Origin of the sequence: Mesorhizobium sp. Root552 (genome assembly GCF_001427285.1) — a bacterium.
Taxonomy (GTDB): Bacteria; Pseudomonadota; Alphaproteobacteria; order Rhizobiales; family Rhizobiaceae; genus Mesorhizobium.
On record NZ_LMFV01000045.1, the window covers coordinates 1 to 226664 of the forward strand.

The following is a 226664-nucleotide window of genomic DNA, read 5'->3' on the forward strand; positions in this document are numbered from 1 at the left end:
GCGGTTTGAAGCCTTAAGACACCGGACGGGCGGCCGCGAGGCCGCACTATCTATCTAAACGAGCGCCCTTGCGGCCGCCCGTCTTCCCGACCTGCGCTTCAACGGCAAAGGCCAGTTCTTTGACAATGGCCAGACGGCATTTGCCGGGCGTGGCAACCATAAAGCACACCCATCTCTTCGTCATCCTCGGGTCGCGCCTTTCGCTATGCTCAGGCTTGCCCGAGGATGACGAAGGGAAAAGGATCTTCCACGCGACGAGGAGCGACGCCCTTCTCGGCATCATCCCGGAAGTGAGCGAGCTTAAAGGCGGGGCAAAGGCTCCGAGGGCTTAAAGGCAGCGTGTGGCAATGCCTCGCCAGTCGGTAATCGACGATCGGGCGGGGGCGACCTTCGACTTTCAACAACACATCACTTCCGCTGAAGGTTTGGCTCAACGGAATTCGTGTGACAGGGCACGGCCCGCCACCTACATACCGTGCTTCCTGAAGGGCGATGCATGTCTACCGAAGCGATACCCGCAAAATCCGCATCAACGGCGTTCTGGCAAGGCGCGCGGCTGAGCATTCCCGTCGTGGTTGCGTCGGGGCCATTTGCTATGCTGTTCGGGGCGATTGCGGTCGATAACGGCTTTTCGGTATTCGAAGCCTTCCTGATGAGCGCGGCGGTGTTCGGCGGGGCCAGCCAGATGGTCGGCATCGAACTGTTCGGCCATCATGTCGCGCCGTGGCTGATCGTGCTGTCGATCTTCGCCGTCAATTTCCGGCATGTGCTTTACTCTGCCGCGATTGGCCGAAGCCTTTCGCACTGGTCCGCGCCGAAACAGGCCATCGCCTATTTCCTGCTCACCGATCCGCAATATGCCTTTGCCGAAAGCGAAGCCCAGTCCGGCCGCAAGGTCAGTTTCGTCTGGTACATGGGGGCGGCCCTTACCGTCTATTTCTTTTGGAACGTGCTGACACTGGCAGGCGCGATTGCCGGCACCTTCATTCCGGACACCAGCGCGCTCGGCATCGATTTCCTGCTGCCGATCTATTTCCTCGGGCTGGTGATGGATTTCCGCAAGCGGCCTTTGTGGCTGCCCATCGTGATCGTCAGCGCGATTGCCTCGATCGTCGCCTACAAGACGGTCGGTTCGCCGTGGCATGTGTCGCTCGGGGCGCTGGCCGGGGTCGCGCTTGCCGTCATCCTGCCGCCAAGCCACAGCGGCATCGGGACCGACCCGGAGCACCTGCCATGAGCACGACGTTCTGGATCATCATTGCAGGCGCCATCGCAACGTACCTAACGCGCGTGGGCGGGCATCTCGTGCTGTCGCGTTTCGAAACCATCCATCCGCGCGTCGAAGCCGGTCTTAACGCCGTGCCGGCTGCCGTTTTGACGACGCTGGTCGCGCCGGCGGCACTAGGTGCAGGGCCGGCCGAATGGGTGGCGCTGATCATCTCCGGCCTCGTAGCCCTGCGCGGCGGCCTGATGTCCATGTTCCTGACGGGGGCTGTGGTCCTCATTCTCGCCCGCCAGTTCGTCGCGTAGATTCAGGTGAGGACGGCCTGCGAAAGGTGTCTTCCTGCGCTTGCCGAGTGCACGTACTGATGTACGCTCCGCTCCGGTTCTCGAAAGCCACCATTCTCGGCACGTCCTGACCTGAATCCGGGGCGTGTGCGCCGAGTGAGGACGGCCTGCGAAAGGCGTGCGCTTGCCGAGTGCACGTACTGATGTACGCTCCGCTCCGGTTCTCGAAAGCCACCATTCTCGGCACGTCCTGACCTGAATCCGGGACGTGCGCGCCAAGTGAGGACGGCTTTTAGACGGGTTGCGGTCAGCCCTTGGCTTCGTGAGGTAGCGGGGCGGTAGTGTCTCAGTTTGAAATTTGACGGCGCGAACGGGGTTGTCGCGCCCCGGTTCGAACTCCTATATGCTTACCGGAAAGCATGGGAGTTGTATGAATGTCCATCAAAGCAAGACACCCCCAAATTGCACAAGGCGATGAACACCTCGCGTTGCGCCTTGGTATGGCTGTTGCCTACCAATGGAATAATCTGCCGAAAGAGGCGCAGGCGACCATCATTGAACAGGCTACCTTTGTCGAAATGTCACCTATCCAGGTCCAGCAAAGACAGTCGTTAGAAGCGTTCATTCGCCAGCATAAGGCAGCGGATTGATGCCTACCGGACCTAAAGGCCAGAAGCGCCCTGCCGACGTGATCGGCAATGCCGTCAAGATCATGCGCATTGCTACCGGCGAGGAAGCCGACGACCTTCACGACGACGGCAAAGACCCGGCTGCAAAGGCGCTCGGCGCGAAAGGCGGCAAGAAGCGCGCCGAGAACATGACGCCGGAACGCCGCGCCGAGATCGCCAAGAAGGCGGCGGAAAAGCGGTGGAACAAGCCGCGCGCATAGCCATGCGCATAATTCGGTGTTGATTTCCGGACATTCCCATGCGATGATTCCCTCTCGAATCGCGGGGAACATTTGCAAATGCCCAATCCAGATGAAGCGGTAGTTCGGCGTGTCCTTGCTCAAAACGAGAGAGATGTGCGAATTCGCTTTTGTATTGAGAAGGCTTGGGAAGACTTGAAGCTGAAATATACCGATATGGCTTGGTGGCGTCGTAAATCCACTACACGGGCGATCATGTGGGAAAACAGCGTTCAGTCTGTCTTGGCTGAGTTGAGTGGAGACAATGGCATTCGGTCGGTCCCTCATGACGACACCATTTCATTCATCGCAGATGACTTAGTGAGGTTCCGGCTTAAGAAGGCGGCACTCAGTCTCTTTACGTCCAATTTCCCGACGCCGTTAGCTGGCCTTTTCCATACTCATGAAGCCGATCTGTTCGGCCACGCTGGTCATCATCGAGTTGAAATTGTGCATGTGTTCAATCGCTTTCAGACAGCGCTTGATTGGATCGGCGTGGTAGGTCGCGAGAAGAAAGAAATCCTTTGGAAGTTTGAGCTTCCGCGAGGTGGTGCGTCCATTGAAGCCCTGCCGCCTGTAGTGCCGACCAAGCCCGCATCGGACTCTGTCCTGAGTCCGGCGGCGAAGACGGGTCAAGACACAAAGACGAATGAAGATAAGAAGTGACCCAGGCTCCATTCAATCCATCGCTACTGCTTCTCGCGAGGCAGTACAGGAGAGCGAGTCAAGGCGATGTCGCCGCCAAAGCCGGTCTTAATCAGGGTCATTATTCACGTATCGAGAATGGGTTGCTGCCGGATGGTCCATCTGCCGAAAACGTTGATAGGATAGCGGCGGCACTTCAATTCCCGGCGGCATTCTTTTACCAGACCGACGGCCTTACCGGTTTGCCGTTGAGCGTACACCCTATGCATCGCAAGAAAGCTGCGGTTGGTGAGCGTATCCTCAAACAGATCCACGCTGAACTGAACATCCGCCTGATCCACCTTCGGCGCTACCTTCGCGCTGCTGATCTCCACCCAGAACTTCCGCTCCCGCAAGTGGATGTCGATGAAGGAGGAGGCCCGCAAGAAATTGCACATATGATCCGCCGAACTTGGTCCATACCCGATGGTCCAATCGCTAACTTGACGGATTACTGTGAGCGGGCTGGAATCCTCGTAATTTGGTGCGACCTCGAAAAGGGCATCGACGGCGTTACAATGCGAGTGCGAGATTTGCCGCCGTGCATTTTCCTCAATCGCAACGTGCCGCCGGATCGAATGCGCGCATCTCTCGCTCATGAACTCGGGCATGTAATCATGCACCGCATCCCCACAGAAAACATTGAAGATGAGGCGAACGCTTTCGCAGCAGAGCTTATGGTTCCTGAAAAGCAGTTCCGGCGCCAATTCATTGGGCGTGCTGGTATTTCACTCGAATGGCTGGCGCTCCAAAAAGCCTACTGGAAAATGTCGATGGCCTTTCTGCTTTATCGAGCGGGAGCGATCGATGCGATAACGCGGCATCAAAGTGAGTACGCCTGGAAGAAAATTGCGTCGATGGGCTGGCGGCTTAGAGAGCCCCAGGAGACTGATTTTCCATATGATGAACCGACCGTTTTTCCCGCGCTTTTGAAAATGCATAGCGACGTTCTCGGCTTCGATCTCGAAACCATTGGCCGGCTGGTAAACTGCGACGTTGGCGAGTTGCAGCAGATGTATCGGCCATATCTCGGGCGCGGTAAGCCTGGGCTGTATCTCGTAAGATGAACTTTAATGCTTGACACTAAGCATAAAAGTTCAGATATTAGGGGCATGAACAAGCTGCCCCTCAAAACCCGCGTCCAAATCCTCACCATGCTTTGCGAGGGATCATCCATGCGGTCGATCTCCCGCGTTGCCGACGTGTCGATCAACACCGTTTCGAAGCTGCTTGTCGATGCCGGAAAATTCTGCGCCGACCTGCATGACCGGGAAGTTCGCAATGTGCAGGCGAAAAAGGTGCAGGCCGACGAAATCTGGTCATTCGTCGGCGCGAAGGCGAAGAACGTAGCGACCATGAAACAGCCGGTCGATGGCGCTGGCGACGTGTGGACATGGACCGCGCTGGACAGCGACAGCAAGCTTATCGTGTCGTGGCTGGTCGGCGGTCGTGATGGCGAATATGCGTTGGCCTTCATGGAAGATGTTCGCGACCGCCTCGCCAATCGCGTCCAGCTTACGACCGATGGCCATCGCGCCTATCTCAACGCGGTCGAGGAAACCTTTGGCGCTGACATCGACTATGCGATGCTGGTGAAGCAGTACGGCGAACCGGAGGGCAAGAAGGCATCGCCGGAACGCCGCTATAGCCCCGCCGTCTGCACTGGCGCGATTAAGACGCGCATCGAAGGCTCACCCGATATGGCGCATGTCAGCACATCGCATGTCGAACGCGCGAACCTCACAATGCGCATGGCAAATCGCCGCTTTACCCGCCTCACCAATGCGTTCTCAAAGAAGTTTGAGAACCACGTCCACATGGTTGCGATCTACACGGTTTGGTACAACTTCATCAAAATGCACAAGACGCTGCGCATGACGCCCGCAATGGCCGCTGGCGTTGCCGATAAACTCTGGTCGATGGATGATCTTGTCGCGATGATGGATGCCGTTGCCCCGAAGCCGGGGAAGCGGGGGCCGTATAAAAAGAGGGGGTAAAAAGCGAAACCCCCGGAGGGCCTATCGGCTGTCCGGGGGTTCTATCCATCCGGGTTCGCTTGCGAGCAGTGGCGAAGTCCGGCTTGCATGTGCCAATATGGTGAACTATGCCGATCAGTCAACACACAAAATATGAAGAAGTTCCAAACGCGCTAATTGCCGCATTTGAACGCACGATCACGCCAGCACGATTGACCCCCTATCTGGCGGCGGCGGCCGATTAAAGGCGCGTGGGATCAAACCAAGTGCGGACGAAATGGTTGCTGGTCTTTCGTTCGGATTTTGGGTCGCCATGCTTGCGCCCCGATATAAACCGGTTTTGTGGAGCAGCCATCTAGTTCAGGCTTTCCCGCACATGCCCGCCAACACAGAACACAAAGGCATTTATAGCCGAGTGAACAACGTTTTGGATTTGCGGAACCGGATTTTCCATCAAGAGCCGCTTTTGGGATTTAATCTGTCCGGAAACTACTCGGAGATCATGCAGCTCCTAAAATGGATATGCCCTGAGACCCAGGCTTGGGTGAAAGAAAATTGTTCGGTGCCCCGCTTCATCCGATCTAAGCCCTAGATTTCAAACTGAGACACTACCAGCGGGGCAGTTGCCTTTTCCAGCCATGCCAAGACCTCGCCGTCGAGCATCGGGCCGATCTCGGCAAGAACGCGGGCGTGATAGGTATCCAGCCAGTGCAACTCATCTCGCGTCATGAGGTCGGGGCGCAGAAGCCGGCTGTCGAAAGGCGCAAGCGTCAGCGTTTCGAAGCCGTGCATGGCAATGTCGCCGCCCGGCAGGTTTTCAGCCGGGTCCACCACGATCAGGTTTTCCAGCCGGATGCCGTAGTGGCCTTCCTTGTAGTAGCCCGGTTCGTTGGAGAGCATCATGCCTTCGAGCAGCTTCTCCGTGCCGGTGCGGGCGATGCGCTGCGGACCTTCGTGCACGGCAAGGTAGGAGCCGACGCCGTGGCCGGTGCCGTGGGCATAATCGAGGCCACGCTGCCATAGCGCCATGCGGGCAATGGCGTCGATTTCCGAGCCGCGCGTGCCGGAGGGGAAGCGCAGGGTTGAAATTGCGATCAGGCCTTTCAGCACGAGTGTATAGCGTTCGCGCATCTCCTCGGTCGGCTGGCCGACAGGGACGGTGCGGGTGATGTCGGTGGTGCCGTCCTGATATTGCGCGCCGGAATCGAGCAGGAACAGTTCGCCTGCGGCCAGCTTGCGGCTTGTCGCGCGGGAGACGCGGTAATGCATGATCGCGCCGTTGGGGCCGGCACCCGAGATGGTGTCGAAGGAGACGTCGCGCAGCGGCATCTGCGTTTCCTCGCCGGTGAGGCGGCGGCATTCCTCGAGCTTCGTCACCACCGCGATCTCGTCGAGGCTGCCGGGCTGCTGGCGGTCGAGCCAGCAGAGCAGCTTGGCGACGGCTGCGCCATCGCGCCGGTGAGCGGCGCGGCTGCCTTCGATTTCGGCGCGGTTCTTGGTGGCGCGCGGAATGCGGGCCGGGTCGGTGGCTGCGATGACGGTGCCGCCATTTTCCTCGACCAGCATCCTGAGCCTGTCTGCCGCCAGGACCGGGTCGAGCGCGATTTTCGCCCCATTGGCCGCGAGGGTTGCAATGGCGGGCTCGAAGGCATCCGGTTTTGAGAGGCCGGTGAGCTGGGTGAGGTAGGCCGCCACTTCGCGCGAGAATTTGCGGCTGTCCATGAACAACTGGTGCTGGCCCTCGGCCGCGAGGATGGAGAAGCCGAGCGCCAACGGCGTATGCGGGACATCATTGCCGCGGATGTTGAAAGCCCAGGCGATGGATGAAGGATCGGTGAGGACGGCGTGGGTGGCGCCGTCCCTGGCGATAGACGCAGCAAGGCGTGCAAGCTTGTCCCTGGCCAGTTCGCCGGCGAAGGCGATCGGGTGGATCTCGACGGGAGAGACGGGCGGTTCAGGCTGGTCATCCCAGATGATGTCGATGGGGTTTTTCTCGACGGCGACGAGTTTAGCGCCGACCTTGTCGGCAGACGCTTGCAGCGTCTTGACCTCGCTCACCGTGTGCAGCCAGGGGTCGAAGCCGAGCCGCGTGCCCTTGGCAAGATTGCTCCTGATCCAGACTGGCGGCGGGTTGTCGACAAGGCTTTCGATGGAAAAGATGTCGAGATCGACTTCCGCGCGCACCTGCAAGGTGTAGCGGCCATCGACGAAGACGAAGGCGCGGTTGGCGAGGACAAGCGCTACGCCGGCCGAGCCGGAAAAGCCGGTCAGCCAGCGCAGGCGCGCGGCGCGCGCCGGGACATATTCGCCCTGATGCTCGTCTGCGCGCGGCACCAGAAAGCCATCCAGCCCGTTGGCGGCAAGCCATTCGCGCAGCTTGGCGACGCGGGGCTTGCCGACGGAGGGATCGCCGGCCGAATCGAAGGACTGGAACATGGATGCAGCTCTTTGAAAGAAGGGATTGAGCGGACCGTAGCCGCGAGGGAGCGGGCTGGCAATTGTCGAGCGGTGGTCCAGATCAGCGCTTCAGGTGGATGGTGACCCAGCCTTCGAGGTGAAGCGTGCGGATATGGCGGAAGCCTTGCGCGGTGTAGGCGGCGAGCACGGCGTCGTGCTGGCGGTCGAGAATGCCCGAGAGCACCAGCGATCCGCCGGGCTGGAGGTGCGCGGCCATATCCGGTGCGATGTCCATCAGCGGGCCGGCGAGGATGTTGGCGACGATGAGTGCGAAGGGGCCGCGCTCGGCAAAGACGGGATGGTCGAAGCCGGTGGCGGTGGTGGTCTCAACCAGGTTCGAAGCGTCGTTGAGCTTGACGTTTGCCGTGGCGACCTCGGTGGCGACAGGGTCGATGTCGGTCGCCAGCACGGGGATAGCGGCAAGCTTGGCAAGTGCAATGGCGAGGACGGCGCTGCCGGTGCCGAGGTCTAGCGCGTTTTGCGGATGCTCGGCCTCGACCACGCTTTCCAGCACCTCAAGGCAGCCGGCTGTGGTGCCGTGATGGCCGGTTCCGAAGGCTAGTCCAGCCTCGATCTCGATGGCGATGTCGCCGGGCCTGATCTGGTCGCGATCATGCGCACCATGGACGAAGAAGCGCCCGGCGCGAACCGGCTTCAGCCCTTCCAGCGAGCGGGCGACCCAGTCGATGTCGGGCAGGACTTCGCGCTCCAGCGGCTTGTCGACGGACAGGGCGGTGAGCAGGTCGCGCAATTGCCCCTCGATCGCCTCGACATCGCCCTCGGCATAGAGGGAAATTTCGTGGAGATCGCGATCCTCGTCCAGTTCGAGAACCGAGATCGGCCAGCCGTCTTCCTCGAAAGCGGTCTCCATGGCGGCGAAGATGCGCTCGGCCTCGGCCTTCGACGTGGTCAAATGGAGGCGCGTCTGGGTCATGGGCGACGAATTGTCTCGCGTTGGTCGGTCAGCCTTCCGCCGCAAGCCGTTTCAACTTGGCGATGGCGTTGCTGGCGCTCTCGCCATAAGCGATGGTGCCGGCAAAGTCACCCTTGCCGTTCAACAGAAGAACGGAAGCGGTGTGGTCCATCGTATAATCGCCGTCCTCGGTCGGGACCTTCTTGGCATAGATGCCGAAGGCCTTGGCCATGGCTTCGACCTTCGCCGGCTCGCCGGTGATGCCGACGATGCGGTCCGAGAAGTTGGAGATGTAGGTTTTCATGATCTCCGGCGTGTCGCGCTCGGGATCGATGGAGACGAAATAAGCCTTGATGTCCTTGCCCTCGTCGCCCAGCGTCTTCAGCCAGCCGGCCATTTCGAACAGCGTGGTGGGGCAGACTTCGGGGCAGTGGGTGAAGCCGAAGAAGACGGCGCTTGGATGCCCCCGCAGCGCCGCCTCGGTGATCGGCTCGCCGGTCTGGTCGGTGAGGGCGAACGGGGCGCCGAAAGGCTCGCCACCATAGTGGGTGCTGTACCAGCTAAAGGTGAGCCAGCCGATACCGGCTGTCATCAGGACGAGGATTCCGATGAGGATGGAGCGCATCATGAGACGAATTCCGCATTGAATTTTTGCCAACACCGTTAGCGTGTTGCGCGACACGAGTATACGCGCCGTGATGCCGCAATGGCGTGGTGTGGGCAAGCGTGCTTGCAATTTGACCACGCGCACACCAATTGAATTTTCCGTGAATGCAACCAGGGAGCGTTTCTTGCGAGATCTCTTCAGGCGGTATCTGATTGGCGGCCTTGCCGCTTTGGGCATCCTCGCCGGCGCAGGGGGAGTTCTTGCGCAGGAGGTCGGCAAGGTCGGCGTCGACTGGCTGGGCAACGATATCATCATCGAGGCGATCAAGGACCCCAAGGTGGAGGGCGTGACCTGTCACGTGTCCTATTTCGACCGTGGCGTCATCGATCGCCTGCAAAAGGGTAACTGGTTCGAAGACCCTTCCGATTCCTCAATTTCCTGCCGGCAGACGGGGCCGATCAAGATCGGCGACATCGACCTGAGCGAAGACGGCGAGGAAGTTTTCAAGCAGGGCATCAGCCTGATCTGGAAGAAGCAGGTGGTGAACCGCATCTACGACAAGGCCAACGACACCCTGATCTATCTGTCGCATTCGCGCCAGGTGCAGGACGGATCGGCCAAGATGTCGATCACGTCGGTTCCGCTATATGGCCAGACAGTGGAGTGGGCGAAAGGCAAGCCGCAGTAGCTTCAGATTATGGTGGCCTGCAAACGACAGCTTTCCGCGCTTAGGTTCTCGAAAGTCACCGTTTTTTGGCTCACCCTGATCTGAACCCCGCGCGCCCTTAGGTGACTTGCGGCGACCCGGAGGGCATCGTACAGCCCTCGGCATGGAACACACCGAGCAGCCAACCCCGAAAGAGCCCGAACCACGCGTCCACCCGACGGCAGAGCTGAAGGGATGCCGGCTGGCGCCATTCGTGTCCATAGGCGAGCGAGTGGTGCTGCGCGAGGTTACCGTCGGAGCCTTCACCTATTTCGAGCGACATTCCGAAGCGATCTATACGACGATTGGCAAGTTCTGTTCGGTCGCAGCCAATACCCGCATCAATGCGCTCGAACATCCGATTGAGCGGCTGACGCAGCACAAGGTCAGCTATCGGCCAAATGAGTATTTCCGCTATCTCGGAGTTGATAACGCCTTTCGGGAACGACGGCAGGCGAAGGCAGTGACCATTGGCCATGACGCGTGGATCGGGCATGGCGCCGTGGTGATGCCAGGGGTGACCATCGGCAATGGCACGGTGGTCGGAGCCAATGCGGTCGTGACGCGCGATGTCGCCGCTTACAGCATTGTCGCCGGCTCTCCGGCGCGGGTTCTGCGGCCGCGCTTTCCGACTGACGTCGCGGCTCGCATCGAACGGTTGGCGTGGTGGGATTGGCCGGTGGAGAAGCTGGGGATCGCAATCCCCGACATGCAGGCATTGCCGATCGAGGCTTTCCTCGATCGCTGGGAAGGCGAGAGTGGTTGAGGTTCGGAGCGGCCGGTAACCAAATCGCTTAAGGTAAAAGATTAGCGTTAAGAATTGGAATGCAGGTTGTATTGTGAAAACAATGCAATCTTTAATTGCGTTATTTGTTTTCAGTCATATCCTGATCTCGGAGGTAATCGTCGGAAGTTGAAGGAAACACTGTCAGCAACAAAGGAGAAAGTCATGAACAAGATCACTGTTGTACTTGCTGTCGCTGCCGTTTCCTTCTGGACCGTTGGGGCCCAGGCTGGTGGCTGGGGCGCGACGGGCGGCAATCACGGCCTGTCGAGCGGACTGATCAACGTCTCGCCCTCGGTTGGGCTCGGCAACGTCAGCGTGCTGAACGGGATCGGCAACGACAACGCCGTTTTGAGCGGCAACGTCGTGTCCGGCATCCTGAACGGCAACAAGACCAATGTCGGCAACGGCATCAATGGCGTGCTGAACGGGATTGGTGTGAACCTGAACGGTGGCAACAGCTACAAGATGGGCAGCAAGCACCACTGATCCGGATCGCATGGATGCTGGACATGAAGGGCTTTGGGCCTGAAACACCTTGAAGCCGGTAGCCGGTACGCATGCGGGCAGGGGAGTTTTGCACACTCTCCTGCCACTTTAGCGCGTAGGTTCTTGATGCATTTCAGATATCGGCGCTCAGGCCGAAGAAGGCATCAATCGTGTTTTCTTCCAGGTCGATAACGGTCTTGAAAGTTCTCGATAGATCGACGCGCATCACCGCCTTGAGCGGCTTGTTCAGCGCGTAGGCGGCTTCGGCGTAGATGCCGCGACTGCGCTCCTCGTTTTCGAACAACAGGTTCTGCTTGAGTTCGCAAAAGACGCCGGAGGCAAGCGCGAACCGGTCACTGATTTTCCAGCCAAGTTCCAGTTCGGCCCGGTCGAGCCATGAGGCGAGCGGGTCGTCGCTGTCGACGGTTTCGTAACGGCCGAACCATGCGCCGCGCAGTTCAAACCCGTGCGGCAGTGGTTGCGTTGCCCGAATCTGCCACGCCGGCTTGATCTGGCTGTAGACGCTTTGTGTGCCGCGAAGCCATTCGAGACCGAAAGCGAGACCAAGGCTTGCTCCATTTGCCTTCTGGACAGCGAGTTCCGCGCTCAGTGCGGCGAGCGTGAATGACAGTGCGACCAGAGGGACGCCGAGGGGTTCGACGGAGGCGACAAGGGCTGAAGCCGAGCCGCCGAAGGCCGCAGGGCCGACAGTGCGGGTGAGGCGGGCCTGAACGTGGAGGCGGTTCGTATCCGGGTCGAGCCGAGTGGCGGGCAGGACATCGTTTTCGAAGCGGGTGGGGCCGGTTGTCTCGAAGCTTTCGGAGGCTTCGAGGATCAAGGCGGTGCCGTGGTCGAGGGCAATGCCGAGTTGCGCCTCGACGCTCAGTTGCTGCTTCAAGGCCCGGGTGCCGATGACAATCGCGCCAAGGTCGAGATCGTCGCCGGTACTCAAGGCGCGGTAGCCGAGCGAACCGCGCAACTCGAGCGACGCCGACAAGCGGCGGAAGGCGTGCGCGGACAGGGAAAGCGCCCTGTCGTCCTCGATGGCGACGCGATCATGGCGGGTTGCCTCGAAGGCCGTGCCGATGCCGGCGTTGGCGTCCGCATCGCCCCATTGGCGTTCCAGCGAGCCGCGCAGCAGCGTGAACCAATCCGGGATGGGCCGGTCGCTATCCAGCGCGTTGCTGGTCCAGTGCCGCTCGATGGTTGCGGTGGCGAATGGCTTTGCCGGCTCGGCTGGTGCCGCCGTGGCAAGGGCGAGCAGCGCTGCTCCCGAAAGAGAGAACTTCGCCGGTTGCATTGTCTTTCGCTGCGAAGCTCGGATCATTGCGAAGCCGCCCGGCTTTCTGACCCCTTCCGCCATGCGGGGGTGGCGAGGCGGAAGGGGCCGGAGGTTACCGCCTGAAGCGGAAGGAACAGGCTCTCTTGCCTGCAACGCGACTTTCCCACAGCCATCATAAATTGCCGTATAAGCATTGTACTCTTTTTGGTTGTATAAAGTTGCGCCTGAAATTGCCGGTAGGACGGAACCCGAGGGCAGGGGAGGCGGTTCTTCCGGCAAAGGAAACGAGGGTTACCCGATGTTCGAAAAGCAGTTCACCAGGGCAGCGAACGCCGTTGCCTACCTCACCGGCTTGCCGCTGACCTTTGCGCTGTGCGTGGCCGTGGTGGTGGCATGGGCGGCGAGCGGGCCGATTTTCGGCTTTTCCGACACATGGCAACTGATCATCAACACCGGGACGACGATCATCACCTTCCTCATGGTGTTCCTGATCCAGAACACGCAGAACCGGGACGGGGCGGCGATCCAGGCCAAGTTGGACGAATTGATCCGGGTGAGCCAGGGGCACAATCATTTCATCGGCATCGAGCACCTGACCGAATCGGAGGTGGAGGAAATCCGCCGCAAATGCGAGGAAGCGGCCAAGCGCCACGACGAGGAGCTGACAAATAAGGTGGCAACCAAGACCGCGCGCAAGATGGTTTCGCGCAAGCGGGCGGCGTGAGGTTGAGCGGGCCGTTCGTGCGCGAGAGTGTCGGGTTTTGCACAGGCAGCGCGTCCTTGGGTCGGGAGGCAGGATTGGGTAGCCTCAAGAAACAACCGGAGCCGGCCAATGATCCCTACCATCACCGCCTTTGAAAATTCGCCCGACCGCGGTCAGGGACAGGCGCGCGACATGCGCGTTCGCTGGGCGTTCGAGGAAGTCGGCCAGCCCTATGACGTGCGCCTCGTTTCGTTTGCCGGGCTGAAGCAGGCGAAACACCGGGCACTGCAGCCGTTCGGGCAGATACCGACCTATGAGGAGGGCGATCTTGCCCTGTTCGAGACCGGCGCGATCGTGCTGCATATCGCCGAGACGCATGCCGGACTGCTGCCCAAGGATACGAACGGACGGGCACGGGCCATCATGTGGATGTTTTCTGCGCTGAGCACGGTCGAGCCGCCCATCGTCGAGGAGGAAATGACCGGCTATGTGGAGGCCGACAAGCCCTGGTACGAGGCACGCCTGCCGATCATGCATGAGCGTATCCGGGGGCGGCTTGGCGAGCTGTCGCGGCGACTGGGCGATGCCGACTGGCTCGATGGGATATTCAGTGCGGGCGACCTGATGATGGTGATGGTGCTGCGCAGGTTGAACGGCTCGAAACTGCTGGCGGAATTTCCGAGTCTCCTGGCCTATGTTGCCAGAGGCGAAGCGCGACCTGCCTTCAAGCGGGCGTTCGCCGCGCAGCTTGAGGTTTTCGAGCTGTATCGAGGCGGAAATAGAAGCCGGGGAGGATAATCGTGGCGAAACATCGAATCTACACGATCAGCGTTGCCAGCGTTTATCCATTCTATGTCGCGAAGGCGGAGAAGAAGGGACGCACGAAAGCCGAGGTGGACGAGATCATCTCCTGGCTGACCGGCTATGACCAGCAGGCGCTGCAAGGCGAGCTGGACAAGCGGACCGACTTCGAAACGTTCTTTGCGGCTGCACCTGCGATGAACCCTTCGCGCAGCCTGATCAAGGGCGTGGTTTGCGGCGTCCGGGTGGAGGACATCGAGGAGCCGACCATGCGCGAAATCCGCTATCTCGACAAGTTGATCGACGAACTGGCGCGGGGCAAGGCGATGGACAAGATCCTGCGCAAGGAATGATCTGCGAAAGACGAGGCCCCACCACTTTTGCCGAAAATGCTCCAGCGCGCCGCGGTCTTTCAGCCTCATTCAAGCTGCCTGCCTTGCAGGTTTTGCCTCGCCCGTCCTCGGTTCGCGCCAGGTTAAGGCCCGCTGTTGGCGGACCGGGTGCGGGTTCCAGGCATCGAATTGCCGGATGAGCTACGAGGGGCGAGGAAAAGTGACGACCCGCAAATGTCCCCGGCGCGCGGGCGGATGCATCGCCTCGCTCAGGGACATGGTGGTTGAACGCCGCTCGAACGCTGCCCGGCGCTGAGCGACGGCGATCTTCCTGGACATTGGTTCGGCCAGTTCCTTGAGCATGTCGTCCGCCTCGGATATCGCTTGCCTGAACGCCATCGCCCGCCGCAACAGGTCGAGCCGCTTCAGCCTCAGTTCGGTATCGGCCTGCTCGCCAAGGGCGAGGATCATTTCCGCGGCGCGCAGCCGGACCGAAGTGGCGTCGATCTCGAAATCGTCCAGTACCCATGCGGCATGCAGGAGCCGCCGGATCGCTTCGCGGAGCTGACCTGTCTGCTCGTCGATGTATGCCCGGCGCATGAAGCGTATCGCCAAATCCGGCATGTTCTCAGACAGGCCGGCTTCGATGAAGCCGATCTCCCTGACGACGTCGGCTTCCTCGGCGGTTGCCTCAGAAAGATTGCGCGCCACGTAAAGGCAGTTCGGGCATTCCTGCAGCCATGTGGACATGGTGTAGCGCGCCCGCGGCGGGGGCCTGCCGTCCAGGTCGGCAGAACCGGAATTGGTGACGCTTCCGAGTTCTTCATGCATGCTCTCTTCGCCGCAGCGGGCGCAGGCGACCTTGACCGGACGATACATTGTCATTTTGCGTTCTTTCCGATCCTCATGGCTATTTGTTTCATCAACTCCCGCGTCATGGCGATGGCAGCTAATATGGGAGATGCGGGGCTGGCATGCACATAATTTTGTGCCTGCTTTTGCATCCGTGGCGCGCTGCCGTTTGGTCACGGCATGGATCCCAGGGTCTACGCGACGGCCTTCGGCCTGCTCCGCCCTGGGATGACGAAGGAATGGGTATGCTTATTCATCGCCACGCTGCCTTTCGGCCCTGTGGATCTTTGCCCCGCCTTTAAGCCCCTTCGCTAACGCTCGTCGCTGGCGGGGACGATTCCTTGCCCCGCCCTTAAGCTCGCTCGCTAACGCTCGTCGCTGGCGGGGACCCCGAGGAATGGCCAGACGGCTATCGGAGTTCGTGCTTTATGGTTGCCACGCCCGGCTTTTGCCGTCTGGCCATTGTCAAAGAACTGACCTCATTTGAGAGGTCGGGAGGACGGGCGGCCGTTCGGTCGCTCGTTTAGATAGATAGTGCGGCCTTGCGACCGCCCGTCCGGTGGCTTCCCTCAACCAGTGCACCGGCCATGCCGCAGCTCCAGCCTCAATGGCCGACAACCGCGGGCAACACTGCGCCCGGTTCGAGGGCCGAACTTAGGGGTTCATCACCCANACCAGTGCACCGGCCATGCCGCAGCTCCAGCCTCAATGGCCGACAACCGCGGGCAACACTGCGCCCGGTTCGAGGGCCGAACTTAGGGGTTCATCACCCAGCCGCCTACCGACGACGACCAGCCCGGCACCGCCGCCCTTCCCTGATACCCGGTGCGCACCAGGTCTCCCGCAAGGGCGATGGCAGCGATTATGGGGGAGGCGCGGAGGGTGTGGATAAGTGGAGTGTTTGATCTCTCAGGGAAGTAAATGGAAACAATGGATTGGATGTAGCGCGGTTAGTGCTTGATCCACACTTGGCTAAGTTGGCTCAGCCGCGCTCGACATCGCGCTGCTATTGCGCCTGCTGTCCACCATCGAGCCCAACGATCAACCGGGCCTCGAAGCAGGCAAAATCCAGGATGTAGGCCAAGAGTGGAACCGGATGCTTGAATTTCAACCCTGCCAGTGGCCCTAATGTGAGCAAATCACATTTGTCGTCTCTCGGCGGGAGGAAAGCCGAATGGGTCTACGTCCAACGGTCACGCTCAGGCTGACGATCGAAAACCCGGTCTCGGGCGTTACCTACAGCCTTCAGGATGGCAAAAGCACGCCGGTGAATGCTGTCGTTGCAACTGACTTGCCGCTTTCACTTGATGTGCCTGTGCGCGTTGGTCCTGAATCGAAACTGACCGGTGAGTTTGTCCGGCGCGAAGGGCCTGAGCGCCGTTTCATTTACATCGCGATCGGCGCACAGGCCGGGGATGAGGGCTCCCCTTGGAGCCGCAGGGCCAAGATCGATGTTCACGACATCGCGGATCAGCACCTGGACGAGGCTATCCAAGGAAAGGTTCTTGAGTGCCGGTTGCCGGGCCGGGCCAACGATGACGGACCTGCGTGCGGCACGGTAAGGCCGCTCAACAAATGGATCGTCATCAAGTAGCCGGCGACGGCGCGGCGGAGCGGAAGCAGGCTCTCACACCGGCGTCACGAAGCCGTCGAGCACTTTTTTCTGGCCGGCGCGGTCGAAGTCGATGGTGAGCTTGTTGCCTTCGATGGCCGCGATGTTGCCGTTGCCGAATTTCTGGTGGAAGACGCGGTCGCCGACATTGAAGGGCGAGGGGGCGTCGGCGACGGATTTGGCGACCAGTTCGCCTTCGATGGTGCGGCCCTTGACCGAGCCGCGCCCGGCGCCATAGCCGGAATCCGTCTCGCCATAGCCGATGCGTTCGACCGCGTGGCCGGAGCGCGTGCCCCAGTTGCGGTCGGTTGCTTCCGTGCGGTTCGCCTGAGCGCGCTGCCAGCCCGGCGTGGCATAGGTGTTGGAGAAGGAGCCGCCTTGATTTGCGCTCTGGTCGCCGCGCGCGGCGCGGCTGCCGGTTCCTGCCCCGCTTGGGGGTGAGCCGATGTTGTCGAAGCGCGATGCGCCGTATGGGTTCTGGCGTCCGCCACGCCCGGAGGCGAAGGACGAGCCGCCGTAAGGATTGCCATAGCCGCCATAGGAGTTGCCGGATTCGGCCACCTCGACATGGGCTTCCGGCAGCTCCTCAAGGAAGCGCGACGGGATGGTGGATTGCCACAGGCCGTGGATGCGGCGGTTGGAGACGAACCAGATGTGCAGGTTCTTCTTGGCGCGGGTGAGGCCGACATAGGCAAGGCGGCGCTCTTCCTCCAGCCCGGAGCGTCCGCCTTCGTCCAGCGCGCGCTGGTGCGGGAACAGGCCTTCTTCCCAGCCGGGCAGGAACACGGTCTCGAATTCGAGGCCCTTGGCGGAATGCAGCGTCATGATGGAGACGGCGTCGAGGTCTTCGTTCTGCTCGGCATCCATGACCAGCGCGACATGCTCGAGGAAGGAGCGCAGCGATTCGTACTCCTCCATCGAGCGGATCAGCTCCTTCAGGTTTTCCAGCCGCCCCGGTGCGTCGGCGGAGCGGTCGTTCTTCCACATGTCGGTGTAGCCGCTCTCCTCAAGGATGGTCTCGGCCAGCTCGGTATGCGGCGTGGTGTCGATGAGGCTTTGCCAGCGGGCGAAATTGGCCGCGACCTCGCGCAAGGCGGCGCGGGGCTTGGGCTTCAGTTCGTCGCTTTCGGCGAGCTTGCCGGCGGCTTCCAGCATCGGCACGCGCAGCGCGCGCGCCGTGTCGTGGATCTGGCGGATGGCGGATTCGCCAAGGCCGCGCTTCGGGACGTTCACAATGCGCTCGAAGGCGAGGTCGTCGGTGGGATTGGCGACGGTGCGCAGATAGGCCAGCGCATCGCGGATTTCCTGGCGTTCGTAGAAGCGCGGGCCGCCGATGACGCGGTAGTTCAGGCCGATCTCGATGAAGCGGTCTTCGAAGGAGCGCATCTGGAAGGACGCGCGCACGAGGATCGCCATGTCGTTGAGCGGATGCTTGCCGCGCTGATAGGCCTCGATGGTCTCGCCGATGGCGCGGGCTTCCTCGTCGGAATCCCATGCCGCATGCACGTTGACCTTGGCATCTTCCGGGTCCGGCCGGTCGGTGAACAGGGTTTTGCCGAGCCGGCCCTCATTGTGGGAAATGAGGTGCGAGGCCGCGCCCAATATGTGGGCCGTGGAGCGGTAATTGCGCTCCAGCCGGATGACGGTGGCGCCGGGGAAATCCTTTTCGAAGCGCAGGATGTTGTCCACCTCGGCCCCGCGCCAGCCGTAGATCGACTGGTCGTCATCGCCCACGCAGCAGATATTTACGCTCACGGCCGTACCGCCCTTCGGGCTGGCCTCCGCGGGGGCGGGCGAACCGTCGCCCGGCAGCCGGTCGGCTGCTCGGCCTTCGGCCGCATTTACGCTCGCGGGGGTTTTCTCGCTCACGGCCGCGCGCTCGCTTCGCTCGCTGGCCTGCGCGGGCGCGTCCGAAAAGTCGGGCGGGCGGCGGTCGCCGCCTCGGCCTGCGGCCGGATGGGGTGAGGGGCGGCGCGAGCCTTCCGGTCTCTGGGCCAGCAGGCGCAGCCACATATATTGGGCGGTGTTGGTGTCCTGATATTCGTCGACGAGGATGTATTTGAACTTGTTGTGGTACTCGGCCAGCACGTCGTGATGGGCGCGGAAGATGCGGATCGGATGGCACAAGAGGTCGCCGAAGTCGCAGGCGTTGAGCGTCGTCAGGCGGTCCTGATAGGCCTTGTAGAGTTCTCGGCCACGGCCATTGGCGAAGGCACGCGCGTCGCCTTCGGGAATGTCGGCGGGGCCGAGGCCCTTGTTCTTCCAGTTGTCGATCATCTGGGCGAAGGTGCGCGGCGCCCAACGCTTGTCGTCCAGCCCCTCGGCCTGGATCAACTGCTTGATGAGACGGATGACGTCGTCGGTGTCGAGGATGGTGAAGTCGGAGCGCAGTCCGGCGAGTTCGGCGTGCCTGCGAAGCAGTTTCACACCGATCGAGTGGAAGGTGCCGAGCCAAGGCATGCCCTCGACAGCTTCGCCAACCAGCATGCCGATGCGCTGCTTCATCTCGCGCGCGGCCTTGTTGGTGAAGGTGACGGCGAGGATCTGGCTTGGCCATGCCTTGCCCTGGCTGAGGATATGGGCGATGCGGGTGGTGAGCACGCGCGTCTTGCCGGTGCCGGCGCCGGCGAGCACGAGGACCGGGCCTTCGGTGGTTTCGACCGCCTTGCGCTGCTCGGGGTTGAGGCCGTTCAGGTAGTCGGGCGGGCCGTTCTGGCCATGACGCGCGGCCATGGCACGCGCAGCGATGCCGGAGGGCGCAGACGACCCACCCGCAGCAGCCGGACCCCGCTCAGGTTCGTCAAAGAATGGCATGTCGTCGTCTGGAAAACCGGACATCTGGTGCGAATGTAGTGATTCGGGCCAGAAAGGCCAGCGGTGTTGGTGTTTTGTTCACGCCGGGATGGAGGCGAGGGCGGACTGCAAATGGGCAATAGAGCGTTTCCGGAAATCCACACCGGGCAAGCTTATCGGCGCTTCAGGCGAGTTTGGCCTTGCCCCTGCGGCCTAGTCGTTTAAGTCTGTCGCGGTCAAAGCGCGCATCGATGGCCCGCGTCGTGTCGGGGCCGACTGGCGGCAAAGGACGAGGAATGGACGACAATTTCGACAAGGCCGGCATTGCGGTCATCATCGTGTTCGGCGCGCTTATCCTTGGCGGCCTGATGGCGGCCAACCTGGTGGCGGGCGACCGCAACGGCTTTCTTTTCGCGCTGGGCGCTTCCTTCGCGGCGTGGATTGCAGGCCATGTCGTTTTGTTCGACATGCCGCGCGTCTATGCGGTGCTGATCGCCATTGCCGCGCTGATGGCGGTTGCCTCGACGGTTTCCTTCACCTTCTAATTTTTCCGAATGCAGGTGAGGCCGGCCTAGGAGCGATAGCTTCGTGCGCCGCGCTTCGAACGCGCCTGCTTGAGGATGGCGCGCCAGCGAACCATGTCGAAGGGGATCGGGTCGCGGTTGGCCGTGATCTCGAAGATGCGGTTTTCGAGGTTCTTCAGCGAACGCCAGAAATCATAGTCCGACAGGCGCGGGTCGGCGGCGAGCCGCTCGGCTTCCAGCCTGACGCTGTTTGCCGCGCCGCGCCGCCGTTGATGAGCCGGCAGATCGTTTTGCGTGTCCATGACACTGGAGTGACCGCCACGGCGATTCGATGCAAACCGAACGGGCGGTCATCCCCATGTTTATGCCCTGCCGATGTAACGAAGCGTGTTCAGGCAGGCTTCCTGCGGATGCCGATGGAGCGGCCTGCGCGCTCCGGCCGGGGCAGGGCCGCGTGGGCGGCATGCATCGCTTCGAGATTTGCCGCGATATCCGGCGGGAAGGAAGCGACCTTGGGGCCGCTCATGTCGACATGCAGCGACATCGATTCGGAGGTGGCGGCGAGCCAGCCGTCGACGTGGCGGATTTCCTGATAGGCGTGGAGGCGCTTGGCGTCCCAATCGAGCAGGTGGAACGAGACGTTGACCTTGTGGTCGAGGTGGATTTCCTGAACGTAGCAGACGTGCACTTCCGCCGTGTAGATGGTGAACTTGCGTTCCCTGGCATAGGTCGGGCCCATGCCGAGCATCTCGAAAGCCTCGTCGGAGCCGCGATCGAACAGGACGTTGTAGTAGGCCATGTTGAGGTGGCCGTTGTAGTCGATCCAGTCCTTCTCGATATCCATCACGCGCGAGATCAAAGGGGCGGCGGTCATGCGGGGCGGGTCTCCATTCGACGTTCGATGTGCTGGACAATACGATTTGAAAGGCACAGTACGGATCGATAGACGCGTGGCAAGGGGCGGGGCTCGCCCATTCGCGGAGGACACATGGCTCTTAGCGACCTGATGGCGGTGGAACGCAACGAAGATGGCATCGCCGCCGTTCTCGGGATTCTCAAGCAGAGGTTCGGCGAACGCTTCCAGACCGGCCAGTCGATCCGCGAGCAGCACGGGCATACCACGACCTATATCCCGAACCAGATGCCGGACGGCGTGGTGTTTCCCGAGACGACGGCGGAAGTGCAGGACGTGGTGAGGGCCTGCGCCGAACACCGCGTTCCGATGATCGCCTTTGGCGTGGGGTCCTCGCTGGAAGGGCATGTGAATGCGCCGGGCGGCGGCATTTCGCTCGACACCTCGCGGATGAACCGCATCCTGGCCGTCAATGCCGAAGACCTCGACTGCACGGTGGAGCCGGGGGTGACGCGCGAGGATTTGAACAAATACCTGCGCGATACCGGCCTGTTTTTCCCAATCGATCCGGGCGCGAATGCCTCGCTGGGCGGCATGGCGGCCACGCGGGCGTCCGGCACCAACGCCGTGCGCTACGGCACCATGCGCGAGAGCGTGCTGTCACTGACGGCGGTGATGGCCAATGGCGAGACGGTGACGACGGCCAAGCGAGCGAAGAAAAGCTCGGCTGGCTACGACCTGACCCGGTTGCTGGTCGGTTCTGAAGGCACGCTTGGCATCATAACCTCGCTGACCTTGCGGCTGCAGGGCATACCGCAGGCGATTTCAGGCGGGGTGTGCCCGTTCCCGACATTGGATGCGGCCTGCCAGGCGGTGATCGCGACCATCCAGATGGGCATTCCGGTGGCGCGCATTGAGCTGGTGAACGGCCTGCAGATGCGGGCGATGAAGAACTATTCGAAGCTCGATTACCCAGAGGGTCCGTGCCTGTTCCTCGAGTTCCACGGCAGCGATGCCAGCGTGGCCGAGCAGGCTGAGAGTTTCGGCATGATCGCCGAGGAGCAGGGCGGCGGGCCGTTTTTGTGGACGAGCGTGGCGGAGGAGCGCGCCAAGCTTTGGGATGCGCGCCACAACGCCTACTGGGCTTCGCTGACGCTGAGGCCGGGCGCCAAGGGGCTTTCGACGGATGTGTGCGTGCCGATTTCGCGGCTGGCCGAGTGTGTCGCCGAGACCGAGGCCGATATTGCCGAAATGGGGCTGATCGCGCCGATCGTCGGCCATGCCGGCGACGGCAATTTCCATACGCTGGTGTTGATGGACCCGAACGACCCAGCCGAGATCGCCAAGGTGGAGGCTTTCGTGGCGCGGCTGAACATGCGGGCAATCGGGATGGACGGCACCTGCACGGGCGAGCACGGCATAGGGCAGGGCAAGGCCGGCTTCCTGCGCCACGAACTCGGCCACGGCGTCGATGTGATGCGCACGATCAAGCAGGCGCTCGACCCGCTCAACATCCTCAATCCGGGGAAGATCGTGCGGGTTGCATGACGGCAACGCAATTGCCTCTTTATCGACACGCCGATGCAGGTAGAGTGCGCCGAACCCAATCGAATGATCGAGGCTGATGCTCGCGCGCCTATTTGTGATCGTTGGCGGCCTGTTCGTGCTGGTGCTGATTGCAGCGCTGGCGGTGCCGCCTTTCATCGACTGGAAGGGCTATCGCGCCGATTTCGAGCGCGAGGCAAGCGCCGTGCTTGGCCGCAAGGTGACGGTGCGCGGCGATGCGACCGCGCGCCTCTTGCCGTTTCCATCCGTGACCTTTTCCGATGTCGCGGTGGCGGGTGGGCCGGACGGCCAGCCCGCAATGACGGTCGAGACCTTTTCGATGGATGCGGAGCTTGCACCTTTCCTGCGCGGCGAAGTGCTGATCTTCGACATGCGGCTGGTGCGGCCGAAGGGCACCATCGATGTCGGTTCCGACGGCGCGATAGACTGGACGGTGCGGCCATCTTCACCCTTTGACGCCAGCCAGATCGCCATCGAGAAGCTGACCATCACCGATGGCGAGGTGAAGCTTCACCACGGAGCGGGCGGGCGCAGCCATGTTCTCTCCGAAATCAATTCGACCGTTTCGGCAAAGTCGCTGATCGGGCCGTGGCGTCTCGACGGATCGCTTCTGTTCGACGGCCTGCGCAGCGCGGTGACCGCCTCGACCGGGCAGGTATCCGGGGACGGGCATATGCGGCTGAGGCTGCGGCTCGACCCGGAGGCCTATCCGCTGACCATCGAGACCGACGGCAATGCGCGGGTGGAAAACGGCGCTCTGCTCTATGCCGGCCAGTTCAAGATGCTGGAGGACGACAAGGGTGAAGTGACGCTGCGCGACGGCAGCGGAGAGGCGGTCAAGGTCAGCGACGCCAAGGCCGAGCCCGGCTACCGGATGAACGGCAAGTTCAGCCTCGACCACAAGCAGCTTGCCATCGATGAGTTCCGCTTCGAGACGGGACCGCTCGACAATCCCTACACCGCAGATGGCACGGCCTCGATCGCCTATGGCGATGAGCCGCGCTTCCGTATCGAGGCTTCCGGGGCGCAGGTGCAGTTCGACGAGGCGGTGGGGGGCGAGGCGAAATCCGGGCTGACGCTGGCGGAACGGGTCAGCGGCCTCGAAAAGGCGCTGCAGACGATCCCGCGACCGACCATTCCGGGTTCCGTCGAGGTGAAGCTTCCGGCGGTGGTGGCTGGCGATACCACGATCCGTGACGTGCATTTTTCAGCCGAGCCGGCGGAAGGCGGCTGGACGGTGCATTCGCTGGGCGCGACGCTGCCGGGCCGCTCGACGCTGGAAGCGGCGGGCAAGCTCAGCACTGGCGATGCATTCGGCTTCAGGGGCTCGCTGCTTTTGGCGGTGGCACAGCCTTCAGGTTTTGCCGCGTGGCTTTCCAAGGACGTGGACGAGGCGATCCGGCGGCTGCCGGCAGCCGGTTTCAAGGCCGATGTGGACATGACCAACGGCCAGCAGACGTTCAGCAACCTCGAACTCATCCTCGGCAAGGCCAAATTCAACGGCAGCATCGAGGCGAAGGAGCCGGGCGAGGCGAGGCCGTCGGTGGCGATGCAATTGAAGGGCGGCCAACTGGACGTGGAAGGGCTGGCGGCGTTTGCCTCCATCTTCGTCAGCGACAAGGGGGCGAACCGCTTTGCCGACCATGATCTCGATTTCCAGATCGTGGCCGGGCCGGTGGATGCCGGCGGGATGACGGCGGACAAGGTCGATACGGCGCTGCGGCTGCGCGAAGGCGTGCTGGAGGTGGACCGGCTTGCCGTCACCGGACTGGCTGGTGCTTCGATCAGCGCGACGGGCCGGATCAAGGACTTTCCGGCCAGCCCGACCGGCAACCTCGATGCCACGGTGGTGGCGGTCGATCTTGCGCCGCTGATCGATGCGGCGGCGGAGCGCTATCCCGGAAATGTCGTGCTGAAAGGGCTGGCGGAGCGCGCCAAGGCCTATGGCGGCCTGTTCGAGGATGCGCGCATCGACTTCGTGACAAGCGCCGCCGAAAACGGCGACGGCACCACCGGCCTGGCGGTTTCCGCGCAGGGGACAACGGGCGGTTCCGCCTTTTCGGCAACGCTTTCGGCGCAGGGCAAGATGGCAGAGTTGGCGAAGGCCCCGCTGGCGCTGACATTCAACGCCCGCAACGACGACGCGACGGCGCTTCTGGCGCTCTATGGACTGCCGGCGCTGCCGCTTGGCCTGACGGGCGCGGGCACAACCGACATTGCCGCCAAGGGCACGCTTGGCGATGGGCTGGCGACAACCGCCAGCCTGAACGGCGAAGACTTCAAGGCAGGCTTTGACGGCAGCGTTGCAGCCACCGCCCAAGGTCCGGCGATCAAGGGCACGGTGAGCCTGGAGGCAGCCGACGTCGAGCCGTGGCTGATGACGGCAGGTGTCGCGCTGCCCGGCATGGGCACGGGCACGTCCGCCGCGTTCAATGCCGAGGCCGACTATGCCAACGGGCTTCTGGTGCTGGGTGGGCTGACTGGCGCGGTCAACGAAATCGCGGTTTCTGGCGACATCAATGCGGCGATCAAGGGCGGCAAGCCGCTCCTGACCGGGGCCGTGGTCGTGGACGAGGTCGATCTCGACCCGGCGGCGGTGATGCTGTTCGGAGACCCATCGTTCGCGCAGGCGGCGAAGGGCTGGCCGACGGCGCCGTTTGCGCAGGCGTCGGCGGTGCCGTTCAACGCCGAACTCGACATCAGCACGGCAACGCTGGCGGCAGGGCGCTTCGCGACCGCCTATGATGCGACGCTGTCGATGAAACTCGACGATGACGGGCTTCGCGTTTCGGGGCTGAAGGCAAAGCTGTTCGGCGGCGAGCTTTCCGGCATGTTCGAGTTGAAGAACACGGATGGAACCGGCCTGCTGAACGGGCAGATGGCGGTTTCGGGGGCAGACTTGAGCGCGGCGCTGCCCAATGGCGGCATTTCCGGCAGCGGCAATTTCTCCTCCTCGGTCTCGACCAGCGGCAAGTCGGTGGACGGCATGATCGCGGCCTTGTCAGGCTCTGGCACGGCATCGCTGAAAGGCGTGACGATCGAAAATCTGAATGCCGCCGCGCTGCCGGCATTTCTGGCCAAGGCGGATGAGATCGGGCGCGATATCGATGCGCCGAAAACGGCGGCTTTCGCCCCGCAGATCGCGGCGCAGGGGAATTTCCCGGCGCAGGACGCGGATATCGCCTTCACCATCGCAAACGGCGTGCTGCGCGCGCCGCCGGTGACCTTTGCCAACGCCGATTCGCAACTGAGCGCCGATCTCAGCGCCGACCTTACGGCGGGAACGGTGGCGGCGCATGGAACGATTGCCTACCAGGCCGGCGATGATGCGCTGGTGGGGTCCGAGCCGGCGCTGAATTTCACCATCGAGGGAGCGCCTGCCGCGACGACGCGCAGCTTCGACAGCGCGCCGCTGGCCCAGTTCCTGACGCAACGGTCGCTGGAAAAGGAACAGCAGCGGGTCGAAGCGATGCAGGCTGTGCTTCTGGAAAAGCAGAGGCTGAGGCGCGAGGTCCGCTACTATGCGGCCTTGCAGACGGAGCGCGAGCGGGCGGCGGAGGAACTGCGCCGGCAGGAAGAAGAAGCGCGGCTGAAAGCCGAGGCCGAGGCGAAAGCCGCGGCAGACGCGAGGGCAAAAGCCGAAGCGGAAGCAAAGGCGGCCGTGGAGGCGGAAGCTGCCGCAAAGGCCGAGGCAGACGCGAAAGCTGCGGACGAGGCGGCGAAGGCCGAGGCCGACCAGAAGGCGCGCGAAGAGGCGGAGCGGCAGAAGGCTGAACAGGCGATGCGGGAGGCAGAGGCGGAGCGGGCAAGGCTGGAAGCGGAGCGCAACAAGACGACGCAATTGCCCGGCGTGGAGCGCCAGCCGCTGCCGCCAGCCAACGACAATGCGCCCGCGCAAGAGCCGCAGCAGAATGCGGAGCCATTCTCGTTGGAGAATTTGTTGAAATCTCTGGATGGCGGCTGAGCTTTAGCCGGATCGCGGTGCGCGGAATGGCCTGGCGGCCGTGCCAGGCGTCAGGTGTTGCGCTATCGGCGCTTGGCCCAGTCCAGCACATGAAGTCGGAGCGCGGACGACAGGTTGGCGGTGCGCGGGCGGTTTTCGTCGATTTCGGCGATCAGAGCGGCGAGCGGCATGTCGCGGGCGGCGGCAATGGCGACCAGATCGTCATGAAAGGGCCTTTCCAGCGAGTAGCTGGTGCGGTGGCCGCGAATGGTGACCGAGTGCTTTTCGACGATTGCCATCGCCGCTCACCGCGAGGCGGTGGGTGGGAACATGCCAGTCATTGATCGCCGGGTTCGTGGCCGGGCGAACGGCGGTGCGCGTCGAGGAAAGTTGTTGCCTTGCGCTCAAGCAGGCCTTCACGCTCGCGCTCGGCCTTGCTGCGGCCATGGATGGCGCGGTTTTCCGCAGCGATACGTTCCTTCTCGCTGCGTGCCTTGTGCTTACGGGCCTGGCGCAGGTTGACGATTTCGGCCATCGCGATGCGCCCCTTGCGGCGGTCTACTTCTTGCGGAAGGCGTCGAGCGAAACGACGTCGGCTCCCTTGCCTGCCGATGCGTCGGCGGCGGGTTCCTTCTTTTCCGTCTCGGCGGATTTTTTCTTCGAAGCCGGCGCGGGCTTTGCTTCCGCGACGATGGAAATCGGCGGTGCCTCGGGTTCGGCGGGCTCGGCTGCTTCCGAGGGTTCGGACTTGACGTCGAATTCGAGCTCGAAGTTCACCGAGGGGTCATAGAAGCCGCGTACGGCAGAGAACGGGATCTCCAGCTTTTCGGGAATGTCGGAGAAGGAAAGGCCGATTTCGAAGCCGGTGTCGGTTACTTTCAGGTCCCAGTACTGGAACTGGATGACGATGGTCATCTGTTCGGGATAGCGCTCGCGCAGGCGGCTGGAAATGCGTACGCCGGGTGCGCCGGTGAGGAATGTGATGAAGAAATGATGGTTGCCGGGCAGGCCGGCGCGCGCGACTTCGGCCAGCACCTTGCGCATCACGCCGCGCAGGGCTTCCTGGGCGAGAATGTCGTAGCGGATGTGGTCGTCGGCCATGGGTAGTCCCGTTGAATCGCCTGAATAGCTGTAATGAAGCTTGGGGGCCTCGTAAACCGCATATACGTCAACCGCATATAGAAGACTGAGCGGGACGCGCCAGATGTGCGCCTGCAATTTTGCCTTGAGCTACCGCAGCGGGTGCGGATCGCGGGCCGAAACGCTGGATTGCAAGCCGCTTTCGGCGAGAAGAAAGCGGACGCGCTCGTCGAGCGGGGCGCGCGGCAACGGCACCAGCTCATAGCCGAGGCTGGAATAGGTTTCGACCATCGCGGCGTGGGTAAGTTCGGCTTCCGCCAAGGTCTGGTGGCGTTCAGTATCTTGCGTGAAGATTTCCGGCCAAGGCGGCGCGATGAAGACGCTGCGCCGGTAGCGGTGCAGCCTTGCCGCTTCAAGCATGTACGGCGGGACGGCAAGGCCGTTCAGCTTGAGATAGCCGATGGTATCGGGGATGCCGCGGTCGAAGAACACGGGGCCTGACTCGGCGCCGGCTGCTGCATGGGAGCGCAATTCCCAACAGAGCATCAGTTCGGCAAAGAGCGCGGCATCGCGCCAGGGCAGGGCCGGGCCGCCGATTGCCTGCTGGTGCTGGATAATGCCGCGTCCGGCCTCGGGCGAGGTGGCGAAGCCCCGGCGGCGCAATGCTTCGATCAGTGTCGTCTTGCCGGAACCGGGGCCGCCGGTGATGACGATGAAGCGATTGGCAAGGTCTGGCATGTGGCTTTCCGAAGGGGAGGCTGGCTTAGGGAAGAAATGACGCACAGGTTCATGGACGCAGAAGCGCGTGCAACCTGGAATGGCGGTAGGTCTACGAGGCGGAAATGTGGGAGAAGTGGAGGTTTCTGTTGCCAGGTACCTCCGAACCCCGCCTAGAGGGGCTAACCCCTAGGGCTTGATTCGAGACTGTCGCACCGCATTAAGCAGCGAGACGTGCCTCAGCATAGTTGTCGTTTGCAACTATAAGTTTAGCCCGATAACGGTGGTACAATGCCGGGCAAAAGTACGATCTTTACACCTTCGTCGATCCTATTTCGCCCCCAGCAAAAGCCGCCCCGCATGCGCACGGCGGTTTTTGGTGGAGGCGCCGGGTACCGCCCCCGGGTCCGAACGGCTTATTTCATCGCCCATTTATCGCCATAGTCGGTCAAGCCGACGAACCGAATATAGGGGGCGGCGTCGGCAAATGGAAGAGCGGCAGGCCCGTGGTTGTTGTCTACCGGGATTGCAACGCAAAGTCTTGACTCTGTACGCCAGTTTCCACGAAGGTTCGCCGGTGGTGCAGGGGGACTCACCTAGCGTGCAGGTTGCAGCAGATGCCCATCCCCCGGCGCCTGATGTGAAATTTGGCTCCGATGAGGGGAAATTCCATGGCTGACTACCTTGCAGACGTGAAGAAGTACGATGCCGGCGCTGATGCCGCTGTGGTCGAAAAGATCGTGAAGCATCTGGGCATTGCGCTTCGAAACAAGGATTCTTCGCTTGTTGCCGCCAGCGACAAGAAGGAACTCGACCGCGTGCGCGACAATTGGGGCGTGAAGAAGCTTGGCGTCGATGCAGCCAAGGCGGAAGCCGCTGTCGCCAAAGTTGCCAAGGCCATGGCCGCCGACAGCTCGAAAGGCCGCGTGACCTTCTATTATCTGGTTGCAAAGGAACTCAGCAAACTCAAATCCCTGTAATTGTTTCACGCCATGGTGGGCTGCAATTGGCGATTTTCTGCGCTACCGGTGCTCACGTACCTTAAGTACGCTCCGCTCCGGTTCTCGAACATCGCCATTTTCGTCTCACCCTGACGCGAAACGTCCGCGCCCGAAAGATTGACCTTATGATAAGGCCATCGGGTAGCTGTTCCCTCGGCTTCGATGCCTTGTCGCGTTGAAGCTGTGGGCGTGGCTGCGCCGGGGGCGGTTTCGGGTATTCGGTAACGGATTGCGGGGCTATACTGACCCTCCACCGAATCGCATGGCAATCGGACGGGACCGATGCGGCAATATCTCGATCTCCTGCAGCATGTGCTGGACAACGGCACCGACCGGGGCGACCGCACCGGGACGGGTACACGTTCCGTATTCGGCTACCAGATGCGCTTCGATCTCGAACGCGGCTTTCCGGTCATCACGACGAAAAAGCTGCACCTGAAGTCGATCATCCATGAGCTTTTGTGGTTCCTGGCCGGCGACACCAATATCAAATATCTCAACGACCACGGCGTCACCATCTGGGACGAGTGGGCGGACGAGAAAGGCGATCTCGGCCCGGTCTACGGACGCCAATGGCGCTCATGGCCCGATGGCGATGGTGGTGAGATCGACCAGATCGCGAATCTTCTCATAGAGTTGCGGCGAAATCCTCAATCGCGCCGACTGATCGTGTCGGCCTGGAACCCGGCGCAAGTGGACGACATGGCCTTGCCGCCTTGCCACTGCCTGTTCCAGTTCTACGTTTCCAACGGCCGGCTGTCATGCCAGCTTTACCAGCGCTCGGCGGACATCTTCCTCGGCGTGCCGTTCAATATCGCGTCCTACGCGCTGCTGACCATGATAGTGGCGCAGGTGACGGGGCTGAAGGCGGGTGACTTCGTGCATACGCTGGGCGACGCACACATCTACAGCAATCATTTCGAACAGGCGCGCGAGCAGCTTACCCGCACGCCCAAGCCGTTGCCGACGATGTGGATCAATCCGAAAGTGGACGACCTGTTTGCTTTCCGCTTCGAGGACTTCCGGCTGGACAACTACGTTGCCGATGCCTCGATCAAGGCACCAATCGCGGTTTGAACGGAAAGCTGTCGCTAGGGTCAGGCCCTATTAATCCCGTCCGATCCGAAGGACGATCGAACTGGCGTCGAACTGCTGCGCCAAAGTCCTCGACCGGGGGGACGACCCCGTTTCGAGGACTTCCGGCTGGACAAATATGTTGCCGATGCCTCGATCAAGGCGCCGATTGCGGTTTGAGCGGAAAGCTGGTCGCTAGCTTACTGCGACCATGACGTCGGATGCCTTGATGACGGCATAGGCTTCCGCGCCGACCTTAAGCTTCAGCTCATCGACTGCCTCGTTGGTGATCGAAGCGGTGACGATCGCGCCGCCGATGTCGATGCGCACATGTGCCGTGGTCGCACCCTTGGCAACCTCGACAATCTTGCCCTTGAGCTGGTTGCGTGCGCTGATTTTCATGTGAAGTCTCCTGATGTGATGCCGGTCGCCTTTATATGGAAAAGCTTGTGTCTTGGCGATGGCATGCCGATCTGGCCACCCGATTTTCCAGCTTTTCGACCTGCTTAAAGCTCGGGCTGCACCTCATTGTTCCCAAAGGGTGGGGGGAACAATTTTTGGACAATCCCGAGCAAAAGACTTCCATTGTTATATTCAGATGGATATATCGTTTTGCGGCTTTGGCCAGATTAATTGGCAATAGAGTTGCGACAGCTCAGGGAGATTTTCATGTTGACGGGTAAGGGTTTTGGTTTGAAGGCGCTCGCCGCCGCCGGCGGTTTTGCCGCGATGATGATGGCGATGGCGCCGGCAGCGCAGGCCGACGACGAGGTGATCGTGTTCGCCGCTGCGAGCCTGAAGAACGCCCTCGATGCGGTGAATACGGCCTGCCAGCCGGAAGTTGGCGAAGCTGCCAAGATTTCCTATGCGGCAAGCTCCGCATTGGCCAAGCAGATCGAGGAAGGCGCGCCGGCCGACGTGTTCATCTCCGCCGATCTCGACTGGATGAAGTATCTTTCCGAGAAGAAGCTGACCAAGACTGACACCGAAGTGCAGTTGCTCGGCAACCGTATCGTGCTGGTTGCGCCGAAGGATTCAAAGGCCGAGGTAAAGCTTGAGAAGGGCGCGGATCTGGCTGCGGTGATCGGCGACGGCAGGCTGGCGATGGGTGACGTCAAGGCGGTTCCAGCCGGCAAGTACGGCAAGGAAGCGCTGGAATCGCTTGGCATGTGGAGCTCGGTTGAGGGCAAGCTCGCCCAGGCCGAAAACGTGCGCGCCGCGCTGAAGCTGGTGGCGACGGGTGAGGCTGCGGCCGGCATCGTCTATGCGACCGACGCCGTTGCGGAGCCCGGCGTCAAGGTCATCGGCACGTTCCCGGAAGATTCGCACAAGCCGATCATCTACCCGGTTGCGCAGACTGCGGAATCCAAGGACGACGATACGCCGGCTTTCCTCAAGTGCCTGCGCACCGATGCGGCCAAGAAGCTGTTCGAAGAGCAGGGCTTCACGGTTCTGGCGCCAGCCAGCAACTGAGGTGTTGTGTTGAAATTCGGCTGACGACAGCCTGCGAATGGCGTTTTTCCGTAGCGCCGGTGCTGATGCGCGTTGCATGCATTCTGTCCCGGTTCTCGAAGATCGCCATTGCGGGCTTGCGTTGGCCTGAATATCAACAGACCCTGACATCCAACCGGACGTTTCAGAAGTAAGACATGAACTGGCTGCTGGACCTCACTCCCGACGAATGGAATGCGGTCCGGCTGTCGATCAAGGTGGCGACGGTGGCGATGCTGGCCAGCGTTCCGCCCGCCATATTCATTGCCTATGCGTTGGCGCGCTGGCGCTTCTGGGGCAAGACGATGGTGAACGGGCTCGTCCATCTGCCGCTGGTGCTGCCGCCAGTGGTGACGGGCTACCTGCTTTTGCTGGCGTTTGGCCGACGCGGCCCGGCGGGGGCGTTTTTGGCTGAACATTTCGGCATTGTCTTTTCCTTCCGCTGGACGGGCGCCGCACTTGCCTGCGCGGTGATGGGTTTTCCGCTGATGGTGAGGGCAATCCGGCTTTCCATCGAATCGGTCGACCGCAAGCTCGAGGCCGCCGCCGGAACGCTGGGGGCCAATCCGCTATGGGTGTTCACGATCGTGACGCTGCCACTGATCCTGCCCGGCATCATTGCCGGTGCGATCCTGTCCTTCGCCAAGGCGATGGGCGAGTTTGGCGCGACCATTACGTTTGTTTCCAACATTCCGGGCGAAACGCAGACGCTGCCCTCGGCGATCTATACTTTCACGCAGGTGCCGGGCGGCGACGAAGGGGCGCTGAGGCTGACGCTTATCAGTATCGTTATTTCGATGCTGGCACTGGTTGCATCTGAGGTGCTGGCGCGCCGGGTTGGCAAGCGGATGGACATCGAATGACGATCCTGGTCGACATTCGCCAGAAGCTGGGCGCTTTCGAACTGGATGCCAGTTTCGCCAGCGAGGGAAGGCTTACGGCCCTGTTTGGGCCCTCCGGTTCCGGCAAAAGCTCGCTGATCAACCTGATTGCCGGGCTTGCCCGACCACGGCAGGGCCGCATTGAAAGCGACGGCCGCGTGCTGGTCGATACCGCAAAGGGCGTGTTCGTGCCGCGCCACAAGCGGCGCATTGGCATGGTGTTCCAGGATGCGCGGCTGTTTCCGCATATGAGCGTGAAGAACAATTTGAATTTCGGACGCTGGTTCACGCCGGATAGCGAGCGCTATGTCGAACTGGATGCGGTGGTCGATCTGCTGGGGATCGGCGCGCTGCTGGAGCGGCGTCCGGGCAAGCTCTCCGGCGGTGAGAAGCAAAGGGTGGCGATAGGCCGCGCGCTTCTGGCCAGTCCGAGGCTGCTTTTGATGGACGAGCCGCTGGCTTCGCTGGATGAGGCGCGCAAGTCGGAAATCCTGCCCTATATCGAACGGCTGCGCGACGAGATGAAGATACCGATCGTCTATGTCAGCCATTCGATCAACGAAGTGGCGCGGCTGGCCAGCGACGTCGTCGTGCTGCAGACCGGCAAGGTTACGGCTTGCGGGCCGACCGTCGAAATCATGCAGCGGCTGGACCTTTTGCCTGCCGACGAGCGCGGCGAGGGCGGCGCGGTGCTGGAGACCAGGGTGGCGCGCCATGACGAAACCTTCGGCATGACGGTGCTTTCCTCGGCTGCCGGCGAGATCAGGGTGCCACGGGTCGATGTCGAGGTCGGCGCGCCGGTGCGCATACGCATTCGCGCACGCGACGTGATGATCGCGACGGAGCGGCCAAAGGGCCTGAGCGCCTTGAACATGCTGGCCGGAAAAGTGGCTGTGATCGACAAGGGCGCAGGCGCGACGGCCAATGTGAGGATCGACTGCGGCGGCGCGACGATCATGGCGCGGATCACCGAACAATCGCGACAGGGACTGAAGCTGGAACGCGGCCTGCCGGTGTTCGCGGTTATCAAGACCGTGAGTTTCGACCAGGCCAATACGGCTGCCGGCTTGCGCCGTGAACTGGACGCGTGACAAAAAAGCGGCACCGCTATTCCATTTTGGAATAGCGGTCTCGATAAAATGGCTTTATGCCTGTGTGAAGTGAACTGCGGACATGCGAGATGCCTTCCTTAAGCCTGCGCATTAATCTCGATCCTGACGGGCGTATCGGTCCCGGCAAGATCGAGTTGCTTGAAAACATTGCCTCGTTCGGGTCGATTTCGGCCGCGGCGCGGGCCATGGAGATGTCGTACAAGCACGCGTGGGACCTGGTCGAGGACATGAACCGAGTGTTCGGCAAACCGCTGGTGAGTGCGCAGACCGGGGGCAAGCGTGGCGGCGGCGCGCAATTGACGCCGATCGGGCTTGCGGTAGTGAGCCGCTTTCGCGCCATCGAGCGCGCTGCGGCATCTGCCGCTTCGACGCATATGCTGGCTCTGCAGGCTGAAATCGACGCCGGATGAGGGATCAGCGTGAGGACGGCCTGCAATGGCGGTTTCCTGCGCTTTTGATGCTCGCGTACTTTGGCACGCTCCGCTTGGGATCTCGAAAACCGCCATTTTCGGCTTGTCCTGACGCCAATCCCAAGGTGCGATGCGAAAAGGGCCGCTGCTAGTCTTCCGGTTCGCCAGGCTTGCGCAAAAGATAAGTGTCCATGATCCAGCCCTTGCGAGTCCGGGCTTCGGCGCGCGTTTCGACGATGCGGCTGCCGACGTCGCCGAGGCGGCCGGAGATGATGATCTCGTCCGGCGTGCCGAGATAAGCGCCCCAGTGGATGATGAGATCCTTGTCCGCAAGGGCCTGGAACGCGCATTTGCCGTCGAGCATGACGACGACGGAACCGGCATTGGCAGGCATGCCTTCCTCGGTCAGCCGGCGGCCGGTTGTGATCAGGATCGGGTCGCCGATGCGGTTCAGCGCAATCTGGTGGCTGGCGGTGAGCGCCTGAACGGCGGTGATGCCGGGGATGACCTGGACGGTGAATTCGACATTGCCGCGCTGCTTGACACGCTCGAGGATGCGCAGCGCGCTGTCATAGAGCGACGGATCGCCCCAGACCAGGAACGCGCCGCAGCCGTCCTCGGAAAGTTCGTCGCGGACCAGTGCTTCGTAGATGCCGGCGATGTTCTCGTGCCAATCGTCCACGGTTGCCCGGTAGGATGGCGCGGGTTCGTCGCGCACCGGCACGTCGAACTCGACGCGGCGGGATTTCGGGTTGGTGACGAAGCGGTCGCAGATTTCGCGGCGCAGGCCGGAGAGGTCGCTTTTTTTTGCACCCTTGTCCGGGATGAACAGCACGTCGGCGCGGTTCAGGCCGGAGATGGCCTGGATGGTCATATGTTCGGGATTTCCGGCGCCGATGCCGATGACGATAAGGGTTCGCATGGGCGGATTTCCTGCCTGATCGGGAAGTGCATGTCCAGCCGCGAACAGGCTGATCGGGCGCCGATGCTGCTATGAAGCAGGGGGCGGAGCGGTTAGGTTGCGACGATGACCGACGGGGAATCATGATGATGTTCCGCACCGCCTTGCTAGCTTCCGCCGCGCTTGCTGCCGCGCCGGCTCTCGCCAACGATTCCACTGCCGAGCTTGGCACTGGCGGGCTGATCCTGTCCCGCAACGACGTCATCGCCATGCAGAGCGAGGACCTGTTCATTTCGCGTGACAGGGTGAAGGTGGACTATGTGTTCCGCAACGGATCGGACACCGACATCACCACCATCGTCGCCTTTCCGATGCCGGAAATCGTCGGCGGACCCGACATGAATATCAGCATCCCCGACGATGCGTCCGACAATTTCCTCGGCTTCAGCGGGACGAGCGACGGCCAGCCAATCCAGCCGCAACTGGAGCAGAAGGCGTTTGCGGTCGGGCTGGATATTACGGCGGAGCTGACCGCACACGGCGTTTCGCTCAACCCGTTCGCGCAAGAGGTTTACGACCAACTTGCGAAGCTGCCCGACGACGTTGCGAACGAGTGGCGCGATCGCGGCCTGACTACGCTCAACGAGTATGACGATGGTTCCGGCTGGAAGAAGGAGCGTACGCCGCTGTGGGAACTGCGCTCGACCTATTGGTGGCGCGCGACATTTCCTGCCGGCAAGGACGTGCATGTGTCGCACAGCTACAAGCCCAGTGTCGGCAGCACGGCCGGACTTTCCTTCTTCTATGACGGGCAGTTCCAAGGCGACTACGACGACTACAAAGGCCGCTACTGCATTGACAGCGGCTTCGAGAATGCCGTGCGCAAGGCCGCGAAAGCCAATGGCGACAGCTTCCCGCCCTATTCGGAGAGCCGGATCGACTATGTGCTGACGACCGGCGGCAACTGGGCGCTGGGCAATATCGGCAAGTTTCGCCTGACCATCGACAAGGGCGATCCCAAGAGCATCGTCTCGTTCTGCGGGACCGGAGTGAAGAAAATCGGGCCGACGACATTCCAGATGGAAGCGGAGGATTTTTACCCGGAACAGGATATACAGATCCTGTTTCTGGATACCTGGAGCGATGAGGGCGGCCCGCAATGATTGTGGCTATCTATGTGGCGATTGCTGAAAACGGGGTCATCGGGCGCGAGGGCGGGCTGCCGTGGCGGCTTTCGACCGATCTCAAGCGCTTCAAGGCCGACACGATCGGCAAGCCGGTCATCATGGGGCGCAAGACCTATGAGAGCATCGGACGGCTGCTGCCGGGGCGGCTGAACATAATCGTGACGCGCGACGAGGCTTACCGCGTGGAGGGTGGTGAGGTGACGAATTCGCTGGACGACGCGATCAAGCTGGCAACAGTGCGGACGCGGTGCAGCGGCGGCGTGGAAGAAGTGTGCATCATCGGCGGCGGGCAGATTTACGAGCAGGCGCTACCGCTCACCGACCGGCTGCATGTGACGCATGTGCTGGCCTCCGTTGAGGGCGATGCGCGGTTCCCGCCGATCGATCCTGCCATCTGGAAGGCGGTTCGGTCGGAGGATACGCCGGCCGGCGAGAAGGACAGCCACGCGACGCGCTATACCTTCTACGAGAGAAGGCGATAGCTCATTTTTCCGTGTTTTTGCGGGAAACGGACGACAAAGGGTCGCGGCTCACCTTATCTTTAACCAAAACAGCGCCTTCGACCTGTTCATTACGTTGAAAGCGGGCCTTCGCCTCCCTATAGAGGGGATAGGGATGCAGCGCCGTCGACCGGCGCTTCAGGGACTCCGGACGAAAGGACATTCATGCCTTGGAATGACAAGAGCGGTGGCGGCGGCCCATGGGGCGGCGGCGGAGGCAACGGCGGAGGCCCGTGGGGACAGGGACCGAGGGGGCCAAGTGGTCCGCAGGGATCGCCGCCTGACCTTGAGGATATCATCCGGCGCGGACAGGACAAGCTTCGGCGCGCTTTGCCGGGTGGCGGCGGCGTCAGTCCCGCGATGATCGGCCTTGTTGCGCTTGTTCTTCTCGCGATGTGGGTTTTCAAGGCGGTCTATACGGTCCAGCCTGACGAGATCGCGGTGGAACTTCGCTTTGGCGAACCCAAGCCGGAATTGTCCGAGCCGGGCCTGCATTTCCATTGGTGGCCGATCGAAACCGTCGAAACGGCCAAGATTTCCGAGCAACTGGTCAACGTCGGTGGCGGTACCAGAGGCACGGAATCCTCCGGTCTGATGCTTTCGGGCGACCAGAACATCGTCAACGTGCAGTTTTCGGTCGCCTATCAGGTTTCCGATCCGCGCGCCTATCTGTTCGACGTTTCCGATCCTGACGGAATGCTGCGGCAGGTTGCCGAAAGCGCCATGCGTGAAGTCGTCGGCCGGCGCCCGGCACAAGACATTTTCCGCGACGACCGGCAAGGCATTGCCGAATCGGTGCGCCAAATCCTGCAGACGACCCTCGACGGCTACAAAGCTGGCCTCAATGTGAATGCTATTTCGATCGAAGACGCCGCGCCGCCACGTGAAGTGGCCGATGCCTTCGATGAAGTGCAGCGAGCCGAACAGGATGAGGACAAGTTCGTCGAGCAATCGAACCAGTATTCCAACCAGAAGCTGGGTCAGGCTCGTGGACAGGCAGCGCAAATCCGAGAAGAGGCTGCGGCCTACAAGAACAGGGTCGTACAGGAGGCGCAAGGTGAAGCGCAGCGCTTCATCTCCGTCTACGACGAGTACGCCAAGGCTCCCGAGGTAACGCGCCAGCGTCTCTATCTGGAAACGATGGAGCGGGTGTTGAGGGATTCCAGCAAGGTTGTCGTGGAGACCGGCAGCGGACAGGGCGTCGTGCCCTATCTGCCGCTTCCGGAAATCCAGAAGCGTTCGCAGGCACAGCAGCCCACGAGCGGAGGGACGCAGTAATGGCTAACCGGCTTCCCTTTATCGTCGGCCTCGTTGCCGTTCTTCTGTTCCTGGCATTTTCCTCGATCTTCGTGGTCAATGCCCGCCAGCAGGCGATTATCTTGCGCTTCGGCGAGATCGTCGAGGTCAAGACCGAGCCCGGCATCTACTTCAAGGCGCCGTTCTCGTTCTTCGATGCCGACAATGTGCAGATGATCGAAAACCGCGTACTGCGTTTCGATCTTGACGATATTCGCGTGCAGGTATCCGGCGGCAAGTTCTACGAGGTCGATGCCTTCATCGCTTATCGCATCTCGGATCCGCGGGTGTTCCGCTCCGCTGTTTCGGGCAGCATCGAACTGGCCGAACAGCGCCTGAGAACACGTCTCGACGCCGCCCTGCGCCGGGTCTACGGCTTGCGCGATTTCGAAGCGGCGCTGTCGGAGGAACGCGGCGTGATGATGCGCGAGGTGCGTGATCAATTGCGCCCCGACGCCACTTCGCTTGGCCTCGAAATCGTCGACGTGCGTATCCGCCGTACGGATCTCACGCAGGAAGTCTCGCAGCAGACCTTCGACCGCATGAAGGCCGAACGTCTGGCCGAGGCCGAGCGGCTTAGGGCACGCGGCAACGAGGCGGCGCAGCGTATTCGCGCCCGCGCCGACCGCGAGGTCGTGGAAATCATCGCGGAAGCGCAGAAGGAATCGGAAATCCTGCGCGGCCAGGGCGATGCCGAGCGCAGCGCCACCTACGCCGATGCTTATATGCGCGATCCTAACTTCTTCGAGTTCTATCGCTCGATGAGCGCCTACGGAACAGCGCTGGACAATAGCGGGACGACGATGGTGCTTTCACCGGACTCGGAATTCTTCCGCTATTTCCGCAACCCCAACAGCAATCCCGCCGGCGCAACGCCGCCGGCGCCGGCAGCAGCGCCTCAATCTGGCAACGGCCAGTAAAGGTGCAGGATTTCCTGGCAGCCATGGGCCTGGTTCTCGTCGTTGAGGGCCTGGTCTATGGCGGTTTTCCGAAACTGGCCAAACGGCTCGCCAGCGAAGTGCTGGCGATGCCGGAAGGCGTGCTGAGGATGGCGGGGCTTGCCACCATTGCCATTGGCGTCGGCATCGTCTGGCTGGTGCGGGGCTGAAAATAATTCAGTCCGGGAATAACGCATGATTTACCCGGGGCGGGGCACAAAGGTCGCAAACGCGCCTTATTTAATGCCATCATAGCAAGCGAAGCGCGGTTGCGACGCGACCTCTACAAATCCCGGGAGCTCCTTGATGACCACCGAAGTTCTTCTGCGAGCAGCGCGGAAAACCATGTTTGCCGCAACGGCGCTTGCTCTGGCGGGCACGATGGCGGTCCCCGTGGCCATGGCGCAGAACGCTGCGCCTGGCGTGGCCCAAAATGGTCCGGCTTCCGTTGCCGACCTAGCGGAAGGGCTGTTGGGCGCGGTGGTCAACATCTCGACGTCGCAGACGGTGAAGGGCACCGAGGGGCCGGGTGCCGTGCCGATGCCGCAATTGCCGGAAGGTTCGCCGTTCCAGGATTTCTTTGACGAGTTCTTCAAGGATCGTGGCGGCGAGCGCGGCGGTGGTTCGCAAAAGGTGCAGTCGCTGGGTTCCGGCTTCGTCATCGATGCCGAGCAAGGCTTCGTTGTCACCAACAATCATGTCATTGCCGATGCCGACGACATCGAGGTCAATTTCTCGGACGGCGTGACGCTGAAGGCGGAACTGGTCGGGACCGATACCAAGACCGACATCGCCGTGCTCAAGGTCGATCCGAAAGGGCACAAGCTGACGGCGGTGAAGTTCGGCGATTCCAACAACATGCGCATTGGCGACTGGGTGATGGCTATCGGCAATCCGTTCGGGCTTGGCGGAACGGTTACGGTCGGCATCATCTCGGCGCGCAATCGCGATATCAATTCCGGCCCCTATGACGACTTCATCCAGACGGATGCGGCCATCAATCGCGGCAATTCGGGCGGCCCGCTGTTCAACATGAACGGCGAGGTCATCGGCATCAATACGGCAATCATCTCGCCTTCGGGCGGCTCGATCGGCATTGGGTTTTCCATTCCCTCACAGCTTGCGGTGGGCGTTGTCGACCAGTTGCGCGAGTTCGGCGAAACACGCCGCGGCTGGCTCGGCGTGCGTATCCAGCCTGTGACCGACGACATTGCCGAAAGCCTGGGCATGAAGAGCGCCAAGGGCGCGCTGATCGCTGGCGTCATCAAGGGCGGACCGGTGGACAACGGCACCATCCAGCCGGGCGACGTGGTCAAGAGCTTCGACGGCAAGGAAATCGACGAGATGCGCGACCTCCCGCGCATCGTCGCCGAAAGCCCGGTCGGCAAGGCCGTGGATGTGGTGATCGTCCGCAAGGGCGTGGAGCAGACCGTGAAGGTGACGCTTGGCCGGCTTGAGGACGGCGAGAAACTTGCCAGCAGCGAAGAGGGAAGCAGCGAGGAAGACGGCGGCAGCGAGCAGGACAAGGCGGTGGCGACGGCCTCCGTGCTCGGCATGACCATCGGCGAGCTGAACGACGAAACGCGCAGCAAATTTGGCATCGCGGCCGACGTGAACGGTGTTGTCGTAACCGAGGTGGCCAAGGATTCGGCTGCCGCCGAGCGCGGCGTGCAAGCAGGTGAGGTCATTACCGAAATCGCCCAGGAATCGGTCTCGACGCCGAAGGATGTCATGGACCGCATCGGCGCGCTGAAGGAACAGGGCCGCAAGAACGCGCTGTTGATGCTCGCTTCCAAGAGTGGGGAACTGCGCTTCGTAACGATCCGCATGGATTGAGTCCGAAGTCGCGGACAAGTGTCTGACAATCAAGCGAAAACGGCGATATTTCCGCCGGTTCCCGACCATGTCCGGGTGTCCGGTCATGGTTGCGAAGTGGTGCGGCTCGACCCTGTAATATCATGGGGCCGAAGTTTCCCCTGAGTGGGGGCGGATCGGGGAAAGGGTGCTTATGGCCGGTGCTTCGAACAAACTTCGTATTGGCGTGTTGTTTGGTGGGCGCTCCGCAGAGCACGAAGTCTCGTTGCTTTCGGCAACAAACGTCGTCAATGCGCTGTCCCCGGAAAAGTACGATCCTGTCCTGATTTTCGTTACCCGCGAAGGGCGATGGCTGCGCAGCCGCGTTCAAGACGGTGCGCTTGCACAACCTGCGAGCGGCAGCGAAATTTGCCTAATACCCGGCGGGTTCGGGCGGATGGTGGAGATCGGGCCCGACGGCAAGGTGACCGAAGCCGGCAGGATCGACATCCTGTTTCCGGTGCTGCACGGGCTTTATGGCGAGGATGGCTCTTGTCAGGGGCTGGCGGAGGTGGCGCGCGTGCCGCTGGCGGGATGCGGCATCCTGGGGTCTGCGACCGCGCTCGACAAGGTGATTGCCAAACGGTTGCTGCAAGCCGCTGGGCTTCCCGTTGCCAGATCGATGACGATCAGCGAAAGCCTAGCACCCGACTTCGCGACAATGGAAGGCGAGCTTGGGCTTCCCATTTTCGTCAAGCCGGCGCGGCAGGGTTCTTCGGTCGGTGTCAGAAAAGTGTCCGGGAGCCAGGAGTTCCTGCCGGCGCTGGCCGAGGGTTTCAAGCATGACAACACGCTGCTTGCCGAAGAATTCATCCAGGGGCGCGAGATCGAATTCAGTGTTCTGGAGGATGCGTCGGGAGGACTGTTCGTTTCGCGACCCGGCGAGATCGTTCCTGCGGAAAGTCATGGCTTCTACAGCTATGATGCGAAATACGTCGATGAAGCCGGCGCAGCGTTGAAGGTCCCGGCGGAGCTGCCGCCGGAGGTCGAGACAGCGATGCGGGACGCGGCGGCGAAAGCTTTCCGTGCGCTCGGCTGCGATGGCATGGCACGTGTCGACTTCTTCCTGATGGTAGACATGAAGTTCGTCGTGAACGAGGTGAACACCATTCCCGGCTTCACCAACATCAGCATGTATTCAAAGGCGATGGCGGCGAGCGGGGTGAGCTACCCGGAAATCATCGACCGTCTCATTGCGCATGGTCTGGCCCGAGCCGAGCGGACAATCTGAAGCGTGCGGTCGGCGTTTCCTAGCGCTCCGTCTCTTGTTGCCCAACCCACTCGTCAGCAGTGATGCTGTAGAAGCTATGCCGCCTGAGATGCGGGTAGCCGTCCGGAACGCGGGGATGATCGAAGTCGCGCCTAGGGTCGGCGCGCATGCCGATGCGCTCCATCACGGCGGTCGAGCGGCGATTGGCGGTCACGGCGAACGACACGATCTCCCCGAGCTTCATCGTCTCGAAGCCGTAACGGAGCCAGGCTTTTGCGGCTTCGGCGACATAGCCGTGGCCCCAGAATTCCGGCGCGAGACGCCAGCCGATCTCGATGGTGCCGGCGGGCATGAAAGGGGTGTCATCGGTGCGGCTGAGGCCGACGAAGCCAATGCAGTCGCCGGTCGCGGCAATTTCGGCTGCGGCCCAGCCGAAGCCCTGCCGGTCGAGCGCGGCGCGGAATTCGTCCATCTTGGCATCTGCCTCAGCACGGCTGCGCCGGAACGGGAAGAACTCCATGACGCGGTCATCGGAGTTGATGCGATGGAAAAGCGCGCGGTCGCGCTCTTCCCAGTTGCGTAGGATGAGGCGTTCGGTGCGGATCTGGGTCACGTGACGAATTCCTGGCTGGTATAGCCTTGCAGATAGAGCAGGGCAGTAAGGTCGCCGTGATCGATGCGCACCTTGGCCTCTGCGGCTACTGACGGCTTGGCGTGAAGCGCTACGCCGGTGCCGGCGAGGCGGATCATGTCGAGATCGTTGGCGCCGTCGCCGACAGCGATGGCATCGGCGGCGGTAAGGCCGAGGCGCGAGGCAATCTCGTTCAGCGCATCGGCCTTGGCAACGCGCCCGAGGATGGGCTCGCTGACTTCCCCGGTCAGGCGGCGATCGCGTTCGACGAGGTGATTGGCACGGTTTTCGTCAAAGCCGAGTTTTGCCGCGATGCGACTGGTGAAGACATCGAAGCCGCCGGACACGAGGGCTGTCCATGCGCCGTTGGCGCGCATGGTGGCAACCAGGGCACGGCCGCCTGAGGCGAGGGTGAGGCGATTGGCGATGATGCGGTCCACGACGGCGATGTCGAGATCCTTCAGCAAGGCGACGCGTTCGCGCAGCGCCGGCTCAAAGGCGATTTCGCCGTTCATGGAACGGGCGGTGATGGCGGCGACGTGTTCCTTCAGGCCAACTTCGTCGGCTAGTTCGTCGATGCATTCCTGGTCGATCATGGTCGAATCCATGTCGGCGACGAGGATTTTCTTGCGCCGGTTCTCCGTTTCCTGGACGACGATGTCGAGCGGCGCGGAAGCGAGGGCTTCACGCAGCAGGCCGTGGTTGCGCGCGCTATCGGCATCTGTCGGCAGGACGAGATCGCAGGCAATGCCTTCGGCCAGCCAGAGAACAGTGCTTGCACCGACGGCCTTTGACGCCATATTCGCAAGCGCCGGCGTCAGCGAGCGGCTGGCGGGATGGGAAATGAGCGTGGCAATGAGCGGCATTGGAAATTCCGGTGAGGAGGCGGGCAGTGGCCGCGTGAAGAACGCGATCCTGATAGCCGGGCCGACCGCCAGCGGCAAGTCGGCGCTGGCGCTTGCACTGGCCGAGAAATATGGCGGCGTCATCGCCAACACGGATTCCATGCAAGGTTATTCGATCCTCGATGTGCTGACGGCCCGGCCCGGTGTCGAAGAACTGAGGCGCGTGCCGCACCATCTTTACGGGCACGTCCATCCGTCGGTCGCCTATTCGACCGGAAAATGGCTGCGCGACGTCGGCAAGCTGATCGACGCAGGAACGTTCGTGCTGCAAAGGCCGGTTTTCGTCGGCGGTACCGGGCTCTACTTTCGCGCGCTGAGCGAAGGCATTTCCGAAATGCCGGAAATCCCATCGCATGTTCGGGATCGCTGGCGCTACGAGTTGAACGAGCAGGGAGCGCCAAGGCTGCATCGCATTCTCATGCAAGAGGATGCCGCAGCGGCGATGAAGCTGCGGGCGAGCGACGGCCAGCGCATCGTTCGGGCGCTGGAGGTGCTTGAGGCGTCGGGGCGTTCCATTTTGAGCTGGCAGGCGGAGCGCGGCATGCCGCTGATAGACCGGGACAGCGCTCACTTTTTTGTGATTGAACCTGATCGCGAGGCCCTGGTGGAACGCATCGAGGCACGCTTCGACACGATGCTCGAGCGGGGTGCGCTTGATGAGGTTCGACAACTCACGGCGCTTGGCCTCGACCCGGCGCTACCGGCGATGAAGGCGATAGGCGTGCCCGAATTGCAGGCTGCCATTGCGGGAGAGATAGAGTTTGCGCAGGCAATTCAACGGGCCAAGGCTGCGACACGCCAATATGCGAAGCGGCAGGCGACCTGGTTTCGCCATCAGCTCGATGAGCGCTGGCAGCGGGTCCAGCCAACGGAAAGCCTCGACCTGACGATTTGAGAGGCCGGTTTTTCCTGCAATCCCAAGGCCGTGGCAGGAAAAAATTCTCTCCCAAAGGTTGCAGCCGTTAACCTTTGTTAAGGCTGCCTGTGGCATCATTCGGAAGGGCGTTTTCAGGCGGGTTTTTATGCGCTTCCACAAGGCGGAGTGGGCTTTTTTCGTCTTCATTTTTGTGATCCTGGCGGCAAGCCTGGTGATGCTGCATGCCTATGGCCAGTTGCAGTCGTTCGCGCTGGAAGTGCGCAATCCGGACAGGCTGGCCAAGGTCACTTATCTCAATCAACTCCTTTTCATTATCAGCCTGCTGCTGGCGGCCGCGCTGTGCTTCGGCACCTTTTTCATCTACCCGCTGATCCGCAGGCAGGTGCAGGAGGAGGGCAAGCTGCGCGCCATGACCGCCTCGCTCAGCGCGCGATCCGAGACGATGGAAATGGCGGCGCTGACCGATAGCCTGACCGGCACGCACAACCGGCGCTATTTCGACACCGCGCTCAGCGCCTACATCGAGGAGTTTCGCCGCATCGGCAAGCCGATCGGGCTGATGATCCTCGACCTGGATCATTTCAAGCAGGTCAACGACACGCACGGCCATGATGTCGGCGACGAGGTGCTGAAGGCCGTCGGAAAATGCCTGAAGGACATGACCCGCTACCATGACGTCGTGGCGCGCCTTGGCGGCGAAGAGTTTGCGGTCGTTACGCCCAACATGGACGTCGACAAGCTCGAACGGTTCGGCCAACGAATTCGCAAGGCGGTTGCCGACCTTACGATCCCGACCGGCAATATCCATCTGCGCGTTACGACCAGCGTCGGCCTCGCCATATGGGACGGCAAGGAATCCGGCGACGAATTCTATCGCCGCGCCGACCGCCAGCTCTACGAAGCCAAGCGGCAGGGACGAAATCGCGTCTGCGCCTAAAATTCCGCGGAAGAATTCGTGAGGCCGGCCGCCTGACGCAACCTTCTCGGCTTCCGGTGCTCACGGACTTGAATGTCCGCTCCGCTCCGGTTCCTCGAACGTCACGCCATCCGACCCGGCCTGACAAATTCCCTCGCGAAATTTGGCCAATTGCCGACGTGGGAGAGGGAGGGAGGTAGGTATGCCTACACTTATTCATCGCCACGCCCGGCTAATGCCGTCTGGCCATTGTCAAAGAACGGACCTCATCTGAGAGGTCGGGAGGACGGGCGGCCGTTCGGTCGCTCGTTTAGATAGATAGTGCGGCCTCGCGGCCGCCCGTCCGGTGGCTTCCCTCAACCGATACACCGGCCATGCCGCAGCTCCAGCCTCAATGACTGACAACTGCGGGCAACACTGCGCCCGGTTCGAGGGCCGAACTTAGGGGTTCATCACCCAGCCGCCTACCGACGACGACCAGCCCGGCACCGACGCCCTTCCCTGATACCCGGTGCGCACCAGGTCTCCCGCAAGGGCGATGGCATGAGTATGCGGGAGATGCAGACGGTGGGGATAAGTGGAGCGAGAGATTTTGCGGGAAGGCGTGATTTGTCCACTACGCGATCAGAAGCCTCACAAGAACAACACCCCCCTCTGGCCTGCCGGCCATCTCCCCCTCAAGGGGGGAGATCGGCAGCTTCAAGCTTACAGCCGCCTCTGTGACCTCAGGACCGGATGAAAGCATGGCAATCGCGTGATCTCCCCCCTTGAGGGGGAGATGGCCGGCAGGCCAGAGGGGGGTGCCTGACGAGGCACTCGACCGGTAACCGGATCGAACCTCTTCATCAAAGGGGAGAGAAAGCGCGCTGTCGCCCAGAATACTGCGCCAATTTCCAACCGCTGCGAATGATCCCGGATATTCCTTCCTCGCTGCGCTCGAAAGAGCATTCCGGGATCATGACGCGGGGAGGGTTGTGCAGGCACTTTCAAGGCTGGGTGCAGGTTTCGACATGACCCAGCTTAAAAACAAATGCCACGCCTTTACGGCGTGGCAGCGGTAGGCGTCGTTGCGCAAAATGCCTATTCGTTTTGCGGGCGTATGCCGAACGTCGCTGGCTTCAGGCCGTAACGCAGGTCGAAATCGTCGTTGCTTTCGACCCGCTGTGTTGCCGGCTTGCGGTAATCGGGATCGCCAGCCTGGCGGGTGGTATCGACCGCCTCGGCAAATGCGATGGTCTGCTGTGGCTTGGCGACGTTGCGCAGCCGCTCAACGATGGTGGCGAGATCGACGTCCTTGTCGTCGCCTTCCGCGGCATCGTCATTCTTGCTGGTTCCGGGGATCAGCTTGAGATTGAGCTTCTCGAACTTCATGCGCATGGTCGTCGCCGTGCCTTCGCCGAAGATGATAGCTTCGCGCTGCCCCATCGAGGACAGGAACGACAGCGTGGAAGCGGAAGAATCGGCGATGGCCGAGCGGATGATGGCCTGGTCCTGCTCGTTGGCAAGGCGCATGGCGAAAACCGTCGAGCACTGCGACAGGATGGTTGGGTCGAGTTCGCCCGGACGCTGGGTGACGATGCCGAGGAAGCAGCCATATTTGCGGCCTTCCTTGGCGATGCGCGAGAGCGCATGGCGGGTCGGCGCAAAGCCCAAGTTGGGGTCTGCCGGCATGTAACGGTGCGCTTCCTCGCACATGAGGAGCAGTTTCAGCCGTCCTTCGCTCCATAGAGCGAGGTCGAAGGCAAGACGCGCCAGCACCGAACAGACCGAATTGACGACTTCCGAGGCCAGGCCGGCCATTTCGAAACACGTCACCGGGCGTCCGTCATGCGGAACGCGGAAGATGTTGCCGATGGTTTCGTGGATAGTGTCTTCGATCAGCTTGGAGTTGAACATGAAGCGATAGCGCGGATCGGCGGCGGCCGATTCGATGCGCGTCTTGAGAGACTTCAGGATCGGGCGATCGGCCTTGCCGTCGAGCAGGCCGATGCGCTCGTCGATCTGCTTGATGAGATCGGCGATGCGATAGGGCACCGGCGTGTCGGCGGTCATCGCATCCGAGCCGCGGCGTATGTAGCTGCCGGCGCCGGGGTTGCGATAGAGGTTTTTCGCAAGCGGAATGAGGTCGCGCAGCATGTCGACCTCTTCAGGAATGGTGCCGCGACCACGGAACAGGACTTCGGCAAACTCCTCGAGCTTGAACATCCAGAACGGCAGGTCGAGGGTGGAGGTATCGACGGTAACGCAATGATCGGGCAGCGAAGCGGCGAATTCGTTGTGCGGGTCCATGATGAGGATGCGCAGGTCGGGGCGCGCCTCGATGGCCTTGCGCATCAAAAGAGATACGGCCGTCGACTTGCCGACGCCGGTGGTGCCGACAACGGCGAAGTGACGCGAAAGCGTGTCGTCGATGGCGATATTGGCGTCGATCGCCTCGTCCTGCGACAGATTGCCGATGTTGATGGATCGGCGGCCGGCGAGGTCGTAGACCGCTTCAAGGTCGCGGCTGCGGATGCGATGGGCACTGGCGCCGACGTAAGGATAATTGGCGATACCGCGGTCGAATATGGCCTTGCCGCCATGATCGACGCTGTCGCGCACTTCTCCCACCAGTTCGACTTCGACTTCGATCGGATTGGGAACGTCGGGGTTCCATGACCTGTCCGACTTGCCGACGGCATAGACCAGGCCGACGGTGCGGGTCGCGCCGAGATTGATGGAAATCATCTTGCCGACGGTCCAACGCTCCTGGGTGCTGCCTTCGCTTTCATCGGCAAAGGCGCTGATGACGGCGCGCGAGCCATCGCACTGGACGACATGACCAAGGACGCGCTCTTCCGATTGCACGGTTTCGCGGCGTTCCTGCGAGGTGGTTTCACCAACTGCACTTTGGCGTTCTACAAACATTCACGGTGCCCCCATTTCCGTTTCGCAACCTTACGTGGGTCCGGTTAAGGCGGGGTTTGACGGCATGGTTGCAGTAGACCTAACGCGGTCGTTCAAATTCGTCTCAAAGGCCGCTTTGCTTGACTGGCGCGGGACGTGACGATTTCACGTTGACAGGACGGGAAATTCGCAACTATTGTCCGCGCCCATGAAGACGGCACTCATTCTCGTAGTAGGCAGGCGCGTGGGCAAGGCGGTGTAACCGCCGGGCGAAATCCCCCCATGCGCAAGACACAGGCTCCCTCGGGGGCCTTTTTTATTATCCAAAACAGGACTAAACGACCAGAAAACGCTTCGCTGAAGCGAAACAAGACGGGACCAAACCGATGAGCAACGGACAGAACGAGCGGCGCGAGATGACAGGCGCCGAAATGGTGGTGCAGGCGCTGAAGGACAATGGCGTCGAGCACATTTTCGGCTATCCGGGCGGTGCGGTGCTTCCGATCTACGACGAATTGTTCCAGCAGGACGATATAGAGCACATCCTCGTGCGCCACGAGCAGGGCGCGGGCCATGCCGCAGAAGGCTATGCGCGCTCGACCGGCAAGGCTGGCGTGATGCTGGTGACCTCCGGTCCCGGCGCCACCAATGCGGTGACGCCGCTGCAGGATGCGCTGATGGATTCGATCCCGCTGGTTTGCTTGACGGGGCAGGTGCCGACATCGCTGATCGGCTCGGACGGTTTCCAGGAATGCGATACGGTCGGCATCACGCGGCCCTGCACCAAGCACAACTGGCTGGTGAAGGACGTCAACGAGCTTGCCCGGACGATCCATGAAGCCTTCCATGTTGCGACGACGGGGCGTCCCGGTCCGGTGGTGGTCGATATTCCGAAGGACGTGCAGTTTGCGCGCGGCACTTACGTTTCGCCGCAGGCGGCGCCGCGCACCAGCTACAAGCCGAAGCTGCAGGGCGACCTCGACAAGATCAAGGCCGCGGTCGAACTGATGGCCGGCGCGAAGAAACCGATCCTCTATACGGGCGGCGGCGTCGTCAATTCCGGTCCGGAAGCGAGCCACCTGCTGCGCGAGCTGGTGGACCTCACCGGCTTCCCGATCACGTCCACGCTGATGGGGCTGGGTTCCTATCCGGCTTCCGGCAAGAACTGGCTCGGCATGCTGGGCATGCACGGCACCTATGAAGCCAACATGGCCATGCACGACTGCGACGTGATGGTGTGCATCGGCGCGCGCTTCGACGACCGCATTACCGGGCGGCTGAACGCGTTCTCGCCCAACTCCAAGAAGATCCACATCGATGTCGATCCGTCGTCGATCAACAAGAACGTGCGGGTCGATGTCGGCATTCTCGGCGATTGCGGCAGGGTGCTGGAAGACATGGTGCGGCTGTGGCGGGCCACCGCCAAGGCGGACAAGAAGACGCTTTATCCGTGGTGGGAGCAGATTGCGCGCTGGCGGGCACGGGATTCTCTGGCCTACAAGCCGAACCCGGACGTGATCATGCCGCAATACGCCATCGAGCGGCTTTACCAGCTGACCAAGGACAAGGACACCTACATCACCACCGAGGTGGGCCAGCACCAGATGTGGGCGGCGCAGCATTTCCACTTCGACAAGCCGAACCGCTGGATGACCTCGGGCGGCCTCGGCACCATGGGCTACGGCCTGCCGGCGGCACTGGGCGTGCAGATCGCGCATCGCGATGCGCTGGTCATCGACATTGCCGGCGACGCTTCGGTGCAGATGACGATCCAGGAGATGAGCGCGGCGGTGCAGTATGATGCGCCGATCAAGATCTTCATCCTCAACAACCAGTACATGGGCATGGTGCGCCAGTGGCAGCAGCTTCTGCACGGCAACCGGCTATCGCACTCCTATACCGAGGCTATGCCGGACTTCGTCAAGCTGGCCGAAGCCTATGGCGGACATGGCATACGCTGTGAGAAGCCGGGCGAACTGGACGACGCCATCAAGGAGATGATCACGGTCAAGAAGCCGGTGATTTTCGACTGCCGCGTGGCGACGTTGGCCAACTGCTTCCCGATGATCCCTTCCGGCAAGGCGCACAACGAGATGCTGTTGCCCGACGAGGCGACCGACGAGGCGGTGGCGAATGCCATCGACGCCAAGGGCCGCGAACTGGTCTAGGCGGGGATTTGGGTGATGGTGGCCTGCATATGGCGGCTTTCTGTGCTTCCGGTGCTCACGTACTTCAATGTACGCTCCGCTCCGGTTCTCGAAAGCCACCATCTTCGGCTCACCCTGACCAAAATCCTGGCGTCTCGAATTAATGCCGGCGGAAGCTGTGCGGAAACAGTGATTTAGCAAAAGAATTCAAGATAGAGATTCAACCATGAACGCGCAGCTTCAACCGACCGGTTCGGCCTATTTCATCGCCAAGGAAACCGAGAAGCCGGAAATCCATACGCTTTCGGTACTGGTGGACAACGAGCCGGGCGTGCTGGCGCGCGTCATCGGCCTGTTCTCCGGACGCGGCTACAATATCGAAAGCCTGACCGTCTCGGAGACCGAGCACGAGCAGCGGCTTTCGCGCATCACCATCGTGACGAGCGGTACGCCGCATGTGCTGGAGCAGATCAAGCACCAGCTCGAGCGCATCGTGCCGGTGCATCGGGTGGTCGATCTTACCGTGCGCGCGCACGAACTCGGCCAGGAGCGGCCGCTGGAGCGGGAACTGGCGCTGATCAAGGTTGCCGGAACCGGAACGGAGCGGGTCGAGGCGCTGCGCCTTGCCGACGCCTTCCGCGCCCATGTGGTGGACGCAAACACCGAGCATTTCATCTTCCAGATTACCGGCAAGGGCTCGAAGATCGACCAGTTCATCGCCATCATGCGCCCGCTCGGACTGGTGGAAATCTGCCGCACCGGCGTGGCCGCGATGAACCGCGGCCAGCAGGGCATGTAACCGCCGAGTTTTCTGATTTTTCCGGTGGTTTTTGCCTGCTGGACCGATTGACGGCCGGCAAGTGGCTGCTGCGGGGTCGTTCAAGAATAGACAGTATTACTGACCTAAATTGAGGCGCGCTCATGTCGTACGACACATTGCTTGCCCTGCTGGCCTACGCGTTCGTGACCTCGATCACGCCGGGGCCGAACAATCTCATGCTGTTGACGTCGGGTGTGAATTTCGGATTCGCGCGCACGATCCCGCACATGCTGGGCATCGGCATAGGCTTCGTCGTGCTGTTGCTGGCGGTAGGGCTTGGGCTGGGCGCGGTACTTACGGCGTTTCCGGCACTGCACACCGGCCTGAAGATCGCCGGCGGTGCGTATCTTCTCTATCTTGCATGGAAGATCGCGATGTCGCGCTCGATCGAGGGCAAGGGCGAGGCCAAGTCGCGGCCTATGACCTTCCTTGAGGCCGCGGCGTTCCAATGGGTGAATCCCAAGGCCTGGGTGATGGCGGTGACGGCGATGGCCGTCTACACCGATCCCGCCGCGCCGTTGTGGTCGGTGTTTTTGATCGGATTGGTGTTTGGCATTGTGAACCTGCCCAGCGTTTCGACATGGGCGGGGTTCGGCATGGCGCTGCGCGGGTTCCTGTCCGATCCGGTGCGGCTGAAATGGTTCAACATCGCCATGGGTGTCCTGCTGGCGGCGACGCTGTGGCCGATGGTCAAGTAGGGTTTGGGCTTCTCGAAAGCCGCCGTTTTCGGCCCGCCCTGATGCAAATCTGACGCACTGCCAGTGCAGGCCGCTTGAACGCTCGTGAAGGCAGGCATAGGGTCCTGACCATGTCACACGATCACGACCATCATCACCATCACGACAATGAACTCGACCCCTTCGCCGCGCGGGTGCGTGCGCTGGAGACGATCCTGACGCAAAAGGGCTTGATCGATCCGGCGGCGGTGGACGCCATTGTCGATACCTATGAAACCAAGGTCGGGCCGCGCAACGGAGCCAAGGTGGTGGCCAAGGCGTGGAGCGATCCGGCCTATGCCGACTGGCTCAAGCGCGATGCGACTGCGGCAATTGCCTCGCTCGGGTTCGTGGGGCGGCAGGGCGAGCATATGCAGGCGGTGTTCAACACGCCCGACACGCACAACATGATCGTGTGCACGCTGTGCTCCTGCTATCCGTGGCCGGTGCTTGGGCTGCCGCCCGTCTGGTACAAGGCTCCGCCTTACCGCAGCCGCGCCGTGATCGATCCGCGCGGGGTACTGGCCGAATTCGGCGTAACGCTGCCTGCCGACATGAAGGTAAGGGTGTGGGATTCCACGGCGGAACTGCGTTACCTTGTGGTGCCGATGCGGCCCGAAGGTGCGGATGGTCTCGGCGAGGACCAGCTTGCCGAACTTGTCACGCGCGATTCGATGATCGGCACCGGGCTGGCGAGGCAACCCGCATGAACGGACCGCAGGACCTTGGCGGGCAGATGGGATTTGGCCCGGTCGCGCCTGAGAAGGACGAGCCGATCTTCCATGCCGAATGGGAAAAGCGCGCGCTGGGCGTAACGCTTGCCGCCGGCGCCTTCGGGGCGTGGAATATCGACGAGAGCCGGCATGCGCGCGAAACCTTGCCGCCGGCAGAATATTACACGTCGAGCTACTACCAGATCTGGATCAAGGGGCTGGAGACGCTTTTGCAGCGGCACGGCTTCGTCAGTGCAGCCGACCTTGCCGCCGGCAAGGCAGTGGATGGGACGGCACCGCCGAAGCGGGTGTTGAAAGCGGCGGACGTGGCGGCGACGTTGGCCAGAGGCGGGCCATGCGACCGGCCGATGGAAACGCCAGCGCGCTTCAAGGCAGGCGACCGGGTGCGCACGAAGAATTTCAACCCGACCGGGCATACGCGGCTTCCCCGCTACGCAAGGGCAAAGAACGGCCTCGTCGAGGCCGTTCGCGAGGGCTATGTCTTCCCCGACAGCAATGCGCACCAAAAGGGCGAGGTGCCGCAGTGGCTCTACACAGTGGTGTTCGACGGCCCGGAAATCTGGGGCGAGGGAGCCGATCCGACGCTGACGGTCTCGATCGACGCCTGGGAGAGCTATCTTGAGCAGGCATGACGACAGCGGCTTCGCGCTCGAGGCAAAAGTTTTCGACGAGCCCTGGCAGGCGCAGGCGTTTGCCATGACGGTGGCGCTGCATCAAAAGGGCCTGTTTTCGTGGGGCGAATGGGCCGAAGCGCTGTCGAGCGAGGTCAAGAAGCCTGACGCCGCTGCCGATGGGCACGACTACTACGAGCATTGGCTGGCAGCGCTGGAAAAGCTGCTTGCGGCAAAGGGCTTTGCTGCGACCAGTGACGTCGATGCCTATGCCGCGGCCTGGGAACGTGCCGCGCACGCCACGCCGCACGGCAAGCCGATCCTGCTGGAGAACGATCCGCAAGCGCATGCACCGGGCTGACCGGTAAATGGGTCTGTTTTCCGGGCGCATATGTTCCTATTTTGTTCTTGATCCGGCGAGATTGTACCGCTAGGCTGCAATTCGTCAGGAGGGCAAAGCCCTTGCCCTTCGACGCCGAATCCTGTCTCACGATTGCATGGAATTTTCTCCGCAACAGGATGATGCGCTAAAGGCCGTCGCCAAGTGGCTGAAGGCCGGAAAGCCGCAGATTTTCCGCCTGTTCGGCTATGCCGGCACGGGCAAGACGACGCTTGCGCGCTACTTCGCCGAGCATGTCGACGGGCAGGTGCAGTTTGCAGCCTTCACCGGCAAGGCGGCGCAGGTGCTGCGCTCGAAAGGCGCAATCAATGCCCGCACCATCCATTCGCTGATCTACCGCCCGCGCGGCGAGGAAGCCGTCGAGGACGAGACGACCGGGAAGACGTCGATGTCGCCGACGTTTTCGCTCAACCGGCAAAGCCCGATTTCCAAGGCGGCGCTGGTCATCATCGACGAATGCTCGATGGTGGATGAGCAGCTCGGCCGCGACCTGATGAGCTTCGGCACGCCGATCCTGGTGCTTGGCGATCCGGGCCAGCTGCCGCCGATTTCAGGCGGCGGGTTCTTCACCGACCACGACCCGGACTTCCTGCTCACCGAAATCCACCGGCAGGCGCGCGACAACCCGATCATCCGTCTGGCGCTCGACGTGCGTGAAGGCCGTGAGTTCCTGCAAGGGGACTATGGGACGGCCCAGGTGATCGGCAAGGAAGGCGTGACCCAGGACCTTGTCTTGAAGGCGGATCAGGTTCTTGTCGGCACCAACAGGACGCGGCGGCGCTACAATCATCGCTTGCGTGAGCTGAAAGGGTTCACCGCCGAGTATCCTCAGGCGGGCGACAAGCTGGTGTGCCTGCGCAACGATCCGGCCAAGGGCCTGCTCAATGGTTCGCTGTGGAAAGTCATGACGTCTTCGCGCGAAACGGTGAAGCCCGGCATCAACCTTCTGGTGTCACCGGAAGAGGACGATCCAGACCGGGGCGTTGCCAAGATCAAGCTGCTCAAGGCCGCTTTCGAGGATGCGGAAGCCGAAATTCCGTGGCAGCAGAAGAAGCGCTTCGACGATTTCGACTATGGCTATGCGCTGACGGTGCATAAGGCGCAGGGCTCGCAATGGAACGATGTCGTGCTGTTCGACGAAAGCTGGGCCTTCAAGGACACGCGCCAGCGCTGGCTTTACACGGCGATTACGCGGGCGGCGGAGCGGCTGACCATCGTGCGCTGATGGCCAAGTGATTTATGGATTTTCAAGCGGCCGCGAACCCAGCCAGCGCCAGGCAGCTTCCTCTTGCCCGGCCTCAAAGTGTTTCAATTCGACCGGCGTAGAGGACGCAAGGAAGCCCTGCGTCTCAGCTATCCAGTCCGGTTCGCCGATGCTGGCGCAGCGGCCGACATGCTCGGCTGCCAGCGCCTTGCCCTTTTCGACGGTTTCAGGGGCAATGCCTGACCAGTCTGCGCCTTCATAGTCCAGCAGCCGGACGAGAACGTCCACCCTTGGATGCAGCGCATAGGCAGCCTCCAGAAGCCCGAACAGGTTCTCGGCATCGGCAGGCGTGACGAGGCCGACGATATCTACCGCGAACAGGTCTGGCCGTGTCGTCTCGATGCGGCGGATCGCGGGAACGCTTTCGAGAAAATTCATTGTCGATCCTTGTGCTGGCCATCGCTTTAACTGGAACACATGAAAACGCTGTCTGTTCCCGTCAAAGGCAGTATAGATGCGCTGCGCGGGCTGAACGCGTCGCGATCCTTCAGGTCGCTTCAGACGTTTAGCTTTTTGATTTTATGCATGTCTTCGTCCCGAAACCGGATGCCATTTTCGGGAGGCATGCATTGGCTGGAGACGGGAATGCCTGCAAAACTGTCGGTCAACCTGAACGCCATCGCCATGTTGCGTAACCGTCGCAACCTGCCTTGGCCGAGCGTGGTCGGGCTTGGCCGCATTGCGCTGGCCGCCGGCGCGCACGGCCTGACCGTGCATCCGCGACCCGACCAGAGGCACACGCGCAATTCGGACCTGCCCGAGATCCGCGCGCTCATCGACGATGAGTTTCCGCAGGCCGAATTCAACATCGAGGGCTATCCGACCGAGGAATTCCTGCAACTTGTCGAAAAACACCAGCCGGAACAGGTGACGCTGGTTCCGGACGATCCGGCGCAGGCGACTTCCGATCACGGCTGGAATTTTGTCGAACAGGCGGCATTCCTCAATCCGATTGTGAAGCGCCTGAAAAAGGGTGGATTTCGCGTATCGCTGTTTTCCGATGCAGACCCCGCAGGCGTGCACGCGGCGCGCGATACGGGCGCGGACCGAATCGAGCTTTATACGGGCCCTTATGCCAGCTCATATGCCGATTCCGCAAAGGTGGCGAAGGAACTGGAAAGATTGGGCAATACGGCCGAGGCCGCATTGGAGAACGGTCTTGCCGTCAATGCCGGGCACGACCTCGTGGTGGCCAATCTGCCGGCTCTCAACAAGCGCATTCCGCAGCTTGCGGAGGTTTCTATCGGACACGGCTTGACAGCCGATGCGCTGGAGTATGGCATGGCACGGACGACGCAGCGCTTTTTGAAAGCCTGCGGCTGGTAGGCGATCGATCCACACCGCAAAGATGCCAAGGTACTTGATATTGCATTGCAGCAAGGGTAGAGCACCGCGCGCTGATCGGAGTGTCGTTCATGGCCTTTACCAATACTGGTAGGGAGGCAGAGCCCGTCGAACAATCCACCCATCCCGAGCCTGAAAAGCAAAGCACCGGGGTTTTGATGGTGGGGGCGCTCGGCGTGGTCTATGGCGACATAGGCACGAGCCCGATCTACGCCTTTCGCGAAGCGCTGCACGCATCCGGGCCTACCTTCATCCGCGAGGATGTGCTGGGCGTGCTTTCGCTGATCGTCTGGGCGCTGACGATCATCGTGACGATCAAATACGTGGCCTTCGTGCTGCGCGCAGACAACAATGGCGAGGGCGGCACGCTTTCGCTGATGGCGCTTGCCCGCAGCGCCTATCCGGTCGGATCGAAATGGATCCTCGGCGTCGGCCTGTGCGGCGCGGCGCTGTTTTTCGGCGATTCGATCATTACCCCGGCAATTTCCGTGCTTTCTGCGGTGGAAGGCCTGGAGGTGGTGACGCCGGCCTTCGACCCTTATGTCGTGCCGATCACGCTGGTCATCCTGGCGCTGCTTTTTTCGGTGCAGCGCTTCGGCAGCGGGCGCGTGGCGGTGGTTTTCGGGCCGGTAATGGCGTTGTGGTTCCTGGCTCTCGGCATCGCGGGCTTGTTGCACATTTGGGACGATCCAACCGTGCTGCTTGCGGTCAATCCCTACCATGCGCTGCTTTATCTCTTCGCCGAGCCCGATGTGGCCTTCATCACGGTGGGTGCTGTTTTCCTCGCGGTGACCGGTGCCGAGGCGCTTTATGTCGACCTCGGACATTTCGGCCGCCGGCCGATCGTGCTGACCTGGTTTTGGATCGTGTTTCCGTGCCTGCTGCTCAACTATTTCGGGCAGGGCGCCTATGTGCTCGCGCATGGATCGGTGCCTGACAAGCCGTTCTTCGAGATGCTGCCGGAATGGGGGCTGGCGCCGATGGTCGCCCTGGCCACTGCGGCGACCGTCATTGCCAGCCAGGCGGTTATTTCCGGGGCATTCTCGCTGACCCGCCAGGCGGTGCAGCTCAACCTTTTGCCGCGCATCGAGGTGCAGCACACCTCCGAGATGCAGCTTGGCCAGATCTACATGCCGCGCGTGAATTTCATCATCGCCATTTCGGTCATGCTGCTGGTCGTCGGTTTCGGCGACTCCAGTTCGCTTGCCTCGGCCTATGGCATCTCGGTGACCGGCGAAATGCTGATGACGACCTTCCTTTTGTTCGTGGTCATGCGCTCGATGTGGAAATGGCGTTTCGGCGCAGCATTTGCGCTTGCGCTGCTGTTCGGGGTCATCGATGCCGGCTTCTTCCTGTCCAATGCCTTCAAGGTGGCGGATGGCGGCTGGGTGTCGATCAGCGTTGCCTGCGTCATGGGCCTGGTCATGGTGACCTGGATCAGGGGCAGCCGGTTCCTGTTCGACAAGACGCGCAAGAACGAGATTCCACTCGATTTCCTGGCCGGCAACCTGATCAAGAAGAAGCCGCAACTCGTTTCGGGCACCGCCGTGTTCCTGACCAGCGATCCGCTGAGCGCGCCGACGGCGCTGATGCACAGCCTCAAGCACTACAAGGTGCTGCATGAGCAGAACGTCATCCTGTCGGTGGTGACCGCTCCACGGCCAAGGGTGCCGGACAGCGAACGGGTAAAGATGGAAACCATCAACGACCTGTTCATGCGGGTGACACTGACCTTCGGCTACATGGAACAGCCGAATATCCCGCGCGCGCTGGCTTCCTGCCGCAAGCAGGGCTGGAAGTTCGACATCATGACGACTTCGTTCTTCCTGTCGCGGCGCTCGCTGAAGGCTTCGCCCAATTCCGGCATGCCGCGCTGGCAGGACCGGCTGTTCATCGGGCTGGCGCGCTCGGCGGCGGACGCGACCGAGTATTTCCAGATCCCGACCGGCAGGGTGGTGGAGATCGGCACGCAGGTCGCGATCTAGGGCCAGGGGACCGATTGGGCGGCAAACTCGAAATAGCGATCTGCGGGGCAGGGCCGGCGGGGCTTGCCGCGGCACTTTATCTGAAGCGCGCCGGCCATCGCGTGACCATTTTCGAGAAGTTCGACAAGGTGGCTCCGGTCGGGTCCGGCTTGATCCTGCAACCGACCGGGCTGACCGTGTTGCACGATCTTGGGCTATTCGGACAAATCATGGACCTCGGCAGTCGCATCGATCGGTTGCATGGCATCGACGCGACGTCAGGCCGTACGGTACTCGATGTGCGCTATGGAGCGCTTGCCGGCGGGCGGTTCGGGCTGGCAGTGCATCGCTCGGCATTGTTCGGGGTCCTTGAAACGGCGACCCGGCGCGAAGGTCTCGCTATCGAAACCGGGGTCGATGTCGAAGGCCTCGACGTCGGGGAAAGGGCCATGTTGATCTGTACGGACGGGCGCCGGATCGGACCGTTCGATCTCATCATCGATGCCACGGGTGCCCGATCCAGGTTGCGGCATTTTGCCGATGCGCCTTGCGAGCCCACGGCCTTGGCATATGGCGCGTTCTGGGCTTCGCTCGACTGGCGCGGCGAAGGCTTCGACGAGCGCGCGCTGTTGCAGCGCTATGACAAGGCAAGCGTCATGGTCGGTGTGCTGCCAATTGGTAGCCCGAAGCCCGGCGCTGGCCGAATGGCTGCATTTTTCTGGAGCCTGAAGCCGGAGACGGCCCAACAGGTTCAAGCCGCAGGTATCGAGGCGTGGAAGGAAAGGATCGTTCGGCTTTGGCCCGAGTGCGAGGCCTTCACGGAGCAGATCGACGGCTTCGACCAGCTTACGCTGGCCCGCTATGGCCATCATACGATGAAAGTGCCTGCGGGCCGACGACTGGCGGTAATCGGCGATGCGGCGCATTCGACCAGCCCGCAGCTCGGCCAGGGCGCGAACATGGCGTTGCTGGACGCCGCGGCACTTGCCCGCGCACTAGGGTCATCGAAGGATGTTGAAGCGGCGTTGACGCGGTATGCGCGGACAAGGCGACGGCATGTGCGGGTTTTCCAGATGCTGTCGCGCATGTTCACGCCCTTCTACCAATCGGACTCCACCTTGCTGCCTTTCCTGCGCGACAGGCTGGTGGCGACGCTTGCGACAATCCCTCCCGCGCCGCAGATACTGGCAGCCCTGGTGGCGGGAACCGTGGTCGATCCTTTCGAGGCGACTGGCCTTGCCGAACTCGACTGGCGTGCGCATCCGGCAGCTTCCACAGAAGCAAAGGACTGGCAGAAAAGACCGGCGTGAATGCCGGCCGGATCGGATCGCGCCACTCAAACCGGATTGCCGTGAACTTGCCGGTCAAATTGACTTGCGCCCAACGCAGGAATTTGGCATATGCCGAACCGTAACGTACGGTACGCAATCAAATTCATTCCGGCAGGAAGAACGTGTTGCAGGCAGACGGAACCTTCGATGGCGAAAGGCTGACGGAGCGTCAGAAGGACGTGCTGGACGCCGCCTTGCGTTTGCTCGTGGAGGAAGGGGACAATTTGACGATGGCAGCCGTGGCGCGGCGGGCAAGCTGCTCCAAGGAAAGCCTCTACAAATGGTTTGGCGATCGCGACGGCCTGCTCAATGCGACGGTGCGCTGGCAGGCTTCCAAGGTGAGGGTAGCGCCGGTCGATCAAGGCAAGGTCGACCTGATTTCGCTGACCGAGAGCCTGGAAGGCTTTGCCCGCGATTGGCTGAAGGTGATTTCCAGCGATACCTCGATTGCGCTGAACCGCGTCGCCATCAGCCACGCCGGGTCGGGAAGGGACAATCTGGGCGCCATCGTGCTCGATAACGGACGCTTTGCGCTGGCCAAACGGCTGAAGCCGGTTCTCGATGCCGGCAAGCGCAGCGGCGTCCTGGTTTTCGAGGACGCGGAGACGGCGTTCAGGACATTTTTCGGGCTGGTCGCGCGCGATGTGCAGATCCGCCTCCTGCTCGGCAACTGGCCGGGCATGACCGAAGCGGCGATCGCCGAAGACGCGGCGCGCGCCACAAGACAGTTTCTCGCCCTCTACGGGGCAAGGAAGACCCAATAGGACTATTCGATTAGAAAACGGGAAGGATTCCAACATGCGTGTCTATTACGATCGCGACGCCGATCTCAATCTCATCAAGGGCAAGAAGGTTGCCATTATCGGCTACGGCTCGCAGGGCCGGGCGCATGCGCTGAACCTCAAGGATTCGGGCTGCAAGGAAATCGCCATCGGCCTGAAGCCGGGTTCGGCGACCGCCAAGAAGGTCGAGGCCGACGGTCTCAAGGTGATGAGCGTTGCCGATGTCGCCAAGTGGGCCGACCTGATGATGATGGCGACGCCCGATGAACTGCAGGCCGACATCTACAAGAACGAAATCGCGCCGAACATCCGCGACGGCGCTGCCATCGCTTTCGCACACGGCCTCAACGTACATTTCGGCCTGATCGAGCCGAAGGACACCGTCGACGTTGTCATGATCGCGCCGAAGGGCCCGGGCCACACCGTGCGCGGTGAATACCAGAAGGGCGGCGGCGTGCCGTGCCTGGTTGCCGTCAACCACGATGCTTCCGGTAATGCGCTTGATCTTGCCCTGTCCTACGCCTGCGGTGTCGGCGGTGGCCGTTCGGGCATCATCGAGACGAATTTCCGCGAAGAATGCGAAACCGACCTGTTCGGCGAGCAGGTCGTGCTGTGTGGCGGCCTGGTCGAGCTGATCCGCGCCGGTTTCGAGACGCTGGTGGAAGCCGGCTACGCGCCGGAAATGGCCTATTTCGAGTGCCTGCACGAAGTGAAGCTGATCGTCGACCTGATCTACGAAGGCGGCATCGCCAACATGAACTACTCGATCTCGAACACCGCGGAGTGGGGCGAGTATGTCTCGGGTCCGCGCATCATTACAGCGGACACAAAGGCCGAGATGAAGCGCGTTCTGAACGACATCCAGACCGGCAAGTTCACCAGCGAGTGGATGCAGGAATACCGTGCCGGCCTCGCGCGCTTCAAGGGCATCCGCCGCAACAACGACAGCCACCAGATCGAGGAAGTCGGCGCCAAGCTGCGCGCCATGATGCCCTGGATTGCGAAGAACAAGCTGGTCGACAAGGCCAAAAACTAAAAAATCCTTTTCGGCGCGTTCTGCTGGCCATCTGGCGCGGTCTTCTCGGCTTCCGGTGCTCACGTACCTTTATGTACGCTGCGCTCCGGCTCCTCGAAGCCCATCGCCAACTGGCACAGCGGACCGGGCCGCCACCCGATTTTTACGCCTGAGGGGCCGGTGGTGCAGACCGCCGGCCCATTTCTTGTGTTCCATTCCGGAACAGGCAGGCTGGCACGTTTCTGGCTTGGCCCATGCATGGGACAACTGGAAAGGGACGATGGACACGATCAGGGAAAAGTCGATCGGGCTGGACGGCGAGGTCTTTGCCGAACGCCGCGCCGTCACGCGCCGGCGCGTGCTGAAGGGTGCGACATTGTCGTTCAACAACGGCTACGGCGCGCTGGAAGGTCTGGTGCGCAACGAATCGGAACGCGGCGTCTTGCTGAATTTCGGTGAAACCTCGGCGGTGCCAAGCAGTTTCGATCTCACCATAAAAGGATCGCATGCGCGCAGCGCACGGGTGAAATGGCGCGACATGACTCGCGTGGGCGTCGAGTTCGCCGACTAGGAGTGTGCGTGGATTTGGATGACGGTGGCCTGCAAACGGCAGCCTACTGCGCTTCCGATGCTCATGTAGCCTCGTGTACACTGCGCTTCGGTTCTCGAACGCTGCCGCTTTCGGCTCAAGCTGATCCAAATCTCCTGCACACCCTCAAATGGCGCCGCAGAAGCCGCGGCGCCATTGGTATCGGATCAGCTATAGGGCGACCAGCACTGCTGGCGCGGCCCGTTGTAAGGCTGGAAGGTGTTGTCCCAAGCCCGGTATGAGCGATAGCGGGCGTAGCACCAGCGCACATGCGCATTGCCGACGCGCTGCGGTCGATAATAGCGGCGCGGCTCGTTGTAGTACCGGTAGGCAGGTGCGATACCCAAACCCAAGTAGAAACCCGAGCCGTAGAAATTCCTGTGATGCCGGCGTTCCCGCCAGCGCCAGTCGTCATGATGGCGGCCGCGCCAGTGATCGCGGTTCCAGCGACGCCAATATTGCGAATTGCCTGACCTCGGGCCGTCACCGGCCCATTCGTCGCGGACAGGCACTACCTGATTGCCGCCCGGCATGATGGCGCCCGGTGTTGCCGAGAGCGGTACAGCCGGTGTGGCCACCGGCGCCGGCCCGGCTAACGAGGGAGCTGACAGACCTGCGACTAGGAAAAGCGCCGCAAGCCCGGTTTTGACTGGCAACGAAAACAGCGGTTTCATCTGACACTCCAAAAGATGATGCCCCAACGCCCGATCTCCCGGAACTGAGGGGACAATGAGGTTTTGCCAATGAACGGGGGATGAACGGAAAAAGTTCCGTCAGCCAAACTCCTTGCCGGACTTGTGTTTGGCGCGGCTTGCAGGCAATTGTCGGTGCATGTCGCTGCGCCTTGCCACCTTCAATGTCGAGAACCTGATGAACAGGTTCGATTTCTCCGGTTTCCGCAATCAGCTCAACCAGGACAGGACGCTGGCCCTGTTCGACATCAAGACGGAAGCCGAGTACCGGGCGCTTGAGCAGGCGCGCGCCATCGCGCATTCGGACGACACGCGCCAATTGACCGCGCTGGCCATCGCCGCGACGCGGGCCGATATCATCTGCATGCAGGAGGTGGACAACGTCGAGGCGTTGAAAGCCTTCGAATACGGCTACCTGTTCAAGATGGTGGGGCAGGGCTACCGGCAGAAATTCACCACGGCGGGCAATGATTCGCGGGGCATCGACGTGGCGCTGATGATGCGCGACGAGACCGGGCATGGCCAGCCGATCGAATTCGTGCGCATGACCAGCCACGCGCATGTCACGTTCGAGGAGTTCGGGCTTCACACGCCGGAACTGGCGGCGCTCGGACAGGAGCCGCATGAGCGCATTTTCCGGCGCGACTGCCTGGAAATCGATCTCAAGGTCGATGGCAAGCCGCTGACGCTTTATCTCGTGCATTTCAAGTCGATGGGCTCGCCGCGCAACGGGCTCGATGGACGGGCGGCAACCATGCCGATCCGCGTTGCCGAGGCACAAGCCGTGCGCCGCATCATCGAGGAGCGCTTCGGCGTCGATCACGCCGCCGACAAGCGCTGGGCAATCTGCGGCGACATGAACGACTACCGGCAGCGTGTCCTGATCGACGGCGATGCGCATGAAGGCTATCGCTTCGAGGTGGCTGACGAGAACCAATCCTGCCTCAACGTGCTTTTGGCTGGCGGCTTTTGCGAGAATGTCATCGAGCGGCGGCCGGAAATGGACCGGTGGACGCTCTATCACACGCGCGGGCCGCAGGAGCGGCATCTTTGCCAGCTCGACTACATCCTGCTGTCCAAAGGACTGGCGGCACAGAACGCAACTGCGGTGCCGGATATCATCCGCAACGGCCAGCCTTTCCGCACGCCCTTTCCAGTGGGGCAGGAGGTCGAACGCTTTCCGCGCGCGGGATGGGACAGGCCGAAGGCTTCCGACCACTGCCCCGTGGCGGTGACGCTGGATATCGTTTGAGTGTCATCTTTGAATTTCGACCTGCCTCCCGATGTCATACTGCCGGTCGATCGGATCGACGTGCGGCTCGACACGGGTGTGCACCCGTTCGAGCGGGACCATGCGCAGGCGATAGAAGAGAACTGGCAGCGCGAGACCGCGCGCAACCCGGCGCTTTTCAACGGCACGGTGGTGCTTTTGTCGAGCCTCGCCTATCGGGGCGGGAAATTGTCTGGCACGTGCCATCCGGTGCGGTTTGCGACCTTCATGCATTGGCGCAACAACCGCGAAACCCCTGGCACCGCGCATGCCTTTGCGCACGCAATGCTGGTCTCCGGCGACGGCGCGCTGGTGGCTATACGCATGGGATCGCATACGGTCAGCGCCGGGCGGGTGTATTTTGCCGCCGGCTCATTCGAACCGTCCGACTTTTTCGATGGCATCGTCGATATCGACTACAACATGATCCGCGAGGTTCGGGAGGAGACCGGACTTGACCTGGGCCGGGCCGCGCGTGGCCAACGCTGTCATGTGCTGGCCACGCAAGGGGGAATAGTGATTTTCCGCCGCTACCGGATGGCCGAACCCGCCGAGACCATAGTGGCGCTCATCGAAGAGCATGTCTCGAAGGAAACCGAGCCGGAGATTTCAGGGCCGGTGGTCATCCGCAGCGCCGATGACCTTCCCGATGGGTTGATGCCGCACATGCTGCCGCTGGTGCAGTGGCACTTCGCCAATCCGGATTCAGGCTGACGGAGTAAGCTCTCCAGCGAGGCGGCTATTCGTGCCGCAGCGCCTCGATCGGGTCGAGCCGTGCGCCCCGAAGCGCGGGGAAGAAGCCGAATATCATGCCGATCAATGCCGAAAAGCCGACGGCCAGCATGACCACGGCGGGGCTCGGCACGAATGGAATGGCGAGTGTTGCCGAGGCGACGCCGGCCAGCGACAGGCCGATGACGATGCCGATGATGCCGCCGAGCAGCGACAGTACGGTCGCCTCAACCAGAAACTGGATGAGGATGTGCTTTTCCTGCGCGCCGATGGCCAGCCTGATGCCGATCTCGCGCGTTCGCTCCGTGACGGACACAAGCATGATGTTCATGATACCGATGCCGCCGACCAGAAGGCTGACGCCGGCGACCGCGCCCAGCATGCCGGTCATGGTAGTGGTGGCGCTGGTCATGGTTTCCGCGATCTGGGTCATGTCGCGGATGTCGAAATCGTCCTCGCCGCCGGGCTGGATGTGGCGCACGTCACGCAGGATGTTTTCGACGCGCGGCAGGAGCTCGGTCGTGGTGGTGGCGTCGTCGGCGGCAACGTAGATGTTGTCGATGTCGCGATTGCCGGCGATGCGGCGCTGGAAGGCGGTGAGCGGCATCAGGACGACATTGTCCTGGTCCTGGCCGAAACCGGTGTAGCCCTTCGATTCCAGCACGCCGATGATCTTGCAGGTGGTGCGGTTGACGCGGATCAGCTCGCCGTCGGGGTCGCCGGATTGGAAGAACTGGCGGCGCACGGTTTCGCCGATGAGGCAGACGCCCGCGCCACCTCGCGATTCGGATTCGCTGAAGGCGCGCCCGGAAACGAGCGTCCAGTCGCGCGCATCGAGGAAGGCGGCGTCAGTGCCGGTGACGCCGGCGGTGAGGCTTTCGGTGCCGTAGATGACGCGGACCTGTTTTTGCGCCGCAGGGGCGACGGCGCGCGCGCCGATGAGGCGATGGTTGAGGGCGTCGAGCTCCTTTTCACCGAGCTGGCGGCGCACCACGTCATGCCCGCCGGGGCCGGGAGGACGGCCGGCGCGCACGACAAGCAGGTTCGAGCCGAGCTTGGCAATGTCGGACTTGACCTTTTCCGTGGTGCCGGAGCCGATGGTCAGCATGGCGATGACGGCGGCGACGCCGATGACGATGCCGAGCAGGGTCAGGAACGAACGCAACGCATTGCGGCGGACCGAACGAAGGGCGAGGCGCACCGTTTCCCAGATCATGATGCCACCGCGCGCGGACTGGTGCTGACATCCGACGCCACATGGCCATCGAGGAAGCCGATGGTGCGCTGGGCATAGGCTGCCACGTCTGCTTCATGGGTCACCATGACGATGGTCAGGCCAAGGTCGGTGTTGAGGTGGGTGAGCAGTTCCATGATTTCGTGGCTGCGGGCGGTGTCGAGGTTGCCGGTCGGCTCGTCAGCCACCAGAAGGGTGGGGCGGGTGACGATGGCGCGGGCGATGGCCACGCGCTGCTGCTGGCCGCCGGAGAGTTCGGCGGGCGTGTGGTGCTCGCGGCCCTGAAGGCCGACCTCTGCCAGCGCTTTCATGGCAAGCGTGCGGCGTTCGCCCGCCGGTACGCCGCGATAGATGAGCGGCAGTTCGACGTTTTCCGCCGCAGTGGTGCGGGGCAGGAGATTGTAGCCCTGGAAGACGAAGCCGATGTAGAGGTTGCGCAGCAAAGCGCGGCGGTTGCGGTCGAGCCGGCCGGCATCGACGCCCATGAAGGAATAGGTTCCGGCGGTCGGCGTATCGAGGCAGCCGATGACGTTCATGGAGGTGGACTTGCCGGAGCCGGACGGTCCCATGATGGCGACGAATTCGCCGCGGCGGATGACCATGTCGACGCCGGCAAGGGCGTGGACCTGGGCCTCGCCTTCGCCATAGGTCTTCCAGACCTTGTCGAAGGTTATCAGCAAGGGGCCGGCCAAGGGACTAGCTCCGCTGCTGCTGGGCGGTGATGACCTTGTCTCCCTCCGACAGGCCGGACAGGACCTCGGTCAGTTCGCCATTGGTGGAGCCGATCTTGACGTTGACCGATTGCGGTGCGCCGTCCTTCAGGATGTAGAGCGTGCGTGAACCGTCGGGGGCTGGTGCGGCCTGCTGGCGCGACCGGTTTCCGCCCGGGCGCCCCATGCGGCCAGTGAACATGTCGAGCAGGCTCCAGCTTCTCGTTGTCTGAGCGACGGCCGGCCGGTAGCGGAAAGCTGCCGATGGCACCGTCAATGCATCCTTGGCCTCTTTGGTAACGACAGTGACCGTTGCCGTCATGCCGGGGCGAAGCAGGAGTTCGTCGTTGATGACATCCAGCCTTGCATCATAGGTGACGACGCCGTCGGTGGTGACCGAGGCGTAGGAGATGTCGCGGATATCGGCATTGAAGGTGCGGTCGGGGAAGGCATCGACGGTGAAGCGGGCCTGCTGGCCGGCCTTGACCGTTCCGATATCGGCCTCGTCTATGGCGGCCTTCAATTCCATTTTCTTCAAGTCTGCGGCGATGACGAACAGGACGGGCGCCTGCAATGACGACGCCACGGTCTGGCCCGGATCGACCGAGCGGGTAAGGACGATGCCGTCGATGGGAGCATAGATGGTGCTCTTGGCAAGATCGGTCTGTTGCGACTTCACGTCCGCCTCGGCAATGGCGAGGTTGGCTTCAGCGATGTCCTTGGCGCTGCGCGAGCGGTCACGCGTTGCGGTGGCGGCTTCAAGTGCCTGATCCGTCGCCATGCCGCGCTTGGCAAGGGCTGCCGCGCGCTCCAACGCCTTCTCGTTTTCCCTCAGCGTGACGGCGGCGTCCTCGACATTGGCTTCGGCGGCCTTGGCGGAGGCTTTCGCGCGCTCGATCTGTGCCTCGAGCTTGGAGGTGTCGAGCGCGGCAAGTACGTCGCCCTTGTTCACCTCCTGGTTCTCGTCTGCCGAGACGGAGCGGACGACGCCCGACAGTTCGCTGGAAATATCGACCTGATTAAGCGGCTGCAAAGTGCCGGTGGCTGAGACCTCGACGGTGAGGTCGGCAAGGGCCGCAGGCTGGGTAACGTATTCGATGCGCACGGGTGCCGCTGTCAGCCGGGTATAGGCAAAGATTGCGGCTGCAATGACGGCCAGCGCCAGCAGGACGTAGAGCCACATTCGCCGGCGCCGGATGCCGGACACACCCTTGCTGTCCAGCGCGAGACTGGCTTCGATGGAAGCATCCGATTCCGCGCGTGGCGGATTGACAATCTGGTCCATGGCGGACCCCTATAGCAATGTGGCATCCCTGAATGTCACACATCAGGCCTTAGGGACTGAAATACAAATTAATTTTCGCTCATGTTTGGTGTCGCGTCGGGGTTTCGACAATGCAGGGACGCAGCTATCTGCTCTATGACGTGTTCACGACCGAGCGATTGACGGGCAATCCGCTTGCTATCGTGCTGGACTGCGATGGCCTGGATGCCAAGGCGATGCAACGGATCGCACGCGAGTTCAACCTGTCCGAATCGGTGTTTGTGCTGCCGGCCGACAATGCCGCGCACCGGGCTCGCATTCGCATCTTCACGCCGGACTATGAGATGCCGTTCGCCGGGCACCCGACGGTAGGTAGTGCCGTTGCCCTTTCCGAGTTGAGCAATTCCGCTGACGTGGCCGGTATTTTCGTTCTTGAAGAAAATATCGGCCCGGTGCGCTGTGCAGTAAAAAGGGGCGAGGAAGAGACCTTCGCGGAGTTCGACCTGGCAAAGCTGCCTGAACCGTTGGACCTTTCCGCCGACGCGAAAGCGATTGGCGCAGCACTCGGGCTTGGACCGCATGAGATCGGTTTCGAAAACCACAAGCCCACATTCTGGTCGGCGGGCGTTCCCTATGTGACCATTCCGGTGAGCGGTCTCAGCGCCGCGGCCAAGGCCCGGTTGGACAACCAGGCGTGGGCGGAACTTGCACCGCGCAAGAGCGAGTGGGCATTTGCCAGCCCTTATATCTACTGTCGTGAAACGGTGAACCATAACAGCGCCTTTCATGTGCGCATGTTCGTTCCGGGAAATCCTTCCTACGAGGACCCGGCGACCGGTTCGGCCGCCGCCGCCTTTGCCGGCACCATCATGCATTTCGACCAGCCTGGAGACGGCCTGTCGAGCTTGTGGATCGAACAAGGGTTGGAAATGGGAAGGCCTTCCCGGATACGGCTCGAGCTTGACGTCGAGCACCGGAAACTGATTGCAGCGCGTATTGGCGGCCATGCGGTTAAAGTCGGCGAAGGCCGGATTTTCGTGTGATGTGCGGGTGAAATTTCATCGTCGGACGGATGAACCCCAACTAGTTCGGCGATTTGTCGGGAAATGATCGTACAGGGCTAGACATGCCAGATAGCGCCGGTTATATGCGCGCCAACGCTGGTTTCTCCGGCGGCGTGGGTGTGTAGCTCAGTTGGTAGAGCAGCTGACTCTTAATCAGCGGGTCCACAGTTCGATCCTGTGCACACCCACCATCTCCTCTCTTGTTTCTCTTTGCCAGAAGAATGCGGTCAATGCTTCCGCGGCAATGCGCATGCCTCGCAAGATGGCTGCATAGTGACGTCGGGAAGCCGAATCCAAGTGGTGAAATCTATCGGCTGTCTTGGGGGCTGTGTGGTCTCACGCTTGTTTTTGCTCGTGATGCTCCGTTTTGGCGCCATGATGCTGCACGATGGCCGGAGCCAATTGAGGTTGTTTACGTGAGGTCCCCAGGGCGTCAGCTTCCAGGCTTGCCGTGGGACTCCTTGGTCCGAAGCCTTCAAAAACACGGCTGCGAGTCTCCTCGGTGTTTTTGCCGTTATCCACTTCTGCTGAGGCTGATGGTCAATCAGTCCGGAGAGTCGCTATTGTAATATATCCGACTCTCCTATTTGGTAATTTATTCTATATTGAAAGATAAGTATTAACGACATCGTCGGTAAGTTCTTCGGATGTTCCTGAATGAACCAGTCTCCCTGTATCCATGATAATGAATTTGTCGGACAGGGACTTGGCGATTTTTATATGCTGCTCGGTCAGGACAAGCGTTATTCCGATGTTTTTATTCAGCCGGACGAGCGTGTGATAAATGTCTTCGACGATGTTCGGCTGGATGCCTTCGGTTGGCTCGTCGAGAAGAAGTATTTTCGGATCGGTCGCCAGAGCGCGCGCGATGGCGAGCTGCTGCAACTGACCGCCTGAAAGGAAGGCTGCCTTCTTGTCCAGGTTTTCGCGCAAGTAGGGGAACAGTTCCAGGCATATCTCGGGGATCTGCGCCTTGATGCCTTGGCGCGCGAAAGTGCCCAGAAGGATGTTTTCGCGAACGGTGAACTTGCCGAAAATCCGCCGGCCTTGAGGCACGTATCCCAGCCCGGCAATGGCCCTTTCCGCGGTGCTGCGCTGCGTCATTTCCTCCCCGTCGATGGATATTTTTCCATCGATCCGGGTGGTCAGCCCCATGACCGTCTGCATGAGCGTGGTTTTGCCCACGCCATTGCGTCCGATAACGCACAGGCATTCGCCCTTCTTCAAGTCGATGTTTATCCCGTGAAGAATAGGGGTCTTGCCGTAGTACGACGTTACGTCAACAAGCCGGAGCATCTAGTGGATCCCCTCAGTGCCGAGATAGACGTTCCGTACCTGCGGATTGTTTTCTATCTCCGTTATGGTTCCTTCGGCGAGCAGCTTGCCCATGTGCATCACCGTGATGACGTCGGCAATCTCCCTCACGAAGGACATATCGTGCTCGACGACGACCAGCGTGTGGCTGCCTTTGAGTGTGTTGAAAATCTGCGACGTCTTGTAGGTTTCCTGCTCTGTCATGCCTGCGGTCGGCTCGTCCATCAGAAGCAGAACGGGGTCCTGCATCAGCACAAGCCCGATTTCCAGCCATTGGGTCTCGCCGTGCGAGAGCAGGCCGGAGACGGTGTTGGAGCGGTCTTTCAAGCCGATCAGGTCGGTGATCTCGTCGTAGCGCTTCTGTCCCTTGAAGTGCTTGAACGAGAGCATGTTGAGAAAGGGGTCCTTGTTGCGGTTGAACGCGACCTCAAGGTTCTGCCTTACGGTGAGTTCCTTGAAGACAGAGGGGATCTGGAATTTGCGGCCAACCCCTTTCCGGGCGATCTGGTGTTCCGACAAGGCGGCGATGTCCGTACCCATAAGGCTGACGGTGCCTTCACTGACACGTTGACGCCCCACGATCAGGTCCATGCATGTGCTTTTTCCCGCGCCGTTCGGCCCGAGCAAGCAACGCAACTCGCCCTTGTTGATGGTCAGGTCCAGTCCATCTATGGCGGCAAAATCGCCATAGCGCTTGCTCACATTCCTTAGTTCCAAGAGCGACATCATACGGCCCTCTCGATTGCTACGCCGGAGGTTTCGGTTTCCGACTTGCCGGTGAAGTATCCAAGCGCGTCCTCGATCAGGCCGACAAGGCCGCGAGGCAGGAACAGCACGACCCCGATGAATATCGAGCCGAGGACGATCATCCAGACATCCTGGAGTTCGTCTCCCATGTAGCTTTGCAGCCCGTTGACTAGATACGCGCCGAGGATGGCGCCGAGCAGCGACAGCCGGCCGCCCACAGCCGCCCAGATGACTGCGGAGACGCTTAGCGTGAGTTCAAGGGAAGTGGGCGATACATATTGGACGACCATCACCCAACAGAGGCCGCCGCACGCCGCGATGAAACCGGAGATCGCAAACACGATGACCTGATAATAGGCGACGTTGTAGCCGAGAAACCTGACGCGCTCGGGATCATCGCGGATGGCTTGCACAATCAAACCAAACTTCGACTGCATCAGTAACTTTGCTGACAGCGTGAGTGCAGCAAGGAATCCAACGCAGATCAGGTATGCCGTCGGGCTGTAAGGATCGATCGAAACGCCGGCAAACTCGAATGGCATGGGCGGTGATATGCCGTTGAACCCCGATGTGAACGGCTGCATGTCGTAGGCCATTGCGTACCAGGCAGCCAGCATCGCAAGCGTCATGATCGCAACGAAAACCCCGGCAACGCGTGCCTGGAACATCATTGCCCCGAAGCCGATGAAGAATATCGTTGGCACGGCAATGGTGAGCGCAAGCCCGATCGGGGTGGACCAGAACGGTTCCCAGAGCAGAGGCAGGGTGCTCAGGTCATTCGTCAGCATGAAGCTTGGAACCGGGTCGGATACCGGATCCTGGAACTGCATCTGCATGGTCATGCCCATTCCATAGGCCGCCAAACCAAATGCAATTCCCTGTCCGAGGCTAAGTATTCCGCCATATCCCCAGACGAGGCTGACCGAGACCGCGAGCATCGCAAAGACCGCATAGCGCGCGAGCTGGTTAAGCAGGAACGGACTGTCGAACAGGGCTGGAACAAGCGCCAGCAGGCAGAACAGTCCAATATATGCCAGCCACTGGGCTTTTCGGTTGTGATAGATATTTGCAGACACGATTTCTTCTCCAAGCCGGCCGCGTCAGCGACGCTTCATCCCTTCGGTAATGAGACCTTGCGGCCTGAACCGAAGAAAAATGACAATAAGAGTGAACAGGACGAACCTCGCGAAAGTATCATTCGTGAAGTAGGAAAAGATCGACGCCAGCTCTCCAAGGATAATTGAGCTGAATATGCTCCCGAGCAGCTGGGTTCCTCCAACAACGACGACGAGGAAAGCTTCGACGATGTAGCCGCTGCCCATGTCCGGCAGCAGTGTCTTCAGTCCGCCGAAGAGAGCCCCGGCGACGCCGGCAAGTCCGGCGCCATAGGCAAAGGTGATGCTGTAGATGCGGTTGCTATCTATGCCGAACGAGGAAGCCATATCCGGGTCTGCCATCACGGCGCGAACCCTTATGCCCCAGGTGGTCCGGTAGGCGATGTACCAGGTTGCGAATATGAGCGCGGCGGTAGCGAGGATGATGAAGAGCCGAAAACCCGGCAAATGCAGGAATCCGAGGCTTACCTGAAAATTCAACCAGCTTGGAATGGACACATATTTGGGGGCGGTTCCGAAGATCACCCGCACGCCCTGGATCAAGATCAGCGACAGACCCCACGTCGCGAGAAGCGTGTCGAGTGGCCGATTGTAAAGCCTTCGGATGATCGTTCGCTCGATGAACAGCCCGAAAATGGAGACAATGATAAATACGAGAGGAAGGCATAAAAGGAACGGTATGTAGAAAAATGTTTGCAGAACATAAGTCGTATAGGCACCGAGCATGATCAACTCGCCGTGGGCCATGTTTATGACGCCCATGGTTCCGTATATGATTGTCAGCCCGACTGCGGCGATCAACCATATGCTTGCGATACTCAGCCCGATGAACAGGGCATTGAGAAATGAATTGAGTTCGAATGGTGTCCAGAAATCCGTAACGCTCATTTTGGTGCAGCCTTCCCAGGCACTCAGGTGGCTGGCAGGCAGCCACGTTGAATGAATTCGTATCGTTCGTGACGCGAGCGGGAACAGCGCGCGCCATGACGGACGCGCCCTGTCGATCGTGACGTAGCCGGGTTGGAACCGCTCCCTTTGCAGGGAGCGGAGTTGGGCTAGAGGACGCCCTTTTGTATGGCGCCGGCTGGCGTATGGAGACCGTCGGCCTTGCAAACGCCCCGATCGGGATAGATCTCGAAGGGATTGGGCCCGACGTGCTGATCGGCCACCTTGATGATCTTGAACTGGCCGTCGCCCTGGCACTGGCCGATCTTCGGGCGCAGCCACATGTTGAAGTTGTCCGGGTCGATCCAGACCTTTCCTTCCGGCGAGATCTCATCGCCGATGGTGACGCCGCCTGATGCGTCCCTGATCATGCGAGGTGTTATCGCCTCGATGTCCCCGGTCTGGGCCAAGGCTTTTTCAAGCCCTGCCTTCCAGAAGTAAACGGCGAGGTAGGTTTCTTCCATGTTGTAGTGGGTGACGCCGCCGCCGCCATATTTGCTGCCGAGGTATTTCTCGACAAATCGGTTGTTCGTCGGCGTGTCCAGCGCCTGGAAGTATGGCGCTGACAGGAAGTGTCCGGCACCGGCCTCGGCACCCATCGCGCGGACCTCGATTTCGCCGGTCGTAAGGGAGGCAATCGGCATTTTGTCAGCCTTGAAGCCTTCCGAGAGGAACTGCTTGTGCATGGCGACGTCTGAATCGCCGATCAGGGTGGAAAAGATGAAATCAGGATTGGCCTGACGAATCTTGTTGAAGATCGGCGCAAATTCGGAACCGCCGATGGGGACGTAGTCCTCTCCGAGCACTTCGCCGCCGACTTTCTCAAGCCAAACGCGAGCGACCTTGTTGGACTCTTTCGGCCAGATGTAGTTCGAGCCGACAAAATAGACCCGTTTGCCGAAGTTCTGGACCATGAACGGAATGAGGTCCTGCGAATGCTGGTTGGCGAGGGGGCCGGTGCAGATCACGTTTTGCGTGCACTCCCGTCCTTCATAGCATGTGGGATAGTAGAACAGGTGATCCCGGGCCATGACGAAAGGTGCTACGGCGCGACGGCTGGCTGACGTATAGCCGCCAATTGTCGAGATGACGCGATCGCTGAGAATGAGCTGGCTGATCTTCTCCGAGTAGACCTTCACATCGGATTTGGCGTCGATGACGACCGGCTCCACCTGCATTCCGGCGACGCCGCCATTGGCGTTTATTTCGTCGATGGCAAACAGCACGACCTGGGTGGAATCATTCTCCACGACGGCAAGGGGGCCTGACTGCGAAAACAGCACGCCCAGCTTGATAGTGCCATTCTTCGAAATCCATGGCTGTGCACGCGCCGAACTGGGGCGGAAAATCGCCGGCGTCGACAAGGCGAGCGCAAGGGCGCTGCTTCGCTTGATCAAGGAACGTCTCGTAATTGTCATTGATTGTCCTCCCTAAACACAAATTTTTATGGAATTGACCAAAATTGGTTCGGAGCATGGTTGGCCGCTTACGGACGCTCGGCGCTTGTGTATGCCCATAGGTATTAAGGCACATTATGCCAAAAGGGTCAATTACCTTTTGATAGTATATATACCTTTGGCATGAGCCCAAAGAGCATATGCCTTCGCCGCGCCCAATGGTTCATGCGAGGGAGGTTAGCGCTGTTCGGCGTATTTTGAGCAAAGCTGGACCCCGGACGGAGCACTGCTGCCGTCAGTGAAGCAATCTCATAGGTGAAGTGGGGCCGAGGGCTTGCAGGTGGACATCAAATGCTGAATGGCAGAATCACCAAAGCGATTGGAGGCCGTTCAATTCTCTTGCGACAGCCGATTGAACTTCGCCACGGCATCGGTGCGGCTCTTGGCGCCAAGCGCCTTGTAGATGCGCGAGAGATGCATCTTGATGGTGCCTGGAGTGAGCCCCAGTTCCTCGGCGACGTCCTTGTTGGACCGTCCTTCGGCGATAAGCTGAAGCACCTTGACCTGGCGCTCGGTGAGAGGGCCGTTTTTGGTCACGACGCCACTATGTGACTCCCCAAACCCGGAGCCCTCATTTTCGCTGACAAGCAGGTCTTCAGAGCGGCCGCGTATCTCCAACGCCAGCGGCGGGACGTAGATCCCCCCGGAAAGCACAAGGCGGATGGCATTTATTGTAACATCGGGGGATGATGTCTTTGGGATATAGCCTACGGCTCCCACCCGCAGAACCTGGCGGATTATCTGGGTCTCTTCGCGGACGGATACCACGACAACCGGCAAATCCGGCCAAGTGTCACAAATTTCCTTGATGCTCTCGACCGATTGCATCCCCGGCATCAGAAGATCGATGAGAAGGAGATCCACGGGACCATCTTCCAGCTTCCGCAAGACCTTGTCGTAGCTATTGCACTCGACGATGGTTGTGTCCGGATGGAGTGTCTTGATGAGAATCCCAAGGCCGCCGCGCACCAGCGCGTGATCGTCTGCAATTGCGATCTTGAAGCCTGGATTATTTTCCAACATGCGAACTCCGGGCGGATATCAAGCGGATTCAGGCGCCCGTGGGAAACTGCCGCGCTAACTCGCTTATATTGTTGAATCTTAAGGGGTGCGGCAGCGCAGATCAATACTTTGTTGGTTCCGCGCATGGGCGACAGCTGACGATGCCCGACAACTCAGCCTTCCTCGCCGCCGGGCTGGCGCCATATCTACCAATGGCCATATCGGCGTGTTGACTTATCTCAAATGAATGGTATCGTTTGGCAGTGGCATACAAAAATAGTGCCATAAGTTACTAAATAAAAGCCAGACCGGAGAATTCTGAGTGCATTTGAAGCTCAGGAGGCATGCGGCGCTATCCGAGCAGAACAATTGGAGGAAATGAATGGTCGCTATTCCCAAGATGGGCACTCCCGAAGCGGATGCCCTCATCAAAGCCCACAAGGAATGTACAGACTCGATGAAGGGGGTCGCAGGGTTCTCCGTGCTCAAGTGCGAAGTCCCCGGAGATACGACCACCGTGTCTGGAGGGGTCCACGAAGACCCGGTCCTGCGCAGGGTCCTGCTTCGGATGCGCGGCGCGTCTCCCAAGGGGAAGCTCGTGGTCATCTGCACGAAAGTGGATGCGGAATGGCGGATCGGAAGATTGTCCGGGGTTCGCGGCGTTCCGCCGGTATTTGTCAATGACAAGGTCTATACCGACGAGCAGGAAATCCAGCACGACATATTCGTCATGCGTTTGCAGGAGCTGCCGGAAGAAGATCTGACTGCTGCGCAGTTTCACGAAGGCTGGAAGCGCCGCAGCGACAACTGGCCGGCTACCTGACCGGAATCCGAAAACAACAACTCAATCTTCAGACGCGTGTTGGGGTCGGCTTTTGCCGACGTGCAAGCCCAACGCGGCGGAAAGATATTAGCTAGGAAACTTGATATGTGCGCAATGCGACTGACGGGGTATGCAGACAAGTTTGGTGTACACCCGGGCGACAAGATCAAATTTTTCGTCAACTGTGACGGACCCAGCGAATACACGGCCGAAATCGTCCAGATGATCAACGGTGACACGAATCCCCGTGGACCGGGCTTCATCGAGAAATCGATCAAGGCTGATGTGAACCGCACCTACAAAGGCCGCAAGCAGGTCATTCACAGCGGATCGTATGGATTTGTCGAGGATTGCAAGCAGCTCCGTGTCGAGAGCTTCACGCTGCAGTGCTGGATCTGGCCGACGACGCCGAAGACCCACCCCCAATACTGGAAGCATGGTGCGCAGGGGCTCGTGTCGAAATGGTCCGACAACAAGGGCTATGGGCTGTTCATCAATGAGGACGGGGCTCTTGAGCTTCGCATCAACGAGCATCGGATCTCGACCGGGCAGACCATTCGCGACCACGCCTGGCACTTCGTCGCCGCGACCTTCGACGCTGCAACCGGCGATGTCGTCCTGTATCACGAGCCTCAGATTGTCTACGCGCTCGATCCGGTGATCGAGCCTGTGAAGACGAAGATCAAGGCCAAGATCCAGCATTCGAACATTCCCGCTGCGATCGCAGCCTATGTCGAGAAACTGGACAACGGCTCGCTGGCGCGTTCGTCCAAGCCAGCTGGAGTTGTGCTTGGCGGAAAATACAACGGCAAGATCGACAGCCCGAGAATCTGCAACCGCGCTTTGAACCGGACCGAAATCGAGTTGATGAAGCTCGGCGCCCAGCCCGGCCTCACCGAGCGTCGCAATTCCGGTCCTACGGATGCGCTGTCCGAAACAATCGTCGCGGCATGGGACTTTTCGGACGGGATCAGCACCAGGACGGCCAAGGATGCCGGGCCATATCGCCTCGATGCGGAGATCGTGAACTGCCCGACCCGTGCATTGACCGGCTACAACTGGTCTGGCCAGAACTTCGACTGGAAGCATGCACCGAAAGAGTATGGCGCGATCCATTTCCACGACGACGACGTGGACGATGCGCGCTGGGATGCCGACATCGAATGGACGGTTCCGGCAAAAACCAAAAGCCGCTTCTACGCGCTCAAGCTGACAACGGCACAGGGCGACGAAGACTACATACCGTTCTGGGTCGTTCCGAAGATCGGTGAAGAGCAGTCGAAGATTGCGGTCATGGTGCCGACAATCAGCTACATGGCCTACGCCAACGAACACCTGGCGTGCAACGCAGGCGGCGCTGAACTGTTCGTCTATCGCGTTCCGATCATGCAGCAACAGAACATGTTCGTGTCCGAACACCGCGAATACGGCGGCTCGATTTACGACACGCATACCGACGGGTCCGGCATCTGCCTGTCGTCGCGCTTGCGCCCGATCCTGAGCATGCGACCGAAGTACGATCACTTCCTGGCTCAGGCTCCCTGGCAGTACCCGGCCGATCTCCACTTGATCTACTGGCTGGAGACGATGGGATACGAGTACGACGTGATCACGGACGAAGACGTGACGTATGAGGGGCTCGCGCGCCTCGAAAACTACAACGTGATCATCACCGGCTCGCATCCGGAGCATAACACCGGCACGCAGCTCGACGCGCTGCACAACTATACCCAGCGCGGCGGCCGCCTGATGTATATGGGCGCCGATGCCTGGTACTGGGTGCACACATTCCACCCGGCCTACGACGATCAGGGCCGTGGCGTCGTTACCGAGATGCGGCGCTGTGAGTCGGGCATTCGCACTTGGCGTGCCGATCCCGGCGAATACTACCACCAAAGCAACGGCGAACTGGGCGGCATGTGGCGCTTCCGCGGTCGCTACCTGCACTCGGTGGCCGGCGTCGGCATGTCGTCCGAAGGGTTCGACATCTCGTCGTACTTTACCCGTACGAAGGACAGTCTCGATCCTCGCGTATCCTGGGCGTTCAAAGGGATCGACTACGACGAAAAGCTCGGCAACTTCGGCCTTGTCGGGGGCGGCGCGGCCGGCCTCGAACTGGATATCGTCGACACGATGCTCGGCTCCCCGCCGCACACACTTGCGGTCGCTACTTCGGCGGGTCGTCACACGGAAGCATACCTGCTTGTCACGGAAGACTTCGGCTTCAACCAGCAGGGCCTCGACGGCACGGTGCACCCGCGTGTTCGCGGCGACATCGCGTTCCATGAGACGCCGAATGGCGGTGGCTGTTTCTCGTTTTCATCCATCGCATTTTGCGGCTCGCTTCCCTGGAACGACTGCAAGAACAACATCTCTACCCTGGTGAAAAACGTGCTCGACCGCTTCTCCAAGGACGGACCGCTTCCGGCGGCACCGGCGGGGTCGGTCAAGTATCGCGGCCGCGCGGACTACGAACCCGCGTCGCTGGGTAGCTGATCCTTCCAGATGAATGACAGCTCACGCCTGGCGCTGCCCGGCGTGAGCTCCACCAGTCTCGTGATGAGGTAAGCCGTGTTACATCGCCCGGAACTTGGCTACTACGACGAAGGACAGGACTTCGCTGCTGCCACATTCTATGAAAAGTCGCTCAACGCGCCCGGCCATGCGCGGATGCTGCCGCCTTCCGCCTTTCGCTCCCGGGTTTTCCCGTTGCTGGAAGACGAGGTGATTTGGGCGAAAGACTGGGTTTGTGTCGGCTGCGAGCAACAAATTTCCAATGCCGGAGACCTGCTTCCGTTTACGGTAGGGGTTCACGGAATCCACGTTCAGAGAACTTCCGATGGCTTTGAAGCCCGGTTCAACAAGGCTCAGCACGGAGGCTGCCGGATAATACCGGCGCAATGCCAGACCGGCACGAAGACGCGATGCTCATTTACTTCGTGCGGTTACAGCAGGGACCGTGATGTCATACCTGCAACCGATCTGGGTAGCGATACACCCGAGATGCATCAGTATCTGGGGCTGCAACCGGACCGGCTTCTCAAGGCGCAAGTCGCGTCGTTGCATTCCCTCCTGTTCGTCAATCTTGATCCTTCAACGCCGCTTCCAGCCCGTTCATGGGACGAACTTGGTTCTTTTGGATTCTTCGACGGTGACAGGCAAGTTCGCCGTGCCGGCAAATGGCTGGAATACGATGCCAACTGGAAATTACTCGGCCAACACCTGACCCGCGGCATGACGATCTCGGCAAGCGACGACGACGGCTGGATCGTAACCGAGAGTTCCGACAGTTCGCCGGTCATGAGAGCTGCCTGGCTGTTTCCAAACCTGGTTCTGATCAAGGCGGGAGACGAGACCTGCGTGATCGTCCTGCAGCCAACGGCAGTCGGGCGCACAATGTGCCGAATTGGCATATACGGCCCAAATCCAACATCGTTTGCCGAATGGCAAATGCGCCTGGACCGATTGGCGGAAGGCGCAATCGAAGCCCATCGTTTTATTTCAAACTGGGGAACGGCGTCGCAGCCGGAAAGCATCGGGCGTGAGCTGCCATATCAGGCGGATGCGGTGGGGCTTTGGATGCAGGGCCAGATCGCCAAACGCGCCGGCAAGTCCCAAGCCAAACATCTTGCTACCTTGTAGAAGAACGGATCCGACAATGGCCCAAGCATGCGAATTGAACAGCCCGGATTTCGAAGCTGCCGTATCTGCATACAAGTCTGGCGAGTTTTCCAAGGCTTATGGCATTTTCCAGCAGGAATCCGCCCGAGGCAAAGTAGAGGCAAAGCTATGGCTGGCGAACATGTCTGCCGCCGGCGAGGGGACGGCTTCGTCGCTTGAATCTGCGTTCCAATACTACATGGAGGCGGCGGAGGCGGGGTCGGTCGAAGCCCAAAACAATGTGGGCGCCATGCTCAGCATGGGGCAGGGCGTCAATGCCGATGCAGAGCAGGGCAGGACCTGGCTGGAGAAGGCGGCAGGCCAAGGCGACCCCTTTGCCCAGTTCAATCTCGCGACTGTTTTGTGGAAGGCGCAAGAACTGCCCGACAATTTGCAAAGTGCCGCATATTGGTTCGAAAAGGCGGCAGCGTCAGGGCACTATCCCGCCCAGGCGCGTCTTGGGTACATGTACTCCAAGGGCATTGGCGTGGAGAAGGATCGCGTCAAGGCATTTGTGTGGCTGTCTCTTGCCGCCCAGCATGGCGTTGGCAGCGCGCTGGCTGCGCTCGAAACAACCACCGAAGCAATGTCATCCGAAGAAAAGGCGGCTGGGGCAACTCAGTTGGATGCGTATCGGGCCACTTCGGCGCCGGTCGTTTCTTCCATCAAGATTCCATAGAGACAAGAGCCGTGGCCTATAGTGTCCAACAGATAAAATTCGAATTCCTCGGATTGATCAAAGAGTATGGACAGAATCCAGACGATTGGTTTGTTGGAACTGCCGAAGATGTTCATTCTCAACTGTTTGACGTCAATTCCGTCGACGAGAGCGGGGATACATGGGTTTGGAAACCCACGCTTTCGCCTTCTGCCGCGAAAATGATCCATCAATTCCTTGTTTATCGCATTGGAGTGCGGCCCGCGTTCACGCAGGAAGGGCCAATAGTATTCATGTTCAAACGGAAAATTGCCGCGAAGCTGAAGAGTCAGGAAGCAAGATCTATTTGAAAGAGGGGTTTCATGACAAAGGCGATCGTGCATCAACTGAACCCGGATGATTGCGATCGTGTTGCCGGAGATCTCACCCCCTTGCGGAGCGGCGCAGGCGCCGATCATCCATATCCGCCTTGCCCGTCCCTGTTGCAAATCGCGATCGGTCGCGAAGTGCGGGATTGGAGAAGGTATCACGATCTCAATGGGTTGGACCTTGCGAATGCGGCGGGTATTTCGCTCGGCATGTTGTCGCGTATCGAAAACGGGACCGTTGCCCCTTCCATGGGGACCTTGCGAGCCATTGCAAGGGCGCTCGGGTTGCCGCTGACTTCGCTGTTGCGGCGTTATGAGAAGAACCAGGGTGCAATTTTCGTCAAACGGAATTCGTCAGACGCCCGAAGCAAGTCCGGCTCGCAGGACGTTGAGATAGTGCGCGATCATCCTTGTGGCAGCGCTGTTTCTGTCGATGCACGTATCGTCGTGCTCGCTGACCAGGGAATTGAATTCGATCTCGAAGACAACGATGTGATTGTTCTGTATTGCCTGGAGGGTGAATTCGACTGTGTCCGCACCCAGGACGCCTATCGGTTGTCACCCGGGGATACATTGATATTGCGGGACTTCAGCCGCTGTCTGGTGAAAAAGACCGGCAGGGATCGGACTTCGTTCGTCTGCGCCCATTATCATCCATGCGCACAGACATCTTCCGCTGCCGGCCTTCGTTCGAGCGTCTAGGTTTCCAGCCAACCTATGCTGGAACGCCAACTACGATTGGCGCTCGTCAGAGGCAGATTTCGAGCCTTGGGCCTCGATTGGTCATGATGGCAAATCCCATGCCGAACGTCCTCGATCTGCCCCGATCTAGTCTCTTTAGATACTAGACTTTTGTCATATTTCGTATGATGCTAATGGAGACTCGGCACTAGGCAATTCGTACATATAGATCGTCGGTAGAGATTGGATCCGTCTGACAATGTTGAATCGCCGGCAGACCCTTGCTTTGGCTGGAGCTGCAGCGCTGAGCCTGGCCGCGCCCAACGTGCTCCGTCACGCGGTGGCCGAAGGGAGCGTCGGCAGTGTGTGGCTGGGTCCGGGTCCCCGGCTCAAGATTGGCATTCTATGGTCGCTGACGGGACATTTGGCCCTGATCGAAAAGCCATCCTATGACGTCGCCTTGTTTTGGATAGACAAGACAAATCGTGCCGGGGGCGTGGCGGGTTTCCAGATTGAGCCTGTCGTGGTCGATGCGAGATCCGATCTGCAGGCGTACAGGAACGGCATTCTGCGACTTCTCACACACGACAATGTCCTGGCGACCTTCGGAGGCTATACGTCAGCCAGCCGGCGGGCGATCATGCCACTGGTTACGAAGCATAATGGCTTGCTGTACTACCCGACTTGTTACGAAGGCAGGGAATGCTGGCAGAATATAATATGCACGGGGCCGATATCCAATCAGCATTCTCTGGATCTTGTTTCGTACATGGTGAACAACTATGGCAAGAACGCTTTCTTCGTAGGTTCAAATTATATATGGGCGTGGGAATCAAATAGAAATGCCCGATACCAGCTTGAGAAAGTTGGTGGAAAATTGCTTAGCGAAAAATATATACCGCTTGGCCATGACCTTTCCGGTCCTATTATATCCGAAATAATTGCAAAGAAGGCCGATTGGATATTTTCCACGGTGATTGCGGATTCGGACATATTTTTCCGCAAGGCTTTTGCGCGTGCCGGATTGACGTCGAGCGACGTACCGATCGCATCCCTCACGACCTCCGAAATGGAAATTCGCACAATCGGCGAGTCTTACGGAGAGGGTCACATATTGTGTGCCCCATATTTCCAGAGCCTGCAGAGCGAGACGAACCGGCTCTTTGTATCGGAATTTCTTTCCAGCCCGTATGGCGGGAGCGGTGTGACGCACTTCAATATGGAAGAAACGTATCTGTCCCTGGTGTATTTCAAGAAAGCCGTTGAAAGTATTGTTCAAAAATACGGCGACAGCAAACTTTCACCAGAATTGATTTTGTCTGAATCACGAAATCTTGGGATAAGCACCTCAGAATCGCCGGAAGGCGAAGTTTTCCTAGATCCTCTAAATTTGAATAGCTGGCTGACACCGAGAATTGGAAAATTCAATTCGGGAGGTCAACTGGACATGCTTTGGGAGCGAAAAGAGACGGTCTCTCCGATGCCGTATTTGCTTTATCCCGCCAGGGGAATTTGCAGGGCAGATGGCCTGCATCTGCCGGGTGGGAAAATTGTGAAGGCCGCGTCGTGAATAGAGATGTCTGCGAATTGATCAGATGAGTTTCATAAAATACATATTCAACAAGCTTTCCGTTGGGCAAAAGATTCTAATTGTCATTGCTGTCGAGATATTGTCGTACTCGACGATAACGGCGATTGCTATTTATCAAATACATTTGATGGGAAATGAAATTCGCCAGATGGCGAATACATACATTCCCCTGCTTTCCGCGACGACGTCGATCCGGCACCAAGTGCAGGACGAGAGGCTGCACTTCAAGGACATCGTGGTTGCCGGCGACCGTGTCGTCTACGACAAGGAGTCGGAGGAAGTCTATATAAATGCCCGGGCCAGCTACCGAGTGGCAAATGCGAAGATCAACGAACTGATCACGTCCTCGGAAGATATGGTCCGGGAGGCGATGTCGGGGACGGACGGACGTGCCTCCATTCTGGATGGATTCGCGCCGAAGCTGCTGCGAGAGCTTAAAAGAATCCGGGACGCCCAGATCCGGACCACGGATCGCGTGAACGAGATATTCACCCACGTTGAGGACGGCTCGTTCCTGATGGGAATGGAACTTGTCCAGGATGTAACCGCGAGCGAGAACGTTCTGCTCGGCTCTCTTGATAGCCTTGAATCCGAATTGCAGGGGGTGAAGGCTGCTTCCGCGGACTATGCTTCCCGCGCCGAAATTGCTTCCTATCGCATGACGATCCTGGCATCGATCGCCACGGTCTGCGTCGTCATGATTATTTTCTTCATTGTGGTGAAGCGCCAGATCGCCGTCCCGCTGCATACGTTGACTGACTCAATCAGGAGCTTCAATCCGCTGAAGCCCGGGGACATGTCGGGAGACGAAAACGAACATACCAACCTGATGGTTCGCAGCGACGAGCTTGGCATGGTGGCGCGAAGCCTCAAGGAGTTGAAGCAAACCCTGAGATTGCAGGGAAATGCTCTCACTCAAGCCAAAGAGGCTGCCGAACGCGCCGACTTGGCCAAAACGAAATTCCTGGCGGCGGCTAGCCATGACCTGCGCCAGCCTCTTCACGCCATGCAAATGTACATCGCTGCCTTGCAGCAAAGAACGCAGAACAAGGATATGCTCGGCATAATCGACGACTTGCAGGAAGTTTCATTCGCTGCGAGCCGGCTGCTGAATTCATTGCTCGATGTGTCGCAACTGGAAGCCGGAGCCATCCGGCCCACGCTGGAAGTGTTTCCCGTTCAGGATCTGCTGGACCGTGTTGAAATATCCTTCGCACCGGTTGCATCGCGCAAAGGACTTTCCCTTCGAGCGGTGCCATCTTCTCTGTTTGTTCACAGCGATCCGGCGTTGATGGAACGCATCGTGGGCAACCTTGTTTCGAACGCGATCCGATATACGGAAAAGGGCAAAATCCTGATTGGTTGCCGACGCCATGGCGCGGAAGTCTGTATTCAGGTGGTGGACGCCGGCCCCGGCATCCCCGTTCATTTGCAAGAAGCGATCTTCGACGACTTCTATCAGATCAGCAATGATGAGCGCGACAGAAGCAAAGGAATTGGCTTGGGGTTGGCCATAGTGCGGCGTTTGTCCGAATGCCTGAACCACAAAATCCAGGTTCGTTCCCTGGTTGGAAGGGGATCGAATTTCGGCGTCGTGACCAATCGAGCGAGGCTAGCCCTTTGGTCCGCGAAAGGCCAGGGGCGATCGGAAAACGTCGATAGTTTCCACGACTTATCCGATCTCAACATACTCTTGATCGAAGATGACAAGGATGTCGCGAAAGCCACTTCATTGCTGCTGCAGTCGTGGAAGTGCAACGTTATCGTTTTGCAGAACTCTGTCGAAGTTTTGACATTCCTGGAGTTGCAGCCGTGGGTTCCGGACATCGTGATCGCGGACTATCGATTGCCCGGAGAGTTCGATGGAGTGGAGGCCATACAACGCATTCAACTGGACTTTCAGGAAGCGGTGCCGGGCGTGGTCATCACCGGGGAAAGTGACGTCAGCGCGATCAGCGAGATCCAGAAGATGGGCTTGATGATCCTGCGGAAGCCGGTGCGCCCGGCGAAGTTGCGCCGTCTCCTGGCCTACCATGGAAAGCACCTGGCAAAGGTCTGATCGGCCTTATTTTTGAAGACGAGAAAATTCTATTCTGTGGGGTATGTTTTCAGAAGCTTCTTCCATCTTTTCTGCAGCTTGGCGAGGTGAGCGTCATATTTCGTTTTTGCGGCGGGAAAAGTTTCGTTGCACAGGTCTATTCGATCAGGGTTTCGGGCACTTTCCAGAAGTTCGGAAAGCTCATCAATCTCCGATTGAATCTCGGAACTTGATGTTCCCGGCCTGAATTCTTCACTGCACGACTCAACAACAACTGCACTGCGGAGAAGCCGTTCATTTATCTCTATGTTCTTTTCCATCATGAATATGAAAACAGGGCTGCAAAGGGTGTCATCCTCAATTGCCGGCCAACTTTCTTTCATTAAATTTGCAACTTTGGTGCCGTTATTGAAATTGTGAAAATGATAGTTGCACATGTCCGCGCGGGCTGGAAATGAGAGCGCTGTGCCTGCCAGCGTGGCCAATGTGATCAAGCAAAATTGCAGGCTCCGTGCCACGATATCCCCCTTGCTGAATCGCGTCGTGAAACGGTGCCAGATATTCGTGTTCAGGGCTAGGTCCTGACCCCAGGGGACTATGGGCTCCGGTGGGAACGCATTCAGAGCGCAAAAGCTAAGAATCGGAGCGAATTCAAAAGACGATCATCCATAGTGGAAGCGGGGCTTCGGCCTGGTTCCGATGAGTTCTATTCCGATCCGCTCGCCGCGACGCCAGCGAAGGCGGGCGTCATAGGCGACCCCGTCTGTCGGCACATACAAGGTGAAAAGTTCCGGCACCGGCACGTCAGCGGGTACTTTGAGTTCAGCGCCGTTGAGGTGCTGGTTCCTGACTATGCAGGAAATTTCCGACTTGCTTGGGCCGGTTATTATCGATGCACGCTTGAGGACGCGTGGTCTATGCTCGCGCGGTGTTTCGGCAGTCATTCTTATCCAGCGGCAGCACGGGCTGATGTCTGTGCCGTCGCTTCTTTAGGCAGTTCGGTTCCTGGTAGTTGGTGTGCACGCTCATCGCAAGCTCCCAACGACGGTCAACTCCGGAGGGGAGAACTTGTTCCGAAACTGCCCGCGTTGAAGGCCGCCGGTGCGGGGCGCAGTGGACGCTGCCCGGCGCGCTTTTTCAACGAACCGTTCTTGCAGTTCGCCTGCCTGGTTCAGTGCGGGCAGGCTCATTGTTTTAGGACATCTTCTTCGCCGGAAAACCAGGAGGGGATTCAAATTCTATTCTTGCGCTAGCGGTGCGCATGGATTTCCTAATTGTCGCCAATATTAGGAAGATTTGTCGTGTTTGGTGCCGCTAACCGGCCTATAACTATCGGGAATGTCGTTTTCTGAAATCTTTTTCCGAGGTGGCCTGATGCGCTTTTCTCTCTTCGCGGCAGTGATCGCTGCCGGTCTTGCTTTCGTTGGCGGGGCGCAAGCCGAACGCCTGACCGACCAGCCGCTGGTGGATGCGGCTTGGCTGAAATCCAAGCTGGGCGACAAGAGCCTTGTCGTGCTGGACGTTCGCGACGCCACCAAGGAAGGCAACCCCTATGAAAAGGGGCATGTGCCGGGCGCGATCAATGCGCCTTATGCGACCGGTGGCTGGCGCGCGGAGGTGAATGGTGTTCCGGGCATGTTGCCGCCGGTCGACCAGATCACCAAGACGATCGGTGGTTTCGGCGTCAGCAATGACAGCCATGTCGTCATCGTTCCGCAAGGTACGGATTCGTCGGAGTTCGGTGCCGCGACCCGCATCTACTGGACTTTCAAGGTTCTCGGCCACGATGCCGTATCGATCCTGGATGGCGGTGAACGCGCCTGGGAAGCGGCTGGCGGCGAACTTTCGACCGAGGTTGTGAAGCCGGCGGCTGCGACCTTCACCGGTGAATTGAAGAAGGAGCTTTTGGCTACCACGGCCGATGTTGAAAAGGCCCGCACCGATGGCATCAAGCTCATCGACGGACGCCCTGCGGCCCAGTTCAAGGGCGAGGCGAAGAGCCCCGTGGTGCGCGTTGCCGGCACCATTCCGGGCGCAGCCAACCTCGAAAACAGCAAGCTCTACGACACGGACAAGGCGTCCTTTGCTTCCAAGGAAGCGGTTGCGAACCTCTCCAAGAATTTGGGCCTGAAGTCGGATGAGGAAAACATCGCCTTCTGCAACACCGGCCATTGGGCTTCCGTGGTGTGGTTTGGCCTCAGCGAAATCGAAGGCAACAAGAACACCAAGATGTATGACGGCTCGATGGCCGAGTGGGCCGCCGATCCGGCGCGTCCGGTCGAGCCGGGTACCTGATCCCGGTATTGGCCGAGCCGTGATTTGCAAGATGTCCAGGACGACAATCCTGGACATCCTGCTTTAAGGCCCCTGTTTCCAACGACGCCCGAACCCGGTAAGTGGCTCCCGTCTGTTATTGCGAGAATCTCCGCCCCAATGACCAACATCAATGCAACGCTTGCGCGGGCACCTACCGTCAATCTCGACAAAGGCCCGGTTGTTTTTGTGGGACTGGCTTTCGTGCTGGGAACACTTGCCATCGGCCAGGCGATCAACCCGCGCCAGGCGCTGCTGTTCCTGATCGGCGGCCTGCTTGGGCTGACGCTTTATCATGCATCGTTCGGCTTCACGGGTGGCTGGCGCCGGTTCGTTGTCGAGCGGCGGGGCAGGGCGCTCAGGGCGCAGATGCTGATGATTGCGGTGGCGGCGATCGTCTTCATTCCGCTGCTTGCGCTCGGTAGCGCCAACGGACAGGTATTGGCTGGAGCCTTTGCGCCGGTCGGCGTATCGGTTCTGGTGGGGGCCGCGCTGTTCGGCCTGGGCATGCAGCTCGGCGGCGGTTGCGGCTCGGGAACCTTGTTCACGGTTGGCGGCGGTTCTTCGCGCATGCTGGTGACGCTCATTTTCTTCGTGGTGGGTGCGGTGATCGGCACCGCGCATCTGCCCTGGTGGTTGTCGCTGCCTTCGCTGCCGGAGATCAGCCTTGGCCGTACGTTCGGCGTGGCGGGCGGGGTAGCGGTGACGCTAGCCGGGCTGGCTGCAGTGGCTGCGGCGACCATGCTGGTGGAGCGGCGCGCGCACGGCAGCCTGGAGCAGATCAAGCCTGTTTCGAGGCAAGGACTTTCCCGCTTGCTGCATGGTCCCTGGCCATTGTTCGGGGCAGGCATTTTGCTGGCGGCGCTGAACATCGCAACCTTGCTGACGGCAGGACATCCGTGGTCGGTCACGTTCGGCTTCGGGCTTTGGGGTGCGAAGATCGTTCAGGCAAGCGGCGTTCCGATTGAGACATGGGCGTTCTGGACGTGGCCCGGCCCGGCCAAGGCGCTGGGTTCGAGCGTGCTTGCCGATGTCACTTCGGTGATGAATTTCGGGATCATTTTGGGCGCGGCGCTGGCGGCAGGGCTTGCCGGCAAGTTTGCGCCCAAGGTGCATGTGCCTTTCGCTTCGTTCCTGGCGGCGGCTATCGGCGGCGTCCTGATGGGTTACGGCGCGCGGCTTTCGTTCGGCTGCAACATTGGCGCGCTGTTCAGCGGCATCGCTTCGGGGAGCGTGCATGGCTGGCTTTGGTTCGCTTCGGCCTTTGTCGGCAGCCTTGGCGGCGTGGCGCTTCGCCCGCTATTCGGGCTCGACGGGTTCAAATCGAAATGAGCACGCGCAACACACTTCTGTTCGGTACTGCCTTTCTTGCCGCCACTTCGGCGGTGGCGGTCGACCACTACCGCTTCGCCGCGGCGCCCCAGCCTGTTCCGGCGGCCATTGCTCCCGCTGCCCCTTGCGCGGCGGAGACACCGTGTGCTGCGGCATCTCCATGTAGCGCAGCCTCGCCTTGTGCAGCCGCTTCTCCTTGTTCGGCGGCATCGCCCTGTGCCGCGGCCCCGGCACCCTGTGCTGCATCATCGCCGTGTGCGGCTGCGCCTATGGCCTCTCCTTGCGCTGCGGCCGCTCCATGTGCTGCGGCACCTGCCCCTTGCGCTGCGGCACCGGCAGCTTCGCCTTGCGCGGCACAGCCGCAATAGGCAAGTTGGCGGCAGGAGACTGCTTCATGGACGATGCAAGGCTGGAAGCTGCGCGACAGGCGCTGTTTTGCGAGCAGGTTCTGGCTAAATCGGCCAGCAACGTGCTGCTCGAGACGTTGCGCGAAGCGAAATCGGTTGCGGCCTGGGAGCACTTTCCACCCGGCGATGTGTTCGATCCGGAAACGGGCGCGCAATGGTACTATCACAGCCATCCGCCGCAGGAAGGGCAGGCCGAGCATGGCCATTTCCATTGCTTCGTGCGGCCAGAAGGCGCGAGCGGACCGATCCATCACCTTGTTGCCGTGGGTGTCGATGCCTACGGACGTCTGGTCCGGCTTTTCACGGTCAACCAGTGGGTGGTTGGCGACCAATGGCTGGAGGCCGAGGCGACGATTGCGCTGATGCCGCGCTTCGACCTGCATTTTGCGCGGCCATCTTACCTGACCAATCGCTGGCTCAGCGCGGTAGTGGCGCTCTACCGGGCGGAAATTGAGGCGCTTGTCCGCAAACGGGACGAGGTTCTTGCCACATATGGAGCCGGACCGGGCGTACAGGTGCGCGAGGACAAGAACCTTGAAGTTACCTCGGAGCTGCTTGTCGATCTGCGCCAGACGGCTGCAAGCCTGGGGCTGTAGACCGGGCGTTGCGCTTGCGAGGCTGGTGATTTGCCAAGGCGCTGACCGCGATATGGTTTAAAGAGTTTCAATGCCGCGCGTGGTTGTGCAGATGCACGCGGCGGTTTGTCATGGCTTGGAGACCTTGATCCGCGACGCTGTCGGGACCATTGTAGCCGAGCGGAAAGGCAGGCACGGCGATGATACGGCGCAGTATCGCAGCGATCGTTGGCGCGGAAAGCGCCGTCATCCAGAAGTTGCTGGCGCAGGCGATCGTGGACTGGCGAGCTGAAGGGCTCAAAGTCTGCGGCCTCGTCGAGGAAGCGCATGGCCTGACCGGCCGTTCCTGTAGTGCGGGCTTGTTGCGCAACATCCAGACCGGCAATGTCTACGCCATGTATCTGGACGAGCCGCCGGCCCACACCTCCTGTCATCTCGATGAACTCGGCGTCGTTGGAGCCTGCTCCAGCGTGCTTGGGCAGATCGAGGAAAGCGATGTCGTGGTGCTGAGCAAGTTCGGCAAGGTGGAAGCGGTGGGGAGCGGACTTTTCGGAGCCTTTGAACATGCCATCGCATCGGGCAAGCCGGTGCTGACCTCGGTCGCGCCCAAGCACCATTATGCGTGGACGCGGTTTGCGCCGGATGCCGTTTTCATTCGTCCGGAGCGTGCAGCGTTCGACGAGTGGCTGGGCAACGCCACGCGCCACGTAGCGCGCGGCATTCGCGCCAGCGTTTCACTCCACCGCTGAGGTTTCGACCTCTACTTCTCCGATACACCTGCTTCGGCAAAGCTGGCCATGCGCGCGTGGCATTCCAGCGCCGAACGTACGATGTTGACGGCAAGGCAGGCGCCGGAGCCTTCGCCGAGTCGCATGCCGAGGTCGAGCAACGGCGGCAGGCCGAGCGCTTCGAGCAGGTTGCGGTGGCCGGCTTCTGCGGAGACGTGAGCGGCAAGCGTGTGCGCGAGGCCGCCGGGATTCAGCTTTGCCAGAGGTGCTGCCGCGGCCGTGCAGACGAAACCGTCGAGCAGAACCGGAATGCCATGATGGCGGGCGGCGAGTGTGGCGCCGAAAATGGCGGCCAGTTCGCGGCCGCCGAGATTGGCGGCCACTTTCAGCGGATCGGACAGGCTCTCAGCGTGGCGGACGAGGCCCGCATCGATGGCCTTGACCTTGCGGGCGAGGCCGGCGTCATCGACGCCAGTGCCGCGACCGGTCCATTTTTCGGCCCCACCACCGAACAGGGCAGCTGAGATGGCGGCGGCGGGCGTGGTGTTGCCGATGCCCATTTCACCGAAGCAGACGAGGTCGAGATTCTTTGTGACGGCATCGTAGCCGGCAGAGACGGCGGCAAGAAATGTAGCGTCATCCATTGCTGCTTCTTGCGTGAAATCGCCGGTCGGGTGGTCGAGGTCGAGCGGAATGACCGTCAGATCTGCGCCGGCGATGCGGGCGAGCTGGTTGATGGCGGCACCGCCTCCGGCGAAATTGGCAACCATCTGCACGGTGACTTCGGAGGGGAAAGCAGAAACGCCTTGCGCGGTCACGCCGTGGTTGCCGGCGAAAACAAAGACCTTGACGCGGTCGAGCTTCGGCATGTCGCGGCCTTGCCAGCGCGCCAGCCATGCGGCGATGGTTTCCAGACGGCCAAGGCTGCCTTGCGGCTTGGTCAGCGTGTTTTGGCGGCTGGCCACGGCGGAAGCGGCAGTGTCGCTGCCCTCCGGTAGGCTGGTGCAGGCCGAACGCAGGTCATCTAGCGATTTGAAGGGCATGGCGGGAAAGTCTCCGAAATTGAATCAGGAAAGGACGACCGAGGCGACGAGCAGGACGGCGATCTCGGCCAGTTGTTGCAGCGCGCCGACGGTGTCGCCGGTGTGACCGTTGATCTGACGCAGGCAAAGCGCGCGCAGAGCGAGGAAAATCACGGCAAGCAGGATGGCTGCGCTGATCGCGCCAGCTGCGCCGAGCAGGAGGAGAGATGCCGCGCCAATGACCGCGCCGACCAAGGCGATGTTGCTTGTGACAGTGCCCGCGCTGGCCGACAGCCCGTCGCTGCGGGCTGGTGGCAGATTATGCATGAAGGCGCCGAGCAGGCCGCGCGACGCCATATGGGCCGCCATGAGGGCGGCAACCATGCTGAAAGGGCCGGCAATCTCTGACAGCGCCGTCCAGCGAACGAGGATCGACAGCGCAAGCGCCGACGCGCCATAGGCACCGATACGGCTGTCACGCATGATCTCAAGCTTCTTCTCGCGCGATTTGCCGCCGCCAAAGCCATCTGCCACGTCCGAGAGTCCGTCTTCATGCAGGCAACCGGTGGCAAGCATGCCGGCGGCAAGGGTGAGGGCGGCGGCTATTGCAGGCGAAAGGCCGAGGGTGGTGGCAACCGCGAAGACTGCGGCGGCGATAAGTGCAACGATAAGGCCGGCAAGCGGAGCCGCCCATATGGCCTGGGCAAGCGTGCGGTCCCTGAAGTCGATTACCGGCAGCGGCAGGCGAGTGAAGAAGACGAGGCAGAGGGCAGTATCGAATAATATCTGTCGGAGAGAGGGCATGGGTCAGTCGCCCCGCGCGATGGCATGGAAGAAGGTGCCGCTGACGTGGCCGCGCCGACAGCCGGATGGTCCGAGCGGTGCGCCCTGGCCGTCAGCGAGATCGGCCAGTGGCTGGTCGTTGCCCGCGACGATGGTCTGCGCGTAGTGGAACTCATGGCCGCGTATGACTGTACCTGCCGAGCCGAGCGGGCAATCGCTCAAGAGGCGCGCCTGACGGTAGCCAAGATGCATCTTGCGCTTGGCGAAACTGGTGGCGTGGCCAAGCAGGCCAAGCATGCGGTGGGTGGTGCCGTCCGCATCCTCCAATGCTTCGCCCAGCACCATGAAGCCGCCGCACTCGCCATGCACGGGCTTCGTGCGCGCGAATGCGGCCATGCCGGCGCGGAAATTCGCCGCTGCTGCGAGCTTACCGGTGTGCAGTTCGGGGTAGCCGCCGGGCAGCCAGCAGACATCGCAGTTCGAATCTGGCGCTTCGTTAGCCAGCGGCGAGAACGGAACAATCTCCGCGCCTGCTGCTCGCCAGTGGTTTGCAACATGCGGATAGATGAAGGTGAATGCCTTGTCCTGCGCCACCGCGATACGTTGCCCGGGTGGTGGCAGGGCGGCCGCAAAATCGCCGCCGGACGGCATGAGCGGTTCGGCAAGGCGCATGACGGCATCGAGGTCGAGCGAGCGCTCGACCATATCGGCCATGCGGTCGATGAAGGCCATGAGGTCGTCATGCTCGCCGGCCTGCACGAGCCCGAGGTGGCGTTCGGGCATGGTGAGCGTCGGGTCGCGCTGAATGGCCCCGACCACAGGCAGGCCGAGCGATTCGACAGCCTCGGTGCAGAGCTTGCGGTGGCGTTCGCTGCCCAGGCGGTTAAGCACCACGCCGGCGATGCGCACGTCTGGCCGGTAGGTGGCGAAGCCCTTGGCGACGGCGGCAACCGTGGTCGACTGGCCGGAAACGTCGAGGACGAGAAGTGTAGGGATACCGTACAAGGCGGCGAGATCGGATGCAGCGCCGGAGCGACCGGGCGTTCCGGGAATGCCGTCGAACAAGCCCATGGCGCTTTCCAGCACCACGAAATCGGTGTCTGCGGCGGCGTTGCCGGCAAGCGCGTTGAGCAGGCCGGGCGCCATCGCCCAACTGTCGAGATTGACGCCCGAAAGGCCAGTGGCGGCCTCGTGGAAACCTGGGTCGATATAGTCGGGGCCGGACTTTGCGCCGCGCACGCGGATGCGGCGCCGGGCAAGCGCGCGCAATATGCCGATGGTGACGCTGGTCTTGCCCGAGCCGGAGCGCGGCGCGCCGATGATGATGGCGCGGGCGCTCAAGATGCGCCAGCCAGTTTGGTGCGCAGCGCAACGATGCCGCCGATGACGATGAGGGCTGGGGAGACGATGTTGTCGCGGTCAGCGGCTTCCACCAGGGTGCCAAGCGTGGCGACCACCGTGCGTTCCTGCGGCAAGGTGGCGTTTTCGATCAGGGCTGCCGGTGTCTCGGGAGATAGCCCGCCGGCATAGAGATCTGTGATGGTCGCCGCCATATGGGTCAGGCCCATATAGATGATGATCGGCTGGCCGGTGCGGGCAAGGGCTGACCAATCGGGACGATCGTCGGAAACGGCGGCGAAGCCGGTTGCCAGAATGATGGCACCGTTGACGCCGCGCATGGTGGCCGGAATGCCCGCCGAAGTGAGGCCGCCGAAGGCAGAGGTAACACCGGGCAAGACGCGATAAGGAATGCCGTTATCGACCAGCGCCTGCGCTTCCTCGCCGCCGCGCCCGAAGACGTAAGGGTGGCCGCCCTTCAGGCGCACGACCTTGCGGCCCTCGTGCGCGAGGCGCACGAGAAGCGCGTTGATGTCGCCTTGCGGAATGGACAGGCGACCGCCGCGCTTGCCGACAAAGAATTTTTCCGCTTGCGCTGCCATGACGATGATTTCGGGTGAGACCAATGCATCATGCACCAGCGCATCAGCCTGCCCGAGCGCGCTAACGACATCAAGTGTCAAAAGGCCGGGATCACCCGGGCCTGCACCGGCCAGCCAGACATGTCCGGGTTCGAGAGTGCGCAGATTGACGTCGAGACGGCTCAGTGCCTGTTCGACGGCGGCCCGAGGGCTGTCTTTGGCGTCGTTGTTCATAGTCCGTCCCGCCCACGGAAACGCCGCTGGTAGTAGGCGTCGTAAAGGGAGCTTTCGGTGAAATCGGTGGCCGCCAGCGAACGGCCGACGAAGATGATCGCGGTGCGCTCGATAGGATCTGCCTTCAATTGCTCTTCGATGGTGGTCAGCGTGCCGGTGACGATGCGCTCATCCGGCCATGAGGCGCGAAAGACGATGGCAACGGGGCAATCCGCGCCATAGAGCGGCGAAAGATCGGCCACGACGCGGTCGATGGCGTGGATGGCGAGATGGATGGCGAGCGTTGCGCCGGTGCGGCCAAAGCCGGCCAGCGTTTCACCTGGCGGCATCTTCGAGGCGCGGCCCGAGACACGGGTGAGCACCAGGCTTTGCGCGACTTCCGGGATGGTGAGTTCGCGGCCAAGCGAGGCAGCTGCGGCGGCGAAAGCCGGCACGCCGGGGGTGAGCGTATAAGGGATGCCATGCTTTTGCAGGCGGCGGATCTGTTCGGCGACGGCGCTCCATACCGAAAGATCGCCGGAGTGCAGGCGGGCGACGTCATGGCCTGCCTGATGGGCGGAGAGGCAGGCCGCTTCGATTTCGTCAAGCGACATGGGCGCGGTGTCGATGAGCTTGGTGCCGGGCGTGCAGTGGTCGAGCAGTTCGGGCGCGACGATGGAGCCTGCGTAGAGGCAGACGGGGCAAGAGCCGAGCAGCCTTGCGCCGCGCACGGTGATGAGGTCTGCGGCACCGGGGCCAGCACCGATGAAATGGACGGTCATATTGTGTCTCCGGCGACGGCGATGGCGCAAGTGACGGGGCCAAGCACGGTGCGGGGCCCGAGCAGGCGGGCACGGTGGCCGGCCGCGGCAAGTGCGGCCGTTTCGGACACTGACGGACTGCCCGTGGCCGCGAGCGAGCGACCGGAACGGGTGAGGCCACGCAGTGAGACGATTTGCAGGGCAGGGCCATCGACGAGGAAAACCGGCAGGCGCAACTCATGCCCGGCAGAGAAGATCGCATCTTCATGTGCTTTCAGCTTGGCGGTGGCCAAGCCGGAGAGCGAGGCCGACGAGAGACCGTGCGATTGCAAGGCAGCTTCGACAGCCGCCAGAATCTGCTTGGTGCTGACACCCTTCTTGCAGCCAATGCCTGCGACCATCATGGCTTCACCCAATTCCACTGGGTGATTGGCATAGCGGAGCGCCAGCCTTGCATTGAACCGATGGAGGCTGCGCGCGAGAGGGCGATGCGGGTCAGGTCGCCGCCCAGCGCGGCGTGGCGGGCGATGAGCAGCGCTTCCATTTCGAGTGTCACGGCATTGGCGACGAGCCGGCCGCCGGGGCGCAAGGCAGCAATTGCCGCGTCGAGCACACCGGCGTCGCTGCCACCACCGCCGATGAAGACGGCATCGGGCGTTTCGAGGCCAACTAGCGCTTGCGGGGCGGTGCCGTGAATGACGGCAAGGCCCGGCACGCCACAGGCAGCCGCGTTGCGGCCGATGCGGGCGGCGCGCTCCGCGTCGGTCTCGATGGCCACGGCGCGCAGCGACGGGTGAGCCAGCATCCATTCGATGCCGATGGAGCCGGAGCCGGCGCCGATGTCCCATAGCAGTTCGCCGCGCCGGGCGGCGAGGGCGGAAAGTGTCAGGGCGCGGACTTCGCGCTTGGTGATCTGGCCGTCATGCTCGAACAGGTCGTCGGCCATTCCGGCAGTCAAAGGCAGGATGCGTGCCTGCGGGGCCGTTTCAACTTCGATTGCCAGTACATTGAGCGGATTGATGTTTTCGATCTGGAGGGTATCGGCGCGAGTGTTGCAAATGGCTTCGTTCTCGCCGCCGAGCGCTTCCAGCACGGTAAATCGGCTCGGGCCAAAGCCGAGATCGGTGAGCAGGCCGGCAATGGCGGCCGGAGCAGCGTCATCCGAAGTCAAGGCAAGAATGCGCGTGCCGGGATGCAGCAAGGGGCGGATGAGGTCGAGCGGGCGGCCATGCAGCGAAACGGTCTCGATGTCCTGCAAGGTCCATCCGAGGCGGGAGGCGGCCAGCGAGAAGGCGGACGGCGCCGGGATAACGCGCATTTCAGCGATGGGGACCTTTCGGCCCAGTGTGACACCGACGCCGTGCAGGAACGGGTCACCCGAGGCGAGAACGCAGACGGCTCGACCGGCGAGCGCTGCAACTTCGGTCATGCCGGCGTCGAAGGGTGTGGGCCACTGACGGGCCTCTCCCCGGGTCAGGGGGCGGGCAAGTTCGAGGTGGCGCTTGCCGCCGAAAACAAACTCGGCATCGGCAATGGCGCGCTTGGCCTCGTCACCCAGACCCGCTACACCGTCTTCGCCGATGCCGACGACAGTGAGCCATTGGGAGGCAGGCGGCATTCGTTCAGCAGGCATGATGACCCACCATATCCTGATCCTTGGCGGCACCAGCGAGGCGCGGCAACTGGCCGGCAGGCTGGCAGCGCGCAGCGACGTCGCCGTCAGGCTGTCGCTGGCCGGGCGCACCGAAAATCCCGCTGCGCAGCCAGTGCCGACGCGCATCGGTGGCTTCGGCGGGGCCGAGGGGCTGGCCCGCTATTTGCACGAGCAGCATGTCGATCTTCTGATAGATGCCACGCATCCCTATGCGGCGCGCATTTCGGCCAATGCGGCAAAGGCGGCCGAAAGAACCGGCACGACGATGCTGGCGCTGCGCCGCCCCGGCTGGGAGCCGGTCGAGGGTGACAGATGGACCATGGTCGATACGGTGGCAGATGCGGTCGCCGCACTCGGGGCAAAGCCGCGTCGTGTGTTCCTCGCGCTTGGCCGGCAAGAGGTGGCGGCGTTCGAGTCTTGTCGACCGCACCATTATCTCATCCGCAGCGTCGATCCGGTCGAACCGCCGCTGAATGTGCCTGATGCGACTTATATTCTGGCGCGCGGGCCGTTCGCTGAAGCGGATGAGAGGACCCTGCTGCTCACGCATGGTATCGATGCGGTGGTGTCCAAGAACAGCGGGGGTGCTGCGACCTACGGCAAGATCGCGGCGGCGCGAAGCCTGGGCGTCGAGGTGGTGATGATCCGCCGGCCTGCGCTGCCGCAGGTGCCTTGCGGCGAAACCGTCGAGGAGCTTGTCCGGATGGTCGATCATCATCTCGGCCCCGTGGCGGAACGCGGCGTGTAAACCAGGGCCGGCCGCTCGCCGCGCTTGATGATGCGGGTTTCCGGCGAGCCGATGATGATGCAGGTCGCCATGTCGGCCATTTCGGGAACGGTATCGGCGAGCAGGCAGACGTTCATGCGCTCGTCCGGACGGCCGGCGGCGCGACCGAAGATGACGGGGGTGGTGCCGGGAAGCACCGCAGACAGGCATTCGAAGGCGCGGCCAAGTTGCCAGGGCCGTGCCTTGCTGATCGGGTTATAGAGCGCGATGACGAAGCCGGCACCCGCCGCCGCCAGCAGGCGAAGCTCGATCAGATCCCACGGTTTCAGATTGTCGGACAGCGAGATGGCGCAGAAGTCGTGACCAAGCGGGGCGCCGATGCGCGCGGCGACGGCGAGCATGGCGGTGACGCCGGGCACGATGGCAATGTCGATGTCACGCCATGCGGCAGGGCCGGCTTCGATGGCCTCGCAGACGGCGGCGGCCATGGCGAAGACGCCCGGATCGCCACCGGAAACGACGGCGACGCTGTGGCCGACCCTCGCTTTTTCCAGCGCTTCCGTTGCCCGCGCAAGTTCCTCGCGGTTGTCGGAGGCTACGCGCACCTGATCGTCCCTGAGTTCAAGGCGCTCGAGATAGGGCTTGTAGCCATAGAAGAATTCAGCCTCGGCGACGGCGCGGCTCGCCTCCGGCGTCACCTGGTCGGCATTGCCCGGCCCGAGGCCGATGACGGTGAGACGGCCGGTCACAGGATCGCTCCCGAAGCGAGTTCGCCCGGCCGGCCCGTCCAGCCGGCGACGAGGATGATGGTGAAATAGGGCGCCTTGTCGTCGGTCTTGTCGAGGAGGCGCATGGAAGCGCCGTTCGCCATGGTGCCGCGCTCGACATAGATAGCCTTTTCGAGCTTGCCGACTGCCGTCAGCGCTCGCCTGATCTTGGGCAAATTACGGCCAACTTTCATGATGACGGCGGCATCGGTGTCGCCAAGGCGGCGGGTGAGTTCGGCCTCGTTCATGGTGCCGGGAAGCACGGTCAGCACATCGTCGCCCTGCACGATTGGTTGGCTGGTGGCCGACCAGCAGCCGGACATGGCGGTGACGCCGGGGATGACCTCGGTCGGGAAACGATGCGCCAGCCTGACATGGAGGTGCATGTAGGAGCCGTAGAACAGTGGATCGCCTTCGGACAGCACGGCCACGGTGCGGCCGGCGGCGAGATGCTGGGCCACCTGCTCGGCCGACTGTTCGTAGAAGGCAAGGATCTGCGCCTTGTAATCCGGGTGATCCTTGTCGATCTCGGTGGTGACCGGATAGTGGAGCGGCAGTTCGATGACGCCGGGTTTCATATAGCTGTCGACGATGGCACGGGCATTGCCAGGGCTGTTGCGCTTGGCGAAGTGGGCCACCACATCGGCCTCGGCCAGCGCACGCACGGCCTTCAGCGTCATCAGTTCGGGGTCGCCGGGGCCGGTGCCGACGCCGATCAACCTGCCTTGCTCAGAATGTGTCACAGGCCGGGCCTCGCCAATGCGTTGAGGGCGGCGGCGGTCATGGCGCTGCCGCCGAGCCTGCCGCGCACGATGGCGAAGGGAACGCCGTAAGAGTTTTCCGCCAGCGCATCCTTCGATTCGGCAGCACCGACAAAGCCGACCGGCATGCCGATGATCGCCGCCGGCTTCGGCGCACCGTCGCGCAACTTTTCCAGCAGGTAGAAGAGGGCGGTTGGCGCATTGCCGATGGCGACGACGCTGCCTGCCATGCGCTCGTCCCACAGGTCGATGGCGGCGGCCGAGCGGGTGTTGCCGATTTCGGCGGCGCGGGCAGTGGTGCGTTGGTCGCGCAGCGTGCAGATCACTTCGTTGCCGGAGGGCAGGCGGACGCGGGTGACGCCGTGCGCGACCATTTCTGCATCGCAGAAGATCGGCGCGCCGGCCTGCAGTGCGGCGCGGGCGGCGGCGACGAAACCGGTCGAGAAGACGAAATTGCGGGCAGCCTCGACTTGACCGCAGGCATGGATCATGCGGATCGCAACATCGGCTTCGGCTTCGGTGAAGCGGGCAAGGTCCGCCTCGGCGCGGATGATGGCGAAGGAGCGCTCATAGATCGCGGTGCCGTCGCGGATATAGTCGTAGGCGGCCATGCTCAGTCCTGTCGGTAAGCGGTTTGGATGGGTGCCGCGCCAAGGCGAGCGAGGCAGGCGGCGGTGGTTTCGCCCGGCTGGCGCGAGGCTTGAACGAGGTTGGCGATGGCGGCAAGCCCGCGCGCGGCGTCATCGCATGATGTGTTGTCGGGCGAAAGCGCCTTTGCCGGTCCGTTCACGACAAGCCCGGTGCCGCCGTCGCGGCCCACGACTGTGAGAGCCGCGGCGCCGGGGTGGGCGCAACCTTTGGCGCAACCGGAGATGTGGAGTGTGCAGGAACCGTCGAAGAAGCCGGGCACGGTCGCGGCGACCTGTTCGGCGATGGCGCGGGTTTCGATGTTGCCGGACGCACAGGCTGGTGTGCCGGGGCAAGCTGCGATGTGCAGGCGAGGATCGGTGGGGTCTGTGATGAAGCCGAGCGCAGCGGCCGTGTCTTGCAGACGATGGCAGGCGTCTTCGCTCAAGCCGAGGAATAGTAACGAGCGTGCAGGGGCCGGGCGTATGTCGGCGGTGCCCTCGTCAAGGGCAGCGCGAGACAATTCGATGAGCTTCCCTGCCGGCATTGCGCCGAAGGGCAGGGCGATGCCGAGCGCGAGGGTGGCGTTGGCGAGGAGAATTATGCCGAAAGGAAAATGCTTTGAGATACCTCCCTCTGTCCTGCCGGACATCTTCCCCTCAAGGGGCGAGATCAGGCCAACAGGGAGGATTTCGTCAGCGGCGCGCAAATCCCGCGCGCGGGCTTCCTTCCCAAGTGCGGCGATCGCTTGCAGGATGGCGATCGCCGCATCGCAGACGGAGTTTTCGGAAATGATGCCCTGCTGGACGGCGGTCGCCGCGTCGCCACCGGTTGCCAGTAACCAGACCGTTTCGTTGCCGCGCTTTTGCGCCACCAGCCGCACGTCGGCGATGATGGTATCCATGGTGAGGTGGCCACCGCCATCAACCACCACGGAAACCTTGGGGCCAAGCCGTTTGGCGAGGCCGGCGGAGGCGATGGCGGCGCGGATTGCGTCGGCCAGTGGGCGCGGATCGGCAATTTCGGATGGATCGAGGCCGGCCAGCGGCCCGGTTTCGACCGGCACGCCGGTGCGTACCGCGATGCCCAGTTGCTCCACCTCGCCAGCGAGTTGGCGGGCTGAGAATGGTGTCAGGCCACGAATTTGCAGACTGCCGCGCGCGGTTACTTCAACGATGCCGTTGCCTTGGCGCAGCGCGGATTCGCAGAGTCCGATCAAGGTGTTGGGCGAAAGTCCTCCAGCAATCGGATTGAGCCGGGCAAGCAAACCGTCACCGGTTTGCATCGGTGTTGAAAGGGTCGGGCAGGCGCCGCGTCGGGACATGGCGTTCATGCCGCGACCCCTTGTTGCGCTTCGGCGATGAGGGTGGCGAGGTCGTCATCAATCGAGTTGCGCAGCGGGTGCCAGAGCCCCCGTCGGCGCGCCGACAGGAAGCGCTCGGCAATCACTTTCGCGGCGGCCGGGTTCTCGCGCAACAGGAAGGCGCGCACGGCGGGATCGCCGAGATAGGCGTCGTGCACGACTTCGATCAGATTGCCGGGGATGGCATGGGTGGTCTCGGCAAAACCGACGAGGCGATCGACGGTTTCGGCGAATTCCGAGGCGCCGCGCGGGCCGTGCCGCATCTGGCCGGCGATGAAGCGCGGATTGACGGCACGCGCCCGCACCACGCGACCGACGGCTTGTGCGACCGAGCGCGGCTTCGGCTTTTGCGGATCGGTGGTGTCGAGCACGACGACATCGGCATTGCCGCCAAGCGCCGCCAAGGCGGCGGAAAAGCCGCCGATGAAGGCGACATCGGCGGAGCCTTCGAGGATGTCGCGGCCCGGATCGTCACCGGTGTGGACGAGCAGGTCGGCATCGGCAAGGCGGCCAGCAAACGCGCCGGGTGCCGAAACACCTTCGCCTTCAGCTCCACCATAGGCATGCGAGGCGGCGTCGAGGTAGGCGCGGCCAAGGTCTTCGCGCGCCTGCCAGTCTCCGCTTGAAAGCAGGTCCTCCAAGCCCGCGCCATAGGTTCCGGGCGAAGAGCCGAAGATGCGGGGGGTGACCTTGCCATCGGCGCGCGTGCGGGCGGCGAGTGGATTTTCGGAGTCGTCCTCGTCGCGCGTGGCGACCGCGGTGGCGGCGGCGTCGACCAGCGCGATCTGGGTCGGGAACATGTCGCGGAACAGGCCGGAAATGCGCCAGGTGACATCGATGCGCGGGCGGCCAAGCAGGGCGGGTGGCAGCACCTCGATGCCGGTGACGCGGCCGGTGGCGGCGTCCCATTGCGGGCGGCAGCCCATAACGGCGAGGCCCTGGGCGATCTCCTCGCCGCCGGTGCGCAGCGATGCCGAACCCCAGAGGTCGATGACCAGCGAGCGGGGCCAGTCGCCATGAGTCTGGAGGTAGCTTGTCACCACCTCGTCGCTGGCTGCCTTGCCGAGGTCGAAGGCGGTGGGGGTCGGCATGGTGCGCGGGTCGGCGGTGAACAGATTGCGCCCGGTGGGCAATACGTCGATACGGCCACGCGCCGGCGCGCCGGAGGGGCCGGCGGTGACATGGCGGCCGTCGAGCGCGGCAAGGAGAGCGGATTGCTCGGTAGCGGCGCTTTGCAGGCGCAGCGGGTCCGTCTCGCCTTCCGCGGCGCGGCCATAGATGTGCAGGCCGTCCTTGATGGCGAAGTCCTTGAGATCGCACAGCCAGGCATCGATCCGGCGCAAAGCCTCGTCGGGTGCATCTGTGTTGGCGATGCCTGCTTCCGTCGCAAGCCCGGTCTGGGCCGCTGTTTCCACGATGAGTTTGGCGAGGCGGTCGCGACGGCGGCGGTCCAGCCCGTCTGCCTGCGCGTATTCATCGACCAGCCGCTCAAGCCTTTGCTGATTTTCATCGAGGCTTGCTTCGGTGAGGGGTGGGGGCAGGTGGCCGAGCGTGATAGCGGCAATGCGCCGCTTGGCCTGGGCGGCCTCACCTGGATTGGAGACGATGAAGGGGTAGACGACCGGCAGCGAGCCGGTGACGATCTCGGGGAAGCAGGATTCGCTAAGTGCTACCGTCTTGCCCGGTAGCCATTCCAGTGTGCCGTGGGCACCGACATGGACGATGGCGTGGGCACCGATCGACTTTTGCAACCACAGGCCGAAAGCGATCAGGGCGTGGCGCGGCGGCAGTGTCGGATCGTGGTAGTCGGCGCGGCGGTCGGCAGAGCGGCCCCGGTCGGGGGCGAGCGCCACAGTGATGTTGCCGAAGGTGGCTGCCCGGAATGGGAAGCCCAGAGGTGCTTCTGCTGCGGGTGCGGGGCCGCGCTCTACGTTGCCCCCCTCTGTCCTGCCGGACATCTCGGGGGAGATCACGCTTGCGGCACCCCATGCCTTTTCCACCGCCTCGCGCGCCTCGGCAGGCAGGCCGGCGAAGTGGCGGCGGTAGTCGTCGAGGCTCACCTCCAGTGAGCCGGACTCCAGCATGCCCAGCAACTCACGCGGCGATTGCGGAATCTTGTCAATAGTATAGCCGGCTTGCTTGAGGTCATGCAGCATGGCGAGGATGCTTGCCGGCACGTCGAGACCGACGGCGTAACCGGTGCGTCCCGGTGCGCTTGGATAGTCCGGGATCAGGATAGCGATGCGACGCTCGGCGGGCGGCGTTTTCTTCAATCGAATGAAGTTGGCGATGCGCCGGGCGACTTGCGCAATGCGGTCCGGTTCGGGTTGATTGGCATGGGCGCGGAAACCCAATGCCGGATCGACCTTGCTTTCGGCCTTGAAGGAAATCGCGCCGGCAAGGATGCGGCCGTCGAGTTCGGGCAGCACGACGTGCATGGCGAGATCCGCCGGCGCCAGCCCGCGCTGGTTGTTTTCCCACGCGTCGCGGCGGGTCGTGGCGACGATAACCTGGAAGACCGGTACACCGGCGCGGTCGAACGGCGTTTCGGTTCCGGGTTCGGCACCTGAGGCGAATGCCGTGGCTGTGACGATGGCGGCGGGTGGGATCTCGGCAAAGGCCGCTTCCACGAAGGCAAGCGAACCGGGGTCTTTCAGGCTGGAGACGAAAATGGGTAGGGCTGAGATGCCATTTTGTCTCAGTTCCGCCGTTAGTGCGTCGATGGGCGTGACATCCGATGCCAAAAGCATGGAACGGTAGAACAGGATGGGGATGACGGGTGCCGTCTGGTCTCCCAGGTGGGGCGAGGTGAGTACACCAACGCCCGGCTCGTAGTAGCCGGCCTTGGGAACTTCGACAGGGGCAGCGAGCTGCGCCTCACGGCCAGCAAGTTTGGCGAGCCGGTGCACCAATGCATTCATGTTGGCGGGACCGCCCTGGCGGAAATAGTCGAGTAGATGGGCCAGTTCTTCGCGGTGCAGGGTCGAAGCTTCGATCAGGCGCAAATCCTCGTCACGGCATTCGCCGGGCAGGAGAGCAAGCTTGATGCCCTTGGCATGTGCGGTTGCCGAGAGCTGGTCGCAGCCATAGCGCCACCAGTCGTAACCGCCGAGGATGCGCACCAGTATCACCTTGGCGTGCTGCGCTACGCTGTCGATCCAAAGATCGACCGACATCGGGTGGCGAAGGTCACGCAACGCGGCAAGGCGCATGGAAGGCAAATGCCCCGCGTCGGCCTTCCATGCGGACGCAAGGCCCGCAAGGTCACTGTCCGTGAAGGACAGGGCAACCACATCCGCCGGCTTCTGCCGCAGATCGACAGGCTCGGCGATCTCGTCGAGCGAGGCGGAAGTGGTGGTCAGGATATGCATGGCGGCATCCCGACGGCGGGCGTTTTCATGGTTATCCTATCAGGATCTTTTCGATGGCCGGGCGATCAAGGCCCTTCAGGCCGATGACGACGAGTCGTGAGCGGCGGTCGTCGGAGGCTGTCCAGGCGCGGTCGTAGTAGTGGTTGACGCGCGGGCCGACGGCCTGGACCAGGAGCCGCATCGGCTTGCCGCTGACATCGATGAAGCCCTTTACACGGAGAACATTTTCTTCTTCCGCTGCGGTCGCTACGCGTCGGGCGAGATCTTCAGGATCTGAGATGGAGGGGACGTCGACGATGAAGGTGTCGAAGTCGTCGTGTTCGTGGTCGCCCATGCCGTCATGATGCGACTTGCGGTTCTCGATATCCTCTTCGACGGCGAGGCCAAGGCCCAAAAGAACGGACGGATCGACCTTGCCGTGAACGGACGGCACGACTTTTACGGCCGGCGTGATGTGTTCGTTGATGATGGCGTTGGCGCGGGCGGAGCCGGCAGCGTCCATCAAGTCGCCCTTCGACAGGATGATGAGATCGGCGCAGGCAACCTGATCCTCGAAAACCTCTTCGACGGGGTCGTCGTGGTCGAGGGAGTCGTCGTTGGCACGCTGGGCTGCCAATGCTTCCATATCCGAGGCGACCTGGCCGGCGGCAAGGGCGGGGCCATCGACCACGGCGATGACGCCGTCGACGGTGACCCTGTTCTTGACCGTTGGCCACTGGAAGGCCTGCACAAGCGGCTTCGGCAAGGCAAGGCCAGACGTTTCGATCAGGATATGATCGACCTTGGGCGTGCGCGACAGGATCTGGTCCAGTGCCGGCACGAAGTCGTCGGCAACGGTGCAGCAGATGCAGCCGTTGGCCAGTTCGACGATGTTTTCCTCCGGGCAGGTATCGATGCCGCAACCCTTGAGGATTTCGCCATCGACGCCGATGTCGCCGAACTCGTTGACGATGAGGGCGAGGCGCTTGCCCTTGGCTTGTTCCAGCAGGTGGCGGATCAGCGTGGTCTTGCCGGCGCCGAGGAAGCCGGTGACGACGGTGCAGGGAACACGCGTGGCTGTGGCGGTCATGGTCAATCCTTCAACAGATGGAGGGGAGGGATGCGGGCGACGAGGCCGCGCTTCAGGCAATCGGGACGGCCACGCCAGGGCATGAGCTCGTCAGGGCTGGCGGCGAAAAGTTCGGCGCCCTCGACGAGATCGGCACCGCTTGTCGGCGCAAGGTCGCCGAAGACGTAGCCCCAGCCGCCGGTGCGCAGGATGGATGCGCTCAGCCGGCGCTTGCAGTTGCCAAGGCATTCGACGGTGCGGATATCGACGCCGCGGCCCGTGGCGGCGCTACGCGCGCTTTCAGCCAGCAATTCGCCGGCGCGGGGGTGGGAGTCGGCTCCGCTCTCGTCGCGGCATGTCGTGCAGACGATAACCGTGACCGCGGCACGGCCCGATTGGCCGCTATCTGATTCAACTGGAAAATTGCCGTCGCAATCCAAAACGTGCTCCTTGCCCGGGACACCCGCCAGGCGGTCGGATTCTTTTCTGCAGACGGCAGGTCTCCTGGCTCGCGGGTCGTTGCCTTGCTGCCGCCTTCCCGGGGCTCTGCCCAGTGGTGTCCGGCTTGGCTCGTCGCTTACAGTTGCGGGGACAGCCGCGGATTTGAGGTCGTGGAACCTCGCACCGCATTCCCTCTTAGCTCCCCTCTTTTGGAGAGGAGACCGTCTGTGGCGGATTTAGGCTTGAGGAGGTGGGCGTGTCAACGCGTGGTTACGACGCTTTGATAGCGGCCAGCGACGGACCAAGATCGCCAACAGGCGTGACCTCGATGCGGTCGAGGCCAAGCCAGCCCTGCATGAGCCGCAGTTCCTCGAACAGTTCCGATGCCGTTTCGGGCGGCGCGCCCGGTTCGGCATAGGCGGCGTGAACCCGCAAAACCCCAGATGGGCGGTCGGCTTTCAGGTCGATGCGTGCCACGATCCTGTCACCGAGCAGGAAGGGCAGGACATAGTAGCCGTATTGCCGCTTTTCGGCCGGCGTATAGATTTCGATGCGGTAGCGGAAACCGAACAGGCTTTCGGTGCGCGTGCGTTCGAAAACCAGCGGATCGAAAGGGGCAAGCAGGGCGCGAGCCTCGACCTTGCGCGGCAGGCGCGCATCCTTGTGGAGGTAAGCTGGCCTTGCCCAGCTCTCGATACGGACGGGAATCAGATCGCCTTCCTCCACCAGTTCCTCGATGCGGCCTTTGATGTCGGCTGGTGAGAGCCGGAAGTAGTCGCGCAGGCAACCGGCGGTGGCGATGCCGTGGGCGCGTGCGGAAATGCGCAGAAGTTCGCGGTGTGCGTCGGCGGGTGCTGGCGTTGGCAAGTTGAGGATTGCCGGCGGCAGTACGCGCTCGGGCAGATCGTAGAGGCGCTCGAAGCCGCGCCGGTAAGCGGTGGTGATGCGGCCTGCCCAGAACAGCCATTCGAAGGCGTGCTTGGCTTCGCTCCAGCCCCACCAGCCGCCGGAACCCTTCTGGCCTTCGAGGTCGGATGCGGCAATCGGGCCACGCGCTGCCACCTCGCGATAAATCCCTTCAATGTAGCCGGCGCGTTCGCGCCCGAATTTTGCCAGGGCGCCATATATGTCGTCGCCGCGCTCGGCGCGCTGCATGCGCCAGCGCATCAGTGGATAGGTCTCGACGGGCAGCAGCGATGCCTCATGCGCCCAGTACTCGAACAGCAAGCGCTTGCGTGATTGCGTTGCGTTGTCGAGCAGGGAAAGTGGGTACGACCCTAACCTAGAGTAAAGCGGCATGTAGTGCGCGCGCACCACGGCGCTGACGGAATCGATCTGCAGCAGGCCGGTGCGCGACAAGGTTCTGGCCAGGTGCCTGCGGTCGATGGGGCCGGCAGGGCGGGGCAGGCTAAAGCCTTGTGCAGCCAGTGCTATGCGGCGTGCCTGTGCGAGCGAGAACTTCTCTTTCATGCGTTCTTTTCGTCGATGCCGGCAGTGCAGTGCGGTGAGTTGATTCCACCCATGCTAGCAGTGAAACCGCCACGATACTGTCAGGAGTAAAAGTGGAGTAAAAAGTGAAGGAAATCAAACAAGAGCTGGAACGACCAGTTTTGCTTTATAAGCGTGCGAGCGCCATCTTTTGGCCAAGGTTTGACTTGCTTCGGGCAACCGGCTGCGCTAACCCTCGCCGCGTTGCAGCATGGGACCGGCAAGCGGTTCAGCGATTAACTGTCGCGCTTCCGTATCATGGCCTGCTGCTATAGCTTCAGGCGGGATAGCCGCTAACGGAAAGTTGCAGCATGAACGCATTGCTGAGTTCGTATCTGCCGATCGTGATTTTCATCGGCGTGGCGCTGGTCGTGGGACTGGCCCTGATCATCGCACCGTTCCTGGTGGCGTATCGCAATCCGGATCCGGAAAAGCTTTCCGCATACGAGTGCGGCTTCAACTCGTTCGATGATGCACGCATGAAGTTTGACGTGCGCTTTTACCTGGTGTCGATCCTGTTCATCATCTTCGACCTCGAAGTGGCCTTCCTGTTTCCTTGGGCGGTTTCCTTCGGGGAAATCGGCATGCTCGGGTTCTGGTCGATGATGGTGTTCCTTGGCGTGCTGACCATCGGCTTCGCCTATGAGTGGAAGAAAGGGGCGCTCGAATGGGATTGAGCGACAGTTCCGGCACGCTGGTTGCACCGCGGCCCAAAGGCATCCTCGATCCAAGGACCGGCAAGCCTATCGGGTCTGACGATCCTTTCTTCGTCGGCATCAACGACGAGCTGGCCGACAAGGGCTTTCTCGTCACGTCGACCGAGGCGCTGATCACGTGGGCGCGCACCGGCTCGCTGATGTACATGACCTTCGGCTTGGCGTGCTGTGCGGTGGAAATGATCCACTCCGCTATGCCGCGCTACGACAGCGAGCGCTTCGGCATCGCACCGCGCGCATCCCCGCGCCAGTCGGACGTGATGATCGTGGCCGGAACGCTGACCAACAAGATGGCGCCGGCGCTGCGCAAGGTCTACGACCAGATGCCGGAGCCACGCTACGTCATCTCGATGGGCTCGTGCGCCAATGGCGGCGGCTACTATCACTATTCCTATTCGGTGGTGCGCGGTTGTGACCGCATTGTTCCGGTGGACATCTACGTGCCTGGCTGCCCGCCAAGTGCGGAAGCTTTGATGTACGGCCTTCTGCTGTTGCAGAAGAAGATACGCCGTACCGGCACAATCGAGCGGTGATCGACAATGAGTGAACGCCTCAACGATCTTGCCGCTTACCTCAACGACAAGCTCGACGCCGATATACTGGAAAGCGTCGTTGCCTATGACGAGTTGAGCGTCACGGTGAAGGCCGGCGATATCGTCGATGTCGTGCGCTTCCTGCGCGACGATGCGAAATGCCAATTCGTGTCGATCATCGATGTCAGCGGGGCGGACTATCCGGCTCGCGCCAAGCGCTTCGATGTCGTCTATCACCTGTTGTCGCCGAAGCAGAACCTGCGCATCCGCGTCAAGATCGAGGCGAGCGAAGAGACGCTGGTGCCTTCGATTACCGGGGTGTTTCCGGGTGCCGACTGGTATGAGCGCGAAACCTACGATCTCTACGGCGTGCTGTTCTCCGGCCATCCGGATTTGCGCCGCCTGCTCACCGACTACGGTTTCGAGGGGCACCCGCTGCGCAAGGATTTCCCGCTGACAGGCTTTGTCGAGGTTCGCTACGACGACGAGGCCAAGCGGGTCATCTACGAACCTGTGGAGCTGAAGCAGGAATTCCGCAATTTCGATTTTCTCTCGCCTTGGGAAGGCACGGACTACGTGCTGCCGGGCGACGAGAAAGCGAAGACGAACTGAGGCACGGGCATGGCTGAAACCTCGGTACGCAACTTCAACATCAACTTCGGTCCGCAGCATCCTGCCGCGCACGGCGTCCTGCGCCTCGTGCTCGAACTGGACGGCGAAGTGGTCGATCGCGTCGACCCGCATATCGGGCTCTTGCATCGCGGCACTGAAAAGCTGATCGAGCACAAGACGTATCTGCAGGCGGTGCCTTATCTCGATCGTCTCGACTATTGCGCGCCGATGAACCAGGAGCATGCGTTCGCGCTTGCCGCCGAGCGCCTGCTCGGCATCGAAGTGCCGAAGCGTGGCCAGTTGATCCGGGTGCTCTATTCCGAAATGGGCCGCATCATGTCGCACATACTCAATGTGACGACACAGGCCATGGACGTCGGCGCGCTGACGCCTCCGCTGTGGGGCTTTGTCGAGCGCGAAAAGCTGATGGTGTTCTATGAGCGCGCCTCGGGCTCGCGCATGCATGCTGCCTATTTCCGGCCGGGCGGCGTGCATCAGGATTTGCCGCAGAAGCTTGTCGAGGATATCGGCAAGTGGATCGATCCGTTCCTGAAATCGGTTGACGATCTCGATGCGCTTTTGACGCCCAACCGCATCTTCAAGCAGCGCAATGCCGATATCGGCGTGGTGTCGCTGGAAGACGCCTGGGCATGGGGCTTTTCAGGCGTGATGGTGCGCGGCTCGGGCGCTGCCTGGGATCTGCGCAAGTCGCAGCCTTACGAGTGTTATTCCGAACTCGAGTTCGACGTTCCGATCGGCAAGAACGGCGACTGCTACGACCGTTACCTGATCCGCATGGAAGAGATGCGCCAGTCTGCCAGGATCATGCGCCAGTGCATCGATCTCCTGCTTGGCAAGGAAGCCGCCGGCCCTGTGTCCAATCTGGATGGCAAGGTGGTGCCGCCGAAGCGTGGCGAGATGAAGCGCTCAATGGAAGCGCTGATCCATCACTTCAAGCTCTATACGGAAGGCTACAAGGTACCCGCAGGCGAGGTGTATGCGGCCGTCGAAGCGCCGAAGGGCGAGTTCGGCGTCTATCTCGTTTCCGACGGCTCCAACAAGCCTTACCGCTGCAAGCTGCGCGCGCCCGGCTTTGCGCATCTGCAAGCCATGGATTTCCTGTGCCGCGGCCACATGCTCGCCGACGTGACCGCCATTCTCGGCTCTCTCGACATCGTCTTCGGCGAGGTCGACAGATGATGGCTGCGGTGGCGGACGATATCGTGATCGACGCCAGAAGCGGGCGCGTTGACAACGCGAACGCCGTCGAGCGCACGGCTATCGCCGCTCTTCGTGCAGCGCTCGCCGTCCTGCGCCCGTTCAGCAATTTCGGCATCTCCTATATCGCCCGCGCGGTGAGGACGTTCCTGCCGAGCAAGCGCTCCATGATCTTCGTGCTCGATCCGGACTGCCGGATGCGCGTTGCTTATTGCGACACCTATTGGTCGGTGCTGCTGCGCCGGAACTACCCTTACGAAAAGGCGCTGCATGCGCTGGTTGACCTCGCGCGCGACGTCGAGTTCGGGTTCATCGACGGCGGCGCCAATCATGGCTACTGGTCGATCCTGGTGTCGGGACCGGCTGCTGGCGCCAGGAAGACCGTGGCTATCGAACTTGCGCCGGATACCTACCGTGGGCTTGAGGAGAACTGGCAGCTCAACGACAAACGGTTCACCATTCTCAACCGAGCCATCGGCAAGGCAAGCGGCGAGCCAGTCAAAATCTACGGGCGCAAGCACGAGGCCCGTTCGACAGTCGCGCCCGGCGGCAATGCGACGGTGCTTTTCGAGAACGAGACGATTTCGCTGGACGATCTGGCGCGCCTGCCACTGTTCAAGGGGCTGGACAAGTTCATGGTCAAGCTCGACGTCGAAGGCGTGGAAGTGCCGGCGCTGGAAGGCGGCGAGGGGCTTTTGGCACGGGATACGGTGTTCATCTACGAGGAGCACGGATCGGACCCGAAGCACGAGACGACACGCCATGTTCTCGACGCGATGAAGTTGCGGGTGTTCTGGCTGGGTGGAGACAAGGCCCGCGAACTGAAGTCCGCCGACGAGTTGAACCGGATCAAGAAGTCCCGCCGCACAGGCTACGACATGATCGCAAGCAGAAGCCCGTTTTGGCTACAGCGCCTCGAAGCGGCAACGCTGGTGCACTGAAGCGGGAGCCAGGATCAGAAAATGACAGTTCGCAGACTAGCCGCCGCCGAAGTCCAGCCAGCCGGTTTCGCCTTCAACCGGGCGAATACGGCGGTGGCCAAGCAGTGGATCAAGAAGTATCCGAAGGGTCGTCAGCAATCGGCGATCATCCCGCTTTTGATGCTGGCGCAGGAACAGGAAGGCTGGGTGACGAAGGCGGCGATCGAGACGGTCTGCGACATGCTCGAAATGCCCTATATCCGTGGGCTCGAGGTTGCGACTTTCTACACCCAATACCAGTTGAGCCCGGTCGGCACGCGCGCTCACATCCAGGTTTGCGGCACGACGCCGTGCATGCTGCGCGGCGCGGAAGACCTGATGAATGTGTGTCGCTCGAAGATCCACCACGATCAGTTCCATACCAATGAGGATGGCACGCTGTCGTGGGAAGAGGTGGAATGCCTCGGCGCGTGCGTCAACGCGCCGATGGTGATGATTTTCAAGGATACCTACGAGGACCTGACGCCCGAGCGTCTGGCCGAGATCATCGATGCATTCGAGGCAGGCAAGGGCGCCTCGGTGCCTACGGGACCGCAGAACGGCCGTTTCCGGTCCGCGCCCGTCTCGGGCTTCAGCGCGCTCGTGGACGAAAAGGCCGTCTTGAAGACGACACGCGACCGCGAGGCCAAGGCCGCTTCCAAGGCAGCGGTTGCACCATCCAATGCTGCCAAGCCGAAGACAGATGCACCCGAAACAAGCCCGGCTTTGAAGACACCTTCCAAGGCAAAGGTCGCTCCTGCGGCAGAAAAAGCGGCGAGCGTGGCGGCTCCGGCTCATTCGGCCGCCAATGCCAACAAGGCGACCGCCAAGGTCGATGGTGCTGCCAAGCAGCGCCGCGGCGCCAAGGCCAAGGCCGAGCCGGCAGCCGCGTTCAAGGCGCCAGAAGCAAAGACCAAGGCGGACGCGAAGCCATCGCTTGAAGACAAGAACCGCCCGGCAGGCATAGCCCGCCCGACAGCGGTCGACGATCTCAAGCTGATTTCAGGCGTTGGTCCGAAGAACGAGAAAATCCTGCACGAGCTTGGCATCTTCACGTTCGCGCAAGTCGCTTCGTGGAAGAAGGCCGAGCGCGACTGGGTCGATGGCTATCTCAATTTCCACGGCCGCGTCGAGCGCGAGGATTGGGTGAAGCAGGCCAAGGCGCTCGCCAAGGGTGGCGTAGCCGAATACATCCGCGTTTTCGGCAAGAAGCCGGTCTGAGGGACGAACGATGCTTCAGGACAAGGATCGCATATTCACCAATATCTACGGCCAATTCGACCGTTCGCTGCAGGGCGCGATGGCGCGTGGATGCTGGGACGGCACCAAGGACATCATCGACAAGGGTCGCGACTGGATCATCAACGAGATGAAGGCGTCCGGCCTGCGCGGGCGCGGCGGCGCGGGATTCCCGACCGGTCTCAAATGGTCCTTCATGCCCAAGCAGAGCGACGGGCGTCCGAGCTATCTCGTCGTCAATGCGGATGAATCCGAGCCCGGCACCTGCAAGGACCGCGACATCCTGCGCCACGACCCGCACACGCTGGTCGAAGGCTGTTTGCTTGCGGGCTTCGCCATGGGTGCGATCGCCGCCTACATCTATGTGCGCGGCGAGTTCATCCGCGAGCGCGAGGCGCTGCAGCGGGCCATTGACGAAGCCTATGACGCCAAGCTGATCGGCAAGAACAACAAGAACGGCTACGACTTCGAAATCTATGTCCATCACGGCGCAGGCGCCTATATCTGCGGCGAGGAAACGGCGCTGCTCGAAAGCCTCGAGGGCAAGAAGGGCCAGCCGCGCTTAAAGCCGCCGTTCCCGGCCAATGTCGGCCTCTATGGCTGCCCGACGACGGTCAACAACGTCGAATCGATTGCGGCTGCGCCGACGATCCTTCGGCGTGGCGCGGCATGGTTCTCGTCTTTCGGACGCCCGAACAACGTCGGCACCAAGCTTTTCATGCTGGTCGGCCATGTGAACACGCCCTGCACGGTCGAAGAGACCATGGGCATCACCTTCCGCGAACTGGTCGAGACGCATGGCGGCGGCATTCGCGGCGGCTGGGACAATCTGCTGGCGGTTATTCCCGGCGGCGCATCGTGCCCTGTGGTCAAGGCCGAGGACATCATCGACTGCCCGATGGATTTTGACGGCCTGCGCGAGAAGAAATCCTCGTTCGGGACGGCTGCCGTGATCGTCATGGACAAGTCGACCGATATCGTGAAGGCAATCGCCCGGCTGTCCTACTTCTTCAAGCACGAAAGCTGCGGCCAATGCACGCCGTGCCGCGAGGGCACCGGCTGGATGTGGCGGGTGATGGAGCGGCTGGTGCGCGGGCAGGCGCAGAAGCGCGAAATCGACATGCTGCTGGACGTTACCAAGCAGATCGAGGGCCACACCATCTGTGCACTGGGCGATGCGGCTGCATGGCCGGTACAGGGCCTGATCCGCAACTTCCGGCCGGAGATCGAGCGGCGTATCGACGAGTTCACCCGCAACGCGCATCAGGTTCAGCCTGTGCTTGCGGCGGCGGAATAAGACCAATTCGAAAGTGCGGGCAAAGCCCGAAAAATGAGGAAACGCAACGAAGGTAGACGGAACGGAACGACACAGGAGAACTGAAATGTCGATGTTTCCCATACCCGATCATTTGCAAGCTGATTTGAACGAATTCGAGAAGATGAACCAGGACCTGACCAAAATGATGCCGAAGGAGGTGGCGAGTGCCATCAACCTGTTCGTGCACCCGGCTGCCGGCGCTGCCGCGCTTTCGGCGCTTGGCGTTGGCCTGGCCAGCCAGGCGTTCGGCATGTGGGTCGGTGCGCTGACCGGAGCCGTTGAGGCTTCGCAGCGGTTGATGCAGCCTCTGGCGGACGAGAGTGAAGCGCGCGAGGCGCTAGCGCCCGCCCAAGCAAGAAGTGTGCCGGCGAGCCGGGCGCGTGCGACCGCCAGGACATTGATTGCGGAAGCGCAGTCTCTGGCCAAGGAAGTGACCGAGGTGGATGCCGATGCCGGCAAGGCTGCCGCGCAACCGACAAAGGCGGCCGTTGCTGTCGATGCATCGGCAGCGGGCGAGATCATGCCGGAAGATTTCCGAAAGCCGGCAGCGCTGGAAAAGCCAGCGATCCCGGACGACCTGAAGGCGATTTCAGGCATTGGACCCAAGCTGGAGCAGGTGCTCAACGGTCTGGGTATCTGGACTTATGGGCAGGTAGCTGGCTGGAGCCCGGAGGAAATTGCCTGGGTGGATGACATGCTGGGTTTTCGGGGACGTATAGGACGCGACGACTGGGTAGGACAGGCGACCGCGTTATCAGCTGGAAAATAGTGACAAAAGGGTCGGGCGCGCCTGATAGCGCCCGCGACGGGAATTGCGGCAAAGGCCGACAGGGTTCGAGGCGACATGGCAAAGCTGAAGGTCGACGGGAAAGAAATTACAGTACCCGACCACTATACGCTGCTGCAGGCGGCGGAAGAGGCGGGCGCGGAAGTGCCACGCTTCTGCTTCCATGAGCGGTTGTCGATTGCCGGCAACTGCCGCATGTGCCTCGTCGAGGTGAAGGGCGGCCCGCCGAAGCCGCAGGCTTCGTGCGCCATGGGCGTGCGCGACCTGAGGCCCGGTCCGAACGGCGAATTGCCGGAAGTCTTCACCAACACGCCGATGGTGAAGAAGGCCCGCGAAGGGGTGATGGAGTTCCTGCTCATCAACCATCCGCTCGATTGCCCGATCTGCGACCAGGGCGGCGAATGCGACCTGCAGGACCAGGCCATGGCCTTCGGCATGGATTCCTCGCGTTTCCACGAGAACAAGCGCGCAGTCGAGGACAAGTATATCGGGCCATTGGTCAAGACGATCATGACGCGCTGCATTCACTGCACGCGCTGCGTGCGTTTCACTACCGAGGTGGCCGGCATTTCGGAGCTTGGCCTGATCGGCCGCGGCGAAGATGCCGAAATCACGACCTATCTTGAGCAGGCAATGACGTCTGAACTGCAGGGCAACGTGATCGACCTTTGCCCGGTTGGCGCCCTGACGGCGCGGCCATATGCCTTCCAGGCGCGGCCGTGGGAACTGACCAAGACCGAATCCATCGACGTGATGGATGCCGTCGGCTCGGCTATCCGTGTCGATTCGCGTGGCCGGGAAGTGATGCGCATCCTGCCGCGCGTCAACGAGCCGGTGAACGAGGAATGGATTTCGGACAAGACCCGCTTCATCTGGGACGGGTTGCGCACCCAGCGGCTCGACCGGCCTTACGTACGCCGCAACGGCAAACTCACTGCTGCGAGCTGGGCCGATGCTTTTGCCGCGATCAAAGACGCTGTCGCCAAGACGGCACCGGACAGGATCGGCGCGATTGCCGGCGATCTTGCCGCCGTCGAGGAAATGTACGCCCTGAAGCAGCTGATCAATTCGCTCGGCTCCAGCAATATCGACTGCCGCCAGGATGGCGCGGCGCTCGATCCGGCTCATGGCCGCGGCAGCTACATCTTCAATCCGACCATCGAGGGCATCGAGAATGCCGATGCGATCCTTATCATCGGCGCAAACCCGCGCTTTGAAGCCTCGGTGTTGAATGCCCGCATCCGCAAGCGTTTCCGTGCGAGCCCGCTGCCGATCGGCGTGATCGGCGATTTCGGCGATTTGCGCTACGACTATGAAGCGCTGGGAGCAGGACCGGAAAGCCTCAAGGATCTGGCCGACGGCAACGGCAAGTTCTTCCAGGCTCTGAAGAAGGCTGAAAAGCCGCTCATCATCGTAGGCCAGGGTGCGCTGGCGCGCGGCGACGGCGCGGCGGTGCTTGGACAGGCCGCCAAACTTGCCAAGGCAGCGAATGCCGTTAGGCCCGACTGGAACGGTTTTGCGGTGCTGCATAACGCTGCTGCACGGGTCGGCGGGCTCGACATCGGCTTTGTCCCGGGTGAGGGCGGCAAGGATGTTGCCGACATGATCGGCGCGACGGACGTTCTGTTCCTGCTCGGCGCCGACGAACTTGACATGGGCAAGGTGTCCAGCGGATTTGTGGTTTACATCGGCACGCATGGCGATGCCGGTGCGCACCGTGCAGACGTGATTTTGCCGGCTGCCACATACACTGAAAAATCGGGCACCTACGTCAACACCGAAGGCCGCGTGCAGCAGACCAATCGTGCAGGCTTTGCGCCCGGCGAGGCTCGCGAGGACTGGGCAATTTTGCGGGCGCTGTCAGATGTGCTTGGCAAGAAGTTGCCGTTCGATTCCCTGGCCCAGTTGCGGGCCAAGCTCTATGCCGAGCATCCGCATCTTGCTCGCATCGACCGGATCGAAGAAGGCGACACGGATCACGTCGTCAAGCTTGCCAAGCTGGGCGGCCGATTGAACAAGGCAGGTTTCGTTTCGCCGGTGCGCGACTTCTACCTGACCAATCCGATTGCACGCGCCTCGGCGGTGATGGCCGAATGCTCGGCGCTCGCCAAGGGCGGCTTCAAGCAGGCGGCGGAGTAGGACATGGATACTTTCTTCTCCTTCTACGTCCTGCCTGCGCTGATCATCCTGTTGAAGTCGGTCGTGCTGATCGTCGTCCTGCTGATTTTCGTGGCCTACATTCTTTATGCCGATCGCAAGATCTGGGCGGCCGTGCAGTTGCGCCGCGGTCCAAACGTGGTTGGCCCGTGGGGCCTGTTCCAGGCATTTGCCGATCTGCTCAAGTTCGTGTTCAAGGAACCGATCATTCCTTCGGGCGCGAACAAGGGCGTGTTCTTGCTGGCGCCCTTGGTTTCGGCAGTCGTGGCAATGACGGCTTGGGCGGTCATTCCGGTCAACGAGGGCTGGGCGATTGCCAACATCAATGTCGGCATCCTTTACGTGCTCGCCATTTCCTCGCTCGAGGTCTATGGCGTCATCATGGGCGGCTGGGCTTCCAATTCGAAGTACCCATTCCTCGGTGCGCTGCGTTCAGCGGCACAAATGGTTTCCTATGAAGTCTCGATCGGATTCGTCATCGTCACCGTGCTTTTGTGCGTCGGTTCGCTGAACCTGACGGATATCGTGATGTCGCAGCAGGATGGTCTCGGAACCCGTCTCGGCCTGACCAATTCCTTCCTCGACTGGCACTGGCTCGGCCTGTTTCCGATGTTCGTCATTTTCATCATTTCGGCAATGGCGGAAACCAATCGCCCGCCCTTCGACCTCGTCGAGGCCGAATCGGAACTGGTTGCCGGCCATATGGTCGAATACTCGTCGACGGCATTTTTGCTGTTCTTCCTCGGCGAATACGTTGCCGTGGTGCTGATGTGCGCGCTGACCACCATCCTGTTCCTTGGCGGCTGGCTGCCGCCGGTCGATGTGGCGGTGCTCAACTGGGTGCCGGGCATCATCTGGTTCGTGCTCAAGGTGTGCTTCGTCTTCTTCATCTTCTCGATGGCCAAGGCGGTTCTGCCCCGCTTCCGCTACGACCAGTTGATGCGGTTGGGCTGGAAGGTATTCCTGCCGATCTCGCTGTTCATGGTCGTCGCAACGGCCGCCTTCCTCAAGCTGACGGGGTTTGCCTGATGTCCGCGCTCGGCCAAGCGGCGAAGTCGCTGCTGCTCAAAGATATCGTCGCCGGCTACCTGTTGGGAATCCGGCAGTTCTTCGCGCCAAAGGAAACGATCAACTATCCGCACGAAAAGGGGCCGACCAGCCCGCGTTTCCGAGGCGAGCATGCCTTGCGCCGCTATCCCAACGGCGAGGAACGCTGCATTGCCTGCAAGCTTTGCGAAGCGATCTGCCCTGCGCAGGCGATCACCATCGAGGCAGGCCCGCGCCGCAACGACGGCACGCGCCGCACCGTGCGCTACGATATCGACATGGTGAAGTGCATCTACTGCGGCTTTTGCCAGGAAGCCTGCCCCGTGGACGCGATTGTCGAGGGGCCGAATTTCGAATTCGCGACGGAAACGCGCGAGGAACTTTACTACGACAAGGACAAGCTTCTGGCGAACGGCGACCGCTGGGAGCGCGAGATTGCGCGCAACATGGAAATGGACGCGCCGTATCGGTGAGTTTGCTGCTTTCCGCCACGATGGCGGGGGCAGATGGAATGACGGATGGACGGGGCGGGGTGCCTCGTCTAAGGAACACGCGGTTTCGGGACCGGAGGCGGACCGAGGCACAGAAAGCCGGTAGGGGTGAAAGCTCCGGCCGGACAAGGAAACCCGGGGGAACCCATGCTTAACGGACTAGAGGCGATCTTTTTCTACCTCTTCGCCTTTGTCGCGGTGGGATCGGCCTTCATGGTCATCTCGTCTCGCAATCCCGTTCATTCCGTGCTGTTCCTGATCCTCACATTCTTCAATGCGGCGGGACTTTTCCTGCTCGCCGGGGCCGAGTTCCTCGCGATGATCCTGCTCATCGTCTATGTCGGCGCGGTGATGGTGCTGTTCCTGTTCGTCATCATGATGCTCGACGTCGATTTCGCCGAGTTCAAGAGTGGGGCGTTGCAGTATGCGCCGATCGGGGCGCTGGTCGGGTTGATCCTTGCGGCCGAACTGGTCGTCGTGACCGGCGGCTACGTGCTGGCGCCGCAACTTGGTTCAGGCGCGGCGAAGCCGATCCCCGATCTTGCCACGCGCAGCAACACGGCGGCGCTGGGCGATATTCTCTACACGGACTACATCCATTTCTTCCAGATGGCCGGCATCGTCCTTCTGGTCGCCATGATCGGCGCGATCGTGCTGACGCTGCGCCACAAGCAGGGCGTCAAGCGCCAGAACATCGCGCGGCAGAATGCGCGCACGCTGGAAGAGGCCATCGAAGTCCGCAAGGTCGAGACCGGGAAGGGCATCTGACATGAGCGTCGGCATCGGACATTACCTGACACTCTCGGCGATCCTGTTCACCATCGGCGTGTTCGGCATCTTCCTGAACCGCAAGAACGTGATCGTCATCATGATGTCGATCGAGTTGCTGCTGCTTGCGGCCAACATCAATCTGGTCGCGTTCTCCTCGCTGCTCAACGATCTGGTGGGACAGGTTTTCGTGCTGTTCGTGCTGACGGTGGCAGCGGCAGAAGCGGCGATCGGCCTAGCCATTCTTGTGGTCTTCTTCCGTAACCGCGGCTCCATCGCGGTCGAAGACGTGAATATGATGAAGGGTTGACGGGACCGATCATGTATCAAGCTATCGTCTTCCTTCCCCTCATCGGCTTTTTGATCGTTGGGCTGTTCGGCACCTCGCTCGGCGCCAAGGCTTCGGAATACATCACCTCCGGGCTGCTGGTGATTTCGGCCGTGCTTTCGTGGGTGGCGTTCTTCTCGGTCGGCTTTTCTGAAACGGAAGTGTTCACCGTTCCGGTGTTGCGCTGGATCCAGTCCGGCGGCATCGATACGGCTTGGGCACTCAGGATCGATACGCTGACGGTGGTTATGCTGGTCGTCGTTAACACCGTGTCGGCGTTGGTGCATATCTACTCGATCGGCTACATGCACCACGACCCCAACCGGCCGCGCTTTTTCGCCTATCTGTCGCTGTTTACCTTCGCCATGCTGATGCTGGTGACGTCCGACAACCTGATCCAGATGTTCTTCGGCTGGGAGGGCGTCGGTCTTGCGTCCTACCTGCTGATCGGCTTCTGGTACAAGAAGCCGTCGGCGAATGCCGCGGCGATCAAGGCGTTCGTGGTCAACCGCGTCGGCGACTTCGGCTTTGCGCTTGGCATTTTCGGCGTGTTCGTGCTGTTCGGCTCGGTGAACCTCGGTACGATCTTCGCCAATGCCGCCTCCTTCGTCCCTGCCGAACATGGCGCTGAAGCTGCGGCGGGTGGCGAGGCGGTGCTGAACTTCCTCGGCTATGCGCTCGACAAGCAGGCAGCAATTACGGTGGTGTGCCTGCTTCTCTTCATGGGTGCCATGGGCAAGTCGGCGCAAGTGCCGTTGCATACCTGGCTGCCGGACGCCATGGAAGGCCCGACGCCGGTTTCGGCGCTGATTCACGCTGCCACCATGGTGACGGCTGGCGTCTTCATGCTGGCGCGCCTGTCGCCGCTGTTCGAGCTTTCGCACACGGCGCTTCTCGTGGTGACCTTTGTCGGCGCGATCACAGCTTTCTTCGCAGCGACGGTCGGCCTGGTGCAGAACGACATCAAGCGGGTTATCGCCTATTCAACCTGTTCGCAGCTCGGCTACATGTTCGTGGCGCTGGGCGTCGGTGCCTATGGCGCGGCGATCTTCCACCTTTTCACGCATGCCTTCTTCAAGGCGCTGCTGTTCCTCGGTTCGGGTTCGGTCATCCATGCCGTTTCGGACGAGCAGGACATGCGCAGGATGGGCGGGCTGCGCAAGCTGATCCCGACCACTTACTGGATGATGGTCATTGGCACACTGGCGTTGACAGGTGTCGGCATCCCGGTGACGGTTATCGGCACTGCGGGCTTTTTCTCCAAGGACGCCATCATCGAAAGCGCCTTTGTCGGCCATAATGCCGTCGCCGGTTTCGCCTTCATTCTGCTTGTCGTGGCGGCCTGCTTCACCAGCTTCTATTCGTGGCGCCTGATCTTCATGACGTTCCACGGCAAGCCGCGGGCGAGCCACGAGGTGATGCACCATGTGCATGAATCGCCGCCGGTGATGCTGGTGCCGCTGTTTATCCTTGCCGCCGGTGCACTGTTTGCCGGGTTCCTGTTCCATGACCAGTTCATCGGCGAAGCCTATGGCGAGTTCTGGAAGGCCTCGCTGTTCACGCTGCCCGACAACCACATCCTGCACGACATGCATGGCGTGCCGCTGTGGGTGAAGCTGTCGCCTTTCGTGGCGATGCTGATCGGGCTTTTGTTCGCGTGGCAGTTCTATATCCGCTCGCCGGAAACGCCGAAGCAGCTTGCCGCGCAGCATCGCGGGCTTTACGCGTTCCTGCTCAACAAGTGGTATTTCGACGAGCTCTACGACTTCCTGTTCGTGCGCGCAGCCAAGCGGCTCGGTCACTTCCTGTGGAAGACGGGCGACGGCAGGATCATCGACGGGCTTGGTCCTGACGGGATTTCGGCGCGCGTGGTCGATGTCACCAACCGCGTCGTCAAGCTGCAGTCCGGCTACCTCTATCACTACGCCTTCGCCATGCTGATCGGCGTTGCTGCACTCGTCACCTGGATGATGCTCTAGGGTCAGGATCTACCAATATGTTCGAAATGGCGCCTGAAACGGTAAAGAAATGCAAGGAGAACCTCGACGGTCGATGGGTGTCCATTGGCCAAGGGGTTCGACACGGCAAGTCGAAGCCGCTTGGGCGTCCTTCGGATGTGGTCTATCAGGCCAGCAACGTCGTCGCGAACGCTCGACAATGGTCGACATTGTCTTCGCCTTCGCTCCTAGTATCTGGCCAGATGGCCTCACACCATTTCGATCAGATTAGCAGGTTCTGACCCAATGACCGACTGGCCAATTCTATCGACGGTCACGTTCCTGCCGCTGGTTGGCGTGCTGCTCATATTGCTGATCGGCGACGACAATGAGAACGGTCGGCGCAACATTCGCTCGATCACGCTGCTGACGACCGTCGTTACCTTCGTGGTGTCGCTGTTTGTATGGATCGGCTTCGACAATTCGCAGGCCGGGTTCCAGATGGTCGAAAAGCACGAGTGGCTGGACTCGGGCATCTCCTACCATATGGGTGTCGACGGCATTTCGATGCTGTTCGTCATCTTGACGACATTCCTGATGCCGCTGTGCATCCTGGCTTCGTGGGAATCGATCCAGAAAAGCGTAAAGGCCTATATGATCGCCTTCCTGCTTCTGGAAACGCTGATGATCGGCGTGTTCTGTGCGCTCGACATCGTCCTGTTCTACGTCTTCTTCGAAGCCGGCCTGATCCCGATGTTCATCATCATCGGCGTCTGGGGCGGCAAGCGGCGCGTCTATGCCTCGTTCAAGTTCTTCCTCTATACGCTGCTTGGCTCGGTGTTGATGCTGCTCGCCATGATGGCGATGTTCTGGCAGTCCGGCACGACCGATATCCCGACGCTGTTGACCCATGCCTTCCCGGCTTCGATGCAGACGTGGTTGTGGCTGGCCTTCTTCGCGTCGTTTGCGGTGAAGATGCCGATGTGGCCGGTGCATACATGGCTACCCGACGCGCACGTGGAAGCGCCGACAGCGGGCTCCGTTATCCTTGCCGGCATCCTTTTGAAGATGGGCGGTTACGGTTTCCTGCGCTTCTCGCTGCCGATGTTCCCGATTGCTTCGGATATGTTCGCACCGATGGTGTTTGCGCTGTCGGTCGTGGCGATCATCTACACTTCGCTGGTCGCGTTGATGCAAGAGGACATGAAGAAGCTGATCGCCTATTCGTCCGTCGCGCATATGGGTTACGTGACGATGGGCATCTTTGCGGTGAACGCAGAGGGCATCCAGGGCGCCATTTTCCAGATGCTGTCGCACGGCCTTGTTTCCAGCGCGCTGTTCCTGTGCGTCGGCGTCATCTATGACCGGTTGCACACCCGCGAGATCGACGCCTATGGCGGCCTCGTCAACAACATGCCGAAATATGCGGTGGCGTTCCTGATCTTCACCATGGCCAATGTCGGCTTGCCCGGCACCAGCGGATTCGTCGGCGAATTCCTGACGCTGCTCGGTGCTTTCAAGGCCAATACCTGGGTGGCATTCTTTGCGACGACGGGCGTGATCCTGTCTGCTGCCTATGCGCTGTGGCTTTACCGGCGGGTCGTTTTCGGCACGCTGACCAAGGACAGCCTGAAAGGCATGCTCGACCTGTCCGGGCGGGAAAAGGCGATCCTCTATCCGCTGGTGGTGCTGACGATCTTCTTCGGCGTCTATCCGGCGCCGGTGTTCGACGCGACGGCGCAGTCGGTCAAGGCGCTGGTGACCAACGTCACCGCATCCATCAATGCCGCGCAGACCGCGGCTGCAAACTGACTGGAGATTTAGCGAACCATGACGCCGGAACTCTCCGCCAGTCTCGCACTGCTAACGCCGGAACTCATCCTCGCCGTCGGCGCGATGGTTCTGCTCATGATCGGCGTGTATTCGACCAGCCGCTCGAGCACGCTCGTCACAACGCTTGCGGTGCTTGTGATGGCCGCTGCCGCGGCATGGCTGCTTTTCTCGGTCGGCGAGGGTAAAGCGTTCGGCAATTCGTTCGTGGTCGATCCGTTTGCACGTTTCATGAAGGTGTTGACGCTCGTCGGCGCTGCAGTGACACTCGTCATGTCGGTCGGTTTCGCCAAGGCGGAAAAATTTGACAGTTTCGAGTATCCGATACTCGTGATGCTGTCGTCCACCGGCATGCTGTTGATGGCGTCGGCCAACGACATGATCGCGCTTTATCTCAGCTTCGAATTGCAGTCGCTGGCGCTCTATATCGTAGCTGCGATCAATCGCGACAGCCTGCGTTCGAGCGAGGCCGGCCTGAAGTATTTCGTGCTCGGTGCACTCGGCACCGGCATGATGCTGTACGGCATTTCGCTGGTCTACGGCTACACCGGCTCGATCGACTTCAATGTCATCGCCTCGACGCTTACGGGCGCGGAGCGGCAGGTTGGTGTCCTGTTCGGACTTGTCTTCATCCTAGCTGGCCTGGTCTTCAAGATTTCGGCAGCTCCTTTCCATATGTGGACACCCGACGTCTACGAGGGCGCGCCGACGCCGGTGACCGCTTTCTTTGCGGTGGCCCCAAAGGTTGCCACGATGGCGCTGATCCTGCGTCTTGTCATGGAAGCATTCCAGCCATCGGCCGGCGACTGGCAGCAGATCATCGTGTTCGTGTCCATCGCTTCGATGGCGCTTGGCTCGTTCGCGGCCATCGGCCAGCGCAATTTCAAACGCCTGATGGCCTATTCGTCGATTGGCCATATGGGTTTTGCTCTGGTTGGGCTTGCCTCCAACAGCGAAGCGGGCGTGCGGGGCGTCATCATCTATATGCTGATCTATGTGGCTATGACGCTGGGCACCTTTGCCTTCATCATCGCGATGCGGCGCAAGGAGGGGCAGGTCGAGACGATCGGCGATCTCGCCGGACTGTCCAACACCAATCCGGTTATGGCGACCATCCTCACCATCCTTCTGTTCTCGCTGGCAGGCATTCCGCCGCTCGCGGGCTTCTGGGCGAAATGGTACGTATTCCTCGCAGCCATCAATGCCGAACTCTATGCGCTGGCAGTTATCGGCGTGCTGTCTTCGGTCGTGGCTGCATTCTATTATCTCAGGATCATCAAGATCATGTGGTTCGACGAGCCCGTCGGCGGCTTTGAGCCGATGCCTGTCGAACTGCGTGTCGTGCTTGGTGCGTCCGGGGCTTTCGTGCTGTTCTACGTGCTGATTGGCGGTCCCATCGGCACCTATGCGCAGGCAGCCGCCAAGACGTTCTTCTGATGGCGTTCGCGCTCGCGCCGACAGCGGCATCCCAGGGATATCGCCTCGACGCGTATGACACGATCGGCTCGACCAATGCGCAGGCCTTGGAAAGCGCCCGTGCCGGCGACCCGGGCAAGCTTTGGGTCGTTTCGAAGAACCAGCAGAGCGGGCGTGGCCGGCGCGGACGAGCCTGGCTTTCGCCCGAAGGCAATCTTGCTGCAACCCTGCTGGTGGTCGCCGATTTCGAACTGAGGCTGGCTGCTACGCTCGGCTTCGTTGCGGGGCTGGCGCTTGCAGATTCGCTCGATGCGGTCGTGCCGAAGGGGCGTATTTCAATTGGCGTTGACGGCGGTAGTGGCGAAGGGCGTAACCGCTTCGAATTGAAGTGGCCTAACGATGTGCTTGCCTCCGGCGCCAAGATGGCCGGCATCCTTCTGGAATCGACGCTGCTGGACAACGGGCGCTTCGCCGTGGCAGTCGGCATCGGCGTCAATGTCGTTGCCTATCCGCAGGACGTTCCTTATCCGGCCACCTCCCTGAAGGCGCTGGGCGCCAATTGTGACGCGGAGATGCTGTTCCTCGCCCTCTCGGACGCCTGGCAGGAAAACGCGCGCCTATGGGGGGACGGGCGCGGCCTTGCCGCGATCCGCCGCCGGTGGCTCGAGCGCGCTGCGGGCATCGGCAGCGAGGTTGCTGTCAGAATTGACGGTAATGTGGTGCGTGGCACGTTCGAAACCATTGACGACGACTGCCGTTTCGTGATCCGCGATAAGAACGGATCTGTCGTGACGATTGCGGCTGGCGATGTTCATTTCGGCGCGGTTGCTTCAGCCGCAGCCGTTTGAGGAAACGCTCCGGGCAGGGGCGGCATAGCAAGAAGCTTTGGCCCTGAGGGTCCGTCGGCTCTCTTCGAGAAAGGTATGACGATGGCGCAAGCGGAAAATGCCGAACTGGTTTTCGTGCCGCTTGGCGGTGTCGGGGAGATCGGCATGAATTTCGCGCTCTACGGCTATGGGCCGGCCACGGCGCGCGAGTGGCTTGTCGTCGATGTCGGCGTGACCTTCCCGGACCCGTCGCATCCCGGCGTCGACCTGATCCTGCCCGATACCCGTTTTATCGAAGAGAACATTGCCAATTTGCGCGGCATTGTCATCACCCATGCGCACGAGGATCACTACGGCGCGCTGCATGACATCTGGCCCCGCCTCAAAGCGCCGGTGTGGATGACGCCGTTCTCGGCCGGCCTGCTGGAGGCCAAGCGCCAGGGTGAGCAAGGCGCACCGAAAATTCCGGTGACAGTCTATCGCGCCGGGGAAAAATTCACGATTGGCCCGTTCGAGATCGAGGCCATTCCAGTGGCTCACTCCATTCCCGAACCTATGTCACTGGCGATCACAACGCCTGCTGGCACAGTGATCCATACCGGTGACTGGAAGATCGATCCTGCACCGACGCTTGGTCCTAAAACCGACGAGGCCCGTTTCCGCGCCTATGGCGACAAGGGCGTGCTGGCGCTGATCTGCGATTCCACCAATACGTTGAGGGAAGGGGATTCACCCTCGGAGCAGGAGGTCGGCGCCAGCCTGAAGACGCTGATTGAACAGGCCAAGGGCCGCGTCGCGATCACAACCTTTTCCTCGAATGTCGGCCGCATCATCTCCATTGCGCGCGCGGCGCGCGATGCAGGGCGCAAATGCCTCGTGCTTGGCCGCTCACTGAAACGAGTGATCGATGTTGCCGACGAGCTTGGCTACATGGATGGCCTGCCGGAATTCGTCGCCGAGGAAGATTACGGTTTCATCGACCGGAAAAACCTGGTGATCATCTGCACGGGCAGCCAGGGAGAGCCGCTGGCAGCACTTGCGAAACTTTCGCGTGACGAGATGAAGACGGTTTCGCTGACGGCTGGCGATACGGTGATCTTTTCCTCGCGCACCATTCCCGGCAACGAGAAGGCGATCCTCGAGATCAAGAATCGCCTCATAGATCTCGGCATGAAGATCATCGAGGACGGCGATGCGCTTGTGCACGTCTCCGGCCATCCGCGACGCAGCGAACTGAAGCGCATGTACGAATGGGTGCGCCCGCAAATCGGCGTGCCCGTGCATGGCGAGGCAGCGCATCTGGTTGCGCAGGGCTCGCTGATGGCGATGTCCGGTATCGCCCAAGTGGCGCAGATTCGCGATGGCGACATGCTGCGGCTATATCCGGGGTCTGCAGCAATCATCGACCAAGTGCCGTTCGGACGCGTCTACAAGGACGGGCGGCTGGTTGGCAGCGACGAGGCGATGGGTATCAAGGACCGGCGCAAGCTGTCGTTTGCCGGTCATGTCGCCGTGAATGTCGTGCTCGATGACAAATATGAACTGGCGGGCGATCCTGATCTGGTGGCGATTGGCGTTGCCGAAACCGATGCCAGCGGCGAGACGCTGGAGGATCTGATGCTCGATGCGGCAATCGGCGCGGTGGACTCAATCCCTCGTCAGCGCCGAAAAGACCTCGACCTCGTCCAGGAATCCGTACGCCGTGCCGTCAGGGCTGCGGCAAACGAAGCCTGGGGGAAGAAACCGCTGGTTACGGTGTTCGTGACGCGGTGAGGTACAAGGGAGCAAGGGGATAGGGCGGCAAGGCGGTAGGTGTGCAGCGATGGCGATACACTCTCAGTTCTTCCTTACTGCCTCTTGCCAGACGGAGCCCGCATGCTTGGACGCCTGAACCATGTTGCTGTCGTGGTGCCTGATCTGGCCACTGCAGTCGCCACCTATCGTGAAACGCTCGGCGCCCGTGTGACAGAGCCGCAGACATTGCCCGAGCATGGGGTGACGGTTGTTTTTATCGATGTCGGCAACACCAAGATCGAGCTTCTGGAGCCTTTGGGCGAGGCATCGCCCATTGCCGCATTCCTGGACAAGAACCCATCCGGGGGCATGCACCACGTCTGCTACGAGGTCGAGGATATTCTGGCCGCGCGCGACAAGCTTAAAGCCGGTGGTGCGCGCGTGCTTGGTGACGGTAATCCAAAGACCGGTGCGCATGGCAAGCCTGTCCTGTTCCTGCACCCGAAGGACTTCTTCGGCACGCTGATCGAACTGGAACAGTCATGAACTGGATCTCGTTCACTGCGCTGTTCTTTGTGCTGTGGTGGCTGGTTCTTTTTGCGATCCTGCCGTTTGGGGTCAAAACGCAGGAAGATGACGGCGATATCACGCTGGGCACGATACCGAGTGCGCCGCGCGGGCCGCACATGCTGCGCGCCGTGCTTTGGACAACGCTTGTGACGGCAGCGATCATGGCCGTTCTCTACGTTGTTACAAACGTGCTGGGCTTTGGCTTTGACGATATCCCGCGCATAGTCCCCGATTTCAAGTGAAGCCGTTCGTCGTGCCAGGGTCTGACCTTGGCGACGATACCTGCCGGTAGATATCTGCACAAAAAAAATGCAAGGCACGAGGCCTTGCAATAAACGCGTCCGATCTGTGTTCCGTTGTCCGGCGGCAGCGAGTAACCGCGCCTAGATCGCATCCTCCCAAGACTTTGACCGCGTAGGAGGGCAGATTTTGCTCCGCCCTCTCGATTATCGAGGCACACTAGACCAACGCCCGCAAGAAAGTCACTACAAATTTTGCCCATAAACCGACTTAAATGTGCTGCATTGCACAATAAAACTGCGGTCAATGCCTGCAGAGTAGCCAGGGTATGACTGCGGCATCATCGCGATCCATCAACTGATGGGCGCGGGTTTCCAATCGGCCTTGAAATGGCTATGAAGCCGAAGCAAACAAGCCTGCGGCGCACCGATTCCGGTGGCGCTATTTTCTCTCACGGAACAGCTCATGCGTTTGTCGCGCTACTTCTTGCCCATTCTCAAGGAAAACCCGCGTGAGGCCGAGATCGTCTCTCACAGGCTCATGCTGCGCGCCGGCATGATCCGGCAGCAGGGGCAGGGCTCTTTCACGATGCTGCCTCTTGGCAAGAGGGTGCTCGACAAGGTCTGCCGCATCATCCGCGAGGAGCAGGACAGGGCCGGGGCGCTGGAAATCCTGATGCCAACCATACAGTCGGCCGAACTGTGGCGCGAAAGCGGCCGCTACGACGCCTACGGCAAGGAGATGCTGCGCATCAAGGACAGGCAGGAGCGCGAGCTTCTCTACGGACCGACCAACGAGGAGATGGTGACGGAAATCTTCCGTTCCTACGTCAAGTCCTACAAGGACCTGCCGCTCAATCTCTATCATATCCAGTGGAAGTTCCGTGACGAGGTGCGTCCGCGCTTTGGCGTGATGCGCGGCCGTGAATTCCTGATGAAGGATGCCTATTCGTTCGACTTGAACTACGAGGGCGCAAAAGCGGCTTACTATCGCATGTTCGTATCCTACCTGCGCACGTTCACGCGCATGGGGCTGAAAGCAATTCCGATGCGCGCCGATACCGGCCCGATTGGCGGCGATCTTTCGCACGAGTTCATTATCCTGGCCGAGACCGGCGAAAGCCAGGTTTTCTGTCACAAGGATTTTCTTGAACTTGCCGTGCCGGGAGAAGACGTGGATTTCGGTAATGACGGCGAGATTGCCGACATCGTGACACGCTGGACAACGCCCTATGCGGCGACGGACGAGATGCATGACGAGGCCGCGTGGGACACTATCCCCGAGGGTGACCGGCTCTCGGCGCGCGGTATCGAAGTCGGCCACATTTTCCATTTCGGCGAGAAGTATTCCAAGCCGATGAACGCCAAGGTGCAAGGGCCGGACGGCAAGGAGCACTTTGTCTCCATGGGTTCCTACGGCATCGGACCGACGCGCCTGATTGCGGCGATCATCGAGGCTAGCCACGATGAAAACGGCATCATCTGGCCGGAAAGTGTCGCGCCTTTCGATGTCGTCATCATCAACATGAAGGCCGGCGATGCAGAGTGTGATCGGCTGTGCGAGCAACTCTACAGTGCACATCAGGCGGCCGGCCTTGATGTGCTTTACGATGATACCGAGCAGCGCGCGGGCGGCAAGTTTGCCACTGCCGACCTCATAGGGATTCCGTGGCAGGTTATCGTCGGTCCACGGGGAGCGGCTGCCGGTGAGGTTGAGGTCAAGCGCCGCTCAACGGGCGAGCGCGACGTCAAGTCCATCGAAACATTGCTCGCCAGCCTAGGGCAAAAGGCATGAGCCAAGCTGCTACAGCAGCGGCTTCTGGAAGCCAGACTGCGAAGCGGCCAGTTGGCGCCGGGCCGTTTTCCGGTTTCGAGCGCATGGTTGCGTGGCGCTATCTGCGCTCGCGCCGCAAGGAGACCGTGATCTCGGTCATCGCCTCGATTTCGTTTCTCGGCATCATGCTGGGTGTTGCGACTTTGATCGTAGTCATGGCGGTGATGAACGGTTTCCGCGCCGAGCTTCTGACCCGCATCCTCGGCGTCAACGGCCATCTCATCGCGACGCCGATTGATATGCCGCTGGAAGATTATGCCGAGGTCGCCAACCGCATCAATGGCGTGGCCGGCGTGAAGTATGCGCTGCCGCTGATCGATGGCCAGGTGCTGGCGCAAGGCAATGTTGGCTCGGGCACGGGCGCCTTGGTGCGCGGCATCAGGGGCGAGGATCTCGGCAAGGTTTCAATCGTTGCCAACAATATCAAGCAAGGCTCGATCATCGGTTTCGATACCGGCGAGGGAGTGGCGATCGGAAGCCGCATGGCGGAAAATCTTGGCCTGGTGCTTGGCGACACGATCACGCTCGTTTCACCCGATGGTGACGTGACGCCGCTTGGCACGACGCCGCGCCTGAAGGGTTACCCGGTTACCGCCATTTTCGAAGTGGGCATGTCTGAATATGACAGCTCCATCGTCTATATGCCGCTTTCGGAAGCGCAGCTCTATTTCAACATGGAGGGCAGGGCGCAGACGATTGAAATCTATGTCGACAATCCCGACAATGTCGATGCGCTTCGACCCAAGGTCGAAGAGGCCGCGCAGAGGCAGATTTACCTGACCGACTGGCGGCAACGCAACCAGACCTTCTTTTCGGCTCTTCAGGTTGAACGCAACGTGATGTTCATGATCCTGACGCTGATTGTTCTGGTGGCAGCGCTCAACATCATCTCCGGCCTCGTCATGCTGGTGAAGGACAAAGGCCACGATATTGCGATCCTGCGCACGATGGGGGCTACTCGAGGGGCTATCCTGCGCATCTTCCTGATGACGGGAGCGGCGATCGGCGTCATCGGCACTTTGGCCGGAGTTGTTCTTGGAATCGTGATCTGCCTCAATGTGGAGCGCATCCGTGAGTTCTTCTCATGGATTTCCGGCACGGTGCTGTTCAACCCCGAGCTCTACTTTCTCAGCCAGCTGCCGGCCAAGATGGATTTCAGCGAAACTGCTTCGGTGGTGCTGATGGCGCTTGTCCTGTCGTTCCTGGCAACGTTGTTTCCGGCATGGCGGGCAGCAAGGCTCGATCCGGTTGAAGCGCTGAGGTACGAATAATGGCGGAGGCCGTTATCGAGCTGAGGGGGGTCGAACGCCACTATGTGCAGGCGGAGCGCAAGCTCACCATCCTGAACGGTGCGGATTTTTCGCTGAAGCGCGGAGAGATGGTGGCGCTTGTGGCGCCGTCGGGCACGGGTAAGTCGACGCTGCTCCACACCGCTGGTCTGCTTGAACGCCCCGACGGTGGCGATGTGATCCTTTCCGGCAAGGCTTGCGGCAAGCTTTCCGACGACGAACGCACCGCGGTTCGCCGCAACGATGTGGGCTTCGTCTATCAGTTCCACCATCTTCTGCCGGAATTTTCGGCGCTCGAAAACATCATGATGCCGCAACTCATCAAGGGGTTGCCGCGCAAGGAAGCCGCCGAGCGTGCCGCGCAGTTGCTGGACTACATGAAGATCGGCCAGCGTGCGCAGCACAGGCCATCGGAATTGTCTGGTGGCGAGCAACAGCGCGTTGCAATCGCGCGCGCTGTCGCCAATGCGCCATTGGTGCTGTTGGCGGACGAGCCGACGGGGAATCTTGATCCGGCCACCGCTTCCTATGTCTTCGAGGCGCTTGAGGCGTTGGTTCGGCAATCCGGCCTCGCAGCACTGATTGCAACTCACAATCATGAGCTTGCCGGACGCATGGATCGCCGCGTCACGCTTTCAGAAGGCAAGGTCGTGACGCTCTGATCCAGGTTCAGTGGGCGCAGGGTGACCGAGAGCATTCGTTCCTTAAGGGGCAGCGCGTTTGTTCGGCAGCGCTTGAACGTGTGTTAACACCGACTGTTGCGATGCAACTGTTCCTTAACTCTAGCGGTAATCGACGTCGTTAGGCGCTGGTTGGCACCTCGCTCGATCGTTGACATTCGAACAAAATTAGAACAAAATACGAACATTCAACAAACAGGAGTAAGTGATGACTGATCTTGTTCAGGATGTTGTGTCGCTCGTTTGCATGAGTACGTTTCTTGTTACGATGGCCATCTGGATTGGCGCGCTATGAACAATGCGCGTTTCAGGGTGGCCAAACGGATCTACGGCTAATGCGGGATCAGGCAGCTTTGTCCACTGTCGCCTGTTTTGCCGGCCCGAAGACATCCTCAAACCCAGTTTTCAGGGCAAGGTCCAGGTCTGCCATCGTAACCGGCAGGCCAAGATCGACGAGACTGGTGACGCCGTGGTCCTGCACTCCACAGGGAACGATGCCACCGAAATGTGAAAGATCAGGCTCTACATTGATGGCGATGCCGTGGAAGCTGACCCATTTGCGTAGGCGGATGCCGATTGCTGCAATCTTGTCCTCGGCGGGTGACCCGTCGGGAGAAGCGGGGCGGTCTGGCCTTACCACCCATACCCCGACGCGATCCTCGCGTCGCTCGCCTCGTACGTTGAAGGCGGCAAGTGTATGGATGATCCATTCTTCCAGCGCGGCGACAAAGGCACGCACGTCCTCGCGCCGGCGCTTTAGGTCAAGCATGACATAGGCCACGCGCTGGCCTGGTCCATGATAGGTGTATTCACCACCACGTCCGGCAGCGAACACGGGAAAGCGATCAGGCTCGATCAAATCTTCGACATGAGCGCTGGTGCCGGCCGTATAAAGCGGCGCGTGTTCGACGAGCCAGACGAGTTCTGGAGCGGTGCCTGCACGAACAGCTTCGGCGCGGGCTTCCATGAAGGCAAGTGCGTCCGGGTAAGGGGTCAGGCCGCTCTCGATACGCCATTCGACCGGCGCCGAGCCGGGAGATGGCAGAAACGACGTGGCTATCTGGCTACGCTGAGACATGGACAATTCCAAATTCAGCTTCTCATATGGCGGCAAATCTGGCGAACGTCCAGTTCCTCGACTTTTCACTGTGCCCAGCCTGGCAAGTTTGAAACGGTCCGGGAGCACTTCGGTTATTCCGCGAATATTGCCACTCGTGCCCTTGTTTCGGGGGAAGTGATTTGCTACACGCCGCGTGCCGGACATGTCCGGCCTACCACGTGCGGTCGTGGCGGAATTGGTAGACGCGCAGCGTTGAGGTCGCTGTGGGGCAACCCGTGGAAGTTCGAGTCTTCTCGACCGCACCATTTTGAACAGTTTGGCATTGTTCTTCATTTGATTCTCCTACTGTGAGCGGGATGTCGCCTGGCTTTGGCCAGGCGAGCGATATGACTTTTTCCGACCGTTTGGTTGGGCTGCAGAATTTTTGATACCTAGTATTAATTAAGTTGTTTCCATGTTGAAAATATATGTAGCGTCGGTGCGTAGAGCGATTTCAAGTTGATCTTGACAGGCAACTTTACTTGACTCCTTTTCGATCTGGCTCCAATCAAGTAGTGGGGAAAATGGTCGGGCTTGCAGGTTATGGACTCGGTGGAAATATCACTTCGTGATTTGCTCACGAAGGCTTGGCGTTTGCGCGGTCTGGTTGTTTCGATATTTCTTCTCGCTTTACTTCTGGCTGGACTGTGGGTGCTGAAGACGGCAACCGGCTTCAGCAACCCGGTCAGCTATTTTGTGACGCTACGAAATATCGAGAATTCCAAATTTCCCAATGGAACTGATTTTTCCCCGCAGGATTTGCTGATTCCACAAGTCGTAAGCGCCCTGCAGCAGCGGTTCGATTTTCCGCCGCAGACGAATGTGCGGAACTTCATTTCGGTTGAATACGACTCGCCCATGGCCGCTGCAGTTTCCTTGAAATACAAGAACAGGCTTGCGGCGAGGGGGCTCAATCAGGCCGACATTGAAAGTATCAACGACGCCTATCAATTGGAGTTGCAAGGACTGATGCAATCCGGCCTGCGGATCGATGTGAACTACGCCGGCCTGGGTGTTGATGAGGAGACCGGTTCTGCTATCGCCGTGGCGATCCCGCAGATATGGAGCGAAATCTATTCGAAGCAGTTCCGGATTTTTGCAGACACCCGCATTCAAGGGCTGGCGGTTACATATTCAGATGAGGAACTCGACAACCCAACGAGCGTGATTACGGCGAAGACGAGGCTCGACAGTATAGACAAGGGCCTTGCTCTTCTCTCCAGCGACAACAGGTTGGCGTCGGTCACGACGCAAGACAACAAGTCGGCTGTCGATATCATCGCCGACCTCAACCGCTTTCGGGCTGTGTATTTCAATCCGATATTCGCCGAAAGCGACGATAGCGGCGACCGCGTTTCAGCAATCTATGTGCGTGAACGGACCCTGACCGTGGAGGATTGGAAGCGCAGGGTTGCGGGGCTTGATCGCACATTGGCCCAGATCAACGACTATCAGAATTCGGGGAAGGCAATCGGAAGCTGGGATGCGGATTCCACTGGCCGCGAGGTTGTTGGAGGGCAAAATGTCCAAGTCGCCGACGGCGCTCTCGGCAAGATAATCGAGCTTAGCGACAAGGCTTCTCTCGCCGACTACATGAAAACCGTCTTGCAACAACGCCAAGACATCGTGGAGCAGATCTCCAGGCTGCAGAAGGAGATCGATCTGACGCAAGGTTCTTCCGGCGTGGAGATTTCTTCTGAGTTTCTTAAGGCCGCAGCCAAGGAGTTTTCCGGCCTGACTGCTGAATATCAGGAATTGCTTCGAACGGCGCGGCAACGAATGACAGAGGCAGCAGGTGACCTATACCTGCCGCTGTCACCGCCGGCGGTTTCCGGATCCATGATCACCACCCGGTCGCTGCTCGTCTTTCCAATCCTGATGATTGTTGGCGCTATTGTATCGATGGCTCTCGTGCTGTTGTGGCCCGAGCGGCGTTCTCGGCCCCTGATAGCGGCTATGGTCCCTGATATGCGCATGACGGCCAGCCAGTAGTCATTTCGTTTGATATTTTGCCCCGAGATGCTCTAGACCTACGGAGAATTTCCCCGAAAGCAGAGTACGAGGCAGGTTTGGAAGGCCAGGACGAACCAGCGACCGGCGCTCCGGCCGCCAAGGCGGCTCGCGACGACATCTATGGCGAAGATGGCGTTATCCTCGCCCCTTTCCTGGCGCATATCGGCGCGGCCATTGCCGACCGCGACACCCTGACACTGAAGCAGGATGTAGGTGCGCTGCACCAATCCGAACTGGGCGATTTGCTGGAGGCGCTGCAGCCTGAGCAACGACTGACGCTGGTCGAACTGCTTGGCACCGACTTCGACTTTTCAGCGCTGACGGAAGTTGACGAGGCGATCCGTCTCGATATCGTCGATAATCTGCCCAATGCGCAAATCGCACAGGCGGTGCAGGAACTCGATTCCGACGATGCCGTCTACATCCTAGAGGACCTCGATCAGGAGGACCAGGACGAGATCCTGTCGCAACTGCCTTTCACCGAGCGCATCAGGCTCAGGCGGTCGCTCGACTATCCGGAAGAGACGGCCGGCCGGCGCATGCAGACCGAATTCGTCGCTGTGCCGCCGTTCTGGACTATTGGCCAGACGATCGATTACATGCGCGAGGACAACGATCTGCCCGAGCGTTTCAGCCAGATATTTGTCATAGACCCGACCTTCAAGCTGCTTGGCGCCATCGATCTTGACCAGATCCTTCGCACCAAGCGGACCGTCAAGGTCGAGGAGATCATGCATGAAACGCGTCACGCTATCCCGGCCACGATGGATCAGGAGGAGGCGGCGCGCGAGTTCGAGCAATATGACCTTTTGTCCGCTGCCGTGGTGGATGAAAACGAGCGCCTCGTCGGCATCCTGACCATCGATGACGTCGTCGACGTCATCCAGCAGGAAGCCGAGGAAGACCTGATGCGCATGGGCGGCGTCGGCGACGAGGAACTGTCCGATACCGTTTTTGCTACGTCGCGCTCGCGGGTGCCATGGCTGCTGGTCAACCTCTTCACCGCTTTTCTCGCGGCGTCGGTCATAGGACTGTTTGACCAGACGATTGAACATATCGTGGCGCTTGCGGTGTTGATGCCCATCGTTGCCGGTATGGGCGGAAATGCCGGCTCGCAGACGATGACGGTGACGGTGCGCGCGCTGGCGACCAAAGATCTGGATATCTACAATGCCTGGCGCATTATTCGCCGTGAAATGGGCGTGGGATTCATCAACGGCGTGGTTTTCGCGATCCTGATCGGCATTGTGGCTGCGACTTGGTTCAGCGATCCCAATCTCGGTGGTATTATTGCGGCCGCCATGATCATCAACATGTTTGTCGCGGCACTTGCGGGCATCCTGATCCCGCTTTTTCTGGACAGGTTTGGTGTCGATCCGGCGGTCGCGTCAGCGGTGTTTGTGACCACCGTTACCGATGTCGTCGGGTTTTTCGCCTTCCTCGGTCTTGCGACATGGTGGTTCGGCGTCACTTGATGGTTGTACTAAGCCAACTCCTGGGTGCGTGCCTCAATTGACTGTTACGTAAGTGACGTGCGAAGTTCCGCCCGCAGCAACGGCAGCGATTCCGTTGTGTAGCGCTGGGGCGGTCGAACAGGGGCAGCGTATGGTTGAAAATCAACGCGAGCATGCCTCGATGCGCGGGGTGACGATGCGGGAATACTATTCGATCACCGAACTGACCCGTGAGTTCGGGATCTCGACGCGTACGCTGCGCTTTTATGAAGACGAGGGGTTGGTTCAGCCGGTTCGGCGCGGCCGCACCCGTTTGTTCCGACCCTCCGACCGGCATCTGATCCGCCAGATTCTTCGCGGGAAGAGGCTGGGTTTCGCCATCAGCGAAATACGTGAAATCATCCAGATGTACAGGGAGCCGCCCGGCGAAGTGGGGCAGCTCAACCTGATGATCAAGCGCATCGAGGAAAAGCGCGAGGAACTACGCCAGAAACGCCGTGATCTCGAAGATACGCTTGCCGAGCTTGATCAGGCGGAAGAGTCTTGTGTCGAGCGGTTGGCGGAACTTGGCGTAAACACCTGAAGCTTGTTCCAACCGATTGCCCGCACCTTGGTGTGCGCTTAAATCCAGCGCCTAACTTTCTTTGCGTAATCCTTGTATTTCTTGCCGAATTTCGTGGAAAGCATCTTCTCCTCGAATTCGATGGACACTTTCTGCGTGGTGAATGCGGCGATGAACGCCAGCAGTATGAACCACAAGATGCCCGACATGAGGCCGACACCTATCATCAGGAGTGTGTTGGCAAGGTAGAGCGGGTTTCGCGTAATGGCGTAGGGTCCGCTGGTGACCAGATGGCTGGGCTCGCCGGTAGGGTTCAACGTCGTTTTGGCGCGTGTCAGGGTACGAACTGAGGTTATCCACAGGGCGACGACAGCGAGGATGACGAGCCAGCCAATGGCAAACAAAATGTCTCCCAGTGGTCCGGTGATCCAGGGCAGTGGCACGAGCAGCCCCAGAACGACTGCCCCGCCGATTGCTGCCATGTAGATCAGTGGGGGCCAGGGAATTCCGCTCGATCTTGTTGCTGTCGTCATTGCACTGCTCCCCCCGAGACGCCTGCGTCGGTGCTTGCTGTGCATTGAGCCGCGAGATCGCCGACATGGCGCTTGAAGTCGGCAGTTTGGTCGGCTTTGGACAGCTTGTCGAGGCCATCGTCGACCTTCAGTTCGTCGAGCATGCAGGCGCAGTAGCGGGGACAGAAATCGGCGTCGCGCATCTCCTGACATGACGCTTGGCAGGAACTCATAAAACCTGTTTCGAGGCTTGCGAACTGGGCTGGCCAGATTTGTGAAAACAGCCAGACGCAGGCGATCAGAACAGGTTGGTGGATGAGGTAGAAGGCGAGGCTGTGGCGGCCAGCAAGCTCGAGCGGGCGCGCCGCGCGGAAAAGCCTGCGGTCTGCCAGCCACGCCAGAAAGCCAATGGAGCCTGCGAACTTCGTTGCCGCCATACCTGCCAGCACTGCGCCGAACCATGGAAAGAGTGGGACGTAGTCGTTCGAACGGGGCGGGATCGCCGAGAGCCCTACCCACCATAGCGATGGGTGGTCGAAAAACGGCGAACGCAGATAGTGGGGAGCTGCGATAACGACCACGGCTGCGACCAAGGTAAGCCATGAGGGCAGGCGCAGAAATGCCAGGCCGAGCAGACTGGCCAGGGCGATCTGATGCAGGATACCGAAGAAAATGAAGGCATTTGGCGTGGCGAAATAGGTTGCAAGTGTAATCGCGGCAGCGGCCGCCACAACCATACCAAAGCGCTTCCAGAATCCGTTCCAGCGGATTTCATGCGCATGCGCCAGGACGAGGCTTACACCAACAAGAAACAGGAATGTCGATGCGATAAAGCGGGCGTAGAGTTTCCAGCCGCCGAATTCGGTCAATCCTGCCGATGCGTAGCCGAAAAACTCCAAATCCCATGTGAAATGGTAGCTGGCCATGGCCAGCAGCGCGGCCCCACGAGCAATGTCGATGGCAACGATGCGCCGCCGTGGCACTTTGCCGGTATCTGCCATTGCTTCAGTCATGTGTGTCCCGTCTCGGTCGTCCCTTAGGTCCCGACCCTGGCAATCCCTATCACGGCTTTCGGAGCCGAAGCAGCAGAAATGGAGCGTCTAACCAGTTGGTCCAGTGAAGGAAAGCCTTTGGTCGGCTTCGTTTTTCGGCTTCGGAGTGTCGATTTCCTGCTACTGGCACTGCATTCGCAATTGCAGATTTGCCTAGCGAATCCTTTCAATGGATTCGGTCCCGGAGGAGCCTATGGGTACCCATGTGCGGCATCCTATGTGGCTTTCGGCGGTGCGTCCCGCCGGGGCACGCACGTTTGCGTCGCTTTATGCCACCGAGTCCTTCGCCCGCGCCACGGTTTCGAGCGTTATTCCGATCCAGGCCTATGAAATCCTGCAGAACGAGCAGACGGTATCAATACTCTACACCGTAGTCTCGCTTCTGGGGTTGTCGGTCACGCTGTTCATGCCGGTACTGATAAGGCGATTTGCCAGGCGCTGGGTTTATACAGCCGGGGCCTGCCTGCTGGCTGTCGGGTCGCTATTCTTCATCACCCATACACTGTTCGGCCAGATGCTGGGCATGCTGTGCAGGGTAATGGGGGCGAGCGCGCTGTCGATAACGCTCAACCTCTACATAATGGACCACATTCGCAAGACGGACTTCATGCGATCCGAATCTCTCAGGATGGCGTGGTCGATGGTTGCGTGGACAGGCGGCCCGACCATGGGCATCTTTCTCTACACCCACTTTGGCATCTATGCGGCCCACGGTGCGGTGGCGATCTTTGCCTTCGTGCTGCTTGGCCTGTTCTGGTTTTACCGGCTAAGCGACAATCCGCTCATTGCGGCCGGCAAGAGCCGCGCAGTCAATCCGCTTGCCAACATAGGTCGCTTCATTTCGCAACCCCGTCTTCGGCTGGCTTGGCTCATTGCGTTCGGACGGTCATGTTTCTGGACGACTTTCTTCGTTTATGGACCTCTGTTCATGGTTATTGCCGGGCAGGGCGAGATCGCCGGCGGATTGCTCATATCTGCCGGAAATGCCTTGCTGTTCATGGCGATATTCTGGGGCAAGGCAGGTAAGCGCTTCGGCGCGCGCCCGACAATGACGCTGGCCTTCATCGCCATGGCAATCGCTTTATTCGCTGCCGGTGCTGTCGGCACCGCGGCGCCGCTGCTCACGGGCGGGCTGTTGTTGTGCGGTGCGTTTTTTACCATTGCGCTCGATGCGCTCGGCTCGACCGTTTTTATGCGTTCGGTTCATTCGTACGAGCGCCCGCAAATGGCGGCTGTCTACCGTACCTATCTGGACTTTTCCGAACTTACGCCGCCGATGGTCTATTCGGTCGTGCTGACGTTTTTTGGTCTTGGGTCGGTCTTCGTTACGCTTGGCTGTCTTATGGTGGTATGTGGCATCGTTACGTGGCGCTACGTTCCGAAATCGATGTAGGCTGCCTCGTTACGCGTCGATGGCTGCGTGTTGCTCTTTTACCCAGTTGTGAAAGCGGGAAAGCTCATACTCCTCGGGCATAAGGACCCCAGCCTGATGAGGTCTTGCGCGCAGGCCGAGCTGGTTGGTTTCGCATATCGCCGCGTCCTCTTCCAACACCTGTGTTCCGAAGGCAATGATGTTGTCTATGTTGGATCGTGGCGCCGCCACAGCTTCGGGGAGAAACAGCCACTCGGCGGTAAGCTCGGTATGTTCCGGCCCGAGGGGAACAAGGCGCACGACACGGACGTAGTCTATGTGACCGACAATGAACATGGACGGCATACTGGTGACATAGGTCTGGCCTGCCTCGCGCTCGGCATCGGTCAGGCCGCTGAAAACCGGACCGTGCGCAAAACCATCGCGCGACCACGTTTCAGCTCCGGGCCGCAGCTTCCCTGAAAATTCAGGTGCGTCATTGTCTGCATGATGCATCCATTCGGGGTCGTCATGGCGGGTCATCAGGCCGCGCCCGTAGATTGGCACCAGTTTGGACAGGTCCTTGTGAATACCTGGGCAGTGAAGACATTCGTTGAAGTTCTCCCAGAAGATCTTCCAGTTGCAGTTCATCACCTTGCTGAATGAATGGCCGCTGACCAGATCCTCCAAAGGCCAGTTGGTGAGATCGCCTGAAGCTGGATCGAAGATCGTCTGCGTTGAGATTTCCGGGGTCTGCACCAAATTGACGAAGACGAAGCCGCGCCAAATGGTCAGCGCGACCGGATAAAGCGGATAGTCCGCCTTGTCGAAGCCCTCCGGCATGGCTTTTGAAGGCACGCGGGCGAGTTCTCCGCGCAATGTGTAGCTCCAGGCATGATACGGGCAGGTGATCAGCCTTGCCTTGAGGCGTCCAGATTCCTGCCGGCAGAGTTGCGACCCGCGATGGCGACAGGTGTTGAAAAAGGCGCGCAAAGTGCCTGTTTCATCGCGCAGGACGAAAATCTCCTGCGTTCCAATGCGGAACCGGCGAAAAGCCAACGGCTCGGCAAGATCAGCTTCCCGGCAAGCGAAAATCCAGTTGCGGTACCAGATCGCCTCCAGATCCTGCCTGTAGCTCGCTTCATCCCAATAGCTCGCTGACGGCAGGGTGGGCTCAAGCCTTGTCAGGCCGTTGTACGGATTGCCTTCGCTCGGACTTGGCTGCATGGAACAACCCTCTCGGCAGAGCCCACACCCGACAAGCGCGTTTGTCAATCATTGGCTTGCGGCGACGAGGCCATCGCAATGGGTGTCGCAATTCGATTTGGCGCCAGAGACATCTTTCCGTTAGGAGAAAAGTGGCCTGCGCGGAAAAATATGGAGAATTGGTCGCCAGCATGGAAAGCCTGACATTCATCATTGGCGGCGCCCGGTCGGGTAAAAGCAGGCACGCCGAGGAATTGCTGACAGCACTGCCACGACCCTGGACCTATATTGCGACGGCGGAAGCCTATGACGACGAAATGCGCGAACGCATTGCCATGCACCGTTCGCGGCGTGGCGAGGGTTGGCTGACGGTGGATGCGCCGTTCGATCTGGTCGGCGCGATCGAGGCGCTGCCAGCCGAAAGGTCGGTGTTGATCGACTGCCTGACATTGTGGCTGACCAACCACATGCTGGCCAACCACGATCTTGAGGCCGAATGCTTGCGGTTGACCGAGGTTCTGGCCCACCCGCGCGGGCCGTGGTTCGTCGTTTCCAACGAAGTCGGTCAGGGCATCGTGCCCGACAATGCCTTGGCCAGACGCTTTCGAGACGAGGCAGGGCGGTTGAATCAAAAGATTGCTGCGGTTGCCGATACAGTGCTTCTCATGGTGGCGGGATTGCCGCTCAAGGTGAAATGACATGACGAATACCCCCGATCAGACAATCGACGACAAGGAAGCTGAACGACACCGCGCGAAAATGGCTAAGCGCAAGGCGGTGCAGGACGCAGAGGTGGCGAAGAAGACGGTCGAGAAGGGGCTGTTGATCGTCAATACCGGTCCCGGCAAGGGCAAGTCGACGGCCGCCTTCGGCCTGGCCTTGCGCATGCTTGGCTACGGCAAGCGGGTAGGCGTCGTGCAGTACATCAAGGGTGCCTGGCATACGGGCGAAAAAGATGCGCTCGCCGCGTTCGGGGATCGTGTTTCCTGGCATACGATGGGCGAGGGGTTCACTTGGGAAACGCAGGACTTGAAGCGCGACATTGCCGCCGCTGAAGCGGCATGGGCAAAAACGCTCGAGTTAATGGCTGACCCGACGATCAGCCTGCTGGTGCTCGACGAGTTGAACATCGCGTTGCGTTACGAGTATCTCGACCTTGACAAGGTGATCGCGGCCCTTAAGGCGCGGCGCGAAGGGCTGCACGTGGTGATCACTGGCCGCAACGCCAAGCCGGCATTGGTCGAGGCGGCGGATCTTGTGACGGAGATGGGCTCCACCAAGCATCATTTCGCGGCTGGCGTTAAGGCGCAGCAAGGCATCGAGTTCTGAGCAGGCTGCTAGACAAGTACGAGCACTGAAAGGACGGAAAATAGCAGGATCAATAGCGCATCGGCCATTCGATAAAGGCTGAGCGCACGCCTGATATCGGCACTGCTCGCCTCGCGTCTTCCGCCTTCGCCCATAAAGGCGTCCTCGACCACGACACCGCCATATATGCGCGGACCGGCCAGCGCTAGGCCGAGTGCACCGGCCATGGCGGATTCCGGCCAGCCGGCGTTTGGTGAGCGATGCTTGCCGGCATCGCGCCTCACGGCATGCCATGCGCGCTTCGCGTCCGCATCCTTGACGAAATAGGCGGCGATCACGATGAGTAGCGCGGTAAGGCGCGAGGCCGGCAGATTGATCAGATCGTCGAAGCGCGCTGCTGCCCAGCCGAACGCTTCGTGGCGCGGAGTGCGATGGCCGATCATGGAATCGGCGGTGTTGGCAGCCTTGTAAGCGACGCCGCCGACGAGCCCACCGGCTCCTAGCCAGAAGGCCGGTGCGACGATGCCGTCGGAAAAATTCTCGGCGAGGCTCTCTATGGCTGCGCGGCTTACGCCGGCCTCGTCAAGTTTTTCAGGGTCGCGGCCGACAATCATCGAGACGGCCTTTCGCCCCTCCGCTAATCCGCCGGTGTCCAGCGCGTCGGCCACCGCCTGCACGTGAACGGCAAGGCTGCGCTGTGAAAGGAGGGAGGTGGCAATTATGGCAGTGAGCAGCAAAGCTAACGCGCTATCGCCAAGGAAGAAGCTGATTGCTGCGGCGATTGACGCCGGGATCAGGATTAGGATGACAAGCGACGCAATTCCCCACAGGCGACGCATGGTGTCGGCCTGGGAGGCGCGGTTGAGCCGCGTATCCAGAAAGGATATCAGCTTGCCGATCCATGTGACCGGGTGACCAATCGCGCGATAGATTCGGTCCGGATATCCGAACGGCAATTCGATGACCAGTGAAACGAAGGCAATCAGGATCGACATGAAAATTCCGGACGACGTGGCTGCGGCGGTCGATCATGGCGGAAGCCTCGGCCGGGCCAAGGCGCTGTTTCCGCAAGCGCCGGAACCGTTCGTCGACCTTTCGACCGGGATCAACCCGCACTCCTATCCGCTTTTCGATATGCCCGCCACAGCCTTGTCGCGATTGCCTGAACAAGCGCGTGCTGACGAGTTAGTGGCGGTTGCCGCTGCTGCGTACGGAGTTCGATCAGCGGCGCAAGTGGTGGCCGCACCCGGAACTCAGATACTTTTGCCGCGGGTGGCTTCTCTTGTTGAGCCGGGGAAAGCCCGTGTGCTTGGACCGACCTACGCCGAGCATGCGCGTGCGGCTGCAATTGCCGGTCATCAGGTCGAGGAAGTTTCCCGGTTCGAAGAATTGCGCGGGGCAGACCTTGCCGTCGTCGTCAACCCAAACAATCCGGACGGTCGGGTGATTGAACGTGAATGGCTTCTGGGACTTGCTGCGTCGCTGCGCGTCGAGGGCGGGCTGCTGGTGGTCGATGAGGCATTCATGGATGTCGGGCCGCACGAGCAGAGCCTCGCCGGGGACGTGGGGCAAGGCGGCATGGTCGTGTTGCGATCCTTCGGCAAGTTCTTCGGCTTGGCAGGGGTGCGGCTGGGTTTTGCGTTGGCTGGCGAAGCGATGGCGAGCCGGCTGGCTGCACAGTTCGGGCCTTGGGCGGTGGCGGGGCCGGCGCTGGAATATGGAATCCTGGCGCTGGGCGACACCGGATGGCAGGACGCTACGAGGGCGGTATTGCGCCTGCAAGCAGCCCGGCTGGATGAGTTGCTGGGTCTCCATGGTGTGCCGGTTTCAGGAGGGACGTCGCTGTTTCGGTACATCGATTTCGAGCGGGCAGGATCGCTGTTTTTAGCACTCGGCGAACGCGGTATCCTGCTGCGGCATTTCGCGGATCGCCCAAATGTGCTTCGCATCGGATTGCCCGGCGTTGAGGAAGAGTGGCAACGGCTGGGATATGCACTGGCTGCGTGGTCAGAGACGGAAAGAGCAGGAGTAAACCTTTGATCCACGTTTGCCCTTTGTCGAAGCTTGATGAAACGGTTGCCCGGGTTGGGCCGGAGCGCCTCATTTCGCTTTTGGCCGCCGGCACTGTGATGACGCGGCCAGCGTCGATTGCCAGTGAAAACCACCTCAATCTTGCGATGAACGATATTGCCGAAGCCCAGAGCGGCATGACATTGCCCGGCGAAACTCATGTGCGCAGCTTGCTCGACTTCGCATATGGTTGGGACCGGGCACGTCCGTTGGTCGTTCACTGCTATGCCGGTATCAGCCGCTCGACAGCGGCGGCGTACATCATTACGGCCGCGCTCAGGCCCGAGCGCGACGAGAAGGAACTGGCGGCAACGCTGCGTTGGCTATCGCCCTCGGCAACGCCCAATCCCAGACTGATAGCCGTTGCCGATGCGTTGCTAGGACGTCAGGGCCGCATGATCGGTGCGATCAATGGCATCGGGCGTGGTGCTGACGCCTTCGAAGGTACGCCGTTTGAACTGTCACTTGATGCCTAGCGCGTTGGTCAGGAGAGCCAGTCGGCCAGCTTGGCCTTGCGCACGTCCTGCAACAAGGTGATGAAACCTGCCGCCTGATGCTCGGCTGTCAATCGGCCCTTTTCCGCGGTTGCAGCTGCGGCGTCTCCGACGACGCCGTTCGGGTTAAGGTCGGTGGCTATCCAAGCAAAGGCATGCGGGCTTTGAGGTTTCAACAGATCGAATTCACGCTCTGCTTTTGCCGTGCGAGAGACGAAATTTTCAGCTTTGCGCATATCGACAAGGTCGGGCCTGAAATGCAGCATGAGCGACGTCTCGATGTCGCCGCCATGGATGCCTTGGCGCACTTCGAGATCGCTGAACAAGCCCTGCGGGCGGCCGAACCGTTCCCAGCTTGTCTTGACTGCCAGCATGTCGAAGCGAACTCGAAGGTTGCGGGCGACGATGCCGATGATTTCTTCGTTGCCGCCATGCGAATTAACGAAAACCAGCTTCTTTACGCCGGAGCGGGCTACGGACGCACCGAGTTCCGTCCACGCCTCGATCAAGGTTGCGGGCAACAAGGTCAGTGTGCCGGGCGCGTAAACATGTTCGTCGGATTTGCCGACAGCCTGGATAGGCAAGATGCGCATGTCGAGGTCGTCAGGCAGGCGCGAAACCACCGCTTCCAACATACCGGTCATGATTGCAGTGTCGGTCGAGATCGGCAGATGCGGGCCGTGCTGCTCGATGGCCGCGACCGGTAGTACCGCGATGGTCGCCTCCGGATCGATGTCGGCAAAATCGGCGGCCTTGTAGTCGCCCCACCAAGCTCGCCTTGTCGTCCCGCCCATTTCGAATTCCGGCATCGTTGTTTGTTGTGTCGCGAGCTTTAGCCGTTTCCGGGCGGCAGGGCGAGGGGAAAGGCTATTGCCGCACCCGATCAGATTTTGGGTCGTACATCGGTTTCAGCGATGCTTCGGCGGCGAAGCGCTCGCCAGCAATTTCAATCTCGTAGGACGAGGCGAGCAAATCCAACTCGCTTTCGCCGGCGCTTGGTACGTAACCCAATCCGATCGCGCCGCCGAGGTGATGGCCGTAATTGCCGCTGGTGATGGTGCCGACGATCCTGCCGTCTCTGACGATAGCTTCATTGTGGAACAGGAGCGGCTCGGGGTTTTTCAATCGAAATTGGACAAGACGCCGTGACAGGCCTGATTCCTTTTTCCGCATGACTGCGTCGCGGCCGATAAAGTCGCCTTTGGCGATCTTCACGGCAAAGCCGAGGCCAGCCTCAAGAACATGGTCCTCATCAGTGATGTCGTGGCCGAAATGGCGGAATGCCTTTTCTATACGACAGGAATCAAGGACGTGCAGACCGCAGAGTTTCAATCCCAAATCCGCGCCTGCTGTCTCGATCTCTTCAAAGACGTGGGCGGCTTGGTCGGTGGGTACGTAAAGTTCCCAGCCTAGCTCGCCGACATAGGTGACGCGATGCGCGCGAGCCACGCCGAGACCAATTTCTATGTCCTGAAATGTTCCGAACGGGTTGTTTTCGTTGGAAAAATCGTTCGGGCTTACCTTTTGAATCAAGTCGCGGGCGCGAGGGCCCATCATACAGAGGACACTTTCCGCTGCGGTGACATCGGTGATGACGACGAACTCATCGCGCAGATGCTTTCTCAACCATGCAAGATCGCGCTGCAGGGTTGCTCCGGGAACGACGAGGAAAAAAGCAGTTTCGGAAAGCCGGGTTATTGTGAGGTCGCTTTCGATGCCGCCGCGATGATTGAGCATCTGCGTGTAGACAATACGGCCGGGCTCGACATCAACGTCATTTGCACAGAGCCGTTGCAGGAACGAGCAGGCATCACGGCCTTCGACCCTGATCTTGCCGAAGGAAGTCATATCGAACAGGCCGACGCCATTACGGACTCCCAGATGTTCCTCGCGCTGATTGTCGAACCAGTTCTGCCGCTTCCATGAATAGCGGTATTCGCGCTCCTGACCGTCTCGCGCGAACCAGTTGGCGCGTTCCCAGCCTGCGACTTCACCAAAAACGGCACCGCGCGCCTTCATATGTTCATGCAAGGGTGAGCGGCGGACACCACGTGCCGTCGTCACCTGTCTGTAGGGGAAATGATCTGCATAAAGCAGTCCCAGAGTTTCGCTGACGCGCTCCTTCAAATATCGGCGGTTCTTCTGGAACGGCTGCATACGACGGATATCGACTTCCCAAAGATCGAAAGGCGCTTCGCCGTCATTGATCCATTGCGCGAGCGCCATGCCGGCGCCGCCGGACGAGACAATGCCGATGGAGTTGTAGCCTGCCGCGACCCAATAGCCGCCGAGTTCAGGGGCTTCGCCAAGGTAGTAGCGGTCGTCGGGGGTGAAGCTTTCAGGGCCGTTGAAGAAGGTGTGAATGCCGGCCGTTTCCAGCATCGGCATGCGGTTGATGCCCATTTCGAGGATGGGCGAGAAATGGTCCATGTCCTCTGGCAACTGGTCAAAGCAGAAATCTTCGCTGATGCCGTTCATTCCCCAGGGTTTGGCTACCGGCTCGAATGCGCCCAGCATCATCTTGCCGGCGTCTTCCTTGTAGTAGGAGCACTCGTCGGGAACGCGCAGCACCGGCAGTCGGGATAGATTGGGAATTGGCTCGGTGACGAGGTAGAAATGCTCGCAGGCATGGAGCGGAATGTTGACGCCATTTTGCTGGCCGAGTTCACGCGCCCACATGCCGGCGCAGTTGATGACGATATCGGTTTCGATGATCCCCTGATCGTCGCCCTGAGCCCACGACACGCCGCTGACACGCCCGTTCCTTGTGTGAATTTTCGTGACCTTTACGCCTTCGACGATCTTTGCGCCGCGCTGGCGCGCGCCTTTGGCCAGCGCCATGGCGATGTTGGCCGGGTCACACTGGCCGTCGAGCGGCAGATGCACGGCTCCCACGACGTCCGAGGTGTTGAGATGCGGGTACATCTCTTTGACCTCGGCAGGCGAAATTTCACGCACATCGACATCGAAGGCGCGGGCGACAGTGGCCTGCCGGTAAATCTCGTGCTTGCGCTCCTCGGTCAACGCCACCGTGATCGAGCCGACCTGCCTCATGCCGGTGCCGACGCCGGTTTCTTCCTCGAGCTTGACGTAGAGGTCGGCGGAATATTTTGCCAACCTCGTCATGTTCTGCGAGCCGCGCAACTGGCCGATGAGGCCAGCCGCATGCCATGTCGTTCCGCAAGTGAGTTGCTTGCGTTCGAGAAGCACGATGTCCGTCCAGCCAAGCTTGGCCAGATGGTAGGCTACCGAACAACCCGAGACGCCACCGCCGATGATGACGGCCCGTGCCTTTGAAGGTAGCGGTCTTGTGAACTGAGCGTTCATGCCGCCTCACGACGATAGATGGAAACGAAGTGCCGGAGGCGCCGCGCGGCCTCTAGAAGTACGGATTCCGGCTGGCACATACTGATGCGCAGGTGGCCGGCAGCAGCGTCACCGAAACTCGACCCGGGCATGACGCCGACCTTTTCCGCTTCGAGGAAGGCCCAGGCGAATTTCTCGTCATCGGGTTCAACAGCGCTGATGTCGAGCATCACATACATGCCGCCTTCGGAGCCGCGTACGGTGACTTCGTTCATGCCGCGCATGGCGTCGATGAACAGGTTGCGGCGCGCCTCATAGCGCCGGGCAATCTCGGCCACGCCATAGTCGTTCTCGATTGCCTCGATGGCAGCGCGCGAGATGAAGTCCGGCATGCCATAGGTGGAGACGAGGTTAAGGTCGATGAGCAGGGTGATGAAGTGCTCAGGGCCGGTCAACCAGCCGATGCGCCAACCGGTCATGCCGTGGCTCTTTGACATCGAATTGATGACCAAAGTGCGCTCGGCCATGCCGGGCAATGCGCGGGGCGAAAGGTGTTCGCCGCCACCGAGCGTCCAATAGACTTCGTCTGAAAACAGCCAGAGATCATGGCGGCGGCATACATCCGCGATGCCTTCCAGGGATTCGCGAGTGTAAACCGCACCCGTCGGATTATTCGGCGAGTTGATGAGGATAGCGCGCGTTTTGGGTGTGACGGCTTTTTCGATAGCTGCGGCATCAGGCTGGAAGCCATCTTCGGCGCGAGTTTCGACAACGGTGAAATCCGCACCCGCTGACCGAAAGGTGCCAGGATAGGTGGCATAGTATGGCGCTACGACGATGGCGTGCCCGCCTTGGTCGATGGTGCCTTGCACGGCGGCATAGAGGGCTGCTTGCCCACCCGGAGTGGCGATCACTTCTTGTGGCGAAGTCTCAATGCCGGTGCAACGGGTGGACAGCTTGGCCATAGCGGCGCGGAGTGCCGGAATGCCGGGAAGCTGCGTATAGTGGTGGTGGCCGGCGCGCACGGCCCTGACACAGGCTTCCACCGTCTCTGCCGGCGTGTGGAAGTCATGGTCGCCGACCGACAGCATGATGATGTCTTCGCCGGCCTGCTTGCGTGACCACGCGGCAAAGTGGACTTCCCAGCCATCCTTGCCGGAGGATAGGATGCCGGAGATGCGGTTCGAGGGTTTGGGCATATATCAGGCTTTCAATCTTTGATTGTCCGGGTCCCAAAGCGGTTCGTCCTTCTGAACGACGGCCTTGAAACGGTCGCCGAAGATTTCGACTTCGACGGTGCTTCCCGGTTCGGTGAGGTCTGCGCGCAGCATGCCCAGCGCGATCGATTTGTCTATCCGGTGGCCCCAGCCTCCTGACAGCGTTTCGCCGACGATCTTCCCGTCATGCCAGAGCGTCGACATATAAGGGGCGTCGCATTCGCCCGGGTCTTCAACTGTCAGCGTGACAAAGCGCTTGGAAACGCCCTGCTGCTTCTCGTTGGCGAGGGCCGTCTTGCCCCTGAAATCAGGCTTTTGCCACCGCACGAAACGCTCCAGACCGCCTTGAAGCACGGAGTAGTCGGTGGAAAGATCCTGTTTCCAGGCGCGATAGCCCTTCTCTAGGCGGAGCGAGTCCAGCGCGAACATGCCGAACGGCTTCAAGCCGTGCTTCTGGCCGGCTTTCCAGACCGCGTCGAAGACTGTGGCCGTGTCCGCTACCTTGGTGTGGATTTCCCAGCCGAGCTCGCCCGCGAACGAGACGCGGATCAAGCGTGCCGGGCGGCCTGCGATGGTTGTTTCCTGATGGGTGAGCCAAGGCATCGTGAGGTCTGCAACGCCGACATCGGCAAGGATTTCGCGTGATTTCGGGCCGGACAGGATCTGCGTCGAATATTCCTCCGTCCTGTCGGTCAAGGTGAACGGCGCATCATCAGGCATATGACGCTTCAACCATTCGAAATCATGCAGTTGCGCAACGGCTGCAGTGATCAGGGTCATCGCATCTTCGGAATGGCGCATGACCGACATTTCGGTGACGATGCGGCCCTTGTCGTCGGCAAAATAGGCGAGGCCGATGCGCCCCGGTTTCGGCACGGAACCGGTGATCTGGGTGCTCAGCCATTCGGCAGCACCTGGCCCCTCCAGTTCGAAACGCGAGAAACCGGGCAAATCGAGGATGCCGGCTGCGTCGCGCACGGCGAGGCACTCCTCACGGATGCGCTTTTGCCATGGGCCTTCACGGCGGAAGGTCTGGGTTGCCTCCTCGGACGTGTCGTCACCTGGATGTGCGTACCAGTTGGCGCGTTCCCAGCCATTTGCGGAGCCGAACTGCGCGCCGAGCGCCTTGATGCGGTCGTGGATCGGCGACAGCTTGCGGCTGCGCGCTGCCGGCCAGGCGTGGCGCGGGAAGTAGATCGCATACTCGTGGCCGTAAACTTCCATGCCCTTGGCGACTGCGTAATCCGGTTCGGAGGCAAAGGGCGTGAAGCGGCACGGGTCGCAGGACCACATGTCCCACTCCGTCTGGCCTTCGGTGACCCATTCGGCCAGCACCTTGCCAGCACCGCCTGCCTGGGCAATTCCGAAAGTGAAGACGCAAGCTTCGAAAGCGTTCGGTACGCCGGGCATAGGCCCGATCAGCGGGTTGCCGTCCGGGGCGTAGGGAATTGGGCCATTGATGACCTTGGACAGACCTGCGGTGCCGAGGATAGGCACGCGGGAAACTGCATCGGCAAGATAGTACTCAAGGCGATCGAGGTCGTCAGGGAAGAGCTGGAAGGAGAAATCCTCCGGCATCCGATCATCGGCGCTGGCCCAATGCGCGCGGCAATTGCGCTCGTAGGGGCCGAGATTCATGCCGTTCTTCTCTTGCCTGAGATACCAGGACGTATCGACATCGCGCAGCAGCGGCAACTTGTGGCCGGCTTCCTTCGACCATGCGGCGAGTTCGGGAATCTCCTCGAACAGGATGTACTGATGGCTCATCACCATCATTGGCACCTTGCGTCCGAACATCTTGCCAACCTCGGCAGCCCGATACCCGGCCGCGTTGACGACGATCTCACAGCGGATTTCGCCTTGCGCGGTCTCTACGACCCATTCGCCCTTGTCGCGGCGAACGCCGGTGACGGGGCAGAAGCGGATGATCTTGGCTCCCATGTCGCGCGCGCCCTTGGCCAATGCCTGGGTAAGCTGGGCCGGGTCGATGTCGCCGTCGCTCGGATCATACAAGGCACCGAGCAGGTCTTGCGTGTCGATGAACGGATAGCGTGACTTGATCTCGTCGGCCCCGACAACTTCGATATCCATGCCCTGGTAGCGGCCCATGCCCTTGGCCCGCTGGAACTCGCGCATGCGTTCCTTGCCGTGTGCAAGCCTCAGCGAACCGGTGACGTGGTAGTTCATAGGGTAGTCGACCGCCTTGCCGAGCACGCGGTAAAGCTCGGTCGAGTAGCGCTGCATGTTCATCAACGACCATGATGTGGAAAAGGTCGGGACATTGCCTGCCGCGTGCCAGGTGGAGCCAGAGGTGAGCTCGTTCTTTTCCAGCAGCACGCAGTCGGTCCATCCGGCCTTGGCGAGATGGTAGAGTGAGGAGGTGCCGACGGCACCGCCGCCGATGATCACCACGCGCGCCGTCTTTGGAAAATCAGCCATTCAATCCTCCCAAATCCGCTTCAATACACCGGCGGTGAAACGGTCCAGATCACCACAGCCGGCTCGGTGCCTGGATTGCGCCAACGGAACGGCTTGTTCTCGAAGCGGAAACTGTCGCCTACCTCCAGCCGATGCCAATTGCCCGCTATTTCAATCTCGAAAATGCCCGAGACGACGTAGCCGGCCTCCTCGGTTGGCCGCAGTGCGTGTTCCGCCAGCTCCGCGCCGGGTGCGAAAACCGAGCGGAGCATCTCGAAGCTTCCGCCGAGGTCGGGCGAAAGGAGTTCCTCGATCAAGCCGCTTTCGGTGGTGCCGAGCGCGCGCCGCCTTCCGGCGCGGACGATCACGCCACATTCACTCTCGTCAGGGACATCGTGGCTGAAGAAAAGGCTTACCGGGACTTCAAACAGTTCGGCAAAGGCCCGCAGGTCGCCAAGCGAAGGGATCGACAGGCCGCGTTCCACCTGGCTCAGCCATCCAATCGAACGCCCAAGCTTCAGCGCTATTTCGGCGAGCGTCATGCTGCGCGCCTTGCGGAGCGCGCGAATGTCGCTGGCGAGCAGGCGTTCGCCTTCCTGGTTTTCTGGCTCAATTGCTGCCGCTGTCGATGGCACTGTGACTACCTTGATGGAACCTAGAAAACTCATGAAAAAATGACCTATGTTTTCATGAGATGGGAATCCCATGAAGGAATCAAGAACAATTGCATGGTCCAGACGGTGGTCTGGCCCATGCGATCTGGTTGCGGGGGAGACTTATCTTACTTCGTAGCCGACTTCCTCGGAGGCACGGCAAAGTGCGTGCCAGAAGCTACGGGCGAAGGAGCGGAAAACGTAGACATCGAATTGATCAACGGCGGAACGCTGAATCTGGGCAAAGATGTCGTGATGCACCGTGGAGCGTCCCGCGCCGATTGGAAACGCGACGAGCGAGAAGTCGATGGCGAAGAACTTGGCAAGTACCCATCCTGCCTTGGGCCCGCTGATCCGAATGGCGGTACGGCCATGCGAGAGATCGGTTACCGTCCCGGTTTCCGGTGATACAGCCTTCGTGAGAGCCTCGGAGAGGCTTTCTGCTTCGTCCATGACCATGAATTTTGCCGGTGCGAAGCCAAAGGCAGCTTTCTGACCGTTGGCCACACCGCCGTCCGGCAGGGCAAGGCCGGTGACTTTCTTGATCGCTGCGATGACCGCCTTTTCCTGACCGGGCCACGCGGCCAGTTGAACAATGGAGCCGGGTGCAACCTCGGACAGCACCACACCGACGCCGTCTTCGAACTGGCCGTGCGAACCCGGACGGAGCACGGGCTCCAGCGGTGACAAGCGCTCAGCCATGCATGCGGCTCCCTTCCGGGTCATAGAAGTGGTGGCTCACGATCTGGACAGGACCGAAGCGCTTGCGCAGCGGGTCGGAGACGAAAGCGCGGCTGCCATGGCGTGCCTTTCCACCGTTGACCAAAGCAAGTGCGATATATCTGCCGAGTGCGGGCGAGTAGCAGGCCGCCGTTATGTGGCCGATGGAACCGTGCGGGTTCTGTTCGTCCAGTTCTTCCTCGATGTGTGCACCACCGTTGAATGGGCGGTTATCAAGCGAGAGCAGGCCGACAAGCTGCAGACGGTCAGGTGAGGCCAAGCCATTGCGGTCCATCATGGCCGAGCCAATGAACGGTTTCCTGGTCGACAACATCCAGTCGAGATGCAGGTCGCGTGCTGTCGTTCGCCCGTCGATTTCCGCGCCGGTGACGTGGCCCTTTTCGATGCGCATGGTGCCGAGCGCTTCAAGCCCGTAAGGAACCAGTCCGAAAGGTTTGCCTGCATCGATGAGGGCCTGCCAGACATGGGTGCCGTAGTCCGCTCCGCAATAAACCTCGAAGGCCATCTCACCGGAGAAGGAGAGGCGGCAGACCATCACCGGGACATCCGCAATCTTGCCGTGGACGATGCCCATGAAGGGCAGGGCGGTGTTGTCGACGGGTGTTCCCTTGACGCAGCTTGCGAGGATAGCGCGCGCCTGCGGGCCGCCGATTGCCGCGCCCGCCCACTGGTCGGTGACCGAGGTGAGGGTGACCTTCAGGTCCGGCCAGATCATGTCGAGGAAATATTCCAGATGCTGCATCACCTTGCCGGCGTTGGCGGTGGTGGTGGTCATGAGGAAGTCATTTTTCCCGAGGCGCCAGGTGGTGCCGTCGTCCATGGCGATGCCGTCTTCGCGCAACATCAATCCGTAGCGCGCCTTGCCGACGGCGAGCGTGGAGAACATGTTGGTGTAAACACGGTCGAGGAATTCGGCAGCGTCCGGTCCCTGCACGGCTATCTTGCCGAGTGTGGAGACGTCTACGATGCCAGCGGTTTCACGCGTGGTCCTGGCTTCGCGCACATAGGCTTGTTCGATTGTTTCACCGGCATGGCCGTAGATCATCGGGCGGTGCCAGAGACCGGCCGCGTACATGGTTGCGCCATGTTCCACGTGCCAGTCATGCATCGGCGTCAGTCGCTCGGGGCGGATGTCGCCGTAACGTTCGGCCGCAAGCGAGCCAACAGACACCGGCGCGAAGGGCGGACGAAACCGCGTGGTGCCGACTTCGGGGATCGGCTTGCCGAGCGCTGCGGCCATGATGGCGAGGCCGGGGATGTTCGAGATCTTGCCCTGATCGGTCGCCATGCCAAGCGTGGTGTAGCGCTTCAGATGCTCGACGGAGACGAAACCTTCGCGGTGAGCCAAACGCACATCCTCTGCGGTAACGTCGTGCTGGAAATCGACAAAGCCTTTGCCGTCAGCCCTGATCTCAAAAACGGCCGCTGGCGCCGGATCGCCGGCCACTGCGTCTGCCACAGGCAGATCGTCGTTGGCCGCGGCCTTTCCGCCCGCTGCCGCAAGTCCCGCAACGTGGCCCTCGGCGATGGCCTCCGTCGTGGAAAAGCTGCCGTTGAAGGCACCGGCGCCAATCCAGCTTTGGGTTGGCTCAGGGGGTAGGAACGCTTGCAATTCGTTGTCCCAGCGGGCTTTTGCGCCCGCCTGGCTGGCGAGATGAATCGTTGGCGACCAGCCACCTGACATCAACAGGCAGTCGGCCTGAATGGTGCGAGATTCACCGCTCAAGACCCCGTTGGTGCTGTCGAAACGCTGTATCTTGATGCCGGTGAGCGCCGTGCTGCCTTCGGTTGCGACAACGGCATGGCCCGTGTGGATTTGCGCGCCGGTATCGCTGGCCAGATTGCGCATGGCGTCGGAGACATTTGGGCGCACGTCGATGATCGCGGCGATACTGGTCCCTGCCTTTTGCAGCGCGACGGCGGCGTGGTAGGCACTGTCGTTGTTGGTGAAAAGCGCCACCTTGCTGCCAGCCAGAACGCCGAACTCGTTGGCGTAGCGCCGCGCGGCATTTGCCAACATGACGCCCGGCCTGTCGTTGCCGGGGAATATCAGCGGCCGTTCCATCGCACCGGTCGCCAGTACGACTTTCTTCGTCCGGATGACCCAATGGCGATGGCGCGGCTCGCCTTTGCCAGGATGCTCCTTGTGATCGGTGACGCGCTCCAGCGCGGCAAGCGTGTTGCCGTCGTAGAACCCCCAAACGGTCGTTCGGGGCAGTACGCGAATGTTGGGATGGCTCTTGAGCCCTTCGGCGAGGCCCGCGGCCCATTCCGCAGCGGGCATGCCGTCGATGGCTTCGCCAGACCAGTTGGCGGAGCCGCCAAGCCTGGCATCGAGCTCAGCCACGATCACGCGCGCGCCCTTGTCGGCTGCGGTCGCAGCCGCCATCAGTCCAGCAGGCCCGGAGCCGACAACCAGAACGTCACAAAAGGCATTCATGCGCTCATATCGCGAAGGGTCGGCTGCGCGGCCGGCACGGCCAAGCCCTGCGGCGCGGCGAATGAAATGTTCGCACAGCATCCAGAAGCGCGTGCCCTTCAGGGGGCCGATAGCGGGACCCATGAAGGTCTTGTAGTAAAATCCGGCGGAGATCAGCTTGCCTGCAAGCTGGTTGACGGCGCTGACATCCCACTTGAGAGAGGGGAAGCGGTTCTGGCTTTCGGCGACAAGGCCGTCATAGATTTCGACCGTGGTCGCGGGCACGTTCGGCTCGCGTGCGTCACCGCGCAAAACCGTCACCAATGCGTTCGGCTCGTCGATGCCAGCGGTCAACACGCCACGCGGGCGGTGGTATTTGAACGAGCGGCCAAACAAGGTGACGCCGTTGGCGAGCAGTGCGGAGGCCAGCGTGTCGCCTGCATGACCGGTGAAAGCTTTGCCGTCGAAGGTGAAGCGGATGGTTCGCAGGCGATCGATGCGCCCACCGGAAGTCGCACGGCGCGGGCTCATGCCTTGGATCCCCGCTTGGTCGGCGAACGATGTGGGACATGTCCACGCGCGAATACCACGCTCGATATTTCATGCGTCAGGGTGTTGCGAACGACCTTGAGATGCGACCGGCAACCGCCCGAGTGCTGCCAAACCTCGTTGTGGTCGCCGGCCGGGTTCAGCCGGTCATAGACATATTCGTTCCAGGCATCGAGATTCTGCGAGGCTGGAGCAGGGCGCTCTCGGTTGCCATCACCCTGGTAGGTGAATTCGGACACGTCGCGCGGCCCGCAATAGGGACAGGTAATCAGCATGGCTTCGTATCTTTTTGCTCGGCCAGGGACATGGACTAATGTAGCCGGGGCGTTGCGCCCTGGCCCTTGTCGTCGATGATTGCGCCGTGATGGAAACGCTCGAGCGTGAAGGGTGCGTTGAGTTCGTGCGGTTCGTCCTTGGCGATGGTGTGCGCGAAACACCAGCCCGAAGCGGGCGTCGCCTTGAAGCCGCCATAGCACCAGCCACAGTTGAGATACATGCCGGGCAGAGGTCCGGTCGTGATGATGGGCGAGCCGTCCATGGTCATGTCGCAGACGCCGCCCCATGACCGCAGAACGCGGGCCATGCCAAGACTTGGAAACAGCGCCAGCATTTCGGCCATCACCTCTTCCACGATCGGCAGATTGCCGCGCTGGGCGTAGCTGTTGTAGCCGTCGAGGTCGCCGCCGTAGATGAGGCCGCCCTTGTCCGACTGCGACATGTAGAAGTGGCCCATGCCGAAGGTCACGACAGTGTCAATGAACGGCTTCAGCGATTCGGTGACGAAGGCCTGAAGGACGTGGCTCTCGATTGGCAGGCGCTCGATACCGGCCATCTGCATGACGCGTCCTGTACTGCCGGCTACAGCTAGGGCAACCTTTCTGGCGCGGATGTCGCCGCGTGTCGTCGTTACGCCGACGATGCGTTCGCCCTCGCGAATGAAGCCCGTTACCTCACAATTCTCGACAATATCGACGCCACGCCGATCAGCCGCGCGGGCATAGCCCCAGGCAACAGCATCATGGCGGGCGGTGCCAGCGCGCGGCTGCATCAGGCCGCCATAGATTGGAAACCGCGCGTCCGGCGACACGTGCATCGCGGGGATCAATCGGGAAATTTCGGCAGGTGTCATCAGTTCGGCATCAACGCCCAGATGACGCATTGCATTGCCGCGCCGCGCGAAATCGTCGAGCTGTGCGGGAGTGTGAGCGAGGTTGAGGCAACCGCGCTGCGAGAACATCACATTGTAGTTCAGGTCGTGGGACAGGTTCTCCCACAGCTTCATCGAATGCTCGTAAAAGCGAGTGTTGGCGGGAAGGAGGTAGTTGGAACGTACCGCGGTGGTGTTGCGTCCGACGTTGCCGGAGCCGAGATAGCCCTTCTCCAGTACCGCGACGTTGGTGATGCCGTGTTCCTTGGCAAGATAGTAGGCCGTCGACAAGCCGTGACCGCCCCCGCCGATGACGATGACGTCATACGAGGCCTTGGGCTCCGGCTTGCGCCAAGCGGGCTTCCAGTCCTTGTTGCCATTCAGCGCATTCCTGATCAGCGCCAGGGCCGAATATTCCGCCATTGTCGATATTCCGCCGTTTTCCAATTTTTCGCTCGGGCAGGGGCAGACTATAGAGCAGGCTGGCTTCAAAAGGCCAATATTGCGCCGCCGCTTTTCAACAAATCGACTCCGGCATAAGGCTGCAACGCGGGTTGCTCCTTCAAGCTGCGGCCTCTATCAATGGGGGTGCCTCATCCCCTTGTTTCGTCAGCGAGTCGCTAGCCTCGATATGCCTGTCCGGATGCTTCGCTACATTTTTGCCCTGATGTTTGCGGTTGCGACACTCCTGCCGCAGACCGTATCGGCGCAGGACCAGGCGTCAGCCACAACGCCGCTCATCGCTGAACAGCAAAAAGCTCTCGACACACTTACGCGCAAGGCTGACGGGCTTGAAAAGCAGATCGACCTGGACAGGGAAGATGACGCCAAGCTGGTCGAAATACGTCTCGGATTGGAGGACGTTTCGCGCGAGGCGCTGCATAGCGCGCTAACCTTCAGACCCAGGCTTGCCGAAATAAATGCTAGGCTCGAACAACTGGGCGCACCTCCTGCAGACGGGCAGCCGGCCGAACCGGACATCGTCAAGAACGAGCGCAGCGAACTGGCAGCCGAAAAAGCCCAGATCAACGGGGTGCTTGCTGCGGCGCAAAACCTTTCCCTGCGCAGCAGCGGGATAATCGACAGAATCGCCTTGATGCGCAGCGAGTTGTTCCGAAGCCTGCTGACCAAACGCTATCAGCTCACCGACGCGCTGAGCGGTGAAGTGATATCCGATGCCAACCAGGAATTCCGTAACTTCGTAAGTTCGCTCTCATCGTGGATTTCGTTCGCTTTCAAGTTCAAATTCCAGGCAGTCGTCGTCGCCACTTTTCTGGCTTTGATCGCCGCGGCCGTGCTGTTGATCGGGGGACGGCGCCTGTTTGGCCGCTTGATCGAAGCCGATCCGGCAGCGGACGAGCCATCGTATCTCAGCCGTCTCTCGGTTGCCTTCTGGTCGACACTGCTGCCCACCGCCGCCATGGGCGTGTTCTTTGCGGCGACCTACTTTTTCTTCAATTCTTCCAATGTGTTGCGTGGCGATATTGGTGTCTTTTTGAGCGCCGCGATGCTGATCCTCACCACAGTCTTCCTGGTGAACCGACTGGCGAATGCAGCGCTTGCGCCTGGTCTGCCGAACTGGCGGCTGATACCGGTCGAATCCGGCTCTGCCCGGTGGTTGGTGCATCTGGCGACGGCGATGGCGGTAGTCGTCGGGATCAGCAACTTTTTGTCGGTCGTCAACGAGCAGATGGGTTCGCCGCTCTCGCTGACCATCGCGCGGAGTTTCATCGCCACGATCATCGTCGGCGTGATCCTGATCCTGATAGGGCTGGTGAAGCCGTTCAGGACCCATGAAGGTGTCTGGCGGCCTTGGCCGGCCTGGCTGCGCTACAGCGCCTTCCTGCTCGGTGGTTTCACGATCGGCGCGGCGCTTTTTGGTTACATCGGACTTGCGCTTTTTGTCTCGCAGCAGGTGGTCGTCACCGGCACGATCCTGATTACGGCCTATATCGGCTTTCTTTCGGCCAAAGCGATCGGCGAGGAGGGCGGTTTCGGCGGTTCGTCCGCCGGCCGTTGGCTTACGTCCAACGCCAATATCGAAGAAAGTACGCTCGACCAGTTCGGCCTTGCCGTCAGCGTCGCCCTCAACCTGCTGATCGTCGTGGTATTCCTGCCGCTGATCCTTCTGATGTGGGGCTTCCAGCCCGGCGACATCCAGACCTGGGGCTACAAGCTGGCGACGGGCCTCAGCATCGGATCGGTGACGATATCCTTCACCGGCATCCTTTCAGGCCTTGTGGTCTTCGCCATCGGCTATTTCCTGACGCGCTGGTTCCAGGGCTGGCTCGACGGCTCCGTGATGGCTCGCGGCAAGGTGGATGCCGGCGTGCGAAACTCGATACGCCTGGCCGTGGGTTATGCAGGCGTCGCGGTGGCAGCGCTGGTCGGCATTTCGGCAGCGGGCATAGACCTTTCCAATCTTGCGCTGGTTGCCGGCGCACTTTCCCTCGGTATCGGCTTCGGTCTCCAGAACGTCGTCTCGAACTTTGTCTCCGGCCTCATCCTGCTGGCCGAGCGCCCGTTCAAGGTTGGCGACTGGATCGTGGCCGGCGATGTCAGCGGCACCGTCAGGAAGATCAGCGTGCGCGCGACCGAGATCGAGACCTTCCAGCGCCAATCGGTCATCCTTCCCAACTCCAACCTGATCAATGGCGCCGTCGGCAACTGGACGCATCGCAACAAGCTGGGTCGGGTCGAGATCAAGGTGGGCGTGGCCTATGGCAGCGACGTGAAGCGAGTGCACGAACTCCTGCTGGAAATAGCACGCAGCCATCCGATGGTTTTGAAAAATCCGGAGCCATTTGTGCAGTTCACCAATTTTGGGACAGCGGCTCTGGAGTTCGAGGTTCGCATCTATCTGGCGGATATCCTCAACGGTGGCGGTGTCCAGAACGATATCCGGTTCGCCATTCTCGATGCCTTCAACCGGGAGGGTATCGAGATACCATCGACGCCGCGCGCCGTCGTCGAAATGCCGAAGCTGGAACCTTGGCCGGGTGACGACGACAAGATGGAAGTGGAACACGCCGAGCGCGAACGGCTGAAGGCAGAGGCAGAGCAAAAGGCCCTCAAAAGCCGCCGCAAACCGCGAAAACCTGACCCTAATTAGGTCGGGAATTCATAATTCTCATCGAACTGGTGTGAGGCCGTCTGGTCGGATACGCGAACAAAGAGCGCGGGAAATGTCATTCATTTTCAAGCTCTTTCGACAAGGTGGCCGGGCAGGTGGACCACATCCCCTTACATCCGGCTGCAAGCGGCTACGCCGAACCGCTAGACCGATGAACCACATCGACATTCGCGCATCTCCTGCATCTTTTTGCCGTACCAGATGCCGTTTCGATCACATTTATGAGTCCACCACATAGCCCCCTGAACGTTTCCGAAACCAATTGCGGCATGAATGGGGCATTCAGTTGCGGTTCAGCTTCATTCTCCTATAAGCTTGTCCGCAATGGCGAAAACGCCTTGCAAGTGGCAACAGAGGCGGTGGCAACACCGGAAATGCAATGTTGAAGTCACTGATCACCGGCACAATGCTGTTGGCCGCGAGCGGCGCGGCTTTCGCAGCAAGCGCCGTCAACAAGGACGCGGAGACGCGTACGCTTGTCGTTACCGAAGGCGGTAGCAAGTCCGAGCTGGCGCTGGCGGCGGGCGAGACAGTGGAATTCTGCCCGAGCGGCTGCTTCGTTACCCTTCCTAACGGTGACCTGGAAGCCTTGACCGGCTCTGAAACAGTCGAGATTTCCGGCGGTGTCGCGAAGGTAAAATAATCGATCGCGATTTTGTCGCGAGCTGGCAAGGCCGGGCAATCGCCCGGCCTTTTATCGTTTTGAGCAAGATATGCTTAACGATACCGCCTGAAATCCGATCAGCCTTTCGGCTCTCGTCCAGGCTTCTTAACGTTCGCTTGGCCCCTCGCCGCTATATCGGCAGCGGGCAGGCAACAGACTGGGGCAGCGAACATGGACGTGCGGTCGGAAAGGAATGCAATGCCGCTTGCCGTCGATCTCGACGGCACGTTGATCGCGACCGATCTTCTTTGGGAAGGCCTGTTCGCGCTGCTGAGAAAGAACCCACTTTACCTGTTTCTCGTCCCACTTTGGCTTGCCGGTGGCCCCGCACGCCTGAAACAGGAAATCGCGGAAAGGGTCGACATCGACGCCGGATCTCTGCCCTATCGGGAACCCTTGCTGGCGCGGTTGCAAACCGATCACGCCGATGGCCGCAAGATCGTCCTGGCGACAGGCACGCCCCGCAAGTTCGCGGAAGCGGTTGCGGCGCATCTCGGCATCTTCGACCATGTCCTTGCAACCGACGGGCCGCATAACCTGACTTCATCGCGCAAGCGCGAGGCGCTCGTCGCCGCCTATGGTGACGGCGGTTTCGACTACGCAGGAAACAGCCGCCACGACCTCGATGTCTTCGATGCCGCGCGCACCGCGATTGTCGTGGCGCCGGATCGCCGTGCCGCACGTTGGCAGGCCAGGCATGACTGCGAGGCGATGGCTGGAACGAAGCCGACACTGAAAACCATCTTGAGGATGCTGCGCTGCCACCAATGGCTCAAGAACGGATTGATCGCCGTTCCGATGGTGCTGTCGCATGAATATCTGAATGTGCAGATGGTCATTCAATGCATGCTCGCGATCGTGTCGTTCAGCGCGGTGGCTTCGGCAATCTATATTCTCAACGATTTTTTCGACCTCTCGCTCGATCGCCAGCATCCGACCAAACGCAACCGGCCGTTTGCGAGTGGCGCACTATCCATTCCGTTCGGCATGTGGTCGATCGTCGGCCTGCTTGGCGTCGGCCTCGGTTCCGCGCTTTTGCTGCCGGCCGAGTTCCTGATCGTATTGGGCGGCTACCTCGTCATCACGACGGCCTATTCGCTTTCGCTTAAGCGCATGCTTTTGATCGACGTGTTGACGCTGGCCGGCCTCTACACGATCCGCGTGGTGGCAGGGGCTGCCGCCACGGGCACCGATGTTTCGTTCTGGCTTTTGGCGTTCTCGATCTTCTTCTTCCTGTCGCTTGCTTTGGTGAAACGCTTCGTGGAACTGCGCTCCACAAGCCTGATCGCAGGAGAGCGCATCGCCGGGCGTGGCTATCGCTACGAAGACCAGGAAATCGTCGCCCAGGCGGGTATGGCCTCGGCATTCTCTTCCGCGCTCGTACTTGCGCTTTACCTGGACAGTACCGCCATACGCGAACTCTACGCGCACCCCTGGATGATGTGGCCGTTGCCGCCTATCGTGCTCTACATGACCATGCGCGTCTGGATCCTCGCCCGCAGGGACGAGATGCACGATGACCCGGTCGTCTTCGTCATTCGCGATTGGCGCAGCCAGATCGTTATCGTCGCCGGCGCACTGCTTCTGGTCGTGGGAAGTTTGTGGCCATGAAACGCTCCAGTGCCTATTCGAGCTTTGGGCGGGCAACGCCGCCAGCACCGGAAGCCATGACGGCAAGCGATGCAATCGAGTTGCTGAAGTCCGGCAAAGTGGCGGACAACTCCTTGTTGGGCTACGGCAATGGCCGCTCCTATGGTGATTCCTGCCAGAACCTGACCGGGACGGTGGTGGACATGCGCACTCTCAAGAGCTTGCGCGCGTTCGACCCTGAAACGGGCTTGCTGGAAGCCGATGCCGGCATGCTTTTGTCGGATGTCATCGGGTTTGCAGCGCCTTTCGGGTATTTCCCGGCGGTTGTGCCAGGCACGCAGTTGGTTACCCTGGGTGGCGCCATCGCCAATGATGTCCACGGCAAGAACCACCATCGGCGCGGCACATTCGGATGCCATGTCGAAGCTCTTACTTTGCTGCGCTCGGATGGGCAGACATACCGTTGCTCGCAGGTGGAGAACACACGCCTTTTCTGGGCGACCATCGGGGGCATGGGGCTGACAGGCCTGATCTTGTCCGCGTCGATCCGCTTGATGCGGGTGCCGTCGCTCGACATCACCGAGCAGGTGACGCCGTTTCGAAACACTGCCGAGTTCTTCGACCTGGCCGAGACTGCGGACCAGGACAATGAGTACGCGGTGGCCTGGATCGACCAACTGGCGAGTGGCAGCAAGGCCGGCCGCGGTTTGCTGTTCACCGGAAACCACGCCGAGACAGGGGCAAGGGCGGCCAACGATTCCTCCGGCGGGCTGCGGGTTCCGTTCCAGCCGTCTTTCACGGCGCTCAATCGCCCGTTCCTGCGTGTGTTCAACAGTGCCTACCGATGGAGCAAGGGACGGTCGACGCAGCCGCGCCAAAGCGGTTATCAAGGGTTTTTCTTCCCGCTCGACGGTGTTCGGGACTGGAACCTGCTTTATGGACCAAGCGGCCTGTTCCAGCATCAAAGCGTTGTGCCCGAAGCCTTGGCCCGCGAAGTGGTGCCCGCCTTGCTGGAAGCGACCAGACGGGCAGGGCAGGGCTCGTTCCTCACCGTTTTGAAGCGCTTCGGCTCGATGCGCTCGCCAGCGCTTCTGTCATTTCCGCGCCCCGGCTACACGCTGACGCTTGATTTTCCCAATCGTGGCGAGCCGACGCTGAAGCTGCTGGCTGAGCTTGACGACATCACGGTCAGGGCCGGCGGCGCGGTCAATCCCTACAAGGATGCGCGCATGAGCGCAGAGACATTCGCGGCTTCCTTCCCCGATTGGCGCAGGCTGGAATCGGCGCGTGACCCGGCTTTTCGATCTTCGTTCTGGGCGCGGACGGCTGGCCGGCTGGGAACGAATGGAGCGAGCCTTGTAGAAGCTGCCGAATAGTCAGGATTTGAATTGCTGCCGGTAGAAACGCAGCTACCAAGCAATTTAATAAAAATATTCGCGCTGCTTCACGGAATATTTTTCTGTTCCCAGTATTGCTTGGAGCGACATGGGACGAACATGAAATACTTGGCTTTCATTCTCTTTACGGTGATGACCAACGCTGCAGCGCAACTGATGCTGAAGCAGGGCATGATGTCGCTTGGCCCGATTTCATTTGAAGGGGTCAATCCACTGGTGAGGCTGCTGCAGATCGTGTTCAGCCCGTGGGTATTCCTCGGCCTTTGCACATTCGTCGTTTCGATGGCGTCGCACCTTTACGTGCTGTCCAAGGTCGAACTGTCCTTCGCCTACCCGTTCCTCAGCCTTGCTTATGTGGCGGTGGCGGTTTTTGCCTATTTCGTCTTCCGCGAGGACCTCAATAGCTGGCGTATCGCCGGCATCGCCTTCATCTGCGTCGGCACGGTGCTGATCGCGCAGAGCGGCCGCGAAAGCGGAGCAGGGCACGACGAGGTCACGGCCGCTCAATCCACTGACAAGATTACCACCAGCGAGATCATACGATGAAACACGTTATCTTTGGCGGTGACGGATTTGTTGGCCGTCACCTTGCTCCCAAGCTGCTTGCGGACGGGGCTGAAGTGGTCGTGGCCGATATCGTGAAAAGCGATCTCAAGCACTACCGCTCCGCCCGTTTCGTGGAGTGCGATGTTACCGATGCGACTTCAGTTGAAGCGGTTGGCATCAAGCCCGACGACATGGTCTACAACCTGTCGGCCAAGATGCTGTCCCCGATCCAGACGCGGGCGAAGCGGCACGACTTCTTCTTTCCGGTGAACTATTACGGCACGCTTCACATCATTGAGGCGATGGATGCCGCCGGTGCGTCAAAGCTGGTGCATTTCACCACCGACATGATCTACGGCCACACCGTCGTGACGCCGATGACGGAAGACCACCCGGTCGCGCCACTTGGCGAATACGGCCTTTCCAAGCAGATGACAGAGGAGCTGGCCGCGGAATGGCGCAAGCGCGGCATGCAGATTTCGCTGTTCCGCCCACGCCTCATCATCGGCCCCGGACGGCTTGGCATCCTGGAAAAGCTGTTCAAGCTGATCGACATGAACCTGCCGGTGCCGATGATCGGCTCGGGGAAAAACCCCTACCAGTTCATCTCGGTGTTCGACTGCGCCGAAGCCGCCAGGGCGGCGTGGAAGGCGGGTGTGCCGGATGAGGCCTACAATCTGGGCTCACTCAATCCGCCGCCGGTCAGGAGGCTGCTGGGCGACCTGATCAAACATGCAGGGTCGAAGTCGCTTCTCATTCCGACTCCCGGCTGGGCGGTAAAGCGCACGCTCGATCTGTTCGACCTGGTGAACATGCCGATCATGGACCCGGAGCAGTACCTGATTGCCGACGAGGAATGCGTGCTCGACGTATCGAAGGCAAAGCGGCAACTGGGCTGGGTGCCGCAGCACCGCGACGAGGACATGCTGATTGCCGCCTACAGAGAGTATCGCGGCAAGAAGGACGGGCAAAAAGTCGCCGCACGGCACGTCCCGGCCGAATAGTTTCATTTCGTGCGACGCAGGCTGCGGATTGCCGGCGGCGCAAGCAGACAGGAGTATCGGATGACCGTCATGACCAAACCTGAACAGTCGAAAGCCCGCGCCGTCGTGACCGCACCCGGCCTGTCGTCGGACGTTGCGCGAAAGCCGGACCTGATCAGCGTCGAACAGGCGAAGGCAATGGACGTTGCCCGCATCACCGACCTGTTCAAGGCGCATATAAATCCCGGCCAGCTCCACTTCATGAAGTTGCTCGGCTTTCACAAGATCAAGATCGAACGCGCCGAAGGCATGTTCTACATCGACCAGAACGGCCGCAAGATCCTCGATTTCTTCGGCGGGTTCGGATCGCTGGCATTCGGCCACAATCATCCGCGCATCCTGGAGACGCGCCGGAAATTCCAGGAAGAGAAGCGGCAGGAAATCGCCATCGCCTTCATGTCGCAATATGCGGCGGCCCTGGCGCACAATATCGCCGCGTGTTCGCCCGGCGACCTCGACATGGTTTTCCTCGGCTCGTCCGGTTCGGAAGCGATGGAGGCTGCGGTGAAGCTCGCCGAACGCGCGGCAGGACCGAAGCGGCCGAAGATCGTCTATGCCGAGAATTCGTTCCACGGCAAGACCAAGGGCGTGCTGACCATCACCGATGGCCAGCTCTACCGCGGCGATTTCAAGCTGATGGACAACACGGCGCGCGTTCCCTTCGGCGATATCGACGCGGTCGAGCGCCTGTTCCGCGCCGATCCGGAAGTCGGCGCCATCGTGCTGGAAACCATCCAGGGCGGCGGCGGCATCATCCAGGCGCCTGCCGAATACTGGCAGAAGCTGCGCGCTTTGTGCGACCAGTACGGCGTGCTTTGGGTGGCGGACGAGGTGCAGTGCGGCTATGGCCGCTCGGGACGCTTCTATGCGTTCGAGCACTATGGCGTGGTGCCGGACATCACTGCCCTTGCCAAGTCGCTGGGCGCCGGCAAGGCGGCGGTCGGCGCAATGATTGCCAAGCGCGACGTCTACATGAAGGCCTACGGCACGCCTAAGACGGCGATGATCCATGCCCAGGCTACGTTCGGCGGCATGGGCGAAGCCTGCGTCACGGCCATCGAAGGGCTAAACGTGCTCTACGACGAAGGCCTGATCGACAACGCCGCCGACACCGGCGCCTATCTGCTTGAGCGCTTGCAGGCGGTGCAGACAAAGCATCCCAAGATCATCAAGGATGTTCGCGGCAAGGGCTTCATGGTGGGCCTGGAGTTCCACGACTTCTCGCAGACGCTGCCGATGGTGCTACGGCCAATCGTCAGCGTTCTGGACGAGAAGCTCAAAGGCTCGCTGTCGGGCTTTGTCGGCGCGCTGCTGCTTCGCGACTACGATGTGCTGGTGGCCTTCACCGAGTACAACCGCAACGTCATCCGGCTGGAGCCGCCGCTGATTTGCCGGCGTGAACATGTCGACCGCTTTATCGATGCGCTGGATGGCCTGCTGTCGCGCGGCATCATCGCGATCGTCAAGGACTTCGTGAAAAGCCAGGTGAAGTGATGTCAGTGCGTGAACGCTTGGAGGCGCGGCGATGAGCGGCCTTCAGGGTACTGCCGTCGGCTGGGCGATGCGCACCGGTGCAGCCGACGCGCTGGCGCGGGCGGGAACCAGACGCAGCCTGCTCGACAAGCTCGCCGCCGCTGCCTTCATCGCCGTGTTCGTCGTCGTGTCGATCTACAGTTGGGTCCGTCCCGATTACAATTGGGACATGGTTGCCTATGTGGCGACCGCGCTGGAAAACCGGACCGAAAGCCCCGAGCAGCTTCATGCCGAGACATGGGCGGCCATCAGCGATGGCGCGCGTGAAGCGCAGCTCTACAACCTTCAGTACGGCAATCCCTACAACCGGCATCAATGGGAAAACCCGGCCGACTTTGAATCGCAGCTTTCCATGTACCGTGTGAAGGTGGGCTATATCTGGCTGATGCGCGTGCTGGAGCCGGCCACCGGAATCGTAGACGGGGCGATCCTGTTGTCGATCGTTCCAGCACTGGGATTTGCCGCCATGTGCCTGTGGTGGCTCGGCCGCGAGAAGGCACTGCAAGGAGCGATCGTCCTTGCGCCGCTGCTGATACTGGCCGATGTTTTCCACATGATGACGGCTGCAACGCCGGACATGCTTCTGGCTGTCGTTTCAATGGCCGCATTGTACCTTCTGGCCAAACAGCGTGACCTGGCCGCGTGCCTGCTTCTGTTCCTGTCCATACTTATACGGCCTGACAACATTATCCTGATCTTTGCCCTGCTGCTGACCGCGATCCTGTTCGGCTGGCGATTGTTGCCGATTGCGATCACCTTCGTCGCGTCATTTGCTGCCTGCATGCTCATTTCCCGCTATGGCGGGCATCCGGGCTGGTGGGCACATTTCTACTTCTCATGCGTGGAAATCCAGAACTCGATGACTGGTTTCCATCCAGACTTCTCGCTTGTCGACTTCGCCAAGGGTTATGCACGGGGGGCCGCAGTGGCATTGCTCGACAATGACTGGCCGCCACTATTGGTGGCGATGCTGGCTGGGTGGGCGCTGCTCTGGCGTGCGGGCAGGGGTGGGACACCACGCGAGACATCGCTGATGTTTGCGCTGACGATTGGCCTGCTTGGGAAATTCGCCAGTTTTCCGCTACCTGACGACCGCTTCTATTTTGTCTTTACGGCGGGCATAGCGATGCTGCTTGTCGTGATGTGGAAACCGCGTTTCGACTTTGCACCGAAGGAAAATTCATGATGGACGGCAGCGAAGCGTCGGTATTTCTGGAGTTTGTGCGGATTGTCCTGGCTTTCGGGCTGCCGGTTGGCATTCTCGACCGTGGGGCGGCGCTTAGGGGAACCAAGTTCCTGGCCCAGGCTGCTTTGAAGGCGCGCTTGGGGCGAGGGCGTCCGTTCCAGATGGTCAATGTCGGTGCGTGCGACGGGGCATTGTTCGACGATGTCACGCCCTGGCTCAACCGCATCGCGAATTCGCGAGCGCTCTTGGTCGAGCCGATCCCGTACAATCAGAAGCGCCTGCGCGCCAACTATCCCGATAGAGATCGATTCATCATCGAACCGGTCGCCGTCACCCGCTCGAAGGGAACGATCAGGGTCAAGACTTTCGATGCCGCCGCACTTGAAGCCGGCACGCTTCCCATCGAATTCATCGGCTGCTCTTCAATCACCGACACCAACCTGATGTCAGGCAAGAACGCTTGGGGCGAGGCGGACGACAATTTCGCGAAGTTCGCGCCCTACCTGAAGGATATCGAGGTAGCCTCCGAACCTTTGCAGGCGCTGCTGGACCGCAATGGGATCGACTACATCGATGCCTTCCTTGTCGACTGCGAGGGAGCGGACTGGGCGGTCTTCGACCAACTCGACCTCAACCGCTATCGGCCGGGCCTCATCAAGGTCGAAGTGGGTGCCTTGCCGGCGCCTGAAATCGGTGAGGTCGTGGTCAAGCTGAAAACCGCCGGCTACAGCGTCGGCATCTATGCGGAAGATGTCTGGGCCTTCGCCTGAGCGCCGTAGGAATCGCCCAAGTTCGACCGAGTTGATAGCGCTGGTCGCGGCGCATGTGCGCCGTGTCGCAAACAGGCTGTAATCGGACCTAACTGCTCTATAGTCTGCCCGAAATTCAGATTTCGGAGTCACAGGCAATGGCAGGGTTTCCTGAAAAGGCGAAGGTCGTCATCATCGGGCTGGGCGGCATCGTCGGCGCCTCGATCGCGCACCACCTGATCGAGCGCGGATGGGACGATATCGTCGGCATCGACAAGTCCGGCATCCCGACCGATATCGGTTCGACGGCGCACGCCTCCGACTTCTGCTACATGACCAGCCACGACTTCCTGTCATGCTGGACGTCGCTTTATTCCATCGATTTCTACGAGAAGATGGGACACTACGCGCGCATTGGCGGCCTTGAGGTCGCGCGCGTCGGCGATGACGCCCGCATGGAAGAAATCAAGCGCAAGGTGACGTCCGGCAAGGCGTTCGGCACGCGGGCGCGGCTGATAGAGCCTGCCGAGATCAAGGAGAAATTCCCCCTGATCGAGGAAAGCATGGTGCAGGGCGGCATGTGGGACCCGGACGCGGGGCTTGTCATTCCGCGTTCGCAGACCGTGGCTGGGAAGCTCGTTGATCAAGCTGTTGCGGCGGGCAAATTGCAGGCCTTCGCCAACACGCCAGCCAAGTCGCTCGTCATCGAGAACGGGCGCATCAAGGGTGTGGTAACCGACCGCGGCACGATCATGGCCGACTATGTGGTGGTGTGTGCCGGTATTTGGGGGCGCCTGATCGCCGACATGGCTGGTGAGGACCTGCCGGTTATGCCGGTCGATCACCCGTTGACCTTCTTCGGCCCCTATAACGAGTTCGCCGGTACCGGCAAGGAGATCGGTTGGCCGCTGATGCGTGACCAGGGCAATTCGGCCTATATGCGCGATACAGGCGATCCGAAGACCGCAGAAGGCGGCCAGATCGAATGGGGCTACTACGAGGAAACCAATCCGCGCCTGTGCCACCCTCGCGACCTTCTGGAAAAGGATCAGGCGCGCCTGTCTCCGTCACAGCGTGACCTGGATATGGAGCAGATCATCGCACCGCTTGAGCGCGCGATGGAATTGACGCCGATACTGGGCGAACTGGGCTACAATGAAAGCCATTCCTTCAACGGCTTGCTTCAGGTGACGGCCGATGGCGGCCCATCGATCGGCGAGAGCCAGAAGGTGCGGGGCCTTTGGTATGCCGTGGCGATCTGGGTCAAGGACGGTCCGGGCTTCGGCAAGCTGGTTGCCGACTGGATGACCGACGGGCGTACGGAAATCGATCACGCGAAGATCGACTATGCGCGCTTTTATCCGCACCAGATGCAAGAGAGCTTCATTGAAGGCCGTTGTGGTGAGGCGGCGCAGAAAATCTACAACCCGGCGGTCCATCCGCGCGAACCCTACGCCACCGGTCGCAATGTGCGCCGGTCACCGTTCTACGAGCGCGAGAAGGAACTCGGCGGCTATTTCATGGAACTCGGCGGTTGGGAGCGTGCGCACGGCTACGCCGCCAATGAACATCTGCTGGAAAAATACGGGAACCGCGTACCCCTGCGCGAAAATGAATGGGACAACCGCCACTTCTGGCGCGTTTCCAATGCCGAGCATCTCGCGATGAGCGAGGACTGCGGCATCGTCAACCTGTCGCATTTTGCCATGTACGACGTCGAAGGCCCGGACCATGTCGAACTGATGGAATGGGTTTGCGCAGCCAAGATTGGCGGCGATGCCAATATCGGTAAAGGCATCTATACCCACTTCCTCGACGACGAAGGCATGGTGCGGGCGGACCTGACCGTTATCCGCATGGCGGATCGCTGCCGGGTCATTGATGGCGCAGACGCTGGCCCGCGCGATTTCAACTATCTCAAGCGCACGGCGCAGGATCGCGGCCTGAACGTCACCGTCACCGACGTGACCGAGAGGTTTGTCACCGTCGGCATCTGGGGTCCGAATGCGCGCACCGCCTTGCAGAAGGTGGTCGAGAACCCCGAGGGACTTTCCGTTGAGAATTTCCCCTTTGCTGCGATCAAGCCGATCCGCATCGGCGGCAAGGATGTGATGGCCTTCCGCATATCCTATGTCGGCGAGCAGGGCTGGGAATTGCACATGCGCTACGAGGATGGTCTTGCAGTTTGGGATGCGCTGCGTTCGACCGGCGTCATGGCGTTTGGCGTGGAGACTTATGCCAACACGCGGCGCATGGAGAAAAGCCTGCGCCTGCAGAACGCCGATCTGCTTACCGAGTACAATCTGTTCGAGGCAGATTTGTCCCGCCCGAAGGTCAAGGAAGCTGACTTCCGAGGCAAGGCCAAGCATGAGGAATATAAGGCGCGCGAACATCAGCCGGCGATGCTTTGCACGCTGGTCATGACGGCAAACGTCGACCGCCAAGGCGTTGCCCGCTATCCGGTTGGCAATATGCCGGTCATGGACCCTGCGACGGGCGAGACGCTGGTTGATGAACTTGGCCGCCGGTCTTTCACGACTTCAGTGGCTTATGGTCCGACCCTCGGCAAGAACATCGCGCTTGCCTATCTGCCGTGGGCCTATTGCCAGGAAGGGCGCAAGCTGGCGGTGGAATATTTCGGCGAGACCTACCCGGTGGAAGTTGCGGGAGTGGGCTACAGGCCGCTCTACGACCCGCAAAACCTCAAGCCGCGAAGCTGAGATCGGGCAAGGATCTTGCGCCAGTAGGCCGTGCGTTCGCAAAAATGTGAAGGGATGAGCCCGATTGGAGGTCGGGCTTTTCTTTTGCCTGCAACAAATCTCACGTACCTTGTGGCATGTCTGCTTTCCGCCGCACTGCAGGACATTGCCTTTTGGCTGCCGCAATGATCGGGCTGGCCGGTTTTTGCAGCTTGCAGTCCGCCTCGGCGGAGCCGGTGGACATCGAGCTCGTCCTTGCCGTGGATGTTTCCCTATCGATGTCTCCGATGGAGCTTGAAATCCAGCGGCACGGCTATGCCGCGGCCCTTGTTCACGACAGCGTGCTTCAAGCTATCGCCGACGGGGTTCACGGTAAGATCGCAGTAACCTACGTTGAATGGGCAGGCGTGACCTCGCAGCATGTGATCGTGCCTTGGACGATCATCGCCAGCCGTGCCGACGCCGAGACGGTGGCTGCCCAGCTTTCCGCCCATCCGCCCAATAGCGCGCGCCGCACGTCCATTTCGGCCGGCCTGGAGTTCGGTGCCGACCTGTTTGCAGAGAGCGCTCATCAAGGAACCAAGCGGGTCATCGACGTATCGGGTGACGGGCCTAACAACCAGGGCGCGCCCGTGACCGTGGTGCGGGACAGGCTGGTGGCGCAAGGGATAACCATCAACGGCTTGCCGCTGATGACCAATAGCGGCCCTGCCTGGGGGTACGAGGTGAGCAACCTGGACCAGTATTACACCGACTGCGTGATCGGCGGTCCGGGGGCTTTCATGATCCCCGTCAACGACTGGAGCCAGTTCCCGGATGCCGTGCGGCGCAAGCTCGTGCTTGAGCTTGCCGGGCCACTATCGCCTCGCTGGGCCGAGGAAGAGGCCCTGTTTCCGCCGATAGTGAAGGCGCAAGCTGAGGTCGCCACCGATTGCCTTGCCGGCGAAAAGGCGTGGCGCAACCGATACTGGATGTATGACGAAAGCCGGTAGGGTCAGAACCTGTTAATTTGACCGGACTGGCGTTCGAGACGGCGAAAGATGCAAGGAAAAGTCCGAAGAGCGGGGTTGTTCCCCGGTTGAGGGCTTTGACGCAGCACACTGGCGCCAGTTCGATCATGCTTCGGATCGGGCGAATTTGCACGGACTGCTTTGTCGCAAGCCCTTGAAAGGCTCCAGCCTTCCCACGACCTTGCTTCGCGCATCCGCACGAATTCGCGCCGGCCATTCCAGTCAAATTAACAGGTCCTGACCCCAGCTGGGGCTCAAGCTGCCAGTAGCTGCTTGCGGTCGACACGCTCCTGCTGCGGCGAGCGGGCATAGAGTTCGCGATAGCACTTGGAGAAGTGGGATGCGGAAACAAAGCCGCAGGCCACCGCAACCTCAACCACCGGAAGCGACGACTGGATCAGCAGATGGCGGGCGCGGTCGAGCCGGATTTCAAGATAGTAGCGGGCAGGGGAGCGCCCCATCTCCGAGCGAAACAGGCGCTCGATCTGGCGACGAGAAAGGTCGACATGGTCGGCGATCTCGATCAGAGACAGCGGTTCCGCCAGATTTGCCTCCATCAGTTCGATGATGGTCAGGACTTTTGAGTTCTGCACGCCGAGGCGGGCGCGTAGCGGCAGGCGCTGACGGTCGGTCGGGCTGCGCACACGATCAGTCAGGACCTGCTCGCAGACGCGGTTGACGAGGTTTTCGTCGAAATCGTCGCCGATCAACTTCAGCATCATGTCGAGCGCAGCGGTGCCGCCGGCGCAAGTGTAGACGTTCTGGTCGATTTCGAAGAGGTCGGCAAAGACATTGGCCTTGGGAAACGCTTCCGAAAAGCCCGGCAGGTTCTCCCAATGGATGGCGCAACGCTTGTTGGACAACAGTCCGGCAGCAGCGAGGATATGCGCCCCTGTGCACAGGCCGCCTACGGCGACTCCGCGATTGTATTCCTCGCGAAGCCAGGCAAACGCCGACTTGTTGTGGTATTTTTCGACTTCGAGGCCGCTGCAGACGATGGCCATGGAAGGCCGGTCGGCACCGGACATCTTTTTTCGTTCTTCCTCCAGCGAAGTGTTGACGGCGCATTCGACGCCATTGGAGGCGCGTACCGGCCTGCCGTCGATGCTGGCCAAGCGCCAGGTGTAAGCTTCATAACCAAGCATTCGATTGGCCGAGCGCAACGGATCGAGCGCCGTCGCAAAGGCGATCATGGTGAAGTCGGGAACGAGAAAAAAGACAAACGATCTTTTGACCGGTTGTTTGACAGCGTTCAAGGTACCCTCCCGATGCCATGACGCAGACAGAACGTCGCTATCAGCACAGCGTCATCAGGAAAACGCTTTCGTGTCAATTAGCTAGGGTGTCGGTAACAGGATATTTTTTATAGCGAGGTCGGTTTTCGACCAATGCAGAATGCAAGTGCAGCCTTGTGGCTTGCCGGACGGCGTTCAGGGAAAGCGCGCAAAGCAAAACCGCGTCGGATGATCGACGCGGTGACTTGATCAAGCCTGCCGCAAGCAGGGCGCGGCAAAGTGAACCTCGAATTATCAGGCGATGAAGCCGAGACGGGCAGCGGCCACTGCGCCGGTCTGGCCGGGCATGGTCTTCGACAGGCGCTGACGCTCCAGAGCGGTCGTCAGATTGATTTCACGACGTGCAAACAGGCGAGCGAAAAGCTTCATTGCAAACTCCATTCGGTTGCCAAGACGGGTCGCCTTCGCTTGATGGAGTGGGGCAGCTCGTTTGTTGCACTGCATATATGCCTGTTTGTATGCAAACTAAATCGCAAAAACGAAGCGGTTAGCAGGAAAAGCGACATCAAATATGCGGCAGCCGGTTGGGATTCGTCGCAATATCCATTGGAAACAATAGGTTGGTGTTATTTTAGCGGCGTCATGCGATTTGCTCATATGCGTCATGCGACGCGCGTATGGCTTGTTTCAGACGTAGCAAGGACCCGTCGCGCCTTCTGCACGGCGGGTCCCGTCGATCTTGCACATGTTTACTTCGCTCCGGCCCAGACGCCGACACCGGTTCGGGTGGAAAAGACCCTCGATGACGGAACTGAGCCGCTTGTTTCCGGCCAGCCGATGTCTTTCTGAAGTTCGGCGGGCAGGGAACGGAGCGCGCGCTCGGTCTGGTAGCGGGCACGGGCTGCGCTGAATTCGGTCGCGATGCGGCCGATGGAGGACAGGATGGACATTTCATTCTCCTTCCAAAATGGCCGGGAATCCCCGGAGGTATGAGGGGTTTGCGCGATACGCTGGGTGCGCGGTTCCATCGAAGTCTTTTGCCGGCGGAAGCAGGTCTTGCTGTTTCGTTGCCTTGCCTTTGATGGAGTTGACTATCTGCCCGAATTGATGTTCAATCAAACGAAATGGAATGATGCTTTGTATCAGAAAAATTGAAAGCTGATCCGAATGAACGCTCCACTCAACCATCCGCTCCCGCTGCTCGATCTCGATGTGCTGCGCACCTTCGTCGCAATCGCCGAAACCGGCAGCTTCACCACGGCAGCGACTGCCGTGTTCCGCACGCCATCTGCGGTTTCGATGCAGATCAAGAAGCTTGAGGATATCCTCGGCCGTTCGGTCTTCGCGCGTGACGCGCGTTCGGTGGCGCTGACCACGGATGGCGAAATGTTGCTGGGCTACGCCCGCCGCCTTCTTGCCATCAATCGCGAGGCTGTATCAAAGTTCATAATCCCCGACATCGTCGGCATCGTGCGACTGGGATCCCCGGACGACTATGGCGAACGGGTGCTGCCGCATGTACTGAAGCGCTTCGCGCAGTCCCATCCGTCGATTGCCGTCGATGTCACCATTGACCAGAGTGTCAATCTGCGCCGGCGCATGGATGACCGGGCGCTGGACATCACGCTGCTTACCAATTCCTACAAGTCCAGCGCCAATGGGGCAGAGGTGCTTTTGACCGAACCGATCGTGTGGGCCGGCGCCAAGGGCGGCTGTGCGCACCTGCGGGAGCCGCTCCCCGTCTCGATCTGGGAGGAGGGGTGTGCGTGGAGAGCGGGCGCGCTGGAAGCTCTTGGCAGGGAGGGGCGCGACTATCGCGTTGCCTATATGAGTTCGCATACGGCAGGCCAGCGTGCGGCAATCATGGCCGACCTGGCGGTCGCTCCGTTGCCGAAATCTTTCCTCGGTAGCGATATGATCGAGCTTGGCCCGAAGGACGGTCTGCCCAATATCGGCAACTACAACCTCGCCATGGTGATGTCGCCTGACGCAAGCGCTCCGGTGAAGGCCGTTGCCGACCATATTCGAGCGACATTTGAAGTGTTTCGCGAAACGGGCAAGTTCTAGAGCGTTTCATGGCCAGCTGAAACGTCCGGTCAGGATGACATGGCTTTCCCGGCTTCGGCTTCGCTGTTGCTCAGAAATGCAACTATGCGGTCGCGGGCGCGGCGAGCCTCCGGCATCCGAATCAACGGCCAGACGTGGAACATGCCTTCCTCGTAAAGAACGTCCATTTCGACACCCTGCGCGCGGGCTTTCTCAGCGAATACGAGATTGTCGGGACTAAGCATGTCGTGCGAACCGGTGAGCAGCAGCGTTCGCGGCAACACCGAGAGGTTGCCGTAAAGCGGGCTGATGCGCCAGTCGCTGCGCTCCATGCCCGCGCCATACAGGCGGATCGCTTCAAGCCCTCCCGGGATGCCGAGCCAGGGATCCGCCTTTTCGGCTTCGAGGACTTTCGGGTTGGCCAGGGTCATGTCGAGGCCGGGTGAGATCAGGACGTGGCTGCCTGGCGGCGGCAGACCTTCTTCGGCCATCATCATTGTCAGGACCACCGCCATGTTGCCGCCAGCAGAATCGCCCATGAAAACGATGTCTTGTGCCTGCGTTTGCACCAGCATCTGCCGGTAGACTTCGCTGACCATGCCGAACATGTCGTGGAAATCGTGCTCGGGTGCGATGGGGTAGATCGGCACCGTGATGCCAAAGCCGAGACGATCTGCCATCTCGGCAATCAATCCCCAATGATATGACGTGATTTCAAAGATATAGGCGCCGCCATGCATGTAGAGAATCCGCTTGGAGACGTCTGCCCGTGGCGCGATTTCGTAAACGGGAAATCCAGCGATATTGCCGTTGGTGATATCGAAGCGCGATTTCATCCAAGCGGGAGGGCGATGGCTCTCCTTCTTGCGGGCATGCGCGATCCATTGGTGCATGGCCTGCGGACTTGAGAAAGCCCTTTTACGGCTATGGCGAAGGACGAATGCGATGACGTGGCTGGCCAGGCTGGGCATGACTGAACACTCATCCGCCATAGCGGAACAGACGTGGCAAGCCCCGTCAGGAAGATGTTTCCTGTCGACGGGTCATGTCAAGCCGAGCGAGCGACACGCGCCAATATCTGCCCCGGTGGAATACGGCTTAGCTTCGGCCACGCCTCGCGGCTCGCTCCTCGCGCGAGCGCCTGCGCGGGGCAGCACTCTCGACTGAGCCGCCTTCCTCGCTGACTGCGCTGCGCGGCGGCAGCGTTACCTGCTCGGAAAGCCGCGGGAACGGATCGACCTTGTTCGGCAACGCCATGGCATTGATGAAGAGTTGCTGGAAATCAGGCTCAAGTGCCGTCTCGATCTTTTCAATCCTCGAGACCTCACGTTCGATTTCACGTCGGTGATCGCGATTGAGCAGAGCCATCAGCGCACCCGTGCCGGCGGCATTGCCGACAGCCTTGACTTCCGAGAGATCGCAATCGGGGATCAGGCCGAGCACCATGGCGTATTTTGGATCGATGAACGACCCGAAAGCGCCGGCGAAGCGGATCGTATCGACGCCAGTGATGTTCTGCTTTTCCATCAGTAGCTTGATGCCGGCATAAAGAGCGGCCTTCGCGAGCTGGATGGCTCGGATATCGTTCTGCGTTACGGTGATGCGCGGTTCGCCGTCACGCAGCAGGTAGGAGAAAGTACGGCCGTTTTCGATGATGCGGTGGGTGCGTGCCGAAAGCGCTCCGTCAACGACGCCGTCTTCGGAAATAAGCCCGCTCAAATACATTTCGGCAACGACCTCGATGATCGCCGAACCGCAGATGCCGGTGACGCCGGTCGCCTTTGCGGCTTCCTCGAAGCCGTCTTCGTCGGACCACTTGTCGACGCCGATCACGCGATACTTCGGCTCCAATGTTTCAGGGTCGATGCGCACGCGTTCAATCGCGCCCGGAGCGGCGCGTTGCCCGGAGGAGATCTCGGCGCCTTCGAAGGCGGGCCCGGTGGGGGAGGATGCGGCCACGACATGGTTGCGGTTGCCAAGCACGATCTCGGCGTTGGTGCCGACATCGACCAGCAGCATCATCTTGTCCTGGCGGTGAGGGCCCTCGGACAAGGCTGCACCTGCGGCATCCGCGCCGACGTGACCGGCAATGCAGGGCAGCAGGTAGAAGCGGGCGCCGCGATTGACTTCAATGCCAATGTCATGCGTCCAGCCCTGCACGGCGCTCGAGACTGCGAGCGCGAACGGCGCCTGGCCGAGTTCAGTCGGGTCAATCCCGAGGAACAGGTGGTGCATGATCGGATTGCAGACGAAAACGCTGTCGAAGATATCGTTGCGATCGACGCCGCCCTGTTCGCAGACCTCTCCAATCAGGCCGTTTACCGCTTCACGCACGGCCTTGGTCATGGCTTCGCGGCCGTCCGGGTTCATCATGACGTAGGAGACGCGGCTCATCACGTCTTCACCGAAGCGGATCTGCGGGTTCGGGGCACCGGCCGAGGCAACGATACGACCCGACAGCAACGACACCAGATGCATGGCAATGGTGGTCGAACCAATGTCGCAGGCGACGCCGTAGGCTTCGTTCTTCAGGCCGGGGTAGAGCGCGATCAAGGTGGCGCGCGAGAATTCCATGTCCTTGTGGATCGTGGCGGTGACTGCCCATTTTTCCTTGCGCAGGATCTTCTGGACTTCCGGTATCAGGTGCTGGGCGACGCGCAGGTCCTTCCAGCCCCAATCCTTGGCAAGCACAGCCTTCAGACGATCGAGGTCGCCGAGGGGCTTGTGCATGTCCGGCTCGTCCACCTCGACATAGCACATCTGGACGGCGGCATTGCGCTCGATCGCCCGGTCGGTGGCAGCCTTGCGGATGGTTTGCGCGTTGATGACCGTGTCCTGCGGCACATCGACGACGAGGTCGCCCTGGATGGTGGCCGAGCAGGAAAGGCGGCGGCCCTCAGGTAGGCCACGCACGCGTTCATAGCGCTCTTCCTTGGGCCCCTTCGGGGAAATGTGGTCGTTGGAGGAGACAATCTTGTGCTTGGCGAAGTTACCTTCCTGCACTTCGATCTGGCAGCGGCCGCATGTGGCGCGTCCGCCGCATACGCTTTCGACATAGACGCCAAGCTGGCGGGCCGCATCCAGTACCGGAGTGCCGATGGGGAATCGTCCGCGCTTGCCTGATGGCATGAAAAGGACGAGCGGATCGGTGATGTTGGCGGGAGAGTTCATCTGAAAATCCCCTTCAGCCCGCCGGCCATTTCCCGACTAAGGGAAAGGGCGGGCGGTTGCGAGGTCGACGCATGTCCTGCGGCGTTGGAAACCGGCGAAAGTAGCAGTGATGTCGGGCGTCGTTCCATGGGAGGAAGATGGCCGGCAGACCGGAAATGCTTATGCAGGAATGCAATCATTTCAGATGTTGGTTCACCCCCGCGCCATGCGAGCTTCACGTCCGCCGCGACGGCGTCCACCATTTGCCCCGGCCTCTCCGGGCGCCGAAACAGGGACAGGTGCCGGTGCTGCATGCTCGCCCGGCTTGTAGTCCTTGTAGGTCTTGATCCAGTTGGTGCAATCCCGGTCGGTGCCGGCAAGCACGTTGGCTGCGCGGACGGCTTCCATTTCCTGAGGGCGAACAGGATTCATGATGGCCGAGGTCATGCCGGCGCCGATCACCATCGGTATGAAGCCGGCATTGATGCCGTGGCGGTGCGGCAGGCCAAACGAGATGTTGGAAAGACCGCAAGTCGTATTGACCTTGAGTTCTTCGCGAAGACGGCGCAGCAGCGCAAACACCTGACGGCCCGCGTCGCCCAGCGCGCCGATCGGCATCACCAGCGGATCAACGACGACGTCGTGAGCGGGAATGCCGAAATCCGCGCAACGTTCGACGATCTTCTTGGCAACGGCGAAACGGACGTCGGGATCCATCGAAATGCCAGTCTCGTCATTGGAAATGGCAACGACAGGCACGTTATACTTCTTGACCAGAGGCAGAATGGCCTCAAGCTTCTCTTCCTCGCCGGTAACGGAGTTCACCAGCGGGCGGCCCTTGGCAACTTTGAGTGCCGCCTCGATTGCGCCGGAAACGGAGGAGTCGATTGAAAGCGGCAGGTCGACAAGATTCTGCACGATCTCAAGCGTCTGCACCAAAAGGCCGGGTTCGGTCTCGTTCGGATTGACCGACGTCACGCCAGCATTGACGTCGAGCATGGTGGCGCCACAGGCTGCCTGCTCCAGAGCGTCCTTGATGACGGTTTCGAAGTTGCCTGCTTGCATCTCCGTCGCCAGCTTTTTGCGGCCGGTCGGGTTGATGCGCTCACCAATCACGCAGAAGGGCTGATCGAAACCGATAACGATTTCGCGGGTCGCAGAAGCGACGATCGTGCGGGTCATGCAATCTCTCCGTTGTGATATAAAGATTTCTTTATATCGTTATCTGTTTTCGATCAAGCGCCAGTCTGCGTTTTCAATGCGCGCTCTTGACCATGTCCACCTGGGTTTCGGTCATGTTTTCATGCAGTATCTGGTCAAGGCGCTCGGCAACGATCTGATCGTCGCTACGCGCTTCGCGTTTCCAGGGCTTGCGCCCCTTCAGCACTCCCGATTCATCGACGATCTCGGCGACATATTCTTCCTGGCGGTAAGCCATCACATGGATGCCGGAGACGCCGGGAATTTCCTTCACCTCGTTGATGATGTCGATGCAGAGCTGCTTGCCCTCTTTTTTCTGGTCCTGCGCGCCTTCGAGGCGCTTGACGACAGCATCGGGAATATGGATGCCGGGCACGTTGGATCTGATCCATTTTGCCGTCTTGGCGGATGCCAGCGGGCCGACGCCGCACAGGATGAAGACCTTGTCGGTGTAGCCGAGGTCGCGCACGCGCTGCATATAAGTGCGGAACATCTGCACGTCGAAACAGTACTGGCTCTGTACGAACTGCGCACCGGCGGCGATCTTCTTGCCCAAACGATGAGGGCGGAAATCGTATGGCGGGGCGAAAGGATTTATCGCTGCGCCGAGAAAAACCTGCGGCGGCGTCGTCAACTTGCGGCCGGACAGGAACTTGCCATTGTCGCGCATGACGCGGACCGTTTCGAGCAGCGACATGCAGTCGAGATCGAACACCGGCTTGGCGCCTGGCTGATCGCCTGCCTGCACGCCGTCACCGGTGAGGCAAAGCATGTTGGCGACGCCCATTGCCGCGCCGCCCAGCACGTCGCCCTGGATGGCGATGCGGTTCTTGTCGCGGCAGGCGATCTGCATGATCGGAGCATAGCCCATGCGCGTCAGCAGCGCGCAGATGCCGACCGACGACATATGGCAGTTGGCGCCTGACGCATCGACGGCGTTGATGGCATCGACCCAGCCGTCGAAAATCCTGGCGCGGTTGTAAACATCCTCGGGATCGGCGCTGTCGGGCGGGTTGAGCTCGGTGGTCACCGCAAATTCGCCGCGCCGCAGGACGCGCTCAAGCCTTCCACGCGAGGTGTGGCCGGGCAGGGGCTCCAGCGGCAGGTGCGGACCGGCCGGGTTTTCGTCGCGCTGATGCGTGGGTGTCGCGTTCATGCCGACGCTCCGTTGGCCGCGTTGCGGGCTGCTTCCTTTGCCGCGGCAGCCTGCGCGGTGACGCGCAGCCAGGCAGATGTTTCGCGCAACGACTGGTCGACCGGCTTCTGCACATTGAGGATGGCATCGCCGTGCACCATGTTGCGCGAGCCTTCCCAAGCCTTGACCCAGACGCACGGCATGTCCGGCTCGACCTCGCAATGACCGTTCGCCCGCACGCCGCCGCATGGGCCGTTGCGCAACTGCTTGGGACAGTTCATCGGGCAGGACATGCCGGTGGAGGAAAGAACGCACTGTCCGCACATACGGCAGTCGAACATGAAGCCCTTGACGCGCTTTTCGATGAACTTGACCGGCGCTTCGACGCGGCTGTAGCCGATGCTTTTCCACAATGGATGCAGCATCAGGAAGGCGTCGGCGAACCTGGCATAGAACCACTCCAGGAGGCGCGAATGCCGGACTGACCACAGCCTCACCGCAAATGACCGCTGCACGCGCCGTTGGGGCGACACGTCGGACGGCTTGTAGTCCGTCTTTGGCGCGGCCTTCTTGACGACGGTCGCCTGGGTCACTCCGGGCGGCGCGCTGGGTGGCGTGGCCTGCGGATCGCCCGCAGGCACGGAAGCGGTTGTCGGTATCGGCTGGGTATCAGGCATTTTCCTTGCCGCCAGAATTGACGAGGGCAACAAGCCTCGCCTTGTCGTATTCGGTTTCCAGTTTTGCCGCGGCCTGATCGGCCTCGGCCTCGAGATCGTCGCCGACAGGGATGGGATCGGCCTTGCGCCAGTCTTCCAGATAGTCGCTGCTGTCCTTTGCACCGCTGCGCATGGCGCACATGTCAATCGCTTCGATGAAGCGCAACGGCAATTCGCGCTTGGCGCTTTGCCGACCCTTTTTCACGATGACCTGGGCGGGGATGTCGCGCCAGAAAACAACGATAAGATCGGCCATGAATTCCAACTCCTTGCGTTTATGAGCATTGCCGTAAGCAATATCGTCCCGCTTCTCATGGGACGACGCGCGTGCATTCAAAAGCGACGCCTGAATGCGACGCAATTTGAGATGATGTCGCATACCGCGACGCAACCGGGCAGGTTTGGCCGGCGTGGTCCACAGATAGAATGAATGAGGCGGTCGATTTCGGTTCAGCGCCGAAGCTCAATGATGTTGAGAACGGATTCGTGAACTGGCTTGGGAAATTCTATGCGCCAGCCATCGGGACCGGTTCGGAAGGCATAGCCGACCTGATCCATCTCGGGGTCGGCGCCGTAGGGTTTCACCGGATCGTCGTTGTAGTGCAATGAGCCGAGATAGATGGCGCGCTTCTCGCCGTCGTCATAGAGGCGACCGGTGGTCCGCTGTGATCCGGTCGTCTTCTTCAGCATCCAACCAGAGCCATCGTCGGAGACTTCGCATTTGAACCAGTCGTAGATGACCAGCGCGCCAAGTCCGCCGGCCTTGATGGTGCGGCATTGCCACTTACCGGTAAGATCCTGATTGGAAAAGGAAACGATGTTGCGGCCGAGAACTTCGTCCAGCTCCCTGACTTCGGCCGGATCGCCGGCCTTGGCTTCCTGCAAGGCGGCCTTGCGCGTTTCACCATAGGTTTCGAGTCGGGCCTTGTCGGCTACAGTCATCAGCTTCTGGACTTCGCCGTCAGCGAATGCGGTCGTTGCCGCAAGCGTTGCAACTGCGGCAAATGCGATGGTGACAACCTTCATGGAGTTCTCCCGCTGGCGTGAACGCGGGCAAAGCCCGAGTTGCCATTACAAGACGGGAGTGCCGGCGCGCGCAAGCCCTGCCGTCAGGTCGCCATAGCCGGTCGGTCGACGCTCATAGACAAGGCCTAGCAGTTTGGCGGCATTTTCGGCGACCTTGTCCAGTTCCGGATCGTCGGTCTGGGCGAGATAGATCAGTTTTTCGTAGTTGCCGAAATAATCCGCAATCAACTCCGGGTGCTTGTCGAGACCAAGCGGCTTCATGAAGAAGGCATCGAACTGGCGGCAGAGGAAATCGGTCATGTAGAACGACATCATGTCGTCGTCGGCGACTTTCGCATAGGCGTCCATGCCCTGATAGAAGGCGAAGCAATGTGGGCCGGCCATGCGCTCGACGCCATGCTTTTCGCAGACGCGATCAAGCAAGCCGCCAGTGCCGCAGTCGGCGTAGCCGACGAAAATGTTCTCGTAGCCCTTTGTCCTGGCCTCCTCGATCGCCTTGTCCATCGCTGGAACGATGCGTTCGGGATAGAAATGGAACTCTGCCGGCAGGCAGGTCAGTTCAAGGTGATCGAGCTTCAACTGCTGTTTGACTGCAAGAATCTCGCGCGCAAGCATGCCGCAGGCGATGACGAGAACTTTGTCGCCTTGGCCGGGTTGCTGTTTTCCTACGATATTCATGGAACCAGTCGGGGCGGTTTCCGTTGCTTTCATGCGAGCCTACCGAATGCGGGAGACACCGTCCATGAAGCTATCACTGTTTGCGCCTGTAGCTGTTATCTGCTGTGCCTTGGCGCTTGCCGCGTGCGCCAACACCGTCCGCGGTGTCGGCAAGGATGTCAAAGCGACGGCCAACGCCGTAGAGGACACAGTCAACAACTAGCATTTGCCAACAACTAGCATTTGCATTGTCCGTCCCGGATGTGGGGGCGGAAGGGCCGTGCCGCAAGGCGCGGCCTTTTTCATCAGGCAGATGCGCGCAGATTGTGCTTGCGCTTCATGAAGTCCTTTGCGGTTTCAACGGCTACAGCCGCGTCACGGCAATAGGCGTCGGCGCCGACGGCCTTGCCGAATTCCTCGTTGAGCGGCGCGCCGCCAACCATGACGACATATTCGTCACGAATGCCCTTTTCCTTCAAAGTGTCGATGACGACCTTCATGTAGGGCATGGTGGTTGTCAGCAGGGCCGACATGCCGAGGATGTCGGGCTGGTGTTCCTCGATGGCGGCGAGGTACTTTTCGACCGAGTTGTTGATGCCGAGGTCGATAATGTCGAAGCCAGCGCCCTCCATCATCATGCCGACAAGGTTCTTGCCGATGTCGTGGATGTCGCCCTTGACCGTTCCGATCACCATCTTGCCCTGCTTGGGAGCGCCGGTAGCGGCGAGCAGGGGACGCAGGATGGCCATGCCGGCCTTCATGGCGTTAGCGGAGAGCAGAACCTCGGGAACGAAGAGGATACCGTCGCGGAAATCCTCGCCTACGATCCGCATTCCCTCGACCAGCGCCTCGGTCAGAACCTTGTAAGGTACCCACCCGCGCTCGAGAAGGATATTGGTACCTTCCTCGATTTCTTCCTTCAGACCGTCGTATAGGTCGTCGTGCATCTGCTGCACGAGTTCGTCGTCGGAAAGTTCGGAAAGGATGATCTCGTCATCGTCGGCCATGTCTTCAACTCCATGCTGCCGCGCGACGATGTCGCAGGGCAATGATCAGTCTGCCAATACGTATCGCTAGCACGAATTGTTCCATAGCTGATTTGCGACTTCCTGCAATGGGAAAGCGACTGGAAATCTCTTTGAATTCTTGTCGATTTTGCGACAGGCGTTGGCGCGGACGGGCCGTTTCGAATAGGGTGCATGGCTACGATCCGCCAAGGGGCCGCGGAAAGTGCGGCCGAACCGGATTTCAGGGAAGAACATCATGAGCGAAAACGCGGCAGTCGAGCAGGAATCGGCGGGTGGCAGGCGCGGTCGTGGCGCAAGCGGCGGCGCGGCGGCGCGACGCGCGGCGCGCAGCGGCGGCGGCCCTGGCACCCAGCTCACCTACATCAAGCGAAAGATCAACGTCTACGAGGTCCTGAACGAGGAGGGCCTGGCGCTGATCGAGAAGAACACCGATATCGTTCTCGAAGAGACCGGCATCATCTTCCGCGATGACCCGGAAGCGTTGCAGATGTGGAAAGAAGCCGGCGCCGACGTTAAAGGCGAGCGCGTGCATTTCCCCAAGGGTCTATGCCGCTCGCTGCTCAAGACTGCACCGCCTATCTATACCCAGCATGCCCGCAACGCGGAGCGTTCGGTGCAGATCGGCGGCAATGCCACGGTCTTTGCTCCGGTTTATGGACCTCCTTTCGTGCGCGATCTCGATGGCAACCGCCGCTACGCCACGATCGAGGATTTCCGAAACTTCGTGAAACTCGCCTATATGGCTCCGTCTATCCATCATTCGGGTGGAACCGTCTGCGAGCCGGTCGACGTGCCGGTAAACAAGCGGCACCTCGACATGATCTACAGCCACATCAAGTATTCCGACAAGCCGTTCATGGGCTCGGTAACCGCACCTGAGCGTGCCGAAGATACGGTTTCGATGGCCAAGATTGTGTTCGGCGACGACTTCGTCGAGAACAATACCGTGCTGACCTCGCTCATCAACGCCAACTCGCCGATGGTGTTCGACGAGACCATGCTGGGGGCGCTCAAGGTCTATGCGCGCCACAATCAGGCTTGCATCGTCACGCCGTTCATCCTTGCCGGTGCCATGAGCCCGGTAACTGTTGCGGGCACTTTGACGCAGGTGTTGGCCGAAGTGCTGGCCGGCGCATCCTTTACCCAGTTGGTACGGCCCGGTGCACCAGTTCTGTTCGGTACTTTCGCCTCGTCGATTTCGATGCAATCCGGAGCGCCGACCTTCGGTACGCCGGAACCGTCTCTGGTTTCTTACGGCGCAGCACAGCTGGCGCGCCGTCTCGGCTTGCCCTTCCGCACCGGCGGCTCGCTCTGCGCCTCCAAGATTCCGGATGCGCAGGCCGCTTACGAGAGCGCCAACACGTTGAGTTCGACTATTCTGGCCGGCACCAATTTCGTGCTGCACTCGGCTGGCTGGCTCGAGGGCGGCCTGGCTTCCTGCTACGAGAAGTTCATGATGGATATCGACCAGCTCGGCATGCAGCAGAAGTTCAGCGAGGGCGTCGATCTGTCCGAAAACGGGCAGGCAATGGATGCCATCCGCCAAGTGGGACCCGGCAGCCACTTCTTGGGTTGTGACCACACCCAGGCCAATTTCCAGACCGCTTTCTACCGTTCCTCGATCGCCGACAACAATTCGTTCGAGCAGTGGCTGGCGGAAGGAGAGAAGAGCGCCCCCCAGCGCGCCAACGTGCTCGCGCGCCACTGGCTGGAAAGCTACGAAGCACCGTTCCTCGATCCGGGCATCGACGACGGACTGAAGGACTTCATCTCGAAGAAGAAGGAGTCGATGCCCGACGCCTTCACTTGAAGGGAGCCCGTTACAGGCCGGGCTAAAGTGGCCAACATCATTCACAAGGAAGTCTGGCGGAGCGCGTTTTCCGACCCGGACAAGGGAAGTGTTGGCTAGCGCATCTTGATATTCAGGTGATGGCGGCCTGCAATTGGCAGTTTTCTGCGCTTCCGGTGCTCATGTGCCTTCATGTACACTCCGCTCCGGTTCCCGAAAGCTGCCGTTTCGGCTCGTCCTGCCCCGAACTTCGACGCACATCAGGTGGCCTGTCGGCGCAAGGCAGTGCGCAACTATTCTTGCTACGAACTCGTGCAACCCTCTGCGCCGCAACCGTCTGGCGCATCTGTCGCCGTCGCTTGTTGAGCGGGTGCCGTTTCCGACATCAGCATCCCCAACCGGAAACCCAATGCAATTTCGTCTTCCTGGCCAAAGCCGTGGTGACGAATGTTGCCGGCCTTGTCGATCAGCACGAGCGACGGTGTGCCACGGAAGCCGTAGGCGGCCATTGTTCGCGGAATTGGGCTATTTTCGCTTGGCTGATCGACACCAACCGGAAACGTTATGCGGTATTCATGCAGGAATGCCTCGAGCGACACAGGTGTCATTGCGTCGTGGTGTTCGAACACGGTGTGGAGGCCAATCACAGCGAGGTCTTCCTTGCGGAACATCGCCGCAATGCGTTTTACCTGCGGTATGGCTTGGGTCACGCAACCTGGGCACAGCATCTGAAACGTGTGCAGGAGTACGGGACGGCCGCGAAGGCTTTCCAGTGTGATCGGGGCCGCGCTGTTGAACCAGCGCTCGACCATCAGTTCGGGCGCTTTTACGTCTTTGTTGCTCATGTTGGGTGTGCTTATCGCCAGTAGCCGTTCGCCGCAGCGATTGTCGCAAAATTGACTGCGACCACGTGCGAGGCGGCGATCAGGGCATCCGCATCACGCTCGTAGTCGGGGCGCAATTCGGAACGGACTTCGGCCGAGGGCTGGGTGAACTTCACCGCCATGCGCGAAAGTTTCAGGGCGAGTGCAAAACCGGATTCGGGATTTTCGGTCAAAAGGCTGGGGAGCCATGAAGATGTCGTGTTCATTCTAGTGTCTGCTTGGCTTTCGAAATGCGGATGGCTTGTGCCGACTGTCATGAGAACATCTGTCTCACATTGCCATGATGCTCCTGGGCCTTGGCAAAAGGAATGGCGATATGGGTGCGAGCGTAGATATTCATCTCAGATTGCGTGACCGCGGATTTAATAGCGACTCGATACTATAATAATGGGCGTTTGGCAACGATGAATGTGTCGAGGCCATCGCCATTTCCGTCCTGTTGGTACAGCGGTTCGCGCTTGCTGAAGATGGCCCGGCATGATTTCTTCTCAGGGTTTCAATGGTGCCGGCCATGCAGCCAACAGTCGTTCTCATCAGCGTTTTTGCGATTTTCATTCCTGCTCTCATGTTGCCGGGGCCGGATTTCGTCGGCGTGGTGCGTTCGTCAATGACGCGCGGTACCAAGGCTGGCCTGTTGACGACGGTCGGCGTTTCGATCGGGCTCGGCATTTACGCGACGCTTGGCCTGCTCGGGCTGTCGGCAGTGTTGACAAAATTCGAATGGCTCGCCTGGCTGATCCGCGTCGCTGGTGGCGCGTATCTGGTCTATCTCGGCATCCGGCTGCTGTTTGCGAAACCCGAGGCTGTTGAAATCGATGACCAAGCGAAAAGCGGCAATCCGCTGTTGTTCGGCCTTGGCGTTACGCTGACCAACCCCAAGGCGATCGTATTGTTCGCCAGCGTTTTTGCGACTTCGGTGACGGCGGCGACACCTATCTGGCTGATGGTGACCATGATCGCCCTGGTCGTCGCAAGCTCTCTTGCCTGGTATTCACTGGTCAGCCTGTTCATGTCCTCGGCACCGGTTGTTCGTTCTTTTGGCAGGGCGCGTCATTGGATTGAACGCGCCGCAGGGGCCTGCTTCATTGTGCTCGGCGGGCGCATCCTCGCCGATAGCCGCAACCCGCTGACACCGTGATCGAGGAAGCCCTTGCCGCGCACGGCTTGATCGTACGAGGCTGCTTCAACTTCACTGAAGCGGATGCCGCGCCGGCCTCGATCGCCGGCGAGCCTGCCAAAGCTGTCCTGCTGGTGGGGCAGGCCGGTGCAGCTCCTTGGCCGCATTTCATGCGCTGGCGGCAAGGAAAGCCGGATGATCTGGCAAATCCGCTCGATACCTGGTCGCGCGAGGTGATTGGCGAGGTCGCGGATCGTTTCGGGGTGAGGGCGGTATCGCCTAACGATCGGCCATTCCTGCCGTTCCAGCAATGGGCCATGCGGGCCGAGGGATTGAAGCCGTCACCGCTCGGCATTCTCATGCATCCCGAATACGGCCTATGGCACGCTTATCGTGGCGCACTCCTTTTCGACCGCGAGATCGAAGTTCGAACTCCTGACAAAGTGAATCACCTTTGCGATACATGTGTCGGAAAACCTTGCATGAAATCCTGTCCTGTCGACGCATACTCGCCGACCGGTTTTGCCTACCGGGATTGTCTGGCTCATGTTCGCAGTGTGGTTGGCGAGCCATGCTTGGCCCTAGGTTGTTTTGACCGTAATGCTTGTCCATATGGAACGGCCTATCGGTATCCTAGCGAAGTACAGGCTTTTCACATGGCAGCCTTCGCTCGCTAGCGATCTGCACGAAATCTTGATTGCGCCCGCCCCGCCGGGCATTGCGCCGGCGCCAGCCAGGGTTTTTTGATCGCACATGTTGGGACAAAGGTGATGCATGCGAAAACTGGCAATCAGAACCAGAGATGGAACAGCGAACACATGTCTGGTTCAGTCGAAAATGCGTCGCAATCCTTTGTTGCAAATGAGCCAATAGTGCTCAAGCGGACAAGGATCGGATCATGGTTGCTCGACGGCCTTTGGGATACAGTGCTGCGCATATAGCCCTTCACTGGATCATTGCGGCGCTTGTCATATTCCAGCTTGTGATGGGCGATCTGAACAAACCTGCATATCGGGCGTTCGAACGAGGAACCGTACCGGCGGAAACGGACGTCTTTAGTGCATACATTCATGTCTATGTCGGCATTTCCATCCTGCTTCTGGCATTCGTCCGGTTGTTCCTGCGGTGGCGAAATGGAGCGCCTGCCGCTCCGGCCGGAGAGCGCGCCTTTCAGCGCTGGGCCGCCTCTGCCGCGCACTTCCTGCTTTACGTGGCGATCTTTGCAATGCCGGTATCGGGCATGGTTGCGTGGTTTGGAGGCATTGGAGATGCCGGCGAAATCCACGAACTGGCCAAACCGGTCATCATCATTGTCGTTGCCTTGCACGCTGCCGGGGCGCTCTGGCAGCATTTCATCGCCAGAACCGATGTGCTTCGTCGCATGTTGAAGCCGGTTTTTTAACCTCGAACTGAATTTTTGCGTGGGTTGCCGATTAAATCTTCTACCCACCCAAGGAATTGCCGATCACCGTCGTCTAGAAAGCGATGATGGCGATGATGCTGGATGATGGCGACGCTTCCGATCTGGAGTTGATCGCCCGCGCTAAGGACGGAGACAGGAAGGCTTTCGGCGCGCTTGTCGAAAGGCACTATGATTTTGTCCATCGCATCGCGTGGCGCTGGTGCGGTCGTCGCGACGATGCGGAAGACATCGCCCAGGAGGTATGCATCAGGCTTGGTCGCTCCATCCGCGACTATCGCGGCGAGGGTGCCTTCACCACATGGCTCTACACCATGACGATGAACGCGGCCCGTGACCTTGCCCGCAAAACCGCCCGCGACGTCGCCAGGACCGATGCCTATGGCGTTCATGCATCGATTGCGGGTGATGGGACGGACGATCAAGGCGCGCGACTCGATGAGCTTTGGCTTGCGGTGCGCGAACTGCCTGACAAACAGCGCGATGCGGTACTTCTCGTCTATGGCGAGGGATTGAGCCACGCTGCTGCCGGCGAGGTGATGACAATTTCGGAAGCGACGGTGTCGTGGCACATCCATGAAGCGAAGAAACGGCTAAAAGTGCTGATGCGCTCAGCCGGGGAAGTGTGACCATGGTCAACGAGAGCGAACTCAGCAGGCTGCACGATCTTGCCGCACCTAAGCCGCGCCCCGAGGCAAAGGTAGGGGCGCTGCATGCGGCGATGGCAGCTTTCGACGCGCAAGAAGAAATTGCATCTACGCCCCAAGGATCGGCCTCCGGGCCACGTCTCACCGAACGAGCAAGCAAGCTTTGGAGAGACATCATGCAAAAGAAACTGTTTGCCGCGCCAGCCATTGCCGGTCTCGTGGCTTTGCCGATTGCCGGCTACACAGCGCTTTACCTGCTGCAGGATTCCCCGTTCAGGTTCCGGGCGGAGGAGAGCGTCAGCGATGTTCCCGCGAGCAAGCCCGCGCCGAAACCTGTTGCTCCCGCCGAGATGAGAAAGAAGGCCGATGCGGAAAGCGATACGCTAACGGCAGCGCAGGTTTTGAAGCGGGAAGCGCCGGCCGATCTGAGCGTCATGCAGCAGAACGCTATGGCCCCGGCAGCCGCGCCGTTGGCGGAGAGCGCGGCGGGTGGTGCTGCGCCCGGCGTTGCTGATCTCAGGACGGCGGCGGAGCCAGTTGCGCCTGCCGAGCTCTATCTGCCGCAACCCGAAAACCGCGACCGGCTCGAAACATTCAAGACAAATCCGATCCGCTCCGCAGCAGAAAATCCGGTTTCGACGTTCTCCATAGATGTCGACACCGCATCCTATTCGTTCGTACGCCGGTCGTTGAAGGAGGGACTGCTGCCGCAAGCCGACACCGTGCGTGTCGAGGAGATGGTCAACTACTTCCCATACGACTGGAAGGGGCCGGAAACGGCTGAAACGCCGTTCAATTCGACAGTGACGGTCATGCCCGCGCCGTGGAATGCACAGCACAAGCTCATGCATGTGGCGATCAAGGGCTATGATGTGCAGCCCGTCGCGCAGCCGAAGGCCAATCTGGTGTTCCTGATCGATGTTTCCGGCTCGATGAACGAGCCCGACAAGCTTCCGCTGCTCCAGTCCGCGTTTCGCCTTCTGGTTAACAGGCTCCAGCCTGACGATACCGTTTCCATCGTCACTTACGCCGGCAACGCGGGAACGGTGCTGGAGCCGACCAAGGCATCCGACAAAACCAAAATCCTGGCTGCCATCGATGGGTTGCAGCCGGGCGGATCGACGGCAGGTGAGGCGGGTATCCGTGAAGCCTATCGGCTTGCCCAACAGTCTTTCGTCAAGGACGGCATCAATCGCGTCATGCTCGCTACGGACGGCGATTTCAACGTCGGCCAGACGGATGACGATGATCTGAAACGCCTTGTCGAAGACAAGCGCAAGACTGGCGTTTTCCTGTCGGTGTTCGGCTTTGGACGGGGCAATCTCAACGACCAGATGATGCAGACCATTGCTCAGAACGGCAATGGTACGGCGGCTTACATCGACACGCTGGCGGAAGCTGAAAAGGTGCTGGTGCAGGATGCCTCCTCGACGCTCTTCCCGATCGCCAAGGATGTGAAGATACAGGTCGAGTTCAACCCGCAGAAGGTCGCGGAGTACCGTCTCATTGGCTACGAAACGCGTGCGCTGAACCGGGAGGATTTCAACAATGATCGCGTCGATGCCGGCGATATCGGCTCGGGTCACTCCGTCACCGCAATCTATGAAATCACGCCTAAGGGGGTTACCCAGCAGATCGATCCGCTGCGCTATGGCGAGGCGGCGACCGCCAATGGCGGGGTGGCCAATGCCAATGAATATGCCTTTGTGAAGATCCGCTACAAACTGCCTGACGCGGAGATTTCAAAGCTCATCACGACCCCGGTTACGACTTCGAACGAAGTGGCCTCATTCGATGCTGCCGGTGCTGACCAGCGATTTTCTATCGCCGTAGCTGCCTTCGGCCAGAAACTGCGCAATGAAGATGCGATGGCGGACTTTGGCTATGGCCGCATTCTCGACATGGCTTCGGCGGCTCGCGGGTCCGATCCGTTCGGCTACCGCTCGGAATTCCTTGCGTTGGTCCGGTTGGCAGCGGCTCTGGCGGGCAAACAGTAACAGCTTTTCAATCCGGGCTGGTGGGCAAGTCTTTGTCCGCCAGCTTTTCCCAGTCGTTAAAATGCGCGAGATTTTGGGTACCGCATTGAAATTCAACAATGGTAGAAACTGGTGCTATGCAGCTTTGAGGGCTCAGAATGCGCATCGACGGCAATTCCGGTTGGACACCAGCCTCGGCTAGCCGGGGCTCACCAGTTTCGGAATCGAGATCCGTCGAAACCAGCCGCATCATGAACGATGTCGATACCGCGCGGCGCGTGGCGCTCTCGGCGCTTCATAACGAACGTTTCAGCGCTGCGCTGGAAAAGTTGTCCGATCCACGTTCGTCCGATGCACTGATGCTTATGGCGCGCGACGACGGGGCCAAAATCGACCAAAAATCCGTCATGTCTGCCTACGCAGACAATAGCGAATAAGATTATTAGCCGCGCGAGCGCCGGCGCTCGCGACGACCTTCCGAAGTTTCAGCAACGTTTGCGGTGGCTTGCTTGTTACGAAGTGGGCCGATGCGTTCGACGATGGAGTCCACAGTCGGGCGCCCCGACTTGTGGTGTGTGTCGAGCGCCTGGCGCATAGCGGCCAAGTGCTGGAACGACGTGCCGCAGCAACCCCCGACGATCTTTGCACCGGCGTCGATTGCCAGCCTTACGTAGTCGGCCATAAGTTCCGGCGTGCCGGAGTAGTGGATTTCCGATCCGCGGAATTCGGGAATGCCGCAGTTGCCCTTGACGATGACGGTCGCCTCCGGCTTGGCCTCGGTCATATCGAGCAACGAAGCAAGAATGTCGGAAGCGCCGACGCCGCAATTGGCTCCAACGCCGACCGGCGCTTGTTCAAGCCCATCAGCAACGGCGTGGATATCCTTGGGCAGCAGGCCCATCATGGTGCGGCCAGCGGTGTCGAAAGAACCGGTATAGGTGTAGGGAAGGCCGACCCGGATCGCAGCCTCGGCAGCGGCTCGGATTTCATCCGGCGCGGACATCGTCTCGATCCAAGCGACTTCGGCTCCGCCCGCTTTCAGTCCTTCGATCTGCTCGGCAAAGGCGTCGACTGCGTCTTCATAGGTCATTGTGCCGAGCGGGACGAGCAAATCGCCAGTTGGACCGACCGAGCCGGCCACGATCACTTTGCGGCCTGCCTTGTCGGCTACTGCCTTGGCGATTTCTGCGGCACGTTTGTTGAGTTCATGCACGCGGTCCTGCGCCTTGTGCAGCTTCAGCCGATGGCGCGTGCCTCCGAAGGAATTGGTCAGGATGATGTCGGCCCCTGCATCGACGAAGTTCTGGTGCAGGCTGGTGATGGTGTCGGGCGCGGTTTCATTGAGCAGTTCCGGGGCCTCACCGGCTTGAAGGCCCATCGCAAAGAGATTGGTGCCTGTTGCACCGTCGGCCAGGAGCACGCCCTTTTCTGCAATGAGCGCATCGATCGGATTCGTCATGGGAAGGTTCGCCTTCAATGAGGTCTTGTCGAGATAATGATATAAAGAAATCTTTATGTCGGGTCAATGTCTCGGTTGACTTCAATCATCGAAACGCATCTCCGAAAGCAGCTGCGCAAAGGCTGCTGCCTCATGTGCATTGATCTCGGCGGCACGGATCAGATTGTCGAAATGGCTGGTCAGCGTGCGGATCGGCTGGATGGCATTGAGCACGAGATACATGTCGCCGACATAAATGGCAGCCCGATAAGGGCCGAAGATCGTGTAGGGAATGGAATAGCGCATACGGCCGTCATAAAGGAACAGCCGGAAGGTCGGGTAGAGGTCGTCCAGCAGCGCCGACATATGCAGCAATTGCTCGCGCCTGTCGGCTTCGGCAAAACCGTCCCATACACCGAGACCGCGGGCGAAAATCTCCAGCGTATGTCGCGGCATGCAGACTTCCATGTCGGTCTCAGGCCGCCTGTTGTAGTCAATGCGATATTGCGTTTCGCCGGCCTGTGCACGCCTGCTTTTGTTGGTGATGCCCGCCTCATATTCGACAAGCGCCTCAGTGCGCAAAAGGTCAGGAATGCCTGCGGGTACATAGCGGATTTTGGACCCTGCCGCTTCCGCATGCCATTTCGCCAGCAGCGTGCGGTCGAAACCGCCGGCGGCCTCCTCGATCTCCAGGCTTTCCCGAATTTCGCCCGTTACGCCCTCGTCCTGGCTCAAACCCAGCAACCAGTCGAGTGAAACCTTGAACTCCGCCGCCATGTTGAGCAGCGTCTCCGCACGCGGCAATCGTGTCGATGCGCCGGAAAGCAGTTGGGACAGGGCCGAACGGTCAATGCCCACCGCTGTCGCGAATGCGGATTGGTTCAGGTCCGATCTTGTCAGGAGCAGTTTGAGGCGCTCCCGAAACAGATTTGAGAGATCGCGCTTGTCCATCGAAATCTACCCTGAAAAGGAGGAAAAATTTCTGCCTCAGTGCCCAACACCGGTACATAGGCGTAAATGAATCCTTAAAAGTGTTTACTTTCTACAACTATTGAGGCTTTTTATGCGCAATCGCAACACCTTGTGCGCATTATCGCATTGTGACCACAACAGACTACTGACACTATGCTGTCAGGAATCGCTCGAGATTCCGGCGCCGGGGCGGGGCCAGGGATATGGTGAAAAGAACAGGTAGAGCAGAGCGTTTACCGGCCATTGAGTGGCCTACGGTGTTTCTGGCCTTGTTCTGTTACGGAACGTGGCTGATCGCCGGTCTGCTGATCTGGAACGCATATCCGGTGCTGGCGCTTGCAGTTCTGGCCTTCACCGTGGCGCTGCAATCCTCGCTGGTCCATGAAATCCTGCACGGCCATCCCACTCGAAACGCGCTGGTGAACGAGGCCTTTGTGTTTCTGCCCATCGGCCTGGTCTGGCCGTTCCGGCGGTTCAAGACGCTGCATTTGCGTCATCATGCCGACGAGCGGTTGACCGATCCGTTTGACGATCCGGAAAGCTACTACCAGGCGCTTTGGATGCACGAGGAAATGCCTGCCGCGATGAAGGCATTGCTAAAGGTCAACAACACCATGATCGGGCGTTTCTTTCTCGGCCCTTGGCTGGCTGCGATCGGGTTCTTCATCGATGACGCAAAGCAGGTGCTGGCCGGAGACAAGGCGATCCGTAAGGCTTGGCTCCTGCATGGCGCCGGCCTTGCGATCGTATTGCCGATAATCCAGTTCGGATTCGGTATTCCACTCTGGCTTTATGTCTTGGTGCCCATGTGGATCGGCCAGTCGCTGATTTCGATCCGCACCTTTGCCGAACACCAGTGGTCGGAACACCCCGAAGGCCGCACGGTGATCGTTGAGCGTTCGCCGCTCGCCTTCCTGTTCCTGAACAACAACCTGCACTTTGTTCATCACAAACAGCCGACCGTCGCCTGGTATCGCCTGCCGACACTATTCCAGGCACGTCGCGAGGAATGGCTCGCCGCGAACAAGGGCTACGTCTACCCGAACTATTGGGCGCTGTTGAAAGCCTACGCCTTCAAGGCCAAGGAGCCGGTAGTGCATCCGGTTCTGTGCCGTTCGCCGGAACAGGGCAGGGCTTTCGTGCCGCGCGTGCGGACCCGCAATCTCAACGGTTTCGGTACGGCTCCAGTGCCTGCCGAGCCTCCGAAAGAGTAACAAGGCTCTAACGGAAGCGCTTGCCTGCACGACGTGCTAGACTGGTCTTCTTCATCAATTGGATTTGACGCGGCATGCGCGACCTGATTGCAGCCTTGCCGATGTATGACTGGCCCGAACTCAGGGCCGAAACGGATGGTTTGTGGGCGCATTTAAGGGATGCTTTGCGCGCACGTGGCATAGACGCTCCGGAGCAGCTGTCACGCTGCAACGCCGATTTGTCGCCGGTATCGAGCGGCATCAGAAATTCCATTGGTAAGATCATTGCGCCAGATCCGGCGACGCTGGTGCGGGAGGATTTCGATCTGCCTGTACTGTGGCGGCATCCGGCCCTTCTTGTGGCGCAGACCTGCTGGGGGCCGATGGAATTCGGCCTGGCTGACGATGTGCAAGTGGTTGGGCAATCGAGATACGATGGGATTGAAGGCGGCGAAGGGGAGTTTTACTCAAGCGCTATCGTGATGCGCCGTGGCGTGATCGGGCATGTGCCAGCCCCGACTGGCGGTTGTCCACTCGTTCCGGCCGATGCCTTGCGTGGGAAGCGTTTCGCCTACAACGATGGCGAGTCCATGTCTGGAATCAATGGGCTGAAGCGCGACCTTGAAGCTATGGGCGAAAGCCTGTCGTTGTTCGCAACCTGCGAAGAGAGCGGCGGACACCGCTTCTCGGTCCGCGCAGTCGCTGAGGGCCGTGCAGATGTCGCGGCGATCGATTGTCTCAGCTGGGTACTCGCACAACGCTTCGAATCCGCGGCGGCCGAGCTTGAGGTGGTTGGCTGGACTGCGCGACGCAAGGGCCTGCCCTTCATCACCTCTCTTTCGACGCCGCCCGGCGCTGTCGCAGCGCTCAAGGAGGTTTTGTCAAAACAACTACCTGCGGTGATCAACCTCGGCTAGCCGGCCAGAAGCGCCTGTTCCAGAGGGTAGGTCGAGAGTTGTTCGTTGCCAGTCTCGGTGATCAGCACCTGTTCCTCGATCTTGACGCCCTCGCGGCCTCCCAGCCGGCCGATATAGCTCTCGACGCAAAGCACCATGCCGGGCTCCAGCACGCCGTCCGGCGTATCGTCGGTCCAGTCCGCGGCGTGCGGCAGCGTTGGATATTCATCAGCGAGACCGACGCCATGATAGAGGACGCCGTAGCGGGTCGGGAAGCAATCGGCTGGTGGCACTTTGGAGCGCACGGAAAGATCGCGAAACGAGATGCTGGGTTGCATGAGGTCGAGATTGTAGGCGATCTGTTCAGCCGCGATGCGGTAGAGATCGCGCTGCTCGTTCGTTGGTCGCCTGTCGCCGCAGAGCCAGGTGCGCGAAAGGTCGGCACAGAAGCCATATGGTCCAATGAGATCGGTATCGAAGGCGACGAGATCGCCATCCTCGATCACGCGCGAGGAGCATTCCTGAAACCACGGATTGGTGCGCGGGCCGGATGACAAAAGCCGGGTTTCAATCCATTCGCCGCCGCGTGCGATGTTGCCACGGTGCAGTTCCGCCCAAAGCTCGTTTTCGGAAATACCAGGCTTCAGTGCCGTGTGCATTTCTTTCATGGCCGCTTCGCAGGCGACAATGGCGCGGCGCATGGCCAGCAATTCATCCGGCGATTTGATAAGGCGGGCATTTTCCATCACTGCCTCGCCGCTATGCACGTCAATCTCCAGCCGCTCGAGCTCCGCAAGCCCTTCCGGATTGATATGGTCGATGGCGATGCGACGATTGCCGCCGCCATGTTCGCGCACAAGATCGACGATACCTGATGCCCAGCGACGAACCTTCTTGTCGGTGAGCTCGCCGCTATAGAGATACATCCATGAAACGGCTGGGCGAACCTCGTCGACCACGCCGGAATGGTCGGACAAGTGTTCGCACGAGAAATAGTCGAACAGGACCACCGGTCCCTCGGTGGCGACAAAGCAGTGGCGTGTCGGATTGTGCGCCACCCACAACTGCATGTTGGTGGAGTCAGTGGCGTAGCGGATGTTGACCGGGTCATAGAGCAGGACGCCGGCGAGATCGCGCTTGCGCAGTTCAGCCCGGATGCGATCAAGACGGTAGCGGCGCATCATCGGCAAATCCGGAGCAGCAATGCCTGACGCTGCCCATTCGGATTGCGCCAGTGCACCATAGCCGAGGACATGCTGGTTCAGCCCAGCCGCCTTCTCGCGGGATTGACGGCGAAGCGCCTCCAGATCGTCCGCCGAGCCGGGCTCGAACGGCAAGATCTTTCGGTGGCGGCCAAAATTGCCTTTAGGCGTGTCCATCACAGCACCAGCCCCGGTGCTCAGTTGCGCATTTTCTCGCCACTTGGATCGAACAGAGGTTCGACGTTGATGTGCGCTGGGCGTCGGTGCCCAAGGATTTCGATCTCGAACAACCCTTTGCTCTCGTTTTCGGCAAGCGCCGCCGGCACGTAGCCCTGCGCCATCGACTTGCCGACATAGTGAGCGTAGCCGCCAGAGGTGACCCAGCCGACCACGCGCCATTCACCGTCGACGATGCCCCGAATAGCCGATGCACCTTTGGCAGCCGTTGATCCGCGAACTTCCTTGCCAGCGTCATCGAAACGCGGCGCGCCGTAGCCGTGCGGTTTTTCCACCGTGCCGAAATCGGCCGAAACCTTGGCCCAAATCGGCTCGTCGCCCATCACGTCGGCATCGCCGGCATCGACAATGAAGGAGGCGCGCCGCAGCTTCGGGCTTGCCTGATGTTCTTTTGCCGCTGCCTCGCGGCCGATGAAATCGTTCTTCTCAAGCTTGATGAAGCGGTCCATGCCGCCTTCGAACGGTCCGTAAATCGGCCTGAGCTCGCGGAACCAGGTGGGGAAGTTCTTCTCCAGACGCATGGAAAGCAGCGCGCGCATGCCGAAATCGACAATGCCGAATTCTTCACCAGCTTCCTTGATCGCTTTGTAGACCAAGCGTTGATAGGCCGGTTGCATCCAGATTTCGTAGCCAAGATCGCCCGTATAGGTGATGCGATTGACCATGCAAGGCGCGCCGTCCACTGCCATTTCACGGAAATCCATGAAACGGAAAGCCTTGGACGACACGTCGATGTCCGCCAGTTTCTGCAACAATTCCTGCGATTTGGGACCTGCAATGGAGAGTCCCACCAATGTCTGGTCGAAACGATGGATGCGGACGCTGCCGTCCTTTGGCAAATGCTTGCCGAACCAGCGCATGTGGTATCTGGCCGCCGCGGACGAGCCCCAGATCATGAAGCGTTCTTCGCCGGCCTTGGCGATGGTGAAGTCGCCGATCAACTTGCCTAATTCGTTCAGCATCGGCGTCAGCACGATGCGGCCGGTTTTCGGCATGCGATTGGTCATCAGGCGATTGAGGAAGTCTTCGGCGCTCGTACCGCTCACTTCGTACTTGGCAAAGTTGGCGATTTCGGTCACGCCGACACGCTCGCGTGTTGCCCGCACCTCTTTGCCGATATGCTCGAAATCGTTGGAACGATGGAAAGACACGATGTCCTTGGGTTCGGTGCCTTTGGGTGCAAACCACAATGGGGTTTCCAAGCCCCAACTATCGCCCATCACGGCGTTGTTGGCGACCATTGTGTCGTAGAGCGGTGTTGTCTGTGCTGGTCGCGCGGCTGGCAGTTCTTCATTGGGGAAGCGGATGGAGAAGCGACGGGAGTAATTCTCGCGCACCTTGGCGTTGGTGTAGCGCAACGTTGCCCATTCGCCGAAGCGCGCGACATCCATGCCCCACACGTCGAAGCCGGGATCGCCGTTCACCATCCAGTTGGAGAGCGCCAGGCCAACGCCGCCGCCTTGGCTGAAACCTGCCATCACTGCGCAGGCGCACCAGAAATTGGTAAGGCCGGGCACCGGTCCGACGAGCGGGTTGCCGTCTGGTGCGAAGGTGAAGGGTCCGTTGATGATCTGCTTGATGCCGGCCTTTTCAATGCCGGGGAAATGCTTGAAGCCCACTTCCAATGAGGGCGCTATGCGATCGATGTCGGGCTGAAGCAACTCATGCCCGAAATCCCAAGGCGTGTTGACCGGCGACCACGGCTTGCATGCCTTCTCATAGGTGCCGAGCAGCACCCCATTGCGCTCCTGGCGCGTGTAGATTTCGCCTTTGAAGTCGAGAACGCCGACCATTTCGCGCCCGGTTGCCTTGTTGAACGCCTCCACTTCGGGCATCGGTTCGGTGAGAAGGTACATGTGTTCCATGGCCAAGAGCGGCAGTTCGATGCCTACCATGCGGCCAACTTCGCGCGCCCAAAGGCCGCCGCAGTTCACGACATGCTCGGCCTTCACCGTGCCCTGTTCGGTCACCACGTTCCAGGTGCCGTCGGGTTCCTGCGTCAACTCCGTGACGCGGTTGCGCAAGACGATCTCTGCGCCCAGTTTCTTGGCGGCCTTGGAATAGGCGATGGTGGTGCCGGAAGGGTCGAGATGGCCCTCCACCGGGTCCCACATTGCACCGACGAAGTTCGTTTCGTCCATCAGCGGGAACATTGCCTTGGCTTCAGACGGCGTAATCAGTTCGGTGTCCATGCCCAGATAGCGGCCCTTGGCATGGGCCAAGCGCAGGAAGTCCATGCGCTCCGGCGTGTCGGCCATCATCACGCCGCCGGTCAGGTGCAGCGAACAGGATTGGCCGGAAAGCTCCTCGATCTCCTTATAGAGCTGCACCGTATAGGCTTGCAGCTTGGCGACGTTAGGATCGCCGTTCAGCGTATGGAATCCGCCCGCTGCGTGCCACGACGATCCGGAGGTCAACTCAGAGCGCTCGATCAGCATAATGTCTGTCCAGCCGGCTTTGGCCAGATGGTAGAGAACCGAGCAGCCGACGACGCCGCCGCCAATGACAACCGCTTTTGCGTGAGATTTCATGTGGAAGGATCCGAATACTTTGAAATTGAGTAAGGAGAGACGTGGCTCGGGGGTATATCCGACCCGGAATTCTAGAAATCCGTAGGCGCGCCGCCCTCAGCCTTGCGCTTGGCGACGAAGGCATCAAGTTCCTCGCGAATTGCGGGGTCCATATACGGCTCTTCGTAGCTGGCCAGACGTTGCTTCCAAAGACGGTTTGCCCGGTCGATGGCCGTTGGCCGGCCTGCTTCGGCCCATGTTTCGTAGTTGCGCCAGTCGGAAATAATCGGCGAGTAGAAGGCTGTCTTGTAGCGCTCCTGCGTATGCGGTGTACCAAAGAAGTGCCCGCCGGGGCCAACCGCGCGGATGGCATCGACGCCAAGCGCATCTTCCGACAAATCGAGCGGGGTGAGAAATTCAGCGACCATCTGCAAAAGATCGATGTCCAGCATGGTCTTTTCGTAGGAACAGCTAAGGCCGCCCTCCAGCCAGCCGGCTGCGTGCTTGATGAAGTTGCCGCCGCTCTGGATGCAGCCCCATAGGGAAAACACGCTTTCATAGGCTGCTTGTGCATCGACGGTATTCGCCGCGCAGACATTGGAAGTACGGTAGGGAATGTTGTAGCGGCGCGCGAGTTGCCCGCCCACAAGCTGCGCCTTCATATATTCCGGCGTGCCGAAGGCCGGCGCGCCTGACTTCATATCGACATTCGACGTGAAGCCGCCGTAACCGACAGGCGCTCCTTTTCTTACCATCTGGCTGAAGGCGATTGCCGCAAGCGCCTCGGCATTTTGCTGTACCAGCGCGCCTGCAACTGTGACCGGCGCCATCGCGCCCGCCAGCGTGAACGGCGTTACGACAACAAGTTGGCCGTGCGACGACATCTGGATGATGCCTTCCATCATGGGAATGTCGAGCTTCAGAGGCGAATTCGTGTTGATGATGGTGAGCACGGATGGCTCCTGGACGAACTGTTCCATCGATACGCCGCGAGCGATGCGTGCGATTTCCATGCCATCCACGTTGCGTTCCTTGCCCAGCGAATAGCAGTGGAACACCTTGTCAGTGAGGGTCGCGAAATCGCGCAGGCATTCGAGGTGACGGATGGAAGGATGGATATCCACCGGTTCCACCGGGTAGCCGCCGGTCACATGCAAGATGTTGTGCATCTGGCCGAGCTTCACCAAGTTGCGGAAGTCCTGGTGATTACCAGGGCGGCGCCCACGATCGAGGTCTGAACAGTTCGGCGCGGATGCCATCTGGGCAAAGATCAGGTTGTTGCCGCCGAATTGCACATTGTGCTCGGGGTTGCGCGCATGCAGCGTGACCTCGGAGGGCACAGACGCAATGAATTCCAAAATCATGTCGGGGTCGAAGCGTACGCGCTGCGAGCCTTCGCTCACCTCTGCGCCGTTTTTCTTCATGATTTCACGCGCTTCGTCGTGCAGCACCTCCACGCCGATCTCCTCCAAGACACGAAGAGATGCGAGGTGAATCGACTCCAACTCGTCATCGGAGATCAGTTTGGTCGGCGGGAAAGGGATTTTGAGCTGGCGAAAGGGCTGCTGCTCGAAGCTTGCCGCCCCGCTGGCTCGTTTGCCTGCTCGGCCGCCTCGTCTTGCAGTTGCCGGTTCGGCAGGATGTAGCGCGGCAGTCATGGCAGTCCTCATTGCATAAGCGATTGGGTCCATAATGGACCGGCTGTTGGATGGTTATTGCGGAGGCGGCGACTACTAGGGCGAACAAAGCGACATGGCTTTTGGCCCGCCTTGCGACTTTCTCACCGTGCTTGAATGCATCGGCACCTCTCGGCTACACTGGCTGCATGAGTGTGGTCAGCATCCAGCCGGGCAAGCTCCTGATCGCCGCGACGCCCTCGTTGCGTACGCGTCATGCCGAGCTTTTGCGCCTGTGCGCCCGCATCGGCTACTCGCCGCCTTTCGAACTCTGACGATCCGCCCCGGCACAAGGCTGCCGGAACGATTTGAAGAGGAAAGGCCACGAAATGACCTATCAAAATTATTCGCTGAAACAGCTTCAGCAGATCGATGCACTGTATCACCTGCATCCGTTCACCGACCATAAGGAACTCAGGGCTGTGGGTTCGCGCATCATCACGCATGCCGAAGGCCCGTACATCTACGATTCTGAAGGCGCTGAAATCCTAGACGGCATGGCCGGCCTGTGGTGCGTAAACGTCGGCTATGGCCGTGAGGAGCTTGCGGAAGCCGCCTACAAGCAGATGAAGGAACTGCCCTACTACAATTCGTTCTTCAAATGCTCGACGCCGACGCCGGTCCTACTTGCGAAGAGACTTGCAGAAATCGCACCGAAGAACGTCAACCAGGTGTTCTTCGGTTCGTCCGGCTCGGAAGCCAACGACACAGCGTTGCGGCTGGTTCGCTACTACTGGACGCTTGAAGGCAAGCCTGAGAAGAACCGCATCATCTCGCGCAAGAACGCCTATCACGGCTCGACTGTTGCCGGCACCTCGCTTGGCGGCATGGATGCGATGCACAAGCAGCTCGGTGGTGCGGTGCCGAACATCGTCCACGTGATGATGCCTTATGCCTATGAACTGGCGCTGCCGGGCGAAAGCGACCACGATTTCGGCCTGCGCGCAGCCAAGGCAGTCGAGGACGCAATCCTCGAGGCGGGAACTGAGAATGTCGCGGCCTTTATCGGCGAGCCGATCATGGGGGCAGGGGGCGTCAAGATCCCGCCGATGAGCTATTGGCCGGAAGTCCAGCGCATATGCCGCAAATACGACGTGCTCTTGATGCTGGATGAGGTGATTACTGGTTATGGCCGCACGGGCGAGTGGTTTGCAGCCCAGTCATTTGGCATCGAGCCGGACACCATAACCACCGCCAAGGCGCTGACGTCCGGCTATCAGCCGCTGTCAGCGTTGCTGGTCGGCGACCGAATCGCGGCCACATTGGTCGAAAAGGGTGGCGAGTTCGCCCACGGCTACACCTATGCCGGACATCCCGTTGCCTGTGCCGTGGCGTTGGCCAACCTGGACATCATCGAGAAGGAGGGGCTGGTCGAGCGTGTGAAAACCGATACCGGTCCTTATTTCGCAAAGGCGCTGCAGGAGCGCATTGCCGGGCATCCGTTGGTGGGTGAGGTCCGTTCGTTCGGCCTCATGGGCGCGATCGAGATCGTAAAGAACAAGGCGACCAAGGAACGCTTTGCACCGGCCGGCAGCGCTGCAGTCGTGGTGCGTGATCATGCCATAGCCAATGGCATGATGTTGCGCGCTACCGGCGACTCGATGATCCTTTCCCCGCCGCTGATCTGGACGCGTGCGACGATCGACTCGGCCTGTGACCGTATCGCCAAGGCGCTCGATCTTGCGGCAAAAGATTTGCACAAGACCTGATACCGTGCTTGCGTTGCGGCTGGTTGGAACGAACAGTCGGCCGCGACGTTGTTTGCCGCTTGGTCCAGCGAGGAATGTCCATGATTAAGGCAATAGCCAGCACCACGCGACTTCCGGGCGGTGCGCAGAATTTCATGCTCGCTCCTTGGGTTGTGGCGTGGCGCTTGCCGATCATGGCCGCCGAAATCCAGCAGGAGACGGCTTGGAGCGGCGAGACCATGCGCGCAGCTTCCGAAAAAGTGGCTGCGGCATTCGAAGGTGCGCTGGCGGCACAGCTTTCCTTGTTCGGTTCAACGCTCACTTTCTGGCCGCAGGTGCTTGCAGGTCGCTCACCGTCGGCAGTTACGCAGGTTGCGTTCAAGCACGCTACAGAGGCCGCCATTCGTCCGGCGAGCCGTCGGGTCAAGGCAAATTTCCGGCGCCTGTCACGTCGCTCGCCCTGAGTACAACCCTATAACGCAAAAACCGCGCTCCTTTGGGAACGCGGTTCTGCCAGATACGCATGGCGTTTCGCTACAAAGCACTTGCGAAACGTACTAATCTTGCGGGCTCCAGTACGCGAGACCTGATCCGGAGCGCCGGGCGGATATCCGCCTCACGACCGGTTCTACAGGCACATCGTTACCGCGCGGTTATCGAGAGCTTAAGCAAACCTAAATTTGCGGTGTTTTTCGTAGCTTAGCAGAAATATGTGCCGGGCCTTCAAACGACGAACGGCTCGCCGTACCGGCGAGCCGTCTTGCAGCTGATGGTTTGGATCGGGTTAGCCGCCGAGGAGATTCCCGACCGAACCAGGGGACATCTTGCCGGCGCCGCTGATGATTTGCGCCAGGAAGTTCTGGTCCTTGCCGCCTGTCGGCGTGGTGCGAGAAATGAAGTCGAACACCTTGCCATCCTTGAGGCCGTAATTGGCAATATTGCTGACGCGGCCGTCTTCGCCGAAATAGACGGCGAGAACGCGCTGGTCGACCAGCTTCGGCTTGGCGAAGGCGACGGCGCGCTCGCGGGTCTGGGAAATGTAATAGAAGACTTCGTTGTCGAAGGTCGCCGTTGTCGAGGGCGTGCCGAGCGCAAGCAGCACTTGCTCGCGGCTGGACCCGACCGGTACCAGATCAAGCGACTGCTGGTCGACGACGTAGCCCTGGTGCAACGTGTCTCGCGGATTCAGATCGCCGACCATCTTCGATGTGTTGCAGGCGGACAAGGCCGTGGCCGCCACCAGAAGAGAGGCGAACTGGGCGGGGCGCAATAAAAACGCCGACTTGAATTTCTGCACGCGCAACGACAACTCCATCCAATCAGCCTTGCACGCCGCTTGCGCGGAGTGGCAAAACCGGTAAACCAGCTTTGCCGCCGATGCAACACGGCGTCCTAACAAACAAGGTCTCGGGAGACCGCCTCCGATGTTCCAGCGCCTGTTCGGCCGCGAACGCCAAGCCAACCGCGCAATCACCGAGGCGCTGTACGGTCAAATCGTGGCAGCCGCGCGGCAGCCGCTGTTCTATTCGCACTGGAATGTGCCGGATACGCCGCTGGGGCGGTTCGAGATGCTTTCGCTTCACATGTTCCTGTTTCAACATCGGGTGCATGGCGAACAGGGCGTTTCAGCTTCTATCGCCCAGGTGCTGATCGATGAATTCTTTCTCGACGTAGATCACTCGCTGCGGGAGTTGGGAATCAGCGATGTCGGCGTTCCCAAGCGGATGAAGAAGCTTGCAAAGATGTATTATGGCCGCACCGCAGCCTATGCCGACGCACTCGAGCGCTCCGATGAGGCCGGATTGATTGCCGCACTCAAGCGCAATATCACGCCGGATGCTCAGGATTGGCCGGAGGCGACGCTTCTGGCCGCCTATATAATGAGTGCGGTGGATCATCTTGCCTCGCAATCGTCCGATTCCATTTGCAGTGGCGACCTGACTTTTCCGGTAGCTGCCTGAAAGAACGTTGCGATGAAGCCTGAAGATCCAAAAAGCCCAGTCTCTTTCGAAGTGCATGTCGCCCGGTTGCCCAAAGACGGGCTTCCGATGGTGTTTGAGGCCGACGAAAAGCAGCGCGAGGCCCTCGCCAAAGCACATGGGGTGAGTTCTGTCGACGCCTACAAAGCGGATTTGCTGGTGACCGCGTGGAAACGCCATGGGATCAAGATAACGGGAATAGTTGAAGCGAACATCACGCAGGAATGCGTCGTATCGCTGGAGCCGATCGAAACTCATATTGAAGAGCAAGTCGAAGGGCTGTTCCTTCCGGCTGATTCGAAACTCGGGCGGCTCGGCTTTGATGCTGGCGGAGAGATTGTCATAGACGCCGATGGCGCAGACAGCCCGGAACTGTTTTCAGGCGATATGATCGACGCCGGAGAGCTTGCGGAACAGTTCTTTGGCCTTGCTATCGATCCTTATCCGCGTAAACCCGGCGTTACGCTCGATACATCGGGTGACAAGACGGTCGAAGAAACCGAATTCCAGAAGAAGCTGCGTGAAGCCCTTGGAAAATCCTGAAACGACCACTTGGGACGAATGTCGGTTGTGCGCCGGGCCAAAAACGCTATTTTCGCCGAAATTCTGTGCGGCCAAGATGAATCGTGAGCTAGTCACCGCGTGATCACAATTTCTATCGATGCCATGGGCGGCGACCACGGTGCGAGCGTGGTTATCCCCGCACTCATGACGGTCGCGACGCGGCGCACGGATATCCGTTTCATCATCTATGGCGATGAGGCAATCGTACGTCCGGAACTGGACAAATTTCCCAAACTCGCTGCCGTCAGCGAATTCGTTCATTGCGAAGTTGCGGTCAAGATGGATGACAAGCCTAGCCAGGCCTTGCGGCATGGCCGCTGGAAGTCGTCGATGTGGAAGGCCATTGAGGCGGTCAAGACCGGCTCGGCGGACGCCTGCATATCGGCGGGCAATACCGGTGCGCTGATGGCGATGGCGAAATTCTGCCTGCGCACCATGGCGACCATCGACCGGCCCGCTATCGCGGCCATCTGGCCGAATCTGCGCGGCGAGAGCGTCGTTCTCGATGTCGGCGCCACCATTGGCGCGGATGCGCATCAATTGATCGATTTTGCCATCCTGGGTACCGGCATGGCGCGCTCGATTTTTGGTATCACCCGGCCGACGGTTGGCCTGCTCAACGTCGGCGTCGAGGAAATCAAGGGTCAGGAAGAGGTCAAGGAGGCTGGGCGCATGCTGCGCGAAGCCGACATGGCATCCATGGACTATCGCGGCTTTGTCGAGGGCGACGACATCGGCAAAGGAACTGTCGACGTCGTGGTGACGGAGGGTTTCTCAGGCAATATCGCGCTCAAGACAGCGGAGGGGACGGCCCGCCAGATTGCCGGCTACCTTCGAGCCGCCATGAGCCGCACGCTGATGGCCCGCATTGGGTATTTCTTTGCCAAGGGCGCGTTCGATCTGCTGCGCGAGAAGATGGACGTAAGCCGATCCAATGGCGGAGTCTTTCTCGGCCTGAACGGCATTGTGGTGAAAAGTCACGGCGGTGCCGACTCGCCGGGATTTGCAGCGGCGGTCGAGCTTGGTTATGACATGGTCCGCAACCGGCTTCTGGACCGGATCGAGGCCGACCTCGACCTGTTCCATGCGCGCAACCCGCACAAGCCGGCAACAAGAAGATCGGTCGTCGAAACCGGCGAAGAAGGATAGGTAAGCTTTGATCAGGTCAGTCGTGCGCGGCATAGGCGCTTCGTTGCCCCGCCGCATCATGAAGAATGCCGATTTTGAAGGCATGGTCGAGACGTCCGACGAATGGATTGCGCAGCGCACCGGCATTCGTCAGCGCCATATCGCGGCCGATGATGAGACAACCGCTTCGCTGGGTGAAGCTGCGGCGCGTGCCGCGCTTGCCAATGCCGGCCTGACGCCCGACGATATCGACCTGATCGTGCTGGCGACATCTACGCCCAACAACACTTTTCCGGCGACCTCTGTCGAGATCCAGAACCGTCTCGGAATGCGGCACGGCTTCGCCTTCGACATGCAGGCCGTCTGCTCCGGCTTTGTTTACGCCGTGACCACCGCCGACCTCTATATCCGCGGCGGACTTGCCAAGCGGGTGCTGGTCATCGGCTCGGAAACGTTTTCGCGCATTCTCGACTGGAGCGATCGCTCGACCTGCGTGCTTTTCGGCGACGGGGCAGGCGCCCTTGTTCTGGAGGCTGCTGAAGGCGCGGGCTCAATTGATGATCGTGGCGTACTTGCGGCAAGCTTGCGCTCCGATGGGGAGCACAAGGAAAAGCTCTTTGTCGATGGCGGCCCCTCGACCACGGGAACCATTGGTCATCTCAGGATGGAAGGCCGCGAGGTGTTCAAGCACGCTGTCGGCATGATTACCGATGTGATCGAGGCGGTGTTTTCGCAAGCCGGTGTTACGGCCCAGGATATCGACTGGTTCGTGCCGCACCAGGCGAATAAACGAATTATTGACGCTTCGGCCAAGAAGCTTGGGATTGCCGACGAAAAAGTGGTTGTGACGGTCAATCTCCACGGTAATACCTCTGCTGCGTCGGTGCCGCTTGCGTTGTCGGCGGCTGTCGCAGACGGTCGTATCAAGCGCGGCGACCTTGTGTTATTGGAAGCGATGGGGGGCGGATTTACCTGGGGCGCGGTCCTCGTGCGCTGGTAAATTCGGGGCGTCGCAGTCGGTCCTTGACCTTTACGGATCAATTACTTAGGCTCCGCCGTCGCTTTATTGAATGATGTTTTGAGCTGATGGGACGGTCGGATGGGGGGAAAGACACTTACGCGTGCTGACCTTGCCGAGGCTGTTTACCGCAAGGTCGGCCTGTCGAGAACCGAGTCGGCCGAACTCGTGGAAGCTGTCCTGGACGAGATTTGCGAAGCCATAGTGCGAGGCGAGACGGTAAAGCTGTCGTCTTTCGCCACTTTTCACGTGCGTTCCAAGAATGAACGCATTGGCCGCAATCCGAAAACCGGTGAAGAAGTCCCGATCCTGCCGCGGCGGGTTATGACGTTCAAGGCTTCCAACGTGCTCAAGAGCCGGATTTTGCGTTCTCATCAGAACAGCAAGAGCAAGGGTGGCAAATAAGCCCTGCGTGCCGCTTTGAATGAAGCGGCGGTTGAAAAGCCTGTCCGGTATTCACGGCAGGCTTGAATATTGCCCTGCAAAGGATTGAAATAAGATCAGGTTCGCGGAGCGCCGTGCCTGTCTGTCGATTCGCAATTGCGTGACTTCTACCAGATTGGGCGCCGTCGCCGCTGAACGCGTATAGCGAGGACTGGCCATGGACAAGAGCCCTGATGCCTTCCGCACCATCAGCGAGGTGGCTGAGGATCTGGATTTGCCGCAGCACGTGCTGCGTTTTTGGGAAACGCGCTTCAATCAGATCAAGCCGATGAAGCGAGGTGGTGGCAGGCGCTACTACCGGCCTCAGGACGTCGATCTGATCAAGGGCATCCGCCATATGCTCTACGATCAGGGCTACACGATCAAAGGCGTGCAGAAGCTTTTGCGTGAAAACGGCAATCATTTCCTCGTCGCCATCGGTAACGGCGACATGGCGGCTGTTGAAGCGATTGCCCAGCGCAAGCAGGCCGATGCCGTGGCGTTGACGCCGGCAGCCCAACCGCGCGCGCACGATGACGAGATGCTGGTTGGCCAGCCAAAGGTAAAGCCTAGCCGTCGCTTCTTCGGAATGGGCAAGGCGGACGATGAGGGGCCGGTGCAGCCGGACGGCGGCAAGCTATCGCGCGACAACCGGGCCTTATTGCAGGAGGCGTTGTTCGACCTCCTGGAATGCAAGCGCCTGCTTGACCAGGTTCGGTAGGCTTTGCGGCTGGCCGTTGTCGTTTGATCCGACAACGCTTCAGGGAACGAATGGTAGTCAGGTTTGTTGGGTTTCCTTCTCGGTTGGCAAGGAAGGACCAGCGGCATGGCGTTTTCATCGATCATCGATGTCGATCTTAAGAAGCAAGTAGCGAGCCTGTCGAAAGAACTGGCAGCACTGAAAAGGCAGATGTCCAGGCGAGGCAGGGCGATCTATGCCGATGGCCACGAGGCTGTATCGGACTACTATTCAGATATTGCGGAACGTGTCAGCGACCGGCATCCCGACCTGCGTAACCGGGCACGGGCGCTGGAGGGCGCGGCGCGGGAACATCCTGCTGCCGCTGCTGTCGGCTTGCGTATCAATGACGTGCAATTCGCACATTTTGGTCAATACGACAGGCTTGGACATCGAGTGTGTTCCTCCACCAATATATTTTTTCAAATATAACGATAGAAGTGAAACAAAGCTCCGCCAGGCAGACGAGAAGCATTTGTAGGGCGAGGGTGCTACAATGCCCCGCAGGGAATGGCCGACCTATTTCCCGGGCAAAGCGCAGATTACCGAGCGCGTCAGAAATCTTTTCTCGCGGCCATTGTCGAGCGAGAACATGCCCCCGCGCCCCGGTACGACATCGAGAATGAGGTCCGTGTGCTTCCAGGCTTCGTATTGCGATTCACTTATATAGACGGGCGTCTCGCCGATGCGGCCCAGCAGCACGTCGCGCTCGCCAACGATGTAGTCGTTGCGCGGATAGCACATGGGCGACGAGCCGTCGCAACAGCCACCCGACTGATGGAACAGTACAGGGCCATGGTCTGCGATGATCTCGTTCAGGAATTCCAGCGCTTCGGGCGTGGCCGTAACTTTGTCGAGCACCAGGCGGTCTGACATAACATGTCTCCACAAGGTCCACTCCAAGCGTCGCGGGACGCCGGCAGCGGCAGGCTTTCAGGTTCGGCAAGCGTTCAAAAGGCAGCCGATGATTGTCCGTGGAAGGCGGTTGGATCACCTGCGACCCTCTCTATGGGCAAAGAGGGCCGCAGGGGACACGTTTGTTTAGAAGAAGCCGAGCTTTTTCGGGCTGTAGCTCACCAGCATGTTCTTGGTCTGCTGGTAGTGGTCGAGCATCATCTTATGGTTCTCGCGACCGATGCCTGACTGCTTGTAACCGCCGAACGCCGCATGCGCCGGGTAGGCGTGATAGCAGTTGGTCCAGACACGGCCGGCCTGGATGGCGCGGCCGAAGCGGTACAGCCGGTTGGCGTCACGGCTCCATATGCCGGCTCCCAGGCCGTAGAGCGTGTCGTTGGCAATCGAAAGCGCATCTTCGTCATTCTTGAAAGTGGTGACGGAAACGACCGGGCCGAAAATCTCTTCCTGGAAGATGCGCATCTTGTTGTTGCCCTGGAAGATCGTCGGCTTGACGTAGTAGCCTCCTGCCAGATCGCCGGGCAGGTGGTTCTGCTCACCGCCGGTCAAAACCTTGGCGCCTTCCTGCTTGCCTATGTCGATGTAGGAGAGGATCTTCTCGAGCTGTTCACTGGATGCCTGCGCGCCGATCATCGTGGCCGGATCGAGCGGATCGCCCTGGATGATCGCCTGCGTGCGCTTGACTGCACGTTCCATGAACTTGTCGTAGATCTTCTCGTGCACCAGCGCACGGCTGGGGCAAGTGCAGACTTCGCCCTGATTGAGCGCGAACATGACGAAGCCCTCGACTGCCTTGTCGAAGAAGTCGTCATCCTCCGACGTAACGTCCTGGAAGAAGATGTTGGGGCTCTTGCCGCCGAGTTCCAAGGTAACGGGGATGAGGTTTTGCGAGGCATACTGCATGATCAGCCGGCCCGTAGTCGTCTCACCGGTGAAAGCGATCTTGGCGATGCGGTTGGACGAGGCAAGCGGCTTGCCGGCTTCCAGGCCGAAGCCATTGACGATGTTCAACACGCCTTCGGGAAGCAGATCGCCGATCAGGTCGGCCCACAGCATGATGGAAGCTGGTGTCTGTTCGGCGGGTTTCATCACCACGCAGTTGCCGGCGGCCAGCGCCGGAGCAAGTTTCCAGCATGCCATCAGAAGCGGGAAGTTCCAGGGAATGATCTGGCCGACAACGCCCAGCGGCTCATGGAAATGGTACGCTATCGTGTCATGGTCAATCTCTGAAATGGCGCCTTCCTGTCCACGCAGCACGCCAGCGAAATACCGGAAATGGTCGATGGCAAGCGGTACGTCGGCAGCCGTAGTTTCGCGGATCGGCTTGCCGTTGTCCCAGGTCTCGGCCAACGCAAGGAGGTCGAGATTTTCTTCCATGCGGTCGGCGATCCGGTTCAAGAGCAGCGACCGCTGTGCGGCGCTTGTCTTACCCCAAGCATCCTTGGCCTTGTGTGCGGCGTCCAAGGCCGCCTCTACGTCTGCTGCACCGGAGCGAGCGATCTCGCCCAGCGGGCGACCGGTCACTGGCGAAATGTTCTCGAAATATTGGCCGGATTTCGGAGCGACCCATTTGCCTCCGATAAAATTGTCATAGCGCTTGGCAAAGGGAACCTTGGCCGTACGGGAAAATTCAACTTTGTTCATGTGGGCTCCTCCCATGAAGCGCGCCGCACCTCGCGGCGCTTCCGAAATGGAGCGTTGTTGAATTCCGTTTGCCTGTCAGCCCAGGGAGACAAAGCCAGCCATAGGGACTGTCGCAAAGTTGCGACAGTTGGATGAATCAAGTTCATGGCTGGTGGCTAATGTGCGCGGCGAATGCCAAACCGAATGAGTTTACGGTGCAGCGTTGCGCGCGAGATGCCGAGGCTGGCGGCGGCAGCCGATACGTTGCCATCTGCACGCGCCAGCGCTCTTTGCAGCACTCCGCGCTCGGCGTCGGTAAACCCTTCGCAGTCTTCCATGCCAAGCAAGTCACGTGCGGGCAGGGGCTTCGACAGGGTTTCGGTGGTAAGGTTGAGGGCTAGTCGCGCCGACCGTGTAGCGCCAATTACGAGGTCGTCGGCATCCACCGCAATCATCGCGCTGGCGCTTTTGTCGGCTCCCGGCGCCAACATGATACGAGCCCCGGCAAAGGCCGAGCGGAAGTTCTCGGCCTCTATGCTGCGGGCGGCATCACCCACCGCCATCGCAATAAGCTGGACAAACCCTTCCGTGAGATCAGCCCGGCACGACGAGACATCGAGGGCCGCTGCAAGATTGCCTTCATGATCGTAAATCGGCGCCGTCGTGCATGACAAAAGGGTGTTGCGTGAAAAGAAGTGCTGATCGCGATGGATTGTCAACGCCCGTTGCTCGGTCAGGCACGTCCCGATCCCATTGGTGCCTTCGCTGTCCTCGCTCCAGATCGTGCCCGTCCAAAGGCCCCATTCTTCGAATGTGTCGTCATCGACGACAGACCCTCGGCGCTCGACGGGAATACCGTCACGGTCCGCCAACAACACGCAACAGCCTACGCCGCCGACAGCCATATACAGGCGGTCGAGCGAGGTCTGCGCAGCGTGCAGAAGCAAACCAACCCGTTCGCGTGCTTGGGCGAGTTCGGCTTCCGACAGACGTCGCGGCGCTTGCCGGGTCGTGGGGTCAAGATGATGAAGTGTTGCGGATCGCCGCCATGATGCGACGAGCGCCGATTTCGCCGCAGCGTTGGATTCGATTGCCGATTGAATCTTGTCAGCATGCTGAGCGAATGTGGATGCGCTCATTCGGCTCCTCCCGAACTTGCCTTCCTCTTCCCAAAGAACATGTTACCCGTATCACACACTTCGCATCTGCAAAGTGCGCAGTCGGTTTTCGTAGCCTGACGGTTCGCGATTTAGGGCTAATCCGTTAGATGCCCAGAAATATAACGTGCTTCACGTGGGATGTATAGCATTCGGATTTTGAGCTGAGGTTAGCATCCCGTGGCATCGGCAGAGGCCACATGCCGTCATGACAATCGAGGATGGGCTGAACAAGCGATGTGGGGAATGATATGAAATCTCCTTCATATTATATATTTCGATATATCAGTTCCAATTGATCAAGAACGCACAAATACTTGAAAAATAACTCATATTTACGAGAATTGCGCCTCGTAATATCTATTGCCTTAGAGGGTGTGCCTCTCGCGGTTGAGCTCTGACCCGCCGGAAATAGCTTCATATATCGAGACCATAGCCCCCGCGTTTTTAAATGAAATTGCCCCCGCTCTGGCGAGCGGCGCCAAGTCCGTATTGCGACGAAGAGATTAAGGCATGGCCACAGGTTTCATTGGAAAGAAGTCCTCCGCTGCGGGTGGTTGGGGCGCTCTCAAGAGCTGCGGCAAGCGACTTCTGGAAAGTGGTTCGCCGCTGTCGGGCGCCCGGACCATGCTCAAGGCGAACCAGCCTGACGGGTTCGACTGTCCCGGGTGTGCCTGGGGCGATCCCGAGCATGGGTCGTCGTTCGAATTTTGTGAGAACGGCGTCAAGGCGGTTGCCTGGGAAGCGACGGAAAAGCGCGCCACCCCGGAATTCTTCGCTGCGCACACGGTGGCGGAGCTCCGCCAGTTGACGGACTACGAACTGGAGCTCAACGGCCGCCTCACGCATCCGATGCGCTACGACGGGGCCAGCGATCGCTACCTGCCTGTCAGCTGGGACGACGCCTTCGCCGAAATCGGCGCCATCCTGCAAGATCTCGACAGCCCAAATCGTGCGGAGTTCTATACATCCGGCCGTGCCAGCAACGAGGCTGCCTACCTCTACCAGTTGTTCGTGCGCATCTACGGCACCAACAATTTTCCCGATTGCTCCAACATGTGCCACGAAGCAAGCGGCGTGGGACTTCGCCAGTCGATCGGCGTGGGCAAGGGTACGGTCCTGCTGGAAGATTTCGAGGAGGCCGATGCCATTTTCGTTGTCGGCCAGAACCCCGGAACCAACCACCCGCGGATGCTGGGGGATTTGCGTCGTGCGGCCATGCGTGGCGCGCGCATCGCCGTATTCAACCCCGTGAGGGAGCGCGGACTCGAGCGCTTCTCCGACCCGCAAGACAAGATCGAGATGATCCGAGGCGGCTCGCAGAACATCGCGAGCCACTACTATCAACCGCGTCTTGGTGGCGACATGGCCGCAGTGCGCGGCATGAGCAAAGCCGTTCTGGCAGCCGAGGATGCGGCTGTCGCGGCTGGCGGGCCTTCGATCCTCGATCATGTGTTCCTGGCCGAGCATTGCGCCGACTTTGAAGACTATCGCGCGGCGGTCGATGCCACCAGTTGGGAAGAGATCGAGGATCAGTCGGGCCTGACGCGTGCGCAGATCGAGGAAGCCGCTGATGTCTATATCAATGCCGAGCGCGTGATCTGCACATGGGCAATGGGCGTCACCCAGCACCTGCATTCCGTCGTCACCATCCGCGAGATCGCAAACTTCATGTTCCTTCGCGGCAACGTCGGCCGGCCAGGGGCGGGGTTCTGTCCGGTGCGAGGGCATTCCAATGTTCAGGGTGACCGCACGGTCGGTATCAATGAGAAGCCGCCGGCGTCTTTCCTCGACGCGCTTGAGAGGGAGTTGGGGTTCGAGGTTCCGCGTGAGGAAGGTCATAATGTGCTGAGTGCCATCGGCGCCATGCTGGACGGCACCGCGCAGGCTTTCATCGGATTGGGCGGCAACTTTGCACGCGCTACACCGGACAGTGCGCTGGTTTCGAAGGCGCTCTCCCGCCAGCGGCTGACGGTCCACATCGCGACCAAGCCGAACCACTCACATTTGATGCCGGGCGCGACCAGTTTCATTCTGCCTTGTCTTGGTCGTACCGAAATCGACCTCAATTCCAAGGGCCAGTCGCGGATCGTCAGTGTCGAGGACTCGATGAGCATGGTGCATGGCTCCGGCGGCATCAATCGTCCGGCGTCACGCCATCTGCTATCCGAAGTGGCGATCATTGCCGGGATGGCTGCGGCAACCGTTGGAAACGGCGTCGTTGACTGGAATGCCCTTGCTGACGACTACGACCGCATCCGCGATCTCATCGAAAAAACTGTTCCAGGGTTCGAAGACTACAACGAGCGCCTTCGCAAGCCTCGCGGGTTCCACCTTCGCAACAGCGCTGCGCACCGGGAGTGGAATACTCCGGCGGGAAAGGCGACCTTTGCCAGCGGCGCCCTGCCGGAAGAAACCGTCCATCAGAAGGCACGAAAGGGCGATGGCCGGTTCGCCCTTCAGACATTTCGTTCCCATGACCAGTACAACACCACCGTCTACGGCCTCGATGACCGCTATCGCGGCGTCTATGGCGAGCGGCAGGTGATCTTCATCAATCCGGCGGATTTGCGCGAGTTCGGTGCTGAGGCCGGCGAACGGGTCGATGTCGTTGGTGAGTACAACGACGGCATAGAACGCATAGCGCCGGCGTTTCGCTTCGTTCCCTATGATATTCCGCGCGGCAGCGTCGCCGGCTACTATCCTGAACTGAACGTCCTTGTGCCGCTGGGGAGTTTTGGCGAGGGGAGCGATACACCCACCTCCAAGTCGATCATGGTGTCGTTCCGCAAGCTTGAAGCAGCATGAGCGAAAAAGAACCCGATACCGAGGCATATCTGGGAGCCGTCGACAAGCTCATGATTTGCGATGGCGGGCTGACGCGCCTGCAAGCTGGCCTGCTCGCAGCCGCTCAGTTGGACATCGCTCATGACAGCCGAAGCTTCGCCCGCCTGCTTGGAGTGCCGCATGCGCTCGTCCTGCGCGTCTTGGCTGAACTTGCAGAAAGGGACGGCCTGATACGGATCACCAAGCGTGATGCGCGCACTTTGCGTAACCACTACGTGCTGGGTGAGGAGGGTGAAAACCTCCGTGCTATTTCCGACAAGCTGGAAATCCTGCAAACGAGAAACGGATCGCCAGCGGGACATCTGGCAGGTCGTTGACCGCACGACTGAACCTGCGGCGTAGGCAGAACTAGCGGTTCTCGTTGAAGAACTTCTTGACCGTCTTGATGACGCCCGCATCCGATACGGCATAACCGGCAAGCGAGTTGACGGCCCGGCGATACTCCGGGCTGCTTATCACTTCACGCAGCTTTTCCACCGGCTTTGAATTGAGAATGCCCGAGCGGCAGATGAAGAAATAGTCTTCCCTGATGATATGCACGAAGTCGAGATCGTACTCGATCGCCGGAGCCTCGACGCCGAAGCCCGTATCGGCCATGCCGCGTGCGACATGAGCCGCAACGGCGGCATGAGTCTGCTCGACAACCTGGCTTCCAGTAATTTCGTCGCTGCTTATCTTGTGTTGTGCCAGGAGCTGTTCGAACAGCAGGCGTGTGCCCGAGCCGACATCCCTATTGACGAAGGTGATCCTGGAACCCCGCAGTTGCCCCAGATCGATGATGCTAAGAGGGTTCCCGCGCTTTACATAAAGACCCATCTCGCGCGTCACGAAACCGATGACCGAATAAACACTGGGGTCGAGCCACTTTTTGAGCGCGGCGACAGACCTGCTCCTAAGCTCTCCGTGCGGCAGGTGAATCGCCGCCAGCTCGCATTCCTGCGCCCTCAGCGAATCAAGTGACGCCTGGTTGGTCATGTAGCGCAGGTCGATATTGGAATCGGGGATCTTTGCCAGGAAGTCGCTCAGCTTCGAAATGGCGAAGCCATGGCTGGCGTGGATCCTGATGCGGGGCGGCAAGTCGGGCAGCAGGCTGGCGAGTTCCATTTCCAGCTCTTGCGCAATATTGTGTAGTTGCGGGCCGAGCCGCGCCTTCAAATGCTGGTCGGCCCACACCAGCTTGTTGCCCAAAGCGGTGAGGTTTGAACCTTTGCCACGCTTGCGTTCAACGAGGGGCTCGCCAAAGAAGGATGCCCATTGGTCAACGAGATTCCAAGCATGACGAAACGACATGCCGGAATGCTCAGCGGCGGTGGCTATCGTTCCCGAGACTTTTACCTCGTGCAGAAAACCCAACAGAACCCGCATCGAATGCGGGGATGTCTCGTTGGTGAAATGCCAAGTCGCCTCGATATTGATGCGCACCATCTGCCGTTGCCTCCAGGGTGGCGGTTTTTAGGTCGAGGCTTACGCGATAGAGCACAAAGCAATAGAACGCGATATCAAACGGGAAATCCAGTTCGCATTTAGGCTAAGGTTGTAGCCCGGAGCCGGCAGGACTTTCCCGCCGGCCGATTGCCAGACGGCCCGCGTGAAAGCGGGCCGTTCGGTTGGATTTCATCAGCTACTGAAAGAGCTTCATGGCGTTCAGGAGCGTTTGGAAGACGCCCATCAGCAATGGTATGCCTACGAAGATCCAGGCTGCCGCCACTTTCCAGGCCGGCGTGCGTACGATCGTGTCTGTCATTCCATGTTCTCCCTCATTCTGCCGCGGCAGCCAATTCGGCGCCGCTGGTTGCTTCAGCTTTGAGATGGTGGCGTTTGTCGACGGCCTTGATCAGCAAGTTGCAGACGAAGCCAAGTCCTAGCAATCCGGCCATGATGTACATGGTCACGTTGTAGGCCTGCGCCTGAGCGATACCGTGGTTGATGTTGTATTCACGGATGTAGTTGATCAGGACCGGCCCGAAGATACCCGCGGCCGACCATGCGGTCAGGACGAAGCCGTGGATGGCGCCGACATATCTGACGCCGAACAAGTCCTTCAAATAGGCCGGCACCGTGGAGAATCCGCCGCCGTACATGCTGACGATAATCAGGAAGCAGAATACAAACAGCGGCACATTACCGATGCCGGCGGCAAACGGCACGGTGATGTACAGGCAGATGCCGAGAATGAAGAATGTAAAGTAGGTGTTCTTGCGGCCGATGAAATCGGACACCGTCGCCCAGCAGAACCGTCCACCCATGTTGAAGATGCTCATGAGGCCGACCAAGCCAGCTGCCGCGACGGGCGTGATGACGCCGGGGAACATTTCCTGGCTCATCGCCGAGGCTTGACCAAGCACACCGATGCCAGCAGTGGTGTTCGCGCACAGCACGATCCAGACAAGCCAGAACTGCGGTGTCTTGATGGCGTCGTAGACGTGGACGCTGTTGGTCGTGATCAACTTCTTCGGCTGTGCCGGAGCAACGTAGCCATCAGGCTTCCAGTCCTTTGCAGGGACCCGCACCAGCGTGGCGCCCACCATCATGAACAGGAAATACACGCAGCCCAAGGTGATGAAGGTATTCAGGACACCTACGTCGGTAGCCGTTGCAAACTTTGCCATCAGCCAGACAGAAAGCGGAGAAGCGATCATGGCGCCACCGCCGAAACCCATGATGGCCATGCCGGTTGCCATGCCTGGACGATCGGGGAACCATTTGATCAGCGTCGATACTGGGGAGATGTAGCCGATACCGAGCGCGCACCCTCCAAGGAATCCGTATCCGAAGTATATCAGCCAGATGTTGTGAAATTTCACGCCGAGAGCCGACACGAAGAAGCCGCTCGCCCACAAGACACCTGCCGTAAACATCGCCTTGCGCGGACCGCCTTCTTCGACCCAGCGGCCGAATATTGCGGCGGACAATCCCAAGAACACCATCGCGATGGAAAAGATCCATCCCAGTTCCGTCAGCTTCCAGTCCCCGGCGGCTGATTCATTTATTCCCTGAAGCTTGGTCATCGGGAGATTGAAAACACTGAATGCATAGGCTTGCCCAATGCATAGATGGACGCAAAGTGCTGCCGGTGGAACAAGCCAACGATTGAATCCAGGCTTCGCCACAGTCCTGGATCTATCCAGAATGGGTATAATAGACTTCGAGAATTGCTCAGCAGAATCTAATCTTGCCACCTTCTCCTCCTTCTCCATTGTTTATTGTTTTGTTTGTGTTTTATGCACATTGCCTTGGGTGTAAGTTTCCTTAGGAAATGCGTTTATCAACGAAATCTGGTGCTGGATTTTTAGAAACAGCCATCCATCCGCCTGCCTCCTCAGGCGGCCACGTCCGATTGCACGGTTGTTGATCTTTGCAATTAGGTAATAAAGTATATTCAGATCAAATATTACCCGCAAATATTCACAATATTATCCACATGATACTGCGTGTGTGCGGGAATATATACAAACCGAATTACCTCCTCCCATGGAGACATCATTGTATAATGTCTTCGGTAATCATGGATATATTATTTTCTTATGCCATGCACCCTAGCCAAAACGCTAGGCTTGGAGTCGCACAAATGCAATATTAATTTTTCTTCATATATTACATGATCCTGTATCTATGTAATTTCTTTTGGTTATCTCATAAATTGTGAATAATAATTCATGTTGACGGAGTGAAATTAATCTATCTAATCATTTAGTATAACAAAAATAATACTGCCTGATAACATTGAATGATTTGGGAGATCAACTATGAATGACATGACTGCGTTGTCGATGCAGGATCTGCTGATCGACGGTCGCCGCGTGAAGCCCCTGTCGGGCCGCTATTTCAACACTGTGAACCCTGCCACCGAGCAGGTCATCGCCCAGGTTGCCGAGGCCGGCGTTCGCTGACCGTGCCTATGAGCGATGCAGGATCTGCTGATCGACGGTCGCCGCGTGAAGCCCCTGTCGGGCCGCTATTTCAACACTGTGAACCCTGCCACCGAGCAGGTCATCGCCCAGGTTGCCGAGGCCGGCGTCGAGGATGTCGATGTCGCGGTGCGCTCGGCCCGCAAGGCGCTGGACGGCGAGTGGGGCCACATGAAGGCCAGCGACCGCGGCCGGCTTTTGCTGAAGCTTGCCGACCTCATCAAGCGCGATGAGGAAGAGCTGGTCATGCTGGAGAGCCTGGATTCGGGCAAGCCGGTCTCGGCCATCCGCCGCCAGGACCTGCCGGCGGTCATCGACACGCTGGTCTACTATGCCGGCATGGCCGACAAGATCAACGGCCAGGTGATCCCGGCCCGCCCCGATTCGCTGACCTACACGGTGCGTGAACCGGTCGGCGTCGTCGGCGTCATCATTCCGTGGAACTTCCCGCTGATGATCGGCATGTGGAAGATGGCCCCGGCCCTGGCCTGCGGTTGCACGCTCGTCGTCAAGCCGGCTGAGATCACGCCGCTCACCGCGCTCAAGATCGGTGAGCTTGCCCTTGAAGCGGGCTTTCCGGCAGGCGTGCTGAACGTCGTTCCGGGCTTCGGCAAGGTGGCCGGCCAGGCGTTGGTTGATCATGCTGATGTCGACAAGGTTACGTTCACGGGTTCGCCGACGGTTGGCCGCCAGATCCTGCAGGGGGCTGCCGGCAACCTGAAGCGGGTGACGCTTGAGTTGGGCGGCAAGTCGGCCAACATCATCTTCCCCGACGCCGACATCGATGCTGCGGTCAAGGCCGCGGGCTCGGGCATCTTCTTCAACACCGGACAGGTCTGCTCGGCAGGCTCGCGCATCCTCGCCCATGCCGACATTTATGACGAGGTCGTGGAGCGGCTTTCGGCGCGCGCCAAGTCGATGCGCATCGGCGATCCGCTCGAAGCCTCGACCTCGATGGGGCCGCTGGTGTCGGAAGTGCAGATGAAGCGCGTGCTGAGCTATATCGGCATCGGCCGCAGCGAGGGCGCCAGGGTGGTGACCGGCGGCGCGCGGGCCACCGACAAGGGCTACTATGTSCAGCCGACGGTGTTYGCCGGCGTCGAGCACGAGATGCGGGTGTCGCAGGAAGAGATCTTCGGCCCCGTCGCCACSGTCATCAGGTTCAAGGACGACGACGATGCGCTGAGGATCGCCAACGGCACCGTCTACAGCCTYGCCGCCGGGCCCGCGTCCACCGCTTCGCCCGGCAGCTGAAGGCGGGAACGGTGTGGATCAACACCTATGGCCCGACCGACATCCGCCTGCCCTGGGGCGGGGCGCGMGATTCCGGCTTCGGCCGCGAGCATGGCGACATGGCCATCGAGAACTTCACCGARCCCAAGGTGGTGTGGATCAACACCGGCCGCTGAGGCGCGGCAAGCTGATCCCAGTCCGATCTTATGTGGGCTGGGCCATATGTGAGAATTGAGGCAAGGCCGGACATTGGCCTTTCCTGAGTAGCGAGACCTGATCCGCTTGTCCCTTGGCCTGCGCCGTGCGCGGGAACGGGAAAGCCATGCCTGACACGAAAGGAGCAGCCATGCGTATTGCCATCATCGGACAACAGGCGTTCGGCGCCAGCGTGCTTGAAGCCTTCCTCAAGCGCGGCGACGAGATCGCCGGCGTGTTCTGCGCGCCGGAGAAGGCCGGCGCCAGGCCGGACCCGCTGAGGCTCGCCGCCGAGAAGGAAGGCCTCAAGGTGTTCCAGTTCCCGTCGCTGAAGGGCGAGCCTGCGAAGCAGGCGCTGAAGGAGCTCGACGTGGAGCTTGGCGTCATGGCCTATGTGCTGCAGTTCGCGCCGCAGGACTTCGTCAACATCCCCAGGCACGGCATGATCCAGTACCATCCCTCGCTGTTGCCGCAATACCGCGGCCCGAGCTCGATCAACTGGCCGATCATCAAGGGCGACACCAAGACAGGCCTCACCATCTTCCGTCCCAATGACGGCCTCGACGAAGGTCCGGTGATCCTGCAGAAGACGGTCGCCATCGGCCCCGACGATACGCTCGGCTCCGTCTACTTCAACCACCTGTTCCCGCTCGGCGTCGAGGCCATGCTGGAGGCGGCCGACCTCGTCGTCGCCGGCCAGCACCAGGAGATCGTGCAGGACGAGGCGCAGGCGAGCTACGAGGGCTGGTGCAAGGACAAGGAAGCCCAGGTCAACTGGCACGCCCATATCGACCAGATCTACAACCTGATCCGTGGCTGCGATCCGGCGCCTGGCGCCTGGACCACCATCGGCGGCATCAAGGTTCGCCTCTATGAGACGCGCAAGCATCCGGTGCGCCGCTTCGAGGACGTACGCGGCAAGCCGGGCGAAATCAGCGCCATCGCGGAGAAGGGCGTCTCGATCATCGTGCAGGGCGGCCAGATCGAGCTCGGCGCCAAGATGCCCGCAGCCGAGTTCTTCACAAGCATCGGCTTCAACGTCGGCAATGCGCTGACAGACCCGCTGCCCCTGCCAGAAGCAGCCTGACGGCGAAGCTGGCTTCAAGGCCGATCGTTTACGCCGCGCACCCGAAAGGGCTGCGCGGCGCGCTGTTTCAGGCTGGTGGGTTTATTCCTGATCCTGGGGCGTCGAAGCCGGTGGGTCTTCGGTCTCTTCCTCGTTGTCACGGCCCGGGATGACATAGACACCCTTCAGCCAGCGATTGAGGTCGATGTCCTTGCAGCGTTTCGAGCAGAACGGATAAGTGTCGCGCGCCGATGGCCTGCCGCATTCCGGGCATGGCCTCTTCGGACGCAAGGGTGTGACGGAGTTGTCGCCGACGCTCACGACAACCCGCTTGCCGGCCATTTGGCGCGCGTATTGAAGCCTTCGCCGGCCAATAGCGCGACGGTTTCATAGAGCGGCAAGCCGACGACATTGGTATAGGAGCCGACCAGCTTGACCACGAACGAGCCGGCAAGGCCCTGCACGCCATAGCCGCCTGCCTTGCCGCGCCATTCGCCGGACGCGATGTACTTCTCAATGTCCTCGCGCGGCAGCCGCTTGAAGCGTACGCGCGTCTCGACGAGTCGTTGACGGAACTTGCCGCCCGGCACGATGACGCACACGCCGGTATAGACGCGGTGCGAACGCCCGGACAGCAACTGCAGGCAGTTGGTGGCCTCTTCGATGGTCTCGGCTTTCGGCAGGATGCGCCGCCCCACCGCCACCACTGTATCGGCGGCGAGCACGAAGCCGGGCTCATACTGAGCTTCCGCCATCATCGAGCCGAGTGCTTTCTCCGCCTTGTCTTTCGACAGGCGCTTGGCCAGCGAGCGCGGATGCTCCGCCCTCAGCGGTGTCTCGTCGACATCTGCCGGAAACACGCGGTCGGGCTCGATGCCGGCCTGCTGCAGCAGTTCGATCCTGCGCGGCGAACCCGAGGCAAGCACGAGTCTGTGCGGTTTGCTCTCAGCCATTCAAAGCCGTGCCCTGAGCTATGATTATTTGAAACGATAAGTGATGCGGCCCTTGGTCAGGTCGTAGGGCGTCATCTCGACCAGGACCTTGTCGCCGGTGAGCACGCGGATACGGTTCTTGCGCATGCGGCCGGCGGTGTGGGCGATGATCTCATGTTCGTTTTCGAGCTTGACCCTGAACATGGCGTTCGGCAGCAATTCCGTCACCACGCCCGGAAACTCGAGGACTTCTTCCTTCGGCATTCGATACCTTTGCTTGGATGGCATTTCCGGCGCGTCGGCTGGAAATTGCGCGGAACCTATATGATAAACTGGCTTTTGTGAACACGCTTAGAGCAACTTGGGCCGATGTTGTCCTACGTATCCTTGCTCGGCGTATCCGGCGGCAGAAATCGGTTGCCGATGCGCACTTTAAGGCGCTCGCGCACGTCGCGATAAGCGGCCATGATCTGCTCGCGCGTTCCGGTGATCGTCGTCGGATCGGGCATCGGCCAGTATTCGACATCGACCGACATCGAGCGGGTAAACTCCAGCGCCGCGTGATGCGCCTGCGGCGACAGCGTGATGATCAGGTCGAAATAGGCATCGTCCAGATCGTCGACCGAACGTGGATGCCTCTCGCCAAGCGAAATGCCTTCCTCGGCAAGCACAGCATCGACGAAAGGATCGCGCTCGCCCCGATGGACGCCGGCCGATGCGAGAAATATGTCGTCCGGCAGCATTTTCTTCGCCAGCACCTCGGCCATCGGCGAGCGCACCGCGTTCATGCCGCACATGAACAGGATGGAACGAGGCCCCGCCAGCTCAGCCTCGCCAATGCAGCACGCAGACCAGCGTGAACAGGCGGCGCGCCGTGTCGAAATCGATGTCGATCTTTCCGGCCAGCCTGTCGAGAAGCGTCTGCGAACCCTCATTGTGCAGTCCGCGCCGGCCCATGTCGATTGCCTCGATATGGCTTGGCGTCGCAGAACGGATGGCGTCGTAGTAGCTCTCGCAGATCATGTAGTAGTCCTTGACGATGCGCCTGAACGGCGTCAGCGACAGGATATGGGTAACGACGGTTGCGCCGTCCTCGCGGCTGATGGCGAACACCAGCCGGGATTCCGCAAGTGAGAGTTTTAGTTTGTAGGGCCCGCTGCCTTCATCGGTCACCGGGCGGAAACTGTTCTCCTCGATGAGGTCGAAGATCGCCACCGCGCGCTCGTGCTCGACATCAGGGGTCGAACGCCCGATGGTTTCGTCGAGCTCGACGTCGATCAGTCTGTTGCGGTTCCGATCGGGCCCCGACATCGCCGCCTACATGTTCAAACGGATGGCGACGGAGCGCCCGTGGGCATCGAGACCTTCGGCCTTGGCAAGCGCGATTGCCGCCGGCGCAAGCGCGCGCAACTGTTCGGCGCCGAGCTTCAGGATCGACGTGCGCTTGACGAAATCGAGTACGGACAGGCCCGACGAGAACCGCGCCGAGCGGGCGGTGGGCAGCACGTGGTTGGAGCCGCCGACATAGTCGCCGATCACTTCCGGCGTATGGCGGCCGATGAACACCGCGCCTGCATTGCGGATGCGCGACAGGAAGGCTTCCGGTTCGTCGATGGCCAGTTCGAGATGTTCTGCTGCTATGCGGTCGACCAGCGGCACCGCATCGTCGAACGAACCGACCAGGATGACCGCACCGAAATCACGCCAGCTCTGTGCTGCCGTCTCGGCTCGCGACAATTGCTGAAGCTGGCGTTCCACCGCAGCTTCGACCGCCTTGCCGAACTTGGCGTCGTCGGTGATCAGGATGGACTGCGCCGAGGCGTCGTGCTCGGCCTGCGCGAGCAGGTCGGCCGCGATCCATTCGGGATCGTTGGTGGCATCGGCCACGACCAGAACTTCGGAAGGGC

The 226664-nt window shown here is 60.6% G+C and carries 219 protein-coding genes, 2 tRNA genes, 1 other RNA gene, 2 pseudogenes and 1 riboswitch (1 of these 225 running past the window's edge); of the genes and pseudogenes, 132 read left to right on the forward strand and 92 right to left on the reverse strand.

Annotated elements, in window-relative coordinates; genetic code table 11:
• Nucleotides 1–496 precede the first annotated feature (496 nt).
• The 7 genes from ASD50_RS15035 to ASD50_RS15070 all read left to right on the forward strand — a co-directional run bounded on the left by ASD50_RS15035 (nt 497) and on the right by ASD50_RS15070 (nt 5097).
• Nucleotides 497–1237 (forward strand): AzlC family ABC transporter permease, encoded by a 741-nt coding sequence (locus tag ASD50_RS15035; RefSeq protein WP_056242827.1) that lies wholly within the window; start codon nt 497–499, stop codon nt 1235–1237.
• Nucleotides 1234–1530 (forward strand): AzlD family protein, encoded by a 297-nt coding sequence (locus ASD50_RS15040; protein ID WP_056242828.1) that lies wholly within the window; start codon nt 1234–1236, stop codon nt 1528–1530. Before ASD50_RS15035 ends, ASD50_RS15040 begins: the two co-directional genes overlap by 4 nt.
• Nucleotides 1531–1943: 413 nt before the next feature.
• Nucleotides 1944–2159, forward strand: coding sequence for a hypothetical protein (locus ASD50_RS15045; RefSeq protein ID WP_056242831.1), 216 nt, complete (start codon nt 1944–1946; stop codon nt 2157–2159).
• Nucleotides 2159–2398 carry a hypothetical protein gene (locus tag ASD50_RS15050; RefSeq protein ID WP_056242832.1) on the forward strand — a complete coding sequence of 80 codons (240 nt, stop codon included), beginning with the start codon at nt 2159–2161 and terminating at the stop codon, nt 2396–2398. Before ASD50_RS15045 ends, ASD50_RS15050 begins: the two co-directional genes overlap by 1 nt.
• A 78-nt stretch (nt 2399–2476) precedes the next feature.
• Nucleotides 2477–3082: a hypothetical protein gene (locus ASD50_RS15055; RefSeq protein WP_056242834.1), complete on the forward strand. Its 606-nt coding sequence runs from the start codon at nt 2477–2479 to the stop codon at nt 3080–3082.
• A complete protein-coding gene (locus ASD50_RS22655) occupies nt 3079–4167 on the forward strand; it encodes a helix-turn-helix domain-containing protein (protein WP_082549693.1) in 1089 nt (362 codons plus the stop codon). Before ASD50_RS15055 ends, ASD50_RS22655 begins: the two co-directional genes overlap by 4 nt.
• Nucleotides 4168–4212: 45 nt before the next feature.
• Nucleotides 4213–5097, forward strand: a complete 885-nt coding sequence (locus ASD50_RS15070; RefSeq protein WP_056242841.1) for a DDE-type integrase/transposase/recombinase — start codon at nt 4213–4215, stop codon at nt 5095–5097.
• 567 nt (nt 5098–5664) lie between these two features.
• On the opposite strand, the gene ASD50_RS15080 is transcribed toward ASD50_RS15070, so the two are convergent.
• The 3 genes from ASD50_RS15080 to ASD50_RS15090 all read right to left on the reverse strand — a co-directional run bounded on the left by ASD50_RS15080 (nt 5665) and on the right by ASD50_RS15090 (nt 9074).
• Nucleotides 5665–7512: an aminopeptidase P family protein gene (locus ASD50_RS15080; protein WP_056242844.1), complete on the reverse strand. Its 1848-nt coding sequence runs from the start codon at nt 7510–7512 to the stop codon at nt 5665–5667.
• A gap of 82 nt (nt 7513–7594) precedes the next feature.
• Nucleotides 7595–8467 (reverse strand): 50S ribosomal protein L11 methyltransferase, encoded by an 873-nt coding sequence (locus tag ASD50_RS15085; RefSeq protein WP_056242846.1) that lies wholly within the window; start codon nt 8465–8467, stop codon nt 7595–7597.
• 28 nt (nt 8468–8495) lie between these two features.
• Nucleotides 8496–9074, reverse strand: a complete 579-nt coding sequence (locus tag ASD50_RS15090; RefSeq protein ID WP_056242848.1) for an SCO family protein — start codon at nt 9072–9074, stop codon at nt 8496–8498.
• Between the two features lie 163 nt (nt 9075–9237).
• Here ASD50_RS15090 and ASD50_RS15095 point away from each other — a divergent pair, with 163 nt between their 5' ends.
• From ASD50_RS15095 to ASD50_RS15105, 3 genes are all read left to right on the forward strand, one after another.
• A complete protein-coding gene (locus ASD50_RS15095; RefSeq protein WP_056243723.1) occupies nt 9238–9741 on the forward strand; it encodes a CreA family protein in 504 nt (167 codons plus the stop codon).
• Nucleotides 9742–9883: 142 nt separating this feature from the next.
• Nucleotides 9884–10525 (forward strand): DapH/DapD/GlmU-related protein, encoded by a 642-nt coding sequence (locus ASD50_RS15100; protein ID WP_056242850.1) that lies wholly within the window; start codon nt 9884–9886, stop codon nt 10523–10525.
• Between the two features lie 183 nt (nt 10526–10708).
• Nucleotides 10709–11032, forward strand: a complete 324-nt coding sequence (locus ASD50_RS15105; protein ID WP_082549713.1) for a hypothetical protein — start codon at nt 10709–10711, stop codon at nt 11030–11032.
• Nucleotides 11033–11165: 133 nt separating this feature from the next.
• Here ASD50_RS15105 and ASD50_RS15110 read toward each other — a convergent pair whose 3' ends face one another.
• Nucleotides 11166–12332, reverse strand: a complete 1167-nt coding sequence (locus tag ASD50_RS15110) for a hypothetical protein (protein WP_156465122.1) — start codon at nt 12330–12332, stop codon at nt 11166–11168.
• A gap of 280 nt (nt 12333–12612) precedes the next feature.
• Here ASD50_RS15110 and ASD50_RS15115 point away from each other — a divergent pair, with 280 nt between their 5' ends.
• From ASD50_RS15115 to ASD50_RS15125, 3 genes are all read left to right on the forward strand, one after another.
• Entirely contained in the window at nt 12613–13038 is a 426-nt protein-coding gene (locus ASD50_RS15115) for a low affinity iron permease family protein (RefSeq protein WP_056242854.1), read from the forward strand.
• A gap of 108 nt (nt 13039–13146) precedes the next feature.
• A complete protein-coding gene (locus ASD50_RS15120; protein WP_056242856.1) occupies nt 13147–13815 on the forward strand; it encodes a glutathione S-transferase family protein in 669 nt (222 codons plus the stop codon).
• 2 nt (nt 13816–13817) lie between these two features.
• A complete protein-coding gene (locus tag ASD50_RS15125) occupies nt 13818–14171 on the forward strand; it encodes a DUF2200 domain-containing protein (protein WP_056242859.1) in 354 nt (117 codons plus the stop codon).
• 180 nt (nt 14172–14351) lie between these two features.
• Here ASD50_RS15125 and ASD50_RS15130 read toward each other — a convergent pair whose 3' ends face one another.
• Nucleotides 14352–15035 carry a hypothetical protein gene (locus ASD50_RS15130; RefSeq protein ID WP_156465123.1) on the reverse strand — a complete coding sequence of 228 codons (684 nt, stop codon included), beginning with the start codon at nt 15033–15035 and terminating at the stop codon, nt 14352–14354.
• A 973-nt stretch (nt 15036–16008) separates the two neighbouring features.
• Nucleotides 16009–16140, reverse strand: a complete 132-nt coding sequence (locus ASD50_RS24125) for a DUF559 domain-containing protein (protein ID WP_082549695.1) — start codon at nt 16138–16140, stop codon at nt 16009–16011.
• A gap of 36 nt (nt 16141–16176) precedes the next feature.
• Between ASD50_RS24125 and ASD50_RS15135 the strand changes: the two genes are divergently transcribed.
• Nucleotides 16177–16596 carry a DUF5990 family protein gene (locus ASD50_RS15135; protein ID WP_056242864.1) on the forward strand — a complete coding sequence of 140 codons (420 nt, stop codon included), beginning with the start codon at nt 16177–16179 and terminating at the stop codon, nt 16594–16596.
• A gap of 33 nt (nt 16597–16629) precedes the next feature.
• Here ASD50_RS15135 and ASD50_RS15140 read toward each other — a convergent pair whose 3' ends face one another.
• Nucleotides 16630–19452 (reverse strand): ATP-dependent helicase, encoded by a 2823-nt coding sequence (locus ASD50_RS15140; protein WP_056242865.1) that lies wholly within the window; start codon nt 19450–19452, stop codon nt 16630–16632.
• A gap of 251 nt (nt 19453–19703) precedes the next feature.
• On the opposite strand from ASD50_RS15140, the gene ASD50_RS15145 reads away from it, so the two are divergent.
• Nucleotides 19704–19952: a hypothetical protein gene (locus ASD50_RS15145; RefSeq protein ID WP_056242868.1), complete on the forward strand. Its 249-nt coding sequence runs from the start codon at nt 19704–19706 to the stop codon at nt 19950–19952.
• 26 nt (nt 19953–19978) lie between these two features.
• Here ASD50_RS15145 and ASD50_RS15150 read toward each other — a convergent pair whose 3' ends face one another.
• Nucleotides 19979–20233, reverse strand: a complete 255-nt coding sequence (locus ASD50_RS15150; RefSeq protein ID WP_056242870.1) for a hypothetical protein — start codon at nt 20231–20233, stop codon at nt 19979–19981.
• 89 nt (nt 20234–20322) lie between these two features.
• Nucleotides 20323–20805, reverse strand: a complete 483-nt coding sequence (locus tag ASD50_RS15155; RefSeq protein ID WP_056242872.1) for a thioesterase family protein — start codon at nt 20803–20805, stop codon at nt 20323–20325.
• A gap of 114 nt (nt 20806–20919) precedes the next feature.
• On the opposite strand from ASD50_RS15155, the gene ASD50_RS15160 reads away from it, so the two are divergent.
• Together ASD50_RS15160 and ASD50_RS15165 are read left to right on the forward strand one after the other, a co-directional pair.
• Entirely contained in the window at nt 20920–22332 is a 1413-nt protein-coding gene (locus ASD50_RS15160) for an FAD-binding oxidoreductase (RefSeq protein ID WP_056242876.1), read from the forward strand.
• Between the two features lie 76 nt (nt 22333–22408).
• Nucleotides 22409–26314 (forward strand): AsmA-like C-terminal region-containing protein, encoded by a 3906-nt coding sequence (locus tag ASD50_RS15165; RefSeq protein WP_056242877.1) that lies wholly within the window; start codon nt 22409–22411, stop codon nt 26312–26314.
• Nucleotides 26315–26376: 62 nt separating this feature from the next.
• Here the strand turns inward: ASD50_RS15165 and ASD50_RS15170 are convergent, their stop codons facing one another.
• From ASD50_RS15170 to ssrA, 5 genes are all read right to left on the reverse strand, one after another.
• Nucleotides 26377–26592: a ribbon-helix-helix domain-containing protein gene (locus tag ASD50_RS15170; RefSeq protein WP_056242878.1), complete on the reverse strand. Its 216-nt coding sequence runs from the start codon at nt 26590–26592 to the stop codon at nt 26377–26379.
• A gap of 38 nt (nt 26593–26630) precedes the next feature.
• Complete coding sequence (locus ASD50_RS15175; protein ID WP_056242879.1) at nt 26631–26828, reverse strand: DUF4169 family protein; 198 nt, start codon at nt 26826–26828, stop codon at nt 26631–26633.
• Nucleotides 26829–26851: 23 nt separating this feature from the next.
• A complete protein-coding gene (locus ASD50_RS15180; RefSeq protein WP_056242880.1) occupies nt 26852–27394 on the reverse strand; it encodes an SspB family protein in 543 nt (180 codons plus the stop codon).
• A 129-nt stretch (nt 27395–27523) separates the two neighbouring features.
• Entirely contained in the window at nt 27524–28111 is a 588-nt protein-coding gene (locus ASD50_RS15185; RefSeq protein WP_056242882.1) for an AAA family ATPase, read from the reverse strand.
• A 114-nt stretch (nt 28112–28225) separates the two neighbouring features.
• Nucleotides 28226–28587, reverse strand: a transfer-messenger RNA (tmRNA) gene (gene ssrA / locus ASD50_RS22665).
• 174 nt (nt 28588–28761) lie between these two features.
• On the opposite strand from ssrA, the gene ASD50_RS15190 reads away from it, so the two are divergent.
• Together ASD50_RS15190 and ASD50_RS15195 are read left to right on the forward strand one after the other, a co-directional pair.
• Nucleotides 28762–29070, forward strand: a complete 309-nt coding sequence (locus ASD50_RS15190; protein ID WP_056242883.1) for a DUF2853 family protein — start codon at nt 28762–28764, stop codon at nt 29068–29070.
• Between the two features lie 303 nt (nt 29071–29373).
• Nucleotides 29374–30168 carry a thymidylate synthase gene (locus ASD50_RS15195; protein WP_056242884.1) on the forward strand — a complete coding sequence of 265 codons (795 nt, stop codon included), beginning with the start codon at nt 29374–29376 and terminating at the stop codon, nt 30166–30168.
• Between the two features lie 192 nt (nt 30169–30360).
• Here ASD50_RS15195 and ASD50_RS15200 read toward each other — a convergent pair whose 3' ends face one another.
• Nucleotides 30361–30567, reverse strand: a complete 207-nt coding sequence (locus ASD50_RS15200) for a TOBE domain-containing protein (RefSeq protein WP_056242885.1) — start codon at nt 30565–30567, stop codon at nt 30361–30363.
• 267 nt (nt 30568–30834) lie between these two features.
• Between ASD50_RS15200 and modA the strand changes: the two genes are divergently transcribed.
• The 4 genes from modA (at nt 30835) to ASD50_RS15220 (ending at nt 34059) form a co-directional block, all read left to right on the forward strand.
• Nucleotides 30835–31638 (forward strand): molybdate ABC transporter substrate-binding protein, encoded by an 804-nt coding sequence (modA, locus tag ASD50_RS15205; RefSeq protein WP_200952424.1) that lies wholly within the window; start codon nt 30835–30837, stop codon nt 31636–31638.
• A 176-nt stretch (nt 31639–31814) separates the two neighbouring features.
• Nucleotides 31815–32519, forward strand: a complete 705-nt coding sequence (modB, locus tag ASD50_RS15210; protein WP_056242888.1) for a molybdate ABC transporter permease subunit — start codon at nt 31815–31817, stop codon at nt 32517–32519.
• Nucleotides 32516–33628, forward strand: coding sequence for a molybdenum ABC transporter ATP-binding protein (gene modC / locus ASD50_RS15215; RefSeq protein ID WP_056242890.1), 1113 nt, complete (start codon nt 32516–32518; stop codon nt 33626–33628). The genes modB and modC overlap by 4 nt, the downstream gene beginning before the upstream one ends.
• Before the next feature lie 89 nt (nt 33629–33717).
• Entirely contained in the window at nt 33718–34059 is a 342-nt protein-coding gene (locus tag ASD50_RS15220) for a winged helix-turn-helix domain-containing protein (protein WP_056242892.1), read from the forward strand.
• A gap of 148 nt (nt 34060–34207) precedes the next feature.
• On the opposite strand, the gene cobF is transcribed toward ASD50_RS15220, so the two are convergent.
• On the reverse strand, nt 34208–34981 hold the full coding sequence (cobF, locus tag ASD50_RS15225; protein ID WP_056242894.1) for a precorrin-6A synthase (deacetylating): 774 nt from the start codon (nt 34979–34981) through the stop codon (nt 34208–34210).
• Nucleotides 34982–35109: 128 nt separating this feature from the next.
• Between cobF and ASD50_RS15230 the strand changes: the two genes are divergently transcribed.
• The 7 genes from ASD50_RS15230 to ASD50_RS15265 all read left to right on the forward strand — a co-directional run bounded on the left by ASD50_RS15230 (nt 35110) and on the right by ASD50_RS15265 (nt 41966).
• Nucleotides 35110–36123, forward strand: a complete 1014-nt coding sequence (locus tag ASD50_RS15230; RefSeq protein ID WP_056243733.1) for a DUF4424 domain-containing protein — start codon at nt 35110–35112, stop codon at nt 36121–36123.
• Nucleotides 36120–36629, forward strand: a complete 510-nt coding sequence (locus ASD50_RS15235; protein WP_056242897.1) for a dihydrofolate reductase — start codon at nt 36120–36122, stop codon at nt 36627–36629. Before ASD50_RS15230 ends, ASD50_RS15235 begins: the two co-directional genes overlap by 4 nt.
• Before the next feature lie 183 nt (nt 36630–36812).
• Complete coding sequence (gene hflK, locus ASD50_RS15245; protein ID WP_056242901.1) at nt 36813–37925, forward strand: FtsH protease activity modulator HflK; 1113 nt, start codon at nt 36813–36815, stop codon at nt 37923–37925.
• Nucleotides 37925–38863, forward strand: coding sequence for a protease modulator HflC (hflC, locus tag ASD50_RS15250; protein ID WP_056242903.1), 939 nt, complete (start codon nt 37925–37927; stop codon nt 38861–38863). Before hflK ends, hflC begins: the two co-directional genes overlap by 1 nt.
• A 2-nt stretch (nt 38864–38865) precedes the next feature.
• Nucleotides 38866–39051: a DUF2065 domain-containing protein gene (locus tag ASD50_RS15255; RefSeq protein WP_056242905.1), complete on the forward strand. Its 186-nt coding sequence runs from the start codon at nt 38866–38868 to the stop codon at nt 39049–39051.
• A 136-nt stretch (nt 39052–39187) separates the two neighbouring features.
• Entirely contained in the window at nt 39188–40717 is a 1530-nt protein-coding gene (locus tag ASD50_RS15260; RefSeq protein WP_056242907.1) for a DegQ family serine endoprotease, read from the forward strand.
• 172 nt (nt 40718–40889) lie between these two features.
• The gene (locus tag ASD50_RS15265; protein ID WP_056242909.1) at nt 40890–41966 is read left to right on the forward strand and encodes a D-alanine--D-alanine ligase family protein; all 1077 of its coding nucleotides are present in this window, start codon (nt 40890–40892) and stop codon (nt 41964–41966) included.
• Between the two features lie 19 nt (nt 41967–41985).
• On the opposite strand, the gene ASD50_RS15270 is transcribed toward ASD50_RS15265, so the two are convergent.
• Nucleotides 41986–42558, reverse strand: coding sequence for a GNAT family N-acetyltransferase (locus ASD50_RS15270; protein WP_056242911.1), 573 nt, complete (start codon nt 42556–42558; stop codon nt 41986–41988).
• Nucleotides 42555–43442, reverse strand: coding sequence for a phosphoserine phosphatase SerB (serB, locus tag ASD50_RS15275; RefSeq protein WP_056242913.1), 888 nt, complete (start codon nt 43440–43442; stop codon nt 42555–42557). The genes ASD50_RS15270 and serB overlap by 4 nt, the downstream gene beginning before the upstream one ends.
• On the opposite strand from serB, the gene miaA reads away from it, so the two are divergent.
• Nucleotides 43432–44376, forward strand: coding sequence for a tRNA (adenosine(37)-N6)-dimethylallyltransferase MiaA (gene miaA / locus ASD50_RS15280; RefSeq protein ID WP_056242916.1), 945 nt, complete (start codon nt 43432–43434; stop codon nt 44374–44376). The two genes, serB and miaA, sit on opposite strands and share 11 nt — an antisense overlap.
• A 127-nt stretch (nt 44377–44503) precedes the next feature.
• Nucleotides 44504–45295: a GGDEF domain-containing protein gene (locus ASD50_RS15285; protein ID WP_056242918.1), complete on the forward strand. Its 792-nt coding sequence runs from the start codon at nt 44504–44506 to the stop codon at nt 45293–45295.
• A 1059-nt stretch (nt 45296–46354) separates the two neighbouring features.
• Here ASD50_RS15285 and ASD50_RS15290 read toward each other — a convergent pair.
• Nucleotides 46355–48181, reverse strand: coding sequence for an ATP-binding protein (locus ASD50_RS15290; RefSeq protein WP_056242920.1), 1827 nt, complete (start codon nt 48179–48181; stop codon nt 46355–46357).
• A 365-nt stretch (nt 48182–48546) separates the two neighbouring features.
• Between ASD50_RS15290 and ASD50_RS15295 the strand changes: the two genes are divergently transcribed.
• The 7 genes from ASD50_RS15295 to ASD50_RS15325 all read left to right on the forward strand — a co-directional run bounded on the left by ASD50_RS15295 (nt 48547) and on the right by ASD50_RS15325 (nt 54813).
• Nucleotides 48547–50328 carry an acetolactate synthase 3 large subunit gene (locus ASD50_RS15295; RefSeq protein ID WP_082549696.1) on the forward strand — a complete coding sequence of 594 codons (1782 nt, stop codon included), beginning with the start codon at nt 48547–48549 and terminating at the stop codon, nt 50326–50328.
• 205 nt (nt 50329–50533) lie between these two features.
• A complete protein-coding gene (ilvN, locus tag ASD50_RS15300; protein ID WP_056242921.1) occupies nt 50534–51106 on the forward strand; it encodes an acetolactate synthase small subunit in 573 nt (190 codons plus the stop codon).
• Nucleotides 51107–51228: 122 nt separating this feature from the next.
• On the forward strand, nt 51229–51825 hold the full coding sequence (locus tag ASD50_RS15305; RefSeq protein ID WP_056242923.1) for a LysE family translocator: 597 nt from the start codon (nt 51229–51231) through the stop codon (nt 51823–51825).
• Between the two features lie 110 nt (nt 51826–51935).
• Nucleotides 51936–52553, forward strand: a complete 618-nt coding sequence (nthA, locus tag ASD50_RS15310) for a nitrile hydratase subunit alpha (protein ID WP_056242925.1) — start codon at nt 51936–51938, stop codon at nt 52551–52553.
• On the forward strand, nt 52550–53209 hold the full coding sequence (gene nthB, locus ASD50_RS15315) for a nitrile hydratase subunit beta (protein ID WP_056242927.1): 660 nt from the start codon (nt 52550–52552) through the stop codon (nt 53207–53209). The genes nthA and nthB overlap by 4 nt, the downstream gene beginning before the upstream one ends.
• Nucleotides 53196–53549 carry a nitrile hydratase accessory protein gene (locus ASD50_RS15320; RefSeq protein ID WP_056242929.1) on the forward strand — a complete coding sequence of 118 codons (354 nt, stop codon included), beginning with the start codon at nt 53196–53198 and terminating at the stop codon, nt 53547–53549. The genes nthB and ASD50_RS15320 overlap by 14 nt, the downstream gene beginning before the upstream one ends.
• A 136-nt stretch (nt 53550–53685) precedes the next feature.
• Nucleotides 53686–54813 (forward strand): ATP-dependent DNA helicase, encoded by a 1128-nt coding sequence (locus ASD50_RS15325; RefSeq protein ID WP_056242931.1) that lies wholly within the window; start codon nt 53686–53688, stop codon nt 54811–54813.
• A gap of 12 nt (nt 54814–54825) precedes the next feature.
• Here ASD50_RS15325 and ASD50_RS15330 read toward each other — a convergent pair whose 3' ends face one another.
• Nucleotides 54826–55230: an STAS/SEC14 domain-containing protein gene (locus ASD50_RS15330; RefSeq protein WP_056242933.1), complete on the reverse strand. Its 405-nt coding sequence runs from the start codon at nt 55228–55230 to the stop codon at nt 54826–54828.
• A 207-nt stretch (nt 55231–55437) separates the two neighbouring features.
• Between ASD50_RS15330 and ASD50_RS15335 the strand changes: the two genes are divergently transcribed.
• The 6 genes from ASD50_RS15335 to ASD50_RS15360 all read left to right on the forward strand — a co-directional run bounded on the left by ASD50_RS15335 (nt 55438) and on the right by ASD50_RS15360 (nt 61859).
• A complete protein-coding gene (locus ASD50_RS15335; RefSeq protein ID WP_056243738.1) occupies nt 55438–56178 on the forward strand; it encodes a pyridoxine 5'-phosphate synthase in 741 nt (246 codons plus the stop codon).
• A gap of 89 nt (nt 56179–56267) precedes the next feature.
• Nucleotides 56268–58181, forward strand: coding sequence for a potassium transporter Kup (locus tag ASD50_RS15340; RefSeq protein ID WP_056243740.1), 1914 nt, complete (start codon nt 56268–56270; stop codon nt 58179–58181).
• 14 nt (nt 58182–58195) lie between these two features.
• Nucleotides 58196–59470, forward strand: a complete 1275-nt coding sequence (locus tag ASD50_RS15345) for an FAD-dependent oxidoreductase (protein WP_056242935.1) — start codon at nt 58196–58198, stop codon at nt 59468–59470.
• 146 nt (nt 59471–59616) lie between these two features.
• Entirely contained in the window at nt 59617–60255 is a 639-nt protein-coding gene (locus tag ASD50_RS15350) for a TetR/AcrR family transcriptional regulator (protein WP_056242937.1), read from the forward strand.
• 34 nt (nt 60256–60289) lie between these two features.
• Entirely contained in the window at nt 60290–61309 is a 1020-nt protein-coding gene (gene ilvC / locus ASD50_RS15355; protein WP_056242938.1) for a ketol-acid reductoisomerase, read from the forward strand.
• Nucleotides 61310–61568: 259 nt separating this feature from the next.
• Nucleotides 61569–61859 carry a hypothetical protein gene (locus tag ASD50_RS15360; RefSeq protein WP_056242940.1) on the forward strand — a complete coding sequence of 97 codons (291 nt, stop codon included), beginning with the start codon at nt 61569–61571 and terminating at the stop codon, nt 61857–61859.
• Between the two features lie 185 nt (nt 61860–62044).
• On the opposite strand, the gene ASD50_RS15365 is transcribed toward ASD50_RS15360, so the two are convergent.
• Nucleotides 62045–62551: a BA14K family protein gene (locus ASD50_RS15365; RefSeq protein ID WP_056242942.1), complete on the reverse strand. Its 507-nt coding sequence runs from the start codon at nt 62549–62551 to the stop codon at nt 62045–62047.
• Between the two features lie 157 nt (nt 62552–62708).
• Between ASD50_RS15365 and ASD50_RS15370 the strand changes: the two genes are divergently transcribed.
• Nucleotides 62709–63821 (forward strand): endonuclease/exonuclease/phosphatase family protein, encoded by a 1113-nt coding sequence (locus tag ASD50_RS15370; protein WP_056242944.1) that lies wholly within the window; start codon nt 62709–62711, stop codon nt 63819–63821.
• 9 nt (nt 63822–63830) lie between these two features.
• Nucleotides 63831–64553: a hypothetical protein gene (locus ASD50_RS15375; RefSeq protein WP_056242946.1), complete on the forward strand. Its 723-nt coding sequence runs from the start codon at nt 63831–63833 to the stop codon at nt 64551–64553.
• 25 nt (nt 64554–64578) lie between these two features.
• On the opposite strand, the gene ASD50_RS15380 is transcribed toward ASD50_RS15375, so the two are convergent.
• The 3 genes from ASD50_RS15380 to ASD50_RS15390 are packed head-to-tail and all read right to left on the reverse strand — an operon-like array spanning nt 64579 to nt 67800.
• Nucleotides 64579–65787: an ABC transporter permease gene (locus ASD50_RS15380; RefSeq protein WP_056242948.1), complete on the reverse strand. Its 1209-nt coding sequence runs from the start codon at nt 65785–65787 to the stop codon at nt 64579–64581.
• On the reverse strand, nt 65784–66497 hold the full coding sequence (locus tag ASD50_RS15385) for an ABC transporter ATP-binding protein (RefSeq protein ID WP_056242950.1): 714 nt from the start codon (nt 66495–66497) through the stop codon (nt 65784–65786). The genes ASD50_RS15380 and ASD50_RS15385 overlap by 4 nt, the downstream gene beginning before the upstream one ends.
• Nucleotides 66498–66501: 4 nt before the next feature.
• Complete coding sequence (locus ASD50_RS15390) at nt 66502–67800, reverse strand: efflux RND transporter periplasmic adaptor subunit (protein ID WP_056242952.1); 1299 nt, start codon at nt 67798–67800, stop codon at nt 66502–66504.
• 110 nt (nt 67801–67910) lie between these two features.
• Between ASD50_RS15390 and ASD50_RS15395 the strand changes: the two genes are divergently transcribed.
• Both ASD50_RS15395 and ASD50_RS15400 read left to right on the forward strand, forming a co-directional pair.
• Entirely contained in the window at nt 67911–68822 is a 912-nt protein-coding gene (locus tag ASD50_RS15395) for a PhzF family phenazine biosynthesis protein (protein WP_056242954.1), read from the forward strand.
• A gap of 136 nt (nt 68823–68958) precedes the next feature.
• A tRNA-Lys gene (locus ASD50_RS15400) sits at nt 68959–69034 on the forward strand.
• A 409-nt stretch (nt 69035–69443) separates the two neighbouring features.
• Here ASD50_RS15400 and ASD50_RS15405 read toward each other — a convergent pair.
• From ASD50_RS15405 to ASD50_RS15430, 6 genes are all read right to left on the reverse strand, one after another.
• Nucleotides 69444–70139: an ABC transporter ATP-binding protein gene (locus ASD50_RS15405; protein WP_056242956.1), complete on the reverse strand. Its 696-nt coding sequence runs from the start codon at nt 70137–70139 to the stop codon at nt 69444–69446.
• Nucleotides 70140–70883 carry an urea ABC transporter ATP-binding protein UrtD gene (gene urtD, locus ASD50_RS15410; protein WP_056242958.1) on the reverse strand — a complete coding sequence of 248 codons (744 nt, stop codon included), beginning with the start codon at nt 70881–70883 and terminating at the stop codon, nt 70140–70142.
• Nucleotides 70883–71980, reverse strand: coding sequence for an urea ABC transporter permease subunit UrtC (gene urtC / locus ASD50_RS15415; protein WP_056242961.1), 1098 nt, complete (start codon nt 71978–71980; stop codon nt 70883–70885). The genes urtD and urtC overlap by 1 nt, the downstream gene beginning before the upstream one ends.
• Before the next feature lie 24 nt (nt 71981–72004).
• Entirely contained in the window at nt 72005–72907 is a 903-nt protein-coding gene (gene urtB, locus ASD50_RS15420) for an urea ABC transporter permease subunit UrtB (protein WP_056242962.1), read from the reverse strand.
• 167 nt (nt 72908–73074) lie between these two features.
• Nucleotides 73075–74382, reverse strand: coding sequence for a transporter substrate-binding domain-containing protein (locus ASD50_RS15425; RefSeq protein WP_056242965.1), 1308 nt, complete (start codon nt 74380–74382; stop codon nt 73075–73077).
• 369 nt (nt 74383–74751) lie between these two features.
• Nucleotides 74752–75444 carry a response regulator transcription factor gene (locus tag ASD50_RS15430; RefSeq protein WP_056242967.1) on the reverse strand — a complete coding sequence of 231 codons (693 nt, stop codon included), beginning with the start codon at nt 75442–75444 and terminating at the stop codon, nt 74752–74754.
• 361 nt (nt 75445–75805) lie between these two features.
• On the opposite strand from ASD50_RS15430, the gene ASD50_RS15435 reads away from it, so the two are divergent.
• The 8 genes from ASD50_RS15435 to ASD50_RS15470 all read left to right on the forward strand — a co-directional run bounded on the left by ASD50_RS15435 (nt 75806) and on the right by ASD50_RS15470 (nt 85263).
• Nucleotides 75806–76246, forward strand: coding sequence for a hypothetical protein (locus tag ASD50_RS15435; protein WP_056242969.1), 441 nt, complete (start codon nt 75806–75808; stop codon nt 76244–76246).
• Between the two features lie 105 nt (nt 76247–76351).
• On the forward strand, nt 76352–78742 hold the full coding sequence (locus ASD50_RS15440; protein WP_200952425.1) for a N,N-dimethylformamidase beta subunit family domain-containing protein: 2391 nt from the start codon (nt 76352–76354) through the stop codon (nt 78740–78742).
• Between the two features lie 75 nt (nt 78743–78817).
• Nucleotides 78818–79888, forward strand: coding sequence for a hypothetical protein (locus ASD50_RS15445; RefSeq protein WP_056242974.1), 1071 nt, complete (start codon nt 78818–78820; stop codon nt 79886–79888).
• Nucleotides 79889–79904: 16 nt separating this feature from the next.
• Nucleotides 79905–80585, forward strand: coding sequence for a tetratricopeptide repeat protein (locus tag ASD50_RS15450; RefSeq protein WP_056242977.1), 681 nt, complete (start codon nt 79905–79907; stop codon nt 80583–80585).
• 11 nt (nt 80586–80596) lie between these two features.
• Nucleotides 80597–80914, forward strand: coding sequence for a hypothetical protein (locus tag ASD50_RS15455; RefSeq protein WP_056242979.1), 318 nt, complete (start codon nt 80597–80599; stop codon nt 80912–80914).
• Between the two features lie 12 nt (nt 80915–80926).
• The gene (locus ASD50_RS15460; RefSeq protein ID WP_056242982.1) at nt 80927–81634 is read left to right on the forward strand and encodes a helix-turn-helix domain-containing protein; all 708 of its coding nucleotides are present in this window, start codon (nt 80927–80929) and stop codon (nt 81632–81634) included.
• A gap of 238 nt (nt 81635–81872) precedes the next feature.
• The gene (locus ASD50_RS15465) at nt 81873–83183 is read left to right on the forward strand and encodes a transporter substrate-binding domain-containing protein (RefSeq protein ID WP_056242984.1); all 1311 of its coding nucleotides are present in this window, start codon (nt 81873–81875) and stop codon (nt 83181–83183) included.
• Between the two features lie 25 nt (nt 83184–83208).
• On the forward strand, nt 83209–85263 hold the full coding sequence (locus ASD50_RS15470) for a hybrid sensor histidine kinase/response regulator (RefSeq protein WP_056242986.1): 2055 nt from the start codon (nt 83209–83211) through the stop codon (nt 85261–85263).
• A 29-nt stretch (nt 85264–85292) separates the two neighbouring features.
• Here the strand turns inward: ASD50_RS15470 and ASD50_RS15475 are convergent, their stop codons facing one another.
• Nucleotides 85293–85760 carry a hypothetical protein gene (locus ASD50_RS15475; RefSeq protein ID WP_156465125.1) on the reverse strand — a complete coding sequence of 156 codons (468 nt, stop codon included), beginning with the start codon at nt 85758–85760 and terminating at the stop codon, nt 85293–85295.
• Between the two features lie 856 nt (nt 85761–86616).
• Between ASD50_RS15475 and ASD50_RS15485 the strand changes: the two genes are divergently transcribed.
• From ASD50_RS15485 to ASD50_RS15500, 4 genes are all read left to right on the forward strand, one after another.
• Nucleotides 86617–87537, forward strand: coding sequence for a sulfurtransferase (locus ASD50_RS15485; RefSeq protein ID WP_056243742.1), 921 nt, complete (start codon nt 86617–86619; stop codon nt 87535–87537).
• Between the two features lie 138 nt (nt 87538–87675).
• Nucleotides 87676–88887 carry a YeeE/YedE family protein gene (locus ASD50_RS15490; protein WP_056242993.1) on the forward strand — a complete coding sequence of 404 codons (1212 nt, stop codon included), beginning with the start codon at nt 87676–87678 and terminating at the stop codon, nt 88885–88887.
• A gap of 394 nt (nt 88888–89281) precedes the next feature.
• The gene (locus ASD50_RS15495; protein WP_056243743.1) at nt 89282–89890 is read left to right on the forward strand and encodes a DUF6969 family protein; all 609 of its coding nucleotides are present in this window, start codon (nt 89282–89284) and stop codon (nt 89888–89890) included.
• Nucleotides 89891–90069: 179 nt separating this feature from the next.
• Nucleotides 90070–90618, forward strand: coding sequence for a DUF2478 domain-containing protein (locus tag ASD50_RS15500; protein WP_082549698.1), 549 nt, complete (start codon nt 90070–90072; stop codon nt 90616–90618).
• Between the two features lie 11 nt (nt 90619–90629).
• Here ASD50_RS15500 and cobT read toward each other — a convergent pair whose 3' ends face one another.
• The 7 genes from cobT to ASD50_RS15535 are packed head-to-tail and all read right to left on the reverse strand — an operon-like array spanning nt 90630 to nt 96928.
• The gene (gene cobT, locus ASD50_RS15505) at nt 90630–91640 is read right to left on the reverse strand and encodes a nicotinate-nucleotide--dimethylbenzimidazole phosphoribosyltransferase (protein WP_056242996.1); all 1011 of its coding nucleotides are present in this window, start codon (nt 91638–91640) and stop codon (nt 90630–90632) included.
• Nucleotides 91641–91664: 24 nt separating this feature from the next.
• The gene (gene cobS, locus ASD50_RS15510; protein WP_056242998.1) at nt 91665–92423 is read right to left on the reverse strand and encodes an adenosylcobinamide-GDP ribazoletransferase; all 759 of its coding nucleotides are present in this window, start codon (nt 92421–92423) and stop codon (nt 91665–91667) included.
• Nucleotides 92424–92426: 3 nt separating this feature from the next.
• On the reverse strand, nt 92427–93743 hold the full coding sequence (locus ASD50_RS15515) for a cobyrinate a,c-diamide synthase (protein WP_056243000.1): 1317 nt from the start codon (nt 93741–93743) through the stop codon (nt 92427–92429).
• The gene (gene cobA / locus ASD50_RS15520; RefSeq protein WP_056243002.1) at nt 93740–94555 is read right to left on the reverse strand and encodes a uroporphyrinogen-III C-methyltransferase; all 816 of its coding nucleotides are present in this window, start codon (nt 94553–94555) and stop codon (nt 93740–93742) included. Before cobA ends, ASD50_RS15515 begins: the two co-directional genes overlap by 4 nt.
• On the reverse strand, nt 94552–95316 hold the full coding sequence (gene cobM / locus ASD50_RS15525) for a precorrin-4 C(11)-methyltransferase (protein WP_056243004.1): 765 nt from the start codon (nt 95314–95316) through the stop codon (nt 94552–94554). Before cobM ends, cobA begins: the two co-directional genes overlap by 4 nt.
• Complete coding sequence (locus ASD50_RS15530) at nt 95313–95699, reverse strand: cobalamin biosynthesis protein (RefSeq protein ID WP_056243006.1); 387 nt, start codon at nt 95697–95699, stop codon at nt 95313–95315. Before ASD50_RS15530 ends, cobM begins: the two co-directional genes overlap by 4 nt.
• Complete coding sequence (locus tag ASD50_RS15535) at nt 95696–96928, reverse strand: bifunctional cobalt-precorrin-7 (C(5))-methyltransferase/cobalt-precorrin-6B (C(15))-methyltransferase (protein ID WP_056243008.1); 1233 nt, start codon at nt 96926–96928, stop codon at nt 95696–95698. Before ASD50_RS15535 ends, ASD50_RS15530 begins: the two co-directional genes overlap by 4 nt.
• 1 nt (nt 96929) lies before the next feature.
• Between ASD50_RS15535 and ASD50_RS15540 the strand changes: the two genes are divergently transcribed.
• On the forward strand, nt 96930–97697 hold the full coding sequence (locus ASD50_RS15540) for a cobalt-precorrin-6A reductase (RefSeq protein ID WP_056243745.1): 768 nt from the start codon (nt 96930–96932) through the stop codon (nt 97695–97697).
• Here the strand turns inward: ASD50_RS15540 and ASD50_RS15545 are convergent.
• The 8 genes from ASD50_RS15545 to ASD50_RS15580 all read right to left on the reverse strand — a co-directional run bounded on the left by ASD50_RS15545 (nt 97664) and on the right by ASD50_RS15580 (nt 107524).
• Complete coding sequence (locus ASD50_RS15545; RefSeq protein ID WP_056243010.1) at nt 97664–98425, reverse strand: precorrin-3B C(17)-methyltransferase; 762 nt, start codon at nt 98423–98425, stop codon at nt 97664–97666. The two genes, ASD50_RS15540 and ASD50_RS15545, sit on opposite strands and share 34 nt — an antisense overlap.
• Nucleotides 98422–99186 carry a precorrin-2 C(20)-methyltransferase gene (locus ASD50_RS15550; protein ID WP_056243012.1) on the reverse strand — a complete coding sequence of 255 codons (765 nt, stop codon included), beginning with the start codon at nt 99184–99186 and terminating at the stop codon, nt 98422–98424. Before ASD50_RS15550 ends, ASD50_RS15545 begins: the two co-directional genes overlap by 4 nt.
• Complete coding sequence (locus ASD50_RS15555; protein ID WP_056243014.1) at nt 99183–99815, reverse strand: precorrin-8X methylmutase; 633 nt, start codon at nt 99813–99815, stop codon at nt 99183–99185. The genes ASD50_RS15550 and ASD50_RS15555 overlap by 4 nt, the downstream gene beginning before the upstream one ends.
• A gap of 2 nt (nt 99816–99817) precedes the next feature.
• Nucleotides 99818–101164, reverse strand: coding sequence for a precorrin-3B synthase (gene cobG / locus ASD50_RS15560; RefSeq protein ID WP_056243016.1), 1347 nt, complete (start codon nt 101162–101164; stop codon nt 99818–99820).
• Nucleotides 101161–104565, reverse strand: a complete 3405-nt coding sequence (gene cobN, locus ASD50_RS15565) for a cobaltochelatase subunit CobN (protein WP_056243018.1) — start codon at nt 104563–104565, stop codon at nt 101161–101163. The genes cobG and cobN overlap by 4 nt, the downstream gene beginning before the upstream one ends.
• Before the next feature lie 31 nt (nt 104566–104596).
• The gene (cobW, locus tag ASD50_RS15570; protein WP_056243021.1) at nt 104597–105634 is read right to left on the reverse strand and encodes a cobalamin biosynthesis protein CobW; all 1038 of its coding nucleotides are present in this window, start codon (nt 105632–105634) and stop codon (nt 104597–104599) included.
• 2 nt (nt 105635–105636) lie between these two features.
• A complete protein-coding gene (locus ASD50_RS15575; protein ID WP_056243023.1) occupies nt 105637–106053 on the reverse strand; it encodes a DUF1636 family protein in 417 nt (138 codons plus the stop codon).
• Nucleotides 106054–106089: 36 nt separating this feature from the next.
• Nucleotides 106090–106295: riboswitch (cobalamin riboswitch) on the reverse strand.
• 29 nt (nt 106296–106324) lie between these two features.
• The gene (locus tag ASD50_RS15580; protein ID WP_056243026.1) at nt 106325–107524 is read right to left on the reverse strand and encodes a winged helix-turn-helix domain-containing protein; all 1200 of its coding nucleotides are present in this window, start codon (nt 107522–107524) and stop codon (nt 106325–106327) included.
• Nucleotides 107525–107853: 329 nt separating this feature from the next.
• Here ASD50_RS15580 and ASD50_RS15585 point away from each other — a divergent pair, with 329 nt between their 5' ends.
• The 23 genes from ASD50_RS15585 to ASD50_RS15695 all read left to right on the forward strand — a co-directional run bounded on the left by ASD50_RS15585 (nt 107854) and on the right by ASD50_RS15695 (nt 132053).
• Entirely contained in the window at nt 107854–108219 is a 366-nt protein-coding gene (locus ASD50_RS15585; RefSeq protein WP_056243028.1) for an NADH-quinone oxidoreductase subunit A, read from the forward strand.
• Nucleotides 108210–108791, forward strand: a complete 582-nt coding sequence (locus ASD50_RS15590; RefSeq protein ID WP_056243030.1) for a NuoB/complex I 20 kDa subunit family protein — start codon at nt 108210–108212, stop codon at nt 108789–108791. Before ASD50_RS15585 ends, ASD50_RS15590 begins: the two co-directional genes overlap by 10 nt.
• 6 nt (nt 108792–108797) lie before the next feature.
• A complete protein-coding gene (locus ASD50_RS15595; RefSeq protein ID WP_056243032.1) occupies nt 108798–109403 on the forward strand; it encodes an NADH-quinone oxidoreductase subunit C in 606 nt (201 codons plus the stop codon).
• A 9-nt stretch (nt 109404–109412) separates the two neighbouring features.
• Entirely contained in the window at nt 109413–110603 is a 1191-nt protein-coding gene (locus ASD50_RS15600; protein WP_056243034.1) for an NADH-quinone oxidoreductase subunit D, read from the forward strand.
• Complete coding sequence (locus ASD50_RS15605; protein ID WP_056243036.1) at nt 110600–111562, forward strand: FkbM family methyltransferase; 963 nt, start codon at nt 110600–110602, stop codon at nt 111560–111562. The genes ASD50_RS15600 and ASD50_RS15605 overlap by 4 nt, the downstream gene beginning before the upstream one ends.
• Nucleotides 111563–111583: 21 nt before the next feature.
• Nucleotides 111584–112801, forward strand: coding sequence for an NADH-quinone oxidoreductase subunit E (locus ASD50_RS15610; RefSeq protein WP_056243038.1), 1218 nt, complete (start codon nt 111584–111586; stop codon nt 112799–112801).
• A gap of 10 nt (nt 112802–112811) precedes the next feature.
• On the forward strand, nt 112812–114116 hold the full coding sequence (gene nuoF / locus ASD50_RS15615; RefSeq protein WP_056243040.1) for an NADH-quinone oxidoreductase subunit NuoF: 1305 nt from the start codon (nt 112812–112814) through the stop codon (nt 114114–114116).
• Between the two features lie 85 nt (nt 114117–114201).
• Complete coding sequence (locus ASD50_RS15620; protein ID WP_056243042.1) at nt 114202–114906, forward strand: NADH-ubiquinone dehydrogenase; 705 nt, start codon at nt 114202–114204, stop codon at nt 114904–114906.
• A gap of 75 nt (nt 114907–114981) precedes the next feature.
• Entirely contained in the window at nt 114982–117063 is a 2082-nt protein-coding gene (gene nuoG / locus ASD50_RS15625; protein WP_056243044.1) for an NADH-quinone oxidoreductase subunit NuoG, read from the forward strand.
• Between the two features lie 3 nt (nt 117064–117066).
• The gene (nuoH, locus tag ASD50_RS15630) at nt 117067–118110 is read left to right on the forward strand and encodes an NADH-quinone oxidoreductase subunit NuoH (RefSeq protein WP_056243046.1); all 1044 of its coding nucleotides are present in this window, start codon (nt 117067–117069) and stop codon (nt 118108–118110) included.
• Nucleotides 118110–118601: an NADH-quinone oxidoreductase subunit NuoI gene (nuoI, locus tag ASD50_RS15635; RefSeq protein WP_056243047.1), complete on the forward strand. Its 492-nt coding sequence runs from the start codon at nt 118110–118112 to the stop codon at nt 118599–118601. Before nuoH ends, nuoI begins: the two co-directional genes overlap by 1 nt.
• A 165-nt stretch (nt 118602–118766) precedes the next feature.
• Nucleotides 118767–119387 (forward strand): NADH-quinone oxidoreductase subunit J, encoded by a 621-nt coding sequence (locus ASD50_RS15640; protein WP_056243049.1) that lies wholly within the window; start codon nt 118767–118769, stop codon nt 119385–119387.
• A gap of 1 nt (nt 119388) precedes the next feature.
• Nucleotides 119389–119697, forward strand: coding sequence for an NADH-quinone oxidoreductase subunit NuoK (nuoK, locus tag ASD50_RS15645; protein ID WP_056106704.1), 309 nt, complete (start codon nt 119389–119391; stop codon nt 119695–119697).
• An 11-nt stretch (nt 119698–119708) separates the two neighbouring features.
• Nucleotides 119709–121694, forward strand: a complete 1986-nt coding sequence (nuoL, locus tag ASD50_RS15650) for an NADH-quinone oxidoreductase subunit L (protein WP_056243051.1) — start codon at nt 119709–119711, stop codon at nt 121692–121694.
• A 264-nt stretch (nt 121695–121958) separates the two neighbouring features.
• Complete coding sequence (locus tag ASD50_RS15655) at nt 121959–123464, forward strand: NADH-quinone oxidoreductase subunit M (RefSeq protein WP_056243053.1); 1506 nt, start codon at nt 121959–121961, stop codon at nt 123462–123464.
• Between the two features lie 18 nt (nt 123465–123482).
• Nucleotides 123483–124919 (forward strand): NADH-quinone oxidoreductase subunit NuoN, encoded by a 1437-nt coding sequence (gene nuoN / locus ASD50_RS15660; protein WP_056243056.1) that lies wholly within the window; start codon nt 123483–123485, stop codon nt 124917–124919.
• Nucleotides 124919–125746 carry a biotin--[acetyl-CoA-carboxylase] ligase gene (locus ASD50_RS15665; RefSeq protein WP_056243059.1) on the forward strand — a complete coding sequence of 276 codons (828 nt, stop codon included), beginning with the start codon at nt 124919–124921 and terminating at the stop codon, nt 125744–125746. The genes nuoN and ASD50_RS15665 overlap by 1 nt, the downstream gene beginning before the upstream one ends.
• A gap of 81 nt (nt 125747–125827) precedes the next feature.
• Nucleotides 125828–127498, forward strand: coding sequence for a ribonuclease J (locus ASD50_RS15670; RefSeq protein WP_056243060.1), 1671 nt, complete (start codon nt 125828–125830; stop codon nt 127496–127498).
• A 102-nt stretch (nt 127499–127600) separates the two neighbouring features.
• Nucleotides 127601–128005, forward strand: a complete 405-nt coding sequence (gene mce / locus ASD50_RS15675) for a methylmalonyl-CoA epimerase (RefSeq protein ID WP_056243063.1) — start codon at nt 127601–127603, stop codon at nt 128003–128005.
• Nucleotides 128002–128271 carry a DUF1467 family protein gene (locus ASD50_RS15680; protein WP_056243064.1) on the forward strand — a complete coding sequence of 90 codons (270 nt, stop codon included), beginning with the start codon at nt 128002–128004 and terminating at the stop codon, nt 128269–128271. Before mce ends, ASD50_RS15680 begins: the two co-directional genes overlap by 4 nt.
• 463 nt (nt 128272–128734) lie before the next feature.
• Nucleotides 128735–130063 (forward strand): proline--tRNA ligase, encoded by a 1329-nt coding sequence (gene proS, locus ASD50_RS15685; RefSeq protein ID WP_056243065.1) that lies wholly within the window; start codon nt 128735–128737, stop codon nt 130061–130063.
• Complete coding sequence (locus ASD50_RS15690) at nt 130060–131373, forward strand: lipoprotein-releasing ABC transporter permease subunit (RefSeq protein WP_056243066.1); 1314 nt, start codon at nt 130060–130062, stop codon at nt 131371–131373. The genes proS and ASD50_RS15690 overlap by 4 nt, the downstream gene beginning before the upstream one ends.
• Nucleotides 131373–132053: an ABC transporter ATP-binding protein gene (locus tag ASD50_RS15695; RefSeq protein WP_056243069.1), complete on the forward strand. Its 681-nt coding sequence runs from the start codon at nt 131373–131375 to the stop codon at nt 132051–132053. Before ASD50_RS15690 ends, ASD50_RS15695 begins: the two co-directional genes overlap by 1 nt.
• Before the next feature lie 361 nt (nt 132054–132414).
• Here ASD50_RS15695 and lipB read toward each other — a convergent pair whose 3' ends face one another.
• Complete coding sequence (gene lipB / locus ASD50_RS15700; protein WP_056243071.1) at nt 132415–133149, reverse strand: lipoyl(octanoyl) transferase LipB; 735 nt, start codon at nt 133147–133149, stop codon at nt 132415–132417.
• Nucleotides 133150–133351: 202 nt separating this feature from the next.
• Here lipB and ASD50_RS15705 point away from each other — a divergent pair.
• The 4 genes from ASD50_RS15705 (at nt 133352) to ASD50_RS15720 (ending at nt 137220) form a co-directional block, all read left to right on the forward strand.
• Nucleotides 133352–133436, forward strand: a tRNA-Leu gene (locus ASD50_RS15705).
• A 268-nt stretch (nt 133437–133704) separates the two neighbouring features.
• Nucleotides 133705–135162 (forward strand): hypothetical protein, encoded by a 1458-nt coding sequence (locus tag ASD50_RS15710; protein ID WP_156465126.1) that lies wholly within the window; start codon nt 133705–133707, stop codon nt 135160–135162.
• Nucleotides 135163–135239: 77 nt separating this feature from the next.
• A complete protein-coding gene (gene mgtE / locus ASD50_RS15715; RefSeq protein WP_056243074.1) occupies nt 135240–136658 on the forward strand; it encodes a magnesium transporter in 1419 nt (472 codons plus the stop codon).
• A gap of 175 nt (nt 136659–136833) precedes the next feature.
• Entirely contained in the window at nt 136834–137220 is a 387-nt protein-coding gene (locus ASD50_RS15720) for a MerR family transcriptional regulator (RefSeq protein WP_056243748.1), read from the forward strand.
• Between the two features lie 38 nt (nt 137221–137258).
• Here the strand turns inward: ASD50_RS15720 and ASD50_RS15725 are convergent, their stop codons facing one another.
• Nucleotides 137259–137732 carry a methyltransferase family protein gene (locus ASD50_RS15725; RefSeq protein ID WP_056243077.1) on the reverse strand — a complete coding sequence of 158 codons (474 nt, stop codon included), beginning with the start codon at nt 137730–137732 and terminating at the stop codon, nt 137259–137261.
• Nucleotides 137729–138724, reverse strand: a complete 996-nt coding sequence (locus ASD50_RS15730; protein WP_056243079.1) for a heparan-alpha-glucosaminide N-acetyltransferase — start codon at nt 138722–138724, stop codon at nt 137729–137731. The genes ASD50_RS15725 and ASD50_RS15730 overlap by 4 nt, the downstream gene beginning before the upstream one ends.
• 232 nt (nt 138725–138956) lie before the next feature.
• On the opposite strand from ASD50_RS15730, the gene ASD50_RS15735 reads away from it, so the two are divergent.
• Nucleotides 138957–140156: an MFS transporter gene (locus tag ASD50_RS15735; protein ID WP_056243081.1), complete on the forward strand. Its 1200-nt coding sequence runs from the start codon at nt 138957–138959 to the stop codon at nt 140154–140156.
• A 9-nt stretch (nt 140157–140165) separates the two neighbouring features.
• On the opposite strand, the gene ASD50_RS15740 is transcribed toward ASD50_RS15735, so the two are convergent.
• The gene (locus tag ASD50_RS15740) at nt 140166–141341 is read right to left on the reverse strand and encodes an aromatic ring-hydroxylating oxygenase subunit alpha (protein ID WP_056243082.1); all 1176 of its coding nucleotides are present in this window, start codon (nt 141339–141341) and stop codon (nt 140166–140168) included.
• A 170-nt stretch (nt 141342–141511) separates the two neighbouring features.
• On the opposite strand from ASD50_RS15740, the gene cobU reads away from it, so the two are divergent.
• Both cobU and cobO read left to right on the forward strand, forming a co-directional pair.
• Nucleotides 141512–142018 (forward strand): bifunctional adenosylcobinamide kinase/adenosylcobinamide-phosphate guanylyltransferase, encoded by a 507-nt coding sequence (gene cobU / locus ASD50_RS15745; RefSeq protein WP_056243750.1) that lies wholly within the window; start codon nt 141512–141514, stop codon nt 142016–142018.
• Nucleotide 142019: 1 nt separating this feature from the next.
• On the forward strand, nt 142020–142649 hold the full coding sequence (gene cobO / locus ASD50_RS15750) for a cob(I)yrinic acid a,c-diamide adenosyltransferase (RefSeq protein WP_056243085.1): 630 nt from the start codon (nt 142020–142022) through the stop codon (nt 142647–142649).
• Between the two features lie 8 nt (nt 142650–142657).
• On the opposite strand, the gene cbiB is transcribed toward cobO, so the two are convergent.
• The gene (gene cbiB, locus ASD50_RS15755; protein WP_056243087.1) at nt 142658–143623 is read right to left on the reverse strand and encodes an adenosylcobinamide-phosphate synthase CbiB; all 966 of its coding nucleotides are present in this window, start codon (nt 143621–143623) and stop codon (nt 142658–142660) included.
• Here cbiB and cobD point away from each other — a divergent pair.
• Entirely contained in the window at nt 143622–144668 is a 1047-nt protein-coding gene (gene cobD / locus ASD50_RS15760; RefSeq protein WP_056243090.1) for a threonine-phosphate decarboxylase CobD, read from the forward strand. The two genes, cbiB and cobD, sit on opposite strands and share 2 nt — an antisense overlap.
• The gene (locus ASD50_RS15765) at nt 144665–145174 is read left to right on the forward strand and encodes a tyrosine phosphatase family protein (RefSeq protein ID WP_056243093.1); all 510 of its coding nucleotides are present in this window, start codon (nt 144665–144667) and stop codon (nt 145172–145174) included. The genes cobD and ASD50_RS15765 overlap by 4 nt, the downstream gene beginning before the upstream one ends.
• A gap of 8 nt (nt 145175–145182) precedes the next feature.
• Here the strand turns inward: ASD50_RS15765 and ASD50_RS15770 are convergent, their stop codons facing one another.
• The 9 genes from ASD50_RS15770 to ASD50_RS15810 all read right to left on the reverse strand — a co-directional run bounded on the left by ASD50_RS15770 (nt 145183) and on the right by ASD50_RS15810 (nt 158065).
• Complete coding sequence (locus ASD50_RS15770; protein WP_244484551.1) at nt 145183–146001, reverse strand: creatininase family protein; 819 nt, start codon at nt 145999–146001, stop codon at nt 145183–145185.
• A 58-nt stretch (nt 146002–146059) separates the two neighbouring features.
• Nucleotides 146060–148519, reverse strand: coding sequence for a GcvT family protein (locus ASD50_RS15775; protein ID WP_056243098.1), 2460 nt, complete (start codon nt 148517–148519; stop codon nt 146060–146062).
• On the reverse strand, nt 148516–149697 hold the full coding sequence (locus tag ASD50_RS15780) for a pyridoxal phosphate-dependent aminotransferase (protein WP_056243099.1): 1182 nt from the start codon (nt 149695–149697) through the stop codon (nt 148516–148518). The genes ASD50_RS15775 and ASD50_RS15780 overlap by 4 nt, the downstream gene beginning before the upstream one ends.
• Nucleotides 149698–149700: 3 nt before the next feature.
• Complete coding sequence (locus ASD50_RS15785; RefSeq protein ID WP_056243101.1) at nt 149701–152154, reverse strand: GcvT family protein; 2454 nt, start codon at nt 152152–152154, stop codon at nt 149701–149703.
• A 20-nt stretch (nt 152155–152174) separates the two neighbouring features.
• The gene (locus ASD50_RS15790; protein ID WP_056243753.1) at nt 152175–152717 is read right to left on the reverse strand and encodes a helix-turn-helix domain-containing protein; all 543 of its coding nucleotides are present in this window, start codon (nt 152715–152717) and stop codon (nt 152175–152177) included.
• Nucleotides 152718–152909: 192 nt separating this feature from the next.
• Nucleotides 152910–153488: a sarcosine oxidase subunit gamma gene (locus tag ASD50_RS15795; protein ID WP_056243103.1), complete on the reverse strand. Its 579-nt coding sequence runs from the start codon at nt 153486–153488 to the stop codon at nt 152910–152912.
• Complete coding sequence (locus ASD50_RS15800; protein WP_056243105.1) at nt 153481–156477, reverse strand: sarcosine oxidase subunit alpha family protein; 2997 nt, start codon at nt 156475–156477, stop codon at nt 153481–153483. Before ASD50_RS15800 ends, ASD50_RS15795 begins: the two co-directional genes overlap by 8 nt.
• Nucleotides 156474–156770, reverse strand: coding sequence for a sarcosine oxidase subunit delta (locus ASD50_RS15805; protein WP_056243107.1), 297 nt, complete (start codon nt 156768–156770; stop codon nt 156474–156476). The genes ASD50_RS15800 and ASD50_RS15805 overlap by 4 nt, the downstream gene beginning before the upstream one ends.
• A 35-nt stretch (nt 156771–156805) precedes the next feature.
• Entirely contained in the window at nt 156806–158065 is a 1260-nt protein-coding gene (locus tag ASD50_RS15810; RefSeq protein WP_056243109.1) for a sarcosine oxidase subunit beta family protein, read from the reverse strand.
• A gap of 220 nt (nt 158066–158285) precedes the next feature.
• Here ASD50_RS15810 and ASD50_RS15815 point away from each other — a divergent pair, with 220 nt between their 5' ends.
• The 11 genes from ASD50_RS15815 (at nt 158286) to ASD50_RS15865 (ending at nt 173174) form a co-directional block, all read left to right on the forward strand.
• Nucleotides 158286–160754 carry a mechanosensitive ion channel family protein gene (locus ASD50_RS15815; RefSeq protein WP_244484552.1) on the forward strand — a complete coding sequence of 823 codons (2469 nt, stop codon included), beginning with the start codon at nt 158286–158288 and terminating at the stop codon, nt 160752–160754.
• A 400-nt stretch (nt 160755–161154) separates the two neighbouring features.
• The gene (locus ASD50_RS15820; RefSeq protein ID WP_056243113.1) at nt 161155–161418 is read left to right on the forward strand and encodes a hypothetical protein; all 264 of its coding nucleotides are present in this window, start codon (nt 161155–161157) and stop codon (nt 161416–161418) included.
• A gap of 192 nt (nt 161419–161610) precedes the next feature.
• Nucleotides 161611–163050: a UbiA family prenyltransferase gene (locus ASD50_RS15825; protein WP_056243115.1), complete on the forward strand. Its 1440-nt coding sequence runs from the start codon at nt 161611–161613 to the stop codon at nt 163048–163050.
• On the forward strand, nt 163047–164405 hold the full coding sequence (locus ASD50_RS15830; protein ID WP_056243118.1) for an FAD-binding oxidoreductase: 1359 nt from the start codon (nt 163047–163049) through the stop codon (nt 164403–164405). The genes ASD50_RS15825 and ASD50_RS15830 overlap by 4 nt, the downstream gene beginning before the upstream one ends.
• Before the next feature lie 120 nt (nt 164406–164525).
• Nucleotides 164526–164972: an EamA family transporter gene (locus ASD50_RS15835; RefSeq protein WP_056243121.1), complete on the forward strand. Its 447-nt coding sequence runs from the start codon at nt 164526–164528 to the stop codon at nt 164970–164972.
• Entirely contained in the window at nt 164969–165976 is a 1008-nt protein-coding gene (locus ASD50_RS15840) for an NAD-dependent epimerase/dehydratase family protein (protein ID WP_056243123.1), read from the forward strand. The genes ASD50_RS15835 and ASD50_RS15840 overlap by 4 nt, the downstream gene beginning before the upstream one ends.
• A gap of 60 nt (nt 165977–166036) precedes the next feature.
• On the forward strand, nt 166037–167509 hold the full coding sequence (locus ASD50_RS15845; RefSeq protein WP_056243124.1) for an aspartate aminotransferase family protein: 1473 nt from the start codon (nt 166037–166039) through the stop codon (nt 167507–167509).
• 31 nt (nt 167510–167540) lie between these two features.
• Entirely contained in the window at nt 167541–168734 is a 1194-nt protein-coding gene (locus tag ASD50_RS15850) for a hypothetical protein (protein ID WP_056243126.1), read from the forward strand.
• Nucleotides 168731–169504, forward strand: coding sequence for an FkbM family methyltransferase (locus tag ASD50_RS15855; protein ID WP_244484553.1), 774 nt, complete (start codon nt 168731–168733; stop codon nt 169502–169504). Before ASD50_RS15850 ends, ASD50_RS15855 begins: the two co-directional genes overlap by 4 nt.
• A gap of 137 nt (nt 169505–169641) precedes the next feature.
• On the forward strand, nt 169642–172203 hold the full coding sequence (locus tag ASD50_RS15860) for a GcvT family protein (protein WP_056243132.1): 2562 nt from the start codon (nt 169642–169644) through the stop codon (nt 172201–172203).
• Nucleotides 172204–172319: 116 nt separating this feature from the next.
• Nucleotides 172320–173174 carry a DUF1194 domain-containing protein gene (locus tag ASD50_RS15865; protein ID WP_056243134.1) on the forward strand — a complete coding sequence of 285 codons (855 nt, stop codon included), beginning with the start codon at nt 172320–172322 and terminating at the stop codon, nt 173172–173174.
• Nucleotides 173175–173446: 272 nt separating this feature from the next.
• Here ASD50_RS15865 and ASD50_RS15870 read toward each other — a convergent pair whose 3' ends face one another.
• The 3 genes from ASD50_RS15870 to ASD50_RS15875 form a co-directional block, all read right to left on the reverse strand.
• Entirely contained in the window at nt 173447–174385 is a 939-nt protein-coding gene (locus ASD50_RS15870; RefSeq protein WP_413813900.1) for a GlxA family transcriptional regulator, read from the reverse strand.
• A 336-nt stretch (nt 174386–174721) separates the two neighbouring features.
• Nucleotides 174722–174856 carry a hypothetical protein gene (locus tag ASD50_RS24130; protein ID WP_156465128.1) on the reverse strand — a complete coding sequence of 45 codons (135 nt, stop codon included), beginning with the start codon at nt 174854–174856 and terminating at the stop codon, nt 174722–174724.
• A gap of 320 nt (nt 174857–175176) precedes the next feature.
• Nucleotides 175177–175377 carry a hypothetical protein gene (locus ASD50_RS15875; protein WP_056243137.1) on the reverse strand — a complete coding sequence of 67 codons (201 nt, stop codon included), beginning with the start codon at nt 175375–175377 and terminating at the stop codon, nt 175177–175179.
• Nucleotides 175378–175594: 217 nt separating this feature from the next.
• Here ASD50_RS15875 and ASD50_RS15880 point away from each other — a divergent pair, with 217 nt between their 5' ends.
• A complete protein-coding gene (locus ASD50_RS15880; RefSeq protein WP_056243138.1) occupies nt 175595–176494 on the forward strand; it encodes a LysR substrate-binding domain-containing protein in 900 nt (299 codons plus the stop codon).
• A 29-nt stretch (nt 176495–176523) separates the two neighbouring features.
• Here the strand turns inward: ASD50_RS15880 and ASD50_RS15885 are convergent, their stop codons facing one another.
• The 8 genes from ASD50_RS15885 to ASD50_RS15920 form a co-directional block, all read right to left on the reverse strand.
• The gene (locus tag ASD50_RS15885) at nt 176524–177444 is read right to left on the reverse strand and encodes an alpha/beta hydrolase fold domain-containing protein (protein ID WP_056243139.1); all 921 of its coding nucleotides are present in this window, start codon (nt 177442–177444) and stop codon (nt 176524–176526) included.
• A gap of 127 nt (nt 177445–177571) precedes the next feature.
• Nucleotides 177572–179644 carry an ASKHA domain-containing protein gene (locus ASD50_RS15890; RefSeq protein WP_056243141.1) on the reverse strand — a complete coding sequence of 691 codons (2073 nt, stop codon included), beginning with the start codon at nt 179642–179644 and terminating at the stop codon, nt 177572–177574.
• A 192-nt stretch (nt 179645–179836) separates the two neighbouring features.
• A complete protein-coding gene (locus ASD50_RS15895; RefSeq protein ID WP_056243144.1) occupies nt 179837–180805 on the reverse strand; it encodes a methyltetrahydrofolate cobalamin methyltransferase in 969 nt (322 codons plus the stop codon).
• A 73-nt stretch (nt 180806–180878) separates the two neighbouring features.
• Nucleotides 180879–181979, reverse strand: coding sequence for a methylenetetrahydrofolate reductase (locus ASD50_RS15900; RefSeq protein ID WP_056243146.1), 1101 nt, complete (start codon nt 181977–181979; stop codon nt 180879–180881).
• Nucleotides 181976–182635, reverse strand: coding sequence for a methylenetetrahydrofolate reductase C-terminal domain-containing protein (locus ASD50_RS15905; RefSeq protein ID WP_056243148.1), 660 nt, complete (start codon nt 182633–182635; stop codon nt 181976–181978). The genes ASD50_RS15900 and ASD50_RS15905 overlap by 4 nt, the downstream gene beginning before the upstream one ends.
• Nucleotides 182628–182930: a virulence factor gene (locus tag ASD50_RS15910; RefSeq protein ID WP_056243756.1), complete on the reverse strand. Its 303-nt coding sequence runs from the start codon at nt 182928–182930 to the stop codon at nt 182628–182630. The genes ASD50_RS15905 and ASD50_RS15910 overlap by 8 nt, the downstream gene beginning before the upstream one ends.
• Nucleotides 182931–183124: 194 nt before the next feature.
• The gene (locus tag ASD50_RS15915) at nt 183125–183700 is read right to left on the reverse strand and encodes a DUF4893 domain-containing protein (RefSeq protein WP_056243150.1); all 576 of its coding nucleotides are present in this window, start codon (nt 183698–183700) and stop codon (nt 183125–183127) included.
• 45 nt (nt 183701–183745) lie between these two features.
• Nucleotides 183746–184378, reverse strand: a complete 633-nt coding sequence (locus ASD50_RS15920; protein WP_056243758.1) for a DUF1638 domain-containing protein — start codon at nt 184376–184378, stop codon at nt 183746–183748.
• A 64-nt stretch (nt 184379–184442) separates the two neighbouring features.
• Here ASD50_RS15920 and ASD50_RS22675 point away from each other — a divergent pair, with 64 nt between their 5' ends.
• The gene (locus ASD50_RS22675) at nt 184443–184580 is read left to right on the forward strand and encodes an entericidin A/B family lipoprotein (protein WP_082549699.1); all 138 of its coding nucleotides are present in this window, start codon (nt 184443–184445) and stop codon (nt 184578–184580) included.
• 82 nt (nt 184581–184662) lie between these two features.
• Here ASD50_RS22675 and ASD50_RS15925 read toward each other — a convergent pair whose 3' ends face one another.
• Complete coding sequence (locus tag ASD50_RS15925) at nt 184663–185364, reverse strand: corrinoid protein (RefSeq protein ID WP_056243760.1); 702 nt, start codon at nt 185362–185364, stop codon at nt 184663–184665.
• Nucleotides 185365–185620: 256 nt separating this feature from the next.
• On the opposite strand from ASD50_RS15925, the gene ASD50_RS15930 reads away from it, so the two are divergent.
• Together ASD50_RS15930 and ASD50_RS24330 are read left to right on the forward strand one after the other, a co-directional pair.
• A complete protein-coding gene (locus ASD50_RS15930; protein ID WP_056243152.1) occupies nt 185621–187195 on the forward strand; it encodes a trimethylamine methyltransferase family protein in 1575 nt (524 codons plus the stop codon).
• 119 nt (nt 187196–187314) lie between these two features.
• Nucleotides 187315–187596: pseudogene (locus tag ASD50_RS24330) on the forward strand (hypothetical protein); the annotation flags it as partial.
• Here ASD50_RS24330 and ASD50_RS15935 read toward each other — a convergent pair.
• Nucleotides 187477–188019, reverse strand: a complete 543-nt coding sequence (locus ASD50_RS15935) for a TlpA disulfide reductase family protein (RefSeq protein ID WP_056243154.1) — start codon at nt 188017–188019, stop codon at nt 187477–187479. The pseudogene ASD50_RS24330 and the gene ASD50_RS15935 overlap by 120 nt on opposite strands.
• A gap of 11 nt (nt 188020–188030) precedes the next feature.
• Entirely contained in the window at nt 188031–188264 is a 234-nt protein-coding gene (locus tag ASD50_RS15940; protein WP_056243156.1) for a hexameric tyrosine-coordinated heme protein, read from the reverse strand.
• Nucleotides 188265–188569: 305 nt separating this feature from the next.
• Between ASD50_RS15940 and ASD50_RS15945 the strand changes: the two genes are divergently transcribed.
• The 6 genes from ASD50_RS15945 to ASD50_RS15970 all read left to right on the forward strand — a co-directional run bounded on the left by ASD50_RS15945 (nt 188570) and on the right by ASD50_RS15970 (nt 193655).
• Nucleotides 188570–189196, forward strand: a complete 627-nt coding sequence (locus tag ASD50_RS15945; protein WP_056243764.1) for a LysE family translocator — start codon at nt 188570–188572, stop codon at nt 189194–189196.
• On the forward strand, nt 189193–189852 hold the full coding sequence (locus tag ASD50_RS15950) for a hypothetical protein (protein WP_056243158.1): 660 nt from the start codon (nt 189193–189195) through the stop codon (nt 189850–189852). Before ASD50_RS15945 ends, ASD50_RS15950 begins: the two co-directional genes overlap by 4 nt.
• Nucleotides 189853–190073: 221 nt before the next feature.
• The gene (locus tag ASD50_RS15955) at nt 190074–190577 is read left to right on the forward strand and encodes a cytochrome b (protein ID WP_056243160.1); all 504 of its coding nucleotides are present in this window, start codon (nt 190074–190076) and stop codon (nt 190575–190577) included.
• Nucleotides 190578–190663: 86 nt separating this feature from the next.
• Nucleotides 190664–191224 carry an RNA polymerase sigma factor gene (locus ASD50_RS15960; RefSeq protein ID WP_056243767.1) on the forward strand — a complete coding sequence of 187 codons (561 nt, stop codon included), beginning with the start codon at nt 190664–190666 and terminating at the stop codon, nt 191222–191224.
• A gap of 2 nt (nt 191225–191226) precedes the next feature.
• Nucleotides 191227–193239: a vWA domain-containing protein gene (locus ASD50_RS15965; RefSeq protein WP_056243162.1), complete on the forward strand. Its 2013-nt coding sequence runs from the start codon at nt 191227–191229 to the stop codon at nt 193237–193239.
• A gap of 137 nt (nt 193240–193376) precedes the next feature.
• Complete coding sequence (locus ASD50_RS15970; protein WP_056243163.1) at nt 193377–193655, forward strand: hypothetical protein; 279 nt, start codon at nt 193377–193379, stop codon at nt 193653–193655.
• A gap of 5 nt (nt 193656–193660) precedes the next feature.
• Here ASD50_RS15970 and bmt read toward each other — a convergent pair whose 3' ends face one another.
• Together bmt and ASD50_RS15980 are read right to left on the reverse strand one after the other, a co-directional pair.
• A complete protein-coding gene (gene bmt / locus ASD50_RS15975) occupies nt 193661–194677 on the reverse strand; it encodes a betaine--homocysteine S-methyltransferase (RefSeq protein ID WP_056243770.1) in 1017 nt (338 codons plus the stop codon).
• Between the two features lie 81 nt (nt 194678–194758).
• On the reverse strand, nt 194759–195607 hold the full coding sequence (locus ASD50_RS15980) for a helix-turn-helix domain-containing protein (protein ID WP_056243165.1): 849 nt from the start codon (nt 195605–195607) through the stop codon (nt 194759–194761).
• 224 nt (nt 195608–195831) lie between these two features.
• Here ASD50_RS15980 and ASD50_RS15985 point away from each other — a divergent pair, with 224 nt between their 5' ends.
• Together ASD50_RS15985 and ASD50_RS15990 are read left to right on the forward strand one after the other, a co-directional pair.
• On the forward strand, nt 195832–196842 hold the full coding sequence (locus tag ASD50_RS15985; RefSeq protein WP_056243167.1) for a fatty acid desaturase: 1011 nt from the start codon (nt 195832–195834) through the stop codon (nt 196840–196842).
• Nucleotides 196843–196916: 74 nt separating this feature from the next.
• Nucleotides 196917–197738: a phosphate/phosphite/phosphonate ABC transporter substrate-binding protein gene (locus tag ASD50_RS15990; RefSeq protein WP_056243169.1), complete on the forward strand. Its 822-nt coding sequence runs from the start codon at nt 196917–196919 to the stop codon at nt 197736–197738.
• Here ASD50_RS15990 and ASD50_RS15995 read toward each other — a convergent pair.
• From ASD50_RS15995 to ASD50_RS16005, 3 genes are all read right to left on the reverse strand, one after another.
• Nucleotides 197735–199096 (reverse strand): M24 family metallopeptidase, encoded by a 1362-nt coding sequence (locus tag ASD50_RS15995; protein ID WP_056243171.1) that lies wholly within the window; start codon nt 199094–199096, stop codon nt 197735–197737. The two genes, ASD50_RS15990 and ASD50_RS15995, sit on opposite strands and share 4 nt — an antisense overlap.
• Nucleotides 199097–199116: 20 nt before the next feature.
• Complete coding sequence (locus ASD50_RS16000; protein ID WP_056243173.1) at nt 199117–201687, reverse strand: GcvT family protein; 2571 nt, start codon at nt 201685–201687, stop codon at nt 199117–199119.
• Nucleotides 201688–201758: 71 nt separating this feature from the next.
• On the reverse strand, nt 201759–203324 hold the full coding sequence (locus tag ASD50_RS16005) for a trimethylamine methyltransferase family protein (protein ID WP_056243175.1): 1566 nt from the start codon (nt 203322–203324) through the stop codon (nt 201759–201761).
• Between the two features lie 167 nt (nt 203325–203491).
• On the opposite strand from ASD50_RS16005, the gene ASD50_RS23640 reads away from it, so the two are divergent.
• From ASD50_RS23640 to ASD50_RS16015, 3 genes are all read left to right on the forward strand, one after another.
• A complete protein-coding gene (locus ASD50_RS23640; protein ID WP_200952426.1) occupies nt 203492–203617 on the forward strand; it encodes a capsid protein in 126 nt (41 codons plus the stop codon).
• Between the two features lie 54 nt (nt 203618–203671).
• Complete coding sequence (locus ASD50_RS16010) at nt 203672–205051, forward strand: aspartate aminotransferase family protein (protein ID WP_056243177.1); 1380 nt, start codon at nt 203672–203674, stop codon at nt 205049–205051.
• An 80-nt stretch (nt 205052–205131) separates the two neighbouring features.
• The gene (locus ASD50_RS16015; RefSeq protein WP_244484554.1) at nt 205132–205494 is read left to right on the forward strand and encodes a hypothetical protein; all 363 of its coding nucleotides are present in this window, start codon (nt 205132–205134) and stop codon (nt 205492–205494) included.
• Nucleotides 205495–205814: 320 nt separating this feature from the next.
• On the opposite strand, the gene ASD50_RS16020 is transcribed toward ASD50_RS16015, so the two are convergent.
• The gene (locus ASD50_RS16020) at nt 205815–206333 is read right to left on the reverse strand and encodes an outer membrane protein assembly factor BamE (protein ID WP_082549714.1); all 519 of its coding nucleotides are present in this window, start codon (nt 206331–206333) and stop codon (nt 205815–205817) included.
• 121 nt (nt 206334–206454) lie between these two features.
• Between ASD50_RS16020 and ASD50_RS16025 the strand changes: the two genes are divergently transcribed.
• From ASD50_RS16025 to ASD50_RS16055, 7 genes are all read left to right on the forward strand, one after another.
• Nucleotides 206455–206991 (forward strand): ubiquinol-cytochrome C chaperone family protein, encoded by a 537-nt coding sequence (locus tag ASD50_RS16025; RefSeq protein ID WP_056243183.1) that lies wholly within the window; start codon nt 206455–206457, stop codon nt 206989–206991.
• 12 nt (nt 206992–207003) lie between these two features.
• Nucleotides 207004–207552, forward strand: coding sequence for a YceD family protein (locus tag ASD50_RS16030; RefSeq protein WP_056243184.1), 549 nt, complete (start codon nt 207004–207006; stop codon nt 207550–207552).
• 99 nt (nt 207553–207651) lie between these two features.
• Entirely contained in the window at nt 207652–208722 is a 1071-nt protein-coding gene (gene plsX, locus ASD50_RS16035) for a phosphate acyltransferase PlsX (protein ID WP_056243186.1), read from the forward strand.
• Between the two features lie 7 nt (nt 208723–208729).
• Nucleotides 208730–209701: a beta-ketoacyl-ACP synthase III gene (locus ASD50_RS16040; RefSeq protein ID WP_056243188.1), complete on the forward strand. Its 972-nt coding sequence runs from the start codon at nt 208730–208732 to the stop codon at nt 209699–209701.
• Between the two features lie 99 nt (nt 209702–209800).
• Entirely contained in the window at nt 209801–210124 is a 324-nt protein-coding gene (locus tag ASD50_RS16045; protein WP_056243190.1) for an integration host factor subunit alpha, read from the forward strand.
• 196 nt (nt 210125–210320) lie between these two features.
• Nucleotides 210321–210863, forward strand: coding sequence for a MerR family transcriptional regulator (locus ASD50_RS16050; RefSeq protein ID WP_056243192.1), 543 nt, complete (start codon nt 210321–210323; stop codon nt 210861–210863).
• Nucleotides 210864–210968: 105 nt separating this feature from the next.
• Nucleotides 210969–211313, forward strand: a complete 345-nt coding sequence (locus ASD50_RS16055; RefSeq protein WP_244484555.1) for a hypothetical protein — start codon at nt 210969–210971, stop codon at nt 211311–211313.
• An 87-nt stretch (nt 211314–211400) separates the two neighbouring features.
• Here ASD50_RS16055 and ASD50_RS16060 read toward each other — a convergent pair whose 3' ends face one another.
• The 3 genes from ASD50_RS16060 to ASD50_RS16070 all read right to left on the reverse strand — a co-directional run bounded on the left by ASD50_RS16060 (nt 211401) and on the right by ASD50_RS16070 (nt 214558).
• Nucleotides 211401–211757, reverse strand: coding sequence for a DUF779 domain-containing protein (locus tag ASD50_RS16060; RefSeq protein WP_244484556.1), 357 nt, complete (start codon nt 211755–211757; stop codon nt 211401–211403).
• A gap of 165 nt (nt 211758–211922) precedes the next feature.
• Nucleotides 211923–213440 (reverse strand): aldehyde dehydrogenase, encoded by a 1518-nt coding sequence (gene adh, locus ASD50_RS16065; RefSeq protein ID WP_056243194.1) that lies wholly within the window; start codon nt 213438–213440, stop codon nt 211923–211925.
• Nucleotides 213441–213595: 155 nt separating this feature from the next.
• A complete protein-coding gene (locus ASD50_RS16070) occupies nt 213596–214558 on the reverse strand; it encodes a GAF domain-containing protein (protein WP_056243196.1) in 963 nt (320 codons plus the stop codon).
• A 531-nt stretch (nt 214559–215089) separates the two neighbouring features.
• Between ASD50_RS16070 and ASD50_RS16075 the strand changes: the two genes are divergently transcribed.
• Together ASD50_RS16075 and ASD50_RS16080 are read left to right on the forward strand one after the other, a co-directional pair.
• Nucleotides 215090–217384 (forward strand): FdhF/YdeP family oxidoreductase, encoded by a 2295-nt coding sequence (locus ASD50_RS16075; protein WP_056243198.1) that lies wholly within the window; start codon nt 215090–215092, stop codon nt 217382–217384.
• The gene (locus ASD50_RS16080; RefSeq protein WP_244484557.1) at nt 217381–217740 is read left to right on the forward strand and encodes a hypothetical protein; all 360 of its coding nucleotides are present in this window, start codon (nt 217381–217383) and stop codon (nt 217738–217740) included. The genes ASD50_RS16075 and ASD50_RS16080 overlap by 4 nt, the downstream gene beginning before the upstream one ends.
• Nucleotides 217741–217771: 31 nt before the next feature.
• Here the strand turns inward: ASD50_RS16080 and ASD50_RS16085 are convergent, their stop codons facing one another.
• The 3 genes from ASD50_RS16085 to ASD50_RS16090 all read right to left on the reverse strand — a co-directional run bounded on the left by ASD50_RS16085 (nt 217772) and on the right by ASD50_RS16090 (nt 220620).
• Nucleotides 217772–218848 (reverse strand): substrate-binding domain-containing protein, encoded by a 1077-nt coding sequence (locus ASD50_RS16085; RefSeq protein ID WP_056243200.1) that lies wholly within the window; start codon nt 218846–218848, stop codon nt 217772–217774.
• Between the two features lie 196 nt (nt 218849–219044).
• Nucleotides 219045–219167, reverse strand: a complete 123-nt coding sequence (locus ASD50_RS24135) for an MFS transporter small subunit (protein ID WP_274533329.1) — start codon at nt 219165–219167, stop codon at nt 219045–219047.
• Nucleotides 219168–219180: 13 nt separating this feature from the next.
• Nucleotides 219181–220620, reverse strand: a complete 1440-nt coding sequence (locus ASD50_RS16090) for an OFA family MFS transporter (RefSeq protein ID WP_056243201.1) — start codon at nt 220618–220620, stop codon at nt 219181–219183.
• Between the two features lie 549 nt (nt 220621–221169).
• Between ASD50_RS16090 and ASD50_RS23215 the strand changes: the two genes are divergently transcribed.
• From ASD50_RS23215 to ASD50_RS16100, 3 genes and pseudogenes are all read left to right on the forward strand, one after another.
• Nucleotides 221170–221313 carry a hypothetical protein gene (locus tag ASD50_RS23215; protein WP_156465132.1) on the forward strand — a complete coding sequence of 48 codons (144 nt, stop codon included), beginning with the start codon at nt 221170–221172 and terminating at the stop codon, nt 221311–221313.
• Nucleotides 221314–221328: 15 nt separating this feature from the next.
• Nucleotides 221329–222740 (forward strand): annotated as a pseudogene (locus tag ASD50_RS16095) (aldehyde dehydrogenase family protein).
• Nucleotides 222741–222910: 170 nt separating this feature from the next.
• Complete coding sequence (locus ASD50_RS16100) at nt 222911–223846, forward strand: methionyl-tRNA formyltransferase (protein ID WP_056243781.1); 936 nt, start codon at nt 222911–222913, stop codon at nt 223844–223846.
• 81 nt (nt 223847–223927) lie between these two features.
• Here ASD50_RS16100 and yacG read toward each other — a convergent pair whose 3' ends face one another.
• The 6 genes from yacG to hisD all read right to left on the reverse strand — a co-directional run.
• Nucleotides 223928–224146: a DNA gyrase inhibitor YacG gene (gene yacG, locus ASD50_RS16105; protein ID WP_413813898.1), complete on the reverse strand. Its 219-nt coding sequence runs from the start codon at nt 224144–224146 to the stop codon at nt 223928–223930.
• Nucleotides 224143–224778, reverse strand: a complete 636-nt coding sequence (locus tag ASD50_RS16110; protein WP_056243205.1) for a Maf-like protein — start codon at nt 224776–224778, stop codon at nt 224143–224145. Before ASD50_RS16110 ends, yacG begins: the two co-directional genes overlap by 4 nt.
• 24 nt (nt 224779–224802) lie before the next feature.
• Nucleotides 224803–225021, reverse strand: coding sequence for a translation initiation factor IF-1 (gene infA / locus ASD50_RS16115; RefSeq protein WP_006200926.1), 219 nt, complete (start codon nt 225019–225021; stop codon nt 224803–224805).
• Nucleotides 225022–225134: 113 nt separating this feature from the next.
• Nucleotides 225135–225554 (reverse strand): low molecular weight phosphatase family protein, encoded by a 420-nt coding sequence (locus tag ASD50_RS16120; protein WP_082549700.1) that lies wholly within the window; start codon nt 225552–225554, stop codon nt 225135–225137.
• 28 nt (nt 225555–225582) lie between these two features.
• Nucleotides 225583–226068: a UPF0262 family protein gene (locus tag ASD50_RS16125; protein WP_056243206.1), complete on the reverse strand. Its 486-nt coding sequence runs from the start codon at nt 226066–226068 to the stop codon at nt 225583–225585.
• Between the two features lie 6 nt (nt 226069–226074).
• Nucleotides 226075–226664, reverse strand: partial view of a histidinol dehydrogenase gene (hisD, locus tag ASD50_RS16130; RefSeq protein WP_056243210.1) — the end only. The gene runs 703 nt beyond the window's last position; only the last 590 of its 1293 coding nucleotides appear in the window; the start codon falls outside the window, past its right edge — the gene reads right to left on this strand; it ends in the stop codon at nt 226075–226077.

Excerpts from the sequence above, each read along its gene's own strand:
- ASD50_RS15035 (WP_056242827.1), top strand. The coding sequence starts at position 497 with ATGTCTACCGAAGCGATACCCGCAAAATCCGCATCAACGGCGTTCTGG.
- ASD50_RS15040 (WP_056242828.1), top strand. The coding sequence starts at position 1,234 with ATGAGCACGACGTTCTGGATCATCATTGCAGGCGCCATCGCAACGTAC.
- ASD50_RS15045 (WP_056242831.1), top strand. The coding sequence starts at position 1,944 with ATGTCCATCAAAGCAAGACACCCCCAAATTGCACAAGGCGATGAACAC.
- ASD50_RS15050 (WP_056242832.1), top strand. The coding sequence starts at position 2,159 with ATGCCTACCGGACCTAAAGGCCAGAAGCGCCCTGCCGACGTGATCGGC.
- ASD50_RS15055 (WP_056242834.1), top strand. The coding sequence starts at position 2,477 with ATGCCCAATCCAGATGAAGCGGTAGTTCGGCGTGTCCTTGCTCAAAAC.
- ASD50_RS15070 (WP_056242841.1), top strand. The coding sequence starts at position 4,213 with ATGAACAAGCTGCCCCTCAAAACCCGCGTCCAAATCCTCACCATGCTT.
- ASD50_RS15080 (WP_056242844.1), bottom strand. The coding sequence starts at position 7,512 with ATGTTCCAGTCCTTCGATTCGGCCGGCGATCCCTCCGTCGGCAAGCCC.
- ASD50_RS15085 (WP_056242846.1), bottom strand. The coding sequence starts at position 8,467 with ATGACCCAGACGCGCCTCCATTTGACCACGTCGAAGGCCGAGGCCGAG.
- ASD50_RS15090 (WP_056242848.1), bottom strand. The coding sequence starts at position 9,074 with ATGATGCGCTCCATCCTCATCGGAATCCTCGTCCTGATGACAGCCGGT.
- ASD50_RS15100 (WP_056242850.1), top strand. The coding sequence starts at position 9,884 with ATGGAACACACCGAGCAGCCAACCCCGAAAGAGCCCGAACCACGCGTC.
- ASD50_RS15105 (WP_082549713.1), top strand. The coding sequence starts at position 10,709 with ATGAACAAGATCACTGTTGTACTTGCTGTCGCTGCCGTTTCCTTCTGG.
- ASD50_RS15110 (WP_156465122.1), bottom strand. The coding sequence starts at position 12,332 with ATGCAACCGGCGAAGTTCTCTCTTTCGGGAGCAGCGCTGCTCGCCCTT.
- ASD50_RS15115 (WP_056242854.1), top strand. The coding sequence starts at position 12,613 with ATGTTCGAAAAGCAGTTCACCAGGGCAGCGAACGCCGTTGCCTACCTC.
- ASD50_RS15120 (WP_056242856.1), top strand. The coding sequence starts at position 13,147 with ATGATCCCTACCATCACCGCCTTTGAAAATTCGCCCGACCGCGGTCAG.
- ASD50_RS15130 (WP_156465123.1), bottom strand. The coding sequence starts at position 15,035 with ATGACAATGTATCGTCCGGTCAAGGTCGCCTGCGCCCGCTGCGGCGAA.
- ASD50_RS15135 (WP_056242864.1), top strand. The coding sequence starts at position 16,177 with ATGGGTCTACGTCCAACGGTCACGCTCAGGCTGACGATCGAAAACCCG.
- ASD50_RS15140 (WP_056242865.1), bottom strand. The coding sequence starts at position 19,452 with ATGTCCGGTTTTCCAGACGACGACATGCCATTCTTTGACGAACCTGAG.
- ASD50_RS15145 (WP_056242868.1), top strand. The coding sequence starts at position 19,704 with ATGGACGACAATTTCGACAAGGCCGGCATTGCGGTCATCATCGTGTTC.
- ASD50_RS15150 (WP_056242870.1), bottom strand. The coding sequence starts at position 20,233 with ATGGACACGCAAAACGATCTGCCGGCTCATCAACGGCGGCGCGGCGCG.
- ASD50_RS15155 (WP_056242872.1), bottom strand. The coding sequence starts at position 20,805 with ATGACCGCCGCCCCTTTGATCTCGCGCGTGATGGATATCGAGAAGGAC.
- ASD50_RS15160 (WP_056242876.1), top strand. The coding sequence starts at position 20,920 with ATGGCTCTTAGCGACCTGATGGCGGTGGAACGCAACGAAGATGGCATC.
- ASD50_RS15165 (WP_056242877.1), top strand. The coding sequence starts at position 22,409 with ATGCTCGCGCGCCTATTTGTGATCGTTGGCGGCCTGTTCGTGCTGGTG.
- ASD50_RS15170 (WP_056242878.1), bottom strand. The coding sequence starts at position 26,592 with ATGGCAATCGTCGAAAAGCACTCGGTCACCATTCGCGGCCACCGCACC.
- ASD50_RS15175 (WP_056242879.1), bottom strand. The coding sequence starts at position 26,828 with ATGGCCGAAATCGTCAACCTGCGCCAGGCCCGTAAGCACAAGGCACGC.
- ASD50_RS15180 (WP_056242880.1), bottom strand. The coding sequence starts at position 27,394 with ATGGCCGACGACCACATCCGCTACGACATTCTCGCCCAGGAAGCCCTG.
- ASD50_RS15185 (WP_056242882.1), bottom strand. The coding sequence starts at position 28,111 with ATGCCAGACCTTGCCAATCGCTTCATCGTCATCACCGGCGGCCCCGGT.
- ASD50_RS15190 (WP_056242883.1), top strand. The coding sequence starts at position 28,762 with ATGGCTGACTACCTTGCAGACGTGAAGAAGTACGATGCCGGCGCTGAT.
- ASD50_RS15195 (WP_056242884.1), top strand. The coding sequence starts at position 29,374 with ATGCGGCAATATCTCGATCTCCTGCAGCATGTGCTGGACAACGGCACC.
- ASD50_RS15200 (WP_056242885.1), bottom strand. The coding sequence starts at position 30,567 with ATGAAAATCAGCGCACGCAACCAGCTCAAGGGCAAGATTGTCGAGGTT.
- modA (WP_200952424.1), top strand. The coding sequence starts at position 30,835 with ATGTTGACGGGTAAGGGTTTTGGTTTGAAGGCGCTCGCCGCCGCCGGC.
- modB (WP_056242888.1), top strand. The coding sequence starts at position 31,815 with ATGAACTGGCTGCTGGACCTCACTCCCGACGAATGGAATGCGGTCCGG.
- modC (WP_056242890.1), top strand. The coding sequence starts at position 32,516 with ATGACGATCCTGGTCGACATTCGCCAGAAGCTGGGCGCTTTCGAACTG.
- ASD50_RS15220 (WP_056242892.1), top strand. The coding sequence starts at position 33,718 with ATGCCTTCCTTAAGCCTGCGCATTAATCTCGATCCTGACGGGCGTATC.
- cobF (WP_056242894.1), bottom strand. The coding sequence starts at position 34,981 with ATGCGAACCCTTATCGTCATCGGCATCGGCGCCGGAAATCCCGAACAT.
- ASD50_RS15230 (WP_056243733.1), top strand. The coding sequence starts at position 35,110 with ATGTTCCGCACCGCCTTGCTAGCTTCCGCCGCGCTTGCTGCCGCGCCG.
- ASD50_RS15235 (WP_056242897.1), top strand. The coding sequence starts at position 36,120 with ATGATTGTGGCTATCTATGTGGCGATTGCTGAAAACGGGGTCATCGGG.
- hflK (WP_056242901.1), top strand. The coding sequence starts at position 36,813 with ATGCCTTGGAATGACAAGAGCGGTGGCGGCGGCCCATGGGGCGGCGGC.
- hflC (WP_056242903.1), top strand. The coding sequence starts at position 37,925 with ATGGCTAACCGGCTTCCCTTTATCGTCGGCCTCGTTGCCGTTCTTCTG.
- ASD50_RS15260 (WP_056242907.1), top strand. The coding sequence starts at position 39,188 with ATGACCACCGAAGTTCTTCTGCGAGCAGCGCGGAAAACCATGTTTGCC.
- ASD50_RS15265 (WP_056242909.1), top strand. The coding sequence starts at position 40,890 with ATGGCCGGTGCTTCGAACAAACTTCGTATTGGCGTGTTGTTTGGTGGG.
- miaA (WP_056242916.1), top strand. The coding sequence starts at position 43,432 with ATGAGCGGCATTGGAAATTCCGGTGAGGAGGCGGGCAGTGGCCGCGTG.
- serB (WP_056242913.1), bottom strand. The coding sequence starts at position 43,442 with ATGCCGCTCATTGCCACGCTCATTTCCCATCCCGCCAGCCGCTCGCTG.
- ASD50_RS15285 (WP_056242918.1), top strand. The coding sequence starts at position 44,504 with ATGCGCTTCCACAAGGCGGAGTGGGCTTTTTTCGTCTTCATTTTTGTG.
- ASD50_RS15290 (WP_056242920.1), bottom strand. The coding sequence starts at position 48,181 with ATGTTTGTAGAACGCCAAAGTGCAGTTGGTGAAACCACCTCGCAGGAA.
- ASD50_RS15295 (WP_082549696.1), top strand. The coding sequence starts at position 48,547 with ATGAGCAACGGACAGAACGAGCGGCGCGAGATGACAGGCGCCGAAATG.
- ilvN (WP_056242921.1), top strand. The coding sequence starts at position 50,534 with ATGAACGCGCAGCTTCAACCGACCGGTTCGGCCTATTTCATCGCCAAG.
- ASD50_RS15305 (WP_056242923.1), top strand. The coding sequence starts at position 51,229 with ATGTCGTACGACACATTGCTTGCCCTGCTGGCCTACGCGTTCGTGACC.
- nthA (WP_056242925.1), top strand. The coding sequence starts at position 51,936 with ATGTCACACGATCACGACCATCATCACCATCACGACAATGAACTCGAC.
- nthB (WP_056242927.1), top strand. The coding sequence starts at position 52,550 with ATGAACGGACCGCAGGACCTTGGCGGGCAGATGGGATTTGGCCCGGTC.
- ASD50_RS15325 (WP_056242931.1), top strand. The coding sequence starts at position 53,686 with ATGGAATTTTCTCCGCAACAGGATGATGCGCTAAAGGCCGTCGCCAAG.
- ASD50_RS15330 (WP_056242933.1), bottom strand. The coding sequence starts at position 55,230 with ATGAATTTTCTCGAAAGCGTTCCCGCGATCCGCCGCATCGAGACGACA.
- ASD50_RS15335 (WP_056243738.1), top strand. The coding sequence starts at position 55,438 with ATGCCTGCAAAACTGTCGGTCAACCTGAACGCCATCGCCATGTTGCGT.
- ASD50_RS15340 (WP_056243740.1), top strand. The coding sequence starts at position 56,268 with ATGGCCTTTACCAATACTGGTAGGGAGGCAGAGCCCGTCGAACAATCC.
- ilvC (WP_056242938.1), top strand. The coding sequence starts at position 60,290 with ATGCGTGTCTATTACGATCGCGACGCCGATCTCAATCTCATCAAGGGC.
- ASD50_RS15360 (WP_056242940.1), top strand. The coding sequence starts at position 61,569 with ATGGACACGATCAGGGAAAAGTCGATCGGGCTGGACGGCGAGGTCTTT.
- ASD50_RS15365 (WP_056242942.1), bottom strand. The coding sequence starts at position 62,551 with ATGAAACCGCTGTTTTCGTTGCCAGTCAAAACCGGGCTTGCGGCGCTT.
- ASD50_RS15370 (WP_056242944.1), top strand. The coding sequence starts at position 62,709 with ATGTCGCTGCGCCTTGCCACCTTCAATGTCGAGAACCTGATGAACAGG.
- ASD50_RS15380 (WP_056242948.1), bottom strand. The coding sequence starts at position 65,787 with ATGATCTGGGAAACGGTGCGCCTCGCCCTTCGTTCGGTCCGCCGCAAT.
- ASD50_RS15390 (WP_056242952.1), bottom strand. The coding sequence starts at position 67,800 with ATGGACCAGATTGTCAATCCGCCACGCGCGGAATCGGATGCTTCCATC.
- ASD50_RS15395 (WP_056242954.1), top strand. The coding sequence starts at position 67,911 with ATGCAGGGACGCAGCTATCTGCTCTATGACGTGTTCACGACCGAGCGA.
- ASD50_RS15405 (WP_056242956.1), bottom strand. The coding sequence starts at position 70,139 with ATGCTCCGGCTTGTTGACGTAACGTCGTACTACGGCAAGACCCCTATT.
- urtD (WP_056242958.1), bottom strand. The coding sequence starts at position 70,883 with ATGTCGCTCTTGGAACTAAGGAATGTGAGCAAGCGCTATGGCGATTTT.
- urtB (WP_056242962.1), bottom strand. The coding sequence starts at position 72,907 with ATGAGCGTTACGGATTTCTGGACACCATTCGAACTCAATTCATTTCTC.
- ASD50_RS15425 (WP_056242965.1), bottom strand. The coding sequence starts at position 74,382 with ATGACAATTACGAGACGTTCCTTGATCAAGCGAAGCAGCGCCCTTGCG.
- ASD50_RS15430 (WP_056242967.1), bottom strand. The coding sequence starts at position 75,444 with ATGTTGGAAAATAATCCAGGCTTCAAGATCGCAATTGCAGACGATCAC.
- ASD50_RS15435 (WP_056242969.1), top strand. The coding sequence starts at position 75,806 with ATGGTCGCTATTCCCAAGATGGGCACTCCCGAAGCGGATGCCCTCATC.
- ASD50_RS15440 (WP_200952425.1), top strand. The coding sequence starts at position 76,352 with ATGTGCGCAATGCGACTGACGGGGTATGCAGACAAGTTTGGTGTACAC.
- ASD50_RS15450 (WP_056242977.1), top strand. The coding sequence starts at position 79,905 with ATGGCCCAAGCATGCGAATTGAACAGCCCGGATTTCGAAGCTGCCGTA.
- ASD50_RS15460 (WP_056242982.1), top strand. The coding sequence starts at position 80,927 with ATGACAAAGGCGATCGTGCATCAACTGAACCCGGATGATTGCGATCGT.
- ASD50_RS15465 (WP_056242984.1), top strand. The coding sequence starts at position 81,873 with ATGTTGAATCGCCGGCAGACCCTTGCTTTGGCTGGAGCTGCAGCGCTG.
- ASD50_RS15470 (WP_056242986.1), top strand. The coding sequence starts at position 83,209 with ATGAGTTTCATAAAATACATATTCAACAAGCTTTCCGTTGGGCAAAAG.
- ASD50_RS15485 (WP_056243742.1), top strand. The coding sequence starts at position 86,617 with ATGCGCTTTTCTCTCTTCGCGGCAGTGATCGCTGCCGGTCTTGCTTTC.
- ASD50_RS15490 (WP_056242993.1), top strand. The coding sequence starts at position 87,676 with ATGACCAACATCAATGCAACGCTTGCGCGGGCACCTACCGTCAATCTC.
- ASD50_RS15495 (WP_056243743.1), top strand. The coding sequence starts at position 89,282 with ATGGACGATGCAAGGCTGGAAGCTGCGCGACAGGCGCTGTTTTGCGAG.
- ASD50_RS15500 (WP_082549698.1), top strand. The coding sequence starts at position 90,070 with ATGATACGGCGCAGTATCGCAGCGATCGTTGGCGCGGAAAGCGCCGTC.
- cobT (WP_056242996.1), bottom strand. The coding sequence starts at position 91,640 with ATGCCCTTCAAATCGCTAGATGACCTGCGTTCGGCCTGCACCAGCCTA.
- cobS (WP_056242998.1), bottom strand. The coding sequence starts at position 92,423 with ATGCCCTCTCTCCGACAGATATTATTCGATACTGCCCTCTGCCTCGTC.
- cobA (WP_056243002.1), bottom strand. The coding sequence starts at position 94,555 with ATGAACAACGACGCCAAAGACAGCCCTCGGGCCGCCGTCGAACAGGCA.
- cobM (WP_056243004.1), bottom strand. The coding sequence starts at position 95,316 with ATGACCGTCCATTTCATCGGTGCTGGCCCCGGTGCCGCAGACCTCATC.
- ASD50_RS15530 (WP_056243006.1), bottom strand. The coding sequence starts at position 95,699 with ATGATGGTCGCAGGCATTGGCTGCAAGAAGGGTGTCAGCACCAAGCAG.
- ASD50_RS15535 (WP_056243008.1), bottom strand. The coding sequence starts at position 96,928 with ATGCCTGCTGAACGAATGCCGCCTGCCTCCCAATGGCTCACTGTCGTC.
- ASD50_RS15540 (WP_056243745.1), top strand. The coding sequence starts at position 96,930 with ATGACCCACCATATCCTGATCCTTGGCGGCACCAGCGAGGCGCGGCAA.
- ASD50_RS15555 (WP_056243014.1), bottom strand. The coding sequence starts at position 99,815 with ATGGCCGCCTACGACTATATCCGCGACGGCACCGCGATCTATGAGCGC.
- cobG (WP_056243016.1), bottom strand. The coding sequence starts at position 101,164 with ATGAACGCCATGTCCCGACGCGGCGCCTGCCCGACCCTTTCAACACCG.
- cobN (WP_056243018.1), bottom strand. The coding sequence starts at position 104,565 with ATGCATATCCTGACCACCACTTCCGCCTCGCTCGACGAGATCGCCGAG.
- cobW (WP_056243021.1), bottom strand. The coding sequence starts at position 105,634 with ATGACCGCCACAGCCACGCGTGTTCCCTGCACCGTCGTCACCGGCTTC.
- ASD50_RS15580 (WP_056243026.1), bottom strand. The coding sequence starts at position 107,524 with ATGAAAGAGAAGTTCTCGCTCGCACAGGCACGCCGCATAGCACTGGCT.
- ASD50_RS15585 (WP_056243028.1), top strand. The coding sequence starts at position 107,854 with ATGAACGCATTGCTGAGTTCGTATCTGCCGATCGTGATTTTCATCGGC.
- ASD50_RS15590 (WP_056243030.1), top strand. The coding sequence starts at position 108,210 with ATGGGATTGAGCGACAGTTCCGGCACGCTGGTTGCACCGCGGCCCAAA.
- ASD50_RS15595 (WP_056243032.1), top strand. The coding sequence starts at position 108,798 with ATGAGTGAACGCCTCAACGATCTTGCCGCTTACCTCAACGACAAGCTC.
- ASD50_RS15600 (WP_056243034.1), top strand. The coding sequence starts at position 109,413 with ATGGCTGAAACCTCGGTACGCAACTTCAACATCAACTTCGGTCCGCAG.
- ASD50_RS15605 (WP_056243036.1), top strand. The coding sequence starts at position 110,600 with ATGATGGCTGCGGTGGCGGACGATATCGTGATCGACGCCAGAAGCGGG.
- ASD50_RS15610 (WP_056243038.1), top strand. The coding sequence starts at position 111,584 with ATGACAGTTCGCAGACTAGCCGCCGCCGAAGTCCAGCCAGCCGGTTTC.
- nuoF (WP_056243040.1), top strand. The coding sequence starts at position 112,812 with ATGCTTCAGGACAAGGATCGCATATTCACCAATATCTACGGCCAATTC.
- ASD50_RS15620 (WP_056243042.1), top strand. The coding sequence starts at position 114,202 with ATGTCGATGTTTCCCATACCCGATCATTTGCAAGCTGATTTGAACGAA.
- nuoG (WP_056243044.1), top strand. The coding sequence starts at position 114,982 with ATGGCAAAGCTGAAGGTCGACGGGAAAGAAATTACAGTACCCGACCAC.
- nuoH (WP_056243046.1), top strand. The coding sequence starts at position 117,067 with ATGGATACTTTCTTCTCCTTCTACGTCCTGCCTGCGCTGATCATCCTG.
- nuoI (WP_056243047.1), top strand. The coding sequence starts at position 118,110 with ATGTCCGCGCTCGGCCAAGCGGCGAAGTCGCTGCTGCTCAAAGATATC.
- ASD50_RS15640 (WP_056243049.1), top strand. The coding sequence starts at position 118,767 with ATGCTTAACGGACTAGAGGCGATCTTTTTCTACCTCTTCGCCTTTGTC.
- nuoK (WP_056106704.1), top strand. The coding sequence starts at position 119,389 with ATGAGCGTCGGCATCGGACATTACCTGACACTCTCGGCGATCCTGTTC.
- nuoL (WP_056243051.1), top strand. The coding sequence starts at position 119,709 with ATGTATCAAGCTATCGTCTTCCTTCCCCTCATCGGCTTTTTGATCGTT.
- ASD50_RS15655 (WP_056243053.1), top strand. The coding sequence starts at position 121,959 with ATGACCGACTGGCCAATTCTATCGACGGTCACGTTCCTGCCGCTGGTT.
- nuoN (WP_056243056.1), top strand. The coding sequence starts at position 123,483 with ATGACGCCGGAACTCTCCGCCAGTCTCGCACTGCTAACGCCGGAACTC.
- ASD50_RS15665 (WP_056243059.1), top strand. The coding sequence starts at position 124,919 with ATGGCGTTCGCGCTCGCGCCGACAGCGGCATCCCAGGGATATCGCCTC.
- ASD50_RS15670 (WP_056243060.1), top strand. The coding sequence starts at position 125,828 with ATGGCGCAAGCGGAAAATGCCGAACTGGTTTTCGTGCCGCTTGGCGGT.
- mce (WP_056243063.1), top strand. The coding sequence starts at position 127,601 with ATGCTTGGACGCCTGAACCATGTTGCTGTCGTGGTGCCTGATCTGGCC.
- ASD50_RS15680 (WP_056243064.1), top strand. The coding sequence starts at position 128,002 with ATGAACTGGATCTCGTTCACTGCGCTGTTCTTTGTGCTGTGGTGGCTG.
- proS (WP_056243065.1), top strand. The coding sequence starts at position 128,735 with ATGCGTTTGTCGCGCTACTTCTTGCCCATTCTCAAGGAAAACCCGCGT.
- ASD50_RS15690 (WP_056243066.1), top strand. The coding sequence starts at position 130,060 with ATGAGCCAAGCTGCTACAGCAGCGGCTTCTGGAAGCCAGACTGCGAAG.
- ASD50_RS15695 (WP_056243069.1), top strand. The coding sequence starts at position 131,373 with ATGGCGGAGGCCGTTATCGAGCTGAGGGGGGTCGAACGCCACTATGTG.
- lipB (WP_056243071.1), bottom strand. The coding sequence starts at position 133,149 with ATGTCTCAGCGTAGCCAGATAGCCACGTCGTTTCTGCCATCTCCCGGC.
- ASD50_RS15720 (WP_056243748.1), top strand. The coding sequence starts at position 136,834 with ATGCGGGAATACTATTCGATCACCGAACTGACCCGTGAGTTCGGGATC.
- ASD50_RS15725 (WP_056243077.1), bottom strand. The coding sequence starts at position 137,732 with ATGACGACAGCAACAAGATCGAGCGGAATTCCCTGGCCCCCACTGATC.
- ASD50_RS15730 (WP_056243079.1), bottom strand. The coding sequence starts at position 138,724 with ATGACTGAAGCAATGGCAGATACCGGCAAAGTGCCACGGCGGCGCATC.
- ASD50_RS15735 (WP_056243081.1), top strand. The coding sequence starts at position 138,957 with ATGGGTACCCATGTGCGGCATCCTATGTGGCTTTCGGCGGTGCGTCCC.
- ASD50_RS15740 (WP_056243082.1), bottom strand. The coding sequence starts at position 141,341 with ATGCAGCCAAGTCCGAGCGAAGGCAATCCGTACAACGGCCTGACAAGG.
- cobU (WP_056243750.1), top strand. The coding sequence starts at position 141,512 with ATGGAAAGCCTGACATTCATCATTGGCGGCGCCCGGTCGGGTAAAAGC.
- cobO (WP_056243085.1), top strand. The coding sequence starts at position 142,020 with ATGACGAATACCCCCGATCAGACAATCGACGACAAGGAAGCTGAACGA.
- cobD (WP_056243090.1), top strand. The coding sequence starts at position 143,622 with ATGAAAATTCCGGACGACGTGGCTGCGGCGGTCGATCATGGCGGAAGC.
- cbiB (WP_056243087.1), bottom strand. The coding sequence starts at position 143,623 with ATGTCGATCCTGATTGCCTTCGTTTCACTGGTCATCGAATTGCCGTTC.
- ASD50_RS15770 (WP_244484551.1), bottom strand. The coding sequence starts at position 146,001 with ATGCCGGAATTCGAAATGGGCGGGACGACAAGGCGAGCTTGGTGGGGC.
- ASD50_RS15775 (WP_056243098.1), bottom strand. The coding sequence starts at position 148,519 with ATGAACGCTCAGTTCACAAGACCGCTACCTTCAAAGGCACGGGCCGTC.
- ASD50_RS15780 (WP_056243099.1), bottom strand. The coding sequence starts at position 149,697 with ATGCCCAAACCCTCGAACCGCATCTCCGGCATCCTATCCTCCGGCAAG.
- ASD50_RS15785 (WP_056243101.1), bottom strand. The coding sequence starts at position 152,154 with ATGGCTGATTTTCCAAAGACGGCGCGCGTGGTGATCATCGGCGGCGGT.
- ASD50_RS15795 (WP_056243103.1), bottom strand. The coding sequence starts at position 153,488 with ATGGCTGAGCGCTTGTCACCGCTGGAGCCCGTGCTCCGTCCGGGTTCG.
- ASD50_RS15800 (WP_056243105.1), bottom strand. The coding sequence starts at position 156,477 with ATGAGCCCGCGCCGTGCGACTTCCGGTGGGCGCATCGATCGCCTGCGA.
- ASD50_RS15805 (WP_056243107.1), bottom strand. The coding sequence starts at position 156,770 with ATGCTGATTACCTGTCCCTATTGCGGGCCGCGCGACGTGTCCGAATTC.
- ASD50_RS15810 (WP_056243109.1), bottom strand. The coding sequence starts at position 158,065 with ATGGCGGAATATTCGGCCCTGGCGCTGATCAGGAATGCGCTGAATGGC.
- ASD50_RS15815 (WP_244484552.1), top strand. The coding sequence starts at position 158,286 with ATGCTTCGCTACATTTTTGCCCTGATGTTTGCGGTTGCGACACTCCTG.
- ASD50_RS15820 (WP_056243113.1), top strand. The coding sequence starts at position 161,155 with ATGTTGAAGTCACTGATCACCGGCACAATGCTGTTGGCCGCGAGCGGC.
- ASD50_RS15825 (WP_056243115.1), top strand. The coding sequence starts at position 161,611 with ATGGACGTGCGGTCGGAAAGGAATGCAATGCCGCTTGCCGTCGATCTC.
- ASD50_RS15830 (WP_056243118.1), top strand. The coding sequence starts at position 163,047 with ATGAAACGCTCCAGTGCCTATTCGAGCTTTGGGCGGGCAACGCCGCCA.
- ASD50_RS15835 (WP_056243121.1), top strand. The coding sequence starts at position 164,526 with ATGAAATACTTGGCTTTCATTCTCTTTACGGTGATGACCAACGCTGCA.
- ASD50_RS15840 (WP_056243123.1), top strand. The coding sequence starts at position 164,969 with ATGAAACACGTTATCTTTGGCGGTGACGGATTTGTTGGCCGTCACCTT.
- ASD50_RS15845 (WP_056243124.1), top strand. The coding sequence starts at position 166,037 with ATGACCGTCATGACCAAACCTGAACAGTCGAAAGCCCGCGCCGTCGTG.
- ASD50_RS15850 (WP_056243126.1), top strand. The coding sequence starts at position 167,541 with ATGAGCGGCCTTCAGGGTACTGCCGTCGGCTGGGCGATGCGCACCGGT.
- ASD50_RS15855 (WP_244484553.1), top strand. The coding sequence starts at position 168,731 with ATGATGGACGGCAGCGAAGCGTCGGTATTTCTGGAGTTTGTGCGGATT.
- ASD50_RS15860 (WP_056243132.1), top strand. The coding sequence starts at position 169,642 with ATGGCAGGGTTTCCTGAAAAGGCGAAGGTCGTCATCATCGGGCTGGGC.
- ASD50_RS15865 (WP_056243134.1), top strand. The coding sequence starts at position 172,320 with ATGTCTGCTTTCCGCCGCACTGCAGGACATTGCCTTTTGGCTGCCGCA.
- ASD50_RS15870 (WP_413813900.1), bottom strand. The coding sequence starts at position 174,385 with ATGATCGCCTTTGCGACGGCGCTCGATCCGTTGCGCTCGGCCAATCGA.
- ASD50_RS24130 (WP_156465128.1), bottom strand. The coding sequence starts at position 174,856 with ATGAAGCTTTTCGCTCGCCTGTTTGCACGTCGTGAAATCAATCTGACG.
- ASD50_RS15875 (WP_056243137.1), bottom strand. The coding sequence starts at position 175,377 with ATGTCCATCCTGTCCTCCATCGGCCGCATCGCGACCGAATTCAGCGCA.
- ASD50_RS15880 (WP_056243138.1), top strand. The coding sequence starts at position 175,595 with ATGAACGCTCCACTCAACCATCCGCTCCCGCTGCTCGATCTCGATGTG.
- ASD50_RS15885 (WP_056243139.1), bottom strand. The coding sequence starts at position 177,444 with ATGCCCAGCCTGGCCAGCCACGTCATCGCATTCGTCCTTCGCCATAGC.
- ASD50_RS15890 (WP_056243141.1), bottom strand. The coding sequence starts at position 179,644 with ATGAACTCTCCCGCCAACATCACCGATCCGCTCGTCCTTTTCATGCCA.
- ASD50_RS15895 (WP_056243144.1), bottom strand. The coding sequence starts at position 180,805 with ATGACCCGCACGATCGTCGCTTCTGCGACCCGCGAAATCGTTATCGGT.
- ASD50_RS15900 (WP_056243146.1), bottom strand. The coding sequence starts at position 181,979 with ATGAACGCGACACCCACGCATCAGCGCGACGAAAACCCGGCCGGTCCG.
- ASD50_RS15905 (WP_056243148.1), bottom strand. The coding sequence starts at position 182,635 with ATGCCTGATACCCAGCCGATACCGACAACCGCTTCCGTGCCTGCGGGC.
- ASD50_RS15910 (WP_056243756.1), bottom strand. The coding sequence starts at position 182,930 with ATGGCCGATCTTATCGTTGTTTTCTGGCGCGACATCCCCGCCCAGGTC.
- ASD50_RS15915 (WP_056243150.1), bottom strand. The coding sequence starts at position 183,700 with ATGAAGGTTGTCACCATCGCATTTGCCGCAGTTGCAACGCTTGCGGCA.
- ASD50_RS15920 (WP_056243758.1), bottom strand. The coding sequence starts at position 184,378 with ATGAATATCGTAGGAAAACAGCAACCCGGCCAAGGCGACAAAGTTCTC.
- ASD50_RS22675 (WP_082549699.1), top strand. The coding sequence starts at position 184,443 with ATGAAGCTATCACTGTTTGCGCCTGTAGCTGTTATCTGCTGTGCCTTG.
- ASD50_RS15925 (WP_056243760.1), bottom strand. The coding sequence starts at position 185,364 with ATGGCCGACGATGACGAGATCATCCTTTCCGAACTTTCCGACGACGAA.
- ASD50_RS15930 (WP_056243152.1), top strand. The coding sequence starts at position 185,621 with ATGAGCGAAAACGCGGCAGTCGAGCAGGAATCGGCGGGTGGCAGGCGC.
- ASD50_RS15935 (WP_056243154.1), bottom strand. The coding sequence starts at position 188,019 with ATGAGCAACAAAGACGTAAAAGCGCCCGAACTGATGGTCGAGCGCTGG.
- ASD50_RS15940 (WP_056243156.1), bottom strand. The coding sequence starts at position 188,264 with ATGAACACGACATCTTCATGGCTCCCCAGCCTTTTGACCGAAAATCCC.
- ASD50_RS15945 (WP_056243764.1), top strand. The coding sequence starts at position 188,570 with ATGCAGCCAACAGTCGTTCTCATCAGCGTTTTTGCGATTTTCATTCCT.
- ASD50_RS15955 (WP_056243160.1), top strand. The coding sequence starts at position 190,074 with ATGGTTGCTCGACGGCCTTTGGGATACAGTGCTGCGCATATAGCCCTT.
- ASD50_RS15960 (WP_056243767.1), top strand. The coding sequence starts at position 190,664 with ATGGCGATGATGCTGGATGATGGCGACGCTTCCGATCTGGAGTTGATC.
- ASD50_RS15965 (WP_056243162.1), top strand. The coding sequence starts at position 191,227 with ATGGTCAACGAGAGCGAACTCAGCAGGCTGCACGATCTTGCCGCACCT.
- ASD50_RS15970 (WP_056243163.1), top strand. The coding sequence starts at position 193,377 with ATGCGCATCGACGGCAATTCCGGTTGGACACCAGCCTCGGCTAGCCGG.
- bmt (WP_056243770.1), bottom strand. The coding sequence starts at position 194,677 with ATGACGAATCCGATCGATGCGCTCATTGCAGAAAAGGGCGTGCTCCTG.
- ASD50_RS15980 (WP_056243165.1), bottom strand. The coding sequence starts at position 195,607 with ATGGACAAGCGCGATCTCTCAAATCTGTTTCGGGAGCGCCTCAAACTG.
- ASD50_RS15985 (WP_056243167.1), top strand. The coding sequence starts at position 195,832 with ATGGTGAAAAGAACAGGTAGAGCAGAGCGTTTACCGGCCATTGAGTGG.
- ASD50_RS15990 (WP_056243169.1), top strand. The coding sequence starts at position 196,917 with ATGCGCGACCTGATTGCAGCCTTGCCGATGTATGACTGGCCCGAACTC.
- ASD50_RS15995 (WP_056243171.1), bottom strand. The coding sequence starts at position 199,096 with ATGGACACGCCTAAAGGCAATTTTGGCCGCCACCGAAAGATCTTGCCG.
- ASD50_RS16000 (WP_056243173.1), bottom strand. The coding sequence starts at position 201,687 with ATGAAATCTCACGCAAAAGCGGTTGTCATTGGCGGCGGCGTCGTCGGC.
- ASD50_RS16005 (WP_056243175.1), bottom strand. The coding sequence starts at position 203,324 with ATGACTGCCGCGCTACATCCTGCCGAACCGGCAACTGCAAGACGAGGC.
- ASD50_RS23640 (WP_200952426.1), top strand. The coding sequence starts at position 203,492 with ATGAGTGTGGTCAGCATCCAGCCGGGCAAGCTCCTGATCGCCGCGACG.
- ASD50_RS16010 (WP_056243177.1), top strand. The coding sequence starts at position 203,672 with ATGACCTATCAAAATTATTCGCTGAAACAGCTTCAGCAGATCGATGCA.
- ASD50_RS16015 (WP_244484554.1), top strand. The coding sequence starts at position 205,132 with ATGATTAAGGCAATAGCCAGCACCACGCGACTTCCGGGCGGTGCGCAG.
- ASD50_RS16025 (WP_056243183.1), top strand. The coding sequence starts at position 206,455 with ATGTTCCAGCGCCTGTTCGGCCGCGAACGCCAAGCCAACCGCGCAATC.
- ASD50_RS16030 (WP_056243184.1), top strand. The coding sequence starts at position 207,004 with ATGAAGCCTGAAGATCCAAAAAGCCCAGTCTCTTTCGAAGTGCATGTC.
- ASD50_RS16045 (WP_056243190.1), top strand. The coding sequence starts at position 209,801 with ATGGGGGGAAAGACACTTACGCGTGCTGACCTTGCCGAGGCTGTTTAC.
- ASD50_RS16050 (WP_056243192.1), top strand. The coding sequence starts at position 210,321 with ATGGACAAGAGCCCTGATGCCTTCCGCACCATCAGCGAGGTGGCTGAG.
- ASD50_RS16055 (WP_244484555.1), top strand. The coding sequence starts at position 210,969 with ATGGCGTTTTCATCGATCATCGATGTCGATCTTAAGAAGCAAGTAGCG.
- ASD50_RS16060 (WP_244484556.1), bottom strand. The coding sequence starts at position 211,757 with ATGTCAGACCGCCTGGTGCTCGACAAAGTTACGGCCACGCCCGAAGCG.
- adh (WP_056243194.1), bottom strand. The coding sequence starts at position 213,440 with ATGAACAAAGTTGAATTTTCCCGTACGGCCAAGGTTCCCTTTGCCAAG.
- ASD50_RS16070 (WP_056243196.1), bottom strand. The coding sequence starts at position 214,558 with ATGAGCGCATCCACATTCGCTCAGCATGCTGACAAGATTCAATCGGCA.
- ASD50_RS16075 (WP_056243198.1), top strand. The coding sequence starts at position 215,090 with ATGGCCACAGGTTTCATTGGAAAGAAGTCCTCCGCTGCGGGTGGTTGG.
- ASD50_RS16080 (WP_244484557.1), top strand. The coding sequence starts at position 217,381 with ATGAGCGAAAAAGAACCCGATACCGAGGCATATCTGGGAGCCGTCGAC.
- ASD50_RS16085 (WP_056243200.1), bottom strand. The coding sequence starts at position 218,848 with ATGGTGCGCATCAATATCGAGGCGACTTGGCATTTCACCAACGAGACA.
- ASD50_RS24135 (WP_274533329.1), bottom strand. The coding sequence starts at position 219,167 with ATGACAGACACGATCGTACGCACGCCGGCCTGGAAAGTGGCGGCAGCC.
- ASD50_RS16090 (WP_056243201.1), bottom strand. The coding sequence starts at position 220,620 with ATGGAGAAGGAGGAGAAGGTGGCAAGATTAGATTCTGCTGAGCAATTC.
- ASD50_RS23215 (WP_156465132.1), top strand. The coding sequence starts at position 221,170 with ATGAATGACATGACTGCGTTGTCGATGCAGGATCTGCTGATCGACGGT.
- ASD50_RS16100 (WP_056243781.1), top strand. The coding sequence starts at position 222,911 with ATGCGTATTGCCATCATCGGACAACAGGCGTTCGGCGCCAGCGTGCTT.
- ASD50_RS16110 (WP_056243205.1), bottom strand. The coding sequence starts at position 224,778 with ATGGCTGAGAGCAAACCGCACAGACTCGTGCTTGCCTCGGGTTCGCCG.
- infA (WP_006200926.1), bottom strand. The coding sequence starts at position 225,021 with ATGCCGAAGGAAGAAGTCCTCGAGTTTCCGGGCGTGGTGACGGAATTG.
- ASD50_RS16120 (WP_082549700.1), bottom strand. The coding sequence starts at position 225,554 with ATGTGCGGCATGAACGCGGTGCGCTCGCCGATGGCCGAGGTGCTGGCG.
- ASD50_RS16125 (WP_056243206.1), bottom strand. The coding sequence starts at position 226,068 with ATGTCGGGGCCCGATCGGAACCGCAACAGACTGATCGACGTCGAGCTC.